Source organism: Pseudoalteromonas umbrosa (assembly GCF_030125375.1).
GTDB lineage: Bacteria > Pseudomonadota > Gammaproteobacteria > Enterobacterales > Alteromonadaceae > Pseudoalteromonas > Pseudoalteromonas umbrosa.
Genome location: NZ_JASJUU010000003.1, coordinates 533,291 through 763,976, shown reverse-complemented (window position 1 = coordinate 763,976; position 230,686 = coordinate 533,291). Strand labels below are relative to the sequence as shown.

The 230,686-nt window shown below is 39.7% G+C and carries 196 protein-coding genes, 1 tRNA gene, 1 CRISPR repeat array and 1 riboswitch (2 of these 199 cut by a window edge); of the genes, 92 read left to right on the top strand and 105 right to left on the bottom strand.

What is annotated here, in order from left to right; genetic code table 11:
• The 9 genes from cas3f to QNM16_RS13205 form a co-directional block, all read right to left on the bottom strand.
• Positions 1–401, bottom strand: the 5' portion of a protein-coding gene (gene cas3f / locus QNM16_RS13245; protein WP_284020930.1) for a type I-F CRISPR-associated helicase Cas3f. It extends 2,962 nt beyond the left edge of the window; the window shows 401 of its 3,363 coding nt (coding positions 1–401); it begins with the start codon at positions 399–401; the stop codon falls past the left edge of the window.
• A complete protein-coding gene (gene cas1f, locus QNM16_RS13240; RefSeq protein ID WP_284020929.1) occupies positions 398–1,411 on the bottom strand; it encodes a type I-F CRISPR-associated endonuclease Cas1f in 1,014 nt (337 codons plus the stop codon). Before cas1f ends, cas3f begins: the two co-directional genes overlap by 4 nt.
• 95 nt (positions 1,412–1,506) lie before the next feature.
• Complete coding sequence (locus QNM16_RS13235) at positions 1,507–2,337, bottom strand: helix-turn-helix transcriptional regulator (RefSeq protein ID WP_284020928.1); 831 nt, start codon at positions 2,335–2,337, stop codon at positions 1,507–1,509.
• A gap of 867 nt (positions 2,338–3,204) precedes the next feature.
• A CRISPR array of direct repeats spans positions 3,205–4,732; the repeat unit is 28 nt; unit sequence TTTCTAAGCTGCCTGTTCGGCAGTGAAC.
• A gap of 208 nt (positions 4,733–4,940) precedes the next feature.
• Positions 4,941–5,219: a hypothetical protein gene (locus QNM16_RS13230; protein ID WP_284020927.1), complete on the bottom strand. Its 279-nt coding sequence runs from the start codon at positions 5,217–5,219 to the stop codon at positions 4,941–4,943.
• A gap of 244 nt (positions 5,220–5,463) precedes the next feature.
• Complete coding sequence (locus QNM16_RS13225; protein ID WP_284020926.1) at positions 5,464–7,212, bottom strand: ABC transporter ATP-binding protein; 1,749 nt, start codon at positions 7,210–7,212, stop codon at positions 5,464–5,466.
• Positions 7,213–9,018, bottom strand: a complete 1,806-nt coding sequence (locus QNM16_RS13220) for an ABC transporter ATP-binding protein (protein WP_284020925.1) — start codon at positions 9,016–9,018, stop codon at positions 7,213–7,215.
• Positions 9,019–9,451: 433 nt separating this feature from the next.
• A complete protein-coding gene (locus QNM16_RS13215; RefSeq protein ID WP_284020924.1) occupies positions 9,452–9,892 on the bottom strand; it encodes a hypothetical protein in 441 nt (146 codons plus the stop codon).
• A gap of 27 nt (positions 9,893–9,919) precedes the next feature.
• Positions 9,920–10,162: a hypothetical protein gene (locus tag QNM16_RS13210; RefSeq protein WP_284020923.1), complete on the bottom strand. Its 243-nt coding sequence runs from the start codon at positions 10,160–10,162 to the stop codon at positions 9,920–9,922.
• A 99-nt stretch (positions 10,163–10,261) separates the two neighbouring features.
• Complete coding sequence (locus QNM16_RS13205) at positions 10,262–10,756, bottom strand: hypothetical protein (RefSeq protein WP_284020922.1); 495 nt, start codon at positions 10,754–10,756, stop codon at positions 10,262–10,264.
• Between the two features lie 110 nt (positions 10,757–10,866).
• Here QNM16_RS13205 and QNM16_RS13200 point away from each other — a divergent pair, with 110 nt between their 5' ends.
• The 3 genes from QNM16_RS13200 (at position 10,867) to QNM16_RS13190 (ending at position 13,150) form a co-directional block, all read left to right on the top strand.
• Complete coding sequence (locus QNM16_RS13200; RefSeq protein WP_284020921.1) at positions 10,867–11,166, top strand: helix-turn-helix transcriptional regulator; 300 nt, start codon at positions 10,867–10,869, stop codon at positions 11,164–11,166.
• A 463-nt stretch (positions 11,167–11,629) separates the two neighbouring features.
• Positions 11,630–12,424, top strand: coding sequence for a tetratricopeptide repeat protein (locus QNM16_RS13195; protein ID WP_284020920.1), 795 nt, complete (start codon positions 11,630–11,632; stop codon positions 12,422–12,424).
• Between the two features lie 120 nt (positions 12,425–12,544).
• The gene (locus QNM16_RS13190; protein WP_284020919.1) at positions 12,545–13,150 is read left to right on the top strand and encodes a DUF998 domain-containing protein; all 606 of its coding nucleotides are present in this window, start codon (positions 12,545–12,547) and stop codon (positions 13,148–13,150) included.
• 39 nt (positions 13,151–13,189) lie between these two features.
• Here QNM16_RS13190 and QNM16_RS13185 read toward each other — a convergent pair whose 3' ends face one another.
• The 5 genes from QNM16_RS13185 to QNM16_RS13165 form a co-directional block, all read right to left on the bottom strand.
• A complete protein-coding gene (locus QNM16_RS13185) occupies positions 13,190–13,681 on the bottom strand; it encodes a hypothetical protein (RefSeq protein WP_284020918.1) in 492 nt (163 codons plus the stop codon).
• Positions 13,682–13,708: 27 nt separating this feature from the next.
• Entirely contained in the window at positions 13,709–14,263 is a 555-nt protein-coding gene (locus QNM16_RS13180; RefSeq protein WP_284020917.1) for a GrpB family protein, read from the bottom strand.
• 44 nt (positions 14,264–14,307) lie between these two features.
• Positions 14,308–15,324: a tetratricopeptide repeat protein gene (locus tag QNM16_RS13175; RefSeq protein ID WP_284020916.1), complete on the bottom strand. Its 1,017-nt coding sequence runs from the start codon at positions 15,322–15,324 to the stop codon at positions 14,308–14,310.
• Positions 15,325–15,411: 87 nt separating this feature from the next.
• On the bottom strand, positions 15,412–16,266 hold the full coding sequence (locus tag QNM16_RS13170) for a cupin domain-containing protein (RefSeq protein ID WP_284020915.1): 855 nt from the start codon (positions 16,264–16,266) through the stop codon (positions 15,412–15,414).
• Between the two features lie 102 nt (positions 16,267–16,368).
• Complete coding sequence (locus QNM16_RS13165) at positions 16,369–17,241, bottom strand: GNAT family N-acetyltransferase (RefSeq protein ID WP_284020914.1); 873 nt, start codon at positions 17,239–17,241, stop codon at positions 16,369–16,371.
• A gap of 183 nt (positions 17,242–17,424) precedes the next feature.
• Between QNM16_RS13165 and QNM16_RS13160 the strand changes: the two genes are divergently transcribed.
• Both QNM16_RS13160 and QNM16_RS13155 read left to right on the top strand, forming a co-directional pair.
• Positions 17,425–18,471 carry a YjgN family protein gene (locus QNM16_RS13160; protein WP_284020913.1) on the top strand — a complete coding sequence of 349 codons (1,047 nt, stop codon included), beginning with the start codon at positions 17,425–17,427 and terminating at the stop codon, positions 18,469–18,471.
• Positions 18,472–18,473: 2 nt separating this feature from the next.
• On the top strand, positions 18,474–19,505 hold the full coding sequence (locus QNM16_RS13155; RefSeq protein ID WP_284020912.1) for a M48 family metallopeptidase: 1,032 nt from the start codon (positions 18,474–18,476) through the stop codon (positions 19,503–19,505).
• 38 nt (positions 19,506–19,543) lie between these two features.
• Here the strand turns inward: QNM16_RS13155 and QNM16_RS13150 are convergent, their stop codons facing one another.
• The 4 genes from QNM16_RS13150 to QNM16_RS13135 form a co-directional block, all read right to left on the bottom strand.
• The gene (locus QNM16_RS13150; RefSeq protein WP_284020911.1) at positions 19,544–20,512 is read right to left on the bottom strand and encodes an LNS2 domain-containing protein; all 969 of its coding nucleotides are present in this window, start codon (positions 20,510–20,512) and stop codon (positions 19,544–19,546) included.
• A gap of 221 nt (positions 20,513–20,733) precedes the next feature.
• Positions 20,734–21,330, bottom strand: coding sequence for a hypothetical protein (locus QNM16_RS13145; RefSeq protein WP_284020910.1), 597 nt, complete (start codon positions 21,328–21,330; stop codon positions 20,734–20,736).
• 208 nt (positions 21,331–21,538) lie between these two features.
• Entirely contained in the window at positions 21,539–22,216 is a 678-nt protein-coding gene (locus QNM16_RS13140) for a M15 family metallopeptidase (protein WP_284020909.1), read from the bottom strand.
• A gap of 310 nt (positions 22,217–22,526) precedes the next feature.
• Entirely contained in the window at positions 22,527–23,858 is a 1,332-nt protein-coding gene (locus QNM16_RS13135; protein WP_284020908.1) for an ABC1 kinase family protein, read from the bottom strand.
• 198 nt (positions 23,859–24,056) lie between these two features.
• Between QNM16_RS13135 and QNM16_RS13130 the strand changes: the two genes are divergently transcribed.
• The 3 genes from QNM16_RS13130 to QNM16_RS13120 all read left to right on the top strand — a co-directional run bounded on the left by QNM16_RS13130 (position 24,057) and on the right by QNM16_RS13120 (position 26,621).
• The gene (locus QNM16_RS13130) at positions 24,057–24,782 is read left to right on the top strand and encodes a substrate-binding periplasmic protein (protein WP_284020907.1); all 726 of its coding nucleotides are present in this window, start codon (positions 24,057–24,059) and stop codon (positions 24,780–24,782) included.
• 122 nt (positions 24,783–24,904) lie between these two features.
• Positions 24,905–25,741: a pirin family protein gene (locus QNM16_RS13125; RefSeq protein ID WP_284020906.1), complete on the top strand. Its 837-nt coding sequence runs from the start codon at positions 24,905–24,907 to the stop codon at positions 25,739–25,741.
• 112 nt (positions 25,742–25,853) lie between these two features.
• Positions 25,854–26,621: an alpha/beta hydrolase gene (locus QNM16_RS13120; RefSeq protein WP_284020905.1), complete on the top strand. Its 768-nt coding sequence runs from the start codon at positions 25,854–25,856 to the stop codon at positions 26,619–26,621.
• A 61-nt stretch (positions 26,622–26,682) separates the two neighbouring features.
• On the opposite strand, the gene QNM16_RS13115 is transcribed toward QNM16_RS13120, so the two are convergent.
• On the bottom strand, positions 26,683–27,156 hold the full coding sequence (locus QNM16_RS13115; RefSeq protein WP_284020904.1) for a LabA-like NYN domain-containing protein: 474 nt from the start codon (positions 27,154–27,156) through the stop codon (positions 26,683–26,685).
• A 65-nt stretch (positions 27,157–27,221) separates the two neighbouring features.
• On the opposite strand from QNM16_RS13115, the gene QNM16_RS13110 reads away from it, so the two are divergent.
• The gene (locus QNM16_RS13110) at positions 27,222–27,446 is read left to right on the top strand and encodes a hypothetical protein (protein ID WP_284020903.1); all 225 of its coding nucleotides are present in this window, start codon (positions 27,222–27,224) and stop codon (positions 27,444–27,446) included.
• Positions 27,385–27,630 (top strand): SDR family oxidoreductase, encoded by a 246-nt coding sequence (locus QNM16_RS13105; RefSeq protein ID WP_284020902.1) that lies wholly within the window; start codon positions 27,385–27,387, stop codon positions 27,628–27,630. The genes QNM16_RS13110 and QNM16_RS13105 overlap by 62 nt, the downstream gene beginning before the upstream one ends.
• A gap of 20 nt (positions 27,631–27,650) precedes the next feature.
• Here the strand turns inward: QNM16_RS13105 and QNM16_RS13100 are convergent, their stop codons facing one another.
• Positions 27,651–28,151 (bottom strand): GrpB family protein, encoded by a 501-nt coding sequence (locus QNM16_RS13100; protein ID WP_284020901.1) that lies wholly within the window; start codon positions 28,149–28,151, stop codon positions 27,651–27,653.
• Positions 28,152–28,339: 188 nt separating this feature from the next.
• Between QNM16_RS13100 and QNM16_RS13095 the strand changes: the two genes are divergently transcribed.
• Complete coding sequence (locus QNM16_RS13095) at positions 28,340–28,777, top strand: GNAT family N-acetyltransferase (RefSeq protein ID WP_284020900.1); 438 nt, start codon at positions 28,340–28,342, stop codon at positions 28,775–28,777.
• Positions 28,778–28,797: 20 nt separating this feature from the next.
• Here the strand turns inward: QNM16_RS13095 and QNM16_RS13090 are convergent, their stop codons facing one another.
• Positions 28,798–29,346 carry a dihydrofolate reductase family protein gene (locus tag QNM16_RS13090; RefSeq protein ID WP_284020899.1) on the bottom strand — a complete coding sequence of 183 codons (549 nt, stop codon included), beginning with the start codon at positions 29,344–29,346 and terminating at the stop codon, positions 28,798–28,800.
• A 100-nt stretch (positions 29,347–29,446) separates the two neighbouring features.
• On the bottom strand, positions 29,447–30,022 hold the full coding sequence (locus QNM16_RS13085) for a DJ-1/PfpI family protein (protein WP_284020898.1): 576 nt from the start codon (positions 30,020–30,022) through the stop codon (positions 29,447–29,449).
• A gap of 356 nt (positions 30,023–30,378) precedes the next feature.
• On the opposite strand from QNM16_RS13085, the gene QNM16_RS13080 reads away from it, so the two are divergent.
• Positions 30,379–32,541, top strand: a complete 2,163-nt coding sequence (locus QNM16_RS13080) for a M3 family metallopeptidase (protein WP_284020897.1) — start codon at positions 30,379–30,381, stop codon at positions 32,539–32,541.
• A gap of 68 nt (positions 32,542–32,609) precedes the next feature.
• Here the strand turns inward: QNM16_RS13080 and QNM16_RS13075 are convergent, their stop codons facing one another.
• Positions 32,610–32,999, bottom strand: coding sequence for a response regulator (locus QNM16_RS13075; RefSeq protein WP_284020896.1), 390 nt, complete (start codon positions 32,997–32,999; stop codon positions 32,610–32,612).
• A gap of 158 nt (positions 33,000–33,157) precedes the next feature.
• Here QNM16_RS13075 and QNM16_RS13070 point away from each other — a divergent pair, with 158 nt between their 5' ends.
• On the top strand, positions 33,158–33,397 hold the full coding sequence (locus QNM16_RS13070) for a Rho-binding antiterminator (RefSeq protein ID WP_284020895.1): 240 nt from the start codon (positions 33,158–33,160) through the stop codon (positions 33,395–33,397).
• On the opposite strand, the gene QNM16_RS13065 is transcribed toward QNM16_RS13070, so the two are convergent.
• The gene (locus QNM16_RS13065; protein ID WP_284020894.1) at positions 33,394–33,867 is read right to left on the bottom strand and encodes a GNAT family N-acetyltransferase; all 474 of its coding nucleotides are present in this window, start codon (positions 33,865–33,867) and stop codon (positions 33,394–33,396) included. The two genes, QNM16_RS13070 and QNM16_RS13065, sit on opposite strands and share 4 nt — an antisense overlap.
• 271 nt (positions 33,868–34,138) lie before the next feature.
• The gene (locus QNM16_RS13060; protein ID WP_284021227.1) at positions 34,139–34,906 is read right to left on the bottom strand and encodes an MBL fold metallo-hydrolase; all 768 of its coding nucleotides are present in this window, start codon (positions 34,904–34,906) and stop codon (positions 34,139–34,141) included.
• A gap of 246 nt (positions 34,907–35,152) precedes the next feature.
• Here QNM16_RS13060 and QNM16_RS13055 point away from each other — a divergent pair, with 246 nt between their 5' ends.
• The 4 genes from QNM16_RS13055 (at position 35,153) to QNM16_RS13040 (ending at position 41,035) form a co-directional block, all read left to right on the top strand.
• Positions 35,153–36,133: a DUF4097 family beta strand repeat-containing protein gene (locus QNM16_RS13055; protein WP_284020893.1), complete on the top strand. Its 981-nt coding sequence runs from the start codon at positions 35,153–35,155 to the stop codon at positions 36,131–36,133.
• A 241-nt stretch (positions 36,134–36,374) separates the two neighbouring features.
• Positions 36,375–38,537 (top strand): ATP-binding protein, encoded by a 2,163-nt coding sequence (locus QNM16_RS13050; protein WP_284020892.1) that lies wholly within the window; start codon positions 36,375–36,377, stop codon positions 38,535–38,537.
• A 247-nt stretch (positions 38,538–38,784) separates the two neighbouring features.
• Positions 38,785–39,519, top strand: coding sequence for a glutathione peroxidase (locus QNM16_RS13045; RefSeq protein WP_237138303.1), 735 nt, complete (start codon positions 38,785–38,787; stop codon positions 39,517–39,519).
• Between the two features lie 67 nt (positions 39,520–39,586).
• On the top strand, positions 39,587–41,035 hold the full coding sequence (locus tag QNM16_RS13040) for a dihydrolipoyl dehydrogenase (protein ID WP_284020891.1): 1,449 nt from the start codon (positions 39,587–39,589) through the stop codon (positions 41,033–41,035).
• Positions 41,036–41,065: 30 nt separating this feature from the next.
• Here QNM16_RS13040 and QNM16_RS13035 read toward each other — a convergent pair whose 3' ends face one another.
• Positions 41,066–41,818: a substrate-binding periplasmic protein gene (locus tag QNM16_RS13035; RefSeq protein ID WP_284020890.1), complete on the bottom strand. Its 753-nt coding sequence runs from the start codon at positions 41,816–41,818 to the stop codon at positions 41,066–41,068.
• Positions 41,819–42,038: 220 nt separating this feature from the next.
• On the opposite strand from QNM16_RS13035, the gene QNM16_RS13030 reads away from it, so the two are divergent.
• The 4 genes from QNM16_RS13030 (at position 42,039) to QNM16_RS13015 (ending at position 44,695) form a co-directional block, all read left to right on the top strand.
• Positions 42,039–42,206, top strand: a complete 168-nt coding sequence (locus QNM16_RS13030) for a hypothetical protein (protein WP_284020889.1) — start codon at positions 42,039–42,041, stop codon at positions 42,204–42,206.
• Between the two features lie 481 nt (positions 42,207–42,687).
• Positions 42,688–43,224, top strand: a complete 537-nt coding sequence (locus QNM16_RS13025) for an isochorismatase family protein (RefSeq protein WP_284020888.1) — start codon at positions 42,688–42,690, stop codon at positions 43,222–43,224.
• 103 nt (positions 43,225–43,327) lie between these two features.
• On the top strand, positions 43,328–44,278 hold the full coding sequence (locus QNM16_RS13020) for a GlxA family transcriptional regulator (RefSeq protein ID WP_284020887.1): 951 nt from the start codon (positions 43,328–43,330) through the stop codon (positions 44,276–44,278).
• Between the two features lie 99 nt (positions 44,279–44,377).
• A complete protein-coding gene (locus QNM16_RS13015) occupies positions 44,378–44,695 on the top strand; it encodes a hypothetical protein (protein ID WP_284020886.1) in 318 nt (105 codons plus the stop codon).
• A 49-nt stretch (positions 44,696–44,744) separates the two neighbouring features.
• Here the strand turns inward: QNM16_RS13015 and QNM16_RS13010 are convergent, their stop codons facing one another.
• From QNM16_RS13010 to QNM16_RS12995, 4 genes are all read right to left on the bottom strand, one after another.
• Complete coding sequence (locus QNM16_RS13010; protein ID WP_284020885.1) at positions 44,745–45,296, bottom strand: metal-dependent hydrolase; 552 nt, start codon at positions 45,294–45,296, stop codon at positions 44,745–44,747.
• Between the two features lie 180 nt (positions 45,297–45,476).
• Positions 45,477–46,040: a DUF3833 family protein gene (locus QNM16_RS13005; protein WP_284020884.1), complete on the bottom strand. Its 564-nt coding sequence runs from the start codon at positions 46,038–46,040 to the stop codon at positions 45,477–45,479.
• On the bottom strand, positions 46,040–46,564 hold the full coding sequence (locus tag QNM16_RS13000) for a chalcone isomerase family protein (protein WP_284020883.1): 525 nt from the start codon (positions 46,562–46,564) through the stop codon (positions 46,040–46,042). Before QNM16_RS13000 ends, QNM16_RS13005 begins: the two co-directional genes overlap by 1 nt.
• Before the next feature lie 148 nt (positions 46,565–46,712).
• On the bottom strand, positions 46,713–47,615 hold the full coding sequence (locus tag QNM16_RS12995) for a LysR family transcriptional regulator (RefSeq protein ID WP_284020882.1): 903 nt from the start codon (positions 47,613–47,615) through the stop codon (positions 46,713–46,715).
• A 98-nt stretch (positions 47,616–47,713) separates the two neighbouring features.
• Between QNM16_RS12995 and QNM16_RS12990 the strand changes: the two genes are divergently transcribed.
• Complete coding sequence (locus tag QNM16_RS12990; RefSeq protein WP_284020881.1) at positions 47,714–48,196, top strand: GNAT family N-acetyltransferase; 483 nt, start codon at positions 47,714–47,716, stop codon at positions 48,194–48,196.
• Here the strand turns inward: QNM16_RS12990 and QNM16_RS12985 are convergent.
• The 3 genes from QNM16_RS12985 to QNM16_RS12975 form a co-directional block, all read right to left on the bottom strand.
• On the bottom strand, positions 48,193–48,687 hold the full coding sequence (locus tag QNM16_RS12985; RefSeq protein WP_284020880.1) for a DUF2314 domain-containing protein: 495 nt from the start codon (positions 48,685–48,687) through the stop codon (positions 48,193–48,195). The two genes, QNM16_RS12990 and QNM16_RS12985, sit on opposite strands and share 4 nt — an antisense overlap.
• 282 nt (positions 48,688–48,969) lie before the next feature.
• Entirely contained in the window at positions 48,970–49,353 is a 384-nt protein-coding gene (locus tag QNM16_RS12980; RefSeq protein ID WP_284020879.1) for a hypothetical protein, read from the bottom strand.
• Between the two features lie 108 nt (positions 49,354–49,461).
• Positions 49,462–50,028 carry a uracil-DNA glycosylase family protein gene (locus QNM16_RS12975; protein WP_284020878.1) on the bottom strand — a complete coding sequence of 189 codons (567 nt, stop codon included), beginning with the start codon at positions 50,026–50,028 and terminating at the stop codon, positions 49,462–49,464.
• A gap of 310 nt (positions 50,029–50,338) precedes the next feature.
• Here QNM16_RS12975 and QNM16_RS12970 point away from each other — a divergent pair, with 310 nt between their 5' ends.
• Genes QNM16_RS12970 through QNM16_RS12960 form a run of 3 tightly spaced genes read left to right on the top strand, consistent with a single transcriptional unit; the run spans position 50,339 to position 52,556 of the window.
• The gene (locus QNM16_RS12970; RefSeq protein WP_284020877.1) at positions 50,339–50,638 is read left to right on the top strand and encodes a hypothetical protein; all 300 of its coding nucleotides are present in this window, start codon (positions 50,339–50,341) and stop codon (positions 50,636–50,638) included.
• Positions 50,635–52,224, top strand: coding sequence for a PepSY-associated TM helix domain-containing protein (locus QNM16_RS12965; protein ID WP_284020876.1), 1,590 nt, complete (start codon positions 50,635–50,637; stop codon positions 52,222–52,224). The genes QNM16_RS12970 and QNM16_RS12965 overlap by 4 nt, the downstream gene beginning before the upstream one ends.
• A complete protein-coding gene (locus QNM16_RS12960; protein ID WP_284020875.1) occupies positions 52,221–52,556 on the top strand; it encodes a DUF3325 domain-containing protein in 336 nt (111 codons plus the stop codon). Before QNM16_RS12965 ends, QNM16_RS12960 begins: the two co-directional genes overlap by 4 nt.
• A gap of 697 nt (positions 52,557–53,253) precedes the next feature.
• On the opposite strand, the gene QNM16_RS12955 is transcribed toward QNM16_RS12960, so the two are convergent.
• The 3 genes from QNM16_RS12955 to QNM16_RS12945 all read right to left on the bottom strand — a co-directional run bounded on the left by QNM16_RS12955 (position 53,254) and on the right by QNM16_RS12945 (position 57,680).
• A complete protein-coding gene (locus QNM16_RS12955) occupies positions 53,254–54,906 on the bottom strand; it encodes a hypothetical protein (RefSeq protein ID WP_417709976.1) in 1,653 nt (550 codons plus the stop codon).
• A 63-nt stretch (positions 54,907–54,969) separates the two neighbouring features.
• Positions 54,970–57,036: an alkaline phosphatase PhoX gene (locus QNM16_RS12950; protein ID WP_284020873.1), complete on the bottom strand. Its 2,067-nt coding sequence runs from the start codon at positions 57,034–57,036 to the stop codon at positions 54,970–54,972.
• Positions 57,037–57,179: 143 nt separating this feature from the next.
• Positions 57,180–57,680, bottom strand: a complete 501-nt coding sequence (locus tag QNM16_RS12945; protein ID WP_284020872.1) for a lipocalin family protein — start codon at positions 57,678–57,680, stop codon at positions 57,180–57,182.
• A gap of 170 nt (positions 57,681–57,850) precedes the next feature.
• Between QNM16_RS12945 and QNM16_RS12940 the strand changes: the two genes are divergently transcribed.
• Complete coding sequence (locus QNM16_RS12940; RefSeq protein ID WP_284020871.1) at positions 57,851–58,393, top strand: DUF6942 family protein; 543 nt, start codon at positions 57,851–57,853, stop codon at positions 58,391–58,393.
• Here the strand turns inward: QNM16_RS12940 and QNM16_RS12935 are convergent, their stop codons facing one another.
• From QNM16_RS12935 to QNM16_RS12920, 4 genes are read right to left on the bottom strand one after another with little or no spacing between them, the layout of a single operon-like run.
• The gene (locus QNM16_RS12935) at positions 58,394–59,065 is read right to left on the bottom strand and encodes a class I SAM-dependent methyltransferase (RefSeq protein WP_284020870.1); all 672 of its coding nucleotides are present in this window, start codon (positions 59,063–59,065) and stop codon (positions 58,394–58,396) included. It abuts the gene before it with no gap.
• Between the two features lie 11 nt (positions 59,066–59,076).
• The gene (locus QNM16_RS12930; protein ID WP_284020869.1) at positions 59,077–62,730 is read right to left on the bottom strand and encodes an AAA family ATPase; all 3,654 of its coding nucleotides are present in this window, start codon (positions 62,728–62,730) and stop codon (positions 59,077–59,079) included.
• Positions 62,727–63,947, bottom strand: coding sequence for an exonuclease SbcCD subunit D (locus tag QNM16_RS12925; RefSeq protein WP_284020868.1), 1,221 nt, complete (start codon positions 63,945–63,947; stop codon positions 62,727–62,729). The genes QNM16_RS12930 and QNM16_RS12925 overlap by 4 nt, the downstream gene beginning before the upstream one ends.
• 55 nt (positions 63,948–64,002) lie before the next feature.
• Positions 64,003–64,239, bottom strand: coding sequence for a hypothetical protein (locus QNM16_RS12920; protein WP_046356775.1), 237 nt, complete (start codon positions 64,237–64,239; stop codon positions 64,003–64,005).
• A 503-nt stretch (positions 64,240–64,742) separates the two neighbouring features.
• Here QNM16_RS12920 and QNM16_RS12915 point away from each other — a divergent pair.
• Positions 64,743–65,273, top strand: a complete 531-nt coding sequence (locus tag QNM16_RS12915) for a DUF6702 family protein (protein ID WP_284020867.1) — start codon at positions 64,743–64,745, stop codon at positions 65,271–65,273.
• A gap of 260 nt (positions 65,274–65,533) precedes the next feature.
• Here QNM16_RS12915 and QNM16_RS12910 read toward each other — a convergent pair whose 3' ends face one another.
• Together QNM16_RS12910 and rtcR are read right to left on the bottom strand one after the other, a co-directional pair.
• The gene (locus tag QNM16_RS12910; RefSeq protein ID WP_284020866.1) at positions 65,534–66,973 is read right to left on the bottom strand and encodes a metallophosphoesterase; all 1,440 of its coding nucleotides are present in this window, start codon (positions 66,971–66,973) and stop codon (positions 65,534–65,536) included.
• A 98-nt stretch (positions 66,974–67,071) separates the two neighbouring features.
• Positions 67,072–68,673, bottom strand: coding sequence for an RNA repair transcriptional activator RtcR (gene rtcR / locus QNM16_RS12905; protein ID WP_284020865.1), 1,602 nt, complete (start codon positions 68,671–68,673; stop codon positions 67,072–67,074).
• Between the two features lie 312 nt (positions 68,674–68,985).
• On the opposite strand from rtcR, the gene QNM16_RS12900 reads away from it, so the two are divergent.
• The 5 genes from QNM16_RS12900 to QNM16_RS12880 all read left to right on the top strand — a co-directional run bounded on the left by QNM16_RS12900 (position 68,986) and on the right by QNM16_RS12880 (position 73,955).
• Positions 68,986–69,057: transfer RNA gene (locus tag QNM16_RS12900), tRNA-Leu, on the top strand.
• A 201-nt stretch (positions 69,058–69,258) separates the two neighbouring features.
• The gene (locus QNM16_RS12895) at positions 69,259–70,887 is read left to right on the top strand and encodes a slipin family protein (RefSeq protein WP_284020864.1); all 1,629 of its coding nucleotides are present in this window, start codon (positions 69,259–69,261) and stop codon (positions 70,885–70,887) included.
• Entirely contained in the window at positions 70,880–72,106 is a 1,227-nt protein-coding gene (locus QNM16_RS12890; protein WP_284020863.1) for an RtcB family protein, read from the top strand. Before QNM16_RS12895 ends, QNM16_RS12890 begins: the two co-directional genes overlap by 8 nt.
• Before the next feature lie 2 nt (positions 72,107–72,108).
• The gene (gene rtcA, locus QNM16_RS12885; protein WP_284020862.1) at positions 72,109–73,149 is read left to right on the top strand and encodes an RNA 3'-terminal phosphate cyclase; all 1,041 of its coding nucleotides are present in this window, start codon (positions 72,109–72,111) and stop codon (positions 73,147–73,149) included.
• Between the two features lie 2 nt (positions 73,150–73,151).
• Positions 73,152–73,955: a nucleotidyltransferase domain-containing protein gene (locus QNM16_RS12880; RefSeq protein ID WP_284020861.1), complete on the top strand. Its 804-nt coding sequence runs from the start codon at positions 73,152–73,154 to the stop codon at positions 73,953–73,955.
• A gap of 55 nt (positions 73,956–74,010) precedes the next feature.
• Here QNM16_RS12880 and QNM16_RS12875 read toward each other — a convergent pair whose 3' ends face one another.
• On the bottom strand, positions 74,011–74,886 hold the full coding sequence (locus tag QNM16_RS12875; protein ID WP_284020860.1) for a LysR family transcriptional regulator: 876 nt from the start codon (positions 74,884–74,886) through the stop codon (positions 74,011–74,013).
• Positions 74,887–74,978: 92 nt separating this feature from the next.
• On the opposite strand from QNM16_RS12875, the gene QNM16_RS12870 reads away from it, so the two are divergent.
• The 4 genes from QNM16_RS12870 (at position 74,979) to QNM16_RS12855 (ending at position 77,565) form a co-directional block, all read left to right on the top strand.
• Complete coding sequence (locus QNM16_RS12870; RefSeq protein ID WP_284020859.1) at positions 74,979–75,479, top strand: lactoylglutathione lyase family protein; 501 nt, start codon at positions 74,979–74,981, stop codon at positions 75,477–75,479.
• A gap of 296 nt (positions 75,480–75,775) precedes the next feature.
• Positions 75,776–76,501, top strand: coding sequence for a sterol desaturase family protein (locus tag QNM16_RS12865; protein ID WP_284020858.1), 726 nt, complete (start codon positions 75,776–75,778; stop codon positions 76,499–76,501).
• A gap of 126 nt (positions 76,502–76,627) precedes the next feature.
• A complete protein-coding gene (locus QNM16_RS12860; RefSeq protein ID WP_284020857.1) occupies positions 76,628–76,987 on the top strand; it encodes a ribonuclease E inhibitor RraB in 360 nt (119 codons plus the stop codon).
• 173 nt (positions 76,988–77,160) lie between these two features.
• The gene (locus tag QNM16_RS12855; protein WP_284020856.1) at positions 77,161–77,565 is read left to right on the top strand and encodes a GNAT family N-acetyltransferase; all 405 of its coding nucleotides are present in this window, start codon (positions 77,161–77,163) and stop codon (positions 77,563–77,565) included.
• Between the two features lie 112 nt (positions 77,566–77,677).
• Here QNM16_RS12855 and QNM16_RS12850 read toward each other — a convergent pair whose 3' ends face one another.
• A complete protein-coding gene (locus QNM16_RS12850; protein ID WP_284020855.1) occupies positions 77,678–78,742 on the bottom strand; it encodes an NAD(P)/FAD-dependent oxidoreductase in 1,065 nt (354 codons plus the stop codon).
• A 108-nt stretch (positions 78,743–78,850) separates the two neighbouring features.
• Between QNM16_RS12850 and QNM16_RS12845 the strand changes: the two genes are divergently transcribed.
• The gene (locus QNM16_RS12845) at positions 78,851–79,708 is read left to right on the top strand and encodes a LysR family transcriptional regulator (protein ID WP_284020854.1); all 858 of its coding nucleotides are present in this window, start codon (positions 78,851–78,853) and stop codon (positions 79,706–79,708) included.
• 10 nt (positions 79,709–79,718) lie between these two features.
• Here the strand turns inward: QNM16_RS12845 and QNM16_RS12840 are convergent, their stop codons facing one another.
• A complete protein-coding gene (locus QNM16_RS12840) occupies positions 79,719–80,081 on the bottom strand; it encodes a MerR family transcriptional regulator (RefSeq protein ID WP_284020853.1) in 363 nt (120 codons plus the stop codon).
• A 78-nt stretch (positions 80,082–80,159) separates the two neighbouring features.
• Here QNM16_RS12840 and QNM16_RS12835 point away from each other — a divergent pair, with 78 nt between their 5' ends.
• Positions 80,160–80,975 carry an aminotransferase class IV family protein gene (locus QNM16_RS12835; RefSeq protein ID WP_284020852.1) on the top strand — a complete coding sequence of 272 codons (816 nt, stop codon included), beginning with the start codon at positions 80,160–80,162 and terminating at the stop codon, positions 80,973–80,975.
• A gap of 88 nt (positions 80,976–81,063) precedes the next feature.
• Here QNM16_RS12835 and QNM16_RS12830 read toward each other — a convergent pair whose 3' ends face one another.
• Together QNM16_RS12830 and QNM16_RS12825 are read right to left on the bottom strand one after the other, a co-directional pair.
• Positions 81,064–81,573 carry a GNAT family N-acetyltransferase gene (locus tag QNM16_RS12830; RefSeq protein WP_284020851.1) on the bottom strand — a complete coding sequence of 170 codons (510 nt, stop codon included), beginning with the start codon at positions 81,571–81,573 and terminating at the stop codon, positions 81,064–81,066.
• Positions 81,574–81,920: 347 nt separating this feature from the next.
• Positions 81,921–82,103, bottom strand: a complete 183-nt coding sequence (locus tag QNM16_RS12825; RefSeq protein ID WP_284020850.1) for a hypothetical protein — start codon at positions 82,101–82,103, stop codon at positions 81,921–81,923.
• A 260-nt stretch (positions 82,104–82,363) separates the two neighbouring features.
• Here QNM16_RS12825 and QNM16_RS12820 point away from each other — a divergent pair, with 260 nt between their 5' ends.
• On the top strand, positions 82,364–85,156 hold the full coding sequence (locus QNM16_RS12820) for a methyl-accepting chemotaxis protein (protein ID WP_284020849.1): 2,793 nt from the start codon (positions 82,364–82,366) through the stop codon (positions 85,154–85,156).
• 71 nt (positions 85,157–85,227) lie between these two features.
• Here QNM16_RS12820 and QNM16_RS12815 read toward each other — a convergent pair whose 3' ends face one another.
• The 3 genes from QNM16_RS12815 to QNM16_RS12805 all read right to left on the bottom strand — a co-directional run bounded on the left by QNM16_RS12815 (position 85,228) and on the right by QNM16_RS12805 (position 87,749).
• Positions 85,228–85,746: a hypothetical protein gene (locus QNM16_RS12815; protein WP_284020848.1), complete on the bottom strand. Its 519-nt coding sequence runs from the start codon at positions 85,744–85,746 to the stop codon at positions 85,228–85,230.
• A gap of 106 nt (positions 85,747–85,852) precedes the next feature.
• Positions 85,853–87,145, bottom strand: coding sequence for a S41 family peptidase (locus QNM16_RS12810; RefSeq protein ID WP_284020847.1), 1,293 nt, complete (start codon positions 87,143–87,145; stop codon positions 85,853–85,855).
• A 1-nt stretch (position 87,146) separates the two neighbouring features.
• Complete coding sequence (locus tag QNM16_RS12805) at positions 87,147–87,749, bottom strand: hypothetical protein (RefSeq protein ID WP_284020846.1); 603 nt, start codon at positions 87,747–87,749, stop codon at positions 87,147–87,149.
• 332 nt (positions 87,750–88,081) lie between these two features.
• Between QNM16_RS12805 and QNM16_RS12800 the strand changes: the two genes are divergently transcribed.
• On the top strand, positions 88,082–88,687 hold the full coding sequence (locus QNM16_RS12800; protein ID WP_284020845.1) for an HAD family hydrolase: 606 nt from the start codon (positions 88,082–88,084) through the stop codon (positions 88,685–88,687).
• A gap of 122 nt (positions 88,688–88,809) precedes the next feature.
• The gene (locus tag QNM16_RS12795) at positions 88,810–89,535 is read left to right on the top strand and encodes a YebC/PmpR family DNA-binding transcriptional regulator (protein ID WP_039610508.1); all 726 of its coding nucleotides are present in this window, start codon (positions 88,810–88,812) and stop codon (positions 89,533–89,535) included.
• Positions 89,536–89,591: 56 nt separating this feature from the next.
• Here QNM16_RS12795 and QNM16_RS12790 read toward each other — a convergent pair whose 3' ends face one another.
• Entirely contained in the window at positions 89,592–90,299 is a 708-nt protein-coding gene (locus tag QNM16_RS12790) for a TorF family putative porin (RefSeq protein WP_284020844.1), read from the bottom strand.
• 467 nt (positions 90,300–90,766) lie between these two features.
• On the opposite strand from QNM16_RS12790, the gene QNM16_RS12785 reads away from it, so the two are divergent.
• Positions 90,767–92,344 carry an alkaline phosphatase D family protein gene (locus QNM16_RS12785; protein WP_284020843.1) on the top strand — a complete coding sequence of 526 codons (1,578 nt, stop codon included), beginning with the start codon at positions 90,767–90,769 and terminating at the stop codon, positions 92,342–92,344.
• A gap of 197 nt (positions 92,345–92,541) precedes the next feature.
• Positions 92,542–92,991 carry an Hsp20 family protein gene (locus QNM16_RS12780; RefSeq protein WP_284020842.1) on the top strand — a complete coding sequence of 150 codons (450 nt, stop codon included), beginning with the start codon at positions 92,542–92,544 and terminating at the stop codon, positions 92,989–92,991.
• A gap of 91 nt (positions 92,992–93,082) precedes the next feature.
• On the opposite strand, the gene QNM16_RS12775 is transcribed toward QNM16_RS12780, so the two are convergent.
• From QNM16_RS12775 to QNM16_RS12740, 8 genes are all read right to left on the bottom strand, one after another.
• Entirely contained in the window at positions 93,083–93,466 is a 384-nt protein-coding gene (locus tag QNM16_RS12775) for a hypothetical protein (RefSeq protein ID WP_284020841.1), read from the bottom strand.
• A gap of 252 nt (positions 93,467–93,718) precedes the next feature.
• On the bottom strand, positions 93,719–93,889 hold the full coding sequence (locus tag QNM16_RS12770; RefSeq protein ID WP_284020840.1) for a hypothetical protein: 171 nt from the start codon (positions 93,887–93,889) through the stop codon (positions 93,719–93,721).
• 105 nt (positions 93,890–93,994) lie between these two features.
• Entirely contained in the window at positions 93,995–96,226 is a 2,232-nt protein-coding gene (locus QNM16_RS12765) for a DUF4955 domain-containing protein (RefSeq protein ID WP_284020839.1), read from the bottom strand.
• Between the two features lie 88 nt (positions 96,227–96,314).
• Positions 96,315–96,413: riboswitch (cyclic di-GMP riboswitch) on the bottom strand.
• Positions 96,414–96,683: 270 nt separating this feature from the next.
• Complete coding sequence (locus tag QNM16_RS12760) at positions 96,684–97,943, bottom strand: ATP-binding protein (protein ID WP_284020838.1); 1,260 nt, start codon at positions 97,941–97,943, stop codon at positions 96,684–96,686.
• 29 nt (positions 97,944–97,972) lie between these two features.
• Positions 97,973–98,665, bottom strand: a complete 693-nt coding sequence (locus QNM16_RS12755; RefSeq protein WP_284020837.1) for a response regulator transcription factor — start codon at positions 98,663–98,665, stop codon at positions 97,973–97,975.
• 10 nt (positions 98,666–98,675) lie between these two features.
• Positions 98,676–99,044 (bottom strand): DUF3019 domain-containing protein, encoded by a 369-nt coding sequence (locus tag QNM16_RS12750; protein ID WP_284020836.1) that lies wholly within the window; start codon positions 99,042–99,044, stop codon positions 98,676–98,678.
• Between the two features lie 8 nt (positions 99,045–99,052).
• A complete protein-coding gene (locus tag QNM16_RS12745) occupies positions 99,053–99,901 on the bottom strand; it encodes a MipA/OmpV family protein (protein ID WP_284020835.1) in 849 nt (282 codons plus the stop codon).
• A 188-nt stretch (positions 99,902–100,089) separates the two neighbouring features.
• Positions 100,090–102,267 carry a malate synthase G gene (locus QNM16_RS12740; RefSeq protein WP_284020834.1) on the bottom strand — a complete coding sequence of 726 codons (2,178 nt, stop codon included), beginning with the start codon at positions 102,265–102,267 and terminating at the stop codon, positions 100,090–100,092.
• A 230-nt stretch (positions 102,268–102,497) separates the two neighbouring features.
• On the opposite strand from QNM16_RS12740, the gene QNM16_RS12735 reads away from it, so the two are divergent.
• The 3 genes from QNM16_RS12735 to QNM16_RS12725 all read left to right on the top strand — a co-directional run bounded on the left by QNM16_RS12735 (position 102,498) and on the right by QNM16_RS12725 (position 107,266).
• On the top strand, positions 102,498–104,102 hold the full coding sequence (locus QNM16_RS12735) for an isocitrate lyase (RefSeq protein ID WP_284020833.1): 1,605 nt from the start codon (positions 102,498–102,500) through the stop codon (positions 104,100–104,102).
• Between the two features lie 454 nt (positions 104,103–104,556).
• Positions 104,557–106,593 (top strand): ATP-binding protein, encoded by a 2,037-nt coding sequence (locus QNM16_RS12730; protein WP_284020832.1) that lies wholly within the window; start codon positions 104,557–104,559, stop codon positions 106,591–106,593.
• Between the two features lie 196 nt (positions 106,594–106,789).
• Complete coding sequence (locus QNM16_RS12725) at positions 106,790–107,266, top strand: hypothetical protein (RefSeq protein ID WP_284020831.1); 477 nt, start codon at positions 106,790–106,792, stop codon at positions 107,264–107,266.
• Positions 107,267–107,311: 45 nt separating this feature from the next.
• Here the strand turns inward: QNM16_RS12725 and QNM16_RS12720 are convergent, their stop codons facing one another.
• The 6 genes from QNM16_RS12720 to QNM16_RS12695 form a co-directional block, all read right to left on the bottom strand.
• Positions 107,312–108,769 (bottom strand): DNA recombination protein RmuC, encoded by a 1,458-nt coding sequence (locus QNM16_RS12720; RefSeq protein WP_284020830.1) that lies wholly within the window; start codon positions 108,767–108,769, stop codon positions 107,312–107,314.
• A 127-nt stretch (positions 108,770–108,896) separates the two neighbouring features.
• Entirely contained in the window at positions 108,897–109,586 is a 690-nt protein-coding gene (locus QNM16_RS12715; protein ID WP_284020829.1) for a response regulator, read from the bottom strand.
• Positions 109,586–109,792: a hypothetical protein gene (locus QNM16_RS12710; RefSeq protein ID WP_284020828.1), complete on the bottom strand. Its 207-nt coding sequence runs from the start codon at positions 109,790–109,792 to the stop codon at positions 109,586–109,588. The genes QNM16_RS12715 and QNM16_RS12710 overlap by 1 nt, the downstream gene beginning before the upstream one ends.
• Positions 109,793–110,095: 303 nt before the next feature.
• Entirely contained in the window at positions 110,096–113,194 is a 3,099-nt protein-coding gene (locus tag QNM16_RS12705) for a DEAD/DEAH box helicase (protein WP_284020827.1), read from the bottom strand.
• Between the two features lie 146 nt (positions 113,195–113,340).
• Positions 113,341–114,306 (bottom strand): ParB N-terminal domain-containing protein, encoded by a 966-nt coding sequence (locus tag QNM16_RS12700; RefSeq protein WP_284020826.1) that lies wholly within the window; start codon positions 114,304–114,306, stop codon positions 113,341–113,343.
• A 17-nt stretch (positions 114,307–114,323) separates the two neighbouring features.
• Positions 114,324–115,553: an AAA family ATPase gene (locus QNM16_RS12695; protein WP_284020825.1), complete on the bottom strand. Its 1,230-nt coding sequence runs from the start codon at positions 115,551–115,553 to the stop codon at positions 114,324–114,326.
• Positions 115,554–116,262: 709 nt separating this feature from the next.
• Here QNM16_RS12695 and QNM16_RS12690 point away from each other — a divergent pair.
• A complete protein-coding gene (locus QNM16_RS12690) occupies positions 116,263–117,477 on the top strand; it encodes a replication protein A (RefSeq protein WP_284020824.1) in 1,215 nt (404 codons plus the stop codon).
• A 47-nt stretch (positions 117,478–117,524) separates the two neighbouring features.
• On the opposite strand, the gene QNM16_RS12685 is transcribed toward QNM16_RS12690, so the two are convergent.
• Complete coding sequence (locus QNM16_RS12685; protein WP_284020823.1) at positions 117,525–118,400, bottom strand: DNA replication terminus site-binding protein; 876 nt, start codon at positions 118,398–118,400, stop codon at positions 117,525–117,527.
• A 2,461-nt stretch (positions 118,401–120,861) separates the two neighbouring features.
• Between QNM16_RS12685 and QNM16_RS12680 the strand changes: the two genes are divergently transcribed.
• Entirely contained in the window at positions 120,862–122,217 is a 1,356-nt protein-coding gene (locus QNM16_RS12680; protein WP_284020822.1) for a class II 3-deoxy-7-phosphoheptulonate synthase, read from the top strand.
• Positions 122,218–122,243: 26 nt separating this feature from the next.
• On the opposite strand, the gene ppsR is transcribed toward QNM16_RS12680, so the two are convergent.
• Positions 122,244–123,053 (bottom strand): posphoenolpyruvate synthetase regulatory kinase/phosphorylase PpsR, encoded by an 810-nt coding sequence (ppsR, locus tag QNM16_RS12675; RefSeq protein WP_284020821.1) that lies wholly within the window; start codon positions 123,051–123,053, stop codon positions 122,244–122,246.
• Between the two features lie 141 nt (positions 123,054–123,194).
• Between ppsR and ppsA the strand changes: the two genes are divergently transcribed.
• Positions 123,195–125,570 (top strand): phosphoenolpyruvate synthase, encoded by a 2,376-nt coding sequence (gene ppsA / locus QNM16_RS12670; RefSeq protein WP_284020820.1) that lies wholly within the window; start codon positions 123,195–123,197, stop codon positions 125,568–125,570.
• Between the two features lie 318 nt (positions 125,571–125,888).
• On the opposite strand, the gene nosR is transcribed toward ppsA, so the two are convergent.
• Positions 125,889–127,190: a response regulator c-di-GMP phosphodiesterase, NosR family gene (nosR, locus tag QNM16_RS12665; protein WP_284020819.1), complete on the bottom strand. Its 1,302-nt coding sequence runs from the start codon at positions 127,188–127,190 to the stop codon at positions 125,889–125,891.
• Between the two features lie 94 nt (positions 127,191–127,284).
• On the opposite strand from nosR, the gene QNM16_RS12660 reads away from it, so the two are divergent.
• The 9 genes from QNM16_RS12660 (at position 127,285) to QNM16_RS12620 (ending at position 140,041) form a co-directional block, all read left to right on the top strand.
• Positions 127,285–128,364 (top strand): response regulator, encoded by a 1,080-nt coding sequence (locus QNM16_RS12660; RefSeq protein ID WP_284020818.1) that lies wholly within the window; start codon positions 127,285–127,287, stop codon positions 128,362–128,364.
• Entirely contained in the window at positions 128,361–128,900 is a 540-nt protein-coding gene (locus QNM16_RS12655) for a heme NO-binding domain-containing protein (RefSeq protein ID WP_284020817.1), read from the top strand. The genes QNM16_RS12660 and QNM16_RS12655 overlap by 4 nt, the downstream gene beginning before the upstream one ends.
• A gap of 2 nt (positions 128,901–128,902) precedes the next feature.
• Entirely contained in the window at positions 128,903–129,853 is a 951-nt protein-coding gene (locus QNM16_RS12650) for a sensor histidine kinase (RefSeq protein WP_284020816.1), read from the top strand.
• Between the two features lie 498 nt (positions 129,854–130,351).
• Complete coding sequence (locus tag QNM16_RS12645) at positions 130,352–133,480, top strand: glycosyl hydrolase family 18 protein (RefSeq protein WP_284020815.1); 3,129 nt, start codon at positions 130,352–130,354, stop codon at positions 133,478–133,480.
• Positions 133,481–133,560: 80 nt separating this feature from the next.
• The gene (locus QNM16_RS12640) at positions 133,561–134,994 is read left to right on the top strand and encodes a lytic polysaccharide monooxygenase (RefSeq protein WP_284020814.1); all 1,434 of its coding nucleotides are present in this window, start codon (positions 133,561–133,563) and stop codon (positions 134,992–134,994) included.
• A gap of 68 nt (positions 134,995–135,062) precedes the next feature.
• Entirely contained in the window at positions 135,063–137,522 is a 2,460-nt protein-coding gene (locus tag QNM16_RS12635; RefSeq protein ID WP_284020813.1) for a glycosyl hydrolase family 18 protein, read from the top strand.
• A 154-nt stretch (positions 137,523–137,676) separates the two neighbouring features.
• Complete coding sequence (locus tag QNM16_RS12630) at positions 137,677–138,435, top strand: substrate-binding periplasmic protein (protein WP_284020812.1); 759 nt, start codon at positions 137,677–137,679, stop codon at positions 138,433–138,435.
• A 9-nt stretch (positions 138,436–138,444) separates the two neighbouring features.
• Positions 138,445–138,852 (top strand): hypothetical protein, encoded by a 408-nt coding sequence (locus QNM16_RS12625; protein ID WP_284020811.1) that lies wholly within the window; start codon positions 138,445–138,447, stop codon positions 138,850–138,852.
• Between the two features lie 70 nt (positions 138,853–138,922).
• Entirely contained in the window at positions 138,923–140,041 is a 1,119-nt protein-coding gene (locus QNM16_RS12620; RefSeq protein ID WP_284020810.1) for an anhydro-N-acetylmuramic acid kinase, read from the top strand.
• Here the strand turns inward: QNM16_RS12620 and QNM16_RS12615 are convergent.
• Together QNM16_RS12615 and QNM16_RS12610 are read right to left on the bottom strand one after the other, a co-directional pair.
• Complete coding sequence (locus QNM16_RS12615; protein WP_284020809.1) at positions 140,030–140,524, bottom strand: hypothetical protein; 495 nt, start codon at positions 140,522–140,524, stop codon at positions 140,030–140,032. The genes QNM16_RS12620 and QNM16_RS12615 overlap by 12 nt on opposite strands.
• 116 nt (positions 140,525–140,640) lie before the next feature.
• A complete protein-coding gene (locus tag QNM16_RS12610; RefSeq protein ID WP_237139586.1) occupies positions 140,641–141,780 on the bottom strand; it encodes a Na/Pi symporter in 1,140 nt (379 codons plus the stop codon).
• Positions 141,781–142,113: 333 nt separating this feature from the next.
• On the opposite strand from QNM16_RS12610, the gene QNM16_RS12605 reads away from it, so the two are divergent.
• Positions 142,114–144,093, top strand: a complete 1,980-nt coding sequence (locus tag QNM16_RS12605; RefSeq protein ID WP_284020808.1) for a sensor histidine kinase — start codon at positions 142,114–142,116, stop codon at positions 144,091–144,093.
• A 76-nt stretch (positions 144,094–144,169) separates the two neighbouring features.
• The gene (locus QNM16_RS12600; protein WP_284020807.1) at positions 144,170–144,673 is read left to right on the top strand and encodes a YcgN family cysteine cluster protein; all 504 of its coding nucleotides are present in this window, start codon (positions 144,170–144,172) and stop codon (positions 144,671–144,673) included.
• Positions 144,674–144,736: 63 nt separating this feature from the next.
• Here QNM16_RS12600 and minE read toward each other — a convergent pair whose 3' ends face one another.
• The 3 genes from minE to minC are packed head-to-tail and all read right to left on the bottom strand — an operon-like array spanning position 144,737 to position 146,518.
• Positions 144,737–145,000 (bottom strand): cell division topological specificity factor MinE, encoded by a 264-nt coding sequence (gene minE / locus QNM16_RS12595; protein ID WP_039610476.1) that lies wholly within the window; start codon positions 144,998–145,000, stop codon positions 144,737–144,739.
• A gap of 1 nt (position 145,001) precedes the next feature.
• Positions 145,002–145,811 (bottom strand): septum site-determining protein MinD, encoded by an 810-nt coding sequence (gene minD, locus QNM16_RS12590; protein ID WP_284020806.1) that lies wholly within the window; start codon positions 145,809–145,811, stop codon positions 145,002–145,004.
• Positions 145,812–145,816: 5 nt separating this feature from the next.
• Positions 145,817–146,518 carry a septum site-determining protein MinC gene (gene minC, locus QNM16_RS12585; protein WP_284020805.1) on the bottom strand — a complete coding sequence of 234 codons (702 nt, stop codon included), beginning with the start codon at positions 146,516–146,518 and terminating at the stop codon, positions 145,817–145,819.
• A gap of 148 nt (positions 146,519–146,666) precedes the next feature.
• Here minC and QNM16_RS12580 point away from each other — a divergent pair, with 148 nt between their 5' ends.
• Entirely contained in the window at positions 146,667–146,948 is a 282-nt protein-coding gene (locus QNM16_RS12580; RefSeq protein ID WP_211036580.1) for a YcgL domain-containing protein, read from the top strand.
• Positions 146,941–147,957, top strand: coding sequence for a lytic murein transglycosylase (locus QNM16_RS12575; RefSeq protein WP_284020804.1), 1,017 nt, complete (start codon positions 146,941–146,943; stop codon positions 147,955–147,957). Before QNM16_RS12580 ends, QNM16_RS12575 begins: the two co-directional genes overlap by 8 nt.
• Before the next feature lie 64 nt (positions 147,958–148,021).
• Here the strand turns inward: QNM16_RS12575 and cydB are convergent, their stop codons facing one another.
• The 4 genes from cydB to QNM16_RS12555 form a co-directional block, all read right to left on the bottom strand.
• Positions 148,022–149,023, bottom strand: a complete 1,002-nt coding sequence (cydB, locus tag QNM16_RS12570) for a cytochrome d ubiquinol oxidase subunit II (RefSeq protein ID WP_284020803.1) — start codon at positions 149,021–149,023, stop codon at positions 148,022–148,024.
• The gene (locus tag QNM16_RS12565) at positions 149,016–150,362 is read right to left on the bottom strand and encodes a cytochrome ubiquinol oxidase subunit I (protein WP_284020802.1); all 1,347 of its coding nucleotides are present in this window, start codon (positions 150,360–150,362) and stop codon (positions 149,016–149,018) included. Before QNM16_RS12565 ends, cydB begins: the two co-directional genes overlap by 8 nt.
• Before the next feature lie 16 nt (positions 150,363–150,378).
• Positions 150,379–150,924, bottom strand: coding sequence for a GbsR/MarR family transcriptional regulator (locus QNM16_RS12560; RefSeq protein WP_063362896.1), 546 nt, complete (start codon positions 150,922–150,924; stop codon positions 150,379–150,381).
• 405 nt (positions 150,925–151,329) lie between these two features.
• Positions 151,330–151,923 carry a carboxymuconolactone decarboxylase family protein gene (locus QNM16_RS12555; protein ID WP_284020801.1) on the bottom strand — a complete coding sequence of 198 codons (594 nt, stop codon included), beginning with the start codon at positions 151,921–151,923 and terminating at the stop codon, positions 151,330–151,332.
• 66 nt (positions 151,924–151,989) lie between these two features.
• On the opposite strand from QNM16_RS12555, the gene QNM16_RS12550 reads away from it, so the two are divergent.
• Positions 151,990–152,592, top strand: coding sequence for a MarR family winged helix-turn-helix transcriptional regulator (locus QNM16_RS12550; RefSeq protein ID WP_284020800.1), 603 nt, complete (start codon positions 151,990–151,992; stop codon positions 152,590–152,592).
• Between the two features lie 75 nt (positions 152,593–152,667).
• Positions 152,668–154,194: a cytochrome-c peroxidase gene (locus tag QNM16_RS12545; RefSeq protein ID WP_284020799.1), complete on the top strand. Its 1,527-nt coding sequence runs from the start codon at positions 152,668–152,670 to the stop codon at positions 154,192–154,194.
• 30 nt (positions 154,195–154,224) lie between these two features.
• Here QNM16_RS12545 and QNM16_RS12540 read toward each other — a convergent pair whose 3' ends face one another.
• Positions 154,225–156,822: an ExeM/NucH family extracellular endonuclease gene (locus QNM16_RS12540; protein ID WP_284020798.1), complete on the bottom strand. Its 2,598-nt coding sequence runs from the start codon at positions 156,820–156,822 to the stop codon at positions 154,225–154,227.
• 521 nt (positions 156,823–157,343) lie between these two features.
• Here QNM16_RS12540 and QNM16_RS12535 point away from each other — a divergent pair.
• Positions 157,344–158,330, top strand: a complete 987-nt coding sequence (locus QNM16_RS12535; protein ID WP_284020797.1) for a hypothetical protein — start codon at positions 157,344–157,346, stop codon at positions 158,328–158,330.
• A 61-nt stretch (positions 158,331–158,391) separates the two neighbouring features.
• Here the strand turns inward: QNM16_RS12535 and QNM16_RS12530 are convergent, their stop codons facing one another.
• From QNM16_RS12530 to QNM16_RS12505, 6 genes are all read right to left on the bottom strand, one after another.
• The gene (locus tag QNM16_RS12530; protein ID WP_284020796.1) at positions 158,392–159,048 is read right to left on the bottom strand and encodes a DUF1826 domain-containing protein; all 657 of its coding nucleotides are present in this window, start codon (positions 159,046–159,048) and stop codon (positions 158,392–158,394) included.
• Between the two features lie 177 nt (positions 159,049–159,225).
• Positions 159,226–161,214, bottom strand: coding sequence for a methyl-accepting chemotaxis protein (locus tag QNM16_RS12525; RefSeq protein WP_284020795.1), 1,989 nt, complete (start codon positions 161,212–161,214; stop codon positions 159,226–159,228).
• A gap of 552 nt (positions 161,215–161,766) precedes the next feature.
• Positions 161,767–163,119, bottom strand: coding sequence for a DUF1501 domain-containing protein (locus QNM16_RS12520; protein WP_284020794.1), 1,353 nt, complete (start codon positions 163,117–163,119; stop codon positions 161,767–161,769).
• 13 nt (positions 163,120–163,132) lie between these two features.
• Positions 163,133–165,016, bottom strand: a complete 1,884-nt coding sequence (locus QNM16_RS12515) for a DUF1800 domain-containing protein (protein ID WP_284020793.1) — start codon at positions 165,014–165,016, stop codon at positions 163,133–163,135.
• Between the two features lie 100 nt (positions 165,017–165,116).
• Positions 165,117–166,505: a sensor histidine kinase gene (locus QNM16_RS12510; RefSeq protein ID WP_284020792.1), complete on the bottom strand. Its 1,389-nt coding sequence runs from the start codon at positions 166,503–166,505 to the stop codon at positions 165,117–165,119.
• Positions 166,498–167,172, bottom strand: coding sequence for a response regulator transcription factor (locus tag QNM16_RS12505; RefSeq protein ID WP_284020791.1), 675 nt, complete (start codon positions 167,170–167,172; stop codon positions 166,498–166,500). Before QNM16_RS12505 ends, QNM16_RS12510 begins: the two co-directional genes overlap by 8 nt.
• Positions 167,173–167,503: 331 nt before the next feature.
• Between QNM16_RS12505 and QNM16_RS12500 the strand changes: the two genes are divergently transcribed.
• From QNM16_RS12500 to QNM16_RS12430, 15 genes are all read left to right on the top strand, one after another.
• Positions 167,504–170,002: a GH92 family glycosyl hydrolase gene (locus QNM16_RS12500; RefSeq protein ID WP_284020790.1), complete on the top strand. Its 2,499-nt coding sequence runs from the start codon at positions 167,504–167,506 to the stop codon at positions 170,000–170,002.
• Positions 170,003–170,208: 206 nt separating this feature from the next.
• Positions 170,209–172,848, top strand: a complete 2,640-nt coding sequence (locus QNM16_RS12495; RefSeq protein ID WP_284020789.1) for an ATP-binding protein — start codon at positions 170,209–170,211, stop codon at positions 172,846–172,848.
• Positions 172,832–173,185, top strand: a complete 354-nt coding sequence (locus QNM16_RS12490) for an Hpt domain-containing protein (RefSeq protein ID WP_284020788.1) — start codon at positions 172,832–172,834, stop codon at positions 173,183–173,185. The genes QNM16_RS12495 and QNM16_RS12490 overlap by 17 nt, the downstream gene beginning before the upstream one ends.
• Complete coding sequence (locus tag QNM16_RS12485; RefSeq protein ID WP_284020787.1) at positions 173,175–174,362, top strand: response regulator; 1,188 nt, start codon at positions 173,175–173,177, stop codon at positions 174,360–174,362. The genes QNM16_RS12490 and QNM16_RS12485 overlap by 11 nt, the downstream gene beginning before the upstream one ends.
• A 261-nt stretch (positions 174,363–174,623) precedes the next feature.
• Positions 174,624–175,496, top strand: coding sequence for a hypothetical protein (locus QNM16_RS12480; RefSeq protein WP_284020786.1), 873 nt, complete (start codon positions 174,624–174,626; stop codon positions 175,494–175,496).
• 298 nt (positions 175,497–175,794) lie between these two features.
• A complete protein-coding gene (locus QNM16_RS12475) occupies positions 175,795–175,953 on the top strand; it encodes a hypothetical protein (RefSeq protein ID WP_211037473.1) in 159 nt (52 codons plus the stop codon).
• 441 nt (positions 175,954–176,394) lie between these two features.
• Positions 176,395–177,135 (top strand): MipA/OmpV family protein, encoded by a 741-nt coding sequence (locus QNM16_RS12470; protein ID WP_284020785.1) that lies wholly within the window; start codon positions 176,395–176,397, stop codon positions 177,133–177,135.
• Positions 177,125–178,195: an efflux RND transporter periplasmic adaptor subunit gene (locus QNM16_RS12465; protein WP_284020784.1), complete on the top strand. Its 1,071-nt coding sequence runs from the start codon at positions 177,125–177,127 to the stop codon at positions 178,193–178,195. Before QNM16_RS12470 ends, QNM16_RS12465 begins: the two co-directional genes overlap by 11 nt.
• Positions 178,188–181,214 carry an efflux RND transporter permease subunit gene (locus QNM16_RS12460; protein WP_284020783.1) on the top strand — a complete coding sequence of 1,009 codons (3,027 nt, stop codon included), beginning with the start codon at positions 178,188–178,190 and terminating at the stop codon, positions 181,212–181,214. The genes QNM16_RS12465 and QNM16_RS12460 overlap by 8 nt, the downstream gene beginning before the upstream one ends.
• 19 nt (positions 181,215–181,233) lie before the next feature.
• The gene (locus QNM16_RS12455) at positions 181,234–181,899 is read left to right on the top strand and encodes a response regulator transcription factor (RefSeq protein WP_284020782.1); all 666 of its coding nucleotides are present in this window, start codon (positions 181,234–181,236) and stop codon (positions 181,897–181,899) included.
• The gene (locus tag QNM16_RS12450) at positions 181,896–183,287 is read left to right on the top strand and encodes a sensor histidine kinase (protein WP_284020781.1); all 1,392 of its coding nucleotides are present in this window, start codon (positions 181,896–181,898) and stop codon (positions 183,285–183,287) included. The genes QNM16_RS12455 and QNM16_RS12450 overlap by 4 nt, the downstream gene beginning before the upstream one ends.
• A gap of 19 nt (positions 183,288–183,306) precedes the next feature.
• A complete protein-coding gene (locus tag QNM16_RS12445) occupies positions 183,307–183,762 on the top strand; it encodes a GNAT family N-acetyltransferase (protein WP_284020780.1) in 456 nt (151 codons plus the stop codon).
• A 156-nt stretch (positions 183,763–183,918) separates the two neighbouring features.
• Positions 183,919–185,055, top strand: a complete 1,137-nt coding sequence (locus QNM16_RS12440; RefSeq protein ID WP_284020779.1) for a glycosyltransferase family 4 protein — start codon at positions 183,919–183,921, stop codon at positions 185,053–185,055.
• 104 nt (positions 185,056–185,159) lie between these two features.
• The gene (locus QNM16_RS12435) at positions 185,160–185,825 is read left to right on the top strand and encodes a hypothetical protein (RefSeq protein WP_284020778.1); all 666 of its coding nucleotides are present in this window, start codon (positions 185,160–185,162) and stop codon (positions 185,823–185,825) included.
• Between the two features lie 98 nt (positions 185,826–185,923).
• Positions 185,924–186,952 carry a substrate-binding domain-containing protein gene (locus tag QNM16_RS12430; RefSeq protein WP_284020777.1) on the top strand — a complete coding sequence of 343 codons (1,029 nt, stop codon included), beginning with the start codon at positions 185,924–185,926 and terminating at the stop codon, positions 186,950–186,952.
• Between the two features lie 10 nt (positions 186,953–186,962).
• On the opposite strand, the gene QNM16_RS12425 is transcribed toward QNM16_RS12430, so the two are convergent.
• From QNM16_RS12425 to QNM16_RS12395, 7 genes are all read right to left on the bottom strand, one after another.
• Positions 186,963–187,838, bottom strand: a complete 876-nt coding sequence (locus QNM16_RS12425) for a 2-phospho-L-lactate transferase CofD family protein (protein WP_284020776.1) — start codon at positions 187,836–187,838, stop codon at positions 186,963–186,965.
• A 195-nt stretch (positions 187,839–188,033) separates the two neighbouring features.
• Positions 188,034–189,356, bottom strand: coding sequence for a Na+/H+ antiporter family protein (locus tag QNM16_RS12420; RefSeq protein WP_284020775.1), 1,323 nt, complete (start codon positions 189,354–189,356; stop codon positions 188,034–188,036).
• Position 189,357: 1 nt separating this feature from the next.
• The gene (locus QNM16_RS12415) at positions 189,358–191,307 is read right to left on the bottom strand and encodes a transglutaminase TgpA family protein (RefSeq protein WP_284020774.1); all 1,950 of its coding nucleotides are present in this window, start codon (positions 191,305–191,307) and stop codon (positions 189,358–189,360) included.
• A complete protein-coding gene (locus QNM16_RS12410) occupies positions 191,297–192,247 on the bottom strand; it encodes a DUF58 domain-containing protein (RefSeq protein WP_284020773.1) in 951 nt (316 codons plus the stop codon). The genes QNM16_RS12415 and QNM16_RS12410 overlap by 11 nt, the downstream gene beginning before the upstream one ends.
• Positions 192,247–193,158, bottom strand: a complete 912-nt coding sequence (locus QNM16_RS12405) for an AAA family ATPase (RefSeq protein ID WP_284020772.1) — start codon at positions 193,156–193,158, stop codon at positions 192,247–192,249. The genes QNM16_RS12410 and QNM16_RS12405 overlap by 1 nt, the downstream gene beginning before the upstream one ends.
• On the bottom strand, positions 193,155–193,538 hold the full coding sequence (locus QNM16_RS12400; RefSeq protein WP_023399139.1) for a response regulator: 384 nt from the start codon (positions 193,536–193,538) through the stop codon (positions 193,155–193,157). Before QNM16_RS12400 ends, QNM16_RS12405 begins: the two co-directional genes overlap by 4 nt.
• Before the next feature lie 212 nt (positions 193,539–193,750).
• Positions 193,751–194,635 (bottom strand): hypothetical protein, encoded by an 885-nt coding sequence (locus QNM16_RS12395; protein ID WP_284020771.1) that lies wholly within the window; start codon positions 194,633–194,635, stop codon positions 193,751–193,753.
• Positions 194,636–194,976: 341 nt separating this feature from the next.
• Here QNM16_RS12395 and QNM16_RS12390 point away from each other — a divergent pair, with 341 nt between their 5' ends.
• From QNM16_RS12390 to QNM16_RS12370, 5 genes are all read left to right on the top strand, one after another.
• The gene (locus QNM16_RS12390; RefSeq protein WP_284020770.1) at positions 194,977–196,782 is read left to right on the top strand and encodes an RICIN domain-containing protein; all 1,806 of its coding nucleotides are present in this window, start codon (positions 194,977–194,979) and stop codon (positions 196,780–196,782) included.
• A gap of 1,041 nt (positions 196,783–197,823) precedes the next feature.
• Positions 197,824–199,671: a flavin monoamine oxidase family protein gene (locus tag QNM16_RS12385; protein WP_284020769.1), complete on the top strand. Its 1,848-nt coding sequence runs from the start codon at positions 197,824–197,826 to the stop codon at positions 199,669–199,671.
• Positions 199,658–201,427, top strand: a complete 1,770-nt coding sequence (locus QNM16_RS12380) for an alpha-keto acid decarboxylase family protein (protein WP_284020768.1) — start codon at positions 199,658–199,660, stop codon at positions 201,425–201,427. The genes QNM16_RS12385 and QNM16_RS12380 overlap by 14 nt, the downstream gene beginning before the upstream one ends.
• Positions 201,405–203,165, top strand: a complete 1,761-nt coding sequence (locus QNM16_RS12375; protein WP_284020767.1) for an FAD-binding oxidoreductase — start codon at positions 201,405–201,407, stop codon at positions 203,163–203,165. The genes QNM16_RS12380 and QNM16_RS12375 overlap by 23 nt, the downstream gene beginning before the upstream one ends.
• 451 nt (positions 203,166–203,616) lie before the next feature.
• Complete coding sequence (locus tag QNM16_RS12370; RefSeq protein ID WP_284020766.1) at positions 203,617–204,069, top strand: hypothetical protein; 453 nt, start codon at positions 203,617–203,619, stop codon at positions 204,067–204,069.
• Positions 204,070–204,550: 481 nt separating this feature from the next.
• Here the strand turns inward: QNM16_RS12370 and QNM16_RS12365 are convergent, their stop codons facing one another.
• Complete coding sequence (locus QNM16_RS12365; RefSeq protein ID WP_284020765.1) at positions 204,551–205,048, bottom strand: hypothetical protein; 498 nt, start codon at positions 205,046–205,048, stop codon at positions 204,551–204,553.
• A 305-nt stretch (positions 205,049–205,353) separates the two neighbouring features.
• On the opposite strand from QNM16_RS12365, the gene QNM16_RS12360 reads away from it, so the two are divergent.
• From QNM16_RS12360 to QNM16_RS12345, 4 genes are all read left to right on the top strand, one after another.
• On the top strand, positions 205,354–206,712 hold the full coding sequence (locus tag QNM16_RS12360; protein WP_284020764.1) for a tetratricopeptide repeat protein: 1,359 nt from the start codon (positions 205,354–205,356) through the stop codon (positions 206,710–206,712).
• A gap of 5 nt (positions 206,713–206,717) precedes the next feature.
• On the top strand, positions 206,718–206,870 hold the full coding sequence (locus QNM16_RS12355; RefSeq protein WP_284020763.1) for a hypothetical protein: 153 nt from the start codon (positions 206,718–206,720) through the stop codon (positions 206,868–206,870).
• Between the two features lie 110 nt (positions 206,871–206,980).
• Entirely contained in the window at positions 206,981–208,483 is a 1,503-nt protein-coding gene (locus QNM16_RS12350) for a tetratricopeptide repeat protein (protein ID WP_284020762.1), read from the top strand.
• Complete coding sequence (locus tag QNM16_RS12345; protein ID WP_284020761.1) at positions 208,476–208,685, top strand: hypothetical protein; 210 nt, start codon at positions 208,476–208,478, stop codon at positions 208,683–208,685. Before QNM16_RS12350 ends, QNM16_RS12345 begins: the two co-directional genes overlap by 8 nt.
• A gap of 690 nt (positions 208,686–209,375) precedes the next feature.
• Here the strand turns inward: QNM16_RS12345 and asd are convergent.
• The 13 genes from asd to QNM16_RS12280 form a co-directional block, all read right to left on the bottom strand.
• Positions 209,376–210,485, bottom strand: a complete 1,110-nt coding sequence (gene asd, locus QNM16_RS12340) for an aspartate-semialdehyde dehydrogenase (RefSeq protein WP_284020760.1) — start codon at positions 210,483–210,485, stop codon at positions 209,376–209,378.
• A gap of 677 nt (positions 210,486–211,162) precedes the next feature.
• Positions 211,163–213,877 carry a TonB-dependent receptor plug domain-containing protein gene (locus QNM16_RS12335; protein WP_284020759.1) on the bottom strand — a complete coding sequence of 905 codons (2,715 nt, stop codon included), beginning with the start codon at positions 213,875–213,877 and terminating at the stop codon, positions 211,163–211,165.
• A gap of 80 nt (positions 213,878–213,957) precedes the next feature.
• The gene (locus QNM16_RS12330; RefSeq protein ID WP_284020758.1) at positions 213,958–215,604 is read right to left on the bottom strand and encodes a hypothetical protein; all 1,647 of its coding nucleotides are present in this window, start codon (positions 215,602–215,604) and stop codon (positions 213,958–213,960) included.
• 174 nt (positions 215,605–215,778) lie between these two features.
• On the bottom strand, positions 215,779–217,083 hold the full coding sequence (locus tag QNM16_RS12325; protein WP_284020757.1) for a tetratricopeptide repeat protein: 1,305 nt from the start codon (positions 217,081–217,083) through the stop codon (positions 215,779–215,781).
• Positions 217,084–217,103: 20 nt separating this feature from the next.
• On the bottom strand, positions 217,104–217,709 hold the full coding sequence (locus QNM16_RS12320) for an energy transducer TonB (protein ID WP_284020756.1): 606 nt from the start codon (positions 217,707–217,709) through the stop codon (positions 217,104–217,106).
• A 9-nt stretch (positions 217,710–217,718) separates the two neighbouring features.
• Positions 217,719–218,129 carry an ExbD/TolR family protein gene (locus tag QNM16_RS12315; RefSeq protein WP_039610430.1) on the bottom strand — a complete coding sequence of 137 codons (411 nt, stop codon included), beginning with the start codon at positions 218,127–218,129 and terminating at the stop codon, positions 217,719–217,721.
• A gap of 18 nt (positions 218,130–218,147) precedes the next feature.
• Positions 218,148–218,675 carry a MotA/TolQ/ExbB proton channel family protein gene (locus tag QNM16_RS12310; protein ID WP_063361693.1) on the bottom strand — a complete coding sequence of 176 codons (528 nt, stop codon included), beginning with the start codon at positions 218,673–218,675 and terminating at the stop codon, positions 218,148–218,150.
• A 2-nt stretch (positions 218,676–218,677) separates the two neighbouring features.
• Entirely contained in the window at positions 218,678–219,997 is a 1,320-nt protein-coding gene (locus QNM16_RS12305; protein WP_417709974.1) for a MotA/TolQ/ExbB proton channel family protein, read from the bottom strand.
• A 60-nt stretch (positions 219,998–220,057) separates the two neighbouring features.
• Positions 220,058–220,810, bottom strand: coding sequence for a DUF3450 domain-containing protein (locus tag QNM16_RS12300; RefSeq protein ID WP_284020754.1), 753 nt, complete (start codon positions 220,808–220,810; stop codon positions 220,058–220,060).
• Between the two features lie 185 nt (positions 220,811–220,995).
• Positions 220,996–222,885, bottom strand: a complete 1,890-nt coding sequence (locus QNM16_RS12295; protein ID WP_284020753.1) for a methyl-accepting chemotaxis protein — start codon at positions 222,883–222,885, stop codon at positions 220,996–220,998.
• A 177-nt stretch (positions 222,886–223,062) separates the two neighbouring features.
• Complete coding sequence (locus QNM16_RS12290; protein WP_284020752.1) at positions 223,063–223,824, bottom strand: basic secretory protein-like protein; 762 nt, start codon at positions 223,822–223,824, stop codon at positions 223,063–223,065.
• Between the two features lie 2 nt (positions 223,825–223,826).
• On the bottom strand, positions 223,827–226,154 hold the full coding sequence (locus QNM16_RS12285) for a GH92 family glycosyl hydrolase (protein WP_284021226.1): 2,328 nt from the start codon (positions 226,152–226,154) through the stop codon (positions 223,827–223,829).
• Between the two features lie 185 nt (positions 226,155–226,339).
• On the bottom strand, positions 226,340–227,611 hold the full coding sequence (locus QNM16_RS12280; RefSeq protein WP_417709811.1) for a sugar MFS transporter: 1,272 nt from the start codon (positions 227,609–227,611) through the stop codon (positions 226,340–226,342).
• 233 nt (positions 227,612–227,844) lie between these two features.
• Here QNM16_RS12280 and QNM16_RS12275 point away from each other — a divergent pair, with 233 nt between their 5' ends.
• From QNM16_RS12275 to QNM16_RS12265, 3 genes are all read left to right on the top strand, one after another.
• Positions 227,845–229,035, top strand: coding sequence for an AGE family epimerase/isomerase (locus tag QNM16_RS12275; protein ID WP_284020751.1), 1,191 nt, complete (start codon positions 227,845–227,847; stop codon positions 229,033–229,035).
• Complete coding sequence (locus QNM16_RS12270) at positions 229,035–229,985, top strand: carbohydrate kinase family protein (RefSeq protein WP_284020750.1); 951 nt, start codon at positions 229,035–229,037, stop codon at positions 229,983–229,985. Before QNM16_RS12275 ends, QNM16_RS12270 begins: the two co-directional genes overlap by 1 nt.
• Positions 229,986–230,388: 403 nt before the next feature.
• Positions 230,389–230,686: the 5' portion of an MBL fold metallo-hydrolase gene (locus tag QNM16_RS12265; RefSeq protein WP_284020749.1), read on the top strand. Its footprint extends 797 nt past the window's final position; 298 of the gene's 1,095 nt are visible here — the first part of the coding sequence; it begins with the start codon at positions 230,389–230,391; its stop codon lies beyond the right edge, outside the window.

Here is a 230,686-nt window from a genome sequence, read left to right as displayed (position 1 = left end):
TTTTGAAAAAGCACATTAGCTTTACCAAAGTCATGAAATAAACCTGCTATTGCTGCTGCGTGTTTTATTTCAGTAAATGTTTTCCAATAATGAGAATCATAATAATCAGAGGCATCAACATGAGTATAATTAACCGGCACCACGCCCTCTAAATTAAACTTACTTTTATTCCCCACCACCCACAAAAACTGACTTCGGGCACGGCTTCTGATCCAGTGGCAACTCACCGCAGTGCTATGACTGGCGGTTTTTCGCAGCATCTTTTTAACGGTATCGAGCCCATCTTGGGTGATCACGGTTTGCCATGTGTTATCACCAATGCGGTTGGCGAAGGCATCCAGTACCCGTCTGGTTTTCTTGAGGGCGTTTTTCTCACATTGAGATACAAATGTGACCATCATAAGGCGTCACCTTGTTGATCATTTTCAATGGCGGCTATTTGCTCTTCACTAAACTCTTGCAATGTAACTTGCTTTACTTGATCAAACATATAATCCAGTGCTTTGTGGTCGGTAAACGCTTGTAGGATCTGCTGTCGAAATTCTTGCTCGGTGGCATTTTCTTTGGCACAGATAAATGCCCAAGGCAGTACCAATGCATCTTTGATTAAATCGGCAACATCGAAAACACAACCGCCTTTTCTAGTTTTACCGTGCAACACAGCAAAAGAATGAGGAATACCGAGCACCCACAAAGTGCAGGCACCCAAACCATAAGCGAGATAATTGCCGTGGTTCAAAAAATCATTGGCTTTGCCAATATCAACCTTTTTGGAAGATTTATGTTGGCGCTTAAAATCTTCGCTGTCGGTTGCGTTTGCGGCATATTTATAAAGTACCTTGGTGAGCTGTGCTTCGGTTAACAGCAGCTCTTGTGAACTATTGGCTTTGTCTGTACGCGTAAAAAAGGTATCCAGCGCGGTTTGAATAGCTTTATCGTCAAAGTTAAAGCCTTCACTTTTTAAGTCTCGGTCTTTTTGCCAAACTTGCTTTAAAAATGCGATCCGTGCCTGCTGAAATTGCTTTGCAGCATCTAAGCGCTTTTCATCATCAAACCAGAATCCCATCCAGCCTTGCAGGTACTCAGTTGGTCGATACTCATTTTGCGGCGTCATCCATTCAATTTCACAGCCCATGTACAAAGGTGTTGCGCCGCCGCCACAAAAACCAACTAATACACCAGCTTGAGCAAGCATGCGCATCGCCGCTTGTGTAATCGAGGTACCATTACCCAGCAAAATAACCGTGGTATTGGCAATAGGAATATTAAAATAGAGGTTCTCTTTGGTGGCTTCGGTCAAATATAAAACACGGCCATCTTTTTGCATTACGCGGCAATATTCTAGATAAAATAAGTTGGCACGTTTTGAGTGCAAAATAGCTTTTAAATCGCTAGGGCTAAAGTCTTCCATCGTCTTCCACTTCCTTTGGGTTTAGACATAACCTACCGTTATCAATGTGCGGCTTCAATGCTGCACGTATCACCAGTTAAGTTTTTTACAGGTGTTTAATTCCAAAGTAGCTTTTGCTTTCTTAGAGTTCGATAGCAATCTGGGTCCATCACAATTTGCTGAGCTTCTGGGCTTGGGTGTTGCACATCTAAACGTAAAATACTGATCAAATAATTAAGCAGCGCCACGTTGGTTTTGAGCTGTTTTTTGTTGCCGCTCATATCAAAATCATGGGCAATGACTTGCTGAGCATAATCACTTAAACGCGGATCTGGCATTATGGTTAACGTGACTTCCTGCTGCCATGCTTCATCATCTTGTTTGTACTTTTGTGCCTTACATTTGAATTCAGGACACGCAGATAAGATGCGAGATAGTGAAAAGTCTCTAAAGCCTTTGGCGTCTTCGCAATATGCTCTTAGGTGATAACGCAGGCCTGAGTTCACCAATGTATGTGGGCGAATAATACGCTCTGTTTCTCCACCTTCTTTTATCGACTGGTAACGAATATCAAGCACACTTTGTCGGCGGCAAGCGTTTAATATGGGCCGCAAAATAGTGGGGTTGAGTTTTCTATGGGGGAAAGGAAGCGTTGCTATCGTCGAGGTACTTAGGTTGTGAACATACTGCTCACCAATTAAATTAGCATACTCGGTAAAGTCTTGGGAAATATAATTTGGTGTAAAGGGGGTTGCCAATACATAAGCTTTTTCAGACTCGTTATAATGCGCGTCAATTTGATAGCGCGCGATAAAGTCTGTTAGGTAACGCCTTGCGCTGGGTCTTGATAGTTTGAACTTATCTTGAAAAGTGCCTGTTTGGATCTCTCCTTGCCAAAATAACACCGCCTCAATATACCTAAAATATTGCTCTTCCTTAGCTTGCATAAATCACTTTTGGTAAAATTAAAGTGAAATAAATGTATCAAAATAAAAACAGGAAGTCATTGATCAGCGACAAAAATTAGGTGTAACATGCTATTTTTTAACTAACTCACAGTCTGGTTTAGTCTATTCATAGAGCAGCTGTTATCTGCTAAGTTAAATCATATAAACTGAAAAAATAAGTTAAGTTACCAATGAATAGACTGCCAACGGATAAAATTGCTCACTTACTTGATATGATACCCACTCGTGGTTATATCTTCTTCTCATCAAATCAGTTGTACCCATTAAATACAGTTAGTTGCGTGCTTTATTTATGGCTAACCGAAGACTGGCTTACTGCGATAGTTGGCGCACCAATCATAGGGGCATTAATAACATTACTGTTAAACATAGCTCTATTTTTCTTAGGTTTGTTATGTGTCTGTTTTCTTGTGTTGTTACTCGCTGTATTCACCTTAATAAATACCATTTTTCACAAACCTATCAGTGAGATTCGTTCTCGATTTCCATGATGCTCAATTAACAGGGAAATTGTGTTTACAGGCTTTACTAGTGACCTCTCATCGAAAAACCAATGGTTTCCGAGGCAAGCTCGGAATGACGGGTGTGGGAATATGCAGACTTGTGGGTAAGCACCAAAGCTGCCTGTATAATACCTCTTTACTCGCCGTCATCCTGCTGAAAATCAGGATCTAATTTTGTTCTTGTTAAGCCCAAAATTTCATCACGAATACATCAAACTACCTGTAGTGGTGAAGAAACTTTTTTAAAGGCAAAGCTAAGTCGATACCCGCCCATGGAGCTTGGTTACATCGGTCATCCATGACCTCACTTCCTCGCGCTGCGAAACTGCGTTTCGGTCCTCATCACCTAAGCTGCCTGTTCGGCAGTGAACGCGACAGATCAAACTGTTCCCTCAAGTGTAGATTTCTAAGCTGCCTGTTCGGCAGTGAACTTAGCAGAAGCAATGCAAGCAGATGTCGGGCATTTCTAAGCTGCCTGTTCGGCAGTGAACAAAGTGTGGTGTTTACTCAATCTCAATATGGATTTCTAAGCTGCCTGTTCGGCAGTGAACTTGTTTCTTGTAGGCTTTCTTCTAACAATATATTTCTAAGCTGCCTGTTCGGCAGTGAACAGATTGAATCTCGCTTGATGTATACGGTCGGATTTCTAAGCTGCCTGTTCGGCAGTGAACGCCCTTTTATATTGCAGGTCCAACGATTCAATTTTCTAAGCTGCCTGTTCGGCAGTGAACTTTTTGAATAGACACTCGCTTGCTGTGATGTTTTTCTAAGCTGCCTGTTCGGCAGTGAACGTCGATGATATGTTTCAGCATCAGTTGTAATATTTCTAAGCTGCCTGTTCGGCAGTGAACATCAGCACTTTATGCTAGGCATAGTTTTAATATTTCTAAGCTGCCTGTTCGGCAGTGAACGTAGTGAGCAAGTTAAATCTCAAGTGGTATCGTTTCTAAGCTGCCTGTTCGGCAGTGAACGAGAAATGAGATAATTGTTGATATGCTCTAGCTTTCTAAGCTGCCTGTTCGGCAGTGAACATTTGCCTGCCAACATATAAAAGCCATCAATATTTCTAAGCTGCCTGTTCGGCAGTGAACGCCCAGTTGCTAATGTCACTTGCTCAAATACCTTTCTAAGCTGCCTGTTCGGCAGTGAACCCAGAATGAAAGCAATCAATAGGCAGGGTTCATTTCTAAGCTGCCTGTTCGGCAGTGAACCTTCGGTATTTGTTAAAACTTTTAATAAGTCATTTCTAAGCTGCCTGTTCGGCAGTGAACAAAAAGTTAAAGACTCTCGTTTAGCAAAATTCTTTCTAAGCTGCCTGTTCGGCAGTGAACGGGCAGGGCGTGTCTGCGTTACTAACGTTGAATTTCTAAGCTGCCTGTTCGGCAGTGAACAAGAGCAAGGCCGCAACGCTGTTCCCGCGTATTTTCTAAGCTGCCTGTTCGGCAGTGAACAGATGCACGTAGGCTCTCGAATGAATTAAATATTTCTAAGCTGCCTGTTCGGCAGTGAACACTCTAACTTGATTGCTCTAGCCTGTTGTGGATTTCTAAGCTGCCTGTTCGGCAGTGAACTGCATTTTCAAGTGAAACAGAAACCAACAAAGTTTCTAAGCTGCCTGTTCGGCAGTGAACGTACAAAAGCTGCGAGTTGAATTGATTCTTTGTTTCTAAGCTGCCTGTTCGGCAGTGAACAACCAGAAGCTAACGGGCCAACGAAGCAAGAATTTCTAAGCTGCCTGTTCGGCAGTGAACTCCTGTAAGCCAAAAGAACGTGCCGACTTTTGTTTCTAAGCTGCCTGTTCGGCAGTGAACACCAGGCTCGTTTAAATCTGCATCCGCCGTATTTTCTAAGCTGCCTGTTCGGCAGTGAACTATAGATTTTTAACACAAAAACACTTAAATACAAACACCTAGGTAAATAATGTGGAAAATACCTTCTTTTTTAGGGTACTTGTAACTTATTGATTTTAAACATTCTGTTGATGAACATAAAACAAAAGGTATTTTTGATACCCTTTTGACACACAAAAAAGGCCATTTTACTGGCCTTTCATATTTTCCATTTTCTATATGGACGGATTTATCTAGAGCAGTTATTCATACAACGTCTAATAAAATCATTACAATTTGTCCAAGGTGGCGCCCACTTAACACAGGCTTCATATTCATACTGGCAACGATCCTGACACGCATTTGATGGGGTTAGTAGGTCTAAAATGGTTGGCTGAGCTGGGTAGGTAGCTGCTGTTACACCGTCAACCGTTAAAGTTTGATTAGTATTGGTCGATTGCGTATCTGCTGCAATAGCTGCAGCACTCATTGCTAAACAGCTCAGCGCTGCAAGTAGTACTTTTTTCATGATTTCTCCTTGAGTCACCTATATCAAATAAAAACCATAAAACGCTATCACCATTACACAAAATTAACAATTGAGTTATTTTTAACCGCACACTATGTATGAATAACTTATACAATCCAACATAATAAAATTTCACTTTGGATTGTGCGTATATTTCCTAAGTTTTTAAAGAGCGTATTACCTACAGTTACTGTGTAAGAAAACAGTATAAAACCCCCACAATTTGCTACCTTGTCAACCCCCTTTACGCGGCTTGTGATTGCGCACGCCACAAGCGTGTGTAGTAGCCACCAATTGAAAGTAAGCAACGATGAGTACCAGTCTCAACAATTTTGCCTTCATCAATCACCAAAATATTATCTGCATGCACAATGCTTGCAAGACGATGCGCCACAGTGATCACTGTACGATCTTTTTGCAAATGCTTAATTGCGCTAACAACTTCAGTTTGGGTAATTGGGTCTAGTGAGGCAGTTGCTTCATCTAATAGCACAACTGGCGTATCTTTGAGTAAAGCCCGAGCTATCGCAATGCGTTGCCGCTGACCGCCAGATAATCGTACCCCGCCTTCGCCGACAGGCGTGTCTAACCCATTTGGTAATTTATTGATAAACCCTAGACACTGCGCCTGCTCACATACATGACGTACTTCTTCCAGCGATGCATCTGGCTTGCCGATACGAATGTTCTCTAAAATACTGGCGTCAACTAGCTGCATGTCTTCAAAGACCATACTGATAAGGTTGTGCACGCCTTCAGTTCCAATATCTTGAAGATCAATTCCGCCAATTTTTATGCTGCCACTTTGGGGGTCAAAAAAGCGTGCACACAGGTTGATTAACGTCGACTTGCCACAGCCTGCTTCTCCAACAATAGCGGTCACTGAGCCTTGCGGCACAAAAAATGAGATATGCTCCAGCGCCTTCTTATCATCATAATTAAACGATACTCGTTCAAAATTGATGTCAAACTGCTCAGGCTCTTGCGGTTTATAGGGCTCTTCCATAGCCTCTTCACAAAGCAATAACTCAACTTTTTGCTCTGCTTGTACTGCCAGCTTTAAGCTCGTGCCCTGCTCTGCTGCATCATTCAATAACGCTAATATTTGCAGCAATAACATGGCAAATATAATGACGCCCAAATTTATATGAGCAGTGCCATTTTCAGGTGTTGTAAATGCCAACATCATAACAAACAGCACAACAGCAAAACTCAATATTACTTGAAAGCCAAGCACTGGCGCTGGTCCCCACCCTTCAACTTGCAAACTATGCTGCTTACTTGTCTTAAGTTGCTTTTGCACACGGACTAACCAGTGGCGTGTTTGGTTAAATAACTTTAACGTGCAAAGCGCCTCTATATAGTCGGTAATAACACTGCGAGTATGTTTATGAGCCTGTACTTTTGCTTTGGCGGCCCGATTAAACCTTGCCTTGGCAACGTGTAGCACCCAAAAAGCACAGGGCAAAATCACACAGAGCCCCAGTGCATATAACGGCGAAATGATCAGCATTAATAATAGTGCGATAATAGAAGCGACTGCCGCTGATAATAAGTCTGGTAAAACATGTGAAAAAAGACTTTCAACTTTTTTAATATCCGCACTGAGCAATTCTAAAAGCTCACAGTTATGGGCTTTGTATATATACCCCAAAGGTAACTGCCGAAAGTGATTTATCGCTTTTGTACGGTATGCGTGTGTCAGTTGGTAACTACCGGTAAAGGTGCGCAATTGACCAAGATAAGCGCACAATAATTGCGCCACAAAAATTGCGACTAACACGATGAAATAGTCTATTGGAGACGACAACAAAGCCCCCTCTAGAGTACCAAACTTCTGCTCTGTATGAATCCAATAAAAGCAAAACATTATGGGGATGATACCAATACAGCGCTCGAGCCCTCTAAAGATTACCCCAGATAAAAACGTCTTTTTCCCATCATTCACATGACCTAATATTCGGCCAATACTGTTTATTGCTTGTCTATCCATTTAAATCTCATAACTCAGTATAGGTGCAGGTGTAAAATGTGTGGCCGAGCTAGATTCACCGCCCTGTAAATGCCAGCCTTTTTGATAATGTTCGCAGCGCGCTAGCAAAGATTCATGATCCCCCTGAGCGACAATTTCACCGTCAACCAAACTAAATATTTGATCGCTATTTTCAAGGCCAACATACTTATGAGTGATCACTAAAAATGTGGTGTTAGGGTAATGACCTTTTAAACCTTGATAAAACTTACTGTGTGTTAGGTTATCCATAGCGGCACTCGCCTCATCTAAGATCACCAAAGGTGGTGCAGCTAACAATGCTCTTGCTATGGCTATGCGCATTTTTTCCCCGGCAGATAAATTAGCACCTTGAGCACTCACTGGTGTTTCAAGCCCTTCTCGTTGGCGTTTGAGCCAAGGCTTAAGCTGTGCAGCCACCAGTGCATGATCAAGCGTCTCTGTGCTAATGCCACTTCGTCCAAATATAATATTATCGCGCACAGTACCTTCAAATAAGTAGCTTTCTTGTGTCACCACGCTCATAGCTTGCGCGCGCGCGCCATCAGATAAACCAAATACATCTTGACCGTAGAGCTGCACTCGACCTGCACTTGGGACCAATAATCCACACGCTAACATCGCGAGTGTCGACTTGCCACCACCAGAGCCACCAACAACCACGTTAATGGCATTGGGAAGCAATTTAAAATGCACATTACGTAGCACTGTATGTTGATGATAACGAAAATCTACACAATAAAATTGCAACATGGGGTATTTTGAATTGACTTGTATGGGCGCTTCGTCTCGATGGTTTGGTTCGACACTAAACAGCGGCGTAATACGCTGGATACTTTCCAGTAGCTCGTTAATTTCTATAAAAAATCGACTTACTTTAACCACAGGCCCAAAAATGCCAACAGCTAACATCAAAGCCAGTAATGAATGACTCAATGTGATTTGCCCACTACTGTGCAACCAAATAGTACAAGGCAATAAAAAAATAAACACAGAGCCAAGTAAAGCAGTATACAGACCCCAACTAGGTGCAGTGTGCTTAACCACCTCATGGACCTCTTGCTGATAACTCTTGAGCTGATTGTCCAGTATGGCGAAACGTTGACTATCCAGGTTGTATAACTTCATCAAAGGCGCGTATTTTACATAATCACTTAATGTGGTATTAAAAGCAGCATCAACTTCATTAAGTTTTGCATAATGTTGTGCTGTTTTACTCAGAAAACAAGCTCTCACGATAAGCGCAACTGACACCACTGCAGTTGTGCTCAGTGCTAACCGCCAATCAATCATAAATAAAGCGAGTACAATACATAGAGACGTTAAACAGGCATTGAGTAGTTCAACACTTTGATGAGCAATGAAGTTTTCGAGCTTCTCAACATCTTGAAGACATTGTTGCTTCAGCTGAGCACTATTTTGCTTTTTGAGCCAGTGAAGTGAAAAACTGGATAGGTTTTGTGCAAGTCTAAACCTGACTTCGGTCAGAATTTTAAAAGCCATTTTATGGCTAAAGTAATAAGCGCCAACTAAACATAGGTTTTTACCGATGATCACTGCGACTAAGCCCGCGGCAATCCACAGTAGCTTCTCAGTAGACGCAGCCGCAAGTATTAATATTTCATTGAGCGACACAAACAGCAAATACACAGGCAGTAACTGCAAACAACTGACCAATGTGATCAAGCACACTGCCAAGGTTAGTGTTACTTTATGTGATGCACAAATTTGTCTCAAGACCCACCAAGGACTTCTATTTTCCTCAGTATCATAAGGCTCATAACGCATATAAACAGCTCCTTGAAATGCGTATTTAAATCAGGGCCGAACGGCTAGCCAAATAATATGAAAGTAGCAAAGTAATGCAATCGCCTCGCTTCCAAATACTGACTTTGTTCAGGTGAGTTTGTCATAAATCAAACAAACCTCTGACTCCCTTAAGCAAAGTCAGTAACAAAGACTGAATTCAGATTACAATGATTACTCTGTTTATCAATGTTAATTTATTCATGTGAAATACAGTTATTCGGCAAGATTTATCAACAAAAAGACAAGTGAACTTAAGTTTTATTCATAACAATAACAAGCATATGGACCAGCTCTTTTTCCGTCTTTTTGTATGCGCTTTGCCTTTCCAGCACACAGAATTACAATAATATGCAATTTACCTACTTAAAACCCATACATTTATACTACATTGTGTGCTGCTTTTTTAGGCCTTCTAACTACTGCTATTTCTACTAGTCCCAAACACATAACCTAATAATGCTGTAAGTGTTGGAAACAACACATTGAGTAAAATGAGCTGTAACGTATCAAACCAAAAAGACCGAAAATCACTTCTTTGTTGAGTTAGCTGTACGAGTACATCTGAATGCGCCACTTGATTTGTCAATATCAGATTTTGGGTCTCTCTCATGGCAGTAAAGAACTGATATTCACCCCACATAAAGATACATAGAATAATGACCAAAAATCCGATTAATACACCAATGATCCCCCAAGTTAAATTAACACCCGCTCTTTCTTTACCTGTGAGCGGTTCGGAGACAGGGGCATCCTCAGGTGTGTAATCCTGTGCTGACGCAAGATCGATATCTTGCAATGGTTCTTGTGATTGGATTGCGTGTGATTGCGTGCAGTCCTGTGCACTTAAAGACATGACTTAACTCATATTATATTTCGTATTTTACAAATTGGATTTGGAGATATTATTTAGCTCAGGTATGACAAGACGATGTATGTCTTTTCCCTGCTTATTTGCGGATAAAATCGTTCTGTCATGGACCACCTCATCTGATGCCCAATCTAACAACGTTAAAGCGACTTTTGTCAGATCACTTGACTTTTTTAGTCCTAAACGGCTTTGTAGTGCCGCTAAATAGTCCGCATCAACCGAGAATCTCACTTCTGTCTTCTTCGTATCCGCCATTAAAACTCCAAAAAATATCCAGCTTTTTTCCAATTCTAGTGGATGTGTTATGTATGCGCAATAGAAAAGAGCCTAATATATACCCAAACTGGGAATAATTTAAGCAGGGCCCAAGCAAATGGCTTTAGCCATTGCTTTTATCTGCGGATCTACGCCATTTAACAAGTCGATTAGCTGTGATGCAATACCAAAATCAGATTGAACTCGACTTTTTGCCTCATATTCATCTATACCATTAATCAACTCATTCAATGTTAGAAAAAAACCACTGGTACATTTATTCCCTATTCCCTTTAACGTCACACACACAGCCACATTACGCGGCTGGCTGGCCGTATTCAAAATAACGCGCAATAACTGAGGTGGCATGTAAGTATACAAGCTTGCCAATGACTGAAATTGATATTCCCCCATTTGAGTGTAAATAACCCAAATAGGTGCCTGCTTGTTATATAGTGGTTGGTAATGTAACACTGGGTGTTTGTCTGTAGACAACATTTCAACCAGACCACTTTCAACTTGATTCTTAATACGCTGCTCAACATTAGCTATGAATCGATTTATCAACGTAATGTCATGTTCTATCCTTGTCATTCAGTCATGCTCCATATATAGTATTTACATATTTTAACATTTTAATAATAAATACTTAAACATAAAAAAATCTTTAGATTAATTAACATTTTTGTATGTAGGGCGAGACATTGAATAAAACAGTTAGGCCGCACGATGAGCAAAGCTTAAGTGACTTAAAGGTAATGAGGCTCGCAGCAAACAAGACTCAGAAGCAAATGGCCAAAGTACTCGGGACGAGTGAAGCAACAATTATAAACTACGAAAATGGCGTAAGTGATATAAAGTATAAAGATTACTTAAAGTGGTCGCTCGCATGCAGGTTTGATTTAAGTGCCATAGAAGAGCAGCTTCAGTCGCTGCGAGAATTGGTAATAGAGAATAACTTGCATAGGTACCGTAAAGTGAACAAGCTCAAACATGAAAAGTAATCTGTAAGTAAATCTAGCTCGCTATACAGCATGCTTTTCACCTACAGTGCTTTCAAACCACTCGCTTGATAAAGCATCTTAGGCAGTTACCCGCGTGGACATCATTGTTTAACCGTGAGCTATTTGTTGGTAAAAATTAATGCCATGCCCGACGTGACGTAAAATCAACATAAGTACTTCTCTCAAAAGCCAGTAACAGTCATTCGTTAACGGGTTATATCAGAACACATAACTCCTCGACTAAAATTTTAGCTTCACTGAAAATGTACATACTTCATACACATACTCAACAGGTGTTTATTTTGTTATTATGAATAATATCATTTCTTAATAAAAATCACGTAAATTCCCCTGTTTTTAATGACAAACCACAATGGATCTGAGAGAATCCGCCACCATAAACAGTAAACTAAGTCAGTATTTACTTACTGCAAAGCAATTTATAAACATAAGTGTATTAATAATGCGTAACGCCCTAGTATCATTCTTTCTACTGTTTACATTTCTCCCCCTACTTACAGAGGAAGTAAGAGCAAGTAATGCTTACTATAAAGTAACATATCACTACAATATTGGTGATGTATTCACAACGAAAGAGAATGGCATTTGGCGTACAGCCAAAATTTTAGACATTGATACTAACGAGCAGTCTTCCACTATACACGTATTGCTGTACAGCAATACAAAACAAAAGCCTACTTTGGCTAGCTTAGATAAATTATCAATATTGGCTTATCACTCTACAATCGCACATGCACACTTAGAACAGAAATGGCTCTTTATTGGTAATGACACCCCATTAAAAGCAGAGCTGAAAGGCTATGTAAATTACTTAAAGCACCATGACTTTAATAAGTATGCAGAAGCAACAAATCAAAAAGTAGACGACCTAATTTTTAGGGCAAATACGCTATATACAAAAGGCTATGCATTAAATCAGGCTGCCCAGTACAAGCAAGCAATTGAAGCGTACCAACAAGCTATCAACATATATCCATTATACTTTGAAGCCATCGATAACATTGGCTTTGCTTATATGGATATGGGCGACTTTCAGACGGCCATTAATTACTTTGATCAATCTTTACAGATCCACCCCAAAGGCATAACTGCTCAGTACTACAAAGGTATGTGCTACATAAATTTAGAAGATTATGACAGCGCACGTAAAACATTTAAGCACGGCATTGAAAACTTTCCAGAACAGAGCCACGTCTTTGAAGAAATTTACAATAAATTGCAACAGAACGCCCTTTAACTCCGATAAAAAGCCTGTTCATTGTCTGACTGATTTTCAATCATTTTAGATTGACTCCGCCAAATCATTCACGTAGTTTATTTTCAACATAATAACAGTGAATAAAACAAGGAGTTCTCTATGGAAGGCAGTGTCGTGCTGCTTAGTGGCTTAATTGCCACAATTTGGATAACGCTAGGGGTTTACATCGCCGCTCGTTTTTATCCCAACTACAATCATAAAACCCAATTTTGCAGCGAATTGGGAGCTGCAGGCAGTCCAACAGAACAACTCTCACCACTTATCAACAATTATCCATTAGGCTTTTTATTTTGCTTATTTGGTTGGGGGGTTATAGAAAGCGCACATGAGTCATTGCTGTTAATTTGTGTTGGTTGGTTGATCATTGTTCACGGAGTTGGTACGTGGGTTGCTGGCTTTTTTCCAATGGATAAAGACCCTTACACAACAGCACCGAGTTTTAATTGCCAAGTGCATTCATATGCTGGCTTTTTCATGCTTTTGTCTTTGCTTATTGCACCGACCCTAGTGATATTCAGTCAATTGGAGGTTTGGTTTCGGGTTTTCTCTGGATTGTGTGTCGTGACTGCCTGTTATTACCTTTATAAAATGGCACTTGCATTTAAACAAAAAGCCAACCTAGTCGGTTTATATCAGCGCCTGTCTTACTGGATCAAACTCATTTGGCTAGCAACGCTATCTATTATGTTGTGGGTAGAAAGTTAATACGTGACCTCTGCACTAGCTGTGCAGAGGTTTAATCAATTAGTTGAAAAACTGCTTTGTCATTACCCCAATCTTAACTTGTTCGGCTTTATCAAACTCTATCTCACGCACTTTAGACATATTCTTCCACAGTAGTTTATAACCACGCGTAAAACGGGTTTTACTCACTCGCCTCTGAAAACGCGCTTTTTCGCTCTCAGTGGCATCCCGTAAATCGCCTAAAGTGCCATATAATCTAACTGCAGGTCGAGTGCCAAACTCACCTTTAATTAATGACTTAATCCAAAACCACATACTGCCATTCACCGCTAAAATACACACCCTTTGACGGGAACAAGCCGACTTAGGTAGCTGAGAAGTAAACTTTTCAAAATAATAACCCTTTCCTGGCTCAGTCAGAATAAGTGAGCCGATAGGGGTGATGTGTGGACTGCCATCTTCTTTAACACTGGCAATCGCATAGTGGAATGATGATTTAAATGAACATCTAAATAACCTTTTAATCTCGAGCCAATTTGTTTTTATATCCATATGAACATCCCGATGTTTGTCGATTTATTATGTTTTACTTTTAGCCTCTAGCAAGCTCGCAGCGCAAAAAAGCGTATCCATATAAGGGTCTTTAATTTCGTAGTATGCGTCTATATCGTTTGGAAAACGCTTAGCAAGCGACCTTTTTATTTTTTCATAAGCCATCGCAATGGCCTCATTTTTACGCAAGAAGTCACGGAACAATAATGCATATAGCTGGTTAACGCGACCAACTTCCCTCACATGAATATGAGCTTGTCTAGCACCTTTTGGTTCACGAAAATATAGTTTTTGCATCTCTTTGCCTTGGTCTTGATAGCCTACCAAATTGTCGTGCGTAATATCACCACGATAAACATATCCACCTTTTTGAAATGCAGCAACTAGCAATGGAGTGTCAAGGGCCTTTACACTTACTTGGACGTCAATGATGTCTTTGGCAGCAAGCCCAACAATAGCTGTCGAACCAATGTGATCTATATCGACTGCTAAGTTACCAAGTAACCATTGCAAATCTGCTTTAATTTCATGAAATTCATCTACCCACCTTGGTTGATAATCTATGATCGTAATTGAATTCACTCTGTATTCTCCTTGGCTTGGCATTTAAAAATCACATTCTGTCATTACCAGCGACAGTCTTGTACCTTCTTAAACCACGGTGCCAAAAACGGCGTTGATTTGCGTGTAGGCAAAGCTGGCAGCGTAACTTGTACAATCGGAACCAAGTGCGTGACAACCAATAATTTGACTTGATGACTTTCTAACTGTGTATAAGCAACTTGTAAGTTTTGACGTGCTTGGCCTGATATATGTCCCCCCTGCTTAACTAAATGCGCAGTATTTATCCAAGTTAAAAGTGCTTTTTTGGATTGATTGGGAAAGCCATCCGTCAGCGCTTTTATCGGTGAATAAAGGCGCTGATAGTTGAGCATTTCGCCCTTTAAAAGAAATAAAAACAATAGATTGGTCCCTGCGGTAATGTGACCTGAACGTTTATCAATGCGCTGATATCCAGCCAATGCAGCACGAAAATATACATCAGCTTCATCATAATTAGCCAAATCTAAAGCTATCGCCCCCAAATTATTATTAATGGTCGCCATCATCGATGCATTGTGTTGCTGTTGTGCCAATAAAGCAGCTTCTTGGTAAAGTGAAATTGCATCTGGATACTTACCCATATGTCTTGCCACTAATGCTCTGCTATTAATTAACGTAAGCCGCTGAGATTCATTTTGTGCGTACTGTAAAGCGCATTGCAAACTGATATCAGCCTCTTGTAGGTGCCCTTTACGGCGCAACCAAATACCCAGTGCACTGAGTATGCTTGGCAATTTATCTTCGAAATAGGGGTGTGCACTAAATGCAAACAGCGCTTTTAATGATTGCTCAAGTAGCATTAACTGATTAGTTGGTACAGATGCCCTAACACGCAAAACGTGCCAGCGGATCTGAAGCCCCAATGGCAATTTTTCGACATCAGAGCTCAATGCAAGAATGCGCAATGATTGAGATGGCTTCACCGTTAGATAATCTTCCGCTTCTTGCAGCATTTCCATTTGCTGCTCAATAGAAGGACTTGCATTAAGTATCGATGAAAATAATAGCCCAATGGCGATGATGACTACCTGACCTATCAAACCAGTTCCCATTTATTAATCATCTATTGAATATAGAGGAACAAAGACGAGAGGCCAAATAATCCTTTTTAGGCTGCCACCACTTGCTTAAGAGACAAACCCAGAGGGCATTTTTGTTTCTTGATTATTTACAGCGAGCCTATCACACACAGCAACCATTTCTGGATAACTTTGTTTAAGCGCTTGATGGTCAGCAGCTTCGAAACACTCCCCAGTAAAGCCTGGTGCCATTGTGCAACCAAACAATGCATACTGCCCACCAGCTGCCAATTCGCCCGCTTGCCATACTCCAGCAGGAACTCTTATCTGGACATGTTGACCTTTTGAAAAATCGGTGCCCATTACAATTGTTTCTGACCGGCCATCGGGGTAAAGCAAATAAAGGTTAAATGCATCGCCTTGATAAAAGTGCCAAACCTCATCATGTGCTAGGCGATGAAAGCAAGACACACTTTTTAAAGCATTACAGTACATCCCTATCATAGCAGTACCGACTGGCACACTGTCACCTAATTCATCTTCAGCACGCCAAGTACTTTTATACAAGGTCCCCTCAACAGGTAAGCGCTCGAAGCGATAGTGGGCAAGTACATCGAGGATAGTCGGTGTGATCTCTTGATGAGTAAATAACTGATAATCAACAATATCAACTATAGCATTCTGATTGAGTTTGCCGTAAATATGTGGAAACCCTGTATGTTCGTCCATAGGTTCTGAAGGAGCTTCAAAAACAAGCTTAGCTTTAACACGCCGCGGATCAATCACCGCCACTTTTACTGAGTCTAAGTTTGCATAAAATCGTCGATATACAGCCTCTACTTGTACAGCGGTACACGCATGAATATATCCCTCAGATTGAAGCGAGGAGGGCGCATAATCTTCGTCAGTGAATGTGATTTCATCACCACAAAAAAGAACAAAAACCGCATTTTGTGTTGTCATAAGATTCCTTATATTTGCATCTATGCTTAAGCAAGATGCGCTTTATGAACGAGCCTGACCTTGCTCATATAAAAATAGGCATAGTATGAGCTAGAATCATCACTAACCAATTTCAAATGAGGCTACACCATATGTTCGTGCAATTGGAAGTTTGGGTTCATCGGCAGTGTACATTCTGGCGGTTTCAAAAACCTTCGTCATTTCCAATGACTCCGCTAACTGTACCGCACTTTGATTCGGCTCTGGTGTATCTAAAAAGACGATGACAGACTCATTAGTGTCTACAGTCACTTTTCCAAGCAAAGCATGCATAAGCGCTTTTGCCGTATCCGTATTATCAGCGTATAGAGGGCCTATTTTATAACCCTCTTCACAGGCTCTGATCACTCCAGAACCAGTGATAGTTTCTTGACTTAATATACTTACCACATGTGCATTAGGCTGTATTCGCCATTGATGGTTGAAGTCAGCTCGACATGCGGGGAAAAATGGTTTTTCATAAGCTTGGATCTCCTGCTCGTCAACTTCACAGACTTTTCCATCAAAGGTTACTTTCATATCTGCAAGTAGCTCTGCATTAAATTTGCCTTGATATCGAATATTACGATATGCAAGCTCAAACCCTGATTTTCGGTAGTTACCTTGCTGTTCCACCACCCCATCTAAACCGATATTGCAACCAGATAAATAGGCCATGGCGGCTTGCCATATACGATAACCAAAACCCTGCCCTCTATATTCTGGCTTAACGATGTAAAACCCAATGAACCCAAAACTATCGTCATATTTAATGGCCGAAATCACTGCGATTGGCTCATCATTAAGTAGACCAATCATAAAACCTTGCGGATCTGCTATAGCGTAACTTTTCGCATCACAGTGCCCCGGATTCCATCCTTCTTGTGCAGCCCATTTAATGGCAATGCCTATTTCATCATCGGTCATTGCCCGAATCACAAACTCATCCTTTCCCATTTAACCGCCTCTACTGGATCATTTATCTTTTACATTCATATAGTTTTACAGCTTAATCTAGAGAATATTAATTTCAACTGTCGTAATTTTTATCGATAAATATTTGCATTGAAATACGCAATACGTTGCCTTTTTTGAAACATTAAGTGTATTATATGAGCGTATTTTAAGGAGAATAATTACATGGACACCGCTAGCCAGCCTGTACAACTAGGCCCAAGCACCCCTTCTTTAGTGCACTTTTCTGGTAATAGTAAAGACTTTTTCGGTATTTGGATTGTCAACTTATTACTCAGTATTGTCACCCTGGGGATTTATTCAGCATGGGCAACCGTTAGAACTAAACAATATTTTTTTAGCAATACGCATATTGATAAGCACCGCTTCGAATACCTCGCAACCCCGATACAAATTTTTAAAGGTCGGATCATTGCGTCGATATTATTGGTCATCTATCTGTTTTTTACACATTACTTCCCGCTAGTTGGTGCTGTATTGGCCGTGATGATCACATTTTTAGCACCTTGGCTTATCAATCAAAGCTTTAGATTTAACATGCGAATGACACGATTTAGAAATGTTCGCTTTAATTTTAAAGGAAGCTATGGCGGAGCGTGTAAAGTATTTCTGCTAATGCCTATTTTATGTGTATTTACCATGTATCTACTGCTGCCATGGACACTAAAAAAAATGGATGAATACTTGCTCACTAATATTAAATTTGGTGACAAACAATTCTCTGCAAAGCTTTCAACAAGTAAATATTTGAGCGCTTTGCTAATCACACTATTAAGTTCTTTTGCAGTTATACCGCTGTTCATTGCAGGACTTTTTGTTGCAGGCAGCAACGTTGAAGACTCACCTAAGGTACTCATGACCTTGATACCCGCATACATTGCTTGTATGTATCTTTTAAAGGCTATTTATCAAGCCATTATTAGAAACCATGTCTTTAATTCTGCCGAGATAAAAGATATCGCACAATTTCACTCTAATTTATCTGTGACACGTTTTGCCATTGTGGAGGTGACGAATATACTCGCAATTGGCCTTACCTTAGGCTTAGCATACCCATGGGCAAAAATCCGTAAAACTAAGGTGCTAGCAGAAGCTACAGCGGTCACTTTAATGCCCGCAGCTAAAGACATCATTGATACCATGGATAGCACTGAGTCATCCTTGGGTGACGAAGCATCAAACCTATTTGATGTAGACGTATCACTGACTTAATCATGCGAGTTTGTGGCCAACTCTATCCATTTTCGAGTAGTGCTTCCTATGAAGTAGATGCCTTGCTCGACAACGGACAAATACATATTTCTTACGATCTAAATCGTGCGGTGCGCTGCTCACTTGATAGCTTATCCTTAGCGACGCCCATTCCAGGCGTCGCTACACAAGCAACATTTCCTTCCGGTGAACGCTTTGTCCCCCACAGCGCAGACTTTGTGTGGCCTGCGCATACAAAGCGTAAGAGCATTGCAAAGTTAGAGCGTCATTACGTCATGATCTTCTCTGCACTACTGCTGACACCGCTGTTAATTTGCGCTCTATTGTTTAAAGTGGTCCCTAGCACAGCAGTTTGGTTGGTAGATTACGTTCCTGAGTCTATGGTCGATACCATGGGGCAGCAATCCATGTATTTGATTGAGGAAAACTTCCTCTCACCAAGCGAACTGCCGCCAGAGACACAAAATCAAATCCATCTTATTTGGGATGAAGCATTAGCCGCCGTTGCACTATCAAAAGAGCGGTATCAATTAGATATTTATGCATCAGAGCATTTTGGAGCTAATGCCTTTGCACTGCCACATGGTCAAATTGTGATTACTGACGACTTAATCGAAGCTCTTCAGGATAACCCCAATGCCATTCGCGCCGTATTTTTGCATGAAATTGGCCACGTTGAAGGTAAACATAGTATTCGATTAGCAGCACAGGCATTTGCAGGCACCATTGCCATAAGCTTTATATTTGGCGATATGGAAGGCATACTCGAACTCATTATTGGTTCAGGGAACCTCATTATGGGTGCCCAGTTTTCCCAAAAAATGGAATGGGAAGCAGATGAATTTGCACTACAGCGCCTTGCCCGACTTGGTCATTCTAGTGCAGATTTTGCCGATGCTTTAAAACGCTTAAAAACACTCTCAGAAACGCGCAAGAGTACAAGCGAAAAAGACGCAACTTGGCTTGAATATCTCTCCACACACCCAAGCCTAGATGAGCGCATCAAACACGCGCAAACATACCAAGTGAATTAAGGCGACAAATACGGTGTCGCCCTTTCCAATAAACAATATCACTCACACTGAGCAGCAGGGTAATCGTCAACCTGCGTTTGTATATGTTGAAAGTAATGATTGACCTCAATCGGAGTTGTTCCATAGTGACCCGCATCAGTACCAATAGTAAAACTATTACTCGCGCCTAACCCTGCACGTATAAACGCTTCAGCATCTGTTTTTGCATTTCCATAAGCGCGAACAATATCCAGCCCCTGCGATTGTAATCGATTTATTTCCGCTGTTTTATATTCAGCAGTGCGAAATAAACTCGTTTCATTACTCAGTGATGTTCTTAAAAAGCCTTGCGGTAAACCCATCCAGTTCAACCAATCTCGTGTTCCTTTAGCGTACCAGTATACTCGGGCGGTAAGGTAAACAGGTTGATAACCCAGATCCAAATATCGACGCACTAACGAATATGCGCCCTCTTTTTCATCCGCTCGATCAATCCCCGTATAGTCCCCAATTTGCTCAGCATCCGACTCAGTTAACGTGCCATCAATATCAAAAAGCACTGCTTGTGTACCAGCTTGAACCACTGTCACATAACCTTCAGCACCTGAGTTATCTGCGGGAACGCCCGCATAAATACGATACTGCCCCGCTTGTAAAGCTGGCAAGGAAACGCTGGCTTTTCCATCGCGGTTAGTCACTGCGTCTGCCAAGAAGCGCCATTGAGTATCCTGCTCTGAGCGAATATAAAACTTCACTGTTTCATATTCTAGATCTTTATGAGCAACGGCCCCATAGTCAAATTTAGCCGTAACGGTCAGTGCTTGTCCTTCAGCCGAAATCTCATCGTGCACCATATGAAACGCAGGCAGCCATGTGATCAATTTATTTAATCGGTTTCTATATTCTGTGTTTGGCATGTCAGGTTTAGTAAACTTAGCCTCAAGCCATGCTAAGTTTGGACAGGTAGGAAGTGCATTAGCTGTAAAAGAAAACCCTGCAATTAATGCTATATAACCCAAATTTTTCATTTTCGTTTCCATCATATTTTTGTCACACGAAGAGTAAATACTCCACATTACAAAATTATTAACAAAAAATTTTCTTTTTCCAGTGAAGGACCAAAAATTTCTTGATAAGGAAATCAATAAATCAGTAATACTTTGAATAAAACATTGTTTTATCTACTTTTATAGAACATACGCAATGTAGGCACAATTAAATTGCACCTTTAAAAAGGACGGTTTGAAAGCTATTTTTTAGCAATGATGTCTACTGGATATGCAAATTCATCAGGATATTTAAGGTATTGCCTTTTTCCCTCATATTGTGCTGCTATCCAGCCATATTGCGCGTGAGAGCGAAACAAGTACTCACCACTTGTGGTTTGCAAGCGCCCTTCAACCGAGCGTCCCTCTAACTTCAATTTAAGGACAGTGTGTTGTGCTTTATCACCCGTGAGGTATCCAAATACAATCACCCCCCCTTGCTTAGACTGCTCAATTCGGTCAATGGTGATCATATAACTTCGAGCTTGCTGGGGAACGTAAAATGATACTAAATCAGATGCTTGCAAACTCTTAATGCGTTTTATATCGAATTCTATATAAGCTTGGCTGATGTATTCATGATTATCAAATAGTGCTTTTCTTGCATTCGTCGATGCTTTGTTAATCACAAAGTGTTCATCACTTTGATGAGATGTATCAGTATCTAAATTGTGCTTCAAGTACTCACTTGCAGTACCTACAGTGTGAGACTTTACTCCATTTGCACATACATTGCTGAGGCTTCCCCAAAGAAAACATGCAATGAACAGTGCGACTGCACAGGCTATTCCCTTATACATATCACTATATTAACAATTATCAGCTATTTAGGTACATTAAATGGTGCAAGTAAGTTAATCAAGAAATAAAAGACCTTTATCAATCACAAATTTTTCACATTGATAAAAAGTAATACTCTTGACTTATTAAATTCAATAACTTGCAATCTTTTATATCTTTACACTCATTTACAATAAGTGCTGATTTTGACTTTTAGAGCAACAAAATTTACTGGATTGGTTGCGTAAAGTATTGAGTCGTATGGGGTTCGTTAACTAACGTAAAGTGCCACCACTCTTCTTTAAGCCCTTTAAAACCTGCCGTATGCATCACCTTCGACAACAGCATACGGTTGGCTCTTTGCTCAGTACTAATACCTTGATAACTGGGCCAAGACACTTTTGAGAAAAAATCCCAACCAGAGCCCATATCTAACTCTCGGCCTGTTTTTAAGTCAACGACAGTCAAATCAATGGTACTGCCACGAGAATGCCCAGAACGCGCAGCGATATAACCACGCTCGAAAAGCTTATCTTTTGGCACTTCAGGGTAATAGCGAGCCTTGTTTTTAGTATCATCCAGATCCTTTGCCCAACGCACAAAATGATCAACGGCCATCTGTGGTCGGTAGCAATCAAATATTTTCAGACCTAGACCAAACGTGCTTAGTTCTCGCTGCGCTATAGCAACCCCTGCTGCGGCCGGTGCGCTGAGTAAACATTTCGGGGCTAAATAACCATCAATTTTTTTACCGACAAAGTTATCTTTCGTGAAATAACGGATCTCTGTGTGGATATTTGGCACTTTAGTGGTGATGTCAACAAACTCTGCCGCGGATAGCTCTGTGGCGGAGAGTTTTGTAGTAGAAAAAGCGAGCAAAATCAGCCCATAAACTGATGTTTTCATTTAAAACCTCTAAGTACCTTAACTAACAACAAGTTCCACAGTGTGGATTGAAATTATGGAAGAAGTATGGACAAAAGACTTGTAATTTCAACAGTTCAGTAAGTTACGTGTCAGTGAACACAGTGAGATAATGAGACACTTCAAGGCTTATAGTAGGTGCTTACTTACACTTTTTTACTTATTAATACACTCTATAACGGCATTCCAGACGTAATGTAATAAGCTATAAGTAAGCTACTTTTGGGATGGACAAATGCTATATGCATTATTTTTCAAGGATGATGCTTTTTTCAAAACAGGTAACCAAAGCTTACTTCTCCACTTTGCAAGCTGGCTTAACAAATTGTGAGAACAAATCACTCACTTCAACTCTAGCGCGCAACCTCGCAGCAATTAAGTACAATCCAGCTAACTTTCGATGTATAAAGAGTGCGTCAACGGGTGGTGTATGCCATTGCCTTTCTCGTGTACTAAGATCCATTCCTTTATCACGGATCCGAACTGCAATATCACTTTCAGAAAAGTCGAAAGGTTGTTTTGCTCTGAGCGGCTCCGTGGCCATGAAAAATAATTCCAGAACAATGTCACGATAAGCATCGTCGATATCATCGCTAAAGTAACCAATTTCATAAATTGCATCAGTCATGGCATCTTTGTCGTAAGTTTGACCAGCACGCAGTAAAGACCAATATCCTTGAGCAAGGCTTGTATTAATTGTGCGAGAGGCTCCAAAGTCCAATAGTACGACCTGTTGCATCTTATCGTCATATAGGTAATTAGCTAGGTTAGGGTCACTTTGAATTGCACCGAGTTCAAACATCTCTATAAAGAATAATCGAATCAGGTCTGTGGCAATTTTATCTCTTTGTGTTTGAGATGCACCGTCATAACACGTCAAGTCTTTTCCAACCACATACTCCATAGCTAATATGCTGCCTGTAGAGTACTGCGGATAAAAATTTGGCACACGATACGCAGGGTAACTTTTTAACCCTTCCCTGAACTCTTGTAAACGCAGGCCCTCTGCAAAGTAGTCTGTCTCAACTAAAAGCTGTTGCTTTGCTTCCTCGATAAGCGGGTCAATCACCACTTGCTTCGGGATCAGTCCTGACATTTTTATTAGCATTGCAACATTGTCTACATCGCTATCAATACTATTTGCGACGCCTGGATATTGAATTTTTAGCGCAAGCTTATCACCTGACTCAGTAGTGGCCTCATGCACTTGGCCAATCGATGCTCTTGCGAAGCTTCTTAACTCTAGATGGCTAAATTTATCTAACCAATTTGGGCCCCAATTCTGCTTCAGTAACTGCACAAGTTGCTTATGTGGCATTGGCTGAGCATCAGCACGAAGTTTTTCAAGCAATACAGCCAGCTCTTTAGGTAGCAAATCTCCTGCATCCATAGACACCAGCTGACCAAGCTTCATCGCCGCTCCTCTTAGGTGGGCAAGCTTATCTGCAATTGCGTGCACATTTTTAGGTTGTAACAGAAGTTCTTTTTTACTCACGCTCTGCCCTGAAAGCACTTGTTTTGCACCAGAAAGCACAACATTAGAGGCTACTTTAGAAGCCAATCCGCCCAAGTGGGCTAACCGAGAAATACGTGAAGATGGAACCCGCTTACTTTTATCTGTCATTTTGAAACCAATCAAGTCTATGTTGTGCGTGCGCAATAAAGGTACTTTGCTTTTTGCTATTTGGATCAATATTGTGACCGCAGTGATACAAAAAGCATAGAGATCTCTCACCGAGTATATCAAAATCAATACGTTATCCCCAACGTTCAAGCCCCCCCTTTAATTAAATAGGCTCTGGGCTATACTTTGAGTAGTTTTATGAGTAACCCACTGTCGCCAATGAAGTATTTGATTGCAGCTTTTTTTTTACTATTCACCCAACCCCTGTATGGCCAAATCTACCATTTTGTCTCGATCAATTATCTAATTGAACAAGAAGTAGGGCGAATTGTATTAACTGAAGTCTATAAGCAGCTAAATATTAAAATTACCATTACGCCATTACCCGGAAAGCGGGCACAATTTGAGGCCAAAACAGGTCTTAAACACGGCGAAATTATGCGCATTTTTAGTTACGGTGATGAAACACCTACTACGATTAGAGTACCTACACCATATTACTCCCTAGAGACAGCAGCATTTGTTCGGGCAGACAGTAACGTTAATATCAAAACAGCTGCTGACCTGCATAAATACCATATCGTAAAAGTAAGAGGGGTAAAGCATACCAACAACATCACCCAAGGCATGAAACATGTTGAAGATATGGATACGACTGAGCAAATATTAAAGCTTGTTTCAAAAGGACTCGCAGATGTGGCACTCACCAATAAAATGGATGGTGTTATGTATTTACAAAAGCTTGGGATAAACAATGTCATACACGGCCCAAGCTTGGCGGAGCTCGATTTATATCACTATATACACGAATCACAAAAACACCTTGTACCTTTGGTAAACAACAAACTCAGTGAAATGGAAAAGTCTGGAGAGTTAGAACGACTCATTAAAATGGCTGAAAAACAAGTGATGTCAGTAAAGTAAGCATGATGCTTGAACAAGATGAAACATTCTTAAAATAAGAACAAATACTTCTCTTTTTATTAATTTTATTCGACTAGATTGTAGCTATATTACACTTATTGGCACACATAAGTGAGACAGCTATGAAAGTTTTAAGGCTAACTAAAGCACAAGCAACGCAAGACGGGGCTGGTGTAAAAATACAACGGATCGCAGGGTTTGATGGAAAAAGCATAGACCCATTTTTAATGATCGATGAACTCAAATCCGACAACACACAAGACTTTATTGGTGGCTTTCCAGCGCACCCACATCGCGGAATTGAAACATTTACCTATATACGTAAAGGCGGTTTCGAGCATCAAGATCAAATGGGAAATAAAAAAGCCATCCGCGCAGGACAAGTGCAATGGATGAGCACAGGTAGGGGCGTGATCCATTCTGAAATGCCATTAGCAGATGCAAAGCAGGGGATGCATGGCTTTCAAATATGGCTGAATATGCCAGCAAAAGATAAAATGAATCCACCGAAGTATCAAGACTCAAGTGCTCGTCCATTGCCGACGATCACCACTGATAGCAAAGCGACCTTAACCGCACTGGCCGGTGAGTGGCAAACAGCTGGAAAAACAGTTACTTCCGAACTGAATCAATTAGCAGGCGATGGCGCAATCAGTGATATCTCTTTGCCAGTTAATAGTGCCTTGAGCTTAGATTTATCGCACTTTGGTAAAGTCGTTGCCTATATCCACTCTGGCCAATTAAAAGACACAGTTCACCAAGCTGGATATCTCCTTACTTTAGACCCAAAGACACCCATAGTTTTGGAAACAGCAGAGCACGAAGCAGGACTTTTGCTACTTGCAGGTCAACCGATTAACGAACGCATTGCCCATATGGGACCATTTGTGATGAATACCCAAGCTGAGCTTCAGCAGGCCGTTCGGGATTATCATGCTGGCTTATTTGGTAATATTTAGCAAATACTGTCAACCCCGTTTACAGATGACAAACTGATATTTTTCATATATTTACTATTAATTGAGTGCAGCCTATAATCGCTGCGCTTAAATCAACAAGGAAATTAACTCAGTGAAAAAGTCAGTCCTCGCGCTTATAACGATAATAACAACCTATGCCAATGCAAGTGGCAGCGAGATCAATGTATTGCACGACGAAGCTCGAAAAAGATCTATTCCCATTGAAATTAAACAGCCAACCAATGCTGCTTTTTGCACAAAAGACAATCAGTGCCCAGTTGCTTTTATCAGCGCAGGCTATGGTGAATCTCATCAAAATTATCAATTTCTCAGTGATACATTGGCGCACCAAGGCTACCTTTCGGTGTCTGTTCGCCATGAACTAAAAACAGATCCCCCTCTATCTGTGACCGGCAATTTATACCAGACTCGACAAGAAAATTGGCAACGAGGGGCAAAAACATTAGACTTTGTACGCTCGACCCTTGCAGCACACTATCCACAATATGACTTTGATAACCTCTTACTCATTGGTCACTCTAATGGCGGAGATATATCCGCACTATTGATCAACCAAGGCAAAAAATATGTCTCTGGACTGGTTACATTTGATCATAGACGTGTACCACTGCCACGCAATAAAGCCGTCTCTGTGCTATCAATTCGTGGCAGTGACTTTCCAGCAGACAAAGGCGTTTTATACACAGAAAAAGAATTACAAACTTATCCTGGGTGTGTGATTAATATTCCCAATTCAAAGCACAATGATATGACAGATGAAGGTCCAATGTGGCTAAAAAAATCAATGTCAGCATTGTTCAAAGGGCATTTAAATGGCCAATCTTGTCAGCGGTTGCAAAGCAGACTAACAGGCAAATAAAAGGGCAGTGCAGGTCCAAGTGCCATAGATTGCGTTTCAGCGCGCCCTATGGCAAATAACGCTATAAAAGCAAAGAAGAATCTATCGGGGTAAACTGAGTGGCGGCATTCATCAAACTCGCAGCTGTCAAGGAAGGTACACCATACACATGCGCCTCTGATTGATATTTATTACGTACCGTATTAAGTAAAATATCAAAGTCGCCATCTCCTGATGCCAAAATAATTAAGTCAGAATCCTTAGCTGACTCAAGCACATCTATGGTGATCCCGACATCCCAATCGCCTTTTGCAGTGCCATCCGAGCGCTGGATAAAGGGTTTTAGTTTAACCTCAAATCCAATGGCCCTAAGAATATTTTGAAATTGACGTTGCTTTTCATCGCCTCTATCTATCGCATAGGCATATGCGTTGACTACTTGTCGGTTATGCGTCACTTCAGCCCAAAAACGGTTGTAATCAAAGTTACGCTGATAAGCGCTCCGAGTGGTGTAATAGATATTTTGTACGTCCACAAAAATGCTCACAGTTTGCATTAAGCTCTCTCGACAATTCGCTGATAACTAAAAACCTTAGTCTAACATCAATGCAACGAATGACCATGCGCAAAGTAGCTATAGTATATAAGGATAAACAAACGGCAAAAACCCACAAAGACAATGGCAAGATCATCAACATTGGTAGATCATTTTTAGGTGCATTTACTGACGATGACTCGCTCTATGTAGGCTTTAAAGCGCCACTCGAACAGTTTGCCATAGCGCTTGCCAAAGAAATCGGCAGTCGGGGAGGTCACAGTCAATTTAGTTTGCTCGGGCCCCATTGATACTGATTTTTTCCATCAACAAGAATCACCTGAATCTGTGGCTTATTTAAGTGCCGCCAGTGTTTCTCAGCGACTTGGCACCATCGATGACATTGTACCAATCGTCGCGTTTCTCGCTTCACCTCTGTCTCAATGGACAACAGGCCAAACGCTGTTTGTAAATGGCGGTTTTATCACGCGATAAACACAAAGGGCCTTTCATCATTAAGAGCCCATTGAAGCCAATACTTTCTCGATAAAGGGCCATTTTTGTTGTGTATAGGCCTCTCGGTTATGATGGTGAGTTTGCGCGAGTGTTCGCTTTAGATGTGCGTACTGCCGGGCCACCTTATCATTTGTGCGTAGAATATTCCTAAAAGCAATGCGCTCAAACCATAGCGGGCTTTGGTAGGGAATCAAATGTACATGATGCGTTCTAAACTCAGGCGAGGGGCGACAAAACCAGTGCATTTGCTCCGGTTTATATGGGTAATAGCAATATCCATTGGTACTCATTACATCAATCGCGCCACGTGTATCTTTTAAGTTATTTATCCCAACCATAATATCGATAATGGGTTTCGCAATCATGCCAGGGACAGATGTACTGCCAACATGTTCAATGTCGCCTACCACCCAAGGCGCAATCAACGCTTGAAGTCGATCGCGCTCCTTTACAAATTGGCTAGGCCAAGTTTTATCATAGTTGACGAGCGCTATATTCATCTTTTCTCCTAATTACTCTCACGATTAGACGCGCAATACATCATTATGTTTAGTTCACTCATACCCACAAGTTAATTTAAATTCAAAATAGGCCACCTCTCCAAATTTTGTCACTTTTATTTCGTAAAGTGTTTAAGCAGAGGCAATCATACTTTGCAAGATAATGCTTTCTGAGCACAGAGGTGAATATGAGTATCATATTTCAGATCGCCACAGAGTCAGATAAAGACTTTCTGTTGTCTTTGCGCATACAAACAATGACAGAACATTTAGAGCGACAAGGGATCTTCTTATCTCAAGAAGCTCATCTAAGTCGTATAGAAGAGCACTATCAATATGCGAATATCATTTACGTAAATAATGAAAAAGTAGGTTGCCTTAGATACAAAGCCACTGTACTCAGCCTAGAGATTATGCAGATACAAGTGCTGCCGAAATTTCAAAATAAAGGTTTTGGATGTGCCATACTCAAACAGCTTTTAGGTCAATATCCACACCTTCCAACGCACTTAAGTGTACTAAAAGAAAGCCCAGCTAAACGCCTATATCACAAGCTCGGTTTTGTAGTACATGCCGAAGATGAGTTTGAGTACTTCATGATGTTATTACCGAAGTTTAACGGCTAGATAGTGACTGTCAGCCCCCTTTACAACAAGGGGAGCTTTTCAATTTGATAATGAGATTGCACTAATTGCCCTATCAACACGGACGTCGCAAGCAGGCTTATCTTTCCTTTCACAGGTTCATTTGGCAACCACTTTAGACCTTGTCCTAAGACCACAGGTACAGTGATCACAATTAATTCGTCGATCAGACCTTTGGTTAGAAAGCTTTGCACCAATTTTCCACCATCTATATAAAGTCGGTAATGGCCCAACTGATGCAGTTGAGATACGACTTCTTGCTCACTGGCACATACTAAATAAGCTTTGCCTTTACTCTGCTCGGGCAATTTTTCAAGAGACTGACTCAGCACAAATACAGGTTTGTCATAAGGCCACTGCCCGTAGCACATTACTTGCTCAAAGGTATTTTTGCCCATCACAATTGCATCTATGTCAGCCATGAAATTACCAAATCCCAAGTCACTATGCTCAGGGTTGTCAATTTTCGAGAGCCAATCAATGTTACCATGCTGATCTGCAATATAACCATCTAAGCTTTGTGCTAAATATACTGTGTTTTTTGTCTTCATTACCTTAACCGCTTGCCTTAGCCAATGATTATGTATCGGCTAAAAGTCTAGATTAATTAGCTGCTTTGATACAGTTTTTAGTAAAAAAGCGCTCAAGCAATTATAGTTCAGACCACAAATAATCCATCTGGTGGGCTGTTTTCCTCGCCACATCAAAACCGAACCTTTTTTTCACCATATCTAGGCTCATATCGATACCAGAAGCAACGCCCGCTGAGCTAGTAAAATTTTGATCTGTGACGAAGCGTTTATCATTGACTACAGATAGGTGAGGGTACTTTTGGCTCAATTCTTCAATGCGTTGCCAGTGGGTTGTGACAGTTTTTCCTTCAATTAAACCCGCTTTTGCAAACAAAAAAACACCACTGCATATTGAAGCACAGTGCCGTGTATGCGTTGCAGTTTCAGCTAACCAATCTAATACCGCTTGATTGTCTATCACTCGATCAAGCTTGCCACCAGCGACAATCAATAAATCAAACCTTGGATGCCCATGTATGCAAAAGTGAGGATTAATCGATAAGTCGCCCCGCGCTCTAATCGGCGAGTTGCTCGGTGCAATTAAGCTGACATTAATGGGACGTTTTGAAATACGAGAGGCAGTTGTAAATACTTCGAGCGGACCGCAAAAGTCCATAGACTCGACGCCATTGTAAATAAAGATACCAATTTCCATGATGTCATCACGGGTGTGAAGTATGTGTCATTAAAGTGGATCAATTTTAACCAACAATCAAGGGAAAGTTTTATGAAAGCAATTAAAATTTATTGAATTTGATCATTTAAAAATAAAAAATTTCACTAAATTTTCGATAAACAGTGGCTTATGAGCGATAGAATAACCGACTGATATCACCTAAACATTTTGCAATACTTTTACCTTTGATCAAATTTGCACTTTACCGGTATTACAGTAGTATGTCCCCGAAATAGCAAGCTTGTATCTCCAAAACATTAGATATAGCGACCAATTTTTGGTCAGGGTTGCAACGTAAAGACTCACAATTTTCAATCGAACAAACTGAGAACACTATGAAATTAAAAATGTCATTTTTAAGCGCTGCAGTATGTTTAGCGCTAGCTGGGTGTGGTACTACTCCTAGCTCACAAGACTCAGCCCCAGTGGAACAAGTAAAAAAGCAATACTCGAACCCATTATTAAAAGAGTATACCGGTCCTTATCAAGGGGTGCCTCAGTTTGGCGAAATGAAGCTCGAAGATTTAGTACCTGCGGCTGAAACTGCACTTGCCGCGCAACTGGCTGAGCTTGATGCTATCGTCAACAACACTGACGAGCCTACATTTGAAAACACCATTGCAGCGCTTGAGCGCTCAGGTAGTGCTGTAAACAATATGTACCCTTATTTCGTTACCTATATTACGAACCTGTCTTCACCAGAAGTGCGCAAACAGCAAGCTATTGTGATGGCAAAGATGTCAGAGTTCGAATCAAAGCGTAACCAAAACAAGGCACTATTCCAACGTGTAAAAGCGGTTTATGAAGGTGCTGAATTTAAAACATTGACGCCTGAGCAACAACGCGTCACTTGGAGTCAATACAATAGCTTTGCTCGCCATGGTGCAACCTTAGAAGGTGAAAATGCTGAACGTTATGCAGAGATCAACCTGCAACTATCAAAACTGTACACTCAATTTGGTAATAACGTACTTGCAGATGAAGAGGGTTACACCACTTTCTTGACCAAAGATCAGCTATCAGGCTTGCCACAAGCATTTATTGATTCAGCAGCAAGTGCAGCAGAAAAGAAAGGCCAGCCAGGTAAATATGCGATCACCAATACGCGCTCATCAATGGATCCGTTTTTAACCTACTCAACTGAACGTGAACTACGTAAAGCGGTTTGGCAAAACTATTACAGCCGCGGAAACAATGCAGGAGAGCACAACAACAAAGCTGTGATCTCAGAGATCCTAAAATTGCGTCGCGAACGTGTTGAACTGCTTGGCTACGAAGACTACGCGCAATGGCGTTTAGAAGACCGTATGGCGAAAAACCCAGAAAATGCCATCGCTTTAATGGATAAAGTATGGCCAGCTGCCATTGCCCGCGTTAAAGAAGAAGTTGCAGATATGCAAGCGATCGCGGATAAAGACGGTGCAAAAATTACAATTGAGCCTTGGGATTACCGTTTTTATGCAGAAAAAGTACGTAAAGCCAAATATGACCTAGACTCAAACGAAATTAAACAGTACTTGCAATTAGACAAGCTCACTGATGCTATGTTCTATGTTGCAGGCCGCTTGTTTAACTATGAGTTTTCACCAATCCAAGATGGCTCTGTGCCGGTTTATCATGAAGATGTAAAAGTATGGGAAGTCACTGATAAAACAACAGGTAAGCATATTGGTTTATGGTATTTAGACCCGTTTGCTCGTCAAGGTAAGCGCTCTGGTGCTTGGGCAGTATCATTCCGAAGCCATACTTCTATGGATGGTAAAACCAATGTACTCAGTACCAACAACTCTAACTTCGTTAAAGGCCCTGAAGGTAAAGCAACGCTTGTATCATGGAGCGATGCAGAAACTTATTTCCATGAGTTTGGTCACTCACTACACGCGCTATCTTCAAACGTGAAATACCCAAGTTCAAACGCAGGTGTACGTGACTATACTGAGTTTCAGTCACAATTGCTTGAGCGCTGGTTATCTACCGAAGAAGTGATCAACAAATTCTTAGTTCATCATGAGACTGGCAAGCCAATGCCACAGTCTTTAGTCAAGAAGATCAAAGAGTCTGCAACTTTCAATCAAGGTTTTGCAACTACTGAATACTTGGCATCTGCAATTATGGATATGAAGTTCCACACAACTGATCCAGACAAAATTGGCGACCCTGTAGCGTTTGAAAAAGCACAACTTGAAGCGATTGGCATGCCAAACGAAGTCGTTATGCGCCATAGAACAACACACTTTGGCCATGTTTTCTCAGGCGAAGGTTATGCTACTGCTTACTATGGTTACCTATGGGCTGAGGTACTGACTTCAGATGCTGCTGAAGCGTTTGCCAATGCACCAGGAGGTTTTTACGATAAAGACGTTGCTAAACGTCTAGTAGACTACTTATTTGCTGTTAGAAATGCGATGGACCCAGCTGAAGCTTATCGCAAGTTCCGTGGTCGTGACGCAGATGTCAGTGCATTGATGCGTGACAGAGGTTTCCCAGAGACCAAATAGCATTGGCTTTTAAACCAAAAAGGGCATATTCAATATGCCCTTTTTCTACTTAGTTCACACTCACGCAACTAACTGCATAGTTGGCCATGCTCATCCAAGACATTAATACGTTTAAGCTGCTGAATTAACGTTGCCATATTAAATGGCTTAACCACAAATCCATCCACTTTTTTTAATAAAATTGCCTGTACCCGCTCTTTACTGCTTTCACATGTAACCATTAAGACTGGTACTTTTGACAGTTGTGGCGTTTCTCTAATTTTACTCAATAAAGTGAGCCCATCAACATGTGGCATATTAAGGTCAGAGATAACCAGATGATATTTACGCTTGCCTAAAAGCATCAATGCCTGCTTGCCATCTGTGGCTTCATCAATATTATCAAAGCCCAGTTTTCTCAACATATTAATCATGACATGGCGCATTGATGTCATATCATCTACCACTAAAATTCTCATCTTATGTCCTTATTACGTGCATAGAATAAGTGTCGAACTACAAAACTAGTCAATTTTTATTTGCTTGTCTAACCCCTTTACAACCACAAACACAGCTATCCTAAAAGGCCTTCAGCTATGGTATGGTTAATTTAAGAAGATGAAAGCGTGAACTGGCAATGAAGTGTGAGCAAAGCGACTTAATTGAAATTGCATGTATGAAGTACTTCATACTAAGAATTGAGACAAAAACTGAGGTCATTGAGGGTAAGGCAAAAGACATTGTATACAACGAAAAGAGAATACAATGCCTAGTTATCGAACAGGGTTCAGAAGAAATCATTATTGAGTTAGATGCCATAAAAAAACTGACAGCTTTGACTCAAAACCCTTTTTTTGAAAACATTCGATTTAGCTAATCTGTTTTCTTAGATTGAAGAGATAAAGACATAAATACACTCAAAGGGTTATCTCTGTATAAACCGAACCGCTCACAGCGGTCAAAGCCTAAAGACTCATACAATTTAATTGACTCTTCCTGCTTCACACCTGTCTCTAGACGGATCAACGGTATTTGAGCATCACCCGCGTAGTGCAATAAAATCTGCATGATACGTTTAGACAGCCCTTTACCACGATAACTTGGCTTGACATAGAGACGTTTAATTTCACCATACAAGGTTTTATCAAATTGTTTAACAATGGCACCGCATGCCACAATTTCAGATTCATCTTTTAAACCAACCGCTCTCACATTTGGCTGATTCAATTCCTCTAAAGCAAGCGATTGATCACTGGCGATAGGGTAAAGGGTATTCATTAATCGATCTATTTCTGAGAATAAATCTTGTACATTAGGATCGTCAGGCTTTAGCTCTACTAGCTGCATAGGGTCCCTTTAACATTGTTATTTTGTCGCTCACATACTGCGAAAATACACCGACCTCGGTCGTAGTCGTACTCGCCTACAACGTGCCAAAGTTAACTTCCAAGTGTAAGCATGCATATATAAATGCTAGAAGTTACTCAAGTAAACGATTCAGTGTAATCTAAATTGACGCAAGTATAACGGAAAATAGTTAAAATGTTATTAAAATGCGATTTCTAGCGCCAAATGGGTACAAAACACCCCACAATGTGTATAAATCAACCAGTTAAATTTAGCGTAATTTAATAGCGCTTAAGGCACGTGCATATCTCAGCCCTGCACGTTCAAAGTGAGCTCGATCAGACTCACTATGGTAGTGGTATACACATAAACGACCCAATAAATCGCTTGAATACTCTCTAAGCAAGTCATCTATTCCGCTATGGCTAGGGTTACCTGTTACCGCACAGTCATGAAATATTATCTCATTTTTCGCAGCGACATGGGACAGTAACTCAGGGATCGGACGGGTATCTCCTGAATAAAACATCACACCCGGTAAGTGTAATGAAAATGCCGAATTGGGCGCATGGTGGCGTACTGAATATGTCCAAACTTTTAAACCTTGATGCCAAAAGTACTCGCTCACTGGATGCAATATGAATGTCTGCCACACATCTGTTTTTTCCTCTGCAAGCTTGGTATACCTGAGCATAGCGCACAGCTGAGTAACTAAAGAAACTGGCACATATAATCTCACCGATTTGCCAGCGAGTGCCGCCTTAAAATACAGTTGCTCAAGCCCGCCAACATGGTCGTAGTGCAAATGTGTGATAAAAATATGTTCTGGCAATCTATTTGAAAACACCTCAGCAAATCGTCTCAACGTATCATGACCACAGTCAATTAATAGCCATGGAAGGCCATTGCGTATCAACAAACAGGCGGAGTTGCCTAATTCCAAGGAGCTTGCATCTCCAACCCCTAGGAATAATGCAGAGTTAGGTGCCGCTGTACATAGCGTCTCGTACTGTTGTACGAACGCATCTGCAATTATCACATCTTGCAAAACCATCACCTTAGATCACTGAGTATCTGCTAGATATCCTGCATGATCAAGTTGACAACGCCGTGACACAGAATTGACGAATTTATTACTTATAACACTACATTTTGGTCAAAAGAGTCATTTCCCAGCGAGCGCAATTAAAATAAAGTCATTTAATATCAATACATTAAAAAATTTCCGAATGTGGCCTCATCTTTGCTGTAATATCAGTAACAAAATCGAATAAGACTAATAAAGATGAAAAGAATAATTACACCTATAATCGCCGGTTTACTACTAAGTGGCTGCGTAGTACACGTCAGCGGACATGCTCAAGACAATTTAATAGAACAAACAAAAACACTCTCTCTATCCTCAACAGATCTAACCGAACTAAAGATAGACAACAGTGCAGGCAATATTGTTGTCAAAGGCATAGAAGACGCCACGTCTATCTCACTCACTGCACACATCATTACAGCGCCCGACAGAAGCTACACACTCACATTAGATAAGCAGGGCGACACAGCAAAACTCATTGCCAAACATGATGCATACATAGGTGTGGCTTGGTATTCAGGCAAAAGTCCGCAAATTAGTGTAGAGGTACAAATGCCACAACATATGCTACTTGATATAGATGATGGCTCTGGAGATATTTCAGTCTCTAATGTCAAAGGCATTACCATAGACGATAACTCAGGTTATATCGAACTGGCCGATATCGATGGCGAAATCAATATTAACGATGGCTCAGGTCATATTACTGTTACCAATGCAGCAAAAGATATCCGTATTCAAGACGGTTCGGGGCAGATCACTCTAACCAATGCTAAACAAGGCGTTCATATTCAAGATGGGTCTGGAGATATTAATATCAACGCAGGTCAATCTGTCTTCATCGAGGATGACTCTGGTAATATCAAACTACGAAATATTACTGGTAAGATCACACTTGAAGATGGCTCTGGTGAAATTGATATCATTGGAGGCCAATCGGTCGCGCTCAAAGATGAATCGGGTGATATAAAAATTTCTAACATAGCAAGTAATGTTACTATTGATGACGGCTCTGGTGATATTTGGGTAACAAAAGCAAAAGGCCAAGTATCTATTGAAGATGACTCTGGTGATATTGCGGTCAGTGATAGCCACTCGCTGGAAATAACTGAAGATGGCTCTGGTGACGTAAAAATTTCGAATGTATCACAGGTTTTAAACCTCAACCTAGATAGATAATGAATTACTAAAACTAAATTAATTTTTATCGCTGTGCGCCTAGAAAATAGGCCACAGCCCTAACAAAGAAGTGGATCTGAAGAAACGCAGCCCTCCATTAAAACGTGTGCTTATGCTAAAGCCGTCACTTATTGGAAAAAAATGCATAGCAATCTAACGTTGTTAATAATAATTACCTATATCCCATCCTACTCAGTTTTCATAATATAGTCCTCTTGCTTTTTAAACCTATGGGAATTCTGTGTTTAAGGTCTTTATCTCGACGTGTTTATTGTCACTTGCGGCATACAGTCATCATGCGCACTCCTTGGAAGAGTTCGAACAGTACAAAGCACAGTCAGAAGCAAAGGGTAACAAAGACAGAATCGCCTTGTTAGAAGATGCACACTTCTTACTCGCAGATCCAGCTTTAACTGCTGAGCAGCGTACATATGTTTTACATCGAAGTGCATTGCATTTAGTGAGAACCAATCAATTCAGTAAAGCTGAAGATCGACTCGAAAAACTTGCAGCTCACTTGACCCAGTTTCCAAATACTAACTTTTTGGGTAAATATCATTGGGTGGCAGGGGACTTGGCAATCTTGCTTGGCAATAACACAGATTCAAAGCACCACTTTGAGCACGCCGTTGCTCAGTTTGCCCAATCAAACGATATTAGAATGCTAAGCCATGCCCACCGCATGTTAGCTAACGTACTGTCAGAACAAAAAGACTATTTTCAAGCACTCTCCCATGTGTTTCAGGCCAAAGATACAGCAAACAAAATTAATAATGCGCATTTATTCAGTGCCGCGTTAAGTACAGAAGCCAAAATATATAGAGACTTCTACCAGCTCGATAAAGCACTCGATGTTTTAAATCAACAGCTCGAGTTTCAGCTCGGTGAACCTGATATAAGTCTTGCCCATATTTCTTCAACCTACTTCAGTTTGGCGCGCATTTATGAAAAGCTTTCAGACCACCAAGCTGCCATTGATGCATTAAATAAATCTTACGAAATAGATACCAAACTAGACGATAAAAACTACATGGGGGTGACACAGCTTCATATTGCACAACAATATATTGAGCTTAAAGATCTCACAGCGGCGAGTATTGCAATTGACAAGGCGAGTAACCTATTCAAGATTGTTAAAAACGAGAAAAACTTAGCCAGAGCACAAGCTGTGCAAGGAAAAATAGCCTTGGCTAACGCTGAGTATCCTAAAGCTATCAAGCTTATTACACAGAGTTTAAATAAGTTCAGTCCGCAGGATAATAAAACGCTGTTCAATGAATTTAGCGTCAATCTTGGTGAGGCACTGGCCCATGAGAAGCCCTCTGAGGCCATTGTGCACCTATCCAGTTTACTGGATAAAGTCGGTGCTGAAGATAACCTCATCGTATTGCAAAGCCTTGCTGTGGCGTTTAAAAACCTAGCAGACTTCGAGCAAGCCTTACATTATCAAGAACGCGCCTTCGCCGCTAAAGAAGCAATTAACCAACAAGCTGTTACCACCCGCCTCGAAGCTAAGAAGCTTAATAGTGAAATAGGCCTAAAACGACTTGAAGTCAACGAGTTACAAGCTGGTCTTGCAAAATCTCAACAAGACACCAAAACGCGCACGGTTGTCTTAGCCGCTGCCATCATCGTGCTAACGAACTTTCTCTTACTGTTCTATCTCTACCATTTAAAACGCCGTCGCGTTATGGAAAAAGAGACTGAACTACTCAATCAAAGCTTAAGCTTGAAACAACAATTGCTTGCAGATGTATCTCATGAGTTACGTACGCCTTTAACCGTGCTCAAGCTGAATATTGAAGCCCTAGAATACAATTTAACCGAGGACCCGAAGACAACGTATAAAGTGCTGCAAAGAAGACTTGATATGCTTAACACGCTGATTGCAGATATTTATGAGTTAGCCCAAGCGGATACAAACAACCTACGTCTTGAATTTGAACGATGCCAAGCAAAAGCTTTATTTGATGATCTTACAATCGCCATCGCGCCCATTATTGATACCACGGACTTAGAAGTCATCTACATCAACCAGTTATCAGAACTTACAAAAGTTGAGTGTGACATCAGCCGACTCAATCAGGTATTTAATAACTTGGCAAGAAACAGCGTACATTACACAGACAAACCGGGCCAAATCAAAATAACCGTTAAGCAGCAAGAGCAGGATGTCGTGTGTTCTTTTGAAGACAGTGCACCGGGTGTTAGTAGCGAGGCGTTAAGGCGACTATTCGAACGACTTTATCGCTGTGATAAATCTCGTAGCCGAGATTTGGGTGGCTCTGGGCTCGGTTTATCAATCTGTGAGAAAATCATTGAGTTACATCAGGGCCGTATTGAAGCAAAACACAGTGACTTAGGCGGAGTAGTGATCCAATTTACCCTACCAATCAAGTCCTAATACCATTTCAACACCATCCACTTATTCTCGATTGCGGTCTTAATTTAATGGCCGCTTTTCGCTTCTCTGTATTAAAGACGTACCTTAGTGGATACGCCCCTAATCAATTTGTCATTTAACGTCTATATTTTGAGAAGAGCAAAATTAACCAATCAATTTTTTTGATTAGTTCGATTAATTCAATCAAATATACAAATTACCGTTCCGGCGACATAATAGCTCCATCAACTTTCGAGGAGAATATAAAATGCTAAACAATATTGAAGGCCAAAACGTACCATCAGTCACTTTCCCAGTTCGCGTTGGTGAAGAGTTTCAACACATCACATCTGACGAGTTATTCAAAGGCAAAACTGTCATCGTGTTTTCATTACCAGGTGCGTTTACACCAACATGTTCTTCAACACACTTACCTCGTTACAACGAGCTGGCAAATGTGTTCAAGCAAAATGGCGTAGATGACATTATTTGTATGTCTGTAAATGATACTTTTGTCATGAACGCTTGGGCAAAAGACCAAGAAGCAGAAAATGTAACGCTTATCCCAGATGGCAATGGCGAGTTCACAGATGGCATGGGGATGCTGGTAGACAAAAGTGACCTTGGCTTTGGCAAGCGTAGCTGGAGATACGCAATGTTAGTTAAAGACGGCGTAATCGAGAAAATGTTTATCGAACCAGATTTACCGGGCGACCCGTTTGAAGTATCTGATGCAGATACCATGCTTGAATACATCAACCCAAATCAGAAAAAGCCAGAACCAGTTTCAATTATTACTAAACCAGGCTGTCCTTTCTGTGCCAAAGCAAAAGCGCTATTAAGTGAAAAAGGCCTAGCTTATGAAGAGTTGGTATTGGGCCAGCAAGCAAGCTTAACCAGCCTAAAAGCACTATCGGGACGTGAAACAGTACCACAGGTATTCATTGGCGGCGCGCATATTGGCGGCTCAGATGATTTAACTACTTACTTTGAAAACAACTAAATAACAGCACTGTAAAGGGGCATGACAGCCCCTTTAAACCACATTTCCAATCTTTAGTGAGGTAATAATGAAACAGCTTGAAACAGATGTCGTTGTGATTGGTGCAGGTACTGCTGGCCTAAGTGCTTATCGTAATGCAAAACAATATACACCCAACGTGCTTATGATTGAGTCCGGTAAATATGGTACAACGTGCGCGCGAGTAGGCTGTATGCCTAGTAAACTTTTAATCGCCGCTGCAGAGGCAGCACATCATGTTGAACAAGCACCTCAGTTTGGCGTCATGTCAGAACCTGCAAAGATTGATGGTAAAGCTGTGATGGCCCGTGTACGCAGTGAAAGAGATCGCTTTGTCGGATTTGTTGTTGAAGCTGTAGAAGAATTGCCTGCTAAAGATCGTATCATTGGTCACGCTAAGTTTCTTGATAACCACCGCGTGAAAATTGATGATCACACCATTGTTACAGCTAAGCGCTTTGTTGTGGCAACCGGTTCTAGACCAAATATTCCCCCCCCATTTTTGGCATTTGGTGACAAGCTTATCATCAATGATGATGTTTTTGATTGGCAAGATTTACCGGAGTCTGTTGCTGTATTTGGCCCTGGCGTGATTGGCCTAGAGCTTGGTCAAGCACTGCATAGACTCGGTGTAAACGTTAAATTATTCGGCGTAGGCGGTAATATTGGACCACTCACAGATCCTGTGATTAGAGACTATGCCAATACCGTGTTTGCTGACGAGTTTTATGTCGATACGGATGCAAAAGTATCCGATATGAAAGTCGTAGACGGTAAAGCACAATTAACCTATGTGGACAGGCAAGGTCAGTCTCAAACTGAGCAGTTTGATTACGTACTTGCTGCAACCGGTAGAGTACCGAATGTGGACCAACTTGGTCTGGAAAATACCTCTTTAGAGCTGGAAGACCATGGCGTGCCGATTGCTGATCCGCATACCATGCAATGTGGGAATAGCCACATATTTGTTGCAGGCGATGCCAGCGACCAAATTCCATTACTACATGAAGCCGCTGATCAAGGCACGATTGCTGGTGTGAATGCGGGACGCTATCCTGATATCAGAAATGGTTTACGCCGCACACCTATTGCTGCTGTATTTAGCGATCCGCAAATAGGAATGGTTGGCGATAATTATGCACAATTGACCGCTAACTACGGCGAGTGTGGTTGTTATGAAATCGGCGAAGTTAGCTTCGAAAACCAAGGTCGCAGCCGCGTGATGCTAAAAAATAAAGGTCACATGCGCGTCTATGCAGAGCAGGGGACTGGGTTATTTTTAGGCGCTGAGTTTATTGGGCCAGCTGCTGAGCACATTGCACATTTACTTGCTTGGGCTGTGCAAAATAAGATGACGGTACCGCAAATGTTGGATATGCCATTCTACCACCCAGTTATTGAAGAAGGTGTTAGAACAGCGCTTCGTAACGTCAATGCGAAATTAAAGTTCGGTCCAGACATTATCAAACATTGCTTAGAGTGTGGTCCTGGTGCATAAGTCACAAACATTCTCGAGTGAGCGCAAAGCTCACTCGGTTTGGCTGTAAAAATATTCTGGATCGAAAATTTCAGGCTGACGGCCTCTGATCACTTTCAACGCATCATTCATTTTATCGATAATGCGCTTATCTATCGCTTTATTACAAGCAAATCCCAAATAAGAAGAGCGTAGCGGCATCACAATACGATAGTGCTTCGGATTTATCCCTGCTCGCTTAAACTGATAACGCGCAATGACGTCACCATACGCGATAAGATCGATGCGTTTTAGCTTTAACATTTGTACCAGCTCAAAACCGGATGCCAAAAATACCAAGCTCTCTTTATCAACTCCCAACTGACGTAATAATTGATGACCAATGTCATTTTTTACCACCCCAATTTTTAAGTCGCCAATGCTTCTTAGATTCGGTAAATGATAATCTGTTTCTTTGTGACCAATGATGGCCACATGGTTATCCATCGTAGGACCAATAAATTGAAACAGCCTTGCTCGCTCTTCAGTGTAAGTCATTGAAAATATGCAAGCGTTGTTATTGGATAATGTCATTTGATAAGCTCGAGGCCAAGGCAATAACATCACCTCGTTGTCATCGAGTTTCCACCCTAAATCACGATAAACGAGCTTTAATGCTTGAATAGCAATACCTTCAACTTGGCCATTCACATGATAATTAAAAGGCGGGTAGTCTTCTGTGAACCAAACAAGGTTAGGCCCTTTAGCAACAGCGCACTGCGCTAACAACAGCACCATTATGTAAAACGCGAACTTAGGCATCATATGTTTCCTCGCTTCACTTTAAAGTGTAGATGCTCTCACGAGGTTTGTAAGGCCTATTTTTTCAGCTTAAATCAAAACTAGATGCCCAATTAATCACAATGGACAAAGCCTAGGTACTCACCTGCCATCAAGCTAATTTGCACAAATAAAATCTGTTTACATAAATTATTACAGGTGATAATTTAAATTATGAATATAAAAGCATAAAAGGATAGTTATCATGAGATTAAAAATTAAAAAACATGCACTTATCTCACTCAACAAAACAAAAAGTACACTTAATAATAAGCAAACGCCAATGATTGGAGGCGGTATCAACCCAACAGAGCCACCAATGGCTACAGCAGGTTGTGAGCCGACACAAGTATGTACGTTTATTACATGCTAAAAAGCTGAGCTGTATACAAAAGATATACTTAGATTAAAGTATAATTTCACCCATACTTTAAAGCAGAGTTTATAACGGTTAGGAGCTATCGATTGTATCTCCTGACTTTTTTGAATTATTAACTCAACCGTATCTATATCAACCAAAAGGCAAATCGACATAGTCAAAATGAATATGTTACGCCCAAGACAAAATTTAACAATACATTAGTACACAGTCTCAGAATACAGACATGTACGCTGCAATGATCGCGACACTTGATTCAATTTTTAATTGAGTGTTTATAACTATACCTAATACTTTCAATAACATTTACCCACCCATGAGTTAAACAATCCCCTTCATATTGCAGAAGGTCACTCATAGAACTATATATGCTTTATTTGCATGTCTTAATATGTCCTATTAATGTCAAAGGAAAGTATCTACGTGCTTGCTTCAAACTTTTATAGTGTTCTAACAATTGATATAGGAGAAAAATATGAATAAAGCACTCATCATCATTGATACCCAAGACTCTTTTTATGAAACAGTCTATTGGCAAAAAAAGGGGTTTGAAGAATTTCAACAGAATGTACTTGGCCTCATTGAACATTTTTCTACGGCTAATTTACCCATATTAAAAGTGTTACATAGTGATGAAGCGCCTAGCAGCCCGTTTAATCCCGTCTCTGGTCTTGTCAAACCTATGTCTTTTCTGCCCAATAACTTTACTAAGATATTTTATAAATCAGTACACAATGCATTTACTGACACAGGTTTAGAAGCATGGTTGATACGACACAAAGTCGACACCCTCGTCATTTCAGGGATAAGGACTGAGCAATGCTGTGAAACCACAGCAAGGGTCGCTTCCGATCTCGGTTTTAATGTTGAATTTGTCACCAAGGCCACATTGACCTTTGACATGAAATGTCCGATCACTAATAAACTCTACCCAGCAGAGGAGCTTAAAGCCAGAACCAATTTAGTGCTTGCTAAGCGCTTTGCTTCCATTCAAGATCCTAGTGATTACTAATGCTGTGAAATAGTATACTTTTTTAAAATTCAAACGAATCATATTGCCTGATGAAAATATATCTATGCTTTTTCATTAGGCAAGTTATAGGTAGCACTCAATCGTGACCATATACTTTGTATTACTCGCAGATACACTGCCTTTGGATTTTGCAGGGCCATTGCAAGTATTTTTAGAAACCAAACGCCTAGGCATACAATTCGAAATAAAATACATCAGTGCGACGACACAGCTTAACTGTGATGGCGGACTACAGCTGCATAACCTAGAACCTTTGCCCACTGCATTAGCTTGCGATGATATCATTGTGCTTCCGGGCTGCCATGATGCATTTTCTGCATATACGACACAAGATGCTGATAAAACCATTCAATGGCTGAAAAGTACTGTCACTAAGCAGACAGTTTTAACAATTTGTTCAGGCTCTATACTTGCCGCAAAAGCAGGCTTATTAGCCAACAAATCGTGCACAACGCATTACCAACTCATCAATAAAATGCGCATCGCTTTTCCTAACTGCCAAGTATTAGACAATAGAATTTTTGTTGAAGATGGCAATATCATAAGCAGCGCAGGGATTAGCTCGGGGATCGATATGGCAATCTATTTTGTTAGTACTCGGTTCACAGAGCATATCGGTGCTCAAGTAGCGCAAGAAATGTTAGTCTATTTCCGTCGAACTGGCCAAGACCCTCAGCTCAGCAGCTGGCTTCAGTATCGTAATCATATGCACCGCGGCGTTCATAAAGTACAAGATATGGTGTGCAGTAACGTCGACAAACACTTCTCTTTGGCACAACTTGCCCACGCAGCATGCTTATCGCAGAGACAGTTGAGCCGCTTATTTTCCATTCATTTAGGTATAACCCCGCGAGAGTACCTTCAGCATATTAAAGTGGGTCATGCTCAGCAACTGTTGAAGCGCAGTAACCATAGTATTGAACTTGTCGCTCAGCACTGCGGATATGCCAGCAGCCGCCAATTTAGGCGTGTATTTACCCAAACGACTCATATGAGCCCTCAGCAATTTCGTCAGCTGCACAGTGATGCTTAACCCGCTTTATACGTCATATCAATACCTTTATCTGAGGATAAATTTATATTATCTTTAGGAGTGTCTAAACTCAAAGAATTTAATACTGCTGGAGTGTTTATGAGTGACTTATTACTCTATATACAATTACGATTAGAACCGGGCTGTATGGGACCGCAGGGTAAAGATCATATCGAAGCATTTTGCAAACAAGAAAACGCTTCTCCGTGGCAGAACCAGTTCGCCACAGTGAGTGTTGTGCCCAGATATGATAAGACCCTACCAGAGTGGGAATATAGAGTAAAAAACAAACTGCTTAGCACCGAACAAGCTAATAAGTTTATATCAATGCATGATATGACAAAGCCTGACTTAGAAGACGATATTGAATCACATATGGCAGAAGAAATTGACGCCTACATGCAGGGTAAACTCTAGTCTACTGACATGCCCGTGCATATGCGTAAAAAACCGTGATATGAACCTGTCACCTTGTTATGTATTTTTCATACATATTAAACACCTCAGCGTTTATACGGCGACCAAATATCTCAAAAAATGAGATTTTCTTGGTTGCGCTGATATAAACGCAAACCAGCAATAACAACACAGTTATCAGTTGATTTTGCCAAGCATTTAATTCCCATTGCCCAGACCACATTAAAGTAAAGTCTGTGGTAAAAGGATAGAGGTATTGAATAGGCCATTGAAAACCGTCAGGGCCTTTTGAACCGAGCACATCACATATAATATGTAAATGAAAACAAATAAATGACAGGCACCACATACTCACCTTATGCGACTTTGCTAACAAAGCACATATTGATGCTATCAACAATGCCGCAATTAAATTATGTCCTACTACATGATGATATTTACCATACAAGTTAGTTTTATTGGAGATGAGATCGACAACGAGTCCTATTCCATCTAGATCAGGGGCTACCCCAGAGAGGCTAGCGAGTAAACGATTTCTCCGATTTTGTAAAACTGTGGCAGACAATGCCCAGCTCAATAAAAAATGCGTTGCTGGCGCCATTTTATAATCCTAATCATAAGTAACACAGTCAACGAAAGAAGCAGAATATAAATGGAACAAGATAAATTTACGCTGAATGTATGCGGAATATACGTGTGGCAATTTTGCGTTGGAAAGACTAGCAGATAGTATAAAGTGTGCAGGCTAAATACACACTTTATGAAACGATAAACGGCTTAGTTATGGGTGTAAAGCCCCTGTACAGCCTTTGCTAACTTCAGTGTTTTGCATGAAAATTGTCACTTCAGCCATCACCAAACCAAACTTTTTAATGTAAGAGCGATTCATCAAGGTACACTTATCGAAGGCCCACATCCAATCGTCAAACACAACTCGGTAAGTGGTATCATCGACAGGCAAATCCATCTCATATTGCCATCTCAGAGCATTACCATATAAAGTGCCGACAGCGGTCGTTGCAATATCTGGTGCATTACCTGTGAACCCATTATTGCCATTTTTAATCGTCCAGACACGCTGTTTCACACCATCACCGTATCCGTAAGTGAAAGCCTCATCCAAGACCAATTCACCAACATCATTAACCGAGCCATCGATACGAACCTTAAAACGCTGTACCAGCTCACCACTGCGATTTTGCACAATGCCCCATGCATTGACCTGCCCATCGAAGAAATCATACACATCAATGTTTGGTGTCATGTTTTGATATTCATCGCTTTGTACTGAGCTACGACAAGCCGATAACAATACTAAGGCGCAAAGTAATACAGCCAGTTTCATTATTTTTCTCCTAGTAACTTCAAGCGCATTTTTGGCTCAGTGGTTTTTTCACTCAACCAGATATCAAAAAACCACTTAGTAAAGTTTTGATCTGTAATTTCCCCGAGTAACTTTTCAGAGTCATAAAAACGTGTAGTACCGTTTTCATCTCGTACACCATAAAGTGAATAGTTTTCTGTTACATCAGGAAAAATTTGTTTCATCTGCAAAAGCCATTTTGCACCAAGCGCTTCATCATTGAACCCTTGCTTCTGCATCTCTTCTAATGAGCGCTTTGCTATCTCTTCACCATCTAAATCTCTTAAATAGGTGAGTTGAAGTACAAAAGGCGCTAGGCTGTCATAGCTGCCGGAAGAGGAGTAGAGGCTAATATCGTACACATCCCAGAATAAGTACGTCATACGGGCCGTTTGGCCAACTTGTGTCATGTCTTTTGTTAAGTCTAGTCCGTTGTTATCATCACTAACGGCCACTCCACTTACCATAAGCAGCATTGCCAGTAGGCTATTTTTAAACTGTTTCATTTTTAATCCATCATTTATGTTCAACAGCTTATACGCAATAATGGTCAGGATTGTTCACTTAACTTCAGATAATTTGCCACCATTTCATTTTCGCAAAATATAACCAAATACATGTTTTCAAACGTATTTAATACTCGTTAGACAATGTCTATAAATCATAGAATTGGCAAAACTGCGATATAAACCAACGTAACTTAGGATCTTTCTGTCGCGTTTTATGCCAGTATAGCTTCACTCGATAATTTGGCACGTTAACAGGCGGCTGATGAACAGATAAATGATGTATGTTAGCGGCATGTTCAGCATATTTAGCTGGCAATGTCAGAAGCCAGTCTGTGTTTGTTAAAAGCGCGGGCGTAGCGAGCATGTGTGGCGTCGCCAATACTAGCTTGCGGGACTTTTTAGATTGCGCCAACGTTTGATCAACAATACCTCGCGTTTCGTTCCAAGGTGCAATCAACACGTGGGGCTTAGATAAAAACAATTCCAGCGGCAACTGTTTGGGTAACGCTTGGCTCTTGCAGCTTAATGTCACATAAGCCCCTTCAAACCAGTTAAGTTGCGTTAGGCTTTCGAGTGTCTCTTGTTGATGCTCAAAACCACACACCAGATCCAACTTACACTCTTTTAATGCCTGAACTGGGATCCGCTCTTCTAATTGAATTATCTGTACTGATAGGTTGCTATACAGGCTTAACAAATCACTTAAAAATGGTTTTAAACACCACGCTGTGTAATCAGTTGCAGCAAGCGTTAAACGCTCCACTTGCGAGGGGTCAAATGGTTTTGCTTCTTGTAGTCCTGAGGTAATGGCTTCAAATGCAGGTAACACATCTACCGCCAATTTATTAGCAAAGTCAGTGGCCAACATTTGATTGTTCTCTCTGACAAACAGCTCATCTTTAAGACTTGTGCGAAGACGAGTAAGTGCATGGCTACATGCCGATTGACTCATATGTAAGATACTAGCCGTTTGTGTTACTGAGCCAGTTTGATACAAAACAACAAATAGTTTGAGTAGGTTTAAATCTATATTTGGTATATTTCTCATGTAATTCATGCATGTGGTAAGTGCAAACTATGCACTTTATTCATGTGTAACTTAACAGTACACTGATAAGCAACTAAGTCAAACAGGGATTAACAACCATGAGTATTTCTATCCGTCCTGCAAAGATCCAAGATGCAGAGACTATTTTGCACTTCATCAATGAATTAGCGATTTATGAAAAAGAACCAGACGCGGTTAAAAACACGGTGCAAGATATCGAACAGAAACTTTTTGGTGATGATGTAAGAGCCCATGCCCTTATTTGTGAGCAAGATGGTGAAGCGATTGGATTCGCTGTCTATTTCTTCAATTATTCAACATGGCTAGGTAAATATGGCTTATACCTTGAAGATTTGTACGTCACACAGGATAAACGTGGCGCAGGTGCAGGTAAAGCCATAATGAAGCACCTCGCTCAAACCGCGATACAAAAAGACTGTGGCCGCTTTGAGTGGGTAGTTTTAGATTGGAACAAGTCTACCATTGATTTTTACCAGAGTATTGGCGCAGAACCGCAAGATGAGTGGATCATTTATAGACTAACAGGCCAAGCGCTTAAAAACTTTGCAGAGCAGCCTTAAACATCCACATATTTATTCTGCATTGCTTTGAGCTCCGGCGGCAAAGCAATGCCTTCGCGCTCAGCAATAGTAAACATCGCTCGCTGAATAAATCCACCATAGATATTGCCATCACTGTCAGTGATCTGCCAATCTTCAATATCTTGTAACTGGCATACATAGTTATGCGCCATTTTACCTTCATGTGTAATAGGCGGAGTGACTAAAAAAACGCTCACTTCATTTCCTTTAATCGCCTCTACATGCGCACCTAAATGCTCAACTACACCGCAGTCACTCTCAAAACCAAGTTTGACAAAAGCATCGTTAGGATACCTGAGGAACAATTCTAAAAATTCATCCATTGTTGCTTTGGCAAGTTCTACCGCTTCCAAAACTAATGGATCATTTGGGTCAGTCTCTAGTGGCGGAAAATCCTGAGACTCAGAGCTATAGCGGTTATGCAACCAGAAACCGACTAAAATGACCACAACGATCAACCCCCAATACATACTTCCCCCTCAGTCTCATATTACGGTTTGTCAGACTCTACCAGTATAAATGATAGCCCTACAGTCATAGTTTAGGGCAAGTTTAATTCAAGAAAATATACAGACAGCTATGCCAAAGTAGTCCGAATCAGTGTGAGGTGATTAAAGTAGTCTTTTTATTGTTACACAGTCCACATTACCAAATAAAGGGACACATAAAAATAACATTTATATGTAAACAAATGCAAAAACTAGAATTTTCACAAACATTTACAATAAAAATTTTAATTTTTTTAAAGCGCTTTATGCTGTTCTTTTATGCGATCTTTTGGACTCTTTTCTGCGTAAAGAGTTACCCAGTAAATCTTCTCTACTTACTAAAAAACCGCATATTGTGCTTACAACAATATATATACCGTACATTGAGCCAATATAAACCCAGTCATTTTCACTAGAAAGTAAAGAAATATTTGTTCCATCATTTACAAATAGGACGTTGACAATAGATAAAGAAAATACAGCACGATAATAAAGCGAGTGCCCTAAATGACTAGCAAATGCAGCGACAAGCAGTGCAAACAAACAAAGATAAAATCCAATAACAGAATTTGCGCCAGGTTGGTAACTTGGGTAGATGGCAAAAATCGAAATCAATACCGAGATCCATCCCGATAGGTGATAAATCATTTTCAGTTCCCTTGAATTAAAATGTTATTTTTTGTAAACCAAAGTACAGGGCGATTATGGTAGATGTACAACAAATTCGCAACTCCTTTGAGATGACTCATTTAGGGTTCAGCTCATTAAAATGTCTGAGACGCGCTTTTTTAATGCAGGAATTGCATTGATCTCAAACCATGGGTTTCGTTTTAACCAAAAGTGATTTCGTGGGCTTGGGTGCGGTAATGGGATCTGAGTTGGCATATAACTTTGCCATTTCTGCACGGTATCAGTTACATTTTTAAAACTATCTAAATGATATGCCTGCGCATATTGGCCTATCAAGACCATCAGATGAATATGATTAAATTCAGCCAATACTTTTTCCCGCCATGTTTTAGCACAGAGCTTAGGCGGCGCTTTATCGCCACTTTTTCCTTTGCCAGGGTAACAAAATGCCATAGGTACAATGGCAAACAACGCTGGATCATAAAACTGCTGCTCAGAAACCCCCAGCCAAGACCTTAACTTTTGTCCACTTGCATCATTAAAAAGTTTGCCAGTTTTGTGCACTGTCAAACTGGGGGCTTGACCCGCAATCAATATCTTCGCATTTTTGCTACCTTGAATAACTGGCGAAGGTATATGCTCAAAATGTGCTTGGCACAACCGACAAGCAGCAATATCATCAAGTAATGTCATAATTCAACTTTCATGAACCGAAAAGGCTGACTAGTTATTGCTTTAATAGACCGGTTAAATCGGAAAGTAATTCAATCAGCTAAAAAATTTTTTTAATTAAATTAAAAGTGCTCGCCAATTGCAAGAATAAAATAATCCACTTAAAGATTGCCAATAAATTAATTTTTTCTCTTTCTTGTAGCTAAAGCTTTAACGTTTTTCTTTAAACTTGAATCATTGTGTATTTGGCGCATTTAATAATGATAATTACTGTTATTTACAAAACTATTCGTAGATAATCACTGATCTGATAAAAAAATTTAGGAACATTATGTCACAAGCCGATAATGCTTTGACTTTTCAATACAGGTTAAGCGTTGTGTCCCGATTTTGTGCGGCAATTTTGGGCGGTTACTTTTTTACAGCCTACTGTATTTCGCTGTTAAGCCTCCTGCTTCCAACCAGTAAAGTAGATGCCGTCTTATACAGTGTTTGTCTTAGCATCTTAATTTATAGCTGTGTTTTTATTGCTGCTTTTGCTGCTCGCTCCTTGATAAAGGTTTGGGCCGCTTTAATTATTAGCACCAGCGTCATTGCGCTGATCACCAATTTTGTTCAGGGAAGTATATGAAAGACAGTTTTTTTCGTTCAATGACTTGGCTACATACTTGGGTTGGTCTTTTGCTATGTTGGCTATTATTTTTAATTTTTTTTGCTGGCACGATTAGCTTCTTTCGACACGAAATTAGCTTATGGAATCAACCTGCTGTACACAAGATTGAGCAACCCAAAGTTGAGCAAGCAACATTAATTAACACCGGCTTGGATTACTTACAAAACAAAGCACCTGACGCAAACAGGTGGTGGATAGGGCTTCCTTCACCAAGGCAACCTGAAGTACATGTTTCTCATCGCCATAGTCAGCCGGATGGACAAAGAGACAAATGGATAGACGAGCAGCTAGATCCAAACACACTCAATCCAGTTGAAGGGATGGTAGAGACCCGAGGTGGTAACTTTTTCTATAGATTACATTTCGATTTACACTATATGGACCGCAAACTCGCTCGCTGGTTAGTCTGTTTTGCATCACTATTTATGCTCATCGCACTCATCTCCGGCATTGTAATCCATAAACGTATTTTCAAAGACTTATTCCAATTTAGACCACAAAAAGGTGTAAGGGCATGGCTTGATGCACACAACTTATCATCAGTACTCGCGTTGCCCTTTCACCTTATGATCACCTATACAGGATTGGTGACTTTGATATTTATGCTGTTCCCAGACCCAGCAAATACACTGTATGAAGATGGCGTAAAAGGGTTTAGAGCAGACTTTTATCCCGAACGTCAGCGCTTAGAAAAGTCAGAGCAAACGCTTAATACTCCTGCTTTCGATGCTGCATTTGCACACTTTCATCAAAACTGGCCAGAGCAAAAAATAAAGCGAGTGATCGTTGACCACCCAAGTAGCATCAGTGCAACAATCAAAATATATGGTGACAATGGTACTTTAATTCGTGATGAATACCCGTATTGGCAATACTCTGCGGCCTCAGGTGAACTGATAAAAACAGCTCGCCTTGATCCAAGTGGCGGTGAAGTGCTTTATGGAGGCATGATTGCAGTACATAGCGGCAGACTTGCTCATCCAGGCCTGCGTTGGTTGTATTTTATTTGTGGTATTGCGGGCTGCTTAATGATTGCAACGGGCTGCATTATGTGGGCTAAGCGCATAAGAGAGCGCTTAAAACCCAATCAATCACCTAGCTTTGGGCTTAAATTAGTGGAAGCTTTAAACTTAGGCACAATAATGGGATTGCCACTGGCAACTGCAGGTTTTTTCTATGCAAATAGGCTTTTACCAGCGGATATCGCAGGCAGAGCAGATAAAGAAATACTCGCTTTCTTTTTAATTTGGCTTGTTTGTGCAGTCGTAGCTGGCCTTTGGCGTGCTAAACACGCATGGCAAAGTTTCGCTTATTTGAATGCAATAGTCTGGCTATTGCTGCCGATTTGCAATGCGCTAACAACAAATGGCAACCTAATCACCTATTTGATAGATGGCAAATGGATCTTAGCAAGCTTTGACCTAGTATTTTTAGCGACTGCAGCGGTGTTTTTCTTCCAAGGAAACAAACTGAGTCTGAAAACAAGTTCGGTAAAACCTACTAAGCGCCCAAAACGTTCCACAGGTAAGGAGCAAAAAGCATGATCTACAGCTTAGCTACCCTTCTGTGTTTCAGCGCATTTTATGGATTTGCAATGGCTAAAACGGCTCACTATAAAAGTGTGTTTGGTGTTCGCCCAAATCAAAGCATAACCCAGCGCTTTAGCTATGGTGCTTGGATCATTATTTTACTAAGCTTCATCGTGAATCTCTCACAATCAATCGGCTACGGTAGCTTAATGTTCTGTGGGCAAATGGCACTCTCCGTACTCGTGATCTCACTGTGCATGACATATAAAGCAAAGTGGTTAAGATCACTATTTTACTTACTTCCCGCTCTAACAAGTCTTCTCACCATACTGACTATCATTAGTTAGTACTATTCGGCGGCTGATATACTATTATCAGCCGCTCAGATCATCATTTTACTAGCTTTATTTGGATAACCTCGCTCTCGTTACCTATTTCGGCCTACCCACAATCGATTTAGTTAGTAAAAATATGATCTATGATTCAATGCAAGTATCATCAGCTAGTATAAAACTGATCCCAATGAGCAATCTCAAATAAAAAGTTAGTAAAAACCTGATCCAAGAGAAGATGACTTGATAAAAACATGATCTCTAATTTTTAGATCGGCAGATAAGTTAGTAAATTCGTGATCTATAAGATTATAAAAAGAGCGACAATATACTAAAAGCTGGTGTTTTTCTTCTACTTAACAAACAAATGAATAGAATAAATAGAGTGAGTTAGTAAAAATTTGATCTCATTCATAGTAAGTCAGATTTTTACCAAGTTACCTGCAACTACGTTAGTAAAAATATGATCTGTTCGACTTTATCTTAGTAAAATAGTGATCTCTAGATAGTAAAAGCCCATAATTAAAGAAAATACACCTACAAAAATCACCAAGAACACATAGAAAACTTACTAATACGTGTTCAGTTCATCCGTTTTTTAGTCAGTAGGTAAAATCATGATCTCATAGTGCAGTGGCTACTTAACACAGCAAAGAAACGTCACGGATGCAATTTCACATGACGCTCTTTGACCTCTTCAGTTGCAGAGCCACTAATTTTTGGACCAATCTAACTGCATATCCCATTTAAACTGCTTATCTTGTCGCAGTGGTGCTTGTGAATCATCTACGGTTTCCAACACGTTTTTCGCTTTTACGAGCGTTGCGTCACGCCCAAACAGATAACTTTGCTCTCTCACTATGGTTAAGTACGCTTTGTTTAAAGCCAGCGCACGTTCTTTTGAAGGCGTTATCAACTCGTAAAGATTAACTGCGTTTTGTACCTTTTGCATATCAACCTTGCCGCCTGTGAACCACTTTTTCAGCATTTCTTGGTTTTGACGAAACTCATCACCGCCGCCAACTCGGGACATATACGTCAGAAACTCTCCATCTTCCTCACCTAAATTTGGCACATCTTTTTGCGTTTTTAGATTGATGTACCCCCAACCAGCAGCCCCCTCAACCTTACGAGCAAACGAAAATGTTTGGTCATATGTTGCCCCAACAGTCTTATGACAACCGTTGCAAAATGCCAACTCTTGCGCATGTTGAGGCCGCAACTCACCGCGACTATCCTCTATGTAACCATTAATCATCCAGCCAAATGTATTATTCACGCCTTTATCGCCCACATAAAGTGTCACTGGGAGCTTTTCAAACTCCTTTTCTTTTGCTTCTCGATAATAAGAGCCTGCAATTTCTCTTTTTGATTTAAAGTTATGCTTTTTCATATAGCGCAACTCTTTTAGCCGAGGTGCATTATAAATCTTGCCTTGTTCATCAACCCCCAAATAACGTACCGTGTGCAAAAACTCAGTGCCTTCTGGGTAAAGCATATGCGCTAACTCTGTTTCTGCATCACCGATATAATGTGCTTGCTTCACTATGTGAGTAATATCACTGAACTTACCATCTCCATTCAAATCTTGACCAACAGCATGCTCTGAAATACGCGGTACAGAGATAGCCTCCAAACCTTTCACAGCCAATTCGGTCAGACTCAAATTCGCCAGATAAACGTCCCGACTGTAAAGACCATCTTTGGTTTGAAATTCGCGCGGTAGCCTTATCATCACATCCCCTGTTGACCCATTCGTTGGCCAAAATGTACTTGGAAAAGGCTTATAGTTAAATGCAACCCAACCGCTACCATCATGGGCAAAACCCTGTTCGTCAAACGCTTTTTCTGGAAACGCTAAATTCTTAAGTGGTGTTACTTCGCCACGCCAGTCACTGCGCTTGCTCATTTTAGCTATAAAAGGTGTGTAGTTATCCTGCTCGATCCAGTTAGTAATTTCTTGATCTGAGATCCCTTTAATCAAATCCGTACGGTCGATAAACAGATTCTTCCAATGGTTTTTTAAACCGAGATCTGAAAACGCATAGTCACCTTGTAAATCACCGTCGTTCATCACATTAGGACGCGCTTTATCATCATGGTACGACTGGTGGCAGGCATAACATGGATTGTTTACTCCATCAGTCTTGGTGTAACACTGTGGCGGTATCACAGACTCAGGGTTGTACACCTCTTGATGTTCTATATACGCCATTGCAGGAATATCGTCGCCTGGTTTATATGGTGCTTTATGACGAGCATGCTCAGTGTCGGTTGGTAAAATTTTGCTCTGCTCAAGTGGTTCAGTGCATCCACTTAAGGCAATGGCCAAAGCCAATGTCGAAATAAGTAACGGGTATTGCATTTGTATGACTTCCATTTTTAATGCCAAAAAAGCGGTGCAATGCACCGCCTCAATAATTAATTGTTATTTTGATTTAGGGTCATACATCCACAATGTGTTGTTGTATTTCCAAGATGAGCTGTGATCTTCTCCGATAAGAATGCGACCATCACGCATAACAACAACATTGTCAGGCTGTGCTAATTGGCTTGCATCACAACGCTCTGAATCATCCAGCGAAGAACGATAAGTCGAGCCCATCACAACAGGTTCAATACGAGTTAAGCTATAATTGTCATCAATATGCGCACGATAAACACCACCGCAATCCTTTACACGACCAGACAATTGAATGTCGCCTTGGCCATCAATCATAGTATTGTCGATATCTGCGATGCCTATGTATAAGTAAGCTTTTTCCACGACTTCACCTGCGATCATATCTTGACCAGACACCGCTTCAAGCACACGGTCATGATTGATTGCTAAGCCTTCAAGCTTGCGCCATTCAGCGGTCGCTCCCTTAAGGCGTGCCGCTTGGCGTGATTCCAAAAATGCCACACGATCATCCATAGGTTTGCCAGCAGTTACTGGTGAACCGCCTTGCGCTTCAGTAGGGTAGGTTGCATCACCATTCGCCCAAGCCTGCACATCTTCCATGGAAATATAGTTAGTTTTACCGTCTACATAGCTTTCAGGTGAAATGCCATCATACTCAACTATCCAGTCTAAAATAGCCGCATTAGTGCCTGTTGCGATCTCTTTCCACTCAATATCAAACCCAGTGACTGCAGGATCTGATAAACCTTTATCTTGGATAAGCTTTGCGCCGTATAACGTGCCCGAACTTAGGTCTTCAGCTGTGTCGGCAACAAACTTGAACAGCACACCACCGGTGTCATCTTGCGAAGAGTAAACCGTGCGTCTATCTGGCATGACAACGGCGTTTTCATGCTCATATCGCCCAATCGTATAATGTTTTTCAACGACAGGCTTATCTGCCATAGGAGACTTTACTTCTGCAATGTAACCATAACGATATGGGTTAGGTGATTCAGGTGATAAAAACTCTCTAAGTTGAGCCAAACGTGTGCTAACAACTGGTGCATTCCACTCTGGATAAGTAGTTGAATCAACATCTGAATTTACAATCCATTCTTCTGAAGTCAGTGGAGTTCCCCAAGGCGATACAGATCCAAAGCAGTTTGCTGCCGTACCCTTTACTAAATCAAAGTCTAACATCATGGCCTGCTCAACACTCCATTGGCCATTTTCGCTCTTGCTCATTTTTAAGCGGCTCATACCGCCAGGGTAATCTTCCCAGTTAGTGAACAAATAACCTGTGTTTTCTGACTCATAGATAAAACCATTGAAATCTGGCATGTCATTTTTGATGATTTCGTTGCCAGAAGTCATGCCATAGATTACACCAAGCCCACCCACTAAAGCGTTTGTTCCAAGGTCATTAAATGTGTCTCCGGTTTGACCTAAGATTTGATATTGACCTATTGCAGTTACAATTGTTTGCGCTTCAAATTCAGTTGCATGCAGTGGAGCATCAACCAAATTACGAGGCAATTTATTGAAGTTGACACCAGTCAATACACCCACAGTGCCTGTATTAAATGGACGATTGTTAAAGCTATCTACCTCCGTGTTTTCATCACTAGGATGTTGTGCGTTAAAAAACAAGTCACCTTTTTCAGTTAAGAAAATACCAGTTACTTCAGAGCCTCTAGGCACAGTCGCGATCCGAACTAAACCAGTACCGCCATTGATTCCATCAGTACCATCTACTCCGTCACTTCCATCTACGCCATCAGTACCCTTTTCGCCATCTGCACCATTTGCACCATCTGCACCATCTGCACCATCTGCACCATTTGCGCCATCTGCACCATTTGCGCCATCTGCACCATTTGCGCCATCTGCACCATTTGCGCCATCCGCACCATCTGCGCCATTTTCACCATTAATACCATCAGCTCCATTTATCCCGTTTGAGCCATTTTCACCTGCAGGTCCAGCAGCCCCTTGCTCACCTTGAACACCTTGTTGGCCCTGAGCTCCAGGTGCACCATCATCTCCGCTACACGCAGTAAGTGCCAAAGTGACGGCTGAGGCAATTAACGAATAGGCTATGCGCTTCATTTTTATTACTCCGATTTATTTGTTGCTACATTGGGTTTTTATAAGCGCAACTAGCCTGAACGGAAGTAATGACAAATAAGTTTATGAAATATTAATCTTTTTGGTCAAAAGAAAGACTCTTTTAATATGACTGTAAAGGGGGCTTACAGTGAGCTAATGCTTTGATGTTCCATATAAATTAGCGCATCGACGTCATAGCCAAGTTTCATGGCTGTTTCTTGGAAGTCCTTCAAAACAGCATTTGGCACTTGTGGTGTGCGAGACAATAACCACAGATAGTCTTTATCATAACTTGTCACATAAGCGTATTGATAATCTGCTTCGTCTAATTTAAAAACAACATAACTGCCATAAAACGGACCAAAAAATGACACTTTTAAATGACCTACGTCTTGTTCAGAAACAAACTTAGCGACACCATCAGCCTGCTTCCATGTTTGCTCGGCAGTGACATAACCTCTATTAACAACCCTAACACTGCCATCTTGATTTAAAGTATATGTTGCAGTCACATTTTGCATGCCACGCTCAAAACGGTGGTCAAGGCGCGCAATTTCGTACCAAGTGCCTTGATAACGCTGCAGATCAAAGTTTTTTACAGGTATAACCCCTTCGGGCAAACCGGTACATGCTGTTAAAGACAAAAAAGCTCCTAACACACATGCTTTTACAAAGTGGTGTATTTTCAAAGCGCAATACTCCTATATTAGTTATTAGGCTGATACAATTGAATATTGTGGTCTATACGGCCACTTAGTGCCAAACGATCTATCTGCTGGCAGAATACTAAGTTGTTGAAACTAATTGGCAGTTCATGAAAATACTAACTCATGGTTTTGGCGCGCCCACGGGCATTTTAGCTGTATACGTCGAAAATAAACCTAATCTTATAGAATACAAAAACCTTAATGAAGTCATACCTTTGCGTCAGGGTGAGATCGATTATATTAATCACGAATGTGGTAACGGGTGGCGAAAACTGTTTAATGTATACAGTAAATTTCTCACTGAGTTAAGTCATCCAGATCATGATTTTACTAAGAAAGAGAAAAATACGCTCACATGGCAAGCGTATAGAGATAAAAGCTTACTACAAGCCGGATCCCAAGAAGCTTTGCTGTTTTCTTCACCCAGTTTAAGCCCAAATAACTACCAGTGGCACATCATTGCTGGACGAACATATGCTAAAAAGCTCTTAAGAGATCACGATTTTACCCACTCAATAGTCTGGTTAGACGAAGAATTTGCCATTGATAAGGTAAACAAAATCATCGTATGCCCCTATTTTGACTATCGCCAGCTCAGCAATGTAAAAATCTCTAAGCTGGTCGAATTGATTAGGGCACATACGCCTTAATCACTTTCCTTTTGCAATTGAATAGGCACTAAAACCAAGTGCCTTAAAATAAAGAATGGGGGAGCAAAACCCAGTAAGACTTGTCAGTTCATGGAGTCTTGCGTCACTTAAAGGATAAAAGGCTTCTTGAAAATGAAGACGCATCGTTTGTGCTCCAACTTCTGTCAACCCGAGTTCTTTCTGACAATAATGCAGCTGCGCTGCGCGTTCAAAATCGGTATTGGGCAGCATTAAATCAGCTAAGAACAACCGTCCACCAGAGCGCAAATTCAGAGCAATTTGCTTTAAAAGCTCAGCTTTATCACCATTATCTTTTACAAAATGCAGCACTAATAAGCATAAAGCCGCATCCGCTCGGTAGGTTGCTTCATTCACTGGGCCATGATGGATCGTAACTCTATTACTCAGCCCTAAGTTAGTAAAATTTTGATCTGCAATAGCGAGCATATCTGCAGAGATATCTTGAGCAATAAACCGCCAGCCAGTATTGTGCCTTGCCAGCTCGATAATTTCCTTACCTGTGCCTGCACCAATTACCAATATGGTCGCATCTTGAGCTAACATCACACTCAGTTGTGCGGCAGTCGTATGATGCAGAAGCTCATAACCTGGTACCAGTTTACCAATTCGCTTGTCGTAACTGAGCGCTTCATCACCTGTAAATGTAGGCATACCTTTCCTCTTTAACTGTCCTTTGTCGTCACGGTAGAATAGCCACCGGACTGCTTTTTAATCCTAATTTGTGTCGCAACGCGTTCTGTCATTTGTGCCACATGAGAGATAACCCCTACCTTTCGACCCTGTGACTGCAGAGCATCCAATGCATCCAATGCCACACTTAATGTCTCTGGGTCGAGCGTGCCAAACCCTTCATCGATAAATAGAGAATTAATTTTCACTTGGTTTGATGACAGTGATGCTAACCCTAGCGCCAACGCCAGAGAGACTAGGAATGACTCTCCACCAGATAGGGTATTCACGCTGCGTTGCTCATCGGCCATATCACGATCGATAATGGCAATTTCCAGAGACTGACCTATTACGGTCAGGCGATAACGCCGCGACAAGCTCATTAAATGATGATTGGCATAATGCAGTAGGATTTTTAGCGTTTGTGTTTGCGCTAAATTACGCATCGTTTTGCCTGTTGCATCGCCTAATAAACGATTTAGTAAGTGCCAATGCTCATAGTCTGCTTGCATCTGTGCTAGTTCACCTTGCTGTGACTGTAGCCTTTCCACATTGTTTTGATGAGTTTTAAGTGCAACAGAAACGGTGACCATATCTGTGTGCAATCCTTTATTTTGCTCATTTAATTTGTCTAACGCTATGACAATTTCCGACTGTGCATGTTCAGGTTTTTCATTGTCATTATGCTCCGCTAAGTTCTGCTTTACATGCGCTAACTGTGATTTTGCGCTATCGCGCTGTTGCTCTAGTATTTTTGCTTGTTCAATTAACGGCATCCATAACTCAGGCTGCCAAGCGAGCAGTTCATCGACTAACGTTTCAGTCAAAGTAGGATATTGCTGTTGAGCTTGTATCAACCAACCTGTAAAGCGTGTTTGATTTTCAGCTAAGTTAGTCTCATATTCTTTTATCTGCTGGTTTAAATGAACTTGTCGCAAAATTTGCTCATCATGCAACTTATGTAAACGAGTGAGTTCATCTTTATGCGTTTGGAGTTGCTGCTGTGCCAAAGAGACACCTTGGTGTAGTTGCTGACTCCATTGTTCAGGCGTAGTTTCAAGCGCTAGCAATGCGCCGCGTTGAGCTTGCGCCTGATCACGAAGCTGCTGATATTTGCTGAGCTGTGCATTAAAATTGGCTAATTGCTGTAAAGCCTTCTCTAGCAACGCTTGCGTGGTGCTTTGCTGTGGTAAACATTGCTCGATATCTTTGACTATTTGCGCGCGCTTATCTTGCTGTGACATCACTGTAGTCACTTGCTCATACAAGGTCTGAACTGCTGTATCCGCAGAGTGAGCCAGCTGAGATAACCACGCCTCATTCTCATATACTTCAGAAATTCGCAGCGCCAACTGTTCACTGGTCTGCGCTAATTCATTACTTCTTTGAGCTAGTGTCGCTTGTGATTGCTCAATTGATTGAAGCTGTTGCTGATGCTGTTGTAAAGCACTTCGCAACTGCTGAAGCTGCTGCTGATTCTGCTGTAATAATTGCCACTTGTGCTGTTGAGATTTACTCAGCTCGCTGTAAAGTGCGAGATTATTATCAATCTGTACAAGCTGCTGTGCGTGTTGCTTGGCATCGCGAAGTGACTCAGGTAATTCATCAAGCAAGGTTTGATTGACTTGCTGCTTGTTTAATATTTGTGCTTTTTGTTGCAGCGCAGCTTGTAGCTGTCCATTTACTTGCTCTAAGTTAGACACTACCTCATGATAACGTGCTTGCGTTTGCTGACGTGCCTTTTCTGCACTGTGATACTGACCTTCAAAGTCTCGGATCAATTGCTGCCAATGACTATCGATATGATCTACACGATAAGGGTGTTCTGTCGCACCACATACCATACATTCTTTGCCATGTTCTAACTGTCCGCGCAACGCACTGATATTGTCACTTGCACGCAATTTAACCTGATGTAAGTTTTCTTGGGTTAAATTCAATTGCTGACGAGTGAGTTCATCTTGATGCTCAGCATCTTTTCTTTGAGCTTCTGCACTGTGTTGTTGGTGTCGTAAACCATCAAGGTGTGCCTGTAGCTGCATGAGTTCACCATTCAATACTCGCTGCTGCTCTAATGCTTGCTGTGCCTTATTGAGTTGTGATTTCTGAAATTGCAATTTTTCGTAGTCTAGTTCACTCAAGCTGTGCTGTAATTGATTCACTTCAGCCTGCATTGAATTAACATGCTGTTCAACCTGACTACATTGTGGCTGCGCTTCCATAACGGCTTGTTTCGCTGCTTGGTGCCGCGCTTCCAATACTGATTGCTCCGACAGTAATTCACGTTTGTCATGGTGCACACGTAAATACTGTTGCAGCACCTCAAAAGTTTGGGGCCAAGACGCACACAGTGATACTAACTGTGGTGACTCTGACAACTGTTTATCCAGAAGGGTTTTCTCAGCGTCAAGTGCTGTTATTTGCATTTTCAGTGTGTGAAGAGCTTGCTCATACTGTTGCTCCAACAATTGTTGCTGCACCACCTGCTCTTCAAATTGATCACAAAGCTTCGCATTTTCATTGCGTACCTGATCAAGCTCTCTCACCTTAGCAATATCAGGCTCATGCTGTTGTAATAAAGCCTGTGCAAGAGATAGTTTCTCATTACCAACTTTCAAGGCACTTTCTTGAACTATGATTTCGCTGTTTAAATCCTGTGCAGCTAAAGCCTTTAGATCCGATTGTGCACGCACTATATTGGCCTGAAATTGCTTAGCCTGAGTACGGTTATCTGCGATGTGCTGGGTTAATTGCGCCAACTGTGCACGCTTAAACTCATCACTACGGCTAGCCAATGTCGCATCTTGCTCCGAGACACTACTCGACAAAGTTGTCAGTTGTTGCTCAAGCTTTGTTTTTACCGTGTACCAGCCAAGATGCTGTTCGAGCGTTTTTACTTGTGACTGCAACTGGCTTTGCTGTTGCTGTAATTCTGCTAAATGCTGTTGCTTATGTGCTAAATCCTCCTCACTGAGTAACTCTATATTACCAAGTTTTTGTTTGAATAAAGCAAGCGCTTCAGACTTTTGCTTATGAAACTCAAAAATGGTTTTGCCAACTCGACTAAACTGCTCTGTCGCGGTCAGACACTCCAGTAATTGAGCTCGCTCATCCGCATTTGCTTTTAAAAAAGCAGCAAAATCGTGCTGAGCTAATAGCACTGCACGGGTAAATTGCTCAAAGTTCAATCCAATTAACTGTAATAGTTTTTGCTTTGCGTTGGATTTTTGCGCCAATACCTGCTCACAAGAAGCATCCAGTAATACCAATTCAGCTTCTTTAATACGCCCATCTACTTTGTTGCGGGCTCGAGCCACTTGCCAACGTGCAGTATATTGCTCACCATCTTGAGCAACAAAACCAACTTGCGCATAACCTGAAACAGTCCCTCTTCGCAATAGATGCCTTGGGTCACTCAGTTTGATTTCATCGCCATTAAAAGCCACTTTGTTTTTTGAGTCTGACTTTAATCTCGCCGTTTTCCCGTAAAACGCCAGACAGATAGCATCTAATAAAGTACTTTTACCAGCCCCAGTTTCACCTGTAATGGCAAATAGACCAGTATTTTTCAAAGGAGGCGCGGTAAAGTCGATACGCGCTTCTGGCAAGGAGGCTAAGTTTTTAACCTCAATAGTCAGGATCCTCATAGTTCTCCTTGCTCATTTAATGCGACTAACACAGTCTCTAAACATGCTTGTAATTCTTGTGGCAATGCAGATTCCTTATCTATTTGTTCTTTATATGCTAATTCCAATAAGGTAAGGGGAGCGAGGTCATTGACTTTACTTAAGTCTTCAAACAGGGGCGTATCCTCATTGTCAGTGACCTGTGATACACGCTCTATACCGCAAAAATGAACGCGTTTACCAGCCAGTGCTTGCTCTATTTTATGACGGAATTGACTGTCAGTTTCGTTGGCATTCAAACGCAACCTCAAGTAAGGCTTAGGTACTTCTTCATCCGTGGGTAATTCCAAACCTTCAATATTTTGGCAAAGCTCATCCAAAGTTGCACCACCTTTTTCAGGTAATAGAATGACTTGCTTGTGCCTTGGCACAAAACGCGGTGTAACTTCTCTGACCTGCTTACCAGAAAACTCAATCAGCAGTATCTGGTGCTTATAGTTACGCTCAGAAAATGACATCGGGAAAGGCGTACCGCTATATCGTATCGCCTCATTATTGGCGACTTTTTGCGCTTTGTGCAAATGACCAAGCGCGACGTAGTCAGGTGTATCTCCAAACACATCTGCATGAATCGAATCAAAGCCACCAATAGTGATATTACGTTCAGAGTCAGTTGATATATCACCACCTTTAGCATGCAGATGACCTAAAGTGATCACTGGAAGCGACTTATCGCTTATCTGCTCATACGCAGACTGGTAAGCCTGCTGTACTGCTAGTGCGTAGCCAGACTCGTCGCCGTCGACCTGCGCCATATCAGCACTACGTAAAAAAGGCATAGCGACAACTTGAACAGCACCACAACGCGTGTTGATCAGTTTAACCACCTCTTCTGGTGCATGTTTGTCATACTTACCGACTACATGTGTATCAAACTGCTGTAATAGTGGTTTAGCTGTTTCAATGCGATTGGCAGAATCATGATTGCCCGCAATAATAACGATATGCAAGTGAGGGGATACAACTTTTACATGCTTGATAAATGCATATAATTGCTGCTCGGCTGTTGCTGGTGGAGTTGCTGTATGATAAATATCGCCACTGACGACCAATAGATCCGCATCAACTTCAACTAATTCTTTAGCGAGCCAGTTTAAAAAGGCCTGATGCTCTTCATAACGATTATGTTCATAAAACTGCTGGCCGAGGTGCCAGTCTGACGTGTGTACAACTTTCATACAGCGTTCCTTTCCTAATTAGGAACGCTAATATAACACTGCTTGGGACTATTTATTAATAGCTCAACCGCCACCATGCGAAAATTAATAGCGGCAACGCTAAAAGTAGTAACATTGGTGCTCTATAAAGCTTGTTTTGCTTTGCCTCTAAACGCTTAATTGCAGCTCGCTCATTACAGGCAGCCACTTTATCAACGTAACAATAGCCGTCTTCTATATACGCTTTACAATTTTGTTCATCAGCAGGTATCGCTACAAGCTTTTCTTGTTTTTTTAGTATGTAAAAGTCCATACTGCTCACCACATTTTTTTCTATAAACGGGTATTAATCAATGAGCAAAACTAACGCCAGTTTTACCCAAAATAAGGAAGAGCGCGATTTTAATGATAAATAATGCCAAATATCAACAGTAAACTTGGGGTTTTTAAATTTTTTTTCAAAATAGAGACAATAAATATGAAAAATGCCTACTTGGCATACAATTAAAATTGTCATTTTTTCATCATTTTCGACTCTATATCTAGCCTAAATGATTGAGCTGAACAATTTCTGAACCAGCAGTCAGTTCATACAATTTATTACATTTAATATTAATATATTGATATACATAAGATAAAAGTAGCATCCACATAACAAGATATGTTATATCAGTACACATGACAGGTCAAAAAACCGACGTTACACTTGCAAGATATTGTAAAAAAACACAATAATTCTCTTAATCGTTCTAAAAATCGAGTAGACTAAAAGTAAGTGAGTAAACACTATCATTTACCATTAAAGGAGTTGGATATATGAGAACTTGGCTTATTGCCGGGCTCAGCTTAATTTGGTTTTCACCATTGCAAGCACACAAATTAAAAGTTTCACTGGCAACTGCAAAAGTGTTGCCACAGAATGGGCATATCAAATTAGAATATAGATTTCATATGCATGATCTTGAACATGCGGTAGTGCACCTGTTCAATGACTCAAAAAACATTTATCAAGATACGAACCTACAACAACAATTCTCTGATTACGTCTATACCCAAACATCATTAAGAAGATTAAACGGTCAAGCACTGGCTTTATCAAAACCCACTTATCAAATAGATCGGAAATATTTTAGAGTATACCAAGAAGCGCTATACGAGAAAGAAGCTCCATTAAAAGGTCTGCAAATGCGCAATGGCACATTGAGAGATATCTGGCCTGAACAAATCAATTTAGTGAACTTCAGAGGTATGGGGCCAGTAAAAACCATGTATTTTGATAAAGATGACAATTGGCTAAGTGTACAATTTGATGAAACAATCAAATCAAAAGCACCAAACCAGCCTTAAACAAAATTAAGCAAGTACCGTGGTCATGCGTTCATAAAGCATAATCTTCACAAGACAAATAATATTGGTTGAAAATGATAAGACCAAAATTTAAAACGTTCTTAAAACATACCAAGTATCAATAATGTTAGTAAGTGTGCTACACATCTAAAAACAAACCTTAAATTAGGAATGCTGTTACCTAAAGTGAGCGACAGAAGTGGCGTAAATAATGTCACATACCACGCCACATAGAAGCAAACTGCATCACAAAAACTGAATTATTGACATACCTGTTCATCTCGAACTGCAAACTGCGAGTCACAGCGTAAAAACGCTTCGCCTTGCTCATCAAAAAATCGTCCATACCATCCAGAATAGCGATCCAGCTCTAGCTCCAAAAAGCCAAATTTTGCTTGTTCATTACCATTGGCTTCCAGCCCATCCACAACGGCCTCAAAACTCGTGTAAGGTAATTCTTCACTTAAGCTCACACCACTATTTCCAACCACTATTTGTGGTGGACGTTTGTATTGCTTATCAAAACTCAATGACTGATAAATATGCATATGGCCCGATAATGCCAAAGCCACTTGCTCAGGTAGATATCCAAGCGGTGTATCCGCTAATGCTCTCTGTAGCATGATATTTAACGTATTGTCAGTTGCCACATTATTTACCCCCCACAGCGGCCTATGCGTGACCGTCCAAATCGGCTTATCTGGATATTTACTCGCAAACTTCTGTAAAGACTCATACTGGCTCTGATACTGTGCTGTTAGTCCATTTGAAAACCGATCATCACATGCATTGGCCGAATCCTGCACCCAAATATTGAGCCTTTCAAGCTTCAGCATGTATGGATCTATCATCGCAATAGCAGAAACCGCGGAATTAAGAGGCTGAGAAAAGTTGCCTTGCGCTGGGCATGTGCGTTGAGCTACGCCTTGCTCCAAACCAGACCCAGGACCAAAAAAGTAAAACCAACCAAGTCCTGCACGGCTGCATAACTCGTGATTTCCCCTCGCAAAGACCCAAGGTGCCTTAGTCAAAATAGCGTCAGCAGCGCTGAAAAAATCAGCTCGCCAAGCACGCCATGTGTCTGGTTTTGGGCTACCTTGTGCATTTTGACTGTAATAGGTCTCCTCTAACCCACAGGTTTTTCCGCCATAACCTCCATCTCCTGCATCGTAAGCATAAACACCTTTACTGATACTGCCACTAGTACCTCTATAATTGTAATCCCCCATATGAAGAATCAGGTCAACATCGCGCTTAGCCCCCTGAGAGATCAACGTTTTAAACGGCTCCGCAGGCCCATTGCCATCACATACATGTGATTTACAGCCAGAGTCACCATAGACTTGAATACGCTTAGGGTTGAGTGTTATTGCATCAAACTGCAGTTCGGTGCCGCCCACCTGATATGCAATACCGGCCTGCACGGCAGATTCACACACTGTAATTGGAAAATTTTTACCGGGATGGAAAGCACGGATTTTCATCTGACTACGCTCTCCACTTTCGCTTTCAAGTAAAGGGCACACTTGATCTTTACTATGAACTCCCGGAATGATGGCACGCACATAAATCAGTGTTTCCCCCGATTTACTGGGGGCCAGCATTGAATAAGCCGTGATCACTTCGGCTTTTTTTATTGGCTTTGGACTACTGCAACTAGCCAGTACCAACAGCCCACACAATATACTCACAACTCGCATTATCGTTTTCCTTCTAGTTTGCGTCACTAATTCCTTGTTTAGTGTAGTAAAAACTCTGTAAAGGGCTATTACAGACAATTACCTACACGGACAACGCATTATTTGCAGGCTGCAATATCTCGCCACTTAATACCAAACTTTGCTAGGTACTTTTGCAATCGACTGGAATCATTAATGGTGGCTTTTTGCGTTCTACTGACATCAAATAACACGCGCCCCGCAGCTGCCATACTAGGGCTTTGCAAACAAACGGTGACGACATAATCTAATTGTTGGCGATCAAATGCATCTAAATGTGCGATTTGCTCGTCGCTCAGAATAGAAATTAAGCAAGAACTGTGCTTGTTAGGTTGATGTACTTGCCAATCACTTTTTAATCTTTCGATTTCTTCCGTCACATCAGATGTGCTGATCCTTGAAGTGTCTGCAAGTGTCGCAAGGCGGATCATTGAAGATCCCAGATCTCTAAAGTTACCCTGCCAAGTTGCCTGTTCACTATGGGCAAAATTTAAATATGCTACACGCGCTTCTTTATTGAAGCGAACGCGGCGGCCATGTTCTTGACTGTATTTATCCAACTCAAAGTCTATATTGGCATCGATATCTTCCCGCCGCTCCCTCAGAGCAGGCAGGTGATAAGTCCATAAGTTGATACGGGCCAATAGATCCTCTCTAAAAGAACCATCAGCAACACACGCATTCAAATCACGATTAGTACCAGCAATTAATTGAAAATGACTGTGGCTCTCTTGATCGCTACCAACTGGATAGAACTTTTTATTTTCAATTGCATGAAGCAACATTGCTTGCTCCTCTAACCCCAGCTCGCCAACCTCATCTAGAAACAAAAGGCCCTTATTCGCAGCTTTTAAAAAACCTTCACGAGCTTGTAACGCGCCCGTAAAAGCCCCCTTTGTATGACCGAATAAAGCAGCCATGGCATTTTCGCCCTTTAAAGTTGCGCAATTAACAACAACGAAATCGCCTTGAAGCGTCTTACGCTGCCTCTTCAATTGATAAATTCGGTCTGCCAATTGGCTTTTTCCAGCTCCAGTTGGGCCCATCAGTAAAATTGGCGCACTAGAGCGTATAGCTACTTTTTCTACTTGAGAAATTAAACGGTTAAACGCTAAGTTTTTTGTTTCTATGCCGCCTTTAAGAAAGCTCTCACCCTGTTGACGCTCAATATCAAACCGCTGCGCTAACTGATCATACTTAGACAGATCTAAGTCTATAGTATGCAATTGACCCACAGATTTATTGTCATTGCTTGGATCAGGAGATGTTTGTACTAACCTACCTGGAAATTGGCGACTCTCAGTGAGCAGATAGCTACAGATCTGCGCCACATGCGTCCCCGTTGTAATATGAAACAAGTACTCCTGATTGTCTAAATCAAACTCAATCGTTTGGCAAAAGTCATACAATTTGGCATAGACCTCACCAAAATCCCATGGATCATCAAAGTTAACCTCAACCAATTGCACGGATGTTTCAGGCGATACCGTCTCAATGTCCACCGCAACATTATGAGCAAGCCGCTGACTTCGCGAACCATGCAATAAATACAGCTTATTAATAATGAGGTTTTCTTGGCTCACCAAGGATACATTTGGCCGCCAACGGTGCCAACGGTCAACCCGCTTACCGACAAAGTCTAACTGAGTGCCTAACAAACTTACTGCTACAACTCTCTTCATAAAACATATCCAAATAGATACAACAATATATTTATGGAAACATTTTAGAGAAAAAAGAACAAGTGAAAATTAAATAAAAAACAACCAAAAAAAACTTTTAATCATTTAAAAACAACAGGTTAAAAAATAAACCTTACTTTTATTTTCAGCTTGGCACGTACCTTGGAATAGTAATCTCGTAGCATGATGTCGTGTTTCGAAAGAACACAACGGTGCGACTTACTTTGTAAGCACGTATTCCGATATTGGCTACCTCAGTCAAGAGACTGATTTGGATAGCACGCAAGTGCGGGGTTCAACTCCCCTTATTTTGATAGATAGCTCAACGGTAGAGCAGCGACTTAGGTTCGTGGGTTGCGGGTTCAAATCCCGCTCTAATCACCAAAAATTAAATTCATCTCATGATGATGTAAAAAATATTTGAGCTAAATAGCTCATCACTTTGCAAGTAACCGCCGCTAACACTAAGGCTGTTTTTGCTAAGTAAACCCCGAGGTTGGCAAGCCGGACGCTCCCCAGCCACGCAGTTACTTAGCCAAATTTTCGATAGCTAGTTGGCCGTTACGATGCTGTATAAGGAAAAAAATGAAATTTAGAAAACAACATATAGTGTCACCAACACAGCGCGTATTCGTATATAAAAATAAGCAATTCGATCGAGTACTCGGCCCTGGCAAGCACAGCTTTTGGGACTTTAATAATCAACTTGAGTTTGTCACTTATAGCATAGACTCGTTATATTTTGCTGCGCCTGATGCGGTTCGCATGTACCACACGTATCCAGAGCTTCATACACATATCAGTCATTTTAAACTGACTGAGCAAGAAGTCGGATTATTGTATTTTAATGACGCCTTGAAAGGAGTTGTTGCGCCGGGAGAGAGCTTATACCTTTGGAAAGATGCAGGTGAGATCCGCTTAGAACGAATAGACATCAGTGAGCAGTTTTACGTTGAAGAAAGCACCTTAAAGCTCATCGAAAAAGCTGGGCTTAATCTCGCCTCAAAACTGATAAAAAGTCCGAAAACCGCAGCATGTAAGCCGATTTATGAGATCACCATTGAACGTGAACACACTGGCTTTTTATTTGCTGATAACGAACTTGTTCATGAGTTGCCAGCAGGTCGCTATGGCCTTTGGCAATTCAATCGTGACTTTGAATTACAAACCTTTGACTGTCGCACAATTTCGGCACAAGCTGGCGCACATATCTATGATAAACATAAAGAACTCACAAGTATTTCTCATCAAGTACTGGGGCCTGAAGAAGTGGGGCTATTGTATGTCAATCATGTTTTAAAAGGCATTGTGCCACCAGGGGAGCACCTATACCTTTGGAAAGAGGCTGGTGATATCCATATGGAGAGGGTCGATATCAGTAACAACCTGTATGTAGACCACAGCCTTTTAGCAAGTATTAATCAATCTGGCCTCAATAGCGCCAGCAAACTGTTTAAAGCACCAACAACACAAGCGAGTGCGCCAATTATTGATGTGTCGGTTGAAAGTGACCACATCGGACTTTTATATGTCAATAACACGTTGGTACGTGAGTTACCACCGGGACAGTATGGACTATGGCAATTTAACCACAATATTGAACTGAAATTATTTGATTGTAGAACGCAAATGCTAGAAGTATCTGGTCAAGAAATCTTAAGTAAAGACAGAGTGAGCCTGCGTATCAATTTAAGTGCGAGTATCAAAGTTATCGATACCAAGCTCGCAGCGCAAAGCGTTGATAATATCGAGTCATTTGCTTACAACGCTTTACAATTAGCACTTCGAGAGGCCGTCGGTACACAAAATTTAGACGACTTACTGCTTGATAAACTCTATATCAACGAAACCGTCAAGGACATCGTTGATGAGCGATTACATGCGGTCGGTGTTGAGCTAAATCACGTGGGTATGAAAGACATTATCTTACCTGGAGAGATGAAAACGATTTTGAATCAGGTCGTTGAAGCGCAAAAAGCCGCTGAAGCAAACGTAATAAAACGCAGAGAAGAAACAGCTGCCACACGCAGTTTGCACAACACCGCAAAGGTCATGGAAAACAACTCCACTTTAATGCGATTAAAAGAGCTAGAGGCACTAGAAAAGATTGCTGACAAAATAGAGAGCTTGACCGTCTACGGCGGGTTAGATGGGTTGATGAATAACGTGGTAAACCTTGGAGATCAGCAACAAAGGAGAGAAACGAATGTGTAAGTCTCACTACGAAGTATTAGAAACCGGCAATAAACACCCTATTAAGGCTTGGACAAGAGGGGTACCATTTGAAAGTGCAGCAAAACAACAACTAGAAAATATTGCTTCAATGGACATAGTACATAGCCATATTGCCGTTATGCCAGACGTTCACCTAGGTATGGGCGCAACCATAGGGAGTGTGATCCCCTCTGTAGACGCTGTTATTCCAGCTGCCGTGGGCGTCGATATTGGCTGTGGTATGGTCGCAACCCGCACCTCGCTAAAAGCAGCCGATTTACCCGACAACCTAAAATCGATCCGTAGTGCCTTTGAAGCAGCGGTGCCGCATGGACGCACCGCGAACCGCAGAAAGCGCGACGTAGGTGCTTGGGGTAATATTCCCAAATTGGTCGAACAGCAATGGCTTAAATTAGAAGCTCGATTTAATCAGATCTGTGCCAAGCATCCGGCGATTGCAAAAAGTAATCACATAAACCACCTAGGTACCATGGGTACAGGTAATCACTTTTTGGAACTATGTATTGATGAAACTGAGCACGTTTGGATAATGCTGCACTCAGGCAGTCGAGGGGTCGGTAATCGTATCGGTACTTATTTTATAGAACTCGCTAAAAAAGAAATGCAGCGCCACCAACAACACTTACCTGATATGGATCTCGCTTATTTAAAAGAGGGAAGTACCTATTTTGATGATTACGTTGAGGCGGTAGAATGGGCGCAAGATTTCGCGGCCAAAAATCGTGAAATTATGATGTTTAATGCATTAAAAGCACTGCGATCTGAAATCCCTATACAATTTGATACCATGGATGTTGCGGTTAATTGCCACCATAACTATATCTCTCGAGAAGAACATTTTGGCAAGCAGTGTTATGTCACTCGTAAAGGGGCTTTACGTGCAGAGAGAGGAGAAATGGGGATCATTCCGGGTAACATGGGCGCACGCTCTTATATTGTCCGAGGTTTAGGAAACCCAGATAGCTTCAATAGTTGTAGCCACGGTGCAGGGCGTGTCATGTCACGTACCAAAGCAAAAAAAGTGTTTAACATTGCAGATCAAGTCGCAGCGACCAAAGGCGTTGAATGCCGTAAAGATGAAGCCGTAATTGATGAGATCCCACATGCCTACAAAGACATAGATAAGGTGATGGCGGCGCAACAAGACTTAGTCGAAGTTGTACACACATTAAAACAAGTAGTTTGTGTAAAAGGTTAAGAATGAACAAAAAAACAATTTTAATTGACGGCTCTAAAGGCGAAGGCGGCGGACAAATTTTAAGAACAGCATTAAGCTTATCTATGCTGTTAAATCAACCCATAGAAATTCAAAAAATTCGCGCTGGCAGAAAGAAACCTGGACTGATGCGACAGCACTTAACGTGTGTGCTCGCAGCACAGCAAATCTGTGATGCCATTGTAGAAGGTGCAGAGCTAGGCTCGCAGCGCATTAAATTTACACCTGCTACTACCAAACCCAGGGAATATGAATTTAAAATAGGCACAGCTGGCAGCACAGTGCTGGTTTGCCAAACCGTTTTGTTACCCCTTGCACTCGCAGGCAAAGCATCCAAAGTCATCCTGCACGGTGGAACACACAACGGTATGTCGCCATCATTAACCTTTTTTGAGCAATCATTTTTACCCGCGCTCAAATCTATGGGACTAGACTGCAAAATTAACACTCACAAGTTAGGCTTTTTCCCCGCAGGGGGAGGGAGCTGGCAAATTGACATCAACCCAATCGAAAGCTTATCACCGTGTGTATTCGAAAAGCCGGGAACAGAGCTTGAACAACAACAAAATCACTGCCGCGCTTTATCCATCATTGCTGGGGTTAAGCATTCGGTAGCGAAGCGAGAGATAGAAGAAGCAAAACAACTATTAGGATGGCATGCGCCAAATACAGAGATTCTTGAGGCAAAAGCATTTGGACAAGGCAATAGCTTTCATCTGAGTGTCGGGCATAAACACCAAATAGCTATGTTTGAGCAAATGGGTGAGCTTGGTCTTCGCGCAGAGCAAGTCGCCAGACGAACAGTCAAGTCACTCAAACACTACTTAAAATCAGGGGCTGCGGTAGAGGAGCATTTAGCTGATCAACTTTTGTTACCTATGGCATTAGCAGGCAGAGGCAGTTTTACCACCAATGTGCTCAGTAGCCATACAGTTACCAACATCAATGTGATATCACAGCTCAGCGGGGTTTGCATCAAAACGCAGCAGCTCAGCGACACACTTTGGAAAGTGTATTTGGATTAGTTATGACTGAAAAAATAAATAAAATCGCGCCAGAAATCAGCGATGAGATTATGACTCGCATCAAAAATGCAGAGCAAGAGTACAATGTAAAGGTCCTTTACGCCATTGAATCGGGCAGCCGTGCATGGGGGTTTGAGTCACCAAATAGCGACTTTGATGTACGCTTTATCTATGTTCACAAGCAGGACTGGTATTTATCTGTGATGCTAGAAGATAAAAGAGATGTTATTGAATACCCCATAATTGATGACATCGACATCAATGGCTGGGATCTGCGAAAAGCACTTAAACTGCTACATGCATCAAACCCAGCTATAGGAGAGTGGCTGCAGTCCTCTATTGTGTATGTCAATTGCAAAGACTTTAAGCATCAAGCCATGTCTCTATTTAAAGCGCACTATAGAGTTGACCGTGGTATTTACCACTATTTTAATATGGCAAAAAACAACTACCGTGAACATTTAAGGGCCGACATAGTATCGCATAAGAAATACCTCTACGTGTTGCGTGCACTATGCGCGGTAAAATGGATAGAACGCTTTAATTGTCCACCCCCTATCGAGTTTGAAACTTTGGCAAGCGCAGTGATTGAAGACACCATATTGCTCGATAAGATTTGCTCGCTCGTCGCTGAGAAAAAGCGCGTAACAGAAAAAACACTGGGCCCAAAGATCCCTGAACTGAACGCATTTATTGAAGCGCAGCTTAGTCAATTTAAAGGCAGTAAAAAAGCACCGCCATTAGAGCCTAATAGCATCGCTGAGCTAGACAGCTTCTTCCAAAAAATGCTGCGCAGTATAAATTAAACGCAAGGTAAGTGGTGGCGCTTCTATGTACCACCCATTGCACCACCCATTTTAGTCACTCCCCCAAGCACTGTTTAATTTCGTTGATCAGAGTATTTACTCGTTGTGGTTGCGCTCTATTTCGATGTGTACCTAAATAGACAGTTTCATAGACAGGTTGTGTTAATGGGTGAGCAGCAATAAGCTCAGGTTGAGCAAACGCTGCCACAGCATGGGCTGGTAATACCGTAAACCCAAAACCACGTGCGACAGGCTCTAAAATTAGCCCAATTTGATTTGAAAAGCCTTGGTTTTTTAATAAGTCACTATGCTGGAACTCAGGAAAGTTAGCGCCAAGTAATAACTCCGCATGATGACTACCATCAGGATGATTGATATAGCCCAAAGCACTGAGCGACTGCCAGTCAGGTAGACCCAAATATTTTGGCGTCACAAGTAGTAGTTGCTCCTGAGCAATCGCCTCACAGCGCACGTTAGCGTCATTGGACTTTTTACTCATCAAGCCAATGTCTGCATGTTTACCAGCAATAGCTTGCTCGATCTCACGGTTAGGTGCAAAACGGTAATCAATCGTGAGGTCGCGATAACGCTGCTGTAAATTAAGTAGACTCGGATACAACTTTAACCCCACACTGCCAGGTGACATCACTCTCACGTTGCCTTTGTAAGCAGGGTCTTCCCCGATGAGTTTTTCCAACGAAGATACCCCATGAAGAATTTCTTGCCCATGTACGTATAACTTTTCACCGGCTTCTGAAAGTGAAAATTGCTTTCCTTCGCGTAACAACAGTGTTTTACCAAGCTGTTGCTCTAACTTGTTAATATGTTGGCTCACACCGGATTGCGTCATATGAAGCTGCTGTGCGGTGCGCGTGAAATGACCGACTTCAACTAGGATGCAAAAAGTGCGTAGCCAGATCAAATTAATCATTACACTTTGTACTCAAAATTATAATTATTAATAATTTTACTTAATAATCGGAGATTTGTAATCTGCTCACATCACATTTAGGAGCACATTTTATGAACAAGGTTTATCCAAGAAATTTTTCCCACATTGGTATCTCAGTACCAGATCTTGAAAAGGCTGTTGAGTTTTATACCCAAGTATTGGGTTGGTATTTAATCATGAAACCCACAGAGATCACTGAAGACAACAGCGCCATTGGCCAAATGTGCACAGACGTATTTGGTGCGAATTGGGACAGTTTTAAAATTGCACATTTATCAACAGGTGACAGAATTGGCGTAGAGTTATTTCAATTCAAAAACCAGACTAACCCAAACGACAACTTTGAGTATTGGAAAACCGGTATCTTTCACTTTTGTGTACAAGACCCAAATGTAGAAGAGCTTGCAGAGCGCATAGTCGCAGCTGGTGGCAAAAAGCGCATGGCAGAACCTCGATATTACTATCCAGGTGAAAAGCCATATCGCATGATTTATATGGAAGACCCATTTGGCAATATCCTAGAAATTTATAGCCACAGTTATGAGTTGATCTACAGTGACGGAGCCTATTAAGCTCGCGTATATAACCGCTCAGTCACATTCATCTAATTGCATGACTTGGGTGTAATAGGGGTGTAAAGCCCCTTTGCATTTCAATACCAGTGAAAAAACCTTTCAAGAAAATAAAACACGAAAAGCCACATTCAACATAAAGTCCCCATGATTGATATACACAGAATTAGCTTAAAAACTTCGATATTATTTAGTATTTAGTCGTAAATTTAGGTAATGTAATTTAAATAAAACATTTACAGCTATTTACTGTAGTCTTATCGCTGTAATTGAATGCAAAGATGACAAGATAAAAAATGGAACTTCTCACATTACTCATCATCATTGTGACGTTTATAGGTATTTTTACCCTAGAAGTCATTGCTCCCGCATCTAAAAATAGCTGCGATCGTCGCTGGCTGCTCCTTGCATCTGGCATTAGCTTCTTTCAATCCATGTGTGCAATCGGTGCAGGGCTGATATTCACGGACCTATTTAATCATATATCGTTATTGAGCCTTAGCTCAATCAACATGCTCACCCAAGGTGTACTCGGGTTTATGTTAACTAGCTTCGTTGCGTACTGGTGGCATAGGGCAATGCATAAATTTGACTTTTTATGGCGTACTTTTCATCAGCTACATCATAGCCCTCGCCGAATAGAATCACTCTCTGCTTTTTACTTACATCCTTTTGACAGTGTTGCCGCAACCTTGCTCAACGCCATGTGTTGTTATCTTATTTTAGGATTGAATGCATATGGCGCAGGCATCAGTTTAATCATCGCCGCTGTTTATAATATTTATATCCATGCAGATCTAAAAACACCTTACTGGATGGGCTTTATTATTCAGCGACCCGAAATGCATAGAGTCCATCACAAACACATGCATCACAAGCAAAATTATGGACTTTCCCTGTGGGATTTGTTGTTTGGCACATTTTCAAACCCCAAAGATTATGTGCGTGAGGTCGGCTTTGATGAGCTCAGAGAGAAACGCGTATACGACATGCTGAAAACCAAGGATGTATATAAATCCTAGCCGTTTTGAACCTTACATAATTAGTCTAGCCATACTATTTGTGACGGATCACCACAAAAAAAGTAAATTTATCAACTTGTCATACGACTTATATAAATAGAGTGACAAGTAGGAAAGTACATATTTATGGCAGATACACACACGTGGCCAGCAGATGCCGATGGAGAAGTACTCAAAGTACTAGACGAAAGAGGCTTTGATTTTGGCTCCACACACACGATTGAGTTTTATCTGGAATTTAAGGCTTGGCCACTGAGCGAACACCAGCAAAATGAAATATTTGAAAAATTACACGGCGCAGATTTTATAGAGTCAGATCCAGAAGATATTGAGCTTGGTGATGCACCGGGTTATGTCTTATTTACAACACAAAATAAAGTCACCCATGAGTTTGTCGGCCAAGAGCAGGCCAGATTAAGTGAATTAGTTGCGCATTTAGATGGCACTTGTAACTCATGGGCCGTATGTAGCCCCTGTGGCGGATAACTTCTTATGTAGCCAGCTCACTAGCATAACCAAATATAATGTTAGTGAGTGGCATGATAATTTGCCGCTCTAAACTCTTTTCCAAAGTCTAAATACTTATCCTGCACTTGGTTTGCATCAAAAAATCATGCACTCTACTGGTAAAAATAAAAACAATATACGCATCAAAGATCATGCAATACAAAAAAGACAATTATCGAATTAGTGATTCACGAGAGGACATTCAACTCGATCAGGTTGAATCATTACTAAGAAGTTCCTATTGGGCCAGCAAACGCGATTTAGCAACCATTAAAACCTCTATAATAAACAGTGAATGCTTTTCGCTCTTTTATCAAGAGTACCAAGTCGGCTTTGCAAGAGTCGTCACTGATTTTGCAACGGTTGCCTATATCGCCGATCTGATCATTCACCCAGATCATAGATCTCAAGGGCTCGGAGTGTGGCTAACAGAGACGATCGTCAATGATCCCCGTTGGTGCGCTAAATTTAAATTTCTCGTCACTGATGATGCGCACAGCCTGTACGAAAAGTTTGGGTTTTCTGGCAGCCCGAAACTACTAAGCACTCAGGTGTAAATTTTACTAACTCAACCATTAGGTCGATATAATTATCAGTTAAGCCCCAACCCTAATTTGATAGATGAATAATCATCAAAAGCACAGCACAACGACCCTGCAAAACCACATATTACTTTGCAAACGCTTTATAGGTCTTAGTAATAAACAAATCTTTTTGTTTGATATTAACTAGGTGCTTGCAAGCTGAGGTGAATAATGACGTTTGTACTATGCCCGTTTTTTGCCCCGTGGGAACTAAAGCCATAAATGGATTGCGTTTATATGCTTTCACAGACTTACCTTGGCGATTTCTCACTATCCTTTTAGCCAAATATTTCCCTTGTTCTACAGCCAAATAACCCAGTTTAGCTTCTCCTACATCAGCAATATCACCCAGTGCATAAAAGTTATCTTGACCTACAACTTGGAGCGTGTCATTCACCACAATCAAACCCCTATTATTCAGTATATGAGAGTAGTTTTGTTGCAAAAATGCATTATTCGGTTTGGTACCTGTCGCACATAACACCATGTCTGGCTTTAACACATCTGTTGAACGTTTATCTTGGTAACCCTGAGTTTTGGTGCATAGCTGATAATCACTATTTAACTTGACTTGTACGCCTAAGTCTTCCAACTGTTGATGTGCTTTGCGCTGTGCTTTTTGACTAAAGCCAGAGAGTAGTGCTTTATTTTTGTGAGTTAAGGTAACCACTTTATCTTTAAAGGTATAAGCAATTTCACCAGCCAACTCTACGCCAACGACACCTCCGCCAATGATTAATATCTCAGTTGCGTCTTTAAGCTGCACATAATGCTGTCTAAGCTCAGCCTCTCTGTCATTTAAGCTATGTGCATCCATGCTCTTGGCCAATGGCAAAGTCGGATATCTAGACCCACTTGCAATCACAACCTGCTCAAACTCAATACGCTCGCCATTTTCTAGCAGCACAGTATTGTCTTGAAGGGTTTTCACACCACTTTGAACAAACTGACCGGCCAAAATATCTCGATAATATCGGCGTGACTTCCCCTTAAACAGGCCCTGCGTTGCGGATTCCCTCAGCACAGCATACGTGACTTCAAAATAATCTTTTTTGTCTACGACTATGGTCTGCACACCACTTTTATGTAATTTTTGTGCTGTGGTCACACCACCAAAGCCACCACCAATGATCAGTACTTGCGTTTTCATCTCTCTTACCTCAATTCACTCAATGAGACATAGCATATACCGTTGCAAATTTGTTTTTAATGCGCATTTTTAATACCCTTATGTGCATATATGCAACAGAGACATATCATGGATAAATGGACTGAGTTTAAAACCGCCTATCGACTAGCAAAACTAGGGACACTTAGTGCCGCAGCAACCGATCTGGGCATACACCGCTCAACCGTCATGCGGCAAATAGATAGCTTAGAAGCGCACTTAGGCATCAAGCTCTTTCAGCGTAATGACAAAGGGTATATTCCAACAGAGGCAGGGCTGGAAGTGATGCGGTTGGGGGAGATCACAGACGTACAATTTAATCAGTTTGTCGACAAAGCAACAAACTCAGATGGCATGATGAGCGGTGTGCTTAAAATCACCTGTGTCAATGAGTTAGCCGAATTGTTATTTCCAGTGATAAACCAATTCCAAGCGCAATATCCAAACGTCAGATTCGAGATCTTAGGTGATATACGAAAGTATGCGTTAGAGTATGGCGAAGCAGACCTAGCCATTCGGATGGGTGAGAAGCCGCACACACTTGATAACATCGTGCTCCCATTCCAGTGCATCGAAGTAGTCATGTGTGTGCATCAAAAGTACGTAGAACAACATGGCCTGCCAACACAAGACAATTGGTCACAACATAAATTTATCGCCAACTCCGAACGCATTGCACATTTGCCATGGAATGAGTGGATCCACACACAGGTAGCAACAAGTCAAATTGTCACCACCAGCAATGCTCACCAAGTGCTCGACTATGCACTGCATGCAGGGTGTGGGATCTCTGTTAGTACAAAAGAAGCAGCCCAAAGCAACCCGATGCTACACATATTACCCATAGGCGGCATCTGGCAGGTAAACACTTGGATATTGGTACATCGTGACATCGTACATATTCCAAAGGTACGTAAATTTATCGACCTGCTAAAACCCGAACGGTAAAAAAGCTAACTTATACTCTATCAGCCGCTTCAATTTCTTGTATGAACCGACTTAACACGGCTCTGTTTTTTGCCAAACGAGTCGCTTTTTCATCAACCTCTCTTAGCTGGCTGTGTAATAGCACTCTTAACTCATCACAAGGTTCAAAAATGGGCTGCTCGCCTCTAATACAAGGTAAAAATTGTAATATGGTGCTTAGCGTCATACCAGCTGAACTTAGCAATTTAATGCGCTCTAACGTCAGTACCTCACGCTGATCATAATCTCGATACCCAGCTGCGGTACGGCGTGGTGTTAACAGCCCTTGCTCTTCGTAATACCGAAGCATGCGCACACTTACACCGGTTTGCTCAGATAATTCACCAATTTTCATCTTTACTCCTTGACCTTAACAGCACTGTCAGGGTTTATTTTATTGGCTTCTAAATATGGACTCAATGGAAGTAACACAATGACTAGTAATGAATTTTCACTAAATACCTTTGTCAATGGTGACCATCAACCCAGCTCTGCACTTAACCCTTTAGCGTTTTCTGGCTTTGCACACTTCAGTGCGATGCAAGTAAGAGAAGGAAAAATGAGAGGTATAGACTTACACTTAACGCGTCTGCGTAAAGCGTCACAAAAATTGTTTAATAACGCGCTCTCAGATCAGCAGGTACGCACTTACATCAGAGACGCGATTAAAGAAAGCCCATTAGATTGCTCACTGACTATCACATTGTACTCTTCTCACGGTGAATTTACTGCCCACAGTATGAACACGGTTCCGCAAGTACTCATACGCACTAGTGCGCCTTCAAATGGTCCAAGCGGACCTTTACACCTCACCGCAATTAAACACCTACGACCTATGCCTGACATAAAGCATGTAGGAGAAATTGGCAAAACCTTTTATTTACACAGGGCATTAGAAAAAGGGTTCGATGACGCGATATTTGTTGATGAGCAAACAAGGATAAGTGAAGGTACAATTTGGAATCTCGCCTTTTGGGACGGACACACCATTATTTGGCCAAAAGCCCCAATGCTCCAAGGTACCATGATGAGCATATTACAACGACAGCTCACCAAACTTCAGATACCGCAGCGCACAGTACAACTTAAGCTGTCTGACCTTACAATGCTCAGTGGCTCAGCGGTAATGAATTCATGGACACCAGGGGTAAGTGTAAAGGGCATTGACAACACTGTATTTAAAGACTCAGATAAACTAAACGCACTGTTACATAACGCATATCAATACGAGCCATTAGAGGAGATTTAACGCCTTAACGATAGGGAACTCCAATAGAGCATTTGCTTTTTAGGCCAATACTCTTGATTGCATCATGGAATCATAACCCTTTACTATATTAAAGTTTAAGCTCGTAAACGCACATTTTTCTGGTTGTATCTGAAATATCTATGGTGGTTGGCGTAGTACTTTGCAATATCGCGCCTACTTTTTCAGCGTTTCGAATGCTGGCTATGTTGTCTTCTAAGCAATGAAACTCAAGTGTTTTTGCTCCTTGAGATTTTATCCAGGGAATCAGTTCATTTAAAACTCGTGGAATGACCTGCTGTCCTCGAGCCTTCTCACATAGCCAGTATCCGACCTCACACTGGCTTGTTACTGGATCTATGTACTTCACACCACAGACACCACTGAAGCAACCGCTCACAGAGATGGCTAACCACCTTGAATTTGGCTCACCACTGTTAACTCGCGCATCAATATACTGCTTTGCACTATCACCACAAGTTACCTGCTTAACCCAAGGTAAATTGCGTTCTAAGCTAATCCTGTTGTGCTCTACAGCATTATACAGCTCGGCGCTATGATGCAACCCCAGTGAAGTTATTTGAATATCAGATAAAGTCATTGAAATACATGCCTCCTTACACGTAAATCTGTCCTATGTTTCTTAAATAAGAACATGACTGTACGAACAAAAATTTATGAAGTCAAAGCAACTATATTCAGCATAGGGCTAGTTTTGTATTCAGAAAGGCTGAATTTGAAATGAAAGTTACAAAGCGTAACAAGGGCTCACAAGGATTTGCACACTGCATCGGGATTGCAACACGGGTTTTAGATAGACTTTACCTCGTTGAGTAAACACATATACGCCTGCAGTTTGTAGATTAGTTTATTGTAGTTATTTAACATGTTGATTTCCCTGTCTTAAAAGACTTTTAGCGCACCATTGGTGCGCTTTTTTTATGTACATTAATTGTAGCAGCTTACATGTGGGCCATCAGTATGACATACAGGGTAGCTATATTTGCACAGCCAAGGAGACGTTTTGTACTGAACCTGATATTGACCACCAGCAATAGCACCAGTTTGATCTTTAGATACTTCTTTGTTTGTTAATGACTTTAGTTTCGTTTTTTGTAATTTAAGTTTCATAACCATTCCTTTAATTCATTGTTTTTTATATGCAGTAATTAGGCAACCCAGCCCAAATACTGAATACCACTATCCGTAAAACTCGTTTCACAGTAAACATGGAAATTTTCATCCAAACATACACTTTCATATCATCTTGTTGAGTATTTTTTAACAAGAATTAATTCATGAAGCTATCATCAACAATAAGAACAAGTGGCGTGTATGGTGTTATCTACTATATTTCTGACTAATAACAACATTCATTAATTAGGTGCCCTATGATATTTTCATCAAGGACAGATCGTCAGAAATTACACTCCCTCGAAACCAAACTTAACGTCTTTTTTGAAAATCAATCCATCATAGAACTCAATGACGATGGAATAATCACACATGCCAGTACACATTTCTTAACACAAATTGGCGCGCAGCACAGTGACATCATTAATCAACATTACAGCCGCATTATAAAAACTCGGATCAACCTAGATGAGCAAGCTGATAGCAACTGCCAAGAAGTTCAATTGCGATGCTCAGAGGGTTTGGAGCTTTGGTTTCAAGTACATGTCCACTCTACTTATGACCAACAAACACGTACTCAGAGTAAACTATTATTACTCAACAATATCACTAGATATAAAAACAGCAGTATTGACCAGCTTGGGCAAATAGAGGCTATTGGCAGATCTCAAGCTGTTATCGAATTTAATATGGATGGTACAATTATCCATGCAAATGATAACTTTTTAAAAGTAATGGGCTATGCACTTGATGAAGTTGTTGGCAAGCATCACAGCCTCTTTGCAGAACCTGAATACGCGCAAAGTGAAGACTACACACTATTCTGGCAGCAATTAAATCAAGGGCAATTTAGTACTGGCGAATTTAAACGACTAGCGAAAGGCGGTAAGGAAGTCTGGATCTATGCTTCATATAATCCTATTTTTGATGCCAATGGCAAACCTTATAAAGTCGTTAAATATGCATCTGATATCACCCTAACGAAATTACAAGCAGCAGATTACCAAGGACAGCTTGAAGCTATCAGCAAATCTCAAGCTGTGATAGCGTTTAATATGGATGGCACCATCCTAGATGCCAATGACAATTTTTTATCTACTATGGGTTACACCTTAGATGAAGTTAAAGGCCAACATCACAGCATGTTTGCAAGCCCAGAGTATGCAGCAAGCGCTGAATATGCAGCATTTTGGGCTGATTTAAACGCAGGCCGTTACTTTACGGGCGAGTACTTGCGTCAGGGTAAACACGGTAAGGAGGTATGGATCCAAGCCTCTTATAACCCGATATTAGACCTCAATGGCAAGCCATTCAAAGTCGTGAAATATGCTGCAGATATCACAGAGCAAAAACGTCAAGCAGCCAATTATGAAGGTCAACTCAAAGCGATAAGTAAATCACAAGCCGTGATCGAATTTAATATGGATGGCACCATCATTGATGCCAACGAAAACTTTTTAAAAACAACCGGCTACAAATTGGATGAAATCAAAGGTCAACACCATAGTATGTTTGCCGAACCTGATTACGCTCAAAGCCAAGCATATAGCGAATTTTGGCAACAACTCAATCAGGGTAAGTTTGATTCTGGTGAGTACCAACGCATCGGTAAACAGGGTAAAAAGATTTGGATCCAAGCAACCTATAATCCAATATTTGACGCCAATGGTAAGCCTTTCAAAGTCGTTAAATTTGCCACAGATATTACCGCACAAAAAGTACAAAGTGCTGATTTTGCAGGACAGCTTGCCGCCATTCACAAGTCTCAAGCTGTGATTGAATTTAATCTAGATGGCACCATCATTGATGCCAACGAAAACTTTTTAGCAACAACTGGCTATACACTTGCACAGATCAAAGGGAAACATCATAAAATATTCGCCGAAGCAGAGTATGCGAACAGTGAAGAATACCAAGCGTTTTGGCAGCGTTTGCGCCTCGGTCAGTTCGACAGCGGTGAATACAAGCGCATCGCAAAAAGTGGCAAGGCAATTTGGATCCAAGCTTCTTATAATCCCATTTTTGACGCTGAAGGCAATCCGTTTAAGGTCGTTAAATACGCCACGGATATCACAGCAAGAAAGCATGCTGTCTCTAGTATCAAGCAGGCGATTATGGCACTTTCCCAAGGGGAACTCACACATACCATTGAGGAGGACTTAGGCGTTGAATTCAATGTGTTGAGAGACGCCATGAACAACTTAATGGATAACTTAAGCCGTATGGTGCAAGAAATTACTGAAGCCTCCAATAACGTATTTCAAGGCGCACAAAGTATTGCCGTTGGCAACGAAGAGCTTAATAAACGCACCGAAAACCAAGGTGCAAGCATTGAAGAAACTGCCTCTACTATGGAAGAGTTAACTGTGACCGTGCAGCAAAATGCAAAAAGCGCAAAAGATGTTTCAGATCACGCAGATGAAGTAATGAAAAAGGCGCAGCAAGGAGGTGAAACTGTCTCCAGTGCCGTTGCCGCTATGAATGAAATCGAAACCTGCAGTAATAGTATTTCAGATATTATTGGGGTCATTGATGAAATTGCCTTTCAAACTAACTTATTAGCACTGAATGCCTCTGTCGAAGCGGCAAGAGCAGGGGAGGCAGGCAGGGGGTTTGCCGTAGTAGCCAGTGAAGTGCGTAATTTAGCGCAGCGCAGTGCTTCTGCCGCCAAGGAGATAAAGGGGCTCATTCAAGACAGCTCTCAAGCCGTATCTAAGGGGAGCCAGCTTGTCTCTGCATCGGGTGACACCTTTAACCAACTCATCCAAGTCGTTAAAGAAGTGAATGTGATGATTACAGAAATTACGTCCGCCAGCCAAGAGCAATCCGAAGGCGTTGCCGCAGTCTCCTCAACCATAGCGCAAATGGACAATGAGACACAAAACAACATGCATTTGGTTGAGCAATCAACGCATGCCAGTCAGGTCATGAGGCAACAAGCACAGCACCTGCTACAGCAAGTCGATAACTTCAAAACTCAGCCACGGACTAATCAGGAATTAATACCTGCACCAGAGACAAGAGGAATGTTAAGACTTAATGCAGGATAAGCTTCATCTGCGAATAAGTTAAATAAGTCACAGCTTAACTGTTATGTAGGCTGTGACTAACCCCATTCACTTCAAAACACTTGGGTAACATAAAAGTACCCGAGGGCTCCCTTTTGCGTTGTGACTTTAAGAGTTTGACCAGCTTTAAAGTGCACTCGATGCTCTGGTAGATAATAGAATGAGCTTGCCTCATTCCAAAGTGTGTAGAATTTGATAGTGCTGTAACGCATTTTAAACTCATCAACATGCTTAACAGTGTAAGTATCGATCCGATAATCCTCTATCTTGATACTATTGTTGATTAATATAGCGAATATCATCCCAAATAAGATATAAGCACATATCGTCATTACATAGCTTGATTTGCGTTGAAACCATGGCACCTTTTCTCGCTCAATAAGCCATTGCATGCTTTTTTTCGCTTTATAATACTTGAATGAGTAGTAAATAAAGGCTGCAACAATGCCTGTAAAGCTGCCCCAAGCAACTAACTCTTGGCCGTTCACAACACTTTCTGTGAGCAAAAAGTTAGCTTGGAAAATAAAACTCAATAATGCAATTGGAATAGCCAAACGTGATAATAATTGCAAAGTGCAAATAACTCCTTTTATCTTCAAAGCAACAAATTTAGCTAATGATGAAGTATCAAACACTTATATCAGTTCAATAACGAATATATGTGTTCAAATCGACTTATCAATTGGCTTTGCTTGCTAACTTTGACAAGTGGTGTAAGCCAGCTTTTAACGCAAGATCTTCATTCTCAGTATTGTCGATGTGATCGATAACAATATCAGGTAAAAATGCCTCCCTAGGCGTGCCATTGATATGAAATAGCTTTTCAACGGGGATCACTACATTAAGCTGAGAGTGCGTCAATGTATGTCCAGAAATGGCACCTAGCAACTGCGCCATAGGCGTTCCGATGACAGTCGCTCGTTGCATACCGTGTAAACCTATGGTCATACCCTCTCCCATACTTCCTGTCCAGCGGTTGCTGAGCACCACCAAAGGCTTGGTAAAGGCATTATCACCCCTTGGATAGACAAACTCTTGCCAGCGCCTTTTCACACCAAACTCACGCTCTACCGCCACTAGCTCATGCTCTTGATATGGGAAACGCTCAGAGATAAAGCGGCTCATAATGCCACGCGCCACATCGCTGTTACCGCCACTAGGGGTATTACGTAAATCTAATATTAAAGCAGATGCTTCTTTATACTTTGCCAGAGCTTTATCAAAGGCGGGGATCAACGCATTATTACCAAGGCTGTTTTCAGGTCGAACATAGCCAATATCGCCCATCCACTCACTGGTCAAGATGGGTTTTTCTTTGATGATTTCATCAACAACTTGCTGAGTATCTATGGTGAGAGTTTGTAACTGCCCTTGCCACTTTACAGTCACTATAATAGTTTGGTTTCGAGTTCCAGTTAGCAAGCGGTTGAGCACCCAAGTCTGAGCACCTTGTTGCCGTGATACATTAGCCGCCTCGATGGCATCAAAAACGGCTTTACCATCGATTTTCTCAATCGTCATGCCAGCTCTAAAGCCAACTCTGTGAGCATAACCATTGTGCGGTATCGAGGTGATCACAGCTGTCTCACTTTCCACTTCAGCCCACATGGTCAAAGCGGTCGGCATAGGCAAGTAGTAATCTCGAGGACGGGGTCTTATTTCACTGTGTTGGTCGTAAAAAAACTCAAAGCAATGATTTAAGTGACCAGATAATGCATTTACCGTTTTAATTTGAGTGACTTGCTTTCGTAAACAAGCTTCAAATGACGCTTGGTGCACGTTTTTTTTATCGAGATAAGCGTATCTTTGCTTTAAAAGCTCGGTAAACTCTTTAATATCCTCATTGACTTGCTGAGTAGACAAACTTAGCGTAGTAGTTTGTGCAAAGATGCAACCAGAAGCCATCATGGCACTGAAAAGAAGCGTATTTACTATGTGTACTTTCGAGTTACGCGGCATTTTAAAAATCAATTTAATTTCCTTTTTCTTCAAGTTGAGCCTCTCGTTCTCGCAAAGTAACTTCCAACTCATGTAATGAAATCTCTCCCTTTTGATAACGCTGCTCTTGTTCTAGGACGTACAATACAAAGCTTAAACTCGACAAAAAGAGCTGGGGTCTATGTGTATTTGCGCGTTTCATCAAAATAAGTGATTCACTTAATTCTGTCAGTGACTCTTGAGATAAGTTTTTAATAAACAATTGCTGAGACATTAGTGCATCGAGATACTCAGGGTAGGGCAGTGGGTTGTCTTCAAAAAATTGTGCTTTAGAACGTTTAGTCTCAGTGCCTGCCTCATTTTTTTGGTAAAACTCCATTACCGCTCGACTATAGTCGAGGCTTTCTGTCGCCACCGCTTTTGCAGCATGGAGCAACTTTATTAAATCACGGCGTTCTTTTTCATCTTCATCGTAGTTACTAATAGCTATTGCCAATAATACACCAATAAGCGTTGCTACCATGGTAAGTGCAAAGTTACTTGCCAATTCATTGGCTTTTGTAAACTGTCTCAAAGAAGGTATGAAAAATACGGTACAGCAGGCAATGAGAATGACAGTGGTAATTAAATAAGCCATAGTTGACACCCTAGTTATATTTATTGTGTGGTGTTTTTCACTACTTTAACAGTCAATGATATGAATTTTAATATAAATATATAAGAACAACTTAATATACACAATCGCGTTACACACATGCACTCGATTAATTTGAGCTCGCTGAATTTTTCGATACACACTTTTCGTTTATAGTTATTGAACAGATTTATTACACAATTTTTATGACCCATAGGTAAGTCCTGTGACATCTGTTGATTATTTTTTACTGTGATCTTTGCAACCTTATATGACGTACTCTATGGTTAAAGGCAGGCAGAGTGTCTTGCTACGGAATACGAGGTAAGAAGCACATGATTAAAGGAATTATATTCGACTTGGATGGGACCTTGGTGACCTCCAATTTAGATTTCGCAATGATGAAAGCCCAGCTAGGCTGCCCAAGAGATGAAGATCTGCTCGAGTTCATCGAGGCGCTACCATCACCTTATATGCGTGAAGAAGCCATGTCACTCATTCATCAGCATGAGATGCAAGATGCGCATCAAGCTGAGTTTTTACCTGGTGTTAAGCAATCTATTGATGCACTTCATAGCAAAGGTTACCCTATGGCCATCGTCACACGTAATTTTGCAAAAGCAGCAAAAATAAAGCTTGAACGATGCAAGATGCCTATTGAACTCATTCTGACACGTGATGATGCACCAGCTAAGCCCAACCCAGCGGCACTTAATCTTGTTGCGCATCAGTGGGGATTAAAAAATAGTGCGTGCATGTATGTCGGAGACTACTTGTACGACATCGAGGCTGCAAACAATGCCAGCATGATATCTTGTTTATACACACCAGAAATAACACCTGATTATGCGAAACAAGCAGACATGACATTTCGTCATTGGGAAGCTTTTTTACCGTTGATAGAGCAAAACAACCTCAATTTTCAACACCAATTAGCCTGACATACTCGTTTTATCGTAATAAACCCGTCATATCACCAAGCTCATGCCCGATAGGGTATAGCCCAACGCGTCGAGTCTTGTTAGAATCTTGTGCAATTGAATTTCAAATAACGAGAATTAAGATGGGTAGAGCATTTGAAGTCCGCAAAAACGCCATGGCAAAGACGGCAGCGGCAAAAACTAAAGTTAACTCAAAATATGGTAAAGAGATCTATGTAGTTGCTAAAAATGGTGGCGCAGATCCTGAAACAAATCTATCCCTTCGTCGTTTGATCGAAAAAGCTAAAAAAGATCAGGTTCCAGCACACGTTATTGATAAAGCAATCGAAAAAGCTGCTGGTGGCGCTGGTGAAGATTACTCTCCAGCACGTTATGAGGGTTATGGCCCAGGTAACTGCATGGTTATCGTTGACTGCTTAACTGACAACCCAAATCGTACAATCAAAGATGTACGTCTACCGTTTACTAAAACGGACTCAAAAATTGGTAGCCCAGGCTGTGTTGCACACATGTTTGATCACTTTGCAATTTTAGGATTTGCAGGTGACGATGATGAAGCAGTACTAGAAGCATTGATGATGGCTGACGTTGACGTGACTGATGTAGAAGTTGAAGACGGTAAAGTATCAGTATTTGCGCCTAACACTGAGTACTTTAAAGCAAAAACTGCATTAACTGAAGCATTTGAAGGCATTACATTCGAAGTAGACGAAATTACATGGATCCCACAAACACATGTAGAAATCGAGAACGAAGATGATATTGCTAACTTCGAAAAGTTCATGGGTATGCTTGAAGACTGTGACGATGTACAAAACGTTTATCACAATGCTATCGTGAAAAAGTAATCGATAAAATTACTTAAAAAAGCCGGAAAACGTCCGGCTTTTTTTATGCATAAAAATTAAAGATCAAAGGTTCGTGACACTGAAAACGCAATGCGTTCGTCCGATGTATCCGAATCAATTGAAGTATCTTCAGCGGCAATGGCTAAATCAAAGCCCGATAGGCTGGTGGAATATGCGATTTCATAATGATGGTAAGAACTATCTGTACCATCCCAAGTCTGATCTCCACCCACATAATTAGATACCGTATAGCTTACAGAGATATCATGATTCTCAGCCACTTCAAACGTATGAGATAGGGTTGTTATGGTATGTTTTTCATCTAAACCCGCATAATCCCAGCTGTACCAGAAATTAAATTCAGTAGTACCGAGTGCATTATCAAAACCAAACTTTGTGTATGCTTCTGGATAATTGCTGTCACTAGAGTCATCGCCACCATGGTAACTATAATAAGCAATCCCAGTATCTAAGCTAAGCGACTCTGTCAGCGTCCACGTCCTGCCAAAATAGACGTCTACTTCAACATCTGTACCATTGTCAAAGTCAACATTTGAAGCCCAAGAGCCTGCATACCAGTTAGTTTTAGAGTTGCTATAATCGAGACTGGCTTGCAGTGCAAAGTCATTTTCAGTTTGGCTGATACCATTAAATGTATAGTCCGATGCACCAGTAATAGTTGAAGACCAATCACTCGCAATAACCGTATTTGTTACCATTAGAACAGACAATGTGGATAAAGTGAGTCGCAGATTTTTTTTCATAATATTTATCTCAAACGTACGGTATTACCGAACCTATTTAGTTTAAAAGTCATAATAGCGCTATCTACATACTGCATGTGCAACAAGTTTAGTGTAACTCACTGGTTAAACAATATGCTTCCTCACGAGAAGATCAATAAATTAATATTTAAGCCTGTAAAGTTACTTAATACACAACAAGTACGAGACAACATTATCGATTAAAGACGATGCTATTTAGTGAAAGTTAACCCATATAAAAGTATCATTTTTTACGTAACACCTTATTTTTAATCACTTAATCTTATCATTTTTGTTATTTAAATAGTACTCATCGTGCCACTGAGTAATATAAGGACAATAATTATACTATTTAAAAAATTACATTTATAAATTTTTACTCACCTCTAAAACCAAAGTTAAGAAATAAAAATTTAACAATTGCGCGGTTTAATAGATAAAAAACACTAAAATTAGAGTAATTACTTATGAATATTTCCCGTCGCCAGTTTGTTAAAAACAGCATGATCATCTCAAGCTTACCATTGAGTCTATCTCTATCAGGCTGCACCTTTTCAGAGAACCCTTTCAGCCATGGAGTAGCCAGTGGTGATCCCTTATCAAATAGCGTGATATTGTGGACTAGGATAACCATTCCAAAAGAAGTAAAAGAGCGTGTTGATATCGACACATTGACAGTGAAAGTAATTTGGCAAGTTGCAACTGAAAGCAGTTTTTCTAACATCGTCTCCAGTGGTCACGTGATAACGAGCCAAGCACAAGATTTTACGGTAAAAGTAGATGCCAAAGGCCTACAAGAAAACACACGGTATGTGTATCGGTTTATTATCGATGAGCTCGATGAACCACTTATCTCACCAACAGGGAAAACCAAAACTCTACCAGAATATGATGTCAACAATATCAAATTAGCAATGGCATCATGCTCTCACTTCAGTTACGGCTACTTTAACGTGTATGCCCGTATAGCAGAAATTGTAGACTTAGACGCTGTACTGCATCTGGGTGATTATTTATACGAATATGGCAATAAAGACATCTACAGAAATCCTTTTTTATGGAATCGTAAAGTAACACCAAATCACGAAATGGTGACATTATCCGACTACCGCCAAAGGCATGCGTGCTACAAAACAGATACTGATCTGCAAAAGCTGCATCAAACCCACCCGATGATCTGTATTTGGGATGACCATGAGTTTACTAATGACACATGGCGAGAAGGTGCAAAAAACCATAATGATGGAGAGGGCACATGGCAAGCGCGCAGCCGTGCCGCCATTCAAGCCTATTATGAGTGGATGCCAATAAGAGAGCCTCAACACACTAATAGAGAAAAAGCATATCGTCGTTTTCGATTTGGTAATCTAGCTGAACTAAATATGTTAGACACGCGCTTTATTGGTAGAGATCAACAAGTCGATGTAAAAGACCCAGCACGCCTCGACGAACAGCGAACCTTGCTCGGCTATGAGCAAGAACAGTGGCTACAAGACAACTTGTTAGATGCCAAACGCAATGGCGTAACATGGCAGTTAATTGGCCAGCAAGTACAAATGATGCAAATTCAAATGCTGGGTAAGCCTATTAATACCGATTCTTGGGATGGATACCCAGCAGCCAGAAACCGGCTATTAGATTTTATTGAGCACAATCACATCAATAACGCCGTTATATTGACCGGTGATGTGCATTCGTCTTGGGCAGCTAACATCTGTAAAGACCCTTACGACTGGCAAAAATATAACCGCTTTACCCATGATGGTGCCGTCGCTGTGGAAATCGTGACTTCATCAGTGACCTCACCTTCTATTCCTGTGCCGGGACTACAGCAGCTAGTCGGAGACGTTGGCAAAATTTTAATGCCTGAAAACCCACATATTCGCTATGTTGATCTCGCAAACCGAGGGTTTGTAACATTGGAGATCAACGAGGAGCGACTACAAGCTAATTGGCATCACGTGCCTTTTGTTGGATTTAAAAATGACCAAGTGCATGTTGGAAAACGCTTTACTGTGCACTCAGGAAAATCAAAACTATGCTAAAACCACCCGGAGAAGCCCTATAAATGGGCTTTTAAATTTTTTTTAATTTTTTCCTTGAAAACTATTTGCCCCGTCCATAGATAGTATTGTGAGGACGCCGACAGGGTCCCAACCAAAACAAATGTTATTTTTTTAGTTTGTTTATCCGTTCAAAAGAAGGGTAAACAAACATTATCGCTTATTAAGAGGATATTATTATGCGCAACGTAGATCTAACTCCACTATACCGTTCATTCATTGGCTTCGATCATTTAGCATCACTTATGGACCGCGCTGCCCACGATGGCAAGCAGGCAAGTTATCCACCATACAACATCGAAGCACTAGACCAAGACAAGTACCAAATCACCATGGCTGTGGCCGGTTTCAGCGAAGATGAACTTCACATAGAGTCAGAGAACAATACGCTCAGAATCAAAGGTCAAAAAGCCAATAAAGAAGACAGTGCAGAGCGTAAATTTATACACCAAGGCATCGCTGAACGTAATTTCGAACAAAGCTTTCAATTAGGAGATCATGTTCGAGTCATTGGTGCAGAATTAGAAAATGGTTTACTGGTAGTCAAATTAGAAAGAGAAGTGCCAGAAGCATTAAAGCCAAGAAAAATTGAAATTGGCAAAGGTAAATTGCTCGAAAACGAGAGCTAGACTCAACAAACAACCTATTTGATTACCCCTTGGATAAAGTCGCTATATGCGGCTTTTTCTGTTGCCGTAAACCCCCTTTACAAAATATCACTCATCGCTTTCTTTCGATTCCACACAGGTCACTATCTGAACATGACTTTGCAGATTCCGCAGTGCCTTTTGCACCTTGCTCCGAGTGTGCTCTGTCACCGCACTGTTCTTTGTACTCAATTGAGTCCTGTATATTGTCATATATATAAGCAATTGATGAAAATGCAGCTGTTGTTGCGGCCACCAACGCAGGAATATAAATATCATTCGGATAATAAGGCGCCACATTCGATGCTTCATCAGCAAAGATGATGACATCGATATCCGTTTTTTCTCGCACAATATCGCAATGCTCATCTAAATAGGTCGTTTTTTTCGGTGCAAAAACACAACCACTCAAACCCACAACAACCAATAACACTAAACTCTGTTTACAGTTTTTCAAAACAGTCTCACACATTCCAATTGGACATTGAATATAGCAAACTAGATAACCAAAATTTGTAACAATGTGTAGACTATTTAATCAACTACTCAAGAGCTGAAGATCTAATAATATATTTAAAAAGGGTTTAAATTGAGCAGGGTGGGGCTAATAAAGTTATTCAATTGAAAAAAGTAAATTAAAATAAGCAACACCTAAAGTTGCGATATAGTACTCGGCACATTAGGTATGCACCGAGCCTCACAATCAACTTTACAGTATGTCTTTGCTACATAAATCCATGTTTGCTTTATCTTTAAGCTTTAAGCAATACATAGAGGTTTCGTTAACTTCAATACCATTAATCATAAAGGTTGAGAACCAGCCAAATACTAACGCTAGAGCCACGATTGCATACTTTTTATATGGAGGTAATGTTGTCATGTTTAATACCTTACTACTATCTTGTCGGCCGTCTATTCTGGCCAAATAAATCTTGAAATTAGGTGCCAAACACTTTTATCCAGCTTGGTAGGCACCCTTTAAAAATTAGCGATATACGCGAACGTTTCTCACTTCACCTTTGAACGGGTAAGTGTTCTTTGGTGTAGAGCCAATGCTAAGTGGCACGTCATTTTGCGTTGGTAGCACAATGCTCTTGCTGCCCATTGACTGACCATCAATGCTCAGTGATAAGACGTTACCCTCTAACTGCATTTCAAGTTTGTGCCATTTACCATCAGCAAAATTACCAGCATTAACGCCTTTGCCATTGATACGGGCACTAATCACCCCTTCTTTATTTACTTGGATGTAATATGCGTTTTGTGTACCGTAATTGCCTTTCGATAACATGAAACCCGTTTTAGTTGTGCTGAAGTTATCGTATTTAAACTCAAGATCAATTTTGCTAAATTGGTCGATGTCTCCAAGCTCAATGCGCTGATCAACGCCATTAAATGTACCTTGGTATTCACCATATACTTTGCCGTCTTGCCCATGGCCTGACAGGTCACATACACTGCCTTTCAATGACCAAGCACCTATTAAATTGTCACCAGTCACTTTTTTTGCACAGCGACGTTGCTGTAACTGTTGCGCGTATAAACTTTCGATATCAGTGTGACTTTGCACATGTGCTTGTGGCTTATCAGCCAAACTTGTGTCATATCTTTGCTGACTCTCAAAGCCATTAAATCCAGCACCCTTTAAGCCAACTACATATGGCATGATCACACGACCGTACTTGCTGTCGTGGCGCATAAACGCCCACTTATCAATTGACTCGTTTTGTGCTGTGTTTGTGATGTTCCAAAATACTAAATGCTTAAGGTGGTTAGGTTGTGCACCGACAGAGCCGCCCATAAAGCCATAATTCCAACCCCCAGTACTGTTTTCAATTAAATTGCTGTAAGGCATATTGGCATGCAAGTTATGGAAGCGGTCAGGCGAGTGCGTCGAACCAGAAATTACGTTACCCGCCGCTTTATGAGAAAAGCCCGCCGCATGCCAGTGCTCAGCTTGATCATCAATGTTTTGTGCCAAAACATGGGTCGATGCATTAATGTCCAAGCTGATATGGCCTGGGTTACCAGTAAACGCTAAGTCTTTTAGGGTCATAGCAGCACTGTTTACCACAGAAACACCTTGGTTTAAGTCGATAAACTCCACGTTTTTAAGCCATGCATGTGCCACGCGAGAGAAACGAATAGCGCTCCACCCGCCATCATGCACACCACTTTTATGATGTTTAAATGCTTCCTGCCAATTACCTTGAATTGTCAGGTTTTCAACACCGATATTTTGTACCAGACGTGCTTGTTTCAAGCCCCAATATCCATCGTTTTCAACATCATGATGAATAACCGCGGCGAATGTCACTTCATTGCCTTCAATGGCAGTGATTTGATGAAACTCTTGTGAGCGAACCCCTTTTTTGATCATGCCCCACTTACCATCTAACTTATAAGGTGATAATGCTTTGGCAATCGTCTCTGGGCGAGGGTCAAAACGAGACAGTTGTACCCACTGACCTACTTTAAGCAAAGATGCATCACGAACTTGTACAGAACGTGTAGATTGTCTAGGGTGGCTAGAAGTAATATCAGTAATAAAACGCTCTTTGCTAGGAGAGGTTACCGACTCGCGCACACTTTTTACTTTAGGGTCACGGTTAGCGTAGTTATAACCAATCTCAAATAGATAAGGACTTGTCCACATTTTATTTGGATAAACTAAATCTAAATGCTGGTCCATTTTTAAAATACTCAGCTGGCTCTCACCACGCAATATCATATTGCCACGTGATACTTTGATTGTTGCGCTTTCACGACTCTTACGACCTTCAACAGTATCTGACTTATCTATATCGGCAACATCAGACACAGTGTTCAAATCATACGTACCGTTAGGGAAATAAATAACTGCGCCTTTCCCCCCCTCATCAATATGCTTTTCAGCTGCGATAATGGCATCACGTACCGCTTGCTTGTCCGAACGGCCTGGGGCAATATCTGCACCGTAGCCAGTTACATCAAAAATACGGTAACCCAGATCATTGATACTCGGGATCGCTTGGTTTGAGAACTGGTAGCCCGCGTATGAAAAATTAGAGATGATCTGATCATCTGTTATTTGCGTGTTTGGATCTCTTAGATCTGATTGTGATGATCTAGAATCTAGGTAGCTATGCCAGAAATCGTTTGCATAGCCTTGCATTGGAAACCAACCTGTCGCAGCGCATAGTGCTACAAGTAATGATTTATTAGAAAATGTTTTCATATCTATCCTCAAATAACTACGTTCGGTAGTGGTATTGAGTAGATCTGGCAGTCACATCCCTCTTGAATATTCACAGTGTCCCTAACTATGAAGCAACCCCGCTATCGTGTGCATTGCATGAATATACAGCGCATTTAGACCGGAAGCTTTGCGTCCTAGGCTTTCACCTAGTTTGCCAGTAACTACAGTTTGTGTAAATTTCAGGAGGAATGTATAGGAAGGTTCCAAATTGGTCAAACACAAATTAGAGCAAAAATCCTAATCCGTTGTACGAACAGGAATTATAAATTATTAAACTTATGTGACAGATAAAATATTCCCTTTTAAAGGTACCAATATCAGCGTACTAGGTACTATTTTGTTTACAAAACAAGGGAAGTTTTAGACCCATCAAAGCTCAAATGCCAATTACCACAATAAAATCGTCAGCATAATTATTCACCAATATAAGCGCATTTTATAAGGCAGGGAACTTCACAGTTATACAGGCCCCCCCTAGTTCTGCGCAAACGCCCGCGGATATTTCCCCTCGATAGCGCGCAATAATTTTGGCACTGAATGCTAAACCAATTCCAAATCCAGTGCAGTGCTGGCGGTTAAGCCTGACAAATGGTTTAAACACTTCTGCTACTTTGCTCGCATCAATGCCGTTTCCATCATCACTGATTACAACCACATACTCATTTTTCTCTTGCGTTAACGTCACCACACAACGGCTATATCCATACTTCAGCGCATTATCAATGATATTAGAGATAGCCATAGAAAAATAACGTTGATCAACATGAATTAGCGCTTGTTGCGGTGTGATATTAAGCTCAACGGCACCATCAAAAGAGAGATCAACCAAGCTAGGGAGTGCCGTGACCAGATCAAGCGGCTGAGGGTTGGCCTCATCTAAACTATGCTGCAACCTCGCAAAATCCAACATATGAATAAGCAAGCCTTCCATATCATCTAATTGCTGGTTTACGCGCGCTTCGTATTTAGTCCTAAGCGCTTCATCTTGTGTTTCGACAATGGTATCTAGGCCCATGCGTATTCGGGCCAATGGCGTCCTTAACTCATGGGATAACCCACCAGCAAGTAATTTAATATCATCCATGAGCAGGTTAATCTTGTTTGCCATCTGATTAAATGACAGCTCAATATCTCGAATATACCAAAGCGTACCCACCTTTAACCTAATATCTAATTGGCCATCACCAAATTTGGCGGCTGTATCGCTCAAATGCATTAGCCGACGAACAAAAGGGGTTAAGAAAAGCACTAAAATGATGACGAGAAGAAAGTAAAAAATAAGCGTTAAAGAAAGGCGGTAATCATCTTGTTCAGCCAACTTATTATACTGATAAACCAAAATATTCTGCTCACTGGTCATCAGATGAACTTTCACGTGATCCTGCGTCTCGAGGTATACAGGCTCTTGTCTTTGAAGCTGCTGTTGTAATTGAGTCGGCAAAGGATACTCATCCATAGCGTGAAGGCGTATAGATGCATTGCTATTACCTAGAGCTCTCTGTTGAAGTTGTTTATCGAAAACGAGATGACTTTCTTGAGATGCCATTATCTCTAATAATGGCAATGCCAAAGCAAGTTGCTCTGATACATCAGATTGTGCAGACTCCTCTGAGGAATAGAGGACATCAAAGACCTGACCCAGAGCTATGCTTGCGATTACTAGCACACTCACAAGCGCAATGACAAACCGCCACATTTAAAAAGACGGCCTTCTAGATAAATACATTACCAAGTATCCTTAGACAGCTGATAGCCCTTGCCCCACACCGTGGCTATTTTGTAAGGCGCTTCTGTATCACCGAGCTTTTTCCGTAACCGAGATACGCGTAAATCTATGGTGCGATCAAAGCCGTCATACTCAAAACCTCGCAGCTCCTGCACTAAATCCTGACGTGTTACGACGCTCCCTGCGTGCTTAGCTAGGACCCATAAGACATCAAATTCATTACTTGATACTTGAATATTTTGACCACCGAGTTGCACTTGTCGATTACCCATATCAACTTCAAGGGCACCTATCACTAATTTTTCATCATTAACTTCTTTAGTCACTGTGGCACGTCTTAGCAAAGTCCTCATTCTGGCTTCCAATAACCGACCCCTCACCGGCTTTGTTAAATAGTCGTCAGCGCCCATTTCTAACCCTAAGATTTCGTCAATTTCTTCATCTCTGGCCGTCAACATTAAAATAGGCTTTTGCATTGATTGCCGTAAGGCTTTGCACACATCTAAGCCGTCCATGCTGGGTAGCATGCCATCTAAAATAATGAGATCTGGCTTGGTCTTTTGAATCGCTTCAAAGCCAACTAACCCATCGTGATAAACATCAACATGGTACTGTTTTGCTCTGAGATAATCCGCTATCCACTGGGCTAACTCGATATCATCTTCTACTAAAGCAACCTTGCACTGACTCATCTACACATCCTTAAAACATTCTCCATCGTACCGCTTTGCTTTTTCTTTTTTTATAAATCCAAGCGTATTCTATTGTTTTGGTGAAGATAATTTTTTCACTGCCGTTTTTTAGGCTGACTGCTAAATTATCCGTCATCATAAGTTCGCTTTGCCATTTTCCATGTGCAACATTTTGCCAGCAATGCAACTGCTGCTCGTTGGCAAATAAGCAATAGTTACCAACACTGTTCGTTTGCCAGCTCACAGAAACATCAACATAGCATTCTTGTCCCTGCTCCAATGCAACACATTGCTCAGGCTTAATGATAAACTGTGGCTCGTTAGAGGCTGCAAATGCTAGGACTGGCGTAAAGAAAAAAACAGCAATATATTTTTTCATTTCGCCTCCTAAAACACGTAGCTCATAGTGACACTTATATGGCGACCAAGCCTGCTACGATTGGAGATGGTATTAAGCGCATCTAACGAATACGGACTATCGTCAATACTGGTAGCGTAATCAGTCAATCCAATAGCGCCATCAACCACCCAGCGCTTGCCAACTGGCGTCGTAAAACCCAACTTCAATTTAGTATTCACCCCACCAGAGGCTTGATAAGGATCTACTCTTGCTGATTTGTAAGGCACACCATAGTAATAATTAAGCATAGCGCTGTTACGATATTGAAAGCCGATAGAGCTATAAAAGTGCCAATTTTTGTGTTGCCATGATTTCGCAATCCAAAAAGAGGCGTAAGCCCCTCCGTCATATTCACTATTATCCGCTTTGGGCGCAAGGATGGTTTGAATTTGATAGCTGCCTATGGCACCAGTGACACGAAGCCCAACATACCCAGTCAAATCTCGCTCATCATAGGCGTTGGATACATATCCATAGTAAGAAATGTGTGCATGCGCAGCCGAGAAAATGACATCAAACTCCCACTCGCTAGAATTATAAAGGTTGTAGCCCATCGCCCATTGCGGTTCAAATTTACTATCACTACCAGGCACTTCAACAAAAAGTCCATTTTCGAAGTAATAATTACCGTTGATATTTAAAATTGGCCGAGTAGCAATATTTGTAAGTAATCCTCCGCCATAAGAGACCCCTAAACCTAATGACAGAAATCCGCCTGCTTCGCGCTTATTTGAAAACCCTTCCCAAAAGCTGGCTTTTTCTTCTGCGTAAGCGGCTGGAAAATGAAAAATTGAAGCAGCCAAACATATAGGCACCCACTTTCTTTTAAAGTACATAGCAGTTTCTTATCTTTATTATTAGCTAACTAATGTATTGAATTAATGAAAAAAATAGCGTATGAGATTATAACAAACTGTATCAATTTGTATCTAAAAACGAGTCACAAAAATAAAATAGGGAATTGGAAAGGGGGTTTACAAGAGCGCTCTGCCTCAACTAGCTCAGAGCCCTCATAGTATAAAAGTTAATGAGTCTGTTTTTTCAACCTACGATAATAATGTAATAAAGGTTCCGTATAGCCGTTAGGTTGTTGCTTTCCTTCAAGTACAAGCGAAATGGCAGCTTGATATGCGAGACTATTAGAATTTGGATGGCCATCTGTACACATGGGGACGTAATTGGGATCATAACTATTTTGGCTATCGACCACACTCGCCATTTTCACAAATGTCGCCAGCACCTGTTCTTGAGTACATATTTGGTGTTCCAACCAATTGGCAATATGCTGACTCGAAATCCTCAATGTCGCTCTATCTTCCATTAATCCAACATGAAATATATCTGGTACTTTTGAACACCCTATTCCTTGATCAATCCAGCGCACCACATACCCCAATATACCTTGAATATTATTGTCCAACTCTGCTTGTATCTCAGAGGGGGAAAGAGGCATATCATCTTGCAGTAAAGGAGGCATGAGTAGCGCATCTAAACAATGACTTTGATGATCGAGCAAGGTATTTTGCAATGCCTGAACATCGATTTCATGGTAATGGATCGAATGAAGTGTTGCAGCGGTCGGTGAGGGTACCCAAGCAGTATTTGCACCAGCTTCCAACTGCGCCCCTTTTGCATTCATCATGTTTGCCATTTCGTCAGGCTTAGGCCACATACCTTTACCAATTTGAGCGCGGCCTTTAAATCCGCTTGCTAATCCGACTTCGACATTCTGTCGCTCATATGCAGAGATCCAAGGTTGGGTTTTGATGTCTTCCTTAGGCTTCACGGGACCTGCAAGCATTGAAGTATGAATTTCATCACCTGTTCTATCTAAAAACCCGGTATTGATAAATACAACACGTGCCTTAGCAGCCTCAATACACGCTTTTAAATTCACCGACGTACGACGCTCCTCATCCATGATCCCCATTTTTATGGTATTTTTAGGCAAACCAAGCATATTCTCTACTTGGTCAAATAATTCAGCAGTAAAAGCAACTTCCTCCGGTCCATGCATTTTAGGTTTTACTATATTAATGCTGGCTGTTTTACTGTTTTTATACGGACTATTTCCCTGTAAATCATGAAGCGCTGCGGTCGAGGTTACAACTGCATCCAAAATACCTTCATACACTTCATTGCCATCCGCATCAAAAACGGCAGGCGTTGTCATTAAATGCCCAACATTTCGAACAAACATCATCGCCCGTCCACTCAAAATGATAGGTTCACCAGTCAATGAAATGTACTCTCTATCGCCATTTAAACATCGCGTTACTTGCTGATCACCTTTAAGAAATTGCTCTTTAAGAGAGCCTTTATTCAGGCCAAGCCAGTTTCGATAAACCAAAACTTTATCTTCAGCATCCACTGCAGTCACAGAGTCTTCGCAGTCCATAATTGTGGTCAGCGCCGATTCTAAAATGATATCTTTGATCCCAGCTTTGTCCACTTTTCCGATCGGATCATCATGATCAATACAGATCTCAAAATGCAGCCCATGGTGCTTAAATAAGATCACCCTAGGATTGTGCTGCGGTCCCTGATAGCCCAATAACTGAGTCGAGCTTGCAAGCTGTACTTGACGACTATCATTCAAAGTCACTATCAACACACCATTGACTATACCGTAGTGCGTACTTTCAATGTGAGATCCGGTACTTAAAGGTAGTATTTTATCTAATAATTGTCTGCCATAGGCCATCACCTTAAAACCGCGTACGGGATTGTATTTGCTACCTTTCTCAGCTCCATCCTCTTCACTAATTAAATCAGTACCATAGAGCGCATCATACAAAGACCCCCACCGAGCGTTTGCAGCATTGAGCGCAAAACGCGCGTTATTCACAGGCACAACTAGCTGCGGTGCTGCAACATGAGCAATTTCCGGCTCCGACACTTCAGTCGTTATTTCAAAGTCTTGGGGTTCTGGTAACAGGTAACCGATAGATTCTAAAAATGTCCGATATTTTTCAGCATTCCAATTGGGGTTTTGGACATGATAACTGTCAATTTGAGCTTGCAATTCATCGCGCTTCTCGAGCAAAGCATGGTTTTTTGGTGAGAGCTTGGTCACAATACTTGCTAAACCTTGCCAAAAAGAATCAGAGCTTATTGATAAACCATCAAGTAATTCCTGATCCACAAAGTCATAAAAGTCAGCATCAATGGTCATCCCAGCCTGTGTCACGGTTGCATTCATAGCTGTGTTCCTAGTGCAATTTTTTTGAACGGGTTATTCAAAAATAAAGCAATTTGTCCAAAAACAAACCCCTTCAGCCATTCATAATAAATATACTGACAATAACAACTATAAATTTAAAAAATTTTAAAAGCCGTTCTAGTGTTTAATTAAGCCGCAGCAACTCTCACACAAACGCTTTGGCACAACCAATTTAATTTAGTGTACAACTCGTTCGAAGGATATTTATCATGAGCAATTATCAGTCTCAAATTGACCGCTTTACTACCTTATGTACTACCAAAGATAATAACTGGCAGTCTATTAACCCTGAATATGCCAGCAGAATGCACTTACAAAACCGCTTCAAAACAGGGTTAGATATTGCCAATTACACCGCCAAAATAATGCGTGAAGATATGGCCTGCTATGACGCTGATCCAACACAATATACGCAATCTCTTGGCTGCTGGCATGGCTTTACCGCACAACAAATGATGATGGCAATTAAAAGGCACCAAAAAACAACAAAGGGTGCTTATGTCTATCTCAGTGGCTGGATGGTCGCTGCGCTGCGCTCTGAATTTGGCCCGTTACCTGACCAAAGCATGCACGAAAAAACCGCGGTGCCTAAATTAATTGAAGAGATTTATACATTTTTAAAGCAAGCTGATGCAAGAGAACTCGACCATTTGTACAAGGCGCTCGATGACGCAAAAGCTAAAGGTCAAGATACGAGTCAATTACAGTCTCAAATAGATAACTTTGAAACGCATATTGTGCCAATCATAGCTGACATCGATGCAGGGTTTGGTAACGAAGAAGCAACCTACTTATTAGCGAAACAGATGATAGAAGCGGGCGCTTGTGCAATCCAAATTGAAAACCAAGTCTCAGATGCTAAACAATGTGGCCACCAGGCTGGTAAAGTGACCGTGCCACACGAAGACTTTTTGTCAAAAATCAATGCTGTGCGATATGCATTTTTAGAGCTCGGCGTTGAAGATGGCATTATTGTCGCCAGAACAGATTCACTGGGTGCAAGCTTAACGCAAAAAATCCCTGTTTCTAAAGAAGCGGGTGACATCGCGAGTCAATATACTGCATTTTTGGATACACAAGTCATTCATGACGTAGACCAATTACAAGATGGGGATATGGCAATAAAATTAAATGGACAACTACAAAAACCAGTGCGTCTAGACAATGGCCTATACCAGTTTAAAGAAGGCACTGAAAAAGACAGAGTTGTACTTGATTGTGTCACTAGTTTGCAAGCGGGCGCTGATCTACTTTGGATTGAAACTGAAAAGCCCAACGTTGAGCAAATTGCTGAGCTCGTGAATCGTATTAGAGAGCAAGTACCTAATGCCAAGTTAGTGTATAACAACTCTCCGTCGTTTAATTGGACTTTGAAATTCCGTGAACAAGCTTACGAGGCACTCAAGGCACAAGGCAAAGATCTATCATCTTATCCAGACCCATCACTTGACCCGAAAGCACTCATGGCACCAGAGCTAGATTCAACTGAGCTGGCAAAAATAGCCGATGAAAAAGTAAAAAGCTTCCAGCTAGATGGCGCGACTCATGCTGGTATATTCCACCATCTAATTACTTTACCAACCTACCATACTGTAGCACTTAGCACTGATATTCTCGCTGAGGGGTATTTTGGTGACTTAGGTATGCTCGCGTATGTCAGAGATGTCCAAAGACAGGAGATACGCCGAGAGCAAGCTTCAGTCAAACACCAAGACTTGGCGGGTTCTAATATTGGTGATACGCACAAAGAGTACTTTAGCGGAGACAATGCGCTAAAAGCGGGTGGTGAAGCCAATACGATGAATCAATTTTAGATAGTCTAATCCCAACTTGGGCCTGCTGGGCCCTTTTCTACATCTCATCTTTATTAAATCAAACGGCAGCATTTAAGATCACACTTTTACTTACTAGCCCAAATACAGATCAGAAATATACTAGCGAGCATACGCAATACCGATTTAACGAAAAAATTTGAGTAACATGTCAATTTTTAACCAAAAATATGCCATTAAAGCGCTCAATAACTCAGTGAATAACAACAATAACCTTGCCACTGTTATTATAAAGCAAATTTTTACCAACTCTGCCTACCCTTTGAGATCTACTTTTTACTAACTGTTTTCTTTGCTAAATCATAATTTTACTAACGTATTAAAACTTAGAGCACAATTTTACTTACTCGTTCCCTGTAAACCCCCTTTACATGATCCATATTTGTCACACATTTGTTGCATAGGATGCAACCGTCTTGATTTAACTTGAAAAAATATGAAAAAAATATTCGTGCCTTTGCTTTTAACCTGCATATTATCTACCAATACAGCCTCAGCAAGTATAGATATTGATGAATTAAAGCAACTTGAGAAGCAAGGGAAATATCAAATCGCTTTGGATTTGATCGAACCTTGGCGATTAGAAAATTTATCTCAAGACAAGGCATTGGAAGTGTTATTAATTCAAGCCGAAATATATCGAAAACAAGGGCTGTTTGAAAAAGCCATATCGACCCTTAACCACATTGAGCAGAATCATTATTTAGATACTCAGTTAATACGCACGATTAATAATGAAAAAGGCATTAACTACCGTCGCATGTCTCGACTTGAAGAAGCGGAAGAGCATTACTATAAAGCTTTAGAAGCTGCACAGGAACTAGAGGACAAAACCTTAATAGGGTTAGCTTACAGTAATTTAGGCACCCTATATGATCATAAGAATCAGCTCGCACAAGCGATGCAGTTTCAACTAAAAGCACAAAGCTTCTTAAAAGACAGCCAAGACCACGGCATCAAAGCAAGTAATTATTATAACTTAGGAGATATTTCTGTCAGGCTCGATGATTATGAACAAGCAGAAATATTCTTCCGATGGGCGTTAGGTGAAGATAAAAAAGATGGCAATGTGGTCGCTATTGCCGACAGCGCACTGCGTTTATCTCAAGTGTCTTACAAAACCAACAACCATCAAGTGGCAATTGACAATATATATGAAGCATTAAAGTACTTAAAACAAACCAATGCGAATGAAAACTTATCTCGAGCTTATCATATGCTTGCCAGTAGCTATATGAAAATAGGTCAGGGAGATGCTGCACTTATCAATGCACATTTAAGTTTAGACTTTGCTAAAAAAGCACAGAGCCAAATCCAACTAATTTATGCTTATACGAGCGTATCCCAAGCTTATTTGCACTTAAAGCAGCCCCATGTTGCCCAAGGCTATATTCAGGAGTTAGAAAAGCTAGTGAATGTGGAACATCACACACCTTTAGCGATTCACTTTCATGAAGTCGCTGCAGATCTCGCTGATCAAAACGATGACTTAGAATTAGCGTACAAACATATTTTCCAAGCTCTTAAAGCGCACAAAGCAATGAGTGAAAAGTTTAATAATCAAAAAGCTGAAACCTACCGTAATAGTATTGGTAGCTTAGTACAGCGACAGCAGCTCGAAGTTTCTGAAAAAGAAAAAGCCCTTGCGCAAAGTGAGCTAAAACATACCAAACTCATGCAAAAGTCATGGCTCATTGCAGGTCTTGCTGCATTGTTTATATGCTTGCTCCTGACTTATATCTATTTTATTAAACACCGAACAGCAAACCTAGCCGCAAAGCTTTACCAACAAAACTTAAAACAAAAAGAAAAAATGCTTGCTGATATCTCTCATGAACTGAGAACACCATTGAGTGTCTTAAAGCTACACATCGAAGCACTCGAACATGGCCTGTTTGAAGACAACAATAAGGCTTATGGCAAAATCAACGAAAAAATATCTCAGCTAAACTCTTTGATAACCGATGTATATCAACTTTCTCAAGCGGAGAACAATGCAATTGCTTTGAATCAGCAAATCCAATGCGTTCAAACTTTATCGCAAAATTATAGTTATGACATTAAACGCATGGCTGAAAACCATGCCCTAACTTTTAGTAGTGAAATCAGCATCCCTGAAGGTTCGACTATCAATATCGATAAACCCAAATTAGATAGAGTTGTCGATAACTTGTGTAAAAACACGTGTTTATACACAGACAGTCCAGGAAAAGTGGTATTCAAAATGTACCAAGATAAGCATCATCTCAACATACAAATTGAAGACTCGTCACCAACTGTTACAGATGATGAGATCCCCAAACTATTTGAACGACTATATCGTGTTGAAAGTTCACGAAGCAGGGCAACCGGAGGGTCTGGTTTAGGTCTTTCTATTTGTAAAAGCTTAGTAGAGCTCATGTCGGGAACCATTGATATACAGCGCAGTAATCTTGGCGGATTGGATATTTCAATCGTTTTACCACTTAAATAAAACAAGATCAAAAAAGCCACTTATGCAAAATAGTGGCTTTTTTGATCTTGTTAGTAAAAGAAGAGATTAATTCTAAAGTGCTACTTTTATAAATTTGTCAGCCTAACTGATCCGAGCACTATAACTTCCATTTTGATCCATTTTTTATCCACATTGCCCTGTTTTAATAAGCAACATGAACGGGAGGAATTTACTTATGACACAGCGTACAATGAAACACAATGATTGGGTCAAAATTGCCGAGAGAAAAAGGCATAGGAATAAAGTACGACCTAAAAAAAATGCACTACCTTTTTGGTCTTTGCTACTAGCTGGATTTATCATTTTAGCTTCAGCATGGAACTACTGGGTAGACAATAAATCACATTCTGTTGTACATGCTGAAATAAGTCACGATGCTCAAACTCGTATTGACCGTTATTTTTCTCAGCAATATATGATGGGAAGCTGGAAACTAAGTCGAATCAATTTCAACGACGGTGAATTGAATGTTTTTGTTCAAATCCCAACGCCATTAGCTATGACCAGCAGTGAAATCAAAAACTATATAAAGCAATCTCTTTGCCCACACCCAAAGAGTACTGTTTGGAATGACGTGAAAAATAACTCACTCTTTATCTATCTTTACTCTGATAAGCCAAGAAATGGCGATTATGCACTGTGTACTAGGTAAATTAAGCAATAAATAAAAAGGGCGAAAGCCCTTTTTTTGTGCCTATCACTTTAATTCTAGCTTTGCCTTTTCAAGCATTTCCTCTGGCAGTTCTTTGGTGACCGAAACACCTAACTCTTTAAACTCTGAAGCTTGCTTAATTAAATTCCCTTTTCCAGTATACAGTTGTCCAACCGCTTTATCGTAGGTCTCTTGTGCTTTATCAAGCTGCTTGCCAACACCTTCAAGGCTATGTAAAAAACTATTAAGCTTGTTATAAAATTTTTCCGCTCTGAGTGCCAGTTCTTTGCTGTGTTTGCTTTGTTCTTCGAAGCGCCAAAGCTGTTTAACGATATTCAAGCTCGTTAGCAGAGTAGTGGGAGTAGCTACCAGCACTTTATTTTCTAGGGCATACTGATAAATATCAGGCTCGTATTTAATTGCTTCTACAAAAGCAGATTCAACAGGGATAAACATGATCACAACTTCTGGCGAGTTGAGTCCAGGCAAACGTTCGTAAGACTTATCGCCCAGCTCCTTCACCCTAGCTTTCACCGCATTTACATGATCTTTTATTGCTTGCTGTGCCGATACCTCATCCTGTGCATTGACATATCTTGTGTACGCATTCAAAGATGTTTTCGCATCCACAACCAAATGGCGACTTTGAGGTAGATAAACAATCACATCTGGGCGGTACTTTCCGTCTGATGTGGTGAAACTGACTTCACGCTTATAATCATACCCAGGTCTTAACCCTGCACTATCCAACACATTTTCCAGCATTAACTCACCCCAGTTACCTTGGGTTTTAGTTTGGCCTTGTAATGCAGTCGTCAATTTGCTCGCTTGATCCGTCATAGCTTGGTTGTTAGCTTGTAGGTGAAGCAGCTCAGTTTTTAAGGCCGCTCTTTGTTTTAACTCTTCACTGTGGATCGCTTCCATTTTATCTCGGAAACCTTTAATTTCCCCCTGAACAGGGCTCAAGATTGTTTGAATTTTTTCCTGACTGTGACGGGCAAATTGCTGACTCTTCTCTTCAAATAACCTACTTGCTACGTTCTCAAACTCTTGTTTAAGCGTGTTTTTAGCCTGCTCTAACTGTGCAATTTGCGCATCAAATGCCAATTGCTTTTCGCTAAGTTTGGCTTCCATATCTGTCAGCTGGAGTGCCAGTTGGTGCGCTTCCTCTTGAGATTGTTGTGCTTTATTTTGAGCTTGCTGCCATAAACCATAATACTCTTTAACTTGAGCATGTTTCTCAGCAAGCCTTGCCTGATATTGCTGAGCCTCTCCATGGGTTTTTAGCTGAAGTTGCTGCGCCGCATTTAGGTTGTCTTTAAGTTCATCATGGGCATGCTGAAGAGCATCGATTTTTGCCTGAGACATGTCATGCAGTGTCCGTGACTTTTGTTTCGACAGGTGGATAATAATAAAAAAGCCAATACTGGATATCGTGGTACCTAAGCCAAAAAGTACCAATATGGTTTGCCAACTCAGGGCAGAAAAACCACTTAAAAGCATAGTGTGACTCTAACAATTAATTCTTGTTAAATCATACCTTAGAGTCGGGTTTTAAGCACTGATAACCAAGAAGTATATAAAATAAAATTAGGTGCCAACAGATTTTAGCACCCGTAGGAAAGGAAAATTAACTGTTAATATGCTGCTCATTGAATCGATAACCAGCACCATAAACTGATTCAACAATTTTTGGTGATATTTCGATGTTTTTAATCTTTTTACGTATATTTTTAATATGGCTATCGATAACTCGATCAGAGATATCAAAATTATCTGGTTGTATATGATCAAGAATTTGCTGACGTGAAAACACACGATTCGGCGCATTATAAAGCATCGCGAAAACATCAAACTCAACTTTAGTTAAGCTTAAGGACTGCCCTTTTAATGAAACCAGTAATTGTGACTCATTCACCTCAATGTCTGGTGCTTCTGAAGTCTGCGGAGCGCTGCAACGGCGCAATATCGCTTTGATACGCATGACCAGTTCAGCCGCACTAAAAGGCTTACAAACGTAATCATCAGCACCAAATTCGAGCCCTTTAAGTCTATCCGATTCGGAAACTTTCGCTGTTAACATCACGATTGGCACCATGGAAAACTCTCGGATTTGCTTCATGCACTCAACCCCATCTTGGTTGGGCAACATTATATCCATTAAGATGGCATCAGGGCTATTATCTCGCACCCAACTAACCACTTCTGCACCGTCGGCAATGTGTGTTATTTCAAAGCCTGAGGCCTTAAAAAACAGCATAACTTGTTCAGCAATATCAAAGTCATCTTCAACGATCAAAATGTGGTTTTTGTCTTCCATTAGTTTCTCTTATTGGCTTTTAATACTCGCAGTTGCTTTTTGACCTGCTCTTTAAGATTTGACGAAAGCGTATCATCAAAAAGTAACGTCGTTAAAATGCTCGTTAAATCTTCAGAGCTTGCAACTTCATTAATAAGATCATAGTCGCACAGCGATTGTGGTTCAATAAAGTTTAACTGCGAAATCGTATTTTCATAGCACAACATAGTAACCCACCTTTAGTCCAATTCATTTGGTTTTCGTTTTCCTATATGTGTATTAAAGTGAAAGAATGTGGATCAAATGTGGAACACAGCAAGAAATGAAGGCAAATGCCATTACACTGCATTACACGAAATGTGTTTCATTACAAAGCGGAATAAAAAAGAAAAACCAGCTCAGTTGAGCTGGTTATTACAAATACGTTATGTAATTAATAAGGGGGAAATCAACATGTGCTCATTGCTGAATGTAGTCTCACAATGCGCATATAAATAGACATACCTTTTATAAATTAGTTCAAAAAAATTTTAATTTTTTATCAACTCAAGCATTTGAGCTTCATTAAACTCATTTAAATTAACCCCCGTATCAGCAAATAAGGCATCAACTAGCGCCTGCTTATCTTTTTGCATTTGATAGACTTTCTGTTCAATCGAGTTAGCTACAATTAACTTGTATACAAATACAGGCTTATCTTGACCGATACGATAGGCTCTGTCAGTTGCTTGATTCTCAACTGCAGGATTCCACCATGGGTCAAAGTGTATCACTGTATCAGCTTGCGTTAGATTTAAACCTGTCCCACCTGCTTTGAGTGAAATTAAAAAGACATCCACTTCACCTTCTGTAAAGCGAGCAATAGCCTTATCTCTTTGTCTAGTTTGTCCGGTTAGCATAGTAAAAGGCACTTCGATCTCATTGCAAAGTGAAGAGATCATATCGAGCACAGTTGTAAACTGGCTAAAGATAATGATCTTACGTCCTTCTTTTAACAAGATAGGTAAATGCTCTTTTAACCAATTAAATTTGGCACTCTGTTGATGTGCACCTGCTTTATCAACAAGCTCTGGATGACAACAAATTTGTCTCAGCTTAAGCAGCGCATCTAAGAACGCTAGCTTACTGCTTTCAACGCCTTGCTCTTTAAATAAATCAATTAAACTACTTTCTATCTGGCTTTGTACATGCTGATATAAAGAAGCTTGTTCAGGCATAAACTCAAGCTTTTTAATTAACTCTGTTTTTGCGGGTAGTTCACGTACAACCTCTGATTTCGTTCGACGTAAAATGAATGGTGCAATTAGAGATTGAAGCTCCTTAGCACGTTTACTATCGCGCTCTTTTTCAATGGGTAATTGAAAATTTTGTTTAAACTGCTGCTTGGTCCCAAGAACATCCGGCATAACAAAATCAAGTAACGATTTTAGCTCCATTAAGTTATTTTCAACCGGTGTACCACTCATACAGAGCTTGAATTCCGCCGATAACTGCTTGACACATTTTGAGATTTGAGCAGTCTCATTCTTAATGTATTGTGCTTCATCGAGTACAATCGAATCAAACTGTAACTCTGAATAATGTGCCAAGTCTCGTTTTAATAAAGGATAAGTTGTAATAATGAATCGGGCTTGCGCAACTTGATTCAATTGCTTGTCTCGATTGCTGCCATGTACCGTTAAAACTGGCAAATGAGGTGCAAATTTTTTAAATTCGTTTTGCCAATTGCCAACAAGGGAAGTCGGGCAAACAATCAAAGAAGGCTTTGTCACCAATGTATTGTGTTGCGAGATAAAATACGCAATAACTTGTAAAGTTTTACCTAGCCCCATATCATCAGCCAAAATCCCCCCCAACTGATGGCGGTTAAGAAACTTCAGCCAACTTACACCTTGTAGCTGGTAATCTCTTAATGTGAACCTTTCCTGACTGTCACCTAATAATGACTCATTGGCGTTGATAGGTTTATTTAGCTCGGCAAGATAGTCTAAGAGACGACCATCATCTGACACACACTCAACTGCATCTAACTCAAATAGACGCTTCGCATAAGACAAAGGGAATTTGAATTGGGAGCTAGATAAATAATAGCTAAAACGCGATTTTAAAAGCAGTAACTCTTCGTATACGTCTTTAGAGACTGCATAGTATTGTTGTGCAATCTGAACATACTGAAAAACATTTGCAATTGAGTTGACCTCATGACAAGGCGCTTTGTCCCAGTCGAGAAGAATTTGCCTATGATCAAACATAACTTTGCCAATGACATGGTGTTTCTTATCACGTTTGAGCTGAAGAGTAACCTTAGGTACTAGCACCTTTTTGGTTTGATGAATTTCTTCTACTTGCCACATCTTTCTTTGCAAATAAGGGCGAACTTCACAGTTATACCAATGATGAGAAACCTCATCTTCGACAGGCAACTTAAATCCACCACCTTGTGCTTCGAAACCGAGGCCTAAAAGCATTTTTTCACAGCGATTCAACTGCTTTTCTGTAGAATACTTCTGAACAGAGTTAAATAAATCTAACTGCAAGTGCGTATACTCGCCATCTGTAACAGATAACTTTGCAACTAACTTGTCCTTATCTATTAACTTTTCATAGCCTTGTGGTGGCGGAATGACATTATCCGCAAAGATATCTTGAAACCGTTTAATCACAGCTTCAATTTTATCTTTTTGAATACACGGCATAGTATGTAAATGCGCAATTTCTTGTGCACTTAGCTCTGATTCAATCCGCCCCAGTAACATATTTTCAGTATCTAGATAGACAGGAGGGTCTGACTTAATGAGTAACCATTGCTCTACATCTGACAACTGACTGACTAATTTAAAATTGTCATTTTCAATCTGCCATGAAAAGTCCAAATGTTGCATATGACCAAATTGTAGAGGCTTACGACTATTACCAAAAAAACATCGCTTCGTGGAAGCCAATTGCTGCAGCGCAGCAAAACCCCACTTACCTGAAAGCTCAAAATGACCGGGGGTATTTTGTGACCGAACCCAGCTAAATAAGCGATAATCACTTTCTAAAATATCTTTGGGTGGAACATGCGCGTTGAGCTGTTTCTCAGTCAACACACGTCCAAGAGGATAAAGGCCATCTGGTTTGTGAGGGGACATTTTTGGGTTTAATAATACTTCGTTGCCTCTATGTTCCAACACAAAAAGCAAGACATTCGATGCATTCAAATCAGTTGATTGCTGAAGAGAAGACAATTCATTAAACCAATCATTAACCAGAAAAGACTCGCCAAAACCACCAGAATGATCAACCTTAAGCTTTAACAGTACAGCTGCGATATGTCGACATTTCGGATTATTAGAACACGAGCACTGAGCCTCTACAGAAGGCGCCCCCTTAATAAGCTCAATTTTGATATGCTGTGTAAAGGTATTACCGAAATTGCCTAAAACTTGTGCATCTATACGTGAGAAGTCTTCACTGTGTTCTAAAAAAGATATTTGTTCGTCGTTTAGATACTCTTTAGCCTTCGCTAACATTGCAGAATTAAAATACTGCTTCAAAAAGCGATCAGATAAAGGAAACTGAGAAGACTGTTCCTGTTTAATTTCTTCAAATAAAGCTAATAGTTGCTCTTTAGATAACTGCGAGGACATTTTCTAACAAGTAATAAAACGTAAAGAACCAGTATATGAAATTACTGTTTTGAGCTAAAGGGGCAATTGGGACTAAATTACGAAAAATTGACTGGTTGGATGACAAAAAGTATAAAAAAGGCCTAGAAGATCTAGGCCGCAACATGCTAATTAAAACTATTTAACAGTTTTTGAAGTTGTTCTAATCGCTTATCCGTCAGAACTTTATCATCTATTTTAACTGTTACTGCGCCTGAATTTAAACTTCTTTGAACTTTAATATATTCATTTTCAAGCAATGATTCTGAACGACTTGTCGTAGCTTCATCTAACGTTGTTAAGTACTTAGTTATCTCAATAGCACGTTTTTCATCACTCATTTCTTCTGTAAGTAATGGCTGATTCGATATTCTGTTTAATCTATTAACAAATTGTTCAGGTTTGTCTTTTCTAGCATTAATCAGTTTTTTTGCAACCTCACGTCCAAGGTGATTTGGTGTTGGGTACAATAAAACAACTTCTTTATCTATGTATTGAAATGCTTTTACAGCATCAGCAACAGCTGTGTGAGAAACACCTTCAATTGCAGCTATCTCTCGATAAGAACCTTTTTTACCAGAATCTATCAAGTATTGACGAGTCTGATCGTAAGCTTTGCCTAACTCCCATAGACTCGGCGCGATATATTGATCCGATGAAACAGCAAGCGCTTGCGCGTCTTTGTTGGTGAAGTCTTGCGACGTCAATACCACATAATCTGCACCAGCAAGTAAACACGCTTTGCGTCGCCTAGATCCAGATAGTACATGTAACTCTTTGCCTTTAGCCCAACATAGTGCAGGGTGCATGTTTTTACCATCAGCTTTAATTGCTGGCAAGATATCAGCGACCGAGCTTTCATTCAATAATGATTGCTCTCGACGATTCTGACCAAAAACAACTGTTCTTTCGGCAATTTGCGAATGAGAGATCACTTCACATTTTAAACTAATCATTCTATTCGGATCACTTGGAGATGGCATAGTGATCACATCACCTACGTTTGCTTTACCAAGCAAATCATCCAAACTACTTTTTTCAACAGGTGTTGCAAAAGGATCTAATCGAGTATCGTTTTTACGTTTTCTAGCCATTATTTAAACCTGTTATTCTAATCTAAGCTTGATTGTGTAGATGACCAATTTGAGCGTATAAGCATTTCTAATTCGTCAACAACATCCTTTATGTTCTCTTGTGCACGAAGTAAAGACTCTCTACTTGCCAATGAATCTGAAGTTTTCTGATCGAAAATGGTGTTAAAAGAGGAAGAGCTTGCCGTAATTGCAGAACTATGGTTGATTGGATAACTCATTACTTGTCTACCAAAAGCCGTTCTTACATCTTTAACAATATCTCTCTGAGAGTGGTTACCTTTTACGTAATTAGTGACAAGAAATTGCATGAAATCCCAACCTTCATGCCCTAGCGCAGCGACTGTATGGTAAATTTCTCCTAAGCGCTTTAGATATTTGTTATTTGCATCAAAATCAACTGCCTCTGGGTGGACAGGTATCAGCATCGCAGTAGAAGCCATCAGAGCATTGTAGAACATGAAATTAAGAGAAGGTGCTGTGTCTATAAGAATAATGTCAAACTCGTCTTCAACAGGCTGTATAACGCGTTCTTTGAGTTTATGATAATGTCTTGTTCCTTCATAACTACTAGATTCTTTTAATTCAGTAGCAGTTTCATGCTCAAAATAAAAATCATCCATGCCAGAAGGTAAAATTCTGATATTAGGAATATGTGTTTTCTGAAAAGAATTTGCTACTAATTGACTCCAAGTTTCACCTTCATCTAATTCAATACAATCTCTCATTAGATCACCCACAGTGATCGGATCGTGCTCATTTGATGGAAAAAAGCTTGAAGATGATCCTTGAGGATCAAGATCAATAATGCCGATTCTATATCTCTTAATATTTGTTGTAGCTAAAGCTGCTGCTAAGTTTACAAGAGAAGTAGTCTTACCACATCCACCTTTTAAGCTATTAATTACGATAACTTGCAATTTATCACAAGGATCTCTGTGATCAGCTTTGATCCCAAGTATTTCAGCCATAGCAAAAATATTGCTCAGTGTGTAAGCGTAATGCCCATTCGCACCTTTTTGAATTGATAAATGATCGAAGTCACCTTGATCATGTCGACGTTTAAGGGTTCTATTATTTACATTCAATAAATCTGCAGCTGCTTTTTGTGTATATGTACGAAGCTCTTTATCTTCAGATTTCAAATGAGCTCTGTAATGTTGAATTCGACCTTCTAAGGATTGTTCAGCAACTTCAGCAGTTGCTTTTAACAATTTATAAGTGGAAAGTGCATTGCTATTGATAGACATACGTATATTCCTTAAATTTATGTCTAATATTATAATGTCCATCAAATGAAAGGTAAACACCAAAATTAGTAGACATTCAAAAAAAACGTAAATTTATTATTTGATAAAGAATAAATAAGGAGTTTAAGTATGTTTAAATATATAGGTATATAAGGTTAAAGTGAGTGGAATACATCTTAAGACTTTGTATTATAAGCACTTTATATATTTTTTTAGATCATTAAAATACGTAGTAAAGATCAGATCTTTATATACTGACAGATCAGAAAAATACTAACGGTTAAAATATATTTATTGATGTCAACAGTTTATCCACAGGTTAATTCACAAAAAGATACCTTGAGATCAAATCTATACTAAGTTTAGAGGTGGACTTATCAACAAAAGATTTAAAATATATGAAAATCACTAGATATAGATCTGATCTATACTATGAATAGATCAGATCTTTACTAAATTGAATCACTCTTATACACAAGCTACAGAATCAAATGCCACTTTATTAGGAATTTTGTGGTAAAAATGTTTAAAAATCCAAAGAAAGCTAGCCTAGTTAGTAAAAAAATGATCTAAAGAACACCATTAGTAGGTAAAATAGTGATCTAATAAAAAACTTGGGTTCAGATCAATTTTTTACTAACTTTAAATATTAACTTTTGTGCTTGAATGTGTTGTTATTAGCTGTCGAAAGAATCAGGAAGTAAAAATCATGAGCCGCAAGGTAAACATCTCTGTTGACAATCTGCCAGACTCTTTGCGAGGTCAAATTCATGGTGTTGAAAGTGCGATAGATAACGAAAGTTTGGCCCTTTTTACAGACAACAAAGATGTTCGTATTTCAATTGAAAATACAAATCATGGCTTGAGAGCTTATTCTAATACGTTTAACCACTATGACCTATGGGGTCGTTTTGTGCGTTCTGGCTATAAAAAGCTGCCTTTGGAAGAAGCACCAAAAAAGACCATAATTACCAGAAGAATATCTGAAAAAGTTGATGGAATTTTATACGATGGTGAAATAAAGATTACACCAGCAGTTGTTAGCAGTAAAAAAGATGGTGAAGAAACAGAGTTTTTGGTGTGGCCATCAGATAGAGAAGAGAAGGTTGAAAGAGCACTTATTCGCCTTGCTTCGAAAGGAAAAATTGTAAAAATCAATTTTAAGTCCGGTATTCAATATGCGGTAATTTTTTCGATGAATGAATTGGCTCAAGAGTTGAAAGCTGTTGGTCAATCAATGCCTTACCCTCAAATAAAAGAATCATTAGAAGCTTTACAAGGTTCAAAACTGTCGTTTAAATATCGTGCTACAGATACAAAAAATAATGATGTTGATGATTCATTTTACGAATCAAACATGAACTTTTTATCTTCACTTCACTTTAGTGGTAAAAAAGGTCAAGGCGGCAATATCAAATGTGTTGCTTGCTTAAACGCATTTGTGCATAACATGATCGATAATCTTGAATACAAAGGCTATTATTTTAATAGTGCACAAGAGTTAAAACGTGGATTGTCGAGATGGATGATGTTACGCCTTTATCATCTGTGGCGTTATGCCGCACCAGGAAAGACATATCATTTTAGACTTTTATCTATCATGGAAAAGTATGGTTCAATCTATTCTACAGATGAAATTACCGATAATAAATTAAAAGCTCTTCGTAGAGATATGACTACAACTATGAAAGACCTGATCGAAAAGGGTGCTATTTCAGAATATAATATTTCTAATGTAAAAGATGAAGAAACTGGGCGTATCATAGATTACGTATATGAAATGCATCCTTCTACACAATTCTGTGAAGAAATATTAGCTCTTAATAAACACAATAAACGTATTGAAATTCAAGGTGGAAAAAGGTTAGTTGAGACTGCAGAAATTATTGATGAAGATATTTTGGAAGAAATCGTTAAAAAGTGATTGATAAAGGTCAATTATGTTAAATTGACCTTTAAAGGGATTACTTCTTAATCATTAGGTTGATTTTCTAAATAAATTCTTTCTATTAGATAAGAATAGTCTTTTTTTCTTACATCAATGTTTTTTGCTGAGTAATCAGCTAAGCTGCCTATCTTTGTTTCTTTTTGTGGGTTCAATAAGATAAAGGGCAATGCTCCACTAACATGGTATCTATTTTTAGCAGAAAATCGGATATTTACTTCAGGTGTTACTCTTGTTGGCCGTTTTATTCTTAGTTTTGAATCATCACTGAGGCTTGAGACTCTAACTTTTTCAGATTCAACTATTTGAGCCCAACTCTGTTGATCAATAACTCTTGGATTTGAGTATCCTGAAGATTTACTTAACATTTCAAGTGCTAATTTTTTTGAAAGGGTCGTAGTTGAATGCTTTTTCATCCATGTGAATCTAACAGAGTAGGGTATTTGATCTTCACAATGTATCTTTCGATATGCTGCTAAGGTAATTAGATTAGGAACAGCATTATGAACTGCATCAAACCTTGCATCATTGCTGTTAATTTTTAAAATTAAGCTTTTAAAGTCTTCTTTTGATTTGTTAACTTCTCTTATGCGTGCTTTAATTTTTCCTTCAAAGTCATTGACCGATATTAATCCAGGGTGTCTAGTTAATACTTTGCCACTTTTCTTTTCACCGACAAATAAATCTAAATAACCTTTAAGGCATTTATTAAATGCTTCATCACCAGAAAGTTTAGTAACTTGTATACTTTCTGGTGCTTTTATTTCGTCTTCAACTTTGATGGCTGGAAGTTCATAGTAATAACTATTTAATACTTCATGTGCTTTAAGCTCTTCGCATAAAAGATTTATCTGGTCTAATAGAAAGTCAAATTGACTTCGTAATTCAAACTTGGATGTCATAAATTATTTAAGTAAGATGTGTTCCTTATATTATAGCAAATTAACCACGTTTTTCTATGTGAAATGGTATTTATAACTTCATGTTGTCGAGAGAACACATCTTACTATTGAGTTGGATATTATTTTTGTTTTTTAGTAATGTGCTGATTTATATAATTGAAAACAACTAAGTATGATGTGTTCCTTTTATTATATATAACACGAAACAAATCATCAACTAGCCCATTGCTTTTTGAAAGGGGTAATATCTACAATTCAAATATTAAACTAATGTTTAGTGGTTTAGTGGTTTAGTGGTTTAGTGGTTTAGTGGTTTAAGTTTTTTGTTGTAGGTATCAGCTAAAATATTTAAGCTTTAATAGACAATGCTTTTTTCTAGAAGTCATATTTTCAATTTATGTATGTTGCATAATATATAACAATAATTTGCTATCTTCGAAAAAATCAAGTTTTTCGATTTTTGTATTAAATTAAATTCTATTAAAAGGTAATGTGTTTCTTTGATAAGAATTGAAAGTTAGAAGGCTATCTAAACATAAGTGTAAAAACTTCTTAGATTCGTTTACTTTATAGTTTGAGATTTTTTTAAATTTAATTTTTCCCTGTAAATAATTATTTAAAAGTACACTCGATTGTTATTTATAATTTTCACACAAAATGTATGATGTGTTCCTATTATTATTGTAGATTTTCATTCTTTTTGCAAGGTAATATCTATTGCTAGTAATGTTAGGGCTTCGTTGTAAGTACAGCATTTATAAGTCCTATAGAGTTTGAATTAAAAAATCAACTCAATGAATGCATATCAAACAATCGGATTAATAGCTATAGAATCCTAGTCATGATAGGCCAAATTGAAGGTAAATTAAGAAGTCAAAATACACAACTCACTATGATTACGCCTAATCTTTAAGGTATAAACAAAATAATTTATATATTTGGTAAATGAAATATTATTTATCAAAGAAGTTTCAAATTATCGTGTTCAATTTTGATAAAAAAGTACAACATAAAAGATAAAGTAAATCTGAAAAATAATTTTTTCCTCGTTATTATTAAATATTCTAACAATAATAAATTTAATAAAGATAAAGGTAACTGCTGTGATGAATGTTTAATTTTAAAGTTTTAGAAGTTACAATTTGTATTAATTTTAACATCGTAAAAGGTGAAAATTGTAATTGCTAAGTTTTAAATTCAGTTTTTGAATAAATAAATTTCTTATCTATTGAGGAGAGCTTTCAATAGTTATTCTTACCAAATTAATTATATTTTAAAACTTGGTGTTTCTAACCTTGATTAATAAATATGTAGTAGCGTTACTAAAATTTAGATTTTTAACTTGGGTTTGAAGAAAAAATAGTTTTACTTCTATTGATATTCATCCAAATCGTAGCTGTTCATTTCTTTAGTCTTATTTTCTTTAATGGGCTAGTGAACGTCGTCTATTAGAAATTAGAATTCTTACTTATAACCTAGGGGCTAATAACAACCTAATTTGTTCTTTCATAATTTTAAACCAAACTGGTAGAACTTTTTGGGATTCCTAGGATTATGATTTTTCTTAGTGTGGCTTCATTTCTTTCATTACTAATTAATTTTTTTTCATAAGAGGGAATTGTTATCCGATCATATGTCGATGTCATAGTTGCAATGAATTACTACGAATTTCATAACTGCTTCACCATCGATAACTATTCATTGACTACGCGTGACTACTTAAATTTATTTACTATGTTCAACATTATGAAATTCGATTGCTGATTGTTTACGTGTTTTTTGGGATCACATCATCATAAAATCTCAGACTGATAAACAATGATAAATATCTTTGTATGGTTGATTTAATTGATATCTTTCTTAAAGAACTTAGGGTAGTAGTTATATTTTTTCAGTGAGTAGGATAGTTCATTGTAATTTTAAAACAATTAACGGAGTTCATTAGTACTATAATTTAAAATAGAATGAAGTGTAGGAAAAGTATCAAATAAAATTCAGTACAATTTTTTTAAAGATTATTTTCACTTGTTTCTATAAGGGAAACTTTCGATGTATAGAAAAAACAGTATTGCTGTTTATCTGGAAAGCATATTTATCGTTTTCTCCAATTTGGATTGCTATTTGTAAAGATCTAATTCTAATCATGCAAAGTTATTAAATACAAGTAAGAGTTTGGTTTACAAAAGAATTCACCAACTAATTTAACATAATCAAAGTTTGGTTTCGTTAACTATTCCTTTCCACATATATTTTCTAAATGCTTCACCTTATTACAAACTTTGTCACTTGGTCACTTTCTAATTTAAAGCAGTATGTTTCTACGATTTCTTAGATTATATGTATGATGTGTTCTTTGTTTGTTGGATGTTAGAATTAAATTTGAAATTTCACTAATTTGTGCTTGAAGCATACCGTCCTATACGATAACGTGCATTGTGAGGTAACTAATGAGGAATGAGAAATGAAACCTTGGAGTCCAGATAGCTGGAGAGACTTTCCGATAGTCCAACAGCCCGAATATCCAGATAAAAAAATATTAACAAATGTTGAGTCAGAACTAAATGCAGCACCTCCACTCGTGTTTGCAGAAGAAACAAGAAGTCTGTATAAAAGCCTAGCTGATGTTTGTAATGGAAAAGCCTTTTTATTGCAAGGCGGGGACTGTGCTGAATCCTTCGCAGATTTCAGTGCTACAAACATAAGAGATACCTTTAAAACACTGCTTCAAATGGCTGTTGTTCTAACTTACGGCGGAAAATGCCCAGTTGTTAAAATCGCAAGAATGGCAGGCCAATATGCCAAGCCAAGATCATCTGACTATGAGACGATTAATGGTGTTTCATTACCATCTTATCGTGGCGATATCATTAACAACTTTGAATTTACAGAAGAAGCGAGGATCCCCGATCCAAATAGATTGATGAAGGCATATCATCACAGTGCATCTACACTAAATCTATTAAGGGCTTTCGCTCAGGGTGGTTTAGCTGATTTACATCAGGTGAGTCGTTGGAACATGAGTTTTGTTGCAGCAAACCCTCTACGTGATAAGTTCCAACAAATGGCAAATCGTATTCAAGATGCACTTGAGTTTATGGAAGTATGTGGAATTGACGCTTCAATTGCACCTAGCTTAAAAGAAACTCATTTATATACATCACACGAGGCACTTTTACTAGGATACGAGCAAGCGCTAACTAGAAGAGACCACTTGTCGGGAGACTGGTATGACTGCTCAGCACATTTTGTGTGGATAGGTGAAAGAACAAGACAGTTGGACCATGCACATATTGAATTCTTCAGAGGAATTAAAAACCCTATTGGTGTTAAAGTTGGGCCGGGTATGGACCCTGATGAATTAATCCGCTTGATTGATGCATTGAACCCAGAAAATATCCCAGGTCGATTGACTTTAATCACACGAATGGGAGCTGATGTTCTGCCTGAAAAACTCCCCAATCTTGTACGTAAAGTTAAAGCTGAAGGGCGCAATGTTGTTTGGTCGTCGGACCCAATGCATGGCAATACAGAAAAAGCAAGCACAGGCTATAAGACGAGAAGTTTTAATAACATTCTACGTGAAATAAGTCAGTTTTTTGCAGTACACAAATCTGAAGGTACATATCCTGGAGGTGTGCATCTCGAAATGACAGGCCAGCATGTAACAGAATGTATAGGTGGTGCATATGGCTTATCTGATGAAGACTTGGCACAAAGATATAGAACACAATGTGATCCTAGGTTAAATGCAGATCAAGTATTAGAGCTTGGCTTCTTAGTCGCAGACTTACTAAAGGATGCAAGAGACAGGGTATAAAGAAAAGGCCGCTTAAGCGGCCTTTTTTAATATTTGTTTCTTGATAAACCAGCTTCTGCAATAATTTTTGCAGATATTTCTTCTACCGAAAATTTCGTTGAATTCAAAAATGGCGTTCTATGGCGTTTGAATAACATTTCAACTTCTCGAACCTCAATACGGCACTGCCTAATTGAAGCATACTTAGAATTAGCCATTCTCTCTTGACGTATAGATGCCAATCTATCAGGGTCAATAGTAAGCCCAAACAACTTATGCTTATGCTCAAGTAAGAATTTAGGAAAATTACCTTTTTCTAAATCATCTTCTGTTATCGGGTAATTTGCAGCTTTGATGCCATACTGCAAAGCAAGATACAAACTTGCCGGTGTTTTCCCGCTTCTACTAACACCAACCAGTATGATATCAGCTTCATCATAATCTTTTATATTGGCGCCATCATCGTTAGCTAATGCATAATTAACAGCAGAAATACGAAAATCATATGTCTTTTCATGAATACTATGTGTTCTGTGAACTTTAGGGACAGGTTTTACTTTTAATTCGCGTTTAACTATTTCGCTTGCGTAAGACAAAAAGTCATAACACACACCTTTTGAGGACAAAATAATATCGGACAATTCAGGATTAACGAAAGTAAAAAAGACAAGCGGAGGTTCACCGCTTGAATCCGCAACTTTGTCAATTGTGGCTTTTATAGCCAATGCTTTATCTACTGATTCAATGAAGGGTAAAGTCTTATGTTCAAATTCGACGGGAAACATAGACAAAGTTGCATGCCCAAAAACTTCTGCTGTAATGGCTGTGCCATCTGATATATAAAATGCTGTTCTCATTTTAACCTTTTCATTACTTTTTTAGTATTTTTTCAAGTCTTGGTTTACGAGGCTATACTTACCGTTGTAGAATGCCTTCGACCTAAAGGAAGGTCAATTAATCTCTCACATTTATTACAATTTGTTTTTGGAGACAGTTCCGTGCAAGACTACGTTCTCTGGTATCAAGAATTGGGTATGCAAGACGTACCTCGAGTTGGTGGTAAAAACGCTTCTCTAGGTGAAATGATATCTAACCTTGCTAACGCTGGTGTACAAGTGCCTGGTGGTTACGCAACCACAGCAGAAGCTTTTAATGAGTTTTTAGAGCAATCTGGACTTAATGAAAAAATCCACACCATTTTAGACACCCTTGACGTTGAAGACGTTAATGAATTGGCCAAAGTAGGAAGCCAAATCAGACAATGGGTTATCGACACTCCCTTCCAACCAGAATTAGACAAAGCAATTCGCGAAGCCTACGCCACTTTACATGGCGATGATCAAAATGATGTTTCTTTCGCGGTAAGATCATCTGCAACAGCAGAAGACATGCCGGATGCATCATTCGCCGGCCAACAAGAAACTTTTCTAAATGTACGTGGTATTGATGCCGTAATGGTCGCAATAAAACACGTTTTTGCATCTCTTTTCAATGACCGTGCTATCTCATATCGTGTACACCAAGGTTATGATCACAGAGGCGTTGCATTATCTGCAGGTATACAGAGAATGGTTCGTTCTGACAAAGCATCATCTGGTGTAATGTTCTCTATCGACACTGAGTCTGGTTTTGAAGATGTAGTTTTTGTAACATCAAGTTATGGTCTTGGTGAAATGGTTGTGCAAGGTGCAGTAAACCCCGATGAATTCTATGTGCACAAGCCAACTCTAGCGAAAGGCAAACCAGCGGTTGTAAGAAGAAACATTGGTTCTAAAGCTATCCAAATGATTTACTCAACCGATGAGTCTCACGGTAAACAAGTTGAAATCGTGGACATGGACCCTCAACTTTCCAACAAGTTTTCAATCACTGACGAAGAAGTACAAGAATTAGCTAAACAAGCAGTTATCATCGAGAAGCACTACGGTAGACCAATGGATATCGAGTGGGCAAAAGATGGCAATGACGGCAAGCTATATATTGTTCAAGCTCGTCCAGAAACTGTTCGTTCAAACGAAGATTCAAATGTTATGGAGCGTTTCCAGCTTCAAGAAAAGTCTGAAATCGTTTGTGAAGGTAGAGCAATTGGCCATAAAATTGGTACTGGTGTTGTAAGAGTACTTTCATCAATTGATGAAATGGACAAAGTACAGCAAGGTGACGTACTTGTAACTGATATGACCGATCCTGATTGGGAACCAATCATGAAGCGTGCATCCGCTATCGTTACTAATCGAGGTGGTAGAACGTGTCACGCTGCAATTATTGCACGTGAATTAGGCATACCAGCAGTTGTTGGTTGTGGAAATGCAACAGCGACCATAAAACATGGCGATGCTGTTACTGTTTCTTGTGCAGAAGGTGATACTGGTTATATTTACTCAGGCGAACTAAAGTATGAAGTCATTTCATCTCGTATTGATTCAATGCCAGACTTACCATTGAAGATCATGATGAATGTGGGTAACCCTGATAGAGCTTTTGACTTTGCAAAGTTACCACATGCAGGTATCGGCTTAGCTCGTTTGGAATTCATCATCAACAGAATGATTGGCGTACACCCTAAAGCGCTTATTAACTTTGATAGCCAATCAGATGAATTAAAAGCAGAAATCAATGAGATCATTGCTGGCTATGATTCTCCTGTAGAATTTTACATCGCAAAGTTGGTTGAAGGCATCTCTACTCTTGGCTCGGCATTTGCGCCAGAAAAAGTTATCGTTCGTATGTCAGACTTCAAGTCAAACGAATATGCAAACTTAATTGGCGGGCAACAATACGAGCCTGAAGAAGAAAACCCAATGATTGGTTTCCGTGGTGCTTCTCGTTACATCTCTGAAGATTTCAGAGAATGTTTTGCTTTAGAGTGTGAAGCTATTAAACGCGTTCGTAATGAAATGGATTTAACGAACGTTGAAATCATGATCCCTTTTGTCAGAACACTTGAAGAAGCAGCTAAAGTAATTGAACTTCTTGAAGAGCATGGCTTAAAACGCGGTGAAAACGGACTGCGAGTGATCATGATGTGCGAACTACCATCAAATGCATTACTTGCTGATGAGTTTTTAGAATATTTTGATGGCTTCTCAATTGGCTCAAATGATTTGACGCAGCTGACTCTTGGTCTTGATAGAGATTCAGGTCTTATTGCACATTTATTTGATGAAAGAAACCCAGCTATCAAAAAGCTACTTTCAATGGCAATTAAAACTGCTAAAGAAAAAGGCAAGTATGTTGGCATTTGTGGTCAAGGTCCATCTGACCATGAAGACTTTGCAGCTTGGCTTGTAGAGCAGGGCATTGATACAGTATCACTGAATCCTGATACTGTATTAGAAACTTGGTTATACTTGGCTGAAAAGTTCAATAAATAACTAATGAGAGAGCACCTAAATTAGGTGCTCTCTTTAACCACCTTCAAAAACCACCTTCAAAAACCACCTTCAAAAACCACCTTCAAAAACCACCTTCAAAAACCACCTTCAAAAACCACCTTCAAAAACCACCTTCAAAAACCACCTTCAAAAACCACCTTCAAAAACTATTCTTCTTGGTTATCTATTACATTTCCACTCTGTAGCATAATTTTATTTTATTGCAATTAAAGTATGATGTGTTCTAATGTTTTTTTAAAAACACATAATTAGTCATAGTTGTTTAACTGGTAAAGAAAAACAACTAATTTAACATAATTAATTATCAACAATCATAATGCGAAAGGGGTTGGGCTTTTGGGTTTCTAGTTGTTGTAATTTTGAAATTGAACTTTCAGAAAAAATATGCCCTTTAGGTAAAAGCATAATACCTTGCGCATTATGCATAGCTAAACCTAATTCCATGCCAGGCTTCAGTTGTTGAGCGGTTAATATGCTCATACTACCAACTTTATCCGTTTCAACATGATCTGTTGAAAGTACATTTAGTAGAGATTCAACTACCTTAGGGTGATAAAAACTACCGCTATACATCTTAATAATTTCCAAAGCGTTTTCTTTTCTTTCGCTCATTGGCCTTTGGCTTTGATATATATGCTCCATATAATCTCTTGAAACAGCTAAAATCTGTGCACCAATTGGGATCTCTTTTCCTTTAACTCCTTTTGGTACACCTTGCCCATTATATTTCTCAAATTGACTATAAATAGCTTCAGCAACATCACTTAGATGCTGAGCTGGCATTAGCATTAATTGAGCTGTAGCAGGGTGAGTAAGAAATACTTTTTTCTTTTCACTATCAAGTTCATGAAAAGGCTTTGAGTATAAGCTTGGGTCCATTGCTAATAGACCTACTTGTGACAAATATCCAGACATACGAACCATATCGGCAACTTCGTTACTAAGCGACAAACCTTTCGCAATTTGAAAGCATAACTTAGCAATATTTTTAGCTTTATCCGCGTCAAGGTATGGATTTGCATTTATAAAGTTATAAAGCAATTCAACAGTACTTTTGTGTTCTTTCTTTTCATTTTCATTAGCAGCTTCAAGTTGTTTTAAAACCTGGCGGATCTGCGAGGTTCTTTTTTCGACTAAACTTTCTAAGCTTGAGTTGAGCGTTTTTAATTCTTCGTTTTGCGCTTGTACCTGCTTTTGTAAAGCATCGTTTTGCTTTTTAAGTTTTGTAAGTTCGGCAGCTTTATTTATCTCACGAACAAGTTGCTCGTTATTCCAAGGTTTTTGTAGATAACCATGAATACCTCCACTATTTATTGCATTGATTGTATCTTGGATATCTGAATAACCAGTTAAAAGAATTCTTCTTGCATCTGGTGAAATGGCTTTGGCATGAGTTAAGAACTCAGCACCATCCATGTTCGGCATACGCATATCTGAGATAATCACGTCAAAATCAATTTCTCTTACTCTGTCTAGGGCTTCGTGGCCAGATTGATATAGTTCAGCTTTAATCCCATTTTGTCTCAATAACCGACCCAATGAGTTCAAAACACTTTTCTCATCGTCAAGACAAAGTACGACTATTGTTTCATCATTCATATATCAGAGTTCTCCAACTCAAAAATGTGATTTGTTACTAATTTTAAAATTAGACTAAACTTTAATAAGAAACAATAAAATAGGCACGGATTTGATGAAAATAAAACCGACAAATGTTTTGATACTAGATGATGATAAATTAATTCTAAGGGCACTTTCTAGAGCGCTTAAAAAACAATTAGGTGTAGAAAACATTGTCGCGTTGAATGATTCAACATTATTAGAACAATATCTGGCAAATTCAAACGATACTTACGATTTATTCATAACAGACTATCAGATGCCAACTTTAGACGGTGAACAAGCCCTAAAGATTGTTCAACAGCAAAGTCCATTGACGACTCGTGTCTTGATGTCAGGGGATATTGATAGCATAAGAATTAGACCCAAAAATATTCCTGCCAATATTATGATAGCCAAACCATTCACAGTTGATGATTTACAACTACTTAGTGATATTTATGAAAGATCACAGGCAACGAACCTTAGTCAGGAGCTTCAATTAAAGCTGGGATTTATGCCTTATGTACCTTTACCTACTATAGAATTGATAAAATTTCAAAAGAAACGAGATAATACAGATTTAAATAACATAGGTTTATTGGTCAAACACCTAGATAGCCTTGTTGATAAAGTTGTACTGGATACACGCCTGAAATCTAGCATAAAAGAGGCAGGCTATGAGATTACAATAATTTGTAGTCAATTTATGGAACAGCTGATCTGCGGACTATCCGCTTGTAGTGTAAGAAAAATAATAGAGAAATACTATTTATTGGGCGTTAAAGCTTTCATGTTTGCAAAGAGGAATAATTTACAGCTCAGCGAATGTGAGAATGTATTTCAATATATATATAGCCTATGTCTAAATGATTTAATTAGAATATACATAGAAAGAGAATATAGAAAGAACTATGAACCTAGATTATATGATCACTTTGCATCTATTTGGGGCTTAGACGCAAAAATTTTGTCGCAAAGAAACCTTATCTTTTCAAATAACACAGAATGTGAGAGCGATCTCATATGCAGAGCTATCGCACTCAACATAGGTTCAAATAATGAATTTATAGTATCGGACATTCTTGATTCAAGCGAATCGACAATTAACTGTTTAAAATCATACTCAAGAAAGTCAGCTATCAATTCTCAAACTAAAGAGGAACTTTTATGAAAGGTTTGATCTTCAGATGCTTGGAAGAACTTGTAATCGAACAAAAAGGTATGGATCTTTGGGAGGATCTGTTAGAACAACACTGTCCAGAAGATCGTGTATATATTAGTGCTCGTTCATACCCTGATGAAGAGCTGCTAGCTATCGCTACCAGTGTGGCAAATGCATTAGGTTTAAATATGGAGCAAACACTAAAAGCTTTTGGTACCTATTTATTCACATTTTTAGCAAAAAAACACCCAGCAATCGTGAAAGAGTTTACAAGCTTTGATAAATTAATAATATCGATAGACGACGTAATTCATAATGAAGTTCAAAAACTATATGAAGAACCTAACTTACCGACAATCAGTGCCACAGTAATAGACCCAAACACAATTGAACTCATTTATAATTCACCGAGACAATTGTGCTTTTGCGCCGAAGGGTTAATTTATGGATGTGCAGAGCATTTTAATGAATCAGTAACAATAGAGCATACTACTTGTACTCACCGCTCAGACCCTTATTGCACGTTAATTATAACACATGGATAATTATGCAGAATTATTACAAAGCATACATGCGGGAGAAACAAGCCCGCGATGAACTAGAAGAGTTATTAGAAGAAAAAACAAGTAAGTTGTATGCTCTAAACATAGAACTTGAAAAGAAAATAGAGATTCTTCAAAGGCAGCAGGTTGCAGTCGTTCAATCTGAAAAAATGGCCACGTTAGGGACACTTTCTGCAGGTGTAGCTCATGAAATCAACAACCCTCTGGCTTATTTAACATGTAACCTAGACACCTTGGCTGAGTATACTGATGATATAAATGAATACTTAAGTTTGAGTTCAAAGCTTATAAATAGCGAAGTTGATCTCAGTGAATTCTCAAGTGCTATAGCTAAGCTGCAGCAAAATATTTCAATTGCAGATTTAATTCAAGATATAAATGACATTACTGATGACTGTAAGGAGGGCTGTGGCAGAATCAGCAAAATCGTCGCAAACCTATTGGATTTTGCAAAGCCAACAGCTGAGAGTATTCTAGAGTTTGAAGCTCTTGAGATAATTGAACAAACTACTCAACTTCTAGAAAATAAGTTAAAGCAATTACATGTAACTATAGATTGCGAACCTGAATTAATTATTACAGGTAATAAACCAAATTTAACTCAGGCATTAATCAATATTTTGGTCAATGCTGCACAGTCTTGTGAATCAAAGAGAAGTGATGACCAATCTTTTTCCCCGATGATCAATATAAGGGCAAGACAAGAAGGAGAAAATGCATTAATTGAAATCCAAGACAACGGTCAAGGCGTAGATCCTCAAGTTATTAATCGCGTGTTTGACCCATTCTATTCTACAAAACCACTCGGTGAGGGTACAGGAATGGGACTAGCAGTTGTATACGGCATCATTTCGAACCACCTTGGCACAGTATCAATAGACAATAATATTGATTCTGGCGTAACAGTATCAATTAAAATCCCCCTAGTACATTAAACTAAGCATCTGTCTTCAAACTTATTTTTGATCTTTATATTAGACTTAAGTCGAAACTCACTAATGAGTTTGAAGAAAAAAAATTCTATTTTTCACTGCTTCAAATCAAATTCTGAAAGATTTAATCATTAATTAATATAACCAATAAGTATAACTTATAACCCAATTAAGTTTACGCCGACGTAAACTTTCAGATAACTTTTTTTTATGCGAAAGTTTACATTTAGACCCAGTTCAGACACATAATTTCATTAAGCAACTGTTATATATGCAATAGTATTAAATTTTACCTAAAAAAGAGATGAATTGGATTCATACGTTAGATTTACCAACAAAAATTAGATTTATTCATATCATCATTAAAAAACCCATACATAAGTGCTAAAAGGAAACCAGTGAAGGTTATTTTTTAACCAGCGCGACATTGACGTGTTTAATTTCTATGTTAGGTTTATTTAACAAATGTTAATCACAATTAATGTAAAGGTTGGTGATAAAATGAAAATGAGAAATCATATAGTAAATGCTCTCAAGTTAAGCTCTATAGCAATTGCAATAAGTACAACGTATGCAAATGCTTATGACTGTACTGGAATCTCAGATTGGCAAAGCGGGTCTACTTACGTAGGCGGTAATCAAGTAGTACAAAACAACAGTGCGTACGAAGCAAAATGGTGGACACGTTCAGAACCTGCACTAAACTCAGGACCAAACCAAGAGTGGAAAAAACTAGGTGATTGCAGTGGAACAGGCGTTAATAATCCACCAGTTATCAGTCAGTTAAAACCTACAACAGGTTCTGAATTTGCAGAAAATGACAGCGTTGCCATAAGCGTTAAAGCGGTTGACGTTGACGGAAGCGTAAACCGAGTGGAATTTTATGTTGACAATAACTTAATAGCTACAGACAATTCAGGTGTTGCCGATATATTTGATGTCACTTGGACGGCTGGTCAACCAGGACAATATCAAGTTAGTGCAAAAGCATTCGATGACAAAAACGAAGCTTCAAACATTCTATCCAACCAGCTAATTGTTAAAACTTCTACGCCCGTAAATGAAGCTCCTGTTGCCACACTTAATATTAAATCTAAGCCAGTTGAATTAGTTGTTGGAAGTAGCGTTGTATTTTCGCTTTCTGGTACTGATGCTGATGGCTCTCTTAGTAAACTCAGTTTCGCTGTAAATGGAACAGAAGTATTGAGCACTAACGGCACAGCAACAGAGCACACTTGGGTTGCAGAAGCCGATGGGACATACAACTTTACGTTAACAGTAACTGACAATGAAAACGCTAGCACCAGTATTAGCACACAACTTCAAGTAGGTGCACAGAACCCAGGTGATAGAGATGCTTGTAAACCTGACGGCCTATATCAAACACCAGGAGTAAATACGCCTTACTGTACAATCTATGATGCAAATGGTAGAGAACTCATGGGTGCAGACCACCCTCGGCGTGTCATAGGCTACTTTACTAGCTGGCGCAACGGCGCAAATGGACAACCATCTTATCTTGTAAATGATATTCCTTGGGACAAAATTACGCACATTAACTATGCATTCGCACACGTTGATGCAGCTAACAAAGTTTCAATAGGCGACCCAAATGCAGCAGGTAACCCTGCAACCAATATGGAATGGCCTGGTGTAGCAGGTGCAGAGCTTGACCCTACATTGCCTTACAAAGGACATTTTAACCTTCTAAATAAATATAAAAAGCAATACCCAGACGTAAAAACTTTGATTAGTGTTGGCGGCTGGGCAGAAACTGGTGGTTTCTTTGGCCCTGATGGTTCACGTGTAAATAGCGGTGGCTTTTACACAATGACAACCAATGCCGATGGCTCTGTGAACAATGCAGGTATTGAAACATTTGTTGCAAGCTCTGTAGAATTCATTCGCAAATATGGTTTCGATGGCGTAGACATTGATTATGAATACCCTTCTTCAATGAAAGACTCTGGTCACCCTGACGATTTCCCTATTTCAAATGCCAGACGCGCTGGATTAAATGCATCTTATCAAGTTTTAATGAAACGCTTGCGTGAAGAGTTAGACAAAGCTGGTCAGCAAGATGGTGTTCACTATATGTTGACCATTGCATCACCTTCTTCTGGTTATCTGTTACGTGGCATGGAGACGTTCCAAGTAACAAAATACCTAGATTACGTAAATATTATGTCTTATGACTTACATGGTGCTTGGAACTCTCATGTAGGCCATAACGCAGCGCTATATGACACAGGTTTGGATTCTGAACTAATCGCTTGGAATGTATACACAGAAAAGAACTTTGGTGGTATCGGTTACCTAAATACTGATTGGGCAGTAAAGTATTTCCAAGGTGGGTTGTCAGCTGGTCGTATTAACATAGGTATTCCTTACTATACTCGCGGCTTTAAAGATGTTCAGGGTGGCACTAATGGTTTATGGGGCCAAGCAGCACTACCAAACCAAGCTGACTGTGCTCCAGGTACTGGTGTTGGCGAGAAAAACAAATGTGGTAATGGTGCACTTGGTATAGACAATTTATGGCATGATAAGAACGATGCTGGACTCGAGATGCCTGCAGGGTCAAACCCACTTTGGCATGCTAAAAACCTACAAAACGGTGTAATGCCAAGCTACTTATCTGATTATGGCTTAACACCAGATACTGACCCAGATGACCAATTAACGGGTACTTACGCGCGTCATTATGACAGCGTTGCCGTAGCACCATGGCTATGGAATGCTCAAAAGAAAGTATTCTTATCTATTGAAGACGAAGAATCGATGGGAACCAAAGTAGACTACGTCATCAACAAAGGCTTAGGCGGCATAATGTTCTGGGAACTCGCTGGCGACTTTGATTATGACCAAGCGAAAGGTGAGTACTTCATGGGCTCAAGTATGACAACGCTTGCCTATAACAAGTTCAAGCAGTCAGGAGCTCAATATGATATCCACCGCGGGGATGTTGCATTCCAAGTACCAACTGAACAAGTAGATGTTACTTTTGAAGCGAAGAACTTCCCAGTTGGAGATGCAAATTACCCTATAGCACCAACGTTTACCTTTACCAACAATTCAAGTATTGATTTGTCAGGTGCGAAGATTTCATTTGATGTACCAGTATCTACTTCACCGATATTTAAATCAAATTGGAATGCACAAGAAAAGCTTGTTATGGCAGTAGATGTAGACAATTCAAATGCAGCTGGGGATAACATTGGCGGATTTGATGGCGACTTCCATAGGTTTTCAATAACACTAATTGATGATTGGGGTAATCAACCAAAATCATTTGCTCCGGGCGAGTCAGTAGGTGCTCAGGTCATGTACTACATGCCTGTAACTGGACCTGTTAACTTCACAGCCGAAAAAGATGGTAAACGTTACGCGTTCAAATTTGAGCAACCAACGTTACCAGCTGCTAAGCCAGGTGATGGTAATGGTGGCCCAATTACACACTGTGAAGGTACTCCCATTGCTGAAATACCTGTATATCCAACTTTCCCAAGAGGCACACATGCCGGTCAAGGTGACCTAATCATCGATGGGAAGGGCGTATACAAGGCTAAATGGTGGAGTAACAAACAACCATCGACAAGTTCAGATTATCAAAAAGTCTGTTCACTTTAACTAAGTAAGGGGGAGGGCTCCTCCCCCAAATACAAACCTAAAACAAATTAAATTAGCATGTAGTCATCAAGGTGAGCGAAATGAACACTATAAAAAGAAAGGCTTTAACATCAATTTCAGTTGTTTGTACGGCGTATTTAACATTACACGCAATTAATGCTTCAGCACATGGTTTTATGGATTTCCCTAAGGCAAGACAATCAATATGTGAAGCACAAGGTGGCTACTGGTGGCCAGACGACGGTACAAACATACCAAATTTAGCATGTAGAGCGGCCTTTTTAGAATCTGGATATGTTCAGTTTGTTCAAGAACATGAGTTTGCCGCACTAATAGCTGACTACAATAATCAAGCAGCAGTTGAAGCAACCATACCTGATGGAACATTGTGTGCAGCTGGTTCAAATGAAAAAAGAGGAATGAACTTACCACATAAAGATTGGCAAACAACAGATGTAAAACCAAATGCCAATGGTGATCTAGCTATACGTTTCAGAGCAACAACGCCGCATAATCCTAGTTTTTGGAAATTTTACTTATCAAACCCTACGTTTAATACAGAAACAGATATTTTAAACTGGGCTGATTTACAATTGATCTCAGAAGTTGGAAACATCAACTTTGTGACAGACCCTGATGGTAAAAAATTCTATGAAATGACAATCAATATCCCTCAAGATAGAACTGGACGCGCAATACTTTATACCAGATGGCAGCGAAATGACGTTGCTGGTGAGGGCTTTTATAACTGTTCTGACATAAATATTACGTCAGATTCTCAACCTGTTAATTGGTATTCAGCAGGCTTTTTTGTCAAGCAAGGCCAAGATGCAAATGCAGGAGATACTGTTTGGGCGCGTGTATTCAATGGCACCGGGCAAGAACTTGTTAAGCAATCATTAAAAATCACAACTACAAACCTAACAACCTGGCATGAAGAACTAGCAACAATTCTCAACACTAATTATGCAACAGATATACAAGTTGGCGTGAAAGATGTCGCTGGCAATATTAGCTTCGATAAAAATAATCTCTTAACGAACGAAGTTTATGTCGCTGATGCAGCAAACACATACAATCTAACAGTACAGGTTAAACAACCGAATACACCGCCAACTGTACACAAACCTGACCCGATTATTATGAACGAATTAACTGAAGTTCAGTTACATGTTCATGCATTTGATACAGATACCATGGATCTAACATATACATGGAATGTACCCAATGGCCTGACTTACACAGGCACTGGGGCAACTATTAATCTAGCCGCCGCTGACGTAACTCAAGATACAAATTACACGGTTAGCGTAAATGTGTCAGACGGAGAGCTTTCATCTTCCACGACAGCCGAAATTACCGTTAAAAATGTCGTAAGTACACTACAGCCATGGAATAAATCAAAAACATACGTTGCTGGCGATAAAGTTAGTCATAAGGGTACTGATTACGAAGCAAAATGGTGGAATAGAGGCGAAGAGCCTGGCACTACGCAAGTTTGGAAAAAGATTTAAAAGATGTAAAGGTCACTCCAAATTATTTGGGGTTTGGATATAACATGTAAAATAAGGTTGAGATAGTAATGAAGATTAATAATTTAACTGCAGCAATAGGATTGGCATTAATGTCTACTGGATTAATGGCCGCACCTTCAGCACCACAAATCAGTTGGGAACCACAAACATACTCATTTGTAGACGTTAATTTAGAAGGAAATGGTTCTTATAAACAGATTGTTCAAGCTAAAGATGTCGTTACAGTAAATATTAAGTGGAACTCATGGAGTGGCACCGGTGGTGACAGTTACAAGGTGTACTTCGATAACCAAGTGGTAAATCAGGGACCACTAGCAGCAGGCACAAAAGGTGGAACAGTCTCGTTTCCATATACAAAATCTGGTCGTCATACACTTTATCTAGAAATCTGTGATGCAACAGGGTGTGCTAAAAGTGCTGGTAAACCAATTGTAATTGCAGATACAGATGGCGGTCACTTGCAGCCTCTTACAATGGATGTAGATCCAAATAATGCAAATAATGGCACTATCCCTGGAATGGTTACAGGTGCTTACTTTGTAGAGTGGGGCATATATGGCCGTGACTTCGACGTATCTAATATTCCAGCGCACAATCTTTCTCACCTGCTTTATGGATTCATTCCAATTTGTGGTGCAAACGAATCTCTTAAAGAAATTGAGAATGGTAATAGCTGGCGCGCATTACAAAAAGCGTGTGCTGATTCACAAGATTATGAAGTTGTTATTCACGACCCTTGGGCAGCAGTTCAAAAAACATTACCGGGTACTGATAACAACGACCCAATTCGTGGTACTTATGCGCAGTTAATGGCGCTTAAACAGCGTTATCCTGACCTGAAAATTTTACCTTCAGTAGGTGGCTGGACTTTATCAGACCCATTCCATGGTTTTACAACAAAAGCTAACAGGGACACATTTGTTGCTTCAATGAAGCAATTCCTTAAAACTTGGAAATTCTATGACGGCGTTGATATCGATTGGGAATTCCCTGGTGGTGATGGTCCAAATCCAGGTCTTGGAGATCCGGTAAATGACGGCCCTGCATATATCGCATTAATGCAAGAACTTAGAGTTATGCTTGATGAATTAGAAGCTGAAACAGGTCGTAAATATGAGCTAACATCAGCAATTGGCTCAGGATACGATAAAATCGAAGATGTAGACTATCAAGTTGCTCAGCAGTACATGGATTATATCTTTGCAATGACTTACGATTTCTATGGTGGTTGGAATAATGTAACAGGTCACCAAACAGGCATTTACTGTGGCTCACACCTAAGCCAAGGTGAGTGTGATGGTACAGGTCTAGATGATAATGGTGAGCCAAGAAAAGGGCCAGCTTATACACTTGATAACGCAGTAAAAGCACTGCTTGCACAAGGTGTAAACTCTAAGAAAATCGTAGTTGGTGCTGCAATGTACGGACGTGGCTGGGAAGGTGTATACGATTCAAATACAACCATTCCAGGTAATCCCATGACTGCGCCAGGTAACGGTAAATATAAAGGTTCCACCAGCGAAGGAGTCTGGGAGGACGGCATCATGGATTATAAAGGCATTGCTAAAAATCTAGTTGGTGGTGGTAACGGTCTAAATGGATTTACTGTTGGTTATGATGAGCAAGCAGAAGCGGCTTGGGTATGGAATAAATCAAGCGGTAAACTACTTACATACGATAGCCCTCGCTCAGTTCTAGCTAAAGGTCAATACGTTAACTTGCATAACCTTGGTGGTTTATTCGCTTGGGAAGTAGATGCAGATAACGGTGATATTCTAAATGCTATGTATGATGGTTTAACAGGCGGTATGCCAGTAAACAGAGCTCCAGTTGTAAACGTAGATGCAAATCTAACGTTGAACTCTGGCCAATCGTCAAGCTTAACTGTAAACGCAACTGACCCAGAGGGTGCTGCTCTAACATATGCTTGGTCGGCTCAAGGGTTAACGCTCACTTCGGCAAATACTGCTACTGTTGGAATTACAGCTCCATCTGTAACAACTGATACGACTTACCAGCTAACTATTGCAGTAACTGATGACCAGAATGCTACTACTGAAAAAACAGTATCAGTATTGGTTAAAGCTGAAGTACCTGCAGGTGCTCCAGTTGTTCAACCAATTAGTAATGTAACAGTACAAGAAGCACAATCGGTAAATGTATCTGTTGTTGCGACTGACCCTAACAATGACCCGCTTACATACACTTGGAATGTGCCTGCTGGCCTCACAGTTTCAGGTCAGGGATCAACAGTATCCCTAACAGCAGGTGATGTTGCACAAGATACAACGGTAACAGTAACAGTAGATGTATCAGATGGCACTAACACAACATCTGCGTCATTCGATGTAACTATTACTAACGTTGATGCAGGTGCACCTGCTTGGGATGCTGGTACAGTGTATGTCGGTGGTGACAAAGTAACTCACAACGGTTCACTATATGAAGCAAAATGGTGGACAAGAGGTGAAGAGCCTGGTCGTGCTCAAGTTTGGAAAGCACTTTAAGTAGTACACTTTTTTGTTAAGGGCTGACATTTATATACTCTTTATAAATTGACAAATGGATAGGCCAGCCCCGATAAAACAAAGGCACAAAGTGCCTTTGTTTTTTTTTGTAAATAAATCATAATTAGAAAACAATTCAATTTAGAAAGAACATGTGAAATTACTTTTTTTTCTACTCATCTTAGTTTCGAATTTCGCCAATTCAGCTCCCAACTGTATATCTGAAAAGAAGGTCGGTATTGGTGGGAGTTGGCCGCCTTACATAACCTACGAAAATGATGTACCAAATGGAGTAGACATCGAAATTACTAAACTTGTTTTTGAAAAAGCAAATCTTTGTATTCAGTTTCTAAGGCTACCTAGTTCAGCAAGAGGGTTAGTCGAACTTTACAAGGGATTTATTGATGTTTTACCCTCGGCTAGCTTCAACCGAGAAAGAGCAGAAAATGCGCACTTTACCAAACCATACCGGCGAGAACGCATGCGATTGTTTACAAGGCTTGAGCTTCCTCCAGTAAAGAGCCTTACAGAATTGTTTGCTGCAGAATATACGTTTGTTACAAACCCAGGCGCATATTATGGAGAGGAACTTCGACAAATTTTACAGATCCCTTGGTATCAGCAGCGTTTAGCCGAGGTGGCAAGCGCATCAAGGCGTATGGAGTTAGTAAACAAGCGCAGAATTGACTTTTTAATCGAGGATGAATATAGCGGTTATTACTATATAAACCGTTTAGGTTACGATCAGTTAAGGCTACACTCATATATAGTCAATGATAATGCAATTCATTTTATGCTCAGTCGCATTAATTTTACAGAGAAAGAAATTGAATCCATAAATAATGCTATTGAGAGCTTACAAATCGAAATTCAAAACATCTTATTAGCGTCACAGCCCAAGGTAATAAAATAGGAGAACGTGTTGAAATCTTTATTATTAGTAACACTATTACTCATATCACCAATTCTATCCGCAAAAGAAAAGCCTTATACCATCGACAGCTACTTACCTCAAATAAACATAAATCAGTTTTATCAAGAGGAACAAATAAAGCCGAATAAGAGCGATTTTATAGTCAGATCATCACTAGCAATGTCAAATGAAGATGGAAGTAGAGCTGTTCTTATTAATATAGAGAATTTATCAAGTGGAAGAAGAATTTTAGAACCTGAACAATTAATCGTTTTATTTGCAAATGGTGATGTCGAAATTCTTACTTCGTTGCCTAGGAAAACAACTGTAGCAGGAGAGTCATCCGTGAATATAACAATTGAATTAGGATATAATATGTATCCTGTAATTTCAGTACTAGCATCAAATAATATCTAAAAATATGAATCCATACATTGAAAAGCTTTATATGCTCTCTACAAAAAAAGAAAGAATCATAATAGGCTTAATGAGCGGCACATCTTTAGATGGTTTGGATGTCGCTGTATGCAAAATATCTGACTTTGGCACCGACACAAAGTGTGAAGTTATACATTTCGCCACAATTTCATATTGCGATGAAACTAAAAATAAAATACGCCGAGTATTTTCAACTGAAACTGTTGAACTTAAATATCTTACACTATTAAACCCATGGATAGGGACGTTACATGGCCATTTTATCAACCAGAAATTGACAGAGTGGGGCATAAAAAGTGAGGAAATCGACCTAATTGCAAGCCATGGACAAACTATCTATCATTGCCCAAATAGCTTTCATTCATTTAATGATTTCAATAATGGCACATTGCAGATTGGTGACGCTGATCATATTGCCGCAGAAACAAACATAATTACCTTGTCTGACTTTAGACAAAAACACATTGCTGCGGGATTTGAAGGAGCACCACTTGCACAATATGGAGACTATAATCTCTTCGCGAATCATCAAAAAGATACGTTGCTGTTAAACATTGGCGGCATTGCTAACTTCACTTTTATTGGTAAAGGTTATGATGTAAATGATCTCATCTGTACAGATATAGGTCCAGGCAATACACTTATGGACCAATATGTACAAAAGCATTTTGGTATCGATTTTGATAAAAACGGTGAAATCGCTTCGAAAGGTGTCATAAATAATGACTTACTCGATTCGCTATTATCTTTAAGCTTCATCAAACAAGCCATACCTAAAACAACTGGGCCTGAACTATTCAATCTTCAGTTACTTGAAACATTACTTTCTCAGTTAGATATCTACGTATCGCCCAACGATATCATGGCAACATTAAATGAATTCACAGCAAGTTGTATTGTCAAACACATACACCAATTAGATATAACTAACTCAGCGGATGTACTGATTAGTGGTGGTGGTGCACACAACTTGTCACTAGTTACAAAACTTAAAGATAAATTAGGCAAGCATTTTAGGGTTATGAAACTGGATAAGAATGGGATCAATGCAGATTCTAAAGAGGCTGTTCTATTTGCAATACTCGCTAATGAAACCGTTATGAACACGAATGCTGGAAGCAAAAACGCAAAGCAATTAACAATGGGTAAAATATCTCTACCGTTGTAATGCTAACCCATCCATTAACTCATTTTTCCACGCAGTTAATCTTGTAGATAAGGTTTTAAAAAAGGGCTGCTCATTTTTATAAGGTAGCTCTTCTGAACTATGATTTTCAATTCCTCTAACGAGTTCGACCTGCGCATCAACTACGTTTTTCACTCCGCCTGTTTCGCCAAGTAAGCTAAGTTGAGTCATATAACTGCCGGCATCTCCACTACCAGTCAAGACGAGCTCTACAGAACCTTTTGCAATATCCAAATCATCTAATAAAACAGTTCCACAAAAATTGACATACCTCGCATCTACATGAGTTGCTGTAATGACTAACTTGTTTCCAGATACAGCATCAGAAGGCAACAAGCAGTCTAATACAAGTTCTTCACCTTGCATTTCAAACTCGATCTCATCAAATGCTGAAGCTTTACCGATAGGAAAAAGTGGATCAGTGTTTGTATACAATTCAAATTGGATGGTTCTAGTATTTCTCATCAGATACAACAGGAAAATAATTAACAGCTAAAGTATGAATGTTTTTTATTGCATTTATATGAACAAAACCTCGACAACCAGCTTAGTTGCCGAGGTTTATGCTCTTAAATCTGTTTTTAGCGAACAGCTAGCATGATAAGACCAGGCACTACGAAGAATGAACCAAGTACATATCCGAACGCAGCAGTCTTGTTCTTTGCACCCACTTCAGCAAGCTTTTCAGCGCACTTAATTGGGATTTCGCGAAGTAGTGGCAGACCATAGATTAAGCCAACCGCGAATACGTTGAACATGACATGCACTAGCGCAACTGTTAACGCTACCTCGCCTGCAGGACCTGTGATAGAAGTTGCAGCAAGAAGCGCTGTGATGGTAGTACCAATGTTTGCACCTAAAGTAAATGGATAGATTTGACGCGTTGTGAACACACCGCTACCAGCTAGTGGAATCATTAAACTTGTTGTTGTCGATGAAGACTGAACCATTACAGTTACAACTGCGCCTGAACTGATACCCGCAACTGGTCCACGACCGATTGCACCGTGAAGAAGGTCTTTTGCTTTACCAACAAGTGCTTGTTTAAGTAACTTACCTAGCGTTGTTACAGCGAATAAAATAAGCGCAATACCGATTACAACCATTGCAATACCAGCAGCTTTACCGTCTAGGAAGCTTACTGAATCTTTAACAACACCTACAGCAGGCTTAACTAAAGGCTTAATGAAGTTATAGCTCTTGATTGACAAATCTGCATCGCCAACAAAAAGATGAGCAAGACTTGCTGAGAACTTTTCTAATAGACCGAACATGATTTCTAGAGGTAAGAAAATAGCTACCGCGAATAAATTAAAGAAATCGTGCACTGTAGACGCCGCAAAGGCTCTTTGGAATTCTTCTTTTGAGCGAATGTGACCGATTGATACAAGCGTATTAGTGATTGTAGTACCAATATTCGCACCCATTATCATAGGAATTGCGATTTGCAGAGGAAGACCACCGGCAACTAGACCAACTATAACAGATGTTACAGTAGATGATGATTGAACTAAGGCTGTAGCAAGTGCACCTAATAAAAGCGCAACAAATGGATTAGTAGCAAACGCGAAAATTTCTTTCGCACCTTCAGAACCGCCGGAAGCAAGTTTAAAACCACCACTAACTGTACCTACGGCAACTAGCACTAAATAAACAAGAAATGCAATTGCACCCCAGGTTAGTAACTTTGATGGTAATGACTTTTGGCTATATTCACTCATTGATTTATCTCGTTATGTCAATGCCATTCTTTATGGCACTTTGATGACGTTTTTGTTTCAGGACGCATTTAAACAAACAAATATGACAGAAATATTTCAGTCGCGATAATTGTACCTAGAAACCATTACTGATTAATGTCCTAAATCAATGCAGATGTTGCATAACAACAGCAAGATTGCGCTATCCATATGTTTTATTGTGTTTTTATCAAAATTAAATGTGTTACAATCTTTTACATTACACTTTATCTTAAACAGAAATCATTCTCAGCCTCCATATTTGCTACATGATTGAAGGCTAAAATTTGACTAAAAGAATGAAGAGAATAAGTAATGCGTTGTTTTTTACTGGTACTGCTGTGTTTTTTTTGTACACCAATCATTGCTGGTCCATTGACAAATATAGAGCCAACAACAATTAAACCAAACACTCAGGCTCTCTCTTTAAATAATATTTCGATGTTTTACTTCGACTACGAAGGTGAATTTCGCAGTGCATTCGATTTCGAGCGTCATTCATATCATTTCAGATCTATCAACGACATAAACAAAAAACCTAAAATAAGTATTTATTCAAAGTGGGCCTACATTAAACTTGATAACCAAAGTAATGTTAAAGAGTGGAAAATGTCATTTGGCTTTCCACGTTTAGCAAAATTATCAGTCTATAAAAAGTTGCCAAACGGGTGGCAAGATCTTTTAAATCTAGATGAATCTGATCCCTTCAACAAACGTCCGGTTCAAGATCCACAAATGTATGTTCCTTTAAACATGGATATTGGTGAAAATACCTTTCTTATTGAGTATCAAACATTTGCAAATGCGCCTGCCAACTTACAAATACATACACCTGAAAATTACCTTGAAGAATCTCACAAAAGCCTAATAACAAATGCCAGCCTAACTGGTGTAGTAGCGGCAATTTTATTAATCGTTTTAGTAAATTTGTTTTTTAATCGAAATAGCACAAATGTTTTCTATGCGGCATGGACCTTTTTGTTCTTTTTGATTGTTGTTGATACTGCGGGATTCAGCTTTCAATACTTTTGGCCTTCACACAATGCGTTTTCGGGTCAGTTTTCAATATTTTTAATGGCAACAGTTCCGCTGTTTCATTTACTCTTTGTCAGAGGATTTTTACAGCTCAAGCATTACCACCCAGCGCTAAACAAGGTTTATGTTGCATTCATTGTACTTTACACAATCACAGTGCCAACAGCTCTTTTACTAAACACCGTCTATTTCAACCTTATTTTAAGTACACTAGTCATCCCAGTTTTTGTTTATACTTGTTCTTGGAGTATCAAACAAAAAGGCCCTGGTATGCGTACCTTCACATTTAGTTTGATTAACCATTTATTGTTTTTAAACATTTTTACTATATTAGGCGCTAGTTACGGTAATTTTATCGATGTATTTGATATCACATCATTTATCAAAATTGGATACTTAATCGAAGTTCTACTGTTTACCATAGCATTAGCTTTGCAGCATAAGTCACTTCAATCAAGGCTGTTAAATCAACTACAACATCAGGTACATGCTCTAAACCAAACTGTAAATACCAAGCACAGAGAAGTTAGCTACAAAGAAGAAAAACTTAAAGAAAAAGAAGAAAAGTTATTTACTGATCTATCACATGAATTAAGAACACCACTTACAGTAATGAAAATCCAAGTTGAATCGTTGCAATACAATATAGTCGACAATGTTCAAGACTCATATAACAAGCTTATGAGTAAAATAGACGAACTCAACACGTTTATAGACCAGCTCATGCTAGTCACAGATGATAAAGATATTGCCTCTTTACTAAACAAAAAACCAACCAATGCGCGTGTCTACATAAATGAGGTATTTCAAACTTGTATAAGTGAAGGTGATCCAAAGACATCAAAGTTCACCATTACTAACAAATTAGATAGCTCTCTAATTGTTACCTTAGATAAACAAACCATTGAAAACGCAATATGTGAAGTTGTTAAAAATGCACTGAGGTTTGGCGGTGAAGGAGTTGAAATTTCCCTTAACACTTATCTAGAGAATGATAGTCTGATAATAAGAATTGAAGATTCTGGTATGCCATTATCGTATGAAGCCCATCAACAATTATTCCAGCCGCTGTTTCGTGAAGAAATTTCTAGAAGTACACTAATGGGTGGCAAAGGAATGGGTTTAGCCGTTTGTAAGAAGATAGTAGAGTCACATGACGGACAAATAGAATCACACAATAGCTTGCTGGGCGGCCTCTGTATTGAAATCTCACTGCCGATGAACAATGAATTGACATTTAAGACAGAAAGAGCGAGTTGAACATCTCGTTTTTAACTCTTTGCGCTATAACTGACTATAAAGTAAAATCCCTCGTTCAGTTTTTTGGGCGTTAATTATGAGCAGTTTAGAGTTTTGGGAAGCGAAGTCTTTATCGGACATGAGCATTGAAGAATGGGAATCGATCTGTGATGGGTGCGGCAAATGCTGCCTTCATTCTTTTATCAATAGTGAAGATGAAGAAGAACATTTTGAAAGTACAGATGTGTTAAGAGATGGAGAAGAGCTTCTTTATACAGACGTAATTTGTCAATACAGCGATATTCAAACTGGAGGGTGTACTCGTTACAGCGAGCGACAAACACTCGTACCAACCTGTGTCCAATTGACCAAAGATAATCTTAAAGACATTTTCTTCATGCCACAATCATGCAGCTACCGTCGACTTCATGAGGGCAGGGGACTTGCATCTTGGCATCCATTAAAAAACAATGGTTCAAAAGAGATAATGCATGGTTTGAACGTTAGCATCAAAGGCAAGGTTGTAAAAGAAACTGAAGTAGACCTTGAAGAAGAGTTCGAAGCACATATAGTTGAATGGCCTGAATTTGATTGCGATTAAAAATGGCTCAACTTATTTTTAAATATTAAAAAGCCCATGATACTTATATCATGGGCTTTTTACTTATTTTTGCTCGTCTTCAGGTAAAGTTACGTTTAGCTCAAGTACTGCTAAATCATCTTCGTTTTGTTCAAACTGAACATTTACAGCATCTGAGTCTACTTTTACATACTTACTGATAACTTCCAGAATATCTTGCTTAAGCTGTGGAAGATAATCAGGCGTACCGCGCTTAGAACGTTCGTGAGCAACGATAATCTGTAAACGCTCTTTTGCCAATGAGGCGCTGTTCTTTTTTTCTGAACGGAAATAGTCAAGTAAAGACAAGTTAACCTCCGAAAATTCTTTTCAGTAGACCTTTCTTCTCGACATTTAAAAATCTAAAGTCGATGATTTCACCCAGTAACCTATCAATAGCATCACTGTACGCTTGGCCTGCATCAGAGTCTGTATCTAAAATAACTGGCTGACCAGAGTTAGAAGCGTTAAGCACTGACTTAGATTCAGGTATCACACCAAGTAGGTCGATGGCTAGAATTTCTTGTACGTCTTCTACTGATAACATCTCGCCAGTCGCAACGCGTTCTGGGTTGTAACGAGTAAGCAATAAATGCTCTTTAACTGGTGCAGCACCTTCTTCTGCTCTTTTTGACTTACTTTGTAAAATACCTAAAATTCTATCCGAGTCTCTTACAGATGAAACCTCAGGGTTTGTGGTAACAATTGCTTCATCAGCAAAGTATAAAGCCATCATCGCACCGGCTTCTATACCAGCAGGAGAGTCACAAATGATGAAATCAAAGTCTTCTTTTAACTCATTTAAAACTTTTTCAACGCCTTCACGAGTTAGTGCGTCTTTATCTCTCGTTTGAGATGCTGGGAGAATGAATAGTTTTTCGACTCTCTTATCTTTGATGAGCGCTTGGTTTAAATTTGCTTCGCCATTGATGACGTTAACAAAGTCATAAACCACACGACGCTCGCACCCCATGATTAAGTCCAGATTTCTTAGGCCAATATCAAAATCGATGATGGCTGTTTTATAGCCTTTTAATGCTAACCCCGTACCGATTGCTGCACTCGATGTAGTTTTTCCTACACCACCTTTACCGGAAGTTACGACAATAATTTTTGCCATTAGATTTATCCTTTGACCAATGCTGTTAATTCTAAAGATTCGTTTGTTTGAGTAATCTTACAAGGATTGCCCCAAAATTCCCCCTGGAGGGAATCGCTGATCCAGTAGCTACCATTCACTGATACTAGTTCAGCTTCCAATTTTTGACAGTAAATACTCGCAGAATCATTACCTTGTGCACCAGCAATTGCACGGCCCCGTAATGTTCCGTAAATATGAATATTACCGTCTGCAATGACTTCTGCGCCATGACTAACGGCGCCCATAATAATCAAATCTCTGTCTTTTGCGTATATTTGCTGACCGGACCTCACAGTTCCGTTAACAACTTGAGCAGGCATATAGACATGTTTTTCGACAACTTCAGTTTTAGTATTACTAGAAACGCTTGGCGTAACATCTTTTGTATAATTCAAAACAGACATACCAATGGACTTAGCTGTTTCGTTATGCTCGTCGTTGCCGTTGCAAATACCAACAGGATTGAGTGATAACTCACTTAAGATAGACTTTAAATCTGAGAGTACCAAAGGCTCGTCTTGAACTTCGGCCAGATTTATTACAATAGGTGCACCTTTAAAAAACTTAGGCGCCTGAGATATTTTTTCACTCAACTGCGCTTTTACAATACTTAAGTCAGCATTTAAAAGCTGTAATACAGATAACGTGAAAAGGTTCCCTTTGAGTTCGAAAGATTGTGTAGACATAAGCGCTCAAAAATATAACTGCGTACTCTTTATTAAATCTTATTTTGACCCCGTACTGTGTACGTTTGAGAGCAGCAAAACTTTCCAATTATTATATATGTCATGGTATAGTGCTGCTCTAAGATAAGCAAGAATTTATAGGGTTATAATGCTAAGTGCAGTATACAAAAGTAGTAAAAAAGCCGACACCTACCTTTTTGTTGAAAAAAGAGACGATTTCAGCAAAGTTCCTGAGCCTTTGATGAGCACTTTTGGCACCCCAATATTTGTAATGTTAGTTGATCTTGCCAGAAGAGAGAAACTTGGGGTTGCAGATTTAAGCACGGTTAAGGAAAAATTAACCGAACAAGGGTTTTACTTGCAGATTCCACCTCCGGAAGAAAATCTTCTGGATGAATTTAAAAAACGAAATGGAGCAAAGAGTGACTAAGACTTTAAAAGTTATACTTACATCTCTGTGTTTTTCAGCGTCAGTCAGTGCAGCGACTCAAGCGGACTTTGATAAATATGTTCAAAAACTAAAATCAGAAGCCGTTGCCAAAGGATATGAACAATCCTTAATAGACTCTGCTTTCGCTACAGCGACGTTTAAAAAGAAAGTAATTAAAGCAGACAAAACACAGCCTGAGATCGTTGAAACACTTGAAACATATTTGCCAAAACGTGTTCCTGATTGGAAAGTCAAACGCGCTAGAAAACTATACAAAGAAAACAAAGAACTGTTAGATCAAATTGAACGTGATTTCGGTGTTCAAGGCCGTTTCATTATTGCGCTTTGGGGCCTTGAAAGTAGTTTTGGCAGAGTACAAGGTGGCTATCCAGTTATCAGTTCTTTGGTCACTTTAGCGTTCGATGGCAGACGCGAAGCCTTGTACAAACGTCAACTATGGGCCGCCCTAGATATTTTACGTGATGGGCATATCGGCTTAGACAAGTTTAAAGGCTCATGGGCTGGCGCAATGGGACAAACCCAGTTTATGCCTACGTCTTTCAATGCTTATGCAGTTGATTACAATAAAGATGGCCGAAAAGACATTTGGACAACAAAAGAAGATGCCTTTGCTTCAATCGCTAATTATCTTAAAAGCGTTGGTTGGAATAACAACTTAACTTGGGGAAGACAGGTGAAGCTGCCTGAAAACTTTTCTGAAAATTACGTGTTAAAAAGAGGCACTAAAAACCATAGTCAATGGCTTGAATTTTTCAATAATTCAGAGCGCTCTTTATCCGACTGGCAAGAACTCGGTGTAAGACGTACAGATGGTACCGACTTACCCAATGTTAATATTAATGCAGCACTAGTCATGCCAGATGATATTAATGGCAGGATGTATTTAGCGTATGATAATTACAAAGCGCTGATGAATTGGAACCGTAGCTATTATTTTGTCACAAGCGTAGGTTACCTTTCAGATAGAATTGGTTATCCAAAAATTTAGTCAAATTTTTGGTATAAAAAAGGCAGCTTATAAGCTGCCTTTTTGTTGGGCTAATGAATGAAAATTAGTAATAAGATAACGCTTGTGTTTTTCCCCAAAAAACACGATAAGAAAATAATGTATATCCGATAATTGCTGGAACCACCAACACAACACCATATAGCATAAATGTCAGTGCAGATGGGTCTGCAAGAGACTCGTAAATAGTCAGTTGGTTTGGTACAACATATGGGTAAAAACTGTTAAGCAAACCTAAAAAACATAATAAAAATATGCAAGTCGCGATAGCAAAAGGCGCCCAGCTTTTTTTAATATTGTCGAAACTTGGATAGCGTGTAAGAACACAATGGAGCAAAACAAACAGACCTAAGCATAAAATGGGGATAGGCAATAACAGTAATGACTCGTTTATGTTAAACCATTTAGATGCGACGAAGTCATTGATTAGCGGATTTACAATGGATATAGAAATCACACCAAGTGCAGCAATCATGTTAGATTTTGCACACCACAGAATCGCTTTTTGTTGAAGTTCACTATTGGTTTTCATGATCAACCAAGCAGAACCTATGAGTGCATAAGCAGCAATTACACCGAAGCCGCTAAGCATTGCGAATGCATAACTTTGCATGCTCTGCTCAAAGGACATGACATATAGGCCCAGCATAAAGCCTTGTGCAAATGCAGTGATAATACTGCCAATTTTAAAACTAATGTCCCATGCATCTTGGTATTTTGTTTTTGCTTTAGCACGAAAATCAAATGCAACGCCTCGTAAAATTAAACCAAGCAACATTAAAGCCACCGGCAGATATAAGGCCTGCAGAATAACTGAATGCGCCATAGGAAATGCAATCAAAGCCAAACCGACAGCAAGTACAAGCCAAGTCTCATTCGCATCCCAAAATGGGCCAATGGAAGCAATCATGGTATCAGCTTGTTTTTTTTCTTTAAGAGGCAATAAAATGCCAACTCCTAAATCATATCCATCTAGCACTGCATATACCAGAATAGCCAAGGCCATAAGTGCGCCATAAAATTGTGCTAAGAATTCACTATTAAGCATAATTTTCACCTCGCATAGGGGGATTAAGCTCATACTCTTCAACTTCGACAGCTTTATCAGCTGTATAAAAGAGTGTTTTGATATAAGCACTCAGAAGCAATGTATAAACGCACAGATAACCAATCAGTGTATAAAGTACATGTTCAGAAGGGACTTGTGTAACTAACTCATCTATTCTGACTAATCCTTGGACCATATAAGGTTGTCGACCAATTTCAGTCACATACCAACCAGCCAATGTTGCGATCCAACCAGAGAATGTCATAACGACAAGCAATCTGAGCTGCCAAGCGGGTAATTTCTGATGTTTCCATAAAGTCACTCTCGTCAAAGCTGCTACTAGGATCATCAATAAACCGAGACCAACCATAACTCGAAACCCGTAGAATACAGGCTTGACGGGTGGGTGTGCCCCTTGAAATTCATTAAGGCCTTTAATTTCGCCATCTAGTTCATGAGTTAAAATTAAACTCGCTAAATTTGGAATAGCTAATTCAAAATGATTGGTTCTGTTGACCTCATCGGGAACAGCAAATAATAGTAGAGGTGCCCCTTTTTCTGTCTCCCAAACACCTTCCATTGCAGCCACTTTTTGCGGTTGATGTTCAAAAGTATTTAAACCATGCAAATCACCGACAACAGCTTGCAACGGAGCCAACACCATCGCAACCGTTAAAGCGACTTTGAGCGTTAATTTTGGCGCATGTTTATGATCGTTTTTTAATAAGCGGTAAGCGCTGATCCCAGCAATCAAAAAGGATGCTGTGATCCCAGAAGCCAAAAGCACGTGTGACAGACGATAACCAAACGAAGGGTTAAAAATAATAGCGAACCAATCCTTGGGGTAGAATACTCCATCAACAATCTCGTATCCAGCTGGCGTTTGCATCCAACTGTTTAGAGATAATATCCAAAAAGCAGAAATCGTTGTGCCTATAGCCACAACTACTGTTGAAAAAGTGTGTACAGCGGGGCTAACACGCTTCATACCAAATAACATGACACCTAAAAAGGTCGCCTCCATAAAGAAAGCAGTCAGAACTTCATATCCCAACAAGGGGCCTGCAATATTGCCAATACGCTCCATAAAACCTGGCCAATTTGTGCCAAATTGAAACGACATGGTAATACCACTGACAACACCTAAAGCGAAAGTAAGGGCAAAAATTTTAACCCAAAACCTATAAGCCCGGAGCCAAACGGGCTGCTTAGTTTGAACATATCTGACTTTAAAAAAAACCAAAAACCATGCAAGTGCAATGGATATGGTCGGGAAAAGTATATGGAAGCTTATATTCGTCGCGAACTGTATTCGCGACAGCAATAAGGTATCAAGCATGACACACCTCTGTTAGTTACGACTTTTTCAATAACTTATCCTTGAGGTCGATCACCTTACTAACAGACGAGCCTAGCTTCATCAATGATTGCAATTGTTCAGGTGTCAACCTTTGCAATTCAGCTGACCATTTAGTAACTGTTTCTAAAAGATCATGTATGGATTGCATTTGCTCCTGAGCGTACTTTTCTTCTGGCGTATTCGCGGTATCCAATATTTGGTCACGTAATAATGTCAGAGTAGGGTCAATTTCTCGCTTTCGTCTTTCTTCAAACACTTTATTTGCAAGATCCCAGATAGTACCGTTCGGCGCATAATATTCTTTTCTATCGCCGGGAATATGATGAACTTTGACTAATTGCCATGATTGCAACTCTTTGATACCCATACTTACATTGCCACGGGAAATCTTTAGAGCTTCTGCAATTTGGTTTGCAGTAAGTGGGTGCTCATTAATAACGAGTAACCCGACCATTTGCCCAATTGTTCTATTAAATCCCCAACGACTGCCCATTTCACCGCAATGGAGCACGAAGTTTTCGATTTTTGGTGATAAATTCATAATTCTAAACGTTCAGTAATTATTGAAAGTTAAATATACAAAGATAACTGACTCAGATCAACCAAAGTTTCATTTTTTTCTGAAACTTTAAAATGGTTACTATTTCTTAATTTAAAATAGTCGAGTCAGTACCTAAAGCCAGACTGTAATCTAGTCTGTTTTGAACTGTTTGTATATCGCTTGGGTAAAAAGTTTTAAAAGTTTTGGTAAATAATGAAACTTTCGAATTAAAACTGTTCAATTTCGCTATTTGCAGTCAAACTAGTTACCAAGATGGAGGCTTAAAATAGCTAAAGTTTCACATTCAAGCATGGATGTTGAACAATTTGTTCAAATTTAGAAGACTAAAATAAAAAGGCTTTATCTTACGAAAAAGCCTTTGGTAGTTGAGATGTAAAGGTAGGTTTAAGACTGATGTTTTCCAACTTCCCAGTTGTTTTGTTTTAAAAGTGTCTCTCCAGCATCAATTGCACCAGACTCTAAAGATGTACCCATTGAGTCATTCCAGCGGTTTAAATAGCCAAATAACGAAATAACACCGAGAATTTCGACGATTTCCCCATCATCCCAATACTTTTTGAGTTCTAGTTCAATTGTATTATCAACTGCGTTAGGTACGCTCGATGCGGCAAGGGCAAATTCAAATGCGGCTTTTTCACCGTCTGTAAATACATCCGATTCACGGAATTGCCAGATTTGAGCTAGACGTGAATCAGTACCACCATAACGTTGAGCCGCCAAAATAGTGTGGGCTTCGCAATAGCGACAACCTGTATTAGCACTGGTGATATACCCGACTAATCTTTTTAGCTCTGATGTAACTCGGCCATGATTTTCCATAACCGCTTTATTTAAATTAATAAATGCGCGTGCAATTGCAGGTCTTATCTGCATAGTAAGCACACTATTAGGGCAAAACCCTAATGTTTCATTAAAAAACTTTGCGAGCTCAGTAACTTCCTGATCGTGATCTTGAGAAAGTGGGGTAACTAAGGGCATAATCAGCTCCTGTTGAATATCATTATTTGTTGCATATGCAACATAACATAACTCTGGAGATTCTAATTGTCTAGTGAAATTTCATATCAAAATGCATTAAAAAACAGATTAGAAAGCTTTTCTAAAAAACAAGACAGTGAACTTGCACTCGAGACACATATTCCATTTCAAGTCGCTGTGGTAAGTAACCTCTTATCAATATCTAGAGATCCTATTGTGCGTAACCTCACAGACTGCGATACCAGAGAGCTCAGAATTTTAATCAATATAGGTTCGTATGGACCAATCACAGCGTCAGACATTGCTTATCAAACTAGGCTTGACCCTTATTCAACAACACGTGCTATCAATGCTTTAATAAAAAAAGACTTGGCTCAATACGCACAGATAAATCCAAATACACGAAGTAAACCTGTAGAATTAACTAATGAAGGGGTTGATATCTACAGTAAAATAACTGAGCACCTGAAACAAAGAGAAGAGAGGTTACTAGAGAGTTTCACTGAAAAAGAAAAGGCAACCTTGAGTACATTGCTACAGAAGTTAGAGCTAAGCGCTGAAAGTGTGCTTGCTAACGAGGTTAAGCAATGCGAATTAGAGGGTGATTCAGTTACTCGAGATCACAAAGAAATAGTCAGGTGGTACAACCGAACAAATAAACAAACCTAAATTGAACTAAATCTGAACATATTTTTTGCACATTTACTAACCAAGCTAAAGGTTATTAAATGAAGGGGCGAAAATATGAAAATCAAAAATATATCCAACTTGGGAGTATTAGCCTTGCTTTCTCTCTCAAGTTACCAACTCTGTGCAAAACCAACACATGAACCTAAAAAACACCCTAATAATAAAAAGCATATCGTTAAAATTCAAACAGAAGCTGATATTCGACTTCAAGAAATAGTTGCTCAGCAAAACTTAACAGAAACAATTCCCAATATTTCAAATCAACCAATACTCAGCCACCCTGTTTCTCAACTAGGGATGAAGCTATTCTTTAGTAAAGCACTTGGCGGAGAAAAAACCGTGGCATGTGCAAGCTGCCATCATCCAAGATTAGGCGGCGCAGACGGCCTATCTTTTCCAATTGGGACTAATGCTGTTGACCCAGATATTATTGGCCCATTAAGACTGTCATCAGATACCATAAATATACCACGAAACTCACCGACCATTTTTAACGTCGGATTATCAAACTCAAGTTTATTCTGGGATGGTAGAGTAGAGCGATTTACCATCACGGATATCCAAGGGAACGAGCAGGAAGTGATTAGTACTCCTGACTCAGGTTTTGGAGTGGCTGATCTTAATGTAGGCAATGACTTAGTTGGCGCGCTTTCACGTTTTCCTGTAACATCAGTAGAAGAAATGCGAGGTGCTGCATTTGAGAATGCGTTCAACAACCAGTCCGTTCGTGAACATTTGGCCGAGCGACTCGGAAACTATGGCAGCGGCAGTGATGACTTAGAAAAAAACAATTGGCTTAACGAATTTAGACGCGCATTTAATAGTACAGATAACGCAGAATCACTGATAACATTTGATAGTATTGCGCTTGCACTAGGACAATATCAATCTTCAGTGAACCTCATTAACTCTCCTTGGAATGCATACCTTAAAGGCAATCTCAATGCACTATCGCAAGCCCAAAAACGCGGTGCTACTTTATTCTTCTCTCAAATTAGTGAGGGAGGAGCTGGGTGCGTAAATTGTCATGGAGGCTCTCGTTTTAGTAATGATGGTTTCTTTAATTTGGCATTTCCCCAGTTTGGTATTGGCACAAGTGAACAAAATGCTGATCAAGGCCGTTTTAACATAGATCCACAGCAACGTAATATGTTTGCATTCAAAGTTCCCAGCTTACTCAATGTTGAACTGACAGCACCTTATGGACATTCAGGCGCTTATGAAACTCTTGAAGAGGTTGTAGCCCATTATGTTGACCCAGCTAACGCCATTAATGACTTCTTTTCGAAAGGTGGTGCGTGCGGCTTGAGCCAATTCAAGAATGATGCAAGCTGTGAAACACTGAATACCAATGCACAAGACAACAGCCAACAAGCACTCGCTTTACTACAGCTATCGCCATTTGTCGCACCGCCATTGGATGCAAACCAACAAAGTGACCTTGTACAGTTTTTAAAAGCACTAACAGATAAGTGTGCCAAAGATCATCGCTGTGTAAGAAAGTTTGAACCAGCGGCTAAATCACCGGACCCTGACAACTTAAGGTTAAAAGTAGAAAAGGCAATTTTAGGATTGAGTTAAAAAAGGTGGCTAAGCCACCTTTTTTATTTTTTATTTCGAAATTTTATAGGACAACTTTACATCTCGATATGGTAAGAAGCCACGTAACCCAATATGCCAAATACCCGATTTCGCGTTATTGATATTACAAGACTCATTGCTTCCCCATAAGTAAGGGCGACAATCAAATCTATGATATCTTGGCTTTTTGTTGTGTCTTAGATAAAGGTCAGCTTCTCCAACCCCTTCAATTTTCACTTCTAAATTATTATAACCCTCAGGTACTTCGATGGAAGTGCGCTGCCACCAAAACCAACCATAAATATTATCAATTGTACCTTCGATAACTGGGTAAGGGTCTTGCGTTTGTATATCAATGACAATTGGGTCATGATCTGATGAGCGGTAGGCATGTTCAGCGTATAATGACTGCTGATGCTTATCTGATTTATATTCAGTATTGTAATCAAGCGCAACAGGTTCATCTGCATTAATATGCCAATCCGCCACACCAAGAACTTTTTGCGTCATAGAGTTGCTTGCAAAAGCATGGTCAAGACTGCCTAAACGGCCCTTGAAAACATACGAATAGCTCGTAGCATCACCATTAATCACATTACGTAAATTAGCATAACCATTGGTTGTCATCTGGCTAATTGGGTCTTCCATGTTATATGCATTAAAATCACCCAATATAACCGTATCTTCATCGACAACAGACGTTGGGTTGCTAGCTAGCCACGCATGAAGCTCGTTTACAGCCGTAACACGCGTTTGGTTCCAGCAGCCTTGACCGTCATTTTGATCTTGATCTAGACCTTCTGCCTTACTACAGCTTCCTTTAGAACGTAAATGCGCTACGACAACGTTGAATACGTCCGTGGTCGATATATCTTCAAAACTTTGCACGACAGGAGGTCTATTACCATAGTCAAAAGGAACTGCATCTGTAAATGCCGGTGTACCGACTTCCTTCACCTTGTTGGTACGGTATATAATCCCAGACATGATGGCATCGGTACCCACATTATCAGTACCAAAATTAACGTAACCGTAAGTGTTGTTGCTATCCGCGTTAGTTAACACGTTTGCTAACTCTGCGATGGCTGAACTTTCTCCAAAGCCATCATTTTCCAATTCTAGTAAACCAATAACATCTGCATCTAGCTTAATAATGGCAGAGACAAGTTTAGCTTTTTGACGCTCAAACTCTTCGACAGAGTCAGCGCCGCGTTCAGTTGGGAATCCACCACCTAAACCATCGCCATTAAAGAAGTTCAGAACATTCATACTCGCAAGTCTCAAGTTTCCTTGCTTTTCAATTAGAGGCGCGTCTGTTCTAGGGTTATGTGAGGTGAAGTTTGGTGTAACCGTTGGATGAATGCGGTATTGCGAGAATCCATAACCAATTACGCCTTCTACACTTGATACTTTATCCCCAAGTCTCAGCGTGTTGTATGCATCCAATTCTGGTGAAGGATAGGGGATCACCTCTGGATTTTGCTGTGATGACCCGTCATCAAGCGTAATCTCTTTAGTTGCATTTAGGCGCTCGACTTCATTAGCCGCTTCACCAGGTTGTGCTACTTGAGTGCCTTGAAATAAACGCTCTGAACCCAATTTAACTTCACCGTATCGCTTTAAGCCATATGTATCATTTACAACTAGTTCATTTGTAATGTTTACAAACATACCCTCGTAAGCTTCAAGGCCTAATTCAGTCGGGATCGTGATATCTGTACTAGACACAGCATCAGTGCCACAAGTAACAAGGCTTGTAACGCTAGAGATTTGAGTTTGGCCATATGACTCTCTGACTGTGCCTGCCAATTTCAGTACTTGACCTTCGGCAATAGAAAGATCTTGATGGGAAACAAAGATACCTTCAGACGTAAGCGGGTTATCATCCTGATCTAACGTCTCTTCTTGAATGAAGAACCCCTTAATTTGATCATCACGCACTAAAGACGCTGTAACTACACCTTGTATTTCAACTTGTTCACCAACTAATGGGCTTTGTGCACCTTCACCCTGAATCGCAGAGATCAATGTGTTGTTTAAATCACATTCAAGCACTGGTGGCTCAGTTGGGTCAGTCGAGTTATGAAACCCGATATTAGAAAAATCATCTTTAGGAAGCGCTTCCCACTCAGCGGAGGGAACAAACTCGTCATCTGCTACTGCATCGCCAGTCGTTACTGATGCAAAACGGATCAGTGTTTTATCCTTTGTTGAAACACCTTGGTCACTCCAAGAAGAACCTGGGTCAACGCCTATCTGGCCAATGCTATCCACAACGACACCGTTATTAGTCAAGACAATCGCATCGTCGCCATTAAACCAGCTACCATCTTTTTGTTGCTGCGCCTTTAAACGTAGCTCTTCACTAGCCCTAGCATGCACCAAAACATGTGTTTGCTTGCCTGCAAGCATTCCTTCCAATGAAATACTCGTACTTGCTGTTGTATTACCGTTGAAAAAAAACTGCAAACGATAGTTACTTAAGTCGACCTCAGTCGCATTATTATTATAGATTTCTATCGCTTTGTTATAGCTACTTCCTTCAACATATTCAGATATGAGCACTTCGGCATGAGCAGGTATTAAAAAGCATGTAATCGCAGAAGCAATTAGGGATTTTTTGAACATAGTTATTTCCGTTTACCGTGTTTTTTAATGAATTATTTAGTAATTAAGGATGCAACTTTATATGAAAAATATTTCAATTGTAATATTAATGTGATTTTTTAATGTGAAATTTGATTTTATTGAAGCTGTTACTAAGCAATTAATTCAACTTAGCAGTGAGTTTTAATGATGGCTAGCAAATAATGTCAATCGGTACCTGAAAAGGCATATACAAAAAATCTGTCAGAACACAGCTATTCTACACAACTCTATCTAATCTAATATTTCAGAATCATGAATAAAATAATTATTGATATCATATAACAATAATTACACCTCAGTTATCGATTAAATTTTGACCGAAAAAGCTTTCTTACGTTAATGTCTAATAGTCAAACAGTTTGACTAACTTAAGAGCTGTTGTAGAAAAGAGGTATAGACTGCCTATTGATACCTCTTTGAAACAAGCTTTGAATAACAACTAATAGTAAGTATTAGTTGTACAACAACATGTAAAGAAAATTTCATATAAGGACGATTAAATGAAAACTAATCGATTGATTAAATTAGTATTATTGCCTCTGGGGTTAATGGCTAGTCATCATGTATTTGCCCACGAGGTAGGGAACAATAATTCCATTCATGATAATGAGATTATAAAACGTCTTGATCTAAATATTGATTGTAGTGAAGATCCAACAGCACTTAGTCAAGCGGTGGAAAAAGCCTATTTAGCCAAATCAGTTCAATTAACGGTTTCCGGTGTATGTAATGGCCCAATTAGCATTGAGCAAAGCCACTTTGAAATTAAAAATGACGAAGGGCGAACTGGGTCAATTCGAGTTAGGCATACTCAAGAATACACTCAAAAAAGCGCAGTCTTAGTAGAGGCTAGTAACTTAAAGCTCAAAAATATCAATATTGACGTACCAAATGATATGGCTGCTGTTGAGTTGAGAGCCAATAGTTTGGCAAAATTTGACCACGTTACCACTAATGCAAAATCAGCTGAAGATGCTTCATTTTTGCAATTTTCGGTTACGGACAACAGTACTGCATACTTTAAAAATATGTCTGGTAATTCAATTGGCGTATATGGCAGTTCATACGTTGAGTTTAACAAACACACAGATCAAATGAGGCTAGAAATTTACGATACATCTGCGGGGCAATCAACTGAAAGCAACCATTTTAAATCTGTTCAAGTTGCGGGTAACGGCTATTTTTTGGCTGAAAATAAAAGTAACATCAGTCAATTGATGATTTGGAGTAAAGGCGCAGCAGAGATCAACAACAAAAGTCGAGCCGGTGAAATCATGATGGGCGGGCAAAGTCACTTTGCAGCTTACAAAGAATCGATGGTAGCTGGGCCATATTCACTCTGGGGCAATGTGGTTTTTGAGCTTGAACATTCAAAAGCATATAACTGGAAAGCGGTAAATAAGCCACTGTCGATCATTATAGGAAACAATGCGAACGTAAATGGTAAACTGTATCCAGGTTGGAGCTGGACAGGCCAAGCGAACTAAACAAAATTAAATTGAAAGAAGAGGTTTTCTCTTCTTTCATTAAAAAAATTATCTAGTTAGGTTAGTTCAAATAATCAATATAAATACAAAGTTTTGATTCATTGATATCAAAAACAGGAGATGAACAAACTACCGCATTGTGTTCTTGATCTTCCCAGTTTTTCCCCTTAACAAGGGCTATATCACCATTGCAAAGTGTATTAATATCACACTCTCTGGGTTCTTTTATTGCTGGTGCAAGCTGATTTTTTTCTAAAGGGTGATATTTCACAAACTCTTTTTCAACCCACCTCTCTCCAGAACCACCTAATGTTGACATCATTTTCACAATACCGTTTTGAAAATGAAAAGCTGGGCTCAATGAATAAGTACATGGCAATATGCGCAGACCAATCTCTTTCGGTTCAAATAGCTCTTGAAACATCAACAGCATTAACTCGATATGTTCAAACAGTAAGTCACCATGAGTCGTAGACGAGAATAAACTTTTCACCTGTTCAAATAGCTCATTCTCAATTACACCCTGATACTGAAAAAAGTTATCTGATGCCTTTTTAACATAATGAATTGCAGCATTACTTTTAGCCCAGTTTGCAGGACTGCAAAAACAAGTTAATGCAGTGTCTGGCTCATAAATTTTTGAAAGGATGCTCGCGGAGTCATCAATGAGGTATTTAGTGCTTGTGACAGGGACACTTACTTCAGAATTAACGCTCATAAAACCATATTGTTATGTGATAATGTAGCAACACTATCATTTTAATTAATCCAATTAAAGGGTTTACATGAAATAATTGAGAATAAGAATTAATTTTATTAGCGGGGTGTTTAAATAGTAAAAGGCCTTTAACTTACTACATATCAAAAGCCTTAAATTTCAAAAGGGAATTAAACGCTAATCAATCTTAAAATTATCCATCGTTCTTTGCAGCGTGTCACTGTTCAACTTCATGTCCTCAAAAAGTGCTTTAAGCGCAATGGATGTTTCAAGTTCGTCGTTTGCCGCTTCCAATACGGCCGACGTATTTGTCGAAATATCTTGTGCAACCGTAGACTGTTGCTGTGCAGCAGTTGCAACTGATGTAGTAAGTTGTTCAACATTATTACTATGTTCACTAACTTGCATAGAAACAAGACGTGTTTCCTCAACTTCGCTCATTATCTCACTAGCAAGTTGAGTATTCTCTTTAATGGCGTTAACAACACTTTGACTGATTTCATTTAAATTACTAAGTAGCGAAGATATTTGCTCTGACGACTCCTTGCTGTTATTAGCAAGTCCACGCACTTCATCTGCCACAACCGCAAAACCTCTTCCGTGTTCACCAGCTCTTGCAGCCTCAATTGCAGCATTGAGCGCCAGTAAATTTGTTTGATCTGCTACACTGCGAATTGAATCTAAAATCGTATTAATCTCAGCAACTTGCTTTTCCATTTTCGCAGCCATCTCGTTAACCATATCCATATGCTCGGATAGGGCATTCATGGCATCTAAGTTTCGTTGATTGTCCTCAAGTAGTTTTTGCGATTCGTTGTTTAATTGATCGCTTGCAGCCAATGTGTCTGAAGCGGAACGTGCAATCTCTTCACTTGTTGCAGCCATTTCTTCAATCGCTGCAGCAATACTCGATGCCATTGTTTGTGTTCGCTGGGCATCTTCGTTCACATGGCTTGCCGCCTTGTCCATTTTCTCACCTAAGTCTGTACCGACATTAATTGATTTGGACAAACCAAGTAATAAATCTTTAAAAGCGTATACCGTATTATGAATCGACTCCGAAATTTGCCCCAATTCATCACTGGTTTTAAGCCTGACGTCCAAAGTGAGATCGCCTTCTCTTGCTACTTTTTCCAAAATACCAGTTAAATGGTTTAACTCATGTTTAAGTGATGTCACCAAATGCATATTTATGACTGCAATCACACTCATTGCAAGCACAAACGAAATTGTAATAAACCAGCTTTGACTAACAAGGTCACTTTTGACAGCAGCGCTGTGATCGACCGTTTTAAGCCATTGTTTGTCGAGAATCTTTTTAACAGCAACAATTTGGTTAGTTGCTTTTGGAAACCAATCACTACTTGACATCAAAGTAGAAAAATCTGGATTATCTTCTTCAATTAAATAATTAATGACTCTATCAAGCTCTTTGGCGCTGGAGTCAGACATGGCTCTTTGATATTCCTCAAGCTGCGCACCTTCTAAAGACGTTTCTAGTTGCTCCTTTAAAATAGCAAGTTGAGTCTGGTAATAGGTTAGTTCACCTCTTATTTGCGAATTGATCCGCTGTTTAGCAAGTACGCCATTCACTTTCCCTCTAAGTTGTCCTTTACGCTCTTTACTTTTAGCAAGTAAAAATGCGATAGACAATTTTGAGGCTAAATCACGGTTGCTGATATACGCTTGCATACGTGTTGCGGTATCAATGGCTATCTGATTCAAATGGCTATAATACTTAAATGCATTTTTACCATTTTGGTTGTCAACTTCACGTCTGATTGAAGGCTTATCATTCAATTCTTTAAATAGAAAAGGAAGCCATTTTTTAACTTTTTCATCGTCCCTAAACTGCCCAGAGTATAGATCTCGCACAAATTTCTCAGCATTATCGGCTTTTGTACGTTGAGCTGAAACAAGCCTTTTTTTGTCTGCGGTTGGGTTACCCAAGTAGCCTGCTGATAAGCCACGCTCAACCGCATGATGGTGCGCAATTTTTTCTATAGCATCTAATAGCTTAATATATTCAATATCTTGCGTTGTAGAGGTGTAGTCATGCCAATACTGAGTTGCTACTTTTGCAAGTAAGATAAAAATAAAAAGAATCAGGGCGAGAGAGCTAATAACGGTCAGTTGTAAAATGGATAAGCGTTTTAGCAAATTCATTTATTTCTCCAGGGCGTAAACCTAATGCCAATCATTAATAGATGGCCAATAATTGTTCCTTACCCTAAAAGATAGTCAAAAAATCGCTAACGATATAAGTTTCTTCAAGAAAATATTCGCAAAATGATTAAAACCGCCAAATAGACCAATAATCGTAAATCGCATGTGCCTAAATGGGAGTCGAATAAACAAATCAAACATCCTCCAAGAAGGATATGGATAAGTAAGAACACATGCTTTCAATACAAGAGGTGTCGATAAGACAATAAAAAAGATAAACACGCTATACTAAATCAAAGTAATAAGTTCTTAATCGTTCACTATCTACTTATTATCCTTATCATTTAATTTAGGTGGTTGCTTCTTAAGCTTTGCTTTGTACCTATTCCCATATATAAAGCAAATACAGATGAGGAGTATGATTAAAATTAGATATAAGCCGCCGCTGTAAACTGTCATCATCTTCTTAATCCAATAATATTTTTGCTTAAGTATAGCTGCGTCGTTTAATAATCTTGACTAAGCGACGCATATATCTTTCTACAAATATTGTTACGCAAATAAAGCAGGGCTCGCACCAAACTTGTTTAAGTTCGGAAAAACTTGCGCAAGTTCAGTATCAGATATCCCTAACCATTGACCTAAAGCCGCACCATACTGATCAACAGACATTGTTGGGATCAATCGGCCACTGCCCGCATCCAACTCATGATTAAGCTCAGCAGGAGGAATATCACCAAATACAGTGCCGCCATTGATTGCACCGCCCATTACAAAGTGATGCGCTCCCCAACCATGATCTGTACCGTCTCCATTAATTGCTAAGGTGCGTCCAAAATCAGATGCCGTAAATAAGGTAACATTATTGCTCAGCCCCATACTTTCCATCGCACTATTAAATGCACCAAGCGCGCCATCTAATGCACTTTGCAATTTAGGTAAGCTCTGCGCTTGACCTGAATGAGTATCAAACCCACCCATCGACACAACAAAAATCTGTCGATTAGTTCCTAACTGCTCTCGCACAGCCAATGTTCTAGCAACAGACTCAAGATGTCGGCCTAACCCCGTTTTGGGAAATTCTCCAACACTTGTTGTTTGAGATGAAATAGCTTGGTTAAACATTTTGTTTGCTTCAAAAGACTGACCAATTTTCCTAGCAAGATCTTGTTCGAGTAAATTATTGGTTTGGTGCCCTAGTGCACTAAAGTGTGCGTCCACCGCGTCATTGCCTTCAAAAAACTCTAAAGCTTGTATTGTCGCAGCTTTGCCATCTGTTACATGATAAGGAGTTGTATTCGTTCCAGTGAGTAGAAGCTCTCCACCAGCGGTTGTAACAGCAGAAAATGTATTAGATTGGGCACTCCCTTGATTTATTAGCGCATCATAAAATTTTCCTGCCCAACCATACTGCGCACCTTCAGCCTTTCCAGACATCCACGTGCTTTGCTGGTCGTTATGAGAAAACAAACGCGACGGCAAATTTGCTGTCTCATTACGAATGCTGGTGGCATTCACGTGTTCTAACAAAGGGCCAACATTGCCGACAACGGATAATTTACCTTGCAGATAAAGCCCTGCAATCGACGGCATTTCAGGAGGCAATGCAAATTGTCGGGAACCAAACCTACTTGGGGTGGTGATCGGTAGTAAAGCACTTTTTTCGCGTTTGGTGGCATACTGATTCAAAAGTGACTGTCTGATACTAGCCCACTTGTTATAACTTTGCGCGTCATAGGGGATAATGGTGTCGTGGTTGTCCATCCCGCCAAATAAAAACACACAAACTAATGCACGATATTCATTTGAGTCGACTTGAGTATTTGCAAGCACTTGACCCATATTCATAATTGAAGAGGCAACAACACCTGCACTTGCTGTTTTAATAAAGTTACGTCTGTTCATTGTTATTAGCCCTCTATTTTTGAACAAGATAATCAGGAGATGACATGACCATTAAGATGGACAAATGTACTCGATCAAGAAACCCATCTTCTTCATCCTCTCCTATCGAGCCAATCACTTGCTTAATACTTTGTTGTGTTTGATCACTTAACTGGTTAGCACAAAGGAGAAGGTTAAGTTGGTCGATGAGTGCTGTGGGATCATTTGCAACACTCAGCAATCGATCATAATTAGGTTTAAAACTCAATAATGCTTGGTCAAAGTTAAGATCGGTGCCTATTTCATCAAACTCTTCTTTCAGCTCTTCTAGGTCAGCTTCTTGTTGTTGGCCGGTAATAAAATACGTCATGAAGTTAATGTATCCCGGTATGGAGCTAGCATTGGTTATCTGTAGCTCTGGAGAAACTAAACCATTTGCAGCAGTGACACTCCCAGGCGCTTTATATCCAGGACGAAAAAAATTAAAAACACTGGGGGAGCGGTAGGGATGCTGAGCAAGATCTGCGCTGGCACTGGTATCCCACAATTGCGGAACAAACTCAGGCGTGATATTCGTTAGTTCAAACGCCCGAGCCCACTGCGTAAATCTAAGAATAGGTTCACGAATTTTTCCCCCCGTTTGTTGGTTGGGATCTCTTGCTTCTTGATCAAAAAGAATCGCAGCAAATGTCGCACTAAGATCACCTCGTTGGTTAGCACCCACTTCACGCCCATCCGGCAATGTAAAATTACCTGACTCAAATGCCGTCACAACACGCTGAACGTAATCAGGACTCGGATTAGAAGTGATCAATCTTTGTATAAGTTGCTTAGTAACAAATGGTGCTAAGTTTTGGTGGTCGAAGATAAGGTCTAGTGCCTGAGTAATTGATGTCTGTGCATCTGTACCGGCTGCTATCGTGTGCCCCAAAAATGATTTTTCTTTTTCTGAATGTGAATCCGAAAATACTGCCATTGGCACACTAAATCGTTTACCTAAAAACTCCTCAGGATCATCCTCATTTAAATTTAGACCAGTGAAAACGCGAGCTAAACCAGTAATATCAGAATTGTCATAAAGTTCAATTGTATTGCCCTTTGAGTCTAGTTGTTCACTGCCATCTTTATTTAACGCAACAACACCTAATGTAAATAACTGTAGTAGCTCTCGAGCATAATTTTCATCTGGCATTCTTCCTGTTTCGTCATTGCCTTTCTCACTGCCCATATAAGTCAAATAGTGACCCATTGCAGGAGAATAAGTTACACGTTCTAATAACGTTCTATAATTTCCAAAAGCATTATTTATAAGAATGTCTTGGTAGGCAGCAACTGCTTCAGGGACATCAGTTAAGACTTCACCACCGCCATTTGACACAACTAAGATTTCAGATAATGCAAAGGCTGCACGCTGTCTTAGTTGATCAGGTGCACCTATACTATTTCTCCAAAATGCAAAACTCGTTTGCTCAATGTAAAACAAATTAAAATCTTCTTCAGGATCACTCGGTGCTTGCGCTTCAACACTTGGTAAAATCAAACTCGGTGACACTTTGAGCTGACTTAGATACCACTCTGAAGCACTCTTGTTTTCTAGTTCAGATAACAATGTAGGCGTAGGACCAAAAGTTGCTTGCTGCAAAAACCTTGAAACCTTCGCTTGTGAAGAGAAGGTTGTATCAGATAGGGTAGGGGTTTGATCAGCGTCATCGTTGTCCGATAAATCATCATTATTTGACTCTGGATCAATGTTGTTGTCATCACTGGGATTATTTGAGTTATTATTATTTGCTTGGTTTGTTTGTTGGCTTTGATTGTCAGTAGTTGGGCTTTGTTCAGAGCCACCCCCACCACAACCTGATAAGCAAATGATAATAAACGCAATAAATAACGTTTTTATTCTTATATATCGATTCATAACTTAGCCTAAGTTCACTTCATGATTAGACTAAGTTTAGGGTAAGTAGTAAATTTGTGTGTTACAACTCACATACATTTACCATACAAAATTGTATGGATCACAATGGTGTACTTGAGACCGGTATTTCTATATTAAAAACGGCGCCGAATTGATTTGGTAGCAAAACCAACTTTGCATCATGTACGTCACAAATCGCTTTAACGATACTCAAACCTAAGCCATTCCCCGGCTTAGACCTACTTACATCAGCACGAAAAAAACGCTCAAAGACATGTGGTTGGTCATCTAAGTGGATGCCGGGACCATCGTCTCCAACTTGCAGTAATGCGCCACTGGTATGACTTTGCAGCCTTATCCAAACATTCGCGTCTGCGCTACTATATTCAAGCGCGTTTTCTAACAAATTACACAGTAGCTGATTTAATAAATCAGTTTCGCCAAAACAAATAACGTTATCAACAGCAGAGTGACTGAACTTTCTGCCAGAGTCTTCAAAAACGGGCTCGTAACTAAGCGCTAGATCGTTAACTAACTCTGATAGGTTAACTAATTCAAACTTCTGTTTATGTTTACCTGATTCAATCGCATTCAGTCGAACAAGGTTATTAAATGTAGAAATGACAGCATTAAGATCTTGGCTAGCTTTATTGATATGTAACTCAATCGCTTGGGTATCAGTGATGTCTTGACGCATACTTTGCAGGCGATTTACAACTCTTGAAAGAGGGGTTTTTAAATCGTGAGCAATACCTGTCGACATCGTTTTTGTCGTGCCATGTAATGCACTAATCTTATCGAGCATCTCATTGGTATAACTTGCAAACTCACTAGGCATTGTCGTCTTAGATTTAACAGACAATCGTGAAGAGTCCGGAGAGTTTGATATAATATGCATTTGTTTTTTTATGTCAAGTAATGTTCGCTGGCTTCGAAAACTTGCAAAATAGCTTATTAAAAATGCAACAATGAATATTAAAAAAGAGCTAAACATGCCAACATTAACTAGCACACCTGATGCGAGTCCACTCTCATAACTGTTAGGCTGCGCAACTTTTAGCAGCAATGTATCCTCTAACACTTTTGAATACACTAAAACCTTAATTTCATGTCCATTATCAAAATCTAAATAACTCCAAATGGGTTTGGCTTCAAAGGGAATATCTACCTCACTACCTACCAAAAGCGTATTTCCTTGAGTAATAGAGAATATGGATTCGTGATCAGATAACCTCTCAATACTCTGCTTTTTGTTCCAAATAGGTTTTGACTCTAAATCTAATTCTGTAAGCATAGTTTGAAGACCATCTTCGTCATACAAAGATTGAACTTCTTCGATATAATCAACTAACTCATGTTGCTGTTCAGAAGAAAGATGAGCCAATTTAAATATAGAGGCAATAAAGAAAATGGTCATAAAGCCTGCTGTACAGGCAATACTAATAAGTAATGACTTCAAAAGTAATGTTCGAGAGAGCAAATTATTCATCAGAAATAATGTATCCACAACCGCGTACAGTTTTGATGAGTTCAAGATCAAACGGCTTGTCAATTTTGTTTCTCAGTCGACTAACATGAGTTTGAACCAAACTGGTTTTTGGATCAAAACTAAAACCCCAAACCTTTTCAAGTAGCATGGTTTTAGTCACCAACTGACCAGGCGTTTGCATGAGAAATTCAAGAATTTGATACTCTTTGGTATTTAACTCTATCTGTCGGCCTGCTCTGATGACTTTCCGGCTAGTTCTTTCCAATACTAAATCGCCCAAGCTTAATGACAGTAACACTTTAGAAATAGGCTTTCGCCTAGTTAAGGCTTTCAGCCTTGCGTAGAGTTCCGAAAAGTCAAAAGGCTTTACCAAATAATCATCTGCGCCAGCGTTTAAGCCATCAACTCTGTCTACTGTATCACCAAGTGCGGTTAGTATGATTATAGGAGTGAGAATACCACTCGCTCGAAGTACTTTAACAGCATCTAGCCCATCCATATTTGGTAGGAGTCTGTCGAATATTATTACATCAAACTCAGTTGAAGATGCCACCAATATACCTTCTTGCGCTGAGGCAACATGCTTAACAAGTTCTCCATGTTGTAGTAACCCTTTTTCAATAAAGGCGGCAGTATCCAAATCATCTTCAACAATCAATATGTTCATATGTCATTCTTATAATGCTTTTTACTAAGTTTAACGCATAGGTTTAGATTTCAAATATACAAATTTGTATTGTTTTAAGATGTTATAAGCGACATGAATTCAAGCCTGACTGATCGGGTTATGTATTTGGAGAAATGCAACCATACGCAACGATTTACCTTTACGAAAAATCTTCAAATAACAAGTTAAAACAACAATCTTGTAAACCATCGCTAAAAAAACGTAAATTAACGCATCGAAATTTTACATTACAATCAAAAAGTGGCATCTTCTAAGCAATTCACTTTTTCGACGCATTATTTTTTTGGAACGTTCTAAATTAGGGTTCACCATGAATCATATTACAAAAAGCAAAAATCATATTCTTATACCACTCAGCTTAGCTGTGCTCACTGCGTGTAGTACGGGACAAAATGAGTCTCAAACTTCGGCTGATAAAGTAAAGCAAGCTAACTACGTCACTGATGTCGTAACTTATGTGAACCCATTAATCGGTACTAAAGGCCCTTACAATCATCGTCAAGCTGGTAACGTAACACCCGGCGCGGTGGTTCCTTTTGGTATGTTTAATTTCGGTCCAGAACATGCGTATACCGAAGACTTAATGGCTGAATCTGAAGGTATTTCAAAAAAAATACTTGAGGAAAACAAGCGAGTACCAGTCTCACCTGGCGGATATAACTATCAAGCAAGTCGCGTAAAAGGGTTTTCATTCACTCGATTATCAGGAACAGGCTGCCTAGGTGCTTCAGGCGACATTCCCGTTATGCCATTCACAAAAGATATTTCGTTCTCGCCTGCAACAGATCCAATCAACGCTTACTACAGCGCTGGGTTTAGCCATGATGATGAAACAGCCATCCCGGGATATTACCAAGTAGGCCTTGATAACGGCGTTGATGTCAAATTAGCAGCAACAACCCGAACGGGCATTGCAAAGTTTACTTTTGAACAATCGGACAATGCAAAACTGCTGTTTAGAACAGCATATTCGCAACTTGGCAGTGGTGACGCTTATGCAAAAGTAGACGCCGAACGCGGCGAAATCACAGGTTATGTTACATCAGGCAATTTTTGCGGTTATCTTGGCGAGTATAATCAACGGGATTACTACACACTGCATTTTGTTGCAAAGCTCGATAAACCTATTACTGGCTCAGGTGCTTGGAAAGATGATCAAGTCAAGCAAGGGGCAGTTTCGTCAAAAGGCGGTATGGGCTATGGAGATAATGGTTGGCCAGACATTGGGAAAGGTTCTGGTGTATGGGTAGATCTTGGTATTAACAATGGTGATACAGTTCAAATGCGCGTGGGGATCTCCTATGTTAGTTTGGATAATGCCAGAGAGAACCTAGCAAAAGAGCAAGGGAAACAGACATTTGCTCAGTTAAAAACTAACTCACAAACAGCTTGGGACAACGAGCTGTCAAAAATTCAAGTTGAATCACAAGACTCAAGCAAATTAAGAGTATTTTACACTGCGCTTTACCACAGCTTATTCCATCCAAATGTATTTTCTGACGTAAACGGCGAATACATGGGCTTTGATCAAAAAATACATAGCATTAGTACCAACCAAACGGCGCAATATGCGAACTTTTCAGGATGGGATGTATATCGCTCACAATTGCAGCTTGTTACCTTATTAGACCAAACCAGAGGCAATGATATTGCACAGTCACTATACAATCAGGCTAATCAATTTAATGGGATTTGGGACCGTTGGACACATAACGCCGGCCCAACCGGCGTCATGAGTGGTGACCCATCAACAATTGCCATAGCAAATTTTGTTGCCTTTGGTGCTAAAGACTTTGATGTAAACGGTGCATATAATTCACTCAAAAAAGCAGCAATTACACCTACTGAGTTCGACTTGTCTGATGTTGGTTGTCCGGTATTCTGTCGTGGTCAAAAGCCTTCTTTAGATCAATGGCAAGAAATAGGTTACATTTCAGAGCAATCTAATAGCTGGGAAGGTGCATCGGAAACACTAGAGCAAGCATCAAGCTATTTCTCTTTGGCTCAACTTGCTAAGCGCTTAGGTAAAGAAGACGACGCAAAACGATTTGTTGATGAAGCAGGTTATTGGAGAAACATTTATAACCCGAACGCCACTGATACATTGGGATATATTCAAGGTCGTAATCAAGACGGCAGCTGGAAAAATGAATTTGATGCATTCTCAGGCCACCTATTCGTAGAAGGTAGTCCTGCTCAGTATTTATGGATGATACCACATGACGGCGCTGGGCTTGCCAAGGTTCTTGGCGGTGAGACAGCCATGAGCCAAAGGCTTGATGACCACTTCAAAAAGCCAGATGGATCTTGGGTGCTATATCGTGACTCAGCTGAGTATGCCGATGTATCTAACCAGCCTTCCATTTTGTCTCCTTGGATGTACCTACATACAGGCGATGCGTACAAAACACAGCAAACTGTTCGCGAAACAATGAAGCAATTATGGCTTGATGCGCCAGATGGTATTCCAGGTCAGGATGACTTGGGTCAAATGTCATCTTGGTATGTATTCAGCAGCTTAGGTATTTATCCAAAATACCCCGGACGTGCCGATTTAGTGTTATCAAGCCCACAGTTTACCTCTGCAAAAATTGGTAATTTAACCATTCATGCGCCAGGAGCATCAAACGATAATATTTACATCAACTCACTACATGTGAATGGCAAACCTAGCTTAAATAGCTGGATTAACGAAGCATATATAAATAAGTCTGTGACATTAGACTTTACACTGAGCGATGTACCAAATAAAAGCTTTGGCCAGGCTATCGAGAATAGACCACCGAGTTATTCTCCTACAAATAGATAACAACATAGTTCTCATTCAGAGGCAGTAATTAGCTGCCTCTTATCAATCATATAAAAGTCAACAGGCCTTATTAGCTACTTTTTACTTCTTCTTTGATTAGCCGAAGAGGTTAAGAGTTATTACATAAGCTAACATAAAGCTGCCATGTATTAGATTGCTGCTATATTTAAAATTAACGATGATAGAGTTTAAGCGGCAAGGACAGCATGGACAGTAACACTCCTCACATAATTACTGATCTCAACTTGCAAATTAGATTTGTAAGCCAAGCCGCAACAGAGCTGCTAAACAAAAAGAAACTTATAGGCTTAGACCTAAAAGAAATATTCGAAATTGAATCCATAACAGATGATCTCTCAATTGGCTCATATCAGTCCCATCGCTTTATATTCAACCGTTATAGCTGTCAAAATGGCTATTGCTTTTTACTGCAAGAGCAAAAAAACAATACTGAACATTTAGACTTTTTAGTTGATGCAATCAGTAGTTCAAGCATTGGGATCTGGCGCTACAACATCGAGACAAAAACGATATACCTTTCTGATATTTCGAAGCGAATACTGGGGATAAATCCAAACATTAAACTAACTTGGCGTAAATTATTATCACTCGTGCACTGTGACGATAGAGCATTATTTCCACTTTTCTTCGAAAACCATGTTCAGTTTGGTGTGCCATTACAATTTGAGTTTAGGTTAAAGCTATCAGGTCAAAAATCTTGGTTTGCACTGAAGGGAAGCTGCCTTCATAAATCAAGTGAGCAATGGATCAATGGCACCTTGCAAGATTGTACCGTTGAGAAAACCACTGTCATAGCTCTAAACGACGCCGATGAAAGTAAACAATTGGCGATAGAAGCAGGAAAAATAGGAACTTGGCGTGCCACCAAATCAGGGCACCAATGGCTTTGGAAATGGGATATGCTGGCCAACAACATCTTCAAACTGTCACCAGAGGACATAGGGGATTTAGATAAGTGGGTTGAATTACTTCACCCTGAGGATAAACCTCGCGTTCAAATTGCACTAGAAGAAAGCTTGCGTACTGGTGTTGAATTTAAACAACATTACCGAAGTATTCTCAAGAGCGGAGAAGTTATTTACGTCTTCGCACAGGGCCGCGTTGGTAAAAACTATAAAGGAGAATATTGCCGCATAGATGGTGTCTGTGTCGACCAAACTGAAATCCACACAACACAATTAGCACTTAAAAGACTTAATTCAGAGTTAGAAACTCGGGTTAATGATAGAACAGCCGAATTACATAAAACACTGCAAAAAGCTGAACAAGCCAATAAAATTAAATCTGAATTTTTATCCATGATAAGTCACGAGTTAAGAACTCCACTCAATGGCATTATTGGTGCATTAGATTTACTTTCTCATAGTACACTCTCTCATGAGCCTAAAGACTTGGTCGAAACAGCGTCTACTTCTGCAAACCACCTAATTACAATTTTAAATGATTTGCTGGATTTAAATAAAATTGAGGCTGGTAAGCTTGAACTTGAAACCGTCAAATTTGACTTGCCTTCTGTTATCACAAATGTGGTAAACACTTTCAGTGCAACAGCAAAAGAAAAGGATATTGAACTAAATATCTTCGAATCATTTACTGAATCAGTGATTTTAAAAGGCGATGAAAATAGATTTTTACAAGTTTTACTCAATATCTTGAGTAATGCTGTCAAATTTACTAATTGCGATTCCGTTCCAATCAAAAAAATTACTGTAAAGACACATGTTAACAAACTTAATATCTATCAAAGTGAAGTCATTGTTACAGTGTCTGATAGCGGTGTCGGCATGAGTAGTGAGACAATTCAGAAACTATTTACGCCGTTTACACAAGCAGAAAAATCTACCACAAGAAAGTTCGGTGGTACGGGCTTAGGACTTTCAATTTGCGGCAAACTTATCGACCTAATGGGTGGAAAAATCTCCGTAGAAAGTGAACTCGGAGTCGGCAGTCAATTTACAATAACAGCCCCTTTTTGGCTTGAACTTGCAGAGGGGAGTATCGAAGAAAAAAGTGCACTCAATTGTTATCTAATAGGCACGTTATCAGAAAAAAACCAGCATATACTCCAACTCCTAGAATGTGCTTTTGCAGTAAACATAATCGATTTGGAAAACAACCAAATTACACCTAATTCAGAAATAAAGCATAACGTTGTCCTGACTAACGAATTAGAAAGGTTTTCAAAACATATCGAGATGCTTTCAAAAATACATAAAGTGATTGTTTATTCTGACCGTTCACTGGTTGAGCTTATCGCGTTATCGGCCCCATTTTTAGCAGTATTTTCTAACCAACCTATCACGCTCAAACTCTTAGAAAAGCAAATTAATGCCCAGCAACAGGAGCAGCTTCTTATTGAAGACTTTTCCTTAGATTTTGATACTGATGACTCTATTGAAGCCTCTGTAAATGAGGAAGATAACCCTTTGGTAGCAGAATACGACATACATGACATTCTGTTAGTAGAAGACAACCCATTCAATCAAAAGCTAATAAAGAGCCAATTAGCTAAATTGGGTTTATCTTGCGATGTTGCCAACAATGGCGCTGAAGGATTTAACTTTTGGCATAGTGGAACTTATAAGCTCATCTTAACCGACTGTCATATGCCTAAAGTTGACGGGTATGAAATGACTAAACAGATCAGAACCGAAGAAGCAAAAACAGATCAGTCGCCAGTACCAATAATCGCAGTAACTGGGGCTGTGATGCAGGGGGAAAGGGACTTGTGTACCTCCATAGGTATGAACGACTTCTTATGTAAACCCATAAGGCTACACGACATCAAATCAATCATGGAGCGTTGGTATGAACACTCAACTTGATGAATTAAAGACGTTAAATCGAAATACAATTATTGAGTTGGTTGGAGATGAACCGACTAAGATTGCCAAGTTTCACGTGGAGTTTTTAAAGCAAGCTTCCGTCGTCTTAAAGAGCATTGTGAAGTCTTTTAACATAAGCGACTTCAAAGAATTAAAAAGCCAAGCACATTATCTTAAAACATCAGCGCGAGCCGTCGGAGCTGAGCGTTGTGCGTATTTCCTCGAAACAATAGAGAGCTATAGCTTAGATCAGAATAAACCAGCAATTAAACAGGTCATTATCAAGTTAAATGGCGAGTTTGGGGCAATAAAAAAGGAGTTAACACATGACAAGTAACAACCGGATAGCTAAACGACACCCGTCGGTTTTACTGTTGGCCCATAGAGAGGATGATGTCCAAGGTGTAGCCGAACTTATTGCAGAACAAACAGATGATTTTCGATGCTTAATAGTCAGAAAAACCGCTCTAGATGATATACAACAGCTAGCTCCGAAAGTACTTTTGTTTGCGCTATCTGACGTTAAAAAAAGTATCTGTTTGTATAATTTATTAATTAAAGAGAATAGATTAATTAAAAACCACTATAGTGTTTTACTTTGCAGTAATAAAGAATCTGGAGTTGCGTTTAAGTGCTGTTTGAAAAACCTATTTGATAGCTATTTTGTATACCAACCCCTATATGAAAAGTTTAGACTACAACTCATTGTCTACGATGGGCTGAAGCAATTCGCAAATTCAGATACATACATTGAGTCATTAGACGCCATAGTCCAAAATCAAAATGAAGAATTAAATGATCTTATAGAAATAGGGTTAGGTTATAAAACTTCTCTGATGGATGAAATTAATAAACGTAAGGAAGAAGTCAATTCAATCAACCAAGATATTCTTTCTCAACTGCCCGAAGGGATGCATAGACAATTAATGTCAGAGTTAAATGAGTCACATATCCAACCTCTTCTAAATGCACTAGAGTCTTCAATATCAGAAAAACTCATGGGCTTAGTTAACGGCCTAAAACAATCTCAGAATTTAAACTCACAATTGCTAAATCAATTACAACAACCATTACAGTCAAGGCAATCTATCAAAAATGAAGTAACTGCAAGTAATGACTTTCTACACAACGAGACGAATACTCAACAATCAATTTTATTAGTTGAAGATAATCACATATATCGAGAAATGATAAGTGACGTTTTGAGTAATGTAGGTTATGAAATTGAGCAAGTGGATGATGGACTAGCCGCGATAAAAAAAATCAAACTTACTCAATATGATTTGATAGTTATGGACTTATTTTTGCCAAATTTAGACGGTTTAAATACTACCAAGCATATTCGAAATGTAGGGAAGAATATAAAAACACCAGTTATCGCACTAACTGGAAATAAAAACAAACAGCTGGTAAAAAAATGGGCTGAACATGGCTTAGATGGCTACATTCTAAAGCCATCAACCAAGCAAGAGATTTTAGCAATCGTAAACAAAGCCATCGGCCATCAACTATAGAATAGTGAAGTGTGCAGGGCCTGATAACAGTATTCATTAAGGAACTACATTCTCGATGTGCGATAATTGTTTTCTAACGATTAAGTAGCTCGGCAAAGCTTATGTGTAATCACCTGAGTTTAATTAAAAATACATGCCTTTAAGTATTGTTTGAAACCCTTTTTGGTACAAATTTTGCTAAATTCTGACAAGCGGCAATCTATTTCACCTTCCTCAAACACAGGTATCTAAGTCGCTAAAAATTTTCAAAAGGAGCTGATTATGCAAATATCTTCAGAGGCTTATGGGATATTAGATACATATCGTCAAAATAAGTACGGAAAAAGTAACCAAGTAAATAATGATCAAACACAGGAAAATAAGAAGAAAACATCATTTACCATCAAAGATAGTATTAATCTCGTATATTTGGTCAAGCCTAAAAAACAAGATCTATCAAAACTCCAATCCATCGACATAAGTCAAAATGGATTTACCGCTGAACAATATGAACAAGAGTTACGAAAATCAGGAGAAAAAGAGACACATATTACGGCGGCTATTTTTGTTGATGACAAAGCCGTGGCATTTCAACACCAAGATGAGGAACCTAGTGGCTATGGTCCTGAAAAGGATATTTTATCAAAAGCTGGAGGAGATCCCGAAAAAATAAAACAGTTACTAAATCAATATTACCCTAATGCTGAAGTTAGATTTTTTGCAGATGGTCAACAACCAACAAGAGCACAGAAATTTGAAATGCAACATGGTTATTCGTTCAATCGTTTTGTGAATGAGCAAGTTACACAAATGCGCCAAGATGATTTCAAGAATAAAATGTACAAAGAAGAGATGCACCGTAGAAAAGTGCTGTTTAGTCAAACGCCACAGACACATGTTTTTACCTATAACGATAAAGTCATAGCAAGTATGGATAAAACAGGCTTTGTGAATGTAGGCCAAGCACTATTAAAAATAGCAGATGACAAGGGTATAGATCGAAAAGAGCTAAAAGAACTGTTTAGACTTAAAGGCCACAACGCCGATGAATATCAAGCGAAACTTAAAGATGTATTTGGCTACGGTGCTGAATTAAAAATACATGATGCGCAAAGCGCACCCACAAGGGGAGAGCTTAGCAAATTAATTAAATAGCTTGTTTTCTCTTTTACAACGGCTAGTTTTCACTTGAGACGGCTAAAGTAAGGAAAGTTTTTATAAAAATAATTTTAGCCTTCATTAAGTAGTAAAGTATAAAATAAGAATTAAAATCAAAGTATTAAAAATTTATTAAAAATCTAATACTTTTACACGCACAATTTGCGATTGAATTTTATTCATTTTCTTACTTGTAATATGTTACAAAGCAATGCTATTAATATTAACAGGCTAGCAACAGCCGTACTGCAAGCTGTGTATAATTGAATAACTAATTTAGATAAGGAAATAGACAATGAAACTTGCAATTAAAAAGCAACAACTAAAGCAGTTAAGTAAAGATAAAAACCTAGATGCAAACGCAACGCCAAATGTAGCTGGTGCGGGTTACACACTTCGTTGCCCACCGCGTGAATCTGAAACAGGTAATAGATACTGGGCATGCCAGTGCTAAAAACCGTTTGGTATTTTAGGGAGACTTAGCGTCTCCCATATGGGTTTTTCACTTAATAAAATCACTAATGATTTTGTAATATATAATTTCTCTTTAATTCTTAGATAGTCACTCTATTAAAACCACTGGCGCTAGTCATTTAGTCTAGATAGTAAACGTCGCACTAACGTTTTTAGCTCATAATCAAGCTGAAACATGTCATATCTGCTTCATACTCGGCAAAACAATATCGACATCAATACAAATTACCTATAAATAGATGACTCTATTTCATCGGTCCACATTGATCAGCTTTATTAAGCACACTCTTTAACCCTCAAAACATTTATTTTTAAAAATTACAGCCTTGTAAGTTTCGAGAAAGTTTCCTGGATTATTGTTTGCCATGTAGAAACAAATACACCCAATTTTAAAGCTTAAATACTCTATTAAGGAAAACACATGAAACTAACAAAATACCTTTGCGCTTTGACACTTGCTTGCAGCACAGCTTCTTTTGCAGAAGAACAAGAACTAAAACTGGGTATTGGTGGCGCAATTATCGTTCAGGATGAAGGTTACAAAGGCGTTGGCAGTGAGACAGAGTTTGTACCGGCTATTGCAGTTGAATATGGAGACTTCAGATTATTAGGGCCGTACGCTTCTTACACATTTTACAGAAGCGAAAACTTTGAAATTGCTGCAACCGGTATGCTCAGACTTGATGGATATGAGCAAGCCGATGATGAATTATTTACAGGCATGGAAGACAGAGATATGAGCTTCGATTTCGGTTTTGAAGCAGAAATTGACTCTGACTTTGGTGAATTTGGCGTTAAATTCACTCATGATGTGACAAATACTCACGAGGGATACGAGGCAAGCCTTTCCTACGGAATTCCAATGCGAGTGAAGCAAGGTCGCATTATGCCTTACGTTTCAGCTAATTTCGCAAGTGAGGATCTAGCAAATTACTACTATGGTGTAAGACGCTCAGAGGCGACAACATCAAGATCATTTTATGAAGTAGACAGCGCAACCAACATGGAAATCGGCATTAGCAGTGATTGGTTTTTTGGTGAAAATCATATGATAAAAGCTGATGCGAGTTACACCGCTTTTGACAGCACAATTAAAGACTCACCACTGGTAGACAAGTCCGGGACTTTCCAATTTTTACTGGGGTACGTTTATGTCTTTTAAACGCAAGGCGCTATCTAGCGTAGCAACAATTTTCGTGCTCACATTTGCATCAGCTTGTAGTGAGACTAACGCCAAGCCAATTGCACAGATAAAAGTGCAACCAACGACACAAGCTGAACGCGTATCTGCGCCTACTAAAATATTATACGGCAAAGTTCAAAGTGAACGTGGCTATGATATGGCGCTTTTTAATAGCGGACGAATAGAGCAGCTCGCAGTTAGAGAAGGACAATTTGTTAGCAAGGGTACACTAATCGCCAGATTATATTCCCCCAATTTAACAACCCAAGTCATAGAAAAAGAAGCTGTTCTCAGCGCTGCAATTGCAGCGTCTGAGGAAGCTCAAAGTGAATTTGAACGTATAAAAAACCTACGCGACAAAGCACTGACTTCAGTTTCCCAATTAGAACAAGCTGAAAAAACAACAAAGATAGCAAAAGACATAGTAACGCAAATGGAGGCACAATTAACACAAGCCAACAATGCATTAAAGGAGTTTTCAATTTATGCCCCTCAGGATGGCTTAGTTGCGTCACTCTATGCTAGAGAAGGGCAATTTGTCACTTCATCAAACCCTGTTATCCGATTCGAGGAGTCAGGTAGATTGAAAGTTGAATATTGGGTACCTGAACGAGATGCTGTGGATCTATATATGGCTCAACCTGTCACCATTTTTATCCCAACTGTAGACAAAGAGATAAACGGAACAATCAGCGAAAAAGCAATACCATCGGTAAGTGGCCCATCGTTGTTTAGAATCTCAGTGTTAATTGAAAGTAGGGTTGAAAACTTGCTAGGTCTGACAGCTCAATTACGGATCGCATCTACAAGTAAGGCAGTTTATCGGATTCATACTAACGCTGTGAGATTTATGCCAAACGGCGAAGTCTATATGCTCGATAAAGAACACAATAAATATAATGTTGAGCTTGTTAGCACTCGCGGAAGTGACTTATTGATCACTGCAGAAGAAAATTTAGATGGGATTCAATTTGACACATCACCTGAGCCAACACTAAGCAAAAACCTAATGGCTGCATTGGAGGAAAATAATGACTGATAAAGCCTCTCTCAAATGGTATCAAAGCCCAAGGCTTATCCTTGGGGTGATTGCAATTTTAGTCACTGTAGGGATCGCAGGCTGGTTCAGTGCCAATGAACAAGAGGATCCTCAGTTTCCATACCGCAATGGTTTTGTAACATTAAATGCCAGCAACATGACCATATCTCAGCTCAAAGATACGGCGGTTATCCCACTAGAGCGAGCGATAAGCGAGATAGATGAGGTAAGCAACTACCAGTCTAGAATCAAAAATGGCAGCGCCACCATTGATATTGAACTTCACGAACATATTTATGAGACAGACACGGTGTGGGAGCGAATAAAAGATACCGTAAACAACCAAAAACAAACCATCCCTAATGTTGCTATCCAACTAGTAGATAGGGCACAGGACACGCAAGGAATTGTGATTGCAATTACTAATCCAAATGATTTATTGCGACAACGTGAAATTGCGCTCGATTTAAGAACAGAGCTTGAACAGCTCTCAGCAATTAGAAGTGTCACGCTGGTGGGAGATCCGCAAGAACAAATCGTCATCGACTATTCGCAGCAGGCAATGACAGAATTGGGCGTATCTCCAATGCAGATTGCACAAAGATTCAATAATACTGCTGGTACGGGTATTAGCTTTGAAAACCGAGGTTTAGCAACCAACTCTAATGCTGTTGGCAGAATACAATCTTTAGAGGATATAGCTAACAGCCAAATAACACTCGATGATGCAAGCCCTATCAAGATGTCAACCATGGCTGATATCTACTACCGTACAAATCCAATTGCACCTGAGCGCTTTATGGTAAATGGTAAAACTGCGGTTGGATTGGCCGTGACTTTACCCGCAAACACTGTACGTGTAACCGCAGTCGGCGAGCAAATAAAGCAGGTTGTAGAGCGCTTTAACAGCCAATTCACAGCGCCACCAGCACAGATAGTAATATTTCAACCGAAATGGACACAAAAGCGAAAAACAGACTTACTCTCATCACTCGCAACAGGATGTTTGGCGGTTGCAGTAGTACTGATTTTACTCATGTCAGTAAGAACAGCTGTTATCGTAGTCATATCGATACCGACTATTACGCTTATTGCAGTGGGTTTGTTTACTGCAGCACAAGGCGTTATTCATCAAATGACCATCGCAGGTTTGGTCATCTCGCTTGGACTAATGGTTGATAACAGTATTGTAATGGCAGAAAAGATCGTACAGCTAATTGACCAAGGGCTAAACCGACTAGAAGCAAGTAAGCAAGCCGTAAAGGCCCTTTACAAACCTCTCGCTACTGCAACAGTTACCACAATAGCCGCATTTTTACCTATGTTATTAGCAAAAGGCAGCGTAGCCGATTTTATCGCAACCATACCTGTACTAGTGATCCTTTGCATTAGTATTAGCTATATTATTGCGCTAGCGTTTATACCTATTTTGGCAAACTTTACCCTTAAACATAATACAAAAAACACCTTTAAAAATGACCAGCTGCAGTCGATGGGTAGCAAAATAGCAAAGTTCTCATTAAACAAGAAAAAAACAACATTAGTGGGAGTAACCTTTGTTTTATCTCTGATATTCGTGCTACCAGCAGTTAATGGCGAGTTTTTCCCAAAAACCAATAGGAATCAGGCTTATGTGGATATCCAATTACCCTATGGCTCTAGCATCACGAAGACCACACAAGTAGCAAACGAAGTAAGTGACAGTATTCAAACCCTTGGGTTTGTCACGCAAACACTGACTTTTAGCGGCTCATCTGGCCCAAGATTTTATTACAACTTAGTACAGCAGCCAGGAGAAAGTCACATCGCCCGTGTTGTTTTCGAAGTAGAAGAAAATATAAACCTTAAAGAAATAGTTGAACGGCTTAATATTTTTTTACCACAAAACTTTCCAGAAGTACTCATTATTGCGAGAGAACTTGGACAAGGCCCGCCGATTGAAAGTCCGATAGAAATTAGGCTGATAAGCAACAATACAACTGCAAATTTACACGCCGCAGAAGACATTTTCATGCTTTTAAATGAAGATAAAGCCACACAGCATGTCAGAAGAGCTTATAGCTATGGCATTGCGAATGTAAATTTTGAAATTGATCAGCAGTCCCTTAGTTTGTCTAGCTTGACAGAGGCAGAACTTGCAAGCTATTTCGCATGGCAGGGGACCGGGTTACAGTTGGCTGACCTAAGATATAAGACGGAGCCGGTAAGTCTGATATTACAAGACACCAGTTCGTCACAAAGTGCTGAGCGCTTAATGTCATTACAAGTGATCAATAATGACCAGTTTTTACCAATTTCAACATTCGTTTCTACGCAAATTACAAGGGCTGCGGCCGTAGAAACACGTCGAAACGGCAGAACGGAACTGCGAGTACTTGCTGACGTTAATGCAGGATTTGATGAAGAGTCTGTACTTGAGAAATTGCAACCAGAGCTCGAAACAATAGCGAACAAATACGGTGTCAAAATGGAATTTGGTGGTGAGTTTGAAGAATCAGCAGAGGCAAATTCCGCGTTGCTCATGGCTTTACCAGCAGGTTTAATCCTATTATTCGTTGCGCTCATGATACAGTTTAATTCTTACAAGCTCACCGCACTGGTAATGATAAGTATCCCAATGGGTGCTATTGGCGCACCGATTATGCTTTCACTTGTGAATATACCTTTTGGATTCATGTCTTTGCTCGGGGTACTCGCATTAATGGGGATTGTCGTTAACACAGCCATTTTGCTCATTGATTCAACACTCGAAGAAATGAAAAAAGGAAAAAGTAAGATTGAAGCTATTGAGCTTGCTATATCAAGTAGGCTAAGGGCCATTATTTTAACCACAATCACAACAATTATTGGGATGTTACCACTCACATTTGGTCAAAGCCCACTGTGGCCACCACTTGCGTGGGCAGTGATTGGCGGGTTAATAAGCTCTACGCTCATTATGTTGTTCGTTATGCCAATATGTATGCACTGGTTAATTGATCCAAAAAGGCATTTAAAACGAATTAATATACAACAATAAAAAAGGACAGTTTAAATCTATGCGCATATTAATCACAGAAGATAATCAACAACTTGCAGAGTTTATCCAACAAGCAATATTACAAGATGGCCATGCGGCAGACATCGCAAACAGTGCAGGTGAGATGAGCAGCTTAATTGACAACTGGCAGTATGATGCGCTGGTTCTTGATCTTGGTCTACCCGACACAGATGGTATTGATGTCATAAGACAGCTTAGGGGCGCTGATAATCCAATTCCCATTCTTATTTTAACTGCCCGCGGAGGCGTAGAAGACAGGATTAAAGGGCTTGATTTAGGGGCAGACGATTATCTGAATAAGCCCTTTGCTATTGATGAATTAAAAGCAAGACTGCGCGCAATTTTAAGAAGACCAGTAGAATATTCAGGTAACCTATTAACCAGAGGCAATGTGTCTTTAGATAGTAAGGCAAGGCGCGTTATGGTCGACGATAAAAATATCAATATGGGTAAAACTGAAGTCGCAATTTTAGAATATATGATAAGGCACGCTAGTTTAACCGTTAGTAAAGATGCAATTTATGACGCAATATACGCATTAGGCTTTGAAGTCACAGACAATGCCATTCAAGTTGCTATGCACCGCATTAGAAAAAAACTTGAACAAGCAGGGTCAAGTACAGACATAAAAACAATCCGAGGAATAGGATATATTTTGTCATGAACCAGTCAGGCATTACCAAAAAGGACTCTCTAGCACGCAAACTCTTTATACTATTTAGTGTAATGGGTGGTGCCGTATTTGCGCTCATTGGCGCAATTTTATTTTTGTTTTCAATTAACTTTGCCAACATTGCAGTAGAAAAAAGTATGCATGGCATGGCAGAGGACATTCCCGAGAGCCTATATTTTGATGAGCGGGGCACGTTATTTTATTCATCCACAAACATGGCCAAAAAATGGGGTTATGACGCACTATTTAACAACCTTGCATTTAAAGTTATCGACCGCGCAACGAATAGTGTGATCCTGACTTCTAACCAGCACTTGGAAACATCTGCTGCCCTACAGGCTCTGCCGCTAGACTTACCTGAAGGGTACTCATTTTTTAATGGCATTGACAGATACCGATTCTCGGTAACTTTACAGGGCAAAGACTTATATGTCGACTTGGCGAGAGACGACCTGATTGGCGAACTTGCCAATGAAGCTGTATTGCCTATGCTAGGACAAGTGCTCACGCTTACAATGGTTGCTGCTTTTTTAATATTTATTTGTGTTGGCTATGTGTCTATTAAAGCGGTCGTCAAGCCCGTTAACAATGTAGCTGAGCAACTAGATGGCATAGACCCTTCTCAACTTGATAGACGACTTGATAAAAAAGGTGTCCCAAGCGAAATGTTGCCGCTTGTCAATGCACTTAACGACACCATGGAGCGCGTTGAAAAAGGCTTCAAGGAGCAAAAACGATTTGTGGCAAATGCGGCACATGAATTAAAGACTCCTCTTGCTGTACTGCGCACACGCCTAGAATTAGCAAATTTGCCAGAAAAAATTGGCTGTGAGCTAATGGGGGATATTTCATATATGACGCGTGTTGTTGAACAGCTACTAGATTTATCACGTGCACAAAATCAAAATAGCTATTTGCATAAACCAGTGAATATATCAGATGTCGCCAAAGATGTTTGCATGCTTCTAGGCCCATTAACACTCACATATAAAAAAGAACTGGCACTCGAAGAGATTGATAAAAACGCGACTGTCATTGGCGATCAAGCAGCGCTGATCATTATGCTCAAAAACCTGTTAGAAAATGCACTTAAACATGCGGACGAAGGCGCTAATATTATCGTCGAAGTTGCAAATGACAGGATTTCTGTAAAAGATTCAGGGCCTGGCATAAAAGAAGAAGACAGAGTTAAGTTGTTTGAACGTTTTTGGAGAAAAGAGCAATCAACTTTAACCGGCAGCGGTTTAGGCTTAGCTATCGTACACGAAGTAACGCTTGCGCATAACGCAAAAATTGACGTTGAATGTAACAATGAACTCGGCGGGGCTACCTTCCATGTATATTTTTATGATAGGGTGGAAAATACACTTGTTTCATAGCATTTAAAGGAGTTTAGCTATGCAAATTAGAGCGTTAGAAAGCGCGGATCTGCAAAGTATTTCAAAGCTAGTGTCTGATGTATCTAATATGGATATACTGCCGCATTTTTGCAGACAAGGAAAAAGCGAATTTATAAGTCGTGTCATACCAGACCTCGAGGCAACGATGAATCCAGCCTTGTTTAAAAGCATTGTAGCAACAGAGCTAGATCAGATCATTGGCTTTGGAGCTATCCGAGAACAAAACTACATTACCCACGTTTTTGTATCGAAAAACGCTCAGGGTAAAGGAGTCGGTAAAGCTTTAGTCAATAAGCTCGTAAGCTTTGCCGATGGCAAGCAAGTGTCTCTTCGAGCATCTATTAATGCTCGTAGCTTTTATGAGGCAATTGGATTTAGTGCAACTGAGCCAGAAGGACGATTTAATGGGATCCGCTTTATTCCTATGTCTATGCCACTGGATAAAGTTAAGTAAAACATGAATATAAAATTGATTTCGTATTTTTAATTTGCAATGCAATTTGCGTTTTTTGTTTGTCTAAAACAGCTATACCTCATACAAATCAAACACTTAAAACTGGCCTGCTTTTTGATTTAGTTAACCATCAAAGTCAATTTAGTAGGCCAGTGAATGAAACATATTGGAATTTATACGACATCGAGGAACATCGACGAAGTCTCCATGATGCTCAGTGAAGCAAATGCACTCGCTGAAATCGGTCATAAAGTCACTATTATCACCCGCGTAAAATATAAAAATATTAGAAACTTACACAAATCAGTTTCAATTGCATATTTGGGTTCTCCAAACATCATTGAGTCTAGTGGGCTGTGCTCAACCATTGGATACTTACGGCGGTGTTACGCTATTTGGAAGCAATTCAAAGGGCTAAACTTCTTCGATTTGATAGGTAAGGGTACAAAGCTTACAAAGTTACTCAAGAAAAAAGAAATTGAACATTTACACTGCAGCTTTAACCAAAATGACTACTATATTAGCCTTGCCAGTACAAAATGCGCCGATATTTCACTATCAAGCTTTTGGGATGTCAAAAACCAAAGCAGAATAGGTAAGAAACAGTTTAAGCTGTTTGAGCAGTGCGACCTGCCACTCATGGAGCTTGAATGTCAGAGACTACCTGAGCATATGCAACCTTTGGTGTTAAATAGAGGGCTCGATATTTCTAAATATAAGCCTTATGGAAGAAATAAGCCCAGTTTAAAACTTATTTTCATCGGCAATATTGTTAAGGAGTCAGGGCTAAACGTTATTCTAAACGCACTGGCAAGCCTACCTGCTCGCATTGAGGTTAATCTTGATATTATCGGGGATGGGCCGATTAAAAAAGCGCTCGTAAATGAGTTAATTAGAAAGCGACTTAACAGGCGCGTGCACTTTTTAGGTGCCAAACCTCGCTCATGGATATTGAAAAACCTACCAAAGTACAGTGCAATCGTTGCACCTTATTGCTCGGATAACAGCATAGCGCAAGTAAATAACATCACATATATCAAAGAAGCAATGGCTTGCGGGCTACCTGTGTTAACCTCAAATATCGCTGCATGTAAAGAAATTACTAGTTCAAATACTGGGATGAAATGCCCACCAAATAGTATCGATGCTATGTCAAACATGTTGACTGCATTTATGCAACTGAGTGCCTATCACCAACACTTGCTCGGTAAAAACGCCAGAAAATATGCAGAAGATAACTTTAACGTTAAACACCAAACAAGAGCCTTATCGAGGTGGATACAAGCTTTGTAACCATAAACCACCATAATCGCAGATTTTGTTCTATACCTATATCTCAAGGTGTCGATATTTAAGCGCCACCTTCTGATTAAATATCCATCACAAGGAGTAATGGAGTGTCTGATTCAATATATAGAGCATTACAAGGGCTGAGTCGCAGAGAGACCATTCTATGCAAGCAGGGAAGTAGATTACCTAAACATTTAGAGTTTAAACTGTATACCTTTTATTTGTCTCTGATCTTAATTGCCATTGTCGTTGCATTTGTATGGCAATTAACTAGGCAAGAAACATTCAAAATGACTTCTTTGATTTTTTTACTTTCTGGCTACTTTGGGATAATTGCTCATCCAGCATTGTTGTTTATCGTGAGAAGTAAAGAGATAAGCTTACATTTTAAGAACCCTTTCAATTTAGTGTATTCCAACGCTCAGGAAACTGAGAAGATCGACAAAAAATATATAGACTTTTTATCAAAAAAAAGCCCGGAAAAGCTAGAAATCGTTTTATTAGAAGTCAAAGCACAAAAACATATCTTTGAGCAAAAGACAGCCTTGCTTGTTGGCTCAATCGAACGAATTGGCTTTGCTCCGGGTATATTGGCACTACTTATATCGCTTGATAAGCTCAGTGAAATAGAACTGGATTGGGTACTATCAATTGCTTATATCATTCCAATTATCTATTTTTTTGGTGCCTTTAGCCGTCTGCTTGCCTCTAAAGTGTCACGCCATATATCAATACTTGAATTAGCAATTGCAAATCAAAAAACACATAACTAATTTTAATTTTTATAATTAGATGCACAGCAAAATAGTGTGCAGTCATGACTTATTTCATTGCCTTCATTTTAAAACACGTTAAACTCTAGATGTTAACAGTGACATATCATAAATTAGTCAAGGATTTAGAATTAGTGGCTGATGTGAAGCGTATTACATATTGTTTAGTGATAGGGCTCATTTTTTTAAGTCCGCGTACTCTTGCACAATATACCTTTGCCTTAATTGGTAAAACCAAAAATGACAGTTTTTATCAGCAAGCTTTTGCTGGATGTAAAGATTTTGCACGTGTTCAAAACGACCTGACATGTGTATATGACGGCGCTGATGACTACCAAGATGTACGCACTCAGGTGCTCATTGCCAAAGAGTATATAGACAAAGGTGTAGATGGTCTTTTGATATCAACAACAGATTCTAAGCATCTTGTATCTGGCGCATTAAAGTATGCAAAGAGAAAAGGTATACCGGTCATCACTTTTGATTCTGATCTACTTAAAAAAGAACGCGATTATAGATTGGCGTATGTTGGCACCAACAACTTTGACTTTGGCGTTGCACTGGGTGAGGCCGCCAAGCAATACCAAAAGCAAACCCCACAGCCAATCTGCGTTCAATCAGGGCATTACACAGCACCTAACTTAAACAAAAGGATAGAAGGAGTAAGATTTGCACTATCTGGAAATGCAAAGAAAAAGCTCGACGGCACATCTGGTTGGATAGAGTACGATAGGTGTCCGCTTTATACACTCGGTAAGCGGGATGAAGCACTTAATCAACTCCTTACTATTTTTAATTATGACAATCCGCCGATATTTATTGCTGTCGCAGGGTTTGCGCAATTCAATGCGAATTACGTTACGGCGTTAACCCCCTATAAAAAGCGATTATCAAAACAAAAAATCACGATTATTTCGGCTGATACAGAAAATGTTCAACTAAGAGCACTTGGGTTTGGATTATCCACTATCAATATAGGCCAAAAGCCTTACCAAATGGGCAAAAAAAGCACAGAACTCCTATACGAGTATGTTAAATTTAAGACTAAGCCAAAACAAAGTGCCTATTACCTTGATTTTCATTATTGTAATCAAGGTAATGCAGCCACATGCACCAGTAACAGATAAAGCATTAGCCCTAATATCTAACCGGGGTTACTTGCAGCTTAGCTTTAGTCATAGCCTCCAAAGACACTGCAGTTGGTACCTCACATAACGCATTCAACATACCTAAAGTTTTATTGTTTGCTGCATCATCAGGGCTTACCGACATACTTTCCTGATAGTGATATTGTAAAATCTCAGAAAACTGATTAGAAATCGTCACATCGAAAAACTGATATCCAATCTGACATTTCATCCAATGTAAATATTCTGCTGACGTACAGCTATTAACCAGTGTGCTGGTGGAATTTGGCATATCGATAAATAGGCGACTGGCTGTAGTTTGTAAAATTGCGCTTCTGATATCTTGTATTAGTAACAAAGGCATTAAGTCTGTGATTGGATTACAAGGACCGAATATAATTAGATCCGCATCTTCTATCACCGCGACGGCATCAAGGGATGTATTCACATCTTTTGAAAGAAACACTTCTTTTGGCAGAGCCTTGAGGTCGTTAATATTCTTTGCACCAACAACCGTTTCTCCGCCATACGTAATTGCAATCAAATCAGTTGCAAAGTCCGACATAGGCAGCACACTGTTTGACGTATTTAAGGATTGATTGAAAACAGTCATCGCTTCTGTGGGTGTATGACACATTAACGCCAATAACTCCAAGTTAGCTACGTGACCATGAGTTGCCATTTCCTGTTCTTTGCATGAGTTTAAAGCGAGGCTCATGCTTTGAAGAATCTCCAATTGGGAATAAGAGAGTAGCGCACATTTATTATCTATATCAAAACTTGGCTCAGCAGTTGCGCATATCGCACTTAGCCTTTGACACATAGGTTTTAGTGACTTCATTAAATCAAGCATTTCTTGCCCTGCACCTACAAACACTACATTCATATTTTTAGTCCTCGCCTTTAAATTTACAAAGACGTTCTGCAGTTTATAGGCCAATAAGTAACCAGTTGATTTTTATTGATATAGTGGAAATGTAGATAGAAAAATTTGCATTTTAAAAATGCAAATCGAAAAAGTTCACTTAATGAAAAAAGAGGATATAAATCAAAAAAAGGGGGCAAATGCCCCAGTCTAATTTTATAAAACCATTGCAGCAATCCAACCGAAGATCAAAAGCGGAATATTGAAGTGGATAAAGGTCGGTACAACAGAATCCCAAATGTGGTCATGCTGACCATCTGTATTTAAACCCGAAGTTGGGCCTAATGTTGAATCTGACGCAGGGGAACCTGCATCTCCTAAAGCGCCAGCAGTACCAACCAACGCCACTGTAGCCATAGCTGAGAAACCAACTTCCAAAGAGAGAGGGACAAACAGCGTCGCGATGATTGGAACCGTCGAGAACGAGCTACCAATACCCATAGTGATCAATAGGCCAACAAGTAGAATGACTGCTGCTGCAATTGGCTTACTATCACCAATTAAATTGGCACAAGTTTGCACTAAGGATGCAACATCACCTGTCTCTTTCATTACGGATGCAAAGCCTTGAGCCGAGATCATAATGAAGCCAATCATCGCCATCATTGCAACGCCTTTGGTGAAGATATCAGAGTTTTGCTCCCACTTAATTAAACCAAAAAGAGCAAACATCATTACACCAACTAGTCCACCCAAAATCATTGAACCACTTACATTTTGCGCAAGTAGCGAACAAATAACAGCGATACCACCAGCAATAAGTACCTTACGCTGATCTTCCACAACTAAATCACTTTTTTCAGAAGTCATCTCATTTGACTGATACTCTCTTGGCTTACGATAGCTGATAAAAACAGCGACCAATAATCCTATCAACATGCCAATTGCAGGAATTATCATTGCATATGGTACGGATGTGTTAATAATTTCAAGTCCATTATCAGTTAAATTTTTATGCAAAATTGAATACAAATAAATGCCACCAAAACCATAAGGTAAAACCATATACGATGTTGCAAGACCAAATGTCAAAACACATGCAATTGCGCGCCTATCCATTTTAAGTTTATTGAATATCACAATCAGAGGAGGGATCAATATAGGAATAAATGCAATATGAACTGGTACCAGATTTTGTGATGCAATCGCACAGCCCATGATAACCACAAGGATCAACATACTTAGATAAGAGGCTGAGTCTTTGTTTTTACTATTAACCAAGCTAAGTAGCTTATTAGCTAGGATTAAGGTTAAACCGGATTTGGAGATAGCCACAGCAAATGCACCTAACATTGCATAGCTTAGTGCAATTTCAGCACCACCAGACAAACCGTCATTAAACGCATTAAGTGTATTCTCTAGTCCTAAGCCTGCAGTTAAACCTGCAACCAAGGCACTAATTGTCATTGCTACTATTACGTTCACGCGCAATAGTGAGAGGCCAAGCATCAAAATGACCCCAATAAGTACAGCATTCATATTATTGTATTTTTGCCTTTTTTATTATTTGTTTGTTTAATTGAGAAAGCCTTCGATATTGCTTGGCAGAAAGAGGGCGTACGTTAAAGCGCGCAATCTCAAACAAGCTATAAAACTCATCCAGTTCTTTAGAGGCATTTGGCCATTTAACTTTAAGGTTTTCACACAATTGTTTAGGCGTTAATTTATCAGATTTTTCATCACTCAACACCATCAACTTTTTATATATTCTCACTTCTTTTGGATCATTGAGCCGAGTTCTTAGATTTAAATAAATAAACCAACAGCCAAACGCAACGATCAGCATTAAAATAACACTTAGTGCTGGCAAAAACTTGTGCTTGTGCCCAAACAACATTTCGATCAATGAGGATTGTTTCTTATCATCGAAGTTTAAGACCCATCTCGTCCAGTGAAAATCTAATTGCTCTAACTGTAATCGAAGCCAATTGACTGCTGCAATGCTAGAAAAAGCCTGTAAACTCAGCCCCAAATTGTCTTTAAATTCATTTTCAAGGTCTCGCAAGTCAGCTAAGGAGCCCAACATCCTTTGTGGTGAAACCCAAGCGGTTGGATCAAGTCTTTGCCAGCCAACTTGAGGGACATAATATTCAACCCATGCATGTGCATCATATTGATACACTGCATAATAGTTGCTTTCTTCATTTAACTGTCCTCCCAAATAACCGGACACAAGCCTCGTTGGGATCCCAGCTGTACGCATTAAAAAAGCAGCAGAAGATGCATAGTGTCCGCAAAATCCTACCTGTGAACCGAATAAGAATTCATCGATCGTATCTTTGGAGTTAATACTGGGTGGAGTCAAACTGTATTCAAAGTCTTGTGTCGTAAAAAATGATTCCATTTTAGCGATAAATGCCTGAGTCGAGCTTGTTTGGGCATCCCATTCTTTTGCTAATGTAATGGCTCTTGGATTGATATCATTAGGTAAATGTGTGTTTAAATTATATTCCCACCGTGGCATTCTCGCGTCATCTAACTTAACTGGAGATACTTCATATTGCATAGGTTTATTAGTTAAATGCCTTTGATATACCATACCGAAATAATTAACCCTAATTCCTTTACTAGCAGGAATACCTTCATCCAAAGTATATAACCAACGCGTATTAGACGGATTTGCAATAACAGTATAGTTTGAAGCAGTGGGCTCATAGGTCTTACTTAGAAAGCGGTTTTGTAAATCGGACATCGCCCACTTTTTACCATCAAACCTATCATGAATAATTGCACGCCAATAAAAAGGAGGTTCAAAACCATTAGACTCTGGGAGTAAAGCGCGAAATGCCAGCTCGGAAGAGCGGGAAAGCTCGGAAATCTGAAATGGGTCAACATCTTCTGATAAGCCTGTAGATGCAGTCTTTGCACTAGGAAGCTGCCAAAAAGGCGGAAGCTTTGGCACTAAAGCAACCATAACAACCGCTAGAGGTAAACTAAATACAAACTTGCGTACTGAACTATTGATAGAAGCCTTTAGAGGAACATGGTGGGTCACACTGAATAACTGCCCCAAGTTTAACAATAGCAATGCTGCGACTAACAAAAACGATAAAATATTTTGTGAAAAAAGATAAAAACAAGGATAGGTAAAAAAGTTGAGAATATAAACACTTTGAGCCTGTTTTACTGAACTGACACTCAGCATTTTCAATGAACAAGCACCAAAAAGCATAGCAACAAACATTTCGATAGCTTGGCTAAAGCCAAGAGATAGAAAGACCACCACAATGACCGTCATTGCTAGTAAGTTAATTACAAGCTTAGATGGATATTTAACTGCCCCTACAGACGTGCTAATTTTAAAAATGCAAATCAATAAAATTGAAACACAAAAAACATAACCCAAACTTTGGAATAGTAATAAAGACAAACCACAGTATACAAATGAAGAAATTAGCGTATTTTGACGAACTAGTTCTTTAACACTCACTCAAGCTCTCCAAACACTGAACAACATGAGCTTCGCTGTTACCCGGCGGTGTGTATGCATTTGGAAGATGTAATGCAAATTCATACCCTAATCGATCAGCTTCAAGTACTTGAAAACACAATTGAGAAAGCCGAGACTCTTTTGTGCCTTCCATCATATTAAAATCTAGTACTAAGCTTACACCGTGACTGTCACCAACATAGTCTTTAACAAGTAATTCTTGACTCTTAGCAAAGTGTCGCCACGAAATTCGATTACGGCTCATCCCTTTTTGATACGGTTTTAACCCAGAAAATTCATCTAAACTGTCGGACTTATTCGCTAACAATTCTGTGTCTTCACTCATATCTATTGATTCATGGAGACTGAGTTCAGATTTAAGCGGCGCAGGATAGGTAAAAAAGCTCTTATCTGTAAGTAAATAACTCCACACATTAACCAAACCAAAAGGGTAATTACTATAAATTTTAAATTTACCGCCAGAATACTTACCACGTTTTTTTTGATTCAAACGAACTACCTGCACAAAGCTGGTTTCAAAAATGTTTTCCTGTTCAAAGCCATGTCCTTCCCAATCTGCGCTAACCACACTAACAGAATAGATTGGCTTTTGAGAATAAACTTTAAACTTACATTCATTGTGATTGCCATAAAAATTACTTTTAATATCACGTAATTCAAGCTTTACACCGTGCAAATTGAAATAGCCGTAAAACAATGACGATATTTGCAGCATAAGCATCAAATACGAAACACCAAGGATCAGGTTATTTTGATAGTTAATACCGAGAATAAAGTTAAGTAACGCAAAAGAAAGAAACCCCAATCCAAGAAGTGATGGCATTACGTAAATGTTGTTATGTGAAAACGTTATAATGTTAGCGCTATGTTTTTTTGCGATAAGTTTATCTATCCAGCCTTTATAAATAGCCTTACGCATTACACTGGTACCGCGACTCGTTCAAAAATTGAGTTAACAACGGTATTTTGTTCATTGCAGGGAATATTTAAGCGATGCCCAGCAACACAACCGAAGACTGCTTGTACATCGTCTGGCAATGCAAAGTCACGCCCATTAATTAATGCATGTGCCCGAGCCGACAATCCAAGCGCGATACTAGCTCTCGGTGATAAAGGATCGCTAAACTCACCAGAATCACGGGTAAAAGTGACTAAATCTAAAATATACTGTACAACAGGCTCCGATAACTTCACGTTCATGACTTCATCTTGAAGAGCCGCCAACTGCTCATTGCTGATCGCAAGACTTGGGTCAGCTACATCTAAATCCCGCTTATTTCCTTGCTGTATCAATGACTTTTCAACTTCAAAGTCAGGGTAGCCCAAGCTTATTCGCATAAAAAATCGATCTAATTGTGACTCTGGTAATGGGTGAGTACCAGATTGATGAAGTGGATTTTGAGTCGCTATCACAAAAAATGGCTGTGCTAGGGGATGTGTATTACCATCAATGGTCACCTGACCTTCTTCCATTGCTTCTAATAGCGCGCTTTGTGTTTTAGGACTCGCGCGGTTTATTTCATCTGCCAATACAATTTGGCTAAAAATAGGCCCTGGATGAAAATCAAACGTATGAGTTTGAGTATTGAAAATACTAGAGCCCGTTATGTCCGCAGGCAAAAGATCACTGGTAAATTGTACCCTTTGATAGCTCAAGCCGAGGACGCTTGCAAGACCGTGCGATAGTGTTGTTTTCCCCATGCCCGGTAAATCTTCAATTAGCAAATGCCCTTTACTTAACAAACAACATAAAGCCAGTTTCAACTGCTCGTTTTTCCCTAAAATTAATTGGGATAAATTTTCAATTATTTTGCTGGTAATTTGGTTCATGCAATCATTTCTAATCTTTTCATGACAGTATCAACTTTTTTGGCATTAAATGGTTTGGCTATAAAGCCTTTAGCGCCAAGCTCCCATGTGTTTTGTACATTTTCAAGACTATTATGACCTGAGCACATAATAACGTGTGTGTTTGGGAACTGATCATTCACATACTCAAGTATTTGCGTACCATCTGTATCTGGTAATTCTATATCCAGAAAAAGTACGTTGGGGGATTTGGACTCAAGCAAAGGTTTGGCTGACGTAAAGTCCTTTGATTCGTATATTTCTTCGAATCCTAAGTTTTCTAAAATATCAATTAGGTAGCTTCTGACTTCTTCTACATCATCAATAATAAGTATAGGCTCTAAAGGTCTAACAAGTTCCATATTGTAATACTATCTGACTGCGACTGACTTAATACTATGTCATGGCGGCTATGAGCTCAATGCTTTATTTATATCAAATCAAAGTACTGGCTCTGACAGGTTATTTTTACCTATTAATATGCTTAACGCCAAACATGATATAGATTGCCACAATAAGAATTTAAGTATTTGCAACGCAATAAAAACGAAAAAAGAAAATATTACATGACACATTAACGTTTTATATGCACATTTCTCTTTATGTATTGCTCAAGGTATGACTTAAGCAAGCTGTGCTCTTCATTTGGCAGATAATCTAAATGCGCTTGCAAAAATGCATTACCGCCATAGCTATTTAACAAAATTCCATTTACTGTTGCGATAAACTGTTTGCTGGTCGGGGTTTTATTACACATAAAGTGCCCAATAATCACTTTTGGCGATCCAGCTATGTGGTATGAGCGAATAGGTAAATCAACCTTGTTACTATATCGGTGAAACTCAGCAGGGTAGTTAAGTAAAAAGTCCACCCTATTTGATATAAACATACGGTACACCGTCTGGTAGTGATCTGCACCACCGCGCAAAATCAAATTACCTGCATTAATAGAAGCCAGCTGTTTGTCGAGAAAATCACCATACGAGAAATTTTCCGCAATGACTATTGCACTCTTGTCATACGCATCAAACAACGCGGGCAGTGATGTTATTTCGCCCTCAGCGTTTAACACACCATCAGTTGCTTTTGACAAGTCATGATGAGAGTACAGTTTATGTGCCCAATAAAAGTTAACAGGCAAGCTGAAGTAATAATCTGACTTGCGTTGCTCGTTTTTAATCATATTGATGTTGCAAGCCGCAACATTAGACTGCTGTAATGATTTAATCGCCCGCTTTCGGCTAGATTTAACATAATGAACAACAATGTCTTCGACTTGTGAAAGCACAAACATATTCGTTGCGCCGGCGATATTAAGAGGTTGCTGATCGCCAGAGCTAAAAAGCTCGTAGTCCAATTGATCATCTAGGTAGATATGCACACCATGTGCATTCAAACTTTCGCTAAAGGTGCAAGCAGCTATCAAAAACAAACCAGCCAACCTATCACTGCAACTCACTATTTATGCCTCTATCATCAAGTCACTATTAAATTGTAGCCGAGAATCTCATTTCTCTACACAACATTTAGAAATTTGCCTAGTAAGATAATAAGTATTCCTCATAAAGATTATCTATCACGCCTGAACAAAATGACCATAATCAAGCGCTTCTCTATTGCATTTCATTAAAACCTCAGGCCCAAAGGCATCAGTCACAAAAATGAAACCTTATTTACATATGTAATACAGTGTAATAGAAACCCCATATTCATTAATGTAATTTATGAAACGATTTCAAAGCCAATACAAATGCCTTTGAGCGTCGTGTAATTAAACAATAATAAATTTTGGAGTAAATAATGGGTTCACGAAAAGGGATCGTAAATTCAGCAGTCGTTGCCTCTGTGGTAGCAGGCTCTATGGTGATGACCAGCCAAGCAAATGCGTTTGGTTGGGGCAGTATTGGTGACTTCTTTAAAGATCCAATTGGGACCGTTGGCGGTGCCGTTTCACAAGTGGCGCAAGTAGTTAGGCACGTTACAAGCCCTGTGACAACTATTGCAATTGATACACTGAGACATGGTGCAAATGTTGTAAACAGCGCAACTAACTTGGTTGGTGTAGATTCATCAGCGATTACTGATAAAGCGATATCGCTTGCACAGCAACTGGCTACTTTAGACAACATTGGAACGTTTGTAGCGGACCAACAACAAAAAATCGCTGCACTTGAGCACTTTGCCACTGTTGCAGTCACTAATGCACACCATTTAGGTCAATTAGAAGCCCTAGTTGATGGCGTTAATGAAAACAACGTCGAAGTAGCAAGAAACATAGTACATAGCCTAATCAAAGACATTGACTACAATACCTTAAAGCAGGTCGTTGATCAGGTTAAGACATATGATGGCGCACAATCTCTGATGTTTATGGTCAATAAAGGTAATCTAGGAGTAGGGGTTGCTGTTGACGTTAACGAGCTTGAACGCATCAAGTATGGCCATCGTTCAAACCGCCACGAACCAATCATGAGCTTTTTTGTTCAGGCTGTTAATCCAGGAACACCTAACAACCAATTAAAATTTTCTGTTGGTTACCATAAGAATGCTCCTTTACAGGTATCCGGAAACAGCGTAAGCCTATCAAGTACGGTTAAAAAGATGAAAGTCAGCCTGGCATTTGCATCATTGAATAGCAGTGACTTCCTTGCTCTGGTCGACGTACAAGCTTTGCGAAATCAACATAAAATGACAGCGGTTGGAGTCAGTGCAAATCCAATTAACTTGCAAGCAGGTAGTACATCAAGACAAGTTGTATTTAAAGAATGCCAAAACGGCAGACTACAAGCGAACGGCGTTGATTGTAATCAACAAGACTTGTCTATCAGTTCACTGACAGGTGTCCACGCCATGGACCAGCACACAGCTCTTGGTGGTGTATCATTTACCTTTAAATCATTTGGCAAAGTAGATGGTATGTACTGTGTACAAACAGTGGAGCCAGCAGATCCGCATACGTGGCACGACAACTACTTCTGTTCATCCCAAGACCTTGGCATGAAATGGTCATATGCAGGCCCGATTGATGGCATGCGCTGTACGCAAATCATCGAATTAGCAGACCCTCATACATGGCAAGACAATTACCTATGTTTACCAAATGACTCAGACTATCTATTCTCTTGGAGTAGCGCAGGTAAAGGAAACATGAAAAATACAGTAAGATGGTTAGAAGCTGCAGATCCTCACACATGGAATGACAATTATTTAGGCATTGAAAAACATGTTGAGATGAAACTATTCGATAGGTGCTTAGATATTGCAGGATATCATCCAAGCAATGGCCAAGACATCATGCTACACGACTGTCACAATGGCGCAAACCAAAAATGGTTATTCACCAATGACGGAAAAGTGAGAAGTAGAGTAGACTATAACAAGTGTTTAGATTACAGAAACTCAGCAACTAGCAACGGTGAAAAACTGATGATTTGGGACTGTAACACAAGCCCAACACAGCAGTTTGAATACATTAACGGTCAATTAAAAACGGTTCTGCAACCATCACGCTGTGTAGATGCACCAGCGCCACATAACTACACAAGAACACACTTGTGGGATTGCCCAGTGTTAACAAGGCACAACAACGTGGTTATTTCTAATTAAATAGCTTCATATAACACACCCAGTTTTTCTGGGTGTGTTATTAAATACAATAATTAAGTTTATAATTTATTCAATGACTCGCTAAATAAAAAATGCAACAGATATTGCTACAACCAATAAATATGATTAAATAACTCGGAATGAACGAAGCTTTTCTATTTCCAAAATAATCGCAATAACACTCAAACTTGCATTTAGATCAAGACTCAAATAAATTTTGTATAAACTTCTGCAGAGCAGTATTTTTCATCACCATGCTACAACATAGCTCAAGAGCCGAATTTGTAGCTCTTCAAAATTTCAAGGTCCTGAACGACAGCAATAGCCAAGCACTCTTAAGCACAAATTAAAATGTTAATACAAGTACAATTTCATCATTTGTAAGTCTAATTGCAGATACCTTGAGAGTACCTACCAGCCATAGTAACAGAGAGCCTTGATACATTAGTTGGGTGTTAATAGTGTCACAAATTATGTTGCTTACTCAGATAACACTAGAATCAATGAGAATAAAAGCTATCGCTTCTTCAGGTAATGTGTAGCTAAGTGGGATATCAAACTACAGCGAACTAGCAGCCGTCTTTAACACTGATGACAATAGTTATGATGAGTATCAAACATTTCACCCTGTTATGAATATTAAAGTTTAAACATTAAAAGCTTTTTTATTATTGATTTGGTAATTGGTCTCAGATGTATATTCATACATTTAAACGATAAATAACACCTATTCCCAACTGCAAAAATTATTTTATCGCGTGCTATATATTTAAAAATAAAATATCAAAAATGAGTTTAAATTTTTCGTTCTGATGTGCCATTATAGCTTGAAAAGTGTTTGAAATTAACATGCGTATAAATAAGATTGATTCATCATAATTTACTTTTTTTTAAAAAACTAAGAAGCATGTAAACCTATATTCAAATAGTTAATTGATGAACCAGTTTAACACTTTGAATAATGCGCTGTAATTATGTGTAATAGTTAACATAAGGAATCTTAAATATGCTCTTTAAGTTATTTCTCAAAGGAGCATTCAAATGAAAAGTGAAGTAGACATTGCCATTGTGGGTGGCGGAGTATCTGGGGTTTATAGCGCGTGGCGTCTGCAACAAGAGTTAGGTCACGACCAACGTATTGCTTTATACGAGTATAGCGATCGAATCGGAGGTCGGCTTTACAGTGCAAACCTTCCTGGCCTGCCTAATGTTGTTGCTGAACTCGGAGGTATGCGATATATCCCTGAAGAGCACGTTATGGTGAGTACACTAGTCGATGAACTAGAACTAAAAACAAAAGATTTTCCGATGGGCTCAGAGCTACCATTATATCCCTCTGAGCAGCATAACTCACCCAAAGCAGGTAGTGAAAACAATTTATTTTACTTACGAGGCCAATACTTTCGGTATAGAGATTTTGCTGAATGCCCAGATAAAATACCTTACAACCTTGAAGAAACCGAGCGCGGATATGGACCTGAAGATTTACAAGTAAAAGTAATGAACCTGATCTGTCCGGGCTTTGCAGATATGTCGCTATCTGAACAAATGAAAGTCAAAGTTTTTGGTAAAGAAATATGGAAACTAGGTTTTTGGAATCTTTTAGAGCATGTGCTGAGTAACGAAGCTTATCTATTTATGAAAGAGGCTGGAGGTTACGATGCCAATGTTGCAAATGCCAGTGCAGTAACCCAATTACCAGCGACAGAGTACAGCGACGATACCATATTTAAAACTCTGAAAGATGGTTTTCAAGCTCTACCTCTTAAGCTTCGTGATGAGTTTAAAAAAGCACCTGGTTGCCTAGAGAGTGCTGAACGGGTCAACATGTTACGACGTTTAGTAAAAATTGAAATGCATGATTGTGAAGAATACCGTTACAATTTGACTTTTCAACCAATGACAGTGAATGACCAAAAGAAAGTCATTGATGCTAATGCCCCTGTTCAATGCGTTAAAGCTAAAAAGTTGATCCTCGCCATGCCAAGAAGGTCGTTAGAGCTTATTGAGTCACCCTTTTTTGATGACCCTTGGTTGAAAGAAAACATTCCATCCGTGTTAAGCCAAAAAGCAATCAAGATGTTTATGGCGTACGAGCAGCCATGGTGGCGTAGCCTTGGGCTTGTAGCTGGTCGTTCAGTGACGGATCTGCCTATCCGACAAACCTACTACTTAGGAACTGAGTGCGACCAAAAAGAGTGCGTAGAGTATACATGTAATGAAAAAGGCGAAAAGGTCTGCAAAACTCAATACACATATGGCGAGCCAAATACCAACTCGCTGCTGATGGCCTCCTACAATGATATTGGTACAATCCCATATTGGAAGGGGCTAGAAAAGGGAGAACATTACCAAGGGTATGTACCAGCATATGGCGTTGAAGGCTACGGTCAAAATGAAATAGTCCCTAAAAATCAATATCAAATCACAACGGGTATGGTTGAAGCTGCCCACCGTCAGATCCAAGCGCTACATAATCAAAAAGCATTGCCTATGCCTTACTCAGCCATCTACCAAGAATGGGGAGATGATCCATATGGTGGTGGCTGGCATGAATGGAAGGCTAACTATCGACTAGATGAGATCATGTGTAAAATGCGCCATCCTGTAGAGACAGAAGATATCTACATTATTGGTGAGGCATACTCATATGAACAAGGCTGGGTTGAAGGTGCATTAAATACGGCTGAGTCAACTCTTTCTGAGTTCTTCAAGTTACCGACGCCAAAATGGCTAAGTGCATGTGGCAAGCCTCATAATTATTTGCCAATTGACTGTTGCAATCAATGCGACTCTTCCTCCGAAAGTAAGCAGCCCAACGCCAGCTCACAAACCCTCAATGAAGCTACTGAGTTTGCCTATGAAGGAATAAATCATGAGTACCGCTAATTTTACCGTTGCAGATTATCTGCTGTGGCGCTTGAAGCAGTTTGGACTTGATAAAGTTTTTCAAGTCCCTGGGGACTATGTACAAGAATTTATGACTGCGTTGGACAACTTTCCTGGCATCGATGCCGTTGGTGATGTAACCGAACTAGGAGCAGGGTATGCTGCTGAAGGTTACGCAAGATATCGTGGTATTGGCGCTGTGTCAGTACAATATGGTGTAGGTACATTTAGCGTCTTAAATGCAATTGCTGGTGCCTATGTAGAGCGAAATCCCGTCGTCGTTATTTCAGCGAGCCCCTCAGCATCAAATCGTGTCGATATAGAACAAACGGGTGTACTGTTCCATCACAGTACAGGTGATTATAGTGCTGACAAGAAAATTTTTGAAAACGTCACCGTCGCAAGTGAAATTCTCGCTGATGCGAATACTGCACCAGGTATCATAGACCGTGCGCTACAATTAGCAATGAGCGAAAAGAGGCCAATATACCTTGAAGCTTGGCAAAATGTATGGGGAGCGCCATGCAATAAGCCTAATGGAAACCTAATTGTACAACAGCCAACCTCAGATCCATCATCGATGGCAGCGCTACTTGAAAAAACGATTAACCGGCTTGAAAAAGCAGAAAAACCACTCGTTTTATTGGGTATAGAAATTGCTCGCCTAGGCATACAAGCAGAAGTAGAAAGCTTACTTTGTCATTTAAACATACCTTATACAACCTCTACACTTGCCAAATCGGTATTAAGTGAAACGCAAGGCGTAGGAAAAGAACTGTTCATCGGTACCTACGCCGGCGAAGCATCTTGGCCAGAAACATTTAACTTTGTTAGCGGACGCGACTGCATTTTAGCACTAGGCATGATATTCACAGATGATTACCTGACAATGTTAGATAAGCAAGGAAGTAAACTCATCAGAGTGAATATGGGGCAAGCAAGGGTAGGCCAGTGTGAACGCTTTAATGGTATCAACTTGGCACAGTTTATTGGGGACTTAGTTGATTACGTCAAGCACAACCCACGACAGCTTCATGCGCAATGTTCCATACCAAATAATCCATACTTGAATACACCTGTCCATGAAGGTGAAAAAATAACATACGATAATTTTTTTGTTACTTATCAACAACAATTAATGCAGTCTCAGCACGTGCAAGGTCTAAATTTAATATTAGGTGAAAGCTCATCGCTTTATATGGCTGCACGTTTGACAGGCATAGAACAGAATCGCTTTGTCAGCGACGCCGCTTGGGGCTCATTAGGTCACGAAACTGGGTGCTCCCTAGGAACAGGGTTGGCCAATCAAAGACGAAGCGCAGTTATTGCAGGTGATGGTGGCTTTATGATGATGTGTCAAACACTCTCAACAATTAGCCATAATAAGCTCAATACTGTTGTTTTTGTGATGAGTAATCAAGTCTATGCAATAGAGCAATCTTTTGTTGATATCTGCGCATTTACGCAAGCAGGGGAGTTCGCACCTTTTGATAAACTTCATCACTGGAACTACGAAGCGCTAGCGAAGGCTTATTTAGTCGAATATTTGAACGTGGAAAATGTAAGAGATTTAAATCAAGCTTTTTCGACGATAAATACCAACCAAGACAAGTCATATTTAATTAAAGTCAACCTTAATAAAAAGGACCTCGCACCTGCGATAAAAGATCTCGCTGAAGCCATAACAGGCACTCAGGTTGAAAATTGTCCATGCAGCTCAGAAAAAGGAAATAATGATGACAGAACAATGCAATAAACCAAAGCCCGAATGCCAATTAGAAGAAGCTGAAAAGCGTATTGAGGCATACTGGGAAAAAACTATAAGCTACATAGAAACACTAAAGCAAACTCATGCTTTCGAGTCCGACCAATTACTTACCCTGCTACCTTCAGCAGATCTAGATGAGAAGCGCTTTTTACAATACCAATCGAAAGCATTGATTTTTAATACGCGATTGCAGTTTTCTCCATCCGTTATCGTAATGTGCAAGCACACCGATGATGTTGTAAATGCTTATCAAGAAGCGATACGACACAAACTACCTATTCGTGTGCGCTCCGGCGGTCATGATCATGAAGGGGAGTGCACTGGTACTGACGTTGTGCTGCTCGACCTTAGCGAGCTAAAAGAGTTTTCCATTCATCAGCATGGAGAGGACTATATTGCACATATCGGTTCAGGTTATCGGTTTTATCAGGTTATCCCTAAATTGGCTAAGCCAGCAGATAAAAAGATCCCGCCTTTAACAATTCCTCACGGTACATGCGCAACAGTTGGCTTGGCTGGCTACATTCAGGGGGGCGGCTGGGGGCCTTGGACAAGAGCAAAGGGAATGTGTTGTGAATCACTCGTTGGTGCAACCGTTATTTTGCAAAACGGATCAAAAATAGAAGTCTCTGAAACAGAATATCCAGACATATTATGGGCGCTACGTGGTGGCGGCGCTTTAAGTTATGGCATAGTCACAGAGTTCAGAGTCAAGGCATTTGAAATCCCTGACGAAATACACCGCTTTGAACTCCATTGGAACAATGCGGAACCAGACTCAACGAATTTAGAAACATGGAATTTATTGACACAGTGGGAACGCGCAATTAATGATCCGCGCACCGAACGCCTTGTGGGTACAAACCTTAAGATCAACGCTATTCCAGATCAAGCCTGTATCAGTGTAAAGTCACTGAGGCACCCTAGTACCATGTATGGGTATTGGGAAGGTACAGAGAGTGAGCTGGACAATTTTGTCGGACAATATTTCCCAACGGCAAAAGTAACAAAGACAGGCACTGATACTAAGCTTAACTACAGCTCTGCACTAATGTCCAATTGGTCTAGAGATACCTTAGCAAACTTGAAACCAGTTGGTATGAAGCAAGCTCTAGTATCAAATGCAAATGGTACGCCATTTACACCTGATTATGACGCACCGGCACCACATAAAATCACCTCAAAACTCGTTCAAGACACGGGTCTCACTGAGGAGGGCAGAGCAGAACTATTGCGGTCTTTAACTTCGCCATTACTGTTCGAACAAAATGCAGAACTTGGCTTGTTCTCATACGTAACCTTGGGTGCTATTGCAGGGCCGTTTTATGCAGATGACACAATTACTGGCGCAGCTAAACGTGTCGCTTTTCCTTATTCGAAAGCCCAGTATACAATTCAATATCAAACATGGTGGAATACGGAGCTAAAATATGACGGGAGCTTTGATCGCAAAATGCTTGGCCAAGATAACCCAGTGTTCCGTTATGTAAACAGAGCCTTAGACTGGATTGAAGTAAGCCGCGACACACCGATTGACGGAGCGTATGGCGCTTTTATCAGCTTTAAAGATTCGTCCATACCAACAAAAACTTACTTTCAAGACAGCTATCAGGAGCTAATACAAATCAAGGAAAAATACTCTGGTTTCAAAATTGATTCAGATCTAGAAGGAGAAGAGATTTACATTAACTTCAATCATTTAAGAACAAGAAAGACGATTATTTAACTCATTATGACGTTCATGCTTATGTCTTCTGTTGAGCAGATAAATAAGCTGTTTTGATTGTAAAATATATACAAATGGCACATAAGTAACAAAGCGAAAATAGAACACTTTGTTACTTATTATTATATTGCCATTGCTATAGTGAACGTCTTGTACCTGCCCTGAATAAAGCTTTGAACAATGATAAAACACCATGAGTAATTAACATTTGTACACACTGCAATCTGAATAGATCATCGTCAATCCCCACTCATTATAGGAACACAATTAATTTAAGGAAATTACTCAACACCAATAAATTCAACCAACTAAAACTCACACGAAAATTAATCAAAAAATATCAATAATTTTATTTGTCAATTTGCACTTCGAATTGCTAAACCTAAGATTGAAAAGAGCAGCTTCAATCTGTTTTAAACTTACAACATGCTAGCAAAGGGAGTGAATGAATATGGCACTTAAACCAACAACCACAGCACAAGATGCTTATGTTGAAATGTTTGAAAGGCACCATAGCCAAGCACACAATGAATTGATAGATAAACTCAACGAAGTGGCCTTAAAGCTTTACTCAATCCCGATGGATAAGCATTACCTAAGAGACGCAATCTTGGTTGAAGTGTCAAAAGCACTGATGGAAACCAAAAAGTATTTTCGGGCATTAGAGTCCAATACGCCTCGCAATTATGAGACCGAAGGCAAGCTCGTCATGCTTTGGGGCCTAGCTGCGGCGCCGCTTAGCATGCTAGACAAAGAGCTAGGTATATTATGTGAGTTAGAAGACGAAAATTGGTTACACCCAGATGGCTGGAGTAATGAGGAAATCATCCAGTTTGGTGTAAAACTCGATTTAATATCACGAACATTTATGCGTTTGTCATTTCCAGTATCGGTATGGCATTAAAGAGAGCCAAGCATAACCAAAATAGATACAAATTAATTTTTTTAGGCCAAATACTAGCGTGTGAACTTAAACAATAGAGTTAGCTTACTACAGTTTTATGATCAGCCTTCGTTGTGAGTTGTGTGGGCTTGTTTAACGTTGTCATACAAAGAACCATATGGCTGAGACCACAGTTACCAATAAGTAAGACTTAAAAACTTTGCGAGAGTTACATTTTTCCATAACCCCAACTATAGCTGCAATACACGATAGAGTAATCAAAGCAAGTGTAAGGTTATGTTCTGAATAGGTAGCTGCTGAACGATATTTTTCACCGCCATAATATACCATCGCTTCTGAACCAAAATTATAGCTTTTTAGAACTTCAGGGCTTTGAGTTATGGCTATAATCCAATATTCTGAAAAACTAATTACGAATATGATACTTAGCAACATAATAAGGGGTAGCACGGGGTAGTAGCGGCTTAAGTTGTTCACAAATTTAATCTTCCTTACTGTCGAGATATAAAATTTCAAAGTTAATATCGGCATACAGTTCGCCCCTGCGAAAAGTAAACTTCTCAAACCATATCGACTTTATTTCATATTTGTATTGTTTTAGGGTTTTATCTATTAGGCGATACTTTGAAGTAGATCTAATTGCATTTTTAAAGTGCTCTTTTAAAGGGGAAAGAGCTGGGTTGTGCAAATTACCTGAGGATTTAAATGCTACTTCTAGTTCATAGGGAATGTGCTCTTCATAATACTTAACTACTTCACCTATAAAACTTTCCTTACCGAAACAACACAATAACCGCACACTATGCAAGCCACCTTCACTTTCATTTAAAAGTAATTCATTTAAGCTAACCGAGCTCGCAATGTCGTACCGTACATGATAAGAGCTAGAGCCCGAACCTATCAGCTCTGATTCATTAGCACTTAAACTGGTTGAAATTAGCAAGAAAAAGCTAAATAAACTATGCACTTTAAACCTCATATACAATAAATCCTTTATTGGGGTTTTACCGTTCTAAACTACACTAAAAATAACAAAAAAAGCATCTAATTTCATTGCTCAATTCACCGAAACAAATTAATCGTTACAGCCCCAAATAGGTCTATTAATTGTAACGCGCGCTCCGAGTTTGAATAAAAATACATTTGTAATTGGACAATGCAAAGTTTCCTAAAACCTTCCTCTATTTTTACATTCGCATTTCTGTATTAATTCTTTCATGTTTGCATTGCTTTTAGTATCCAGTTAAGTAGAGTTATATTGAGGAGTAATACAAGGATATAACGTTGATAGCATCTCTATTCAAAAAATTAAGCGGCGTATTTCAAGCAGTACGCTCTGATAACTCAACTGTGATTCAAATTGCAGGGAATAATTCAGGTGATATTGTCTTCAAGGACCCGATAGCAGTGAAAGCATTTGACGCCTTAAAAGCTGAATTAGATAAAAAGCAAATTGAAATATCTGAATACAAGCAACAGCTTCAAACTTATCTCGACATCATCTCTAATTTAAGTCAAAGCAAACAAAATAACGAATTGCCCGCTGAAGAAGTTGAAGCAGCATTACAAGCAATCATAGATAGTGGCGACGTCGATAAAGCACAAGCGCTACTGTCAAAGCTGATTGAGGAAAACGAAGACACCATTCTCAAACAGGCTGAGTGCTATTACCAGCGCGGTTCGTTAACTTATCTTCATGAGTCTCAACAGACACTAGAAGATTTTGTCAGGGCAACGCAATTAAACCCTGAGCATCTAAATGCTTGGAATATGGCTGGCCATATGTATAAGCGAACTGGTGATTTAGACAGTGCACTTCAAGCGTATCGACATGTTTTAAACTTGGCTGAAAAGACCGATGATGGTGAAGGAAAATCTGTGTCGTATGGCAATATAGGTATTGTTTACCAAACAAAAGGCGAGCTGGATAAGGCGCTAGAATATTACCATAAGAGCCTTGAAATCAATGAATCTCAAGGAAACAAAAAAGGTATAGCTAGAGACTATGGGAATATGGGGGTTGTTTACGGAAAAAAAGGAAAATTATATGAGGGACTTGAATATTTCCAAAAGAGCCTCGAAATCAATGAATCTCTAGGCAATAAAAAAGGTATGGCCAGTGACTTTGGCAATATTGGGCTTATTTATCAAATACAAGACGAACTAGATAAAGCGCTTGAATACTATCAAAAGAGTCTTGAAATCGATGAATCACTAGGTAATAAAGAAGGAATGGCCAGTGACTTTGGCAATATGGGGGTTGTTTATAGGAAAAAAGGTGAGCTAGTTAAGGCACTTGAATATCACCAAAAGTGCTTGGAAATCAGCGAATCTCTTGATCGTAAAGAAGGAATATCTAGCCAGTATGGCAATATGGGGGTTATTTACCAAATACAAGGCAAACTAGATAAAGCTCTTGAATATTACCAAAAGAGTCTAGAAATCGATGAATCTCTAGGTCGCAAAGAAGGCATGGCGAACCAGTATGGCAATATGGGAAATCTATATATAAATCAAGGCAACCTCAAACAAGCAAGAGCATATTGGAAAAAGGCCTTGGTATTATTTGAGCAAGTTGGTGCACAACCTCAAATTGAGCAAGTGTCTAGATACCTTGCAGAATTAGAGAATACAAAGGAGTAAGAACTATGATTGAGTGGTTTACCTCACTTAGCACTGAATTGCAAATTGGTGCATTGACGCTGCTGGTGACAATTATCGGAGTACTTGTCGCTATTGTAACGCGCGTTTCAAATTTAGATAAAAATACGTTTGTTTTTAGACATCCCAAAGTGAGTTAAAACCTTCTCCCATTTACCATTTCATTTCTGCATTAAATCTTTCATGTTTACATTGCTTTTAGTATCCAGTTAAGTAGAGTTGTATTGTGAAGCAATACAAGGATATAAAGTTGATAGCATCTCTATTCAAAAAATTAAGCGGCGTATTCCAAGCAGTACGCTCTGATAACTCAACTGTGATTCAAATTGCAGGGAATAATTCAGGTAATATTGTCTTGTCTGATAGCAAGGCTATAAAAGCGCTAGAAGCATTGAATGAAGTATTAAGAGTAGAACTAGATAAGAAACGCATTGAAATTTCTGAATACGAGCAGCAGCGAAAAACTCATGAAGAAATCATCTTGAATTTGAGTGAAAGCAAACATAATAACGAATTGTCCGCCGAAGATGTAGATGCCGCATTACAAGCAATCATAGATAGTGGCGATGTCAATAAAGCACGAGCGCTACTCTCAAAGCTGATTGATGCTAACGAAGACGTCATTCTCAAACAGGCCGAGTATTATTTCCAGCGTGGCTCGTTAACTTATCTTCATGAGTCTAACCAAGCACTAAAGGATTTTGTTAGGGCAACGCAATTAAACCCTGAACATTTTAATGCTTGGACTATGGCTGGCCATATTTATGACCGAATTGGCGAATTAGACAACGCACTACAAGCCTATCAACATGCTTTAAACTTGGCTGAAAAGACAGGTGATAATAAAGGTAAATCTATATCGTATGGCAATATGGGGCTTGTTTATAAAACACAAGGCGAGCTAGATAAGGCGCTTGAGTATTACCAAAAGAGCCATGAAATCAATGAAACTCTGGGTCGTAAAGTAGGTATGGCTATCCAGTATGGCAATATGGGGCTTGTTTATAAAACACAAGGCGAGCTAGATAAGGCGCTTGAGTATTACCAAAAGAGCCTTGAAATCAATGAATCTCTGGGTCGTAAAGTAGGTATGGCTATCCAGTATGGCAATATGGGGCTTGTTTATCAAATACAAGGCGAGCTAGATAAGGCGCTTGAGTATTACCAAAAGAGCCTTGAAATCAATGAATCTCTGGGTCGTAAAGTAGGTATGGCTATCCAGTATGGCAATATGGGGCTTGTTTATCAAACACAAGGCGAGCTGGATAAAGCGCTTGATAATTACCAAAAGAGCCTTGAAATTGAAGAGTCTCTAGGTCGCAAAGAAGGTATGGCATGTGATTATGGTAATATAGGGAATGTTTATCAAACACAAGGCGAGCTGGATAAGGCGCTTGAGTATTACCAAAAAAGCCTTGAAATTGAAGAGTCTCTAGGTCGCAAAGAAGGTATGGCATGTGATTATGGTAATATAGGGAATGTTTATCAAACACAAGGCGAGCTGGATAAGGCGCTTGAGTATTACCGAAAGAGCCTTGAAATCAATGAATCTCTGGGTCACAAAGAAGGCATGGCCATTCAGTATGCCAATATGGGTATTCTATATGAACAACAGGGCGACCTGAATCAAGCAAAAGTGCATTGGGAAAAGGCCTTTGCATTGTTCGAGCAATTGGGCGCACGACCTCAAATAGCGGAAGTCTCTAGCTGGCTTGAAGAATTTGAGAGCATAAAGGAAGAGAATAATGATTGAATGGTTTACTTCACTTAGTATCGGTGAGCAAATTGGTGCATTGACGCTGCTGGTGACAATTATCGGAGTGATTATCGCTATATTCAAAAAGTCAGGGCGCAGTGAGCCGCAAAAATCCGTTAACCAGAGCATATCGGGTAGTAATATTAATAACGCCGTACAAATAGGTGGAGATAATAAAGGTGAGCTGCCGAAAAAGTAGCAGCTGTAACGATTATTAAGAAAAGCGGAGTCTGGGATGAAATTGACGCTTGAACCTTGGTTTGAAACTCACATTAAGTCCGATACTGGTAAGTATTGGACATTGCAAAGATAAGCGGTTTAAACGCTTAGTAAGAGAAGGAGTTATTACTTCTGACTTTCTACACGATCCCAATTTAACATAACGTAAATTATAGGCTATCTTATATACCCATATAAGTATATTATCCTTACTCTATTCACCAGAACCATCATATATCACCTCATTTATTAACAAGAAAATAAGCTCTCTTATAAATTACAATCTTATTTGTTCACAGATAAACCAAAATAAAGCGTTATAAGTTTAACTTTATATTAAGTAATAACTAAACATAAAATCATCGTAGAAAATAAAAATCATATAAAGCCAATCTAAAAAACTCAAAGCTTGCTGTATAGCAAAGTATTATTTAAATCGTTTAAAAGATAACTAATCAAAGCCCATTCCGTACCTAATATATGCTCAAGTGAGTAAGATTCTAATATAACGTCCCCAAAATAATTCCAGATTTTATAATTTAATCAAGATACTTTGATTGAAAACAAAGAGAAAAACAAACAAAAAATTAACATAAAACTTTCAACAAAAGATATTTTGGAATGACATAAAGAATCGCCTAAGCAACAATATACCTAGGCGATTAGATGTTTAGCCAGTAATGATTCTAAGCATTCTGCGTAAAGGCTCGGCAGCCCCCCAAAGTAGCTGATCACCAACAGTAAACGCGCTAATATATTTTTCACCCATGGATAGCTTTCTAATCCTACCAATTGGGATATGTAAGGAGCCAGTCACGTTAACCGGTGTAAGTTCTTGCTCCGTAATCCCTCTCTCATTTGGAATAACTTTTACCCACTCATTATGTTCATCAAGGATTCGCTCTATTTCACCAACTTCTATGTCTTCACGTAATTTAATGGTCATTGCTTGCGAATGACAGCGCATTGCACCTATACGAACACACAAACCATCTACAGGAATTGGCTGCTTAACCGAACCTAGAATTTTATTGGCTTCTACTTCGGCTTTCCATTCTTCTTTACTCTGACCAGACTCCATAGGGACATCTATCCATGGGATCAAGCTACCGGCTAGCGGCACGCCGAACTGATCCTTTGGTAAAGAATCATCTTTGAGTTTATCGGCAACAATTTTATCAATTTCTAAAATTGCTGAAGACGGGTTATCTAATTGTGCACTGACACTGCTATGAATAGCACCCATTTGGGTAATAAGCTCTCTCATATTTCGAGCACCAGCACCAGAGGCTGCCTGGTATGTCATAGGGCTAACCCATTCAATTAGATCCTTTTCAAACAAACCACCAAGTGCAAGTAGCATTAGAGAAACTGTACAATTGCCACCTACAAATGTTTTAACGCCCTGCTCTAGCCCTTGTTGAATAACATCATTATTAACTGGGTCAAGTACAATGATACTATCACTGGACATTCTTAATGCCGAAGCAGCATCAATCCAATAACCTTGCCAACCAGCATCTCTTAACGGTTGATATACTTCTTTTGTATAGTCACCACCTTGGCATGACACGATAATGTCCATTTCTTTTAAAGCAGGTATGTCATATGCGTTATTAAGCGGTTTGGCTTCTCCCGCAAAGTCAGGGCCTAACTGACCTGACTGAGAGGTTGTAAAAAAATGCGCATTTAGATGATCGAAATCACCCTCTTGTTGCATACGCTCCATCAACACTGAACCAACCATGCCGCGCCAGCCGATAAATCCTACACTATTCATTACATTACCCTTTATTAATTTAAAATTACTCATTGCGTGAGGGGTACGTCTAGACGTCTAACCTATCAAAATTAATCAATCACCTCTAGTACTTTTTAAGGTAACTAAAAAATAACTCATATCACAACATTGGAAATCAAATGACAGAATGAAGAACAGATTAAAAGCGAGGCAATTAAAGCACAGTTTAACAAAAGAGAAATATACTTTGTGCTATATAAAAAAACCCCGCGATGCGGGGTTTGGATACAACATGTAAAGGTTGCGTCCAAGCTTGATGCTGCGCATCAAACTAGAACTCTGTTTTGGTAATATGTTTATTTTATGTAAACAAAATACCTGAATGTGGTAAGGATATGCGATAACCTTTTTGTGCTAGCTATTATGAGTCAAGTTAGTACTATTTTCAAGTAAAAATCAGTCTTAATATTGATCTAGATTATAAAAAAAATCCAAAATTAATATATGTTTACGCTTACGTAAATGTAATATTTCTCACGTGAAAGTTATTAATTATAAACAACAATATCAAGACTCAAATTTAAGACGTAGAAAAGCGGTACATATTTAATAAAATTTAAAATAAATATACTACTATTAAAAGGTAATTATTTTTATTTTGACAAAAATAAAAAAGACCACTAATAAAGTGGCCTTAACTTAGTAAAAATAGTTAATTAGAATTCGATAGAGAAGTCCAAACTAACTTGTTGTGCCGTTTCTTTTGAGCGGATCAAAGCACCATTTTGTTCAACCTCAAAATCTTGACCAAGCAAGTTCTTGACTTTGAATGTCATTGTCGTGCTAAAAGTAGGATAGTAGCTATATACTATATCCAAAGAGTTGATTGGTTGCTCATAAGCATCATCAAAGCCATTTACACCAGCCGCTAGAATACGGTCTCCAAATACGTTATAAATAACCGAGCCTTGATGATTCCCATCGTGGGAGTCATAGTTCAACTGCAAATTTGCAACGTACTTAGAGTGGCCTGTCATACGACGTTCGAGATTCGTTAAGTCCCCTCTAGCACTCTCTAAAATTTCTACTTCTGAATCACTTACTGTTAAGTTACCAGAGGTGAAGAACGCACCACCTAAGAAATCAGACGAAAGCTCAACCAGCCACTCAGCTTCAAGACCGTATACATATGCCGTATCAGCGTTTTCAAACTCTAAAGTAAAACGCCCGTCTCTCTCGTTTAGCTGGGCTTCGATTGGTTTATCGATATCTTTATAGAACGCACCGACAGAGAAGTTATCACCGCTCTCAAAGTAAAACTCCACACGCACATCAAAGTTATCTAAATGACTCGATTGTAGTGTTGGATTACCTAGTGTTCTATAATCCGTTAGCGGATCTTGATATTGAACTGGCGTTAGTTCACGAAGATCTGGTCTTACAATCGTTTGACCCCAACCAGCTCTGATCTGATAAGTTGGCTGGCTATATGTCATAGACAGTGAACCGAACGTCTCGTCTTCCATTACAGAAGCTTTTTGAATTGATTCACCACTTAATTTATCAGTCAATAAATCAGCATCGAAAACGGAGCGAGAGAATGCAAGCGCTACTTGTCTAAAGTCTTCATATCTCAAGCCACCAGAAAAGCGCCAATCATTAGCGTATACGTAATCAAAGCTACCATAGTAGGCATCAATTTTTTGTGCTGCTATATAGTCATCAGCGGTTGGTTCCTGGAAAAGGATCTCAATTTCTGTATTATCAACACGCTCGTCATCACGGAAAATACTGCCGATACCCAATGCTTCGTTTGCATTGGTCGCAAGGACTATATTTTCTGATGGACCAAAGCGGTATTTAAAGAAATCAGTTTTGTATTCACGGGTTTTGTCTACAAAATATGCACCACCTTTTAACTCTATTTCTGAAGAGTCAAAATAGAAGGCCTTTGACAAATTCCAACCGTAGTTTTCAACTTTGTCTTCCATATCTACAAAACGATATAGGAACGGATCACCACCTAATGGGCCACTTGTATAAGTATCTGTGTAAACACCATCTGTATAACGGTCCCTTGCGGTTATCTCAAGCTCACTTGGAATATCAGTTGTTGCTGTAGAGTCCGTGTATTGCCAGTCGAACCCTACCCCTTTGATAAAGTCATATTCAATATTATGTGTGCCACGAAACTGAATAACTTCCAGCTCTCGTTGCTCAAATGACGTTAAGTTCTTACGTTGGATCTCACCATTTTCAATACTTAACGACTTCGAAGGCTCTTGATAAAGAGAAACAGACGCTTCGTCTTCGGTATCACGTAGCATCATGTAAGAGGCATTTAAATCATGACCATCTAACTTATAGCCAAGATTAAACGAAGTATTCAACTTAACATTTTTCTTAGTAGACTCTTTATCTGTTCTAGCGGAATAGCATTCTAAATCTGACTTTCCACAATCTTCAGGCTTAACATCTACCGAAGATAGAACTGCAGAGTATCCTTTACTATGAGACCATTCATGATCATAGGCAGCTGAGAACAAGAAACCTAAAGCGCCATCAAAGCCAAAAACGTTATCAAACTTATCTCCATAAACGAGCTTTGCGCCAAAATCCGGGTCCAAGTCTTTCTCAACCATACCGAAATCACGGTGCAGTGATTTAGTTAAAGACTTATTGATGGCGATCGCTTCGTCTTGAGAAATAGCTTCTCCACGCTCTTTTGATTCAATATCACGAATATTTAAAACTGAGATATCCGAAATACCGTTGATATATTTGTTAAGCGCCGCATTCATTGTGCTTGGCATTGCGCGCAGTCCATCGTCTTCGCCTAACCAATCGTCGTCACTACCGTTATATACAAAACCAGTGCTGTTAGTATCTTTATGTGTCAAACCAACTTCTAGTTTTATTATTCGATCATTAGGTATGCTCTTAGTGCGAATGTTGACATCACCACCACCAAACGCTGCAGGCATATTAGGAGAATAAGCTTTCTGTACTGCCAATGACTCAATAATGCTGGATGGGAAAATATCCAATGGAATAACGTTACGCGTAAGGTCCGGGCTTGGTACTTGCGCACCATTTAAACGCACACTTGAATAACGCTCACCTAAACCACGAACATAAATAAACTTGTCATTTACCAGGCTCAGACCTGTAACACGACGTAGTGCAGATGCCGCATCACTATCACCAGTACGTGAAATTTGTTCTGCGCCCATAATGTCTGCGACAAAAGCTTGATTCTTTCGCTCTTCAATGACGGCGCTCGCACTACCTTTCAAGCGGCTTCCTACCGCGACTACTTCTTCAATTTCTTGCGCAGTCTCTTGTGCCATAACTTGTGTGGACAAAGGACTTAAAAGAGAAAGCAAAGAAATCGTTATCAAATTTGTTTTAAACACTTTGATTGGTTTCATTTGTAATTCCTCTAAACCAAAATATCGATTCACAAAGGGCGCATTAAAGCGCCCTTCAAGTTTTTCTTTTGTGGCTTAGATTATTTTGTACGTTCGATTGACTGTGCTACGAATTTTGCCCAGTTTGTGTCCGTCTCATCTTCACCTAATGCACCTACATAAGTAACATCAGTAAAGAATGAATTCGTTTCACTTAGTTTTGATGACTCAACCACAACATTGTTACCATCTTTGTCTTTGATTGTACCGTTAGTAGTTGCTAAATCAGCACCAAGTACGTTTTCAAACGCGCTGAAACCAACTAGTTGGTTACCATCTTCTGTGAACCACTGTTCGATATCAAAGTCAGCTAGATCTCCGTCTAGCACGATATTTTCTGGTTCAAAATTATATGCACAAGCAAAAATTGAGTTATGGAACTTAATGTCACCAGCCTTTGCATTTGCATGAACACCTACAGGACCAGAGCCTTCATTTTTGTCATAAAGGTCAAAACATGCAGAACCAGCTTCAGTACCTTTACTTACGAAAAGCATGTTATGAAGTTGAGCTTTACCCCATTCTTTCATTTCCATGCCCGCGCCGTGACCACGAGGGCCTTTAATACCGTTGCTCACTACTGTCGCGTTAGCAATTGTTGGATTAGAAACTGTTGTTGCTCTGTCTGCGCCTGCATCCGTTGTAGGGTCTTTTTTACCACCATCAGTCTCAAAACCGTGGTTACCTTGGTTGAGTGTTTGAACTAGAATGAATTGACCATTACCTTTCCAACCAGTATCCCAATCAATACCATCATCCGCAGTATCGGTTACAACAATGTGCTTGATGTTCACTTGACCACCAAATAGTTCGATGCCATCGTCATAGCCTTGGTGAATGTGAATGTAATCCACTTTCGTACCTGAACCTACCGCATTTAAAGTGATAGAGTTTAGCTCATCACCTTCAACACCATTGCCTGCATACTTAACAACAACGTGCTCTAGTGAGCCACTGTTATCTGCATCATTATTACCACCGTAATATGAAACAACGCCTTCTGCTGCCACGTTACACATGCCTGATTCAGCTTCAGTTTTAGTACACTCAACTGTTGTAGCTAAACCATTGATTTGGATACCGCCCCAATCCTGCATAGCAGGTACTGTTTCTGCATCACCATCTATTTCTTTAATTGAAGTGAATGTGATCGGGTTGCCAAGTTCACCAACAGCATGGATTTTTGAGCCGCGACCGATACGTACAAAATTCTCAGCTTTAGTAAATGCGATTGTTGCACCTGCTTCGATGGTTAAAGTAGGGCCGTCAAGGTCGATTGAGCCACCTTTTGATGTATCAACATCATCACCGATGAATAATGCACCTTCAAATATATGTGCGCCGCCATTTGGTAATGCTTCAAGTAAGAAAGAGGAAGAGATGCTCTTAGCGTTGCTTGCAAACGCTTGAGAGTATTTACAATGAATACCGTCTTGGTCACCTTTAAAAGGAGTACCGTCCATTGTATAACTGGCACATGGAAGCTCTACAACTTTATCACCGCCGTTATCACCACTATTATCGCCGCCGTTATTGCCTGTATCTGGAACAACGACCGGACTTTCAACTGAGTTGTCTACGTGATTGTCATTAGTAGTAGGTGTGATATTAATGTCGCCGCCGCCACAACCAGCTAGGACAAGAGCAGAAGAAATTAAGCTTACTTTAAATAAACCAGAAAGGTTCATGTTGGTCTCCAAAGATATAATTGTTATAACTGTATTTATTTAATGGAGCCAGAATAGAATTAACGTGTTACAAATGGGTGACAGTTTTTATAAGTTAAAATGACAAAATAAAATAAGTTTAAAATAAAAAAGCCACCCGAAGGCGGCTTTGGTGTTGCGAATATATATAATAAATTACATTAAAGATTCTTTCAAACTCTGTTTATGAAGCTTTTCATTTTTTACATACTTAATCCATTGCCGTGCTAATGCTGCTGACTTCTTATGTTTCTCAGCTTGTTCAAAGGCGAGTATAGATGCATCGAAATTTTCTAAGTTATACTGAGCCATACCAAGCGCGACGTATACATTTGACTCAAAAGTAAGACCACCTTTTTCAAGCGCAGCCCTTGCAGCGTCAGCTGCTTCGTCAAAGTGCTCTAGATTAATATATACTTCTGCAAGCCGCTGTTGAAATTTTCCATGAGACACCAGCTTATCAGCAGATTTGAAAAACTCGATTGATTTTTTCTCATCACGCGCTTGCACGTAGGCCTCTGCAATAAAAGATAAATTCTTTTCGGTATTTTCGATTACCTTATTCTTTATACCTTCTTGCAAAGTTTGCGCAGCTTTAAATGGTAAACCATTGTATAAATAAACTTGAGAAAGCTGAAGCACTTCAGATTTTGTTTTAATAAATCCACGCTGTTTGGCAGTTTCTAAAATAGCAAGCTGCTTTTCTTCAGCTCCAACTTCACCATACATACCTCCAAGCTGGATCCAATATTGAGGCTTATCAAAAAGTTTAACCATCTTTTCTAACGTATTTACAACATCAGTAGGTTGGTTTAATGAATAATATAAAGCGCGTTGAAGTACTAACCAGTTCTCTTTTGGCACTTCATTTTTAGATTCAACTAATGAAATAGCAATATTAATATTTTCAAGCGCATTTTTATATGATTTACTCTGATATAAAGCTTGCGCTTTCAGTGTATAATAATTGGTTTTAACCGGCTGAGTATTTAAAGCTTTCCAATCATCTAAATAAGAGACAGTTTTAGCATAATCCCCGTTAGCCATTGCAAGCTGCGCTAAACTGAACGTCGTTGATAATTTTAATGACTCAGGGATCGCGTCCTCAGCCACTACATGTTCAAAAGATTCAATCGCTTTTCCTAGCTGGTTTTCATTGTAATAAATAAAACCATAGAAGTTATGCATCATGGCAACCTCATAGGAGTTCATGCTCGATGAACGTGCTTTAATTGAATCTAATACTTCAAGACCCTCTTGTACATTGCCATCATCAGCAAGCTTTTGGGCTCTAGCTAGCTGGCTATATACCTTCTCTCTCAATGCTGGCACACGCTTTGTTTTAGTCGCAGCATACGCACTTGATAGCGATACTTCTGGCACTAAAGAGATCATACTGATAGAAGCATTAATGGCTAACGTCGTCGCACTAAGAACCAGTATATTTTTGATTAATTTCATAATACAAACTCCTAACTTCACTAACCATTAATTTGGAAGGTGATCTTATTTTGTACACCAGCCACTTCAACAGCCTCACCATTTACAACGCGCGGCTTATACTTGAACTTCAGTGCAGCATCCATTGCAGCGCGATTAAAGATATTTTCTGGCTCAGCTTGCACAACTACTGGGTCTCGCACTGTGCCCTGTTTAGTTACTATAAACTCAACGATGACAAACCCTTCAATTCCTCTAGAAAGTGCACGCCTTGGATAAACAGGTGCAACTTTCACAATAGGTAAATATTCACCATCGCTTGACTCTAGTGCCAAGCCACCTGCTAGATCTACGTCAGCATCTACATTTGCAGAGAAATCAAAACTCGCACCTGCTGCATCTAGGTTGTTCGCCTGCATTTGTGGCGCATCCATTGGTGGGGGCGGCTCTTTAGGTGTTGGTGGCTTTTCAGGCTTGCGCTCTTTCTTTTCAATCGTTTCTTCTTTTTTCAATCTCACAAAATCAAGGACGTTGCCTTTAACAGGCTCAGTGGCAGCGCCTTGACCGCCATTGATCAAAGCCTGCATACCAAGAAACAAGAAGAATGTAACGACACCAGCAACTAATAATGCAATTATGTAACGCATTTTCTTCCCTTAGGACTCTTGTGCAGCAATAGACACATCAAACGCACCTGCCGCTCTTGACGCATCCATTACCTTAATTAGTATTTCAGTCGTTGCCTTTTTATCAGCTTGAATGACAACACTGCCCTGCGGGTTTTCTGCTTTCAAACGCTCGATATTTGCTTGAACAGCACGAATATCAATTTGTCGTTTATTAATCCAGATTTCCCCTTTGTCTGAAATCGCAACCAGAATATTCGCACGCTGCTTTTTAACGGCTGTTGCTGCTTCGGGTCGGTTAACATCTATTCCTGCTTCTTTAACGAATGAAGCTGTCACAATGAAGAAGATAAGCATGATGAATACAACGTCCAACATCGGCGTCATGTTAATTTCTTCGGTTTCTTCTTCTTGAAAAACTTTTGCTAGAGGGGCTCTCATTTTTATACCTCAAATTCTTTAGTGATCTAACAGCAATTTATCTTCTAAAAGCTCAACTTCTCGTTTCGCTTTACGCTGCAAATATGTAGACGCAAATACACCTGATAGTGCCGCTACCATTCCAGCCATTGTCGGTATGGTGGCTTTTGATACACCTGCAGCCATTGAACGTGCGCTGCCTGAACCTGTAATTGCCATTACGTTAAATACTTCAATCATGCCTGTAACGGTGCCGAGTAGGCCAAGTAAAGGGCAAAGCGCAACCATCACATTGATAAAAGGTAAGTTACTGTTTAGCGCAATACCTGCTTTAGATATCATGGCTTGGCGAATTTGCTCTGCATTCCAGCTGTTTCTTTCAGCTCTATCTTGCCAAGTTTTTACCGTCTGCTTTTTATAGCCTCTGTACTTACCAAAAAAGTACATAAAGCGCTCCAGGATAAGTAACCACATAGCAAAGGTGACTACTGCGATGACCAGGAGAACCTGGCCACCCGTATCAAGGAACTCTTGTAGTGCGGTGATAGCATCTACTAGTAGCACCATGATTACGCTCCCTTTTCACTTCGCTCTGCGATAATGCCTGCACTTTGCTCTTGAAGGATAAGAAGCAGGTTACGTGAACGTGTATTCAATACTGTGTATAAGAATACCGTTGGGATAGCGACGACAAGACCAAGTACCGTAGTCACAAGTGCTGTCGAAATACCACCAGCCATGAGTTTAGGGTCACCCGTGCCAAATAAAGTAATTGCTTGGAAAGTATTGATCATTCCGGTTACAGTACCCAATAGACCAAGTAATGGCGCGACAACTGAGATGATCTTAATTAACGTTAAGTTACGTGTAATTTTTGGCATTTCGCGCAGAATTGCTTCACTTAATTTTAGCTCTAAGGTGTCATAAGCGACATCTGGGTATTGCTCTTTGACTTTCATTACACGGCCAAGCGGATTGTCATCCTTCGCAACATCTGATTTAAGCTGACGTTTGATCTTAGCGCCTATCAACATGAGTGATACAAAACGCTCAAGTGCGATTAATAGTGCAAGTGCACCGACAGCTAAAATAACGTAGCCAACCACACCGCCTTGCTCTACTTGCTCTTTTCTATTTGGTGCTTGAACCAATAATCCTAAAATTGAACCACCCGTTGGGTCTAACGCAAAGTCAACATTACCTGAGCTTGCACCTTGTAAATCAGCCGCGCTTTGTTGGAAACGAGACACAGGCTGACGAGTCAATTCTGAAATTGTGTTTGTTTCAGGGTTAAAGGTAAGGTATTTGCCATCTGCAATTAGGTTAAATGCACCAACACGCATAACTTCCTTATTAACCTTCTCACCACCTGCAACAATGACATCAGTGTTATAGCGAGACACTTTACCCTGCTCGGTCATTTCGCGCTGAAGCTCAAACCATACCTTTTCTATGTCTTCTATCGATGCGAGTTTAGAAGTAGAGCCCATTTTTTTGGCCATTTCATCCATCACATCGCTACGATTTTGAATTTCTGCAGAGACAACTGACGTCCTGAATTTAGAACTTGCATCACCTGACGCTTGCTGCAAAACACCGAAAAGTTCTTTTAAAGAGCCCATACGCTTAGATAGCGTATCGCTTAGGTTGCCTAATTTAATTTCATTTTCTTCAAACTGGGTTTCCATACGCTCAGAGCGATTTAACTGATTATTACGATCTGATACAAGTGAATTCAACATTCTCACTTGTTGGTCTTCGCGAGATCTAAATTCAGCTTCACGCTGCTTATTTTGCTGAGTCTGTGCAGCTTGCCCTGATTCTAACGTTTTAAGTAGCGTATCTAAATCCATCGGTTCATTTGCAAATGCAGATGTACTTAATGCCATTGAAGATACAAGTAATGCTTTACGGCTAAATGATTTTAAAAAGCTCATTAGTTATACCTCTTATTGAGCAGCTTGGACTGGCAGTGTTAACATATCAGGGGCAAGTTGCTTACGAGCAATACGAACACCCTTATTGATTTGGCTAATGTTGGTGTTAGGCAGAGCGACAAATTGCTTTGACTCTTTATTCCAACTGCCAGCTTTTGCAGCGTCTTTAGTCACGTACAACAGCTCCAGACGACCAATGCGCAGCATGTCTACTTCACGTTCTTGTCCATCAATAGTAATAAGTGTTGAATAAGCTTCTATTGTGCGACCGTATTCAACTTCTACTTGATATGCTTCTAACACGCGACGGAATTTTTCACTTGAAGTGATGTCGGCTCTGTCCATCATTGCTTTTAGCGTCGCAATACGGTTCGCGCGCTCTTCTGATAAGAAAGGCACATCTAATGCGACAAACTGCTCAAGACCTGCAATCATACGTAGCATCAACGGCGTGATCTGGCGCTCTATGACTGATACCTGATCCATCGACGCATTAATAGCTGCCATTTCTTCAAGCTGATTATTAATTTGCTTTTCTAGTTGGCTGTTATAGACAACAAGACCTTCAATTTCCTTATTAAGCGTTCTAAATTGCTGCAGACGAGACTGCATATTATCTGAAATCGCATCGATTTTATTTTGAGAAGTTAGCGCTGATTTGTTAATGGCAGAGCTAGAGTCTATTACTTGATTGAGATCATTTGCCTGCGCACTGCTTGCTACTGCAAACACGCCCGCTAAAAGCAATTGGTTAACGCACTTCATCTCACACACCTTTTATAATATTTGCTTGTTCCAATTTTGAAGTGTGTGCAGTTTAAATATGAAAAATGACAACCGTGTTGCGCAATTAATACATTACTGTGACAGGTGTAATATAAGTTTAAAGAAGGGATTTATACTAATTAATTCAATATTAAAAAGGGCTGCATTATGCAGCCCTTTAATTGTTATACCTTAAATTTATTCATCATGTGTTCTAATTCATCAAATTGCAATTTTAACGTTTTGCATTCATCCAATGTCTGCTGCAAACTTGCGCTTCCTTGAACACATAAATCGCTAATGCCGTGAATGTCCCCATCTAAGGACTGTATTACGGTGTTTTGTTCTTGTGTGGCATTTGCCACCGCATGGTTCATGCCATCGATTGATTCTATCGCGTGCGATACTTCTTGCATTTTAGTACCCGCTGACTGTGCTTGCTCTGCACTTGCACTAGAGTCTTCAATACTCAGTTTCATGACAGCTACCGCAGAAGCAGAGCCTTGTTGCAACTCACCAATTGTATTTTCAATCTCTTGCGTGGACTCCTGAGTACGCTGTGCAAGTTGTCTTACTTCGTCTGCAACAACCGCAAAGCCTCGGCCCGCTTCACCAGCGCGTGCAGCTTCTATCGCAGCATTAAGCGCAAGTAGGTTTGTCTGCTCACTCACACCTTTGATAACTTCTAGTACCTGACCGATACTCGACGTTAATCTATCCAGTCCGTCGATGGTAGACTGGGCTTCTTGCATTTTAGAGCTTAGAGCGCCGATTTCTTCAATATTAGAGTTTAATGCTGATTGACTTTGATCAGATAAATTATTGGCACCAGTTGCTAATTCCGATGCATGCTTAGCATTATTTGAAATTTCAATCGCACTCGAAGATAACTCGTTTATCGCAGTTGCAACATTGTCCGTACGCTTTGTTTGTTCAGTGTAAATATCGAGCGCTTCTTGGGTTTGCTTTTGCAACCCTTCCATCACACTTTCAAGTGCATCTGTGGTGCTCTTTACTTTAGAAATACTTTGGTGAATTTTCTCGACAAACAAATTGAAATAATTAGAGAGCTCTCCAAACTCATCGTTATTTTCAACAACAAGCCGTCTGGTTAAGTCACCTTCACCTTGTGCAATGTCTTTTATCGCTTCGTTTAGGTGCGTCATTGGCCTCATTAGATACTTGAGTAGCAATTGCATCATCACAACAATAACTACCACACCTAACAACATGTAGATCAACGCCATATTTCTAAACGAAGAAATAGAGGAATACGCTATCTCTTTATCAATCACCACGCCTAAAAACCAATCTACATTTTTAATGCCATGCATTTTGACAAAAGACACTAGCTTTTCTTTGCCATCAATCTCCAATTCAACAAATTCTTGTTGTAGATTTAGTTGCTGACCAAATAGTTGACGCATGTTTTTATCATTCATCTGAGTGTTAGGATGGCTTAATATGCGCCCATCACCATCGAGCAAAAAGCCATAACCAAAACCCAGAAAATCTATTTCATTAATGATTTCTGTGATGGTCGCCATATCAATGTCGCCGCCCGCAGCACCAGATAACACGCCATTGCTATATACAGGAACCACGGCAGTGATCGTCAACTCATTGGTTGTCGCATCTGTATAAGGCGTAGTAAAGGCCGTGTCACGCTTTTGCATAGCTAATTGATACCATGGGCGCGTTGTCGCATCAAAATCACTTGGCAGCACAATAGAAGCATCATTTAATACAAACTGGCCATCTGGGGTGCCAATGAATGTATTTTTAAAATGACCGGCCGCAGCAGCTGTTTGCAACCTTCGGCGAACATCTTCGTTACTGTCAGACTTCAAATGGCCATCAGCAACAGACTGAACGATGTCTAAACGGTCATTTAGCCAATTAGCAATATTTTGTGAAACAGATTGAGAAATTTCTTGCAATACAAGTGTTAACTGATCTTGAGTTTGGGAACGCATCAAGACAAAGTTATTCACTGTAAATAGACTTAAAACGATAACAAGTACGACCGAGGCCGCAAGTGTGATTTTGGTGGTAAATTTAAAGGCGCTAAACATGCAGATCCTGTTGTTTTTCTTATCTACTACTAAGTAGGTTGTATCAAATCTTTACGAGTTTGTCCCCCTGTTATCGGCAGTTTTTATCTTTATATTATAAATTTATTGAATTATTTTTAATTGGCAATAAAAAAGGCAAGCTAGACTTGCCTTTGATATAGTAAAAAAGAACTAAAATTAGAGTTTACTTTGATAACTTGACCAAGCTGTATCGAGGTTAATTTCCATCTCAGATGAAAAGCTCTTCCAACTCCATTTTTTGTTATCAGAAGGATCTAATTGGGCGTTTAGCTCTACCAACAAGTTAGGGTGATGATTTTCTTCCAACCAATGCAAGAAAAACGCAGTGGTTTTATAGCCTGTGTCGTAATTCCCACCCATCTTACGGTGTTCAAAGTCGACATAACCGCCTTTCATGCGCACAACATCAGCAATTCCTTCAATAATTGGCCCTATCTCTTGGTAATTATGATCATCTAGCTGATACGCATGGGCAATTTCATGATAAAGCACCCCGATTAACTCATCATATAGTGCCTGTGCACTATTGTTTTGCGCGAATCTATTGAGATACTGCGCACTGATATGGATTTTAGCCCCATCGAAGTTGCCTTCTTTATAAGCAACCCCATCCATATCTTCTATGATGATCTCCAATAATGGTAGTTTTGGTGCACGCTGTTTTTCACTATATAAAATACGTGCAACATTATAAGAAATCTGCTTTATCAAATGGACATTGACGTGCTGCCAAACAGGCACGGTTTCTTTGCTGAAGTTTCTGATTTGCACATTCGGCAGAGGAAACTGCTGCCACGCAATGTCAGCTTGAAACTGGATTGGCTTTATTGCGGTATCAATTTTGTCTAACGCTGATGCGCTATGGACCATAAGGCCCATAGCCACTGCAAGCGAAGAAATTGCAGTTTTCACTTTCATGCTTAGTTATACTCCGACATTGACGGTGGACGTGCGCTAATTTCGCTGCCCCATGCTTTGTTCGGCTTATCACTCATTACATACTTAAGCTCACCACCAGACATAATGTCTGCGTGCGTTAAGTAGTTACGGTTTAGTGGCTTTCCATTTAAGCTCACAGACTGAATATACTTATGTGTTTTACTTAAGCCTTTAGCAGTCGTTGTGAATGTTTTACCATTTGCCAGCTTTAAGGTTACTTTAGGTGTTTGCGGCGCGCCAATTGCGTATGACAAATCACCCGGTGCTACTGGGTAGAAGCCCATGGCTGAGAAAATATACCATGCAGACATCTGACCAACATCATCGTTACCCGCAAGGCCATCAGGCTTGTCAGAGCTCAGTGTATCCATGATTTGACGTATACGCTCTTGTGTACGCCAAGGCTTACCCGCATAGTTGTAAAGGTAAGCAATATGGTGACTTGGCTCGTTTCCATGTGCATAGTTACCAATTAAGCCTGCGATATCTTCATGCTCTTTGATCATGTCAGCAGATAAATGGGTATCGAATAAGTCATCTAAACGCTTTTCAAATGCGTCATCGCCGCCCATCAAATCAATTAGGCCTGCAACATCGTGCGGTACGTAGAAGCTGTACTGCATCGAGTTACCTTCAGTAAATGCGCCCATATACTTTGCTTCATATGCATTAAAGTCAGGGTTCCAGTTACCTTTAGTATCACGACCACGCATGAACTTAGTTTCAGGATCAAACACGTTTCTGTAACTCATTGCACGCGCATAGTAATCTTTAGCCAGCTCTGTTTTGCCCATCGCTTCAAACATACGTGCAATAGCATAATCATCGTACGCATACTCTAAGGTAATAGACACTGACTCTGGCAATACATCCATAGGCACGTAGCCATACTTTTTATACTCAGGGATCGCGTCATACACTTTGTTATTTGCTGTGTTAGTTATCGCTTCAACCGCTAAATCAATGTCATAGTCACGAATACCTTTAAGATAAGCGTCTGCAATGACCGATACTGCGTGATAGCCAATCATTGTCCAAGTCTCATGGGCATGGAAAGACCAAATAGGCAGCATCTTTTCATAACTTTGTTGATAGTGAACTAACATAGATTGGATCATGCCCGATACGCGATCAGGATCGATGTACGTCAGTAACGGGTGCAGCGCACGGTAAGTATCCCAAAGTGAAAATAATGTGTAGTGCTCAAAGCCTTTACCGTCGTGGATCTCACCGTCAACACCTCGGTATTGACCGTTTACGTCTTGGTAAATGCTTGGTGCTTGTAATGCATGATAAAGCGCTGTGTAAAATTGACGCTTTTCAGATACAGTGCCTTCAACATCGACTTTGTCTAGGTAATTAGCCCAAAGCTGCTTTGACTCAGCACGCACTTTATCAAAGTCCCAATGTGGGATTTCTGCATTTAAGTTTTCAAGTGCATTTGAACGACTCACCGCTGACAAACCAACTTTAACGTAAAGCGGTTTATCTTTTAGACCATCGAATGAAGCAACAAATTTAACGGCTTTACCCGCAGTCATTTTTACAGCTTTGTTTTCGATCGTTGAGTGTTTTTGCTTGGTATTCAGACAATTCATACATCTGTAACGCATGTTGTCTTCATTAATGAACTCATAGTCATCGATAGGCTGAGAGAACTGGATCGCAAAGTACATTTGTCTGTTACGCGCCCAGCCATTAGTCGCACGGTAAGCAACTAGCGTTCTGTCATCAACTTTACGAATGTCACTCCAAATAACTTTGTTTTCGAAGTTATAAATTGAGCTAGTTAAATCAAATAGAACATGACCGTCATCATGGCTATTAAAGGTATACTTATGCATACCCACACGAGTTGTTGCTGTTAGCTCAGCTGTGACATCGTAGTCTTGTAACTCAACGCCGTAATAACCCGGTTCTGACCACTCTTTATCGTGAGAAAAGCGTGAGCGATAGCCAGTATCTGGTTTTTCTGCAGTACCTGCTGTTAGCTTTACATCGCCAGTGATTGGCATAACCAATAAGTCACCTAAATCAGAGTGACCAGTACCTGAGAAATGCGTATGAGAGAAACCTACTATCGTATGATCATCATAGTGATAGCCTGCACAGCGCTTGTATATTTCTGGTTGTGGTGAAACGCCGCGCATAGGGTTATCAGTATCAGGACTTAATTGGACCATACCGAATGGAACAACTGCACCAGGGAATGTATGACCATCTCCGCCAGTACCAATGAATGTATCAACCCACTGCGTGTTTGATTCGCTTGCCACACTTACCGACGAAACTGAGGTAAGTGACAACATAGCTGCAGCCCAAATAGAGCGATGCATGTGCCTCTCCTTTATTCTAAATTATGATTGGATCGTTCCAACTGAGTTTAATATACAACGTCTATGAATACGTATTCAATACTTATGAGATAGAAATTTATAAATTTAAGTTAAAAAAGGCAAGTGAACACTTGCCTTATTAGAAAGAAGTTTTTGCTTTACGCTATTTTGTCATGCCATTGCTTAGATAGCTTGACCACATTCAAGCCATACCAAGCAATGAAAATGTAGCACACGAGCGGCACAATGAAACTAATTTGAATATGCATAGTATCCGCGACAACCCCTTGCAATAAAGGAATAATAGCACCACCAACAATGGCCAAACACAGCCAACCTGAGCCTTTACTTGTTAGTGAGCCTAGACCTTCAATAGCAGTTGTAAAAATAGTTGGGAACATGATTGAGTTAAACAAACCAATCGCCAGCACAGACACCATCGCAATATTACCTTCTGTAAACATGGTCATTGCCAACAACAACATGACAAAGACTGAGTTGAACACCAATGCTTTCGAAGGCGCTACGTATTTAAGTGCTTGAGAGCCAATAAAGCGACCAACCATCGCCCCACCCCAATAATAACCAAGCAATTTAGCAGCCGTTGGCGCATCTAAGCCACCAATATGTTCTTCTGCAAAATAGTTTACGATAAAGCTACCAATAGAAACCTCTGCGCCTACATAACAAAATATAGCGACAACACCCATCATTAAATGAGGTGCTTCTTTTAAGTTTTTGTCTTTGACTTTACAGTCTTCAGTTTCGATATGCGCTTCGATTGTTGGTAGCTTCAAAAAAGCAAACACAACCGCGATTGCGAGCAAGCAACCTGCAATGACCAAGTAAGGTACTTTGACAGAGTCAGCATTAGCAGCCTCTACTACCGCTGCGCTGCCAGCACCAAATAACAACATACCACCTGCGATTGGGCCTAAAGTTGTTCCCAATGAGTTAAGTGCCTGAGCTAAGTTTAATCGGCTAGATGCCGTTTTAGGAGTACCCAGCGCAGCAACATAAGGGTTTGCAGAAACCTGTAAAATAACGATACCTGATGCCATCACAAATAATGCACTAAGAAATACCCAGTACTGATGCACAATAACAGCAGGATAAAACAGCAAACAACCAGCGGCAGCAACAACAAGGCCGATAATTATACCTTTTTGATAGCCAAGTCTCTTAACCAAATTGCCTGCAGGAAGAGAGACAACGAAATAAGCAATGAAAAAGCAGAATTGGATTAACATTGCTTCTGTGTAATTTAAGTCAAAAACGCTCTTTAGTCTTGGAATTAAAACATCGTTAAATACAGTAATAAAACCCCATAAAAAGAACAGGGTTGTCATTGCAGCAAGCGGAAAAAAGTAGTTTTTTTCGTTGTTCTGGGTGCCTGCAGCAATGCTTTGATTCATGTTGATTTCACTCACTCGGATTACTCCATGTTAAAGGATGTAATGATTCTACACATTGTTACAAGAAAATCACAAATGTTTTATTGGATCGTTCCATTATTTTTTTTAAGATGCTACAGTAAATGAATAAATGAGAAAACACGGTCATTATACTGAATAAACCAAATTCAGATGTTTAATTGCATGTCACAGTTTAATATGCATTTAAAAGATTGACCGCTACGCGATTTGAGAGTGGAGCACAAATAATGTCGCTAGATTTTAAGAGTAGAGATTTTTTACAGCAACATATTGATAAAACCATGGCGTTCTATCATCCGAGGTGCGTAGACAACAAGGGTGGGTTTTATCAGTTTTTCAAGGACAATGGTGACATTTATGATGACAGCACGCGTCATCTAGTATCAAGCACTCGATTTGTTTTCAACTATGCCATGGCATATATCAATACAGATAACGCTGAATATTTAGAATTAGTGCAACATGGCCTAGATTATTTAGAAACAGTCCATAAGCAAGAAAATGGCGGATACGCTTGGCTTATTGAAAATGGAGTGCCGAGCGACCTAACCAATCATTGTTACGGTCTGGCATTTGTATTACTTGCAAACGCCATGGCTGTAAAAGCAGGTATCAATTCAGCAAAAGATACTATCGAACAAGTATGGTCATTATTAGAACAAAAATACTATGACACTAAGTTCGGATTATATCTTGATGAGTTTGATGCAAACTTTACTAATGCAGACAAATATCGCGGTCAAAACGCGAACATGCATATGTGTGAAGCACTGCTTATGTGTTTTGAAGCCACAAATGATAATAAGTTTTTAGACCGCGCCTACATACTTGCACACAATATGACAATGAAACAAGCCAGCTTAGCTGATGGTCTAGTTTGGGAGCATTACAACAGCAACTGGGAAATCGATTGGGATTACAATAAAGACAATCCTAAGCACTTATTTAGACCTTGGGGCTTCCAACCAGGTCACCAAACAGAATGGACCAAACTACTATTGATCCTAAATAGACACAAACCAGAAGCTTGGATGGTAGACAAGGCCAAATTCTTATTCGATCAGGCGCTTGAACATGCATGGGATGAAGAGCATGGTGGTATTTGCTACGGTTTTGCACCAGATAAAAGCATTTGTGATGGCGACAAATACTTTTGGGTTCAAGCTGAAAGCTTTGCAGCCGCTGCCCTGTTAGCAATTGAAACCAACGATGAGCAGTATTGGCAATGGTATGAAAAAATCTGGCAATACAGCTGGGATAATATGATCGATCATAAATACGGCGCTTGGTATCGAATTCTGACCCAAGACAACCGCAGTTACAGCGATGAAAAGAGCCCTGCTGGTAAAACCGATTACCACACAATGGGTGCCTGTTACGAAGTGTTAAGAGCCTATAATTTAAGTGAGAGAAGTTAATGAGCGTTATTTGTTTTGGTGAAGCGCTAATAGACTTTTTATCTGATGGTGGCACACCAGAATCCTTTACTAAATATGCCGGTGGCGCGCCAGCAAATGTCTCTGTTGCCGTAGCAAAGCAAGGTATAGATAGCATATTTTGCGGTATGCTCGGTGATGACATGTTTGGTCACTTTTTAAAAGATGAACTATCCAATCAGCAGGTGAATACTGATTTTGTAAAATTTACCTCTCAAGCAAAAACAGCACTAGCCTTTGTCTCGTTAGATAGTGATGGAGATAGGAGCTTTAGCTTTTATCGACCACCAGCAGCCGATTTATTATTTCGTGAAGAAGATTTCGAAGAAAATATGTTTGAGCAAGGCACCATTTTACATGTGTGCTCTAACAGTCTCACAGAGAAAAATATCTATCTAAGTACAGTAACAGCAATGGAAAGAGCCAAGCAACATGGCCTTATCAAAAGCTTTGATATGAACTTGCGTGAAAACCTTTGGCCTTCGATGAACCATTGCGTCGACAGAATTTGGCACATTATGTCTCAATCTGATGTGGTGAAGTTGTCTAAAGAAGAATTGGTATTTTTAAACACACATGCCCACCCTTCTAAAGATGAGCAAAATACCATTGAGGCAATATTATCTAGCAAAGTTAAGCTGCTAGTCATCACTGACGGTGCCAATGACATTCGTTACTTTACTGAACAATTTTCTGGATACATCACGCCGCCTAATGTAAAAGCGGTTGATACAACTGCGGGTGGAGATGCATTTGTGGGAGGCTTACTTGCTGAGCTAACACGCAAATTACCTCAAACCCCATTTGAAGAAATAGTCAGTAGTGAAGCACAAGTGCTCGACTTGGTAAATTTCTCAGCTAAATGTGGGGCGTATGCCGTCACAAGGTTTGGCTCTTTTGTTTCTCTACCAAGCAACCACGATATAGAATAATAAAATTTCCTAAGTGTGAGACAGGCTCAAGGATGAGCCTATTTAACCGCTACACATACTGCAAATATTCGCCATAAAACCAATATACAATTGGTCCGCACACAGTCCAACCGATTAAAAAAGGTCGAAAAAACCCCAGTCGCTTTGCGTTTAACGCCTCTACAACAGACTCATTTTCAGAAGGTTTATATGGAAATACTTTTCGATACACTTTAAATATTGCGAGCCCTATTAAAAAAGGTACTATTATCAATGCGAAAAATAATAAAACTGCGTACCAGGTTTCGTCTGAAACTCGTTCCATAACACTCCCATAGTGATTTAAATTGTTTAACACTCTAAATGTTAGGCAATTTCAGAATAGAGACAGACTAAGATAATTACAATAAGAAATTTTATACCTATGATAAACAAATACTTCCCTCTTCCACTTTGCATATTATTAGCCAGTTGTGCTTCACAAAATAACGTAAATCGCTTGGAGCCGACTAAGGACATCAAATACAAAGTAACTGAAGGCTATACCCACCAATTTGCCAATACATACAAGATGCCCGAAGATTATCCTTATACTTGTAAAGAGAATTGTTATCCCAAAAGCCAAGATATTCATTGTGAAAATGACATGGAACGCTGCCAGTACGTTGGTAAAAATCCAAACCTTTCTATAACTAAAGGAAATACATTTAATGTCAGATGGT

Excerpts from the sequence above, each read along its gene's own strand:
- cas1f (WP_284020929.1), bottom strand. The coding sequence starts at position 1,411 with ATGGAAGACTTTAGCCCTAGCGATTTAAAAGCTATTTTGCACTCAAAA.
- QNM16_RS13235 (WP_284020928.1), bottom strand. The coding sequence starts at position 2,337 with ATGCAAGCTAAGGAAGAGCAATATTTTAGGTATATTGAGGCGGTGTTA.
- QNM16_RS13230 (WP_284020927.1), bottom strand. The coding sequence starts at position 5,219 with ATGAAAAAAGTACTACTTGCAGCGCTGAGCTGTTTAGCAATGAGTGCT.
- QNM16_RS13225 (WP_284020926.1), bottom strand. The coding sequence starts at position 7,212 with ATGGATAGACAAGCAATAAACAGTATTGGCCGAATATTAGGTCATGTG.
- QNM16_RS13220 (WP_284020925.1), bottom strand. The coding sequence starts at position 9,018 with ATGCGTTATGAGCCTTATGATACTGAGGAAAATAGAAGTCCTTGGTGG.
- QNM16_RS13215 (WP_284020924.1), bottom strand. The coding sequence starts at position 9,892 with ATGTCTTTAAGTGCACAGGACTGCACGCAATCACACGCAATCCAATCA.
- QNM16_RS13210 (WP_284020923.1), bottom strand. The coding sequence starts at position 10,162 with ATGGCGGATACGAAGAAGACAGAAGTGAGATTCTCGGTTGATGCGGAC.
- QNM16_RS13205 (WP_284020922.1), bottom strand. The coding sequence starts at position 10,756 with ATGACAAGGATAGAACATGACATTACGTTGATAAATCGATTCATAGCT.
- QNM16_RS13195 (WP_284020920.1), top strand. The coding sequence starts at position 11,630 with ATGCGTAACGCCCTAGTATCATTCTTTCTACTGTTTACATTTCTCCCC.
- QNM16_RS13190 (WP_284020919.1), top strand. The coding sequence starts at position 12,545 with ATGGAAGGCAGTGTCGTGCTGCTTAGTGGCTTAATTGCCACAATTTGG.
- QNM16_RS13185 (WP_284020918.1), bottom strand. The coding sequence starts at position 13,681 with ATGGATATAAAAACAAATTGGCTCGAGATTAAAAGGTTATTTAGATGT.
- QNM16_RS13170 (WP_284020915.1), bottom strand. The coding sequence starts at position 16,266 with ATGACAACACAAAATGCGGTTTTTGTTCTTTTTTGTGGTGATGAAATC.
- QNM16_RS13165 (WP_284020914.1), bottom strand. The coding sequence starts at position 17,241 with ATGGGAAAGGATGAGTTTGTGATTCGGGCAATGACCGATGATGAAATA.
- QNM16_RS13160 (WP_284020913.1), top strand. The coding sequence starts at position 17,425 with ATGGACACCGCTAGCCAGCCTGTACAACTAGGCCCAAGCACCCCTTCT.
- QNM16_RS13155 (WP_284020912.1), top strand. The coding sequence starts at position 18,474 with ATGCGAGTTTGTGGCCAACTCTATCCATTTTCGAGTAGTGCTTCCTAT.
- QNM16_RS13150 (WP_284020911.1), bottom strand. The coding sequence starts at position 20,512 with ATGAAAAATTTGGGTTATATAGCATTAATTGCAGGGTTTTCTTTTACA.
- QNM16_RS13145 (WP_284020910.1), bottom strand. The coding sequence starts at position 21,330 with ATGTATAAGGGAATAGCCTGTGCAGTCGCACTGTTCATTGCATGTTTT.
- QNM16_RS13140 (WP_284020909.1), bottom strand. The coding sequence starts at position 22,216 with ATGAAAACATCAGTTTATGGGCTGATTTTGCTCGCTTTTTCTACTACA.
- QNM16_RS13135 (WP_284020908.1), bottom strand. The coding sequence starts at position 23,858 with ATGACAGATAAAAGTAAGCGGGTTCCATCTTCACGTATTTCTCGGTTA.
- QNM16_RS13130 (WP_284020907.1), top strand. The coding sequence starts at position 24,057 with ATGAGTAACCCACTGTCGCCAATGAAGTATTTGATTGCAGCTTTTTTT.
- QNM16_RS13125 (WP_284020906.1), top strand. The coding sequence starts at position 24,905 with ATGAAAGTTTTAAGGCTAACTAAAGCACAAGCAACGCAAGACGGGGCT.
- QNM16_RS13115 (WP_284020904.1), bottom strand. The coding sequence starts at position 27,156 with ATGCAAACTGTGAGCATTTTTGTGGACGTACAAAATATCTATTACACC.
- QNM16_RS13110 (WP_284020903.1), top strand. The coding sequence starts at position 27,222 with ATGCGCAAAGTAGCTATAGTATATAAGGATAAACAAACGGCAAAAACC.
- QNM16_RS13100 (WP_284020901.1), bottom strand. The coding sequence starts at position 28,151 with ATGAATATAGCGCTCGTCAACTATGATAAAACTTGGCCTAGCCAATTT.
- QNM16_RS13095 (WP_284020900.1), top strand. The coding sequence starts at position 28,340 with ATGAGTATCATATTTCAGATCGCCACAGAGTCAGATAAAGACTTTCTG.
- QNM16_RS13090 (WP_284020899.1), bottom strand. The coding sequence starts at position 29,346 with ATGAAGACAAAAAACACAGTATATTTAGCACAAAGCTTAGATGGTTAT.
- QNM16_RS13085 (WP_284020898.1), bottom strand. The coding sequence starts at position 30,022 with ATGGAAATTGGTATCTTTATTTACAATGGCGTCGAGTCTATGGACTTT.
- QNM16_RS13080 (WP_284020897.1), top strand. The coding sequence starts at position 30,379 with ATGAAATTAAAAATGTCATTTTTAAGCGCTGCAGTATGTTTAGCGCTA.
- QNM16_RS13075 (WP_284020896.1), bottom strand. The coding sequence starts at position 32,999 with ATGAGAATTTTAGTGGTAGATGATATGACATCAATGCGCCATGTCATG.
- QNM16_RS13070 (WP_284020895.1), top strand. The coding sequence starts at position 33,158 with ATGAAGTGTGAGCAAAGCGACTTAATTGAAATTGCATGTATGAAGTAC.
- QNM16_RS13065 (WP_284020894.1), bottom strand. The coding sequence starts at position 33,867 with ATGCAGCTAGTAGAGCTAAAGCCTGACGATCCTAATGTACAAGATTTA.
- QNM16_RS13055 (WP_284020893.1), top strand. The coding sequence starts at position 35,153 with ATGAAAAGAATAATTACACCTATAATCGCCGGTTTACTACTAAGTGGC.
- QNM16_RS13045 (WP_237138303.1), top strand. The coding sequence starts at position 38,785 with ATGCTAAACAATATTGAAGGCCAAAACGTACCATCAGTCACTTTCCCA.
- QNM16_RS13040 (WP_284020891.1), top strand. The coding sequence starts at position 39,587 with ATGAAACAGCTTGAAACAGATGTCGTTGTGATTGGTGCAGGTACTGCT.
- QNM16_RS13035 (WP_284020890.1), bottom strand. The coding sequence starts at position 41,818 with ATGATGCCTAAGTTCGCGTTTTACATAATGGTGCTGTTGTTAGCGCAG.
- QNM16_RS13030 (WP_284020889.1), top strand. The coding sequence starts at position 42,039 with ATGAGATTAAAAATTAAAAAACATGCACTTATCTCACTCAACAAAACA.
- QNM16_RS13025 (WP_284020888.1), top strand. The coding sequence starts at position 42,688 with ATGAATAAAGCACTCATCATCATTGATACCCAAGACTCTTTTTATGAA.
- QNM16_RS13015 (WP_284020886.1), top strand. The coding sequence starts at position 44,378 with ATGAGTGACTTATTACTCTATATACAATTACGATTAGAACCGGGCTGT.
- QNM16_RS13010 (WP_284020885.1), bottom strand. The coding sequence starts at position 45,296 with ATGGCGCCAGCAACGCATTTTTTATTGAGCTGGGCATTGTCTGCCACA.
- QNM16_RS13005 (WP_284020884.1), bottom strand. The coding sequence starts at position 46,040 with ATGAAACTGGCTGTATTACTTTGCGCCTTAGTATTGTTATCGGCTTGT.
- QNM16_RS13000 (WP_284020883.1), bottom strand. The coding sequence starts at position 46,564 with ATGAAACAGTTTAAAAATAGCCTACTGGCAATGCTGCTTATGGTAAGT.
- QNM16_RS12995 (WP_284020882.1), bottom strand. The coding sequence starts at position 47,615 with ATGAGAAATATACCAAATATAGATTTAAACCTACTCAAACTATTTGTT.
- QNM16_RS12990 (WP_284020881.1), top strand. The coding sequence starts at position 47,714 with ATGAGTATTTCTATCCGTCCTGCAAAGATCCAAGATGCAGAGACTATT.
- QNM16_RS12985 (WP_284020880.1), bottom strand. The coding sequence starts at position 48,687 with ATGTATTGGGGGTTGATCGTTGTGGTCATTTTAGTCGGTTTCTGGTTG.
- QNM16_RS12980 (WP_284020879.1), bottom strand. The coding sequence starts at position 49,353 with ATGATTTATCACCTATCGGGATGGATCTCGGTATTGATTTCGATTTTT.
- QNM16_RS12975 (WP_284020878.1), bottom strand. The coding sequence starts at position 50,028 with ATGACATTACTTGATGATATTGCTGCTTGTCGGTTGTGCCAAGCACAT.
- QNM16_RS12970 (WP_284020877.1), top strand. The coding sequence starts at position 50,339 with ATGTCACAAGCCGATAATGCTTTGACTTTTCAATACAGGTTAAGCGTT.
- QNM16_RS12965 (WP_284020876.1), top strand. The coding sequence starts at position 50,635 with ATGAAAGACAGTTTTTTTCGTTCAATGACTTGGCTACATACTTGGGTT.
- QNM16_RS12960 (WP_284020875.1), top strand. The coding sequence starts at position 52,221 with ATGATCTACAGCTTAGCTACCCTTCTGTGTTTCAGCGCATTTTATGGA.
- QNM16_RS12955 (WP_417709976.1), bottom strand. The coding sequence starts at position 54,906 with ATGCAATACCCGTTACTTATTTCGACATTGGCTTTGGCCATTGCCTTA.
- QNM16_RS12950 (WP_284020873.1), bottom strand. The coding sequence starts at position 57,036 with ATGAAGCGCATAGCCTATTCGTTAATTGCCTCAGCCGTCACTTTGGCA.
- QNM16_RS12940 (WP_284020871.1), top strand. The coding sequence starts at position 57,851 with ATGAAAATACTAACTCATGGTTTTGGCGCGCCCACGGGCATTTTAGCT.
- QNM16_RS12935 (WP_284020870.1), bottom strand. The coding sequence starts at position 59,065 with ATGCCTACATTTACAGGTGATGAAGCGCTCAGTTACGACAAGCGAATT.
- QNM16_RS12930 (WP_284020869.1), bottom strand. The coding sequence starts at position 62,730 with ATGAGGATCCTGACTATTGAGGTTAAAAACTTAGCCTCCTTGCCAGAA.
- QNM16_RS12925 (WP_284020868.1), bottom strand. The coding sequence starts at position 63,947 with ATGAAAGTTGTACACACGTCAGACTGGCACCTCGGCCAGCAGTTTTAT.
- QNM16_RS12920 (WP_046356775.1), bottom strand. The coding sequence starts at position 64,239 with ATGGACTTTTACATACTAAAAAAACAAGAAAAGCTTGTAGCGATACCT.
- QNM16_RS12915 (WP_284020867.1), top strand. The coding sequence starts at position 64,743 with ATGAGAACTTGGCTTATTGCCGGGCTCAGCTTAATTTGGTTTTCACCA.
- QNM16_RS12910 (WP_284020866.1), bottom strand. The coding sequence starts at position 66,973 with ATGCGAGTTGTGAGTATATTGTGTGGGCTGTTGGTACTGGCTAGTTGC.
- rtcR (WP_284020865.1), bottom strand. The coding sequence starts at position 68,673 with ATGAAGAGAGTTGTAGCAGTAAGTTTGTTAGGCACTCAGTTAGACTTT.
- QNM16_RS12895 (WP_284020864.1), top strand. The coding sequence starts at position 69,259 with ATGAAATTTAGAAAACAACATATAGTGTCACCAACACAGCGCGTATTC.
- QNM16_RS12890 (WP_284020863.1), top strand. The coding sequence starts at position 70,880 with ATGTGTAAGTCTCACTACGAAGTATTAGAAACCGGCAATAAACACCCT.
- rtcA (WP_284020862.1), top strand. The coding sequence starts at position 72,109 with ATGAACAAAAAAACAATTTTAATTGACGGCTCTAAAGGCGAAGGCGGC.
- QNM16_RS12880 (WP_284020861.1), top strand. The coding sequence starts at position 73,152 with ATGACTGAAAAAATAAATAAAATCGCGCCAGAAATCAGCGATGAGATT.
- QNM16_RS12875 (WP_284020860.1), bottom strand. The coding sequence starts at position 74,886 with ATGATTAATTTGATCTGGCTACGCACTTTTTGCATCCTAGTTGAAGTC.
- QNM16_RS12870 (WP_284020859.1), top strand. The coding sequence starts at position 74,979 with ATGAACAAGGTTTATCCAAGAAATTTTTCCCACATTGGTATCTCAGTA.
- QNM16_RS12865 (WP_284020858.1), top strand. The coding sequence starts at position 75,776 with ATGGAACTTCTCACATTACTCATCATCATTGTGACGTTTATAGGTATT.
- QNM16_RS12860 (WP_284020857.1), top strand. The coding sequence starts at position 76,628 with ATGGCAGATACACACACGTGGCCAGCAGATGCCGATGGAGAAGTACTC.
- QNM16_RS12855 (WP_284020856.1), top strand. The coding sequence starts at position 77,161 with ATGCAATACAAAAAAGACAATTATCGAATTAGTGATTCACGAGAGGAC.
- QNM16_RS12850 (WP_284020855.1), bottom strand. The coding sequence starts at position 78,742 with ATGAAAACGCAAGTACTGATCATTGGTGGTGGCTTTGGTGGTGTGACC.
- QNM16_RS12845 (WP_284020854.1), top strand. The coding sequence starts at position 78,851 with ATGGATAAATGGACTGAGTTTAAAACCGCCTATCGACTAGCAAAACTA.
- QNM16_RS12840 (WP_284020853.1), bottom strand. The coding sequence starts at position 80,081 with ATGAAAATTGGTGAATTATCTGAGCAAACCGGTGTAAGTGTGCGCATG.
- QNM16_RS12835 (WP_284020852.1), top strand. The coding sequence starts at position 80,160 with ATGACTAGTAATGAATTTTCACTAAATACCTTTGTCAATGGTGACCAT.
- QNM16_RS12830 (WP_284020851.1), bottom strand. The coding sequence starts at position 81,573 with ATGACTTTATCTGATATTCAAATAACTTCACTGGGGTTGCATCATAGC.
- QNM16_RS12825 (WP_284020850.1), bottom strand. The coding sequence starts at position 82,103 with ATGAAACTTAAATTACAAAAAACGAAACTAAAGTCATTAACAAACAAA.
- QNM16_RS12820 (WP_284020849.1), top strand. The coding sequence starts at position 82,364 with ATGATATTTTCATCAAGGACAGATCGTCAGAAATTACACTCCCTCGAA.
- QNM16_RS12805 (WP_284020846.1), bottom strand. The coding sequence starts at position 87,749 with ATGGCTTATTTAATTACCACTGTCATTCTCATTGCCTGCTGTACCGTA.
- QNM16_RS12800 (WP_284020845.1), top strand. The coding sequence starts at position 88,082 with ATGATTAAAGGAATTATATTCGACTTGGATGGGACCTTGGTGACCTCC.
- QNM16_RS12795 (WP_039610508.1), top strand. The coding sequence starts at position 88,810 with ATGGGTAGAGCATTTGAAGTCCGCAAAAACGCCATGGCAAAGACGGCA.
- QNM16_RS12790 (WP_284020844.1), bottom strand. The coding sequence starts at position 90,299 with ATGAAAAAAAATCTGCGACTCACTTTATCCACATTGTCTGTTCTAATG.
- QNM16_RS12785 (WP_284020843.1), top strand. The coding sequence starts at position 90,767 with ATGAATATTTCCCGTCGCCAGTTTGTTAAAAACAGCATGATCATCTCA.
- QNM16_RS12780 (WP_284020842.1), top strand. The coding sequence starts at position 92,542 with ATGCGCAACGTAGATCTAACTCCACTATACCGTTCATTCATTGGCTTC.
- QNM16_RS12770 (WP_284020840.1), bottom strand. The coding sequence starts at position 93,889 with ATGACAACATTACCTCCATATAAAAAGTATGCAATCGTGGCTCTAGCG.
- QNM16_RS12765 (WP_284020839.1), bottom strand. The coding sequence starts at position 96,226 with ATGAAAACATTTTCTAATAAATCATTACTTGTAGCACTATGCGCTGCG.
- QNM16_RS12760 (WP_284020838.1), bottom strand. The coding sequence starts at position 97,943 with ATGTGGCGGTTTGTCATTGCGCTTGTGAGTGTGCTAGTAATCGCAAGC.
- QNM16_RS12755 (WP_284020837.1), bottom strand. The coding sequence starts at position 98,665 with ATGAGTCAGTGCAAGGTTGCTTTAGTAGAAGATGATATCGAGTTAGCC.
- QNM16_RS12750 (WP_284020836.1), bottom strand. The coding sequence starts at position 99,044 with ATGAAAAAATATATTGCTGTTTTTTTCTTTACGCCAGTCCTAGCATTT.
- QNM16_RS12745 (WP_284020835.1), bottom strand. The coding sequence starts at position 99,901 with ATGTACTTTAAAAGAAAGTGGGTGCCTATATGTTTGGCTGCTTCAATT.
- QNM16_RS12740 (WP_284020834.1), bottom strand. The coding sequence starts at position 102,267 with ATGAATGCAACCGTGACACAGGCTGGGATGACCATTGATGCTGACTTT.
- QNM16_RS12735 (WP_284020833.1), top strand. The coding sequence starts at position 102,498 with ATGAGCAATTATCAGTCTCAAATTGACCGCTTTACTACCTTATGTACT.
- QNM16_RS12730 (WP_284020832.1), top strand. The coding sequence starts at position 104,557 with ATGAAAAAAATATTCGTGCCTTTGCTTTTAACCTGCATATTATCTACC.
- QNM16_RS12725 (WP_284020831.1), top strand. The coding sequence starts at position 106,790 with ATGACACAGCGTACAATGAAACACAATGATTGGGTCAAAATTGCCGAG.
- QNM16_RS12720 (WP_284020830.1), bottom strand. The coding sequence starts at position 108,769 with ATGCTTTTAAGTGGTTTTTCTGCCCTGAGTTGGCAAACCATATTGGTA.
- QNM16_RS12715 (WP_284020829.1), bottom strand. The coding sequence starts at position 109,586 with ATGGAAGACAAAAACCACATTTTGATCGTTGAAGATGACTTTGATATT.
- QNM16_RS12710 (WP_284020828.1), bottom strand. The coding sequence starts at position 109,792 with ATGTTGTGCTATGAAAATACGATTTCGCAGTTAAACTTTATTGAACCA.
- QNM16_RS12705 (WP_284020827.1), bottom strand. The coding sequence starts at position 113,194 with ATGTCCTCGCAGTTATCTAAAGAGCAACTATTAGCTTTATTTGAAGAA.
- QNM16_RS12700 (WP_284020826.1), bottom strand. The coding sequence starts at position 114,306 with ATGGCTAGAAAACGTAAAAACGATACTCGATTAGATCCTTTTGCAACA.
- QNM16_RS12695 (WP_284020825.1), bottom strand. The coding sequence starts at position 115,553 with ATGTCTATCAATAGCAATGCACTTTCCACTTATAAATTGTTAAAAGCA.
- QNM16_RS12690 (WP_284020824.1), top strand. The coding sequence starts at position 116,263 with ATGAGCCGCAAGGTAAACATCTCTGTTGACAATCTGCCAGACTCTTTG.
- QNM16_RS12685 (WP_284020823.1), bottom strand. The coding sequence starts at position 118,400 with ATGACATCCAAGTTTGAATTACGAAGTCAATTTGACTTTCTATTAGAC.
- QNM16_RS12680 (WP_284020822.1), top strand. The coding sequence starts at position 120,862 with ATGAAACCTTGGAGTCCAGATAGCTGGAGAGACTTTCCGATAGTCCAA.
- ppsR (WP_284020821.1), bottom strand. The coding sequence starts at position 123,053 with ATGAGAACAGCATTTTATATATCAGATGGCACAGCCATTACAGCAGAA.
- nosR (WP_284020819.1), bottom strand. The coding sequence starts at position 127,190 with ATGAATGATGAAACAATAGTCGTACTTTGTCTTGACGATGAGAAAAGT.
- QNM16_RS12660 (WP_284020818.1), top strand. The coding sequence starts at position 127,285 with ATGAAAATAAAACCGACAAATGTTTTGATACTAGATGATGATAAATTA.
- QNM16_RS12655 (WP_284020817.1), top strand. The coding sequence starts at position 128,361 with ATGAAAGGTTTGATCTTCAGATGCTTGGAAGAACTTGTAATCGAACAA.
- QNM16_RS12650 (WP_284020816.1), top strand. The coding sequence starts at position 128,903 with ATGCAGAATTATTACAAAGCATACATGCGGGAGAAACAAGCCCGCGAT.
- QNM16_RS12645 (WP_284020815.1), top strand. The coding sequence starts at position 130,352 with ATGAAAATGAGAAATCATATAGTAAATGCTCTCAAGTTAAGCTCTATA.
- QNM16_RS12640 (WP_284020814.1), top strand. The coding sequence starts at position 133,561 with ATGAACACTATAAAAAGAAAGGCTTTAACATCAATTTCAGTTGTTTGT.
- QNM16_RS12635 (WP_284020813.1), top strand. The coding sequence starts at position 135,063 with ATGAAGATTAATAATTTAACTGCAGCAATAGGATTGGCATTAATGTCT.
- QNM16_RS12620 (WP_284020810.1), top strand. The coding sequence starts at position 138,923 with ATGAGCGGCACATCTTTAGATGGTTTGGATGTCGCTGTATGCAAAATA.
- QNM16_RS12615 (WP_284020809.1), bottom strand. The coding sequence starts at position 140,524 with ATGAGAAATACTAGAACCATCCAATTTGAATTGTATACAAACACTGAT.
- QNM16_RS12610 (WP_237139586.1), bottom strand. The coding sequence starts at position 141,780 with ATGAGTGAATATAGCCAAAAGTCATTACCATCAAAGTTACTAACCTGG.
- QNM16_RS12605 (WP_284020808.1), top strand. The coding sequence starts at position 142,114 with ATGCGTTGTTTTTTACTGGTACTGCTGTGTTTTTTTTGTACACCAATC.
- QNM16_RS12600 (WP_284020807.1), top strand. The coding sequence starts at position 144,170 with ATGAGCAGTTTAGAGTTTTGGGAAGCGAAGTCTTTATCGGACATGAGC.
- minD (WP_284020806.1), bottom strand. The coding sequence starts at position 145,811 with ATGGCAAAAATTATTGTCGTAACTTCCGGTAAAGGTGGTGTAGGAAAA.
- minC (WP_284020805.1), bottom strand. The coding sequence starts at position 146,518 with ATGTCTACACAATCTTTCGAACTCAAAGGGAACCTTTTCACGTTATCT.
- QNM16_RS12580 (WP_211036580.1), top strand. The coding sequence starts at position 146,667 with ATGCTAAGTGCAGTATACAAAAGTAGTAAAAAAGCCGACACCTACCTT.
- cydB (WP_284020803.1), bottom strand. The coding sequence starts at position 149,023 with ATGCTTAATAGTGAATTCTTAGCACAATTTTATGGCGCACTTATGGCC.
- QNM16_RS12565 (WP_284020802.1), bottom strand. The coding sequence starts at position 150,362 with ATGCTTGATACCTTATTGCTGTCGCGAATACAGTTCGCGACGAATATA.
- QNM16_RS12560 (WP_063362896.1), bottom strand. The coding sequence starts at position 150,924 with ATGAATTTATCACCAAAAATCGAAAACTTCGTGCTCCATTGCGGTGAA.
- QNM16_RS12555 (WP_284020801.1), bottom strand. The coding sequence starts at position 151,923 with ATGCCCTTAGTTACCCCACTTTCTCAAGATCACGATCAGGAAGTTACT.
- QNM16_RS12545 (WP_284020799.1), top strand. The coding sequence starts at position 152,668 with ATGAAAATCAAAAATATATCCAACTTGGGAGTATTAGCCTTGCTTTCT.
- QNM16_RS12540 (WP_284020798.1), bottom strand. The coding sequence starts at position 156,822 with ATGTTCAAAAAATCCCTAATTGCTTCTGCGATTACATGCTTTTTAATA.
- QNM16_RS12535 (WP_284020797.1), top strand. The coding sequence starts at position 157,344 with ATGAAAACTAATCGATTGATTAAATTAGTATTATTGCCTCTGGGGTTA.
- QNM16_RS12530 (WP_284020796.1), bottom strand. The coding sequence starts at position 159,048 with ATGAGCGTTAATTCTGAAGTAAGTGTCCCTGTCACAAGCACTAAATAC.
- QNM16_RS12525 (WP_284020795.1), bottom strand. The coding sequence starts at position 161,214 with ATGAATTTGCTAAAACGCTTATCCATTTTACAACTGACCGTTATTAGC.
- QNM16_RS12520 (WP_284020794.1), bottom strand. The coding sequence starts at position 163,119 with ATGAACAGACGTAACTTTATTAAAACAGCAAGTGCAGGTGTTGTTGCC.
- QNM16_RS12515 (WP_284020793.1), bottom strand. The coding sequence starts at position 165,016 with ATGAATCGATATATAAGAATAAAAACGTTATTTATTGCGTTTATTATC.
- QNM16_RS12510 (WP_284020792.1), bottom strand. The coding sequence starts at position 166,505 with ATGAATAATTTGCTCTCTCGAACATTACTTTTGAAGTCATTACTTATT.
- QNM16_RS12505 (WP_284020791.1), bottom strand. The coding sequence starts at position 167,172 with ATGAACATATTGATTGTTGAAGATGATTTGGATACTGCCGCCTTTATT.
- QNM16_RS12500 (WP_284020790.1), top strand. The coding sequence starts at position 167,504 with ATGAATCATATTACAAAAAGCAAAAATCATATTCTTATACCACTCAGC.
- QNM16_RS12495 (WP_284020789.1), top strand. The coding sequence starts at position 170,209 with ATGGACAGTAACACTCCTCACATAATTACTGATCTCAACTTGCAAATT.
- QNM16_RS12490 (WP_284020788.1), top strand. The coding sequence starts at position 172,832 with ATGAACACTCAACTTGATGAATTAAAGACGTTAAATCGAAATACAATT.
- QNM16_RS12485 (WP_284020787.1), top strand. The coding sequence starts at position 173,175 with ATGACAAGTAACAACCGGATAGCTAAACGACACCCGTCGGTTTTACTG.
- QNM16_RS12480 (WP_284020786.1), top strand. The coding sequence starts at position 174,624 with ATGCAAATATCTTCAGAGGCTTATGGGATATTAGATACATATCGTCAA.
- QNM16_RS12475 (WP_211037473.1), top strand. The coding sequence starts at position 175,795 with ATGAAACTTGCAATTAAAAAGCAACAACTAAAGCAGTTAAGTAAAGAT.
- QNM16_RS12470 (WP_284020785.1), top strand. The coding sequence starts at position 176,395 with ATGAAACTAACAAAATACCTTTGCGCTTTGACACTTGCTTGCAGCACA.
- QNM16_RS12465 (WP_284020784.1), top strand. The coding sequence starts at position 177,125 with ATGTCTTTTAAACGCAAGGCGCTATCTAGCGTAGCAACAATTTTCGTG.
- QNM16_RS12460 (WP_284020783.1), top strand. The coding sequence starts at position 178,188 with ATGACTGATAAAGCCTCTCTCAAATGGTATCAAAGCCCAAGGCTTATC.
- QNM16_RS12455 (WP_284020782.1), top strand. The coding sequence starts at position 181,234 with ATGCGCATATTAATCACAGAAGATAATCAACAACTTGCAGAGTTTATC.
- QNM16_RS12450 (WP_284020781.1), top strand. The coding sequence starts at position 181,896 with ATGAACCAGTCAGGCATTACCAAAAAGGACTCTCTAGCACGCAAACTC.
- QNM16_RS12445 (WP_284020780.1), top strand. The coding sequence starts at position 183,307 with ATGCAAATTAGAGCGTTAGAAAGCGCGGATCTGCAAAGTATTTCAAAG.
- QNM16_RS12440 (WP_284020779.1), top strand. The coding sequence starts at position 183,919 with ATGAAACATATTGGAATTTATACGACATCGAGGAACATCGACGAAGTC.
- QNM16_RS12425 (WP_284020776.1), bottom strand. The coding sequence starts at position 187,838 with ATGAATGTAGTGTTTGTAGGTGCAGGGCAAGAAATGCTTGATTTAATG.
- QNM16_RS12420 (WP_284020775.1), bottom strand. The coding sequence starts at position 189,356 with ATGAATGCTGTACTTATTGGGGTCATTTTGATGCTTGGCCTCTCACTA.
- QNM16_RS12410 (WP_284020773.1), bottom strand. The coding sequence starts at position 192,247 with ATGCGTAAGGCTATTTATAAAGGCTGGATAGATAAACTTATCGCAAAA.
- QNM16_RS12405 (WP_284020772.1), bottom strand. The coding sequence starts at position 193,158 with ATGAACCAAATTACCAGCAAAATAATTGAAAATTTATCCCAATTAATT.
- QNM16_RS12400 (WP_023399139.1), bottom strand. The coding sequence starts at position 193,538 with ATGGAACTTGTTAGACCTTTAGAGCCTATACTTATTATTGATGATGTA.
- QNM16_RS12390 (WP_284020770.1), top strand. The coding sequence starts at position 194,977 with ATGGGTTCACGAAAAGGGATCGTAAATTCAGCAGTCGTTGCCTCTGTG.
- QNM16_RS12385 (WP_284020769.1), top strand. The coding sequence starts at position 197,824 with ATGAAAAGTGAAGTAGACATTGCCATTGTGGGTGGCGGAGTATCTGGG.
- QNM16_RS12380 (WP_284020768.1), top strand. The coding sequence starts at position 199,658 with ATGAGTACCGCTAATTTTACCGTTGCAGATTATCTGCTGTGGCGCTTG.
- QNM16_RS12375 (WP_284020767.1), top strand. The coding sequence starts at position 201,405 with ATGATGACAGAACAATGCAATAAACCAAAGCCCGAATGCCAATTAGAA.
- QNM16_RS12370 (WP_284020766.1), top strand. The coding sequence starts at position 203,617 with ATGGCACTTAAACCAACAACCACAGCACAAGATGCTTATGTTGAAATG.
- QNM16_RS12365 (WP_284020765.1), bottom strand. The coding sequence starts at position 205,048 with ATGAGGTTTAAAGTGCATAGTTTATTTAGCTTTTTCTTGCTAATTTCA.
- QNM16_RS12355 (WP_284020763.1), top strand. The coding sequence starts at position 206,718 with ATGATTGAGTGGTTTACCTCACTTAGCACTGAATTGCAAATTGGTGCA.
- QNM16_RS12345 (WP_284020761.1), top strand. The coding sequence starts at position 208,476 with ATGATTGAATGGTTTACTTCACTTAGTATCGGTGAGCAAATTGGTGCA.
- asd (WP_284020760.1), bottom strand. The coding sequence starts at position 210,485 with ATGAATAGTGTAGGATTTATCGGCTGGCGCGGCATGGTTGGTTCAGTG.
- QNM16_RS12335 (WP_284020759.1), bottom strand. The coding sequence starts at position 213,877 with ATGAAACCAATCAAAGTGTTTAAAACAAATTTGATAACGATTTCTTTG.
- QNM16_RS12330 (WP_284020758.1), bottom strand. The coding sequence starts at position 215,604 with ATGAACCTTTCTGGTTTATTTAAAGTAAGCTTAATTTCTTCTGCTCTT.
- QNM16_RS12325 (WP_284020757.1), bottom strand. The coding sequence starts at position 217,083 with ATGAAATTAATCAAAAATATACTGGTTCTTAGTGCGACGACGTTAGCC.
- QNM16_RS12320 (WP_284020756.1), bottom strand. The coding sequence starts at position 217,709 with ATGCGTTACATAATTGCATTATTAGTTGCTGGTGTCGTTACATTCTTC.
- QNM16_RS12315 (WP_039610430.1), bottom strand. The coding sequence starts at position 218,129 with ATGAGAGCCCCTCTAGCAAAAGTTTTTCAAGAAGAAGAAACCGAAGAA.
- QNM16_RS12310 (WP_063361693.1), bottom strand. The coding sequence starts at position 218,675 with ATGGTGCTACTAGTAGATGCTATCACCGCACTACAAGAGTTCCTTGAT.
- QNM16_RS12305 (WP_417709974.1), bottom strand. The coding sequence starts at position 219,997 with ATGGCATTAAGTACATCTGCATTTGCAAATGAACCGATGGATTTAGAT.
- QNM16_RS12300 (WP_284020754.1), bottom strand. The coding sequence starts at position 220,810 with ATGAAGTGCGTTAACCAATTGCTTTTAGCGGGCGTGTTTGCAGTAGCA.
- QNM16_RS12295 (WP_284020753.1), bottom strand. The coding sequence starts at position 222,885 with ATGTTTAGCGCCTTTAAATTTACCACCAAAATCACACTTGCGGCCTCG.
- QNM16_RS12290 (WP_284020752.1), bottom strand. The coding sequence starts at position 223,824 with ATGAAAGTGAAAACTGCAATTTCTTCGCTTGCAGTGGCTATGGGCCTT.
- QNM16_RS12285 (WP_284021226.1), bottom strand. The coding sequence starts at position 226,154 with ATGTTGTCACTTACCTCAGTTTCGTCGGTAAGTGTGGCAAGCGAATCA.
- QNM16_RS12275 (WP_284020751.1), top strand. The coding sequence starts at position 227,845 with ATGTCGCTAGATTTTAAGAGTAGAGATTTTTTACAGCAACATATTGAT.
- QNM16_RS12270 (WP_284020750.1), top strand. The coding sequence starts at position 229,035 with ATGAGCGTTATTTGTTTTGGTGAAGCGCTAATAGACTTTTTATCTGAT.